Here is a 228,241-nt window from a genome sequence, read left to right on the forward strand (position 1 = left end):
AGCAACATCGGCATGTTGATCGACACCTCGCGCAACGGCTGGGGCAACTGCGTGCAGACCCCGTGCCAGTCGATCCAGACCACCCGCCCGACCGCGGCCAGCACCTCCACCGTGCTGGACACCTACATCAACCAGTCGCGCATCGACCGCCGTATCCACCTCGGCAACTGGTGCAACCAGGCCGGTGCCGGCATGGGCGAGCGCCCGACCGCCGCGCCGCAGCCCGGCATCGACGCCTACGTGTGGATCAAGCCTCCGGGCGAGTCCGACGGGTCCAGCTCGCTGATCCCGAACGACGAGGGCAAGGGCTTCGACCGGATGTGCGACCCGACCTACGGCGGCAACGAGCGCAACGGCAACAGCATGTCCGGTGCGCTGGGCAACGCCCCGATCTCGGGCCAGTGGTTCTCGGCCCAGTTCCAGCAGCTGATGGCCAACGCCTACCCGGCGCTGTCCTGATCGGCTGAAGGCATGAAGAAGGGCGTTCCCCGCAGGGGGAACGCCCTTCCCTCGTCTCAGCCGGCCAGGCCGACCCGGTCGAGCACCCAGGCGTTGATGAACGCCTCCTCGCGCCAGGCGTCGTAGCGCCCGGACGGGCCGCCGTGCCCCGCCCCCATCTCGGTCTTGAGCAGGTAGTGCCCCTCCGGTGCGGTGTGCCGCAGCGCGGCGACCCACTTGGCCGGCTCGCTGTACCGCACCCGGGTGTCGTTGAGGCTGGTCACCGCGAGGATCGGCGGGTACTCCAGCGCCGCCACGTTCTCGTACGGCGAGTAGCCCTTCATGTACGCGTACACCTCGGGCGACTCCAGCGGGTTGCCCCACTCCTCCCACTCGGTCACCGTCAGCGGCAGGGACGGGTCGAGGATCGAGGAGAGCGGGTCCACGAACGGCACCTGCGCCACGATCCCGGCGAACGCGTCCGGGGCGAGGTTGGCCACCGCGCCCATCAGCAGCCCGCCCGCCGAGCCGCCGCGCGCGATGATCCGGTCCGCGCTGGACCAGCCGCTCTTGGCCAGGTGCCGGGCGCAGGCCACGAAGTCGGTGAAGGTGTTGCGCTTGTGCAGCAGCTTGCCCTCGTCGTACCAGCGCCGGCCCAGCTCGCCGCCGCCTCGCACGTGCGCCACCGCGAAGATGACGCCCCGCTCCAGCAGGGACAGCCGCGGGATGGAGAACCACGGGTCCATGCTCGACTCGTACGAGCCGTAGCCGTAGAGCACGCACGGCGCCGAGCCGTCCAGCGGCGTGCCCGCCTTGCACACGAGCGAGATCGGCACGCCGGTGTTGTCGTCGGCGGTGGCCCACACCCGGTGCTGCTCGTAGCGCGCCGGGTCGAAGGCGACGCCGTCCGGGCCGGGCAGCACCGGCTTGCGCTTGCGCAGCAGCAGCTCGCCGGTGGCGACCACGTAGTCGAACACCGAGTCCGGCGTGACCAGCGAGGTGTACGTGAGCCGGAGCTGGTCGGCCTGGTAATCCGGGTTGCCGGACAGGCCCACCGTGTAGAGCGGCTCGGGGAAGGTGATGTCGCGCGGCTTCGAGGTCGGCTCCCCCACGATCGGGTAGAGGCGCAGGCCGGTGAGGCCGTCGCGGCGCAGCGACACCACGAACAGGTCGGCGAAGGCGTCCACGCCTTCCAGGCGTACGCCGGGGGTGTGCCCGATCAGCTCGCGCCAGTCGGCCGGGGCGTCCACGGACGCCTCGGCCAGCGTGAAGTCCTCGGCGTCGCGGTTGTGCAGGATCAGCAGCCGGTCGCCCTGCGGCTCGACGGCGTACTCCAGGCCCTGCTCGCGCGGCGCGACCACGCGCGGAGCGGCGGTCGGGTCGTCGGCCGGGATCAGCCAGACCTCGCTGGTCACCTTGCTGTGGATGTCGATCTGCAGGAAGCGCTGGGAGCGGCTCAGCTCGACGCCCATCCAGAAGCGCTCGTCGGCCTCCTCCAGCACCAGCGCGTCCTCGCCGGTGGCGCCGACCTCGTGCCGCCACACCTTGTGCGGCCGCCAGGCTTCGTCCACGGTCAGGTAGAACAGCTGCGACCCGTCCAGCGACCAGGCGCTGCCGTAGAACGCGCCCTCGATCCGGTCGGGCAGGATCTCGCCGGTGGCCAGGTCCTTGATCTGGAGGGTGAAGCGCTCCTCGCCGGTGAAGTCGGTGGAGAAGGCGAGCAGCCGCCCGTCGGGGCTCACGTCCAGCGTGCCCAGCGAGAAGAAGTCGTGCCCGGCGGCCAGCTCGTTGCCGTCGAGCAGGATCTCCTCACCGGGCAGCGGCGCGCCGTCGCCGGGCGCGGGCGGGGCGGTCTCGCCCGCCGCCACGGCGCGGCGGCACTGGATGCCGTACTGCTTGCCGGCCTCGGTGCGGGCGTAGTACCAGTAGGCGCCCTTGCGTACGGGCACCGACAGGTCGGTCTCCTGCGTGCGGCCCTTGATCTCGCCGAACAGGGTCTCGCGCAGGCCCGCCAGGTGGGCCGTGGCGCGCTCGGTCCAGGCGTTCTCGGCCTCCAGGTAGGCGGTGACCGCCGGATCGTCCTTCTGCTCCAGCCAGGCGTACTCGTCGAGGACAGAGTCGCCGTGGTGGGTGCGTGTGCTCGCGATCCGCTGTGCGACAGGAGCGGTGGCCGGCCCGCTGGGAAGATCGGAAGTCATGGCGGTAACGCTACCGAAAGAGCGGGTATCGGGGCACCGATGATTGCCGCAAGCGAAATCGGTGGGGTACGATCGAACACATGTACTAATCCGCCGGTTCGGTTCAGGCGCTGATCTCGCGTTTGTGCGCTGCGTGAAGATTTCTCTCGCACGGGTCGCCAGCCCGCGTGCATGCGAGGTGAACTGTTGTCAGGAGCGGCACCTCCATTCGGGTTGGAGCAGGGGATGACGGCACCGGTGCGCGAGGAATCCGAGCTGGACGAGCTGCGGCTCGGCTGTCCGGTGCGTCCTTCCGGCCCGCGGGACCGGGTCGACGGGGCTCGGGTGCGCTGGGTGGCCACCCCGCGCGACCTTGGCGAGGCCGCCTCGCTGATGGCGCGGGCGCACGAGCTGGGCCTCACGGTGCTGCCGCGCGGCGGCGGCTCCAAGATCACCTGGCTCGATCCGCCCGCCGTCATCGACCTGCTCGTCGACCTCGCCGACCTGGCCGAGATCCGCTACGACGAGCGCACCGAGCTGCTCACCGTCGGGGCCGGGGCCGGGGTCGCCGTGGCGCAGGACGTGCTCGCCCGCGCGGGCCGGCGGCTCGCGCTGGACCCGCCGTCGCCGCGGGCCACCTTCGGCGGGGTGCTGGCCGCGGCCGAGTTCGGCCCGCTGACCCACCTCTACGGTCCGCCCGCGGTCCAGGTCGTGGACGCGACCGTGGTGCTGCCCGACGGCACCGTGACCACCGTCGCCGACCGGGCCAAGCTGCTCGGCTCCGGCATCTACGATCTGCGCTGGACCCACCCCGGCGCGCCGCACCAGGCCAGCCTGGTGGTCGAGGCCACCCTGCGGACCTACCCGCAGCCACCCGCCGCGGCGTGGGTGGTCTGCCCGGTGCTGCAGCCGCTGCAGGTGGCCACACTGCGCGACGACGTGCTCTCGGCCAACCTGGCGCCCGCCGCGATCGAGCTGGACATGCCGGGCGTGCGCCGCACCGCCCAGGCCGGCGGGCGGCGGGACGCGACCGGGGTGCTGGCCGTGCTGCTGGAGGGGTCGACGATCAGCCTCGCCGACCGGGCCCGGCTGCTGGTGCACCGGCTGGGCGGCCACGCCTACCTGACCTCCCACGCCCCGGCCTGGTGGGGGCGCTACCCGTTCCGCCCCGACGAGGTCGCGGTGCGGCTCTACGCGCCCTCGGGCGACCTGCACTCGGTCTGCTACGCGCTGGTCGACGCGGTCGGCTCGCCGGTGCCGGTGCGCGGCAGCATCGGCGTGGGCCAGGCGTGGGCCGCGGTGCCCGCCGACCTGCCGCCCGGCCGCCTGATCGCCGTGCTGGAGACGTTGCGGGAGGTGCTGCTGGCGCGCAGCGGCTCCGCTGTGGTGCAGGCCGCCCCGCCGCACCTGCGTGAGCTGCTCGCGCCGTACCGCGTGCCATAATTCGTAACGCTGTGATCGAGACTGACGAGCCGGCTGAGCGCCCCGCGCGGTACCCGGCAGAAGCACCCGCCTCCCAGGCCCTCTTCGACCGGGCGGCGGCCATCGTCCCCGGCGGCGTGAACTCGCCCGTCCGGGCGTTCCGCGCTGTGGGCGGCACCCCACGTTTCATGGTCCGCGGCGAGGGCCCCTGGCTCTTCGACGCGGACGGCCGCCGGTATGCGGACCTCGTCTGCTCCTGGGGCCCGCTGCTGCTCGGCCACGCCCACCCCGAGGTCGTCGCCGCCATCCAGGACGCCGCGAGCCGGGGCACCAGCTTCGGCACCCCGACGCCGGGTGAGGTCGAGCTGGCCGAGGAGCTGGTCGCGCGCACCGCCGCCGAGCAGATCCGGCTGGTCAACTCCGGCACCGAGGCGACCATGTCGGCGATCCGGCTGGCACGCGGGTACACCGGGCGCTCGAAGATCGTAAAGTTCGCCGGCTGCTACCACGGGCACGTGGACGCGCTGCTGGCGGCGGCCGGATCCGGCGTGGCCACGCTCGCCCTGCCCGACTCGCCCGGCGTCACCGGCGCGGGCGCGTCCGAGACCATCGTGCTGCCGTACAACGACCTGGCCGCGGTCGAGCAGGCGTTCGCCGCGCACGGCGCGGACATCGCCGCGATCATCACCGAGGCCGCCGCGGGCAACATGGGCGTGGTCGCCCCGCTGCCCGGCTTCAACGCGGGCCTGGCCGAGCTGGCCCACCGCGACGGCGCGCTGCTCATCATGGACGAGGTGATGACCGGGTTCCGGGTGTCGCGCAGCGGCTGGCAGGGCCTGGAGCCGGTGGACGCCGACCTGTGGACCTTCGGCAAGGTGATGGGCGGCGGCCTGCCCGCTGCGGCGTTCGGCGGCCGCGCCGACGTGATGTCCCGGCTGGCTCCGGCCGGCCCGGTCTACCAGGCGGGCACCCTGTCCGGTAACCCGCTGGCCTGTGCGGCGGGCCTGGCCACGCTGCGGCTGGCCGACGACGCCGTGTACGCGCGGCTCGACGCCACCGCGGCCACGATCAGCGGCCTGGCCGTGAAGGCGCTGGCCGAGGCGGGGGTGCCGCACCGGCTCGCCACCGCGGGCAGCATGTTCTCCATCTTCTTCACCGACGCCGAGGTACGCGACTACGACGGCGCCCGGCAGCAGAACGTGGCCGCCTTCAAGGCGTTCTTCCACAGCATGCTGGCCCAGGGCGTCTACCTGCCGCCCAGCGCGTACGAGTCGTGGTTCGTCTCGGCCGCCATCGACGACGAGGCCCTGGAGCACATCGCCGCAGCCCTGCCCGGCGCGGCCCGCGCGGCGGCGCAAGAGTCATGAGGACGGTCGTTCACCTGCTCCGGCATGGTGAGGTGCACAACCCGGACAAGGTGCTGTACGGGCGGCTGCCGGGGTTCCAGCTCAGCGGGCTGGGACAGCAGATGGCGAAGGCGGCCGCCACCGCGCTGGCCGAGCGGGACATCACCTACCTGGTGTCCAGCCCGCTGGAGCGGGCGCAGCTGACCGCCCAGCCGTTCGCCGAGCAGCTCGGCCTGCCGGTGCACCTCGATCCGAACCTGATCGAGAGCGGGAACTACTTCGAGGGCATGCGGGTCACCGCCGGTGACAACGCGCTACGTGATCCGCGCCACTGGTGGGTGCTGCGCAACCCGCTCAAGCCGAGCTGGGGTGAGCCCTACCGGCTGATCGCCGCCCGGATGATCCTCGCCCTGCACGCCGCCCGCGAGCACGCGCGCGGCCACGAGGCGGTGGCGGTCTCGCACCAGCTTCCGATCTGGACCCTGCGCTGCGCGCTGGAGGGCCGGCGGCTGTGGCACGACCCGCGCCGCCGCCAGTGCGGCCTGGCCAGCCTGACCTCGTTCGTCTTCGAGGGTGATCAGTTGGCGCAGATCACATACTCCGAGCCGGCAGCCCACCTGGGACCCGGGACCGGGCTCGGGGCATGATGGGGCGCGTGACATCGCGCCCCCGCCCCCACGCCCGCCGCGCCGTGCTGGCGTTCGCCGTGGCCGGGCTGGCCACCACCGCGCTCGCCGCGTGCGGCGCGGACGAGAAGCCGCCCGCCGTCGGTGACGTGCTGCGCTTCCAGCCCACCCAGCGCAAGGCCGCCCCCGCCGTCACCGGCGAGCTGCTGGACGGCGGCTCGTACGACCTGGCCGCCCAGCGCGGCACCGTGGTCGTGGTCAACTTCTGGGCGAGCTGGTGCGCGCCGTGCCGGCTGGAGGCCGCCGACCTGGAGCAGGTCGCCAAGGACACGGCCGGCCTGGGCGTGACCTTCCTGGGCATCAACAACCGCGACGACCGGGACAAGGCCAAGGCGTTCACAGCCGCCCGCAACTCGTACCCGAGCATCTTCGACCCGGGCGGCCGGGTCGCCCTGGGCTTCACCGACATGCCCCCCGTGTCCACCCCCGCCACGCTGATCATCGACCGGCAGGGCCGGGTCGCCGCGGTGGTGCGTAAGGCGACCAACATCGCCGAGCTCGGCCCGATCGTGCGCGAGATCGCCGCGGAACAGGCCGGCTGATGCGCCCGGTGGACGCCTGATGGGCACCGACTTCGTCGCCGTGGTCAACGGCGGCCCGCTGGTGCTGGCCGTGGCCGTGGCGACGCTCGCCGGGCTGGTCAGCTTCCTGTCGCCGTGCGTGCTGCCGCTGGTGCCCGGCTACCTGTCGTACGTCACCGGCCTGGTCGGCGCCGACCTCGACGCCACCCTCGGCGACGACCGCAGCGGCCTGGGCCGGGCCCGGCGCGGCCGGGTGCTGGCCGGGGTGCTGCTGTTCATCGCCGGGTTCGCCGCCGTCTTCCTCACCACGACCATCCTGGTCGCGCAGGTCGGCCGGGTGCTGCTCACCCACGAGCGGGTGCTGCAGACCGTCGTCGGCGGGCTGATCGTGCTGTTCGGGCTGGCGTTCCTCGGCGTGGTGCCGGGGCTGGACAGCGAGCGGCGGATCCAGAAGCTGCCCCAGGCCGGGCTGTGGGGCGCGCCCGTGTTCGGCGCGGTGTTCGCGCTGAGCTGGATGCCGTGCCTGTCGCCGACGCTGGGCGCGGTCGGCTCGCTCGCCCTGGTGTACGGCGACACCGGCCGCGCCGTCGTGCTCGGCCTGGCCTACTGCCTCGGCATCGGGCTGCCCTTCCTCGCGCTCGGCCTCGGCATGCGCAAGCTCGGCGGGGTGGTCGGCTTCATCCGGCGCAACTCGCGCTGGGTCACCCGGTTCGGCGGCGCGCTGCTGATCGTCGTCGGCCTCGCCCTGATCACCGGCGGCTGGAACGACTTCGTGATCTGGCTCCAGGTCACCTTCGGCGTCGGGTCGGTGGCGATATGAGCCGTCCGGAGAGCACCCGGCGGGCCCGCGCGAGCTCGCCGGGCGGGACGGCCGGGAGGCAGCCATGACCGTGTCCGAACTCGCCGTCGAGCAGCCGCCCGCGGGCGGGCAGCCGCCGGGACGGCGTACCCCCGGGATCCTCTCCGCCGCGTGGGCCGCGGCGCGCAACGGATGGCGGCAGCTCACCAGCATGCGCACCGCGCTGGTGCTGCTGTTCCTGCTGGCCGTGGCAGCGATCCCGGGCTCGATCCTGCCGCAGCGCTCGGTCAAGGTCGAGGACGTGCAGCGGTACTACGCCGCCAACCCCGGCCTGGCCCCGATCGTGGACCGGCTGTGGGGCTTCGACGTGTACGCCTCGCCCTGGTTCGCCGCGATCTACCTGCTGCTGTTCACGTCGCTGATCGGCTGCGTCACCCCGCGCCTGGCCGACCACGTCCGGGCCATGCGCACCCCGCCGCCGGACGCGCCGAAGAACCTGCACCGCCTCCCGCAGCACGCCGAGCTGGCCACGGCGGTCGACGCGGCCGCGGCGAAGGCGGCGCTGCGCGGCTGGCGCACCGTGCGCCGCGAGCAGGCCGACGGCACGGTCACCCTGGCCGCCGAGAAGGGCTTCCTGAAGGAGACCGGCAACCTGCTGTTCCACAGCTCGCTGCTGGTCATCCTGATCGGCGTCGGGCTCGGCTCGCAGTGGGGCTGGCACGCCGGGCGGCTCATCGTCGCCGGGCCGGAGCAGGTCTTCTGCAACACCGTGCAGCAGTACGACGACTTCGGGCTCGGCCCGCGCATCGACGCGGGCGACCTGCCCGGCTTCTGCCTGGAGCTGACGGACTTCCGCGCCGAGTTCCACGACAACGGCATGCCGATCTCCTTCGAGGCGGACGTGGCCGTCAGCGACGCCGCACACGGCGACCTCGGGCGGCGCTCGTTCCAGGTGAACCACCCGCTGCGCCTGGACGGCGCGAACGTGTACCTGCTCGGGCACGGGTACGCCCCGGTGCTGCGCTACACCGACGCGGCCGGGGTCACCCAGGAGACGGTGGTCCCGTTCCCGTTCACGGATCCGACGCTGACCAGCTCCGGCGTGGCCGCGTTCCCGGACGCCAACGGCAGCGACAAGGCGAAGCAGATGGCCTTCGAGGGCCTCTACCTGCCGACCGCGAACCAGGCCCCGTACATCACCTCCGAGCACCCCGAGGAGCGCAACCCGGCGCTCATGCTGACCGCGTACCGCGGCGACCTCGGGCTCGACGCGGGCATCCCCAGCTCGGTGTACGAGCTGGACCAGCGGCAGATCGAGACCGGCCGGCTCAAGCGCTACGGCGAGGCCAAGCTGCTCCGGCCCGGCGAGACCTGGACCCTGGAGGACGGCAGCCGGCTCCAGTTCCTCGGCACCCGGCAGTGGATCACGGTGTCCATCCGGCACGACCCGGGAGAGCCGATCGTGCTGACCGGCGCGGTGCTGCTGCTGGCGGGCCTGCCCCTGTCGCTGTACGGCCGCCGCCGCCGGGTCTGGCTGCGGCTGCACCCGGACGGGCGCGCCGAGGCGGGCGGCCTGCCGCGCACCGAGTACCCCGGCTTCGAAGACGAGTTCCGCTCCCTGGTGGAAAGGTGGCAACGGTAGTGGCAGCACTCTCCGACAACCTCATGGTCTGCACGGTGCTGGTGTACCTGGTCGCGATGCTGCTGCACGCCGCCGAGTACGCCTTCGGCGACCGCGGCCGGATCGGCTCCGCGGCGACGGCGCCCGCCGCCGAGCGCGAGAAGGAGCTGGTCGGCGCCGGTGCCCCGGTCGTCGCGAAGTCCTCGCACGGCGGCTACGCGGCACCGGACGTCATCGAGTCCGGCGGCGACCGGCCGTCGTGGGCGAGCCGGCTCGGCTTCCTCGCGGTCGTCGCGACGGTCCTCGGGGCCCTCGCGCACTTGGGCAGCGTGGTGACCCGCGGGCTGGCCGCCGAGCGGCTGCCGTTCGGCAACATGTACGAGTTCGTCATGGCGATCACGCTGCTCGGCGTGGTGGTCTGGCTGGTCACCGTGCTCCTGCAGCAGCAGGTGCGCCACGTCGGCCTGTTCGTGATGCTGTTCGAGGTGCTGCTGGTCGGCGTGGCCGGCATGGTGCTGTACACCCCGGTCGGGCCGCTGGTGCCGGCGCTGGACTCGTACTGGTTCGCCATCCACATCGGCGCGGTGGCCACCTCGTCCAGCCTGTTCATGATCGGCGGCGCTGCCTCGATCATGTTCCTGGTGCGCGCCGGCTACGACCGGGGCAAGCGCGGCTTCCTGTACGCCTTCGGCGGCCGCCTGGCCAACGCCGAGGCGGTGGAGCGGCTCAGCTTCCGGCTGCACGCGTTCGCGTTCCCGATCTGGACCTTCGGCGTCACCGCGGGCGCCATCTGGGCCGAGGTCGCCTGGGGCCGCTACTGGGGCTGGGACCCGAAGGAGGTCTGGGCCTTCATCTCCTGGGTCGTCTACGCCGGCTACCTGCACGCCCGCGCCACGCCCAGCATCAAGCGCACCACCGCCGCCTGGATCGCCGTCATCGGCTTCCTGACGATGCTGATGAACCTGTTCGGCGTCAACATCTTCTTCACCGGCCTCCACTCCTACGGCGGCGTCTAGAGCAAAGGAAGGGCACCTTCTTAACGCTATGCGTAGAGGAAGGTGCCCTTCTTAACGCCTGCGGGAAGCCGGTCACCAGAGGCGGTCGATGACGCCGGGGTACAGGGCGACCCGGGTGCTGGGGAAGGTGTGGGCGTGGGCGCGGGCCGTCGCGGTGAAGAACGCGGCCACGGTCACCTTGTCGAAGCGGTCGGACGGGAACGGGTCCTCAGGCGTGCCGCCGACCAGCACCGTGCCGGGCAGGTGTCGCCAGCCGGCGCTCTCGTAGAAGGTGCGCAGGCCGCTGTCACAGGTGAAGATGCCGAGGTCCGCGCCGCTCCGCTCGATCGCCTCGCGTGCCGCGGCGACCAGGTGACGGCCGTGACCCCGGCCGCGGAGCCTGCTCGCGGTGACCACCCGGCTCAGGCCGCGAGCCTGGAAACGCTGCCTCGCGTGGGTGATCTCCTTGGTCAGGATGTCGAGACTCGCGACTACCGTGCCCTTGTCGTCGACGAGCAGCATGGCGATCGGCGCCAGCGCCGGGTCGTGCCACTGGCCGGCGTCGTCATCCTCGCCGTGCCCGTCACTCTCGTGCCCGTCACGCTCGTGCCCGTCACTCTCGTGCCTGGCAACCTCGTCGCTCGGCCAGGCCTCCTCCTGCAGCGCGAGCGCTTGGCGGCGCAGCGCGGCGGGGGTGTCCCGCTCGGCGAAGGTCACGATCCGCATGGCGCAGCAGCTTAACCCCGGTCCCTGTCCCTGGGCAGGGCCCTGTCCCTCGGCCGGGCGCGGTCGGACATGCGACGGCGCCGCCGGGGCCGCTCCCGGTGCCCGCTGCCGGGCGAGCGGCGTTCTGCTGGCAAGATCGCGAGTTCGTGTCCAAACCTGAGGTCAGGCTGCACTTCTGGACACGAAACCGCGATCATGACCGCGCCTGCCGTGGCGCGGCCCTCCCCAGGAGTTAAGAAGGTGCCCTTCCTTTCAGCAGGTGGTGGTGGTCCAGGTGGTGTAGGGGTGCTGCCAGGTGAGGCAGTACGTGGCGAAGGCGGCGCCGGGGTCGGTGGGGACGTCGGCGTTCCAGGGGCGCAGGGGGGCGTCGGGGGCGGATTTGAGGGCGACGTCGGAGACGGTCAGGGGTGGGATGGTGAGGGCGCCGGGGTGGACGGGGTCGGCGTGGACCTCGACGTACTGCTCGATCTGGGCCTGGCCGGTGAGCGGGAGCGGGCGGCTGGTGAGCAGGTGCCAGGTGTCGCCCCACCACAGCCAGGCCTGCCAGGCGGGGCTCGCGCCGGTGGACTCGGTCTGCAGGTGCAGCCACAGCCGGTCGCCCGGCCTGACGTCGTACTGGTCGTAGAAGGCCCACGCGCGGGTCGCCGTGTCGTACGTGTAGACCCGCTGGCGCCCCGTGCCCGACCAGCCGGTCTCGGTCCAGCCGACCTCCAGCCAGGCCGCGCCGTCGCCGGTCTTGGCCATGAAACGCGCGGCGACGAAGTCGTACGTGCCGGGCCGCACCGCCACGTCGCCGACCTCGATCCGCCCGAGCACCCCGGACCAGCGCCCGCGGGTGGTCGCGCCGAGGTGGTGGTAGCCGGGGCTGGGCACCGCCGCGGTGACGGGCTGCACGACGGTCGCGTGCGAGCGGCACGTGCCGGGTGCGTGCAGGCTGGGCGGGCCGCTGGGCGCGGTGACGGAGGCGGGACGCCCAACGGGGCAGTCGGGCATGGCGTCGGCGTGGGCGGGGGCGCAGCCTGCGGTGAGGGCGAGCAGCACGACCGCCGCGAGGCGGGCGAGGCGGGGGTTCACATCCCGGTCAACCGGCCGCGACGGGCGCGGGTGACGATGCCGTACGCCGCACCGCGTCGCCCCTCCCCGGCGGGGTGACGGCACGGATGCGAGGATGCCTGCATGGCGGCACCGCGTTTCCCCTTCGACGACCTGCAGGGCTTCCTCGGCGCGCTGGAGCGGGCCGGCGAGCTGCACCGGGTCAAGGTCCCCGTCGATCCCACGCTGGAGATCAGCGAGATCGTCACCCGTACGGTGCGGGCCAAGGGCCCCGCGCTGCTGTTCGAGAAGCCGACGCGCGGCATGATGCCGCTGGCGATCAACATCTTCGGCAGCGACCGCCGGATGGCGATGGCGCTGGGCGTCGACGACTTCGACGAGATCGGTGCGCGCATCGGCGAGCTGGCCAAGCCGGAGCTGCCGCAGGGCTTCAGCGGCATGATGGACGGCCTCGGCAAGATCATGCAGCTCAAGTCGCTGCCCCCGAAGCGGGTCAAGAGCGCGCCCTGCCAGGAGGTCGTGCTCAAGGGCGCCGAGGTCGACCTGAACATGCTGCCCGGACTGCAGATGTGGCCGGGGGACGGCGGGATCTACCACAACTACGGGTTGACCCATACCAAGCACCCGGAAACCGGGAAGCGCAATCTGGGTCTCTACCGGCTGCAGCAGCACTCGCACAACACGATCGGCATGCACTGGCAGATCCACAAGGACTCGACGGCGCACCACGCGGTGGCCGAGCGGCGCGGCGAGCGCCTGCCGGTCGCGGTCGCGTTCGGTGCCGACCCGGTGGTGTCCTACTCGGCGAGCGCTCCGCTGCCCGGTGACATCGACGAGTACCTGTTCGCCGGGTTCCTGCGCGGGGAGCGGGTGGAGCTGGTCGACTGCCTGACCGTGCCGCTGCAGGTGCCCGCCAACGCCAACATCATCCTGGAGGGGTGGGTCGAGCCGGGCGAGCGGCTGCCGGAGGGCCCGTTCGGCGACCACACCGGCTTCTACACGCCGGTCGAGCCGTTCCCGGTGATGCACGTCGAGGCGATCACGATGCGCCGGGACCCGATCTACCACTCGATCATCACGAGCAAGCCGCCGCAGGAGGACGGGCCGATCGGCCGCGCCACCGAGCGCATCTTCCTGCCGCTCATCAAGATCCTGGTGCCGGACATCGTGGACTACCACATGCCCGAGGCGGGCGTGTTCCACAACTGCCTGGTCGTCGCGATCAACAAGCGGTACCCGAAGCACGCGCAGAAGGTGATGAGTGCCGTGTGGGGCGCGCACCTGCTCAGCCTCACCAAGCTGATCGTGGTGGTGGACGACGACTGCGACCCGCGCGATCTCCAGGAGGTCGCGTTCCGCGCGTTCGGCAACGTCGACTACGCGCACGACCTGGTGCTCACGCAGGGGCCGGTGGACCACCTCGACCACGCGTCGTACCAGCAGTTCTGGGGCGGCAAGGCCGGGGTCGACGCCACCCGCAAGCTGCCCACCGAGGGCTACACCCGCGGCTGGCCGGAGGAGATGCGGATGGCCCCCGAGGTCGTCGCGAAGGTCGACAAGCGGTGGAAGGAGTACGGGTTCAAGTGAGTACCGCCACCGCGGTCCCCGAGCTGGAGCGGCCGGGGAAGGTCAAGTCGTTCCTCAAGCTGGTCGCGATCGAGCACTCGGTGTTCGCGCTGCCCTTCGCATACCTGTCCGCGCTGGTCGCGATGGACCGGGAGCTGGGCCGCATCGACTGGCTGACGCTGCTGCTGATCACGGTCGCCATGGTCGGCGCGCGCACGTTCGCCATGGCCGCTAACCGGATCATCGACCGGCACATCGACGCCCGCAACCCGCGCACCGCCCAGCGAGAGCTGGTCACCGGAGCGGTGAGCGTGCGCACCGCCTGGCTCGGCGCGGCCGTCGCGCTCGTGGTCTTCATGGGCGCCACGCTGGCCCTCAACCCGCTGTGCGCGCTGCTGGCGCCGCTCGCGGTGGTGCCGCTGGTGCTGTACCCGTACGGCAAGCGCTTCACCGACTGGCCGCACGCGATCCTGGCGCTGGCCCAGGCGGTCGGCCCGATCGGGGCGTGGCTCGCGGTCACCGGCACCTTCGCCGGGTCCGGCCCGGCCTGGCTGCTGGGCCTGGCCGTGGGGCTGTGGATCGGCGGCTTCGACCTGATCTACGCCTGCCAGGACGCCGAGGTCGACCGGCAGATCGGCGTGCGCAGCGTGCCCGCCCGGTACGGCGTGCGCGCCGCGCTGCTGATCTCGACGCTGACCCACGTGGTGACGTTCGCGCTGTTCGTGTGGTTCGGGATCTGGGTGGGTCTGGGCTGGCCGTGGTGGATCGGGCTGGCGCTGACCGCGGGGGCGTTCGCCTACCAGCACGTCATCGTGACCCCGACCGACCTTTCCAAGGTCAACCGCGCCTTCTTCACCGCCAACGGGTTCGTGGGGATCGCGCTGTTCGTCTTCGCGGTGCTCGCGCTGGTGGTCTAGGGGTGGTTGTGCTGGAAGGTTGATCGCTGTTTCGTGTCAGAACCTGTGGTCTGACTGCACTTTCTGACACGAACTCGCGATCATCGCGCGTGCAGCCGGACCAGCCAGGCTGGCAAGCCGCGCAAAACGGGCGGGTCAGCGGTGGCCGAGGTGGCCGATCCAGCGGGTGAGCAGCGTGTGCGGGACGCCTGCCGCGTCGAGGACCTTGCCCGCGACGAAGTCGATCAGCTGCTGGGCGGTGGCGTCCGCGCCGGAGCCGTAGAAGCCGGGGCTGGCCGGGAGGACCACCGCCCCGGAGTCGATCAGCTCGACCAGGTGCAGCAGATGGCTGCGGGTCACCGGGGTCTCCCGCGGCACGATCACCACGGGCCGGCGCTCCTTCAGGTTCACCTCGGCGGCGCGCTGGAGCAGGTCCTTGGACAGGCCGAGGGCGATGCCCGCGCAGGCGGCCGTCGAGGCGGGCACGACGATCATGCCCCTGGCCCGGTAGGACCCGCTGCTCGGCCCGGCCGCGAGGTCGCCCGCGGGCCAGTAGCGCAGGTCGGCGCCGTCGACCGGGACGCCCAGCCAGGCCGCCAGGTCCTCGCGCCAGTGCGCGTCGCGGAACGCCTGCCCGGTCTCGTCGAGGATGGTCAGCCGCGCCGCCCGGGATACGACCAGGTCGACGGCCTGGCCCGCGTCGCACAGCGCCCGCAGCACCGCGGCGGCGTACGGCGTGCCCGACGCGCCGGACACCCCCAATATCCAGGGAGTACGCGGGGCGTCGGCGGCGGGCACACCGAAACACTATCCGGCTGATTGACCGGCCCCGCGCCCGCGCCTAGCCTCGGCGCATGCGAGCCCAGCCCGCCGACGTCCGGATCGCGGTCGAGATCGTCGTCAACCGCCCGGTGGAGCAGGTGTTCGCGTACCTGTCCGATCTGCGGCACGACCCGCACTGGTGGGGCGGCATCCACTCGTCGCGCCGGATCAGCGGAGACGGTGGCGTGGGCACGGTCTACGAGCTGGACGCGACGCTGCTGCGGGTGCGGCACCAGACCACGATCGAGGTGATCGCGCAGGAGCCGCCGCTGCGCCAGACGATCCGGGTGCGCACCGGTCCGCTGCCGTACACGGCCTACTACGAGTGGACCCCGGAGACGCCCGAGCGGACCAGGTTCCGCCTGGTCGCCGAGATCGTCGCGGCCCGGCCCTGGCGCTGGTTCGGCCCGCTGCTCAGCCCGGTGCTGTCGCTGCTGGCCCGCCGCTACTTCCGGCGGGTCCCCGCGATCCTGGAGGCCTCGCTGCCGGAGTGACCGGCTCAGACGGCGTACTCGCCGAGCGGGTCGGTGTGCGCGTGCGAGTACATACGCTCGTGGAAGCGGACGAAGCGCTCGACGACGGCGCCCGCCCGGCGGTCCTTCAGCCTGGTGTCGAGCGCGGCGAGGCCGGCCGCGAGCCGGGCGCTGTGCAGCGCGTACAGGCCGGAGTAGTAGGCGAGGCTGTCCGCCAGCGCGGCCAGGGCGCTGGTCGCGTCGGGGGCCCGGCGGGCGTGCCACAGGGCGACGTTGGCCTCGCCGTTGAGGATGTCCTTCTGCAGCCGGTTGAAGGTGTGGTCGGGGTCGTCGCCCGCGGCGAGCATCGCGATGGCGTCCTCGGTGCTCTCCCGGCCGCTGCGCTGGCAGGCCAGGGCGATCCGGTTGAGCAGCGCGCCCTGCTGCACCGGGGGCAGGCGCAGCAGCCGGGTGCCGATGTCGTTCTGCAGCCGCACCAGCAGCGCGGCGTCGGCGAGCAGGTCGCTGAGGCTGCCGTCGGCCAGCACGGCGCGGTGCGCGGGCACGGGCGCCAGCACGTCGTTCAGCACGCACACCAGGTAGCCGAGGGTCGGCACGACCAGGATCGTCTGGCCGCCGAGCGCGGCGAGTTCCAGCCGGGACACGTGTTCGGCGCGCAGGGTGCGCTCGACGGCGCCGTACCGGTCGGCCAGCCCCTGGCGCACCAGCGATCCGGTGGGCAGCCCGGCGACGGTGTCGACCAGGTCCCGGCAGCTCTCCACATTGGTGACCAGTGCCGCCCACAGGCCGTACTCGACGTCCAGCAGCAGCGGGGCGGCCCCGCCGACGTGGCGGGTGTACTCCTCGGCCATCCCGGCGAGCTTGCCGCCCACCAGGCTCTGCTCGAACCGGGACGCGTGCCGGGCGGCCTCCCGCGCGGGCCCGGACAGCAGCAAAACCGCGGGGGTACGCCGGTCCGGCAGCAGCGCCTGGAGCATGGCCCGGTTGAGCGCGCCGATGAGGTCGCGCCGCCGCTGCCGGGACGGGTCGAGGTCGGGCTGCCCGAGCCCGATGCCGAGGTCGTCGGAGACCACCTCGAAGACCTGGTAGGCGTTCATGTGCCCGGCGAAGCGGAGCATGGTGGGCCAGTCGTCCTCGTCCACCAGCCCGCTGAGCAGCCGGGTGTTCATGGTGACGAGCTGGATGACCCCGGTGCTCTGCAGGTACTCGTGGCGGCGGGGGTTCTCCGGGGAGTAGGCCCAGGCGGTGAAGTCGCGGTAGGGGCCGGCGGGCATGTGCCGCGTGATCGTCTCGGTCAGCGCCGAGCACGTCGCTTCCAGCAGCTGGGCGGCGCGCCGGTTGGTTGGCATGCGGGCGACTCGTTCCTCGGGTCCGGCACGGGCCACGCGGGTCGGTGGCCCGTGGGGCGGAACCCGGCGCGTCTCGCGGGTGCCGTGTTCCGGGGCGCCGGGTCAGCGCCGCTGATGAGGGTACGACCTACGCGGCCGTCGTGTCGTACCGCTCACCGCATCGTCCTGCTTGGACGGTCGTCAGTATCCTCCCGGTCGGCTGCCGGCCGCCCGCGGTGCCGCGCTCGGGCCCGGCTGGGCCGCGGGGGCGGGGCCGCCCGGCGGGTTGTCCTCGTCGAACTCGCCCTCACCCTCCAGCAGCGCCCGCACCTCCGACTCCCGGAACCGGCGGTGGCCGCCGGGCGTGCGGATGCTGCCGATGCGACCGGCCGCTGCCCACCTGGTCACCGTCTTGGGGTCGACCCGGAACAGCGCGGCCACCTCGCCAGGTGTCAACAGGCGATCTCCTGTGTCCACGCCCACCTCCTTGCGTCGACGGAGTCGGTTGGGACGAACCCGGTTGCCGCCTCCGCTGGGACGTACGCCCAATTAGAGCACCTACATGAACAGATGTCCCTAAAATGGTCGTATGCACCTTTTGGGGGGTTCGCGGCTGTACGTCGCGAACCTCATTCGTATATTGCCCGAAGATGCGCCCCTCCGTGCCCACTCTGGAAGAAACTGCCTCTAAGGTGCTCTGTGTGGACGCGATCGACCGCAACCTGCTTGACCTGCTGCGTAACAACGCCCGCCTCTCCTACGCGGAGCTGGCGCGCCAGGTCGGCCTCTCCGCGCCCGCGGTGCACGACCGCGTCGGCAAGCTGGAGGCGTCGGGCGTGATCCGGGGCTACCACGCGGATGTGGAGCCCAGCTCCATCGACCTCGGCGTGACCGCGCTGATCGGCATCGTGGCCGATCCCGCCGTGGACATGGAGGACGTCAGCGCGGCGCTCACCGAGCTGGACGAGATCGAGTCCTGCTACTTCATGGCCGGCGAGGAGTCGTATCTGGTGAAGGCCCGCGTGGGCACCATCGCGGAGCTGGAGCAGCTCATCGTGCGGTTGTCGCGCACCCGCGGGGTGGCCCGCACCCGCACCGCGATCGCGCTGTCCACCACCTTCGAAGGCAGGCCCAGGCCGCTGCTCGGCTGAACCTGTTACGGTCCGCTCATGGAGCAGCTGGACAGGTGTTGTGACGACGACCGGGCATGGGTGACCGAGGCGATCGGCAAGGTCGCCGCCGACGCCAACCGCAGCGCGGACACGCACCTGCTGCCGTTCCCGCTGCCGGAGGCCTGGGGCGTCGACCTCTACCTGAAGGACGAGTCGGTGCACCCCACCGGATCGCTGAAGCACCGGCTGGCCCGTTCGCTGTTCCTGTACGCGCTGTGCAACGGCTGGATCCGCCCCGGCACCACCATCGTGGAGGCCTCGTCCGGCTCCACGGCCGTCTCCGAGGCGTACTTCGCGCGCATGCTGGGGCTGCCGTTCATCGCGGTGATGCCGGCCTCCACCAGCAAGGAGAAGATCGAGCTGATCGAGTTCCAGGGCGGCGAATGCCACCTGGTGAGCGATCCGGCGCAGGTGGTCGTCGAGGCGCGCTGGCTGGCCGAGGACCGCCGCGGGCACTTCATGGACCAGTTCACCTACGCCGAGCGGGCCACGGACTGGCGCGGCAACAACAACATCGCCGAGTCGATCTTCCAGCAGATGTCGCAGGAGCGGCACCCGGTGCCGGCATGGATCGTGACCGGCGCGGGCACCGGCGGCACCTCCGCCACCATCGGCCGCTACGTCCGCTACCAGCGGCACTGCACGAAGATCCTGGTGGTGGACCCGGAGAACTCCGCCTTCTACCCGGCGTACGAGACCGGCGACTGGTCGGTGACCACCGGCAAGGGCTCGCGCATCGAGGGCATCGGGCGGCCCCGGGTCGAGGCGTCGTTCCAGCCCGACATCGTGGACCGCATGGTGCGGGTGCCCGACGCGGGCTCGCTGGCCGCGATGCGGGTCGCCTCCGAGGTGCTGGGCCGCCGGGTGGGCGGCTCCACCGGCACCAACCTCTGGGGCGCCTTCGGCCTCATCGCCGGTATGCGCGAACGGGGCGAGACCGGATCCGTGGTGACCCTGCTCTGCGACGGCGGCGAGCGCTACGTGCACACGTACTACGACGACGCCTGGCTGGCCGACCAGCACCTGGACCTCACCGGCCCGCTCACCACGGTCCGGCAGTTCCTCCAGACCGGCACCTGGCAGGACTGACCGCCGCCACGTCACATCAGCTGGGTTGTAGCTACAACCCAGCTGATGTGACCCGCGACAGGAAACCCTTTGGTTGCCATGGCAACCCCTGTGTTGCAGCGCCCGGCCGCAGCTGTGCCGGGGACGACGAGGGCCCCGCAATCCCTGGCAGGAGTGCGGGGCCCTCGATGTCGTCAGATCAGCGGTCGCCCTGCGGACGCTCGGCCCGGAACGGCCGGTCACCCTGCGGACGGTCGCCGCGGAAGGGCCGGTCGCCCTGGGGGCGGTCACCGCGGAACGGGCGGTCGCCCCGGTCACTGCGGAACGGGCGGTCACCACCCTGGAAGCGGTCGCCGCGGAAGGGCCGGTCGCCCTGCGGGCGGTCGCCACGGAACGGGCGGTCACCCTGCGGCCGGTCCCCACGGAACGGGCGGTCGCCCTGCGGGCGGTCGCCCCGGTCGCGGAACGGGCGGTCACCCTGCGGGCGGTCGCCGCGGAAGGGCCGGTCGCCGTACTGGCGCGGGCCGCGGTCGCGGAACGAGCGGTCGCCGTCGCGGCGCGGGCCGCGCTGGAAACGCGGCTCCGGCTCGTCCACCACGGGGGTGCCGGAGGGCTCCCGGGCGCCGGTCAGCTCGACCAGCTTCTCGTCGGTGAAGCGCAGCCGGTGCTCGGCGGGCTTCTCGACGCCGGCCTTCTCCATCATGGCCAGCGTGGTGCGGCGCTGCTTGGGCAGCACCAGGGTGGCCACCGCGCCGGACTCGCCGGCCCGCGCGGTGCGGCCCGCCCGGTGCAGGTAGTCCTTGGGGTCCTTCGGCGGGTCGATGTGCACGACGAGCGAGACGCCGTCCACGTGGATGCCGCGGGCCGCGACGTCGGTCGCGACCAGCACGCCCATCCGGCCCTCCTTGAACTCGGCCAGGGTGCGGGTGCGGACCCGCTGGGTCTTGCCGCCGTGCAGGCCACCGGCGCGTACGCCGACCTCGCGCAGCTGCTCGACCAGGCGGTCCACGCCCATCTGGGTGCGCGCGAACATGATCGTCCGACCCGGACGGTTCGCGATCGCCGCCGTGACCTTGAACTTCTCCTGCGGCGGGATCAGCAGCATCATGTGGTCCATGGTGGTCACCGCGGCCGCCGGCGGGGCGGTCGAGTGCGTCACCGGGTCCTTCATGAACCGCTTGACCAGCGTGTCGACGTCACCGTCCAGAGTGGCCGAGAAGAGCAGGCGCTGGCCCTCGGCGGGGGTCTTCGACATCAGCTCGGTGACGTCGGGCAGGAAGCCCATGTCCGCCATCTGGTCGGCCTCGTCGAGCACGGTGACCTCGATGTCGTCGAGCGCGCAGGCGCCGCGCTCGATGAGGTCGCCGAGGCGGCCCGGCGTCGCGATCATCACGTCCAGGCCGCGCTGCAGGCCCAGGATCTGCCGGTCGTACGGCACGCCGCCGACGGCGGTGCCCGTGTAGAGGTCCATCGCCTTGGCCAGCGGGCGCAGCGCGTCCGCGACCTGCATGGCCAGCTCACGGGTGGGCACCAGGATCAGGGCCTTCGGGTGGTGCGGGCGGGCCGGCTTGCCCTCGGCGAGCCGGGCCAGCAGCGGCAGTCCGAACGCGAGGGTCTTACCCGAGCCGGTCTGGCCGCGGCCGAGCACGTCCCGGCCGGCCAGCGCGTCGGGCAGGGTGGCCGCCTGGATCTCGAAGGGCTGGGTGATGCCGGCGCGGTCCAGCTCCCGCACCATCGGGCGGGGCAGGCCGAGCTCGGCGAAGGTGGGAAGGTGGGAATCGCCCTGGTCGGCAGCGGCGCCCTCGGGCGCGGCGGAGCCGTCGATGTCGATCTCGAAGACCGACGGGAACAGGGCAGGGTCATGCATAGTCAACGCGAAACCTCTCGGGTGGCGCATCCCCGCGCCGCGCGGCCTCGTGCCGCTGCAAGTCACCCGCAGGAACGCTCGAGGGCGCGCCGAGCGCGCCCAGAACACAACCCGTCAAGTGTACGGGGCGCCGCGCCAGGCGTCCCGTCAATAACACGGCGGTGTAGCGGGAGTCACCCCGCGGCGGGCGCCGGACTCGGGCTCGGGGACGGCTGCGGGCTCGCCTTCGGGCTGGTGCTCTCCTGCGCCACCGGGGACGCCGACTCGGCCGGCTCCGGCTCCGGGGAACCGCCGCCCTGCGGGGTCGGAGAGCTGCTCGCGCTGGGTGAGCTGCTCGGTGAGCTGCTCGCCGACGGCGAGGACGACGCGGTGGGCCGAGGGGTCGCCGAAGCGGACGCGGTGGCCGTCGGGGTGCTCTGCGGCGCGGGCAGCGCGTCCACCACGCGGGTCGCGAAGTCGACACTGCTCATGCTCACCGGTGCGATCTTCACCACATCGCCGGTGGTGCGCGCGTGCACCATCTTGCCGTTGCCGAGGTACATGCCGACGTGGTGGATGGTGCGCCAGTCGTTCGGATTGGTGGCGAAGAACAGCAGGTCGCCGGGGAGCAGCGCGCTCTTGGCCACCGGCTTGGCACGGGTGCCGTAGTACTGGTCCTTGGCGACCCGGTTGAGCCGGATGCCGGCCTTGCCGTACGACCAGTACATGAGGCCGGAGCAGTCGTAGGTGTTCGGGCCCTCATCGCCCCACTTGTACGGTTTGCCGCGCTGGCTGAGCGCGTGCATGACGGCCTGACGCGCCTTGGGAGCGGCGATGAGGCCCGCGTTGCTCTGCCCGGCGTCGTAGTCGCCGAGGTTCTGCTCCTGGAGCTCGCGCTGCCGGTCCGCTTCGGACTGCGCCTCGGCGACCCGCCGCTTCAGCTCCAGGAACGCGGTCTCCTTGCGCTTGTACTCCTTCTCGATGGCGGAGTACGCGGCGGAGGTCTTCTGCTCGGCGGTGATCGCCTCGGTGAGCGCGACGTACGCGGTGCGCTCCTCCACCTGCGCGCGGGACAGGTCGGCCAGCGCCGACTCGGTCTCCGGGGTGCTGTGCGCGCGCGGGATGAGCAGGCCCAGCTCGCCGAGCGAGTCGTCCAGGCCGGCCGGGCCCTTCACCGAGCCCTGGTAGGCGGCGATGGCGGCGGCCTCGGCGGCCTTGCGGGCCTCGCGCAGCGCGTCGGCGGTCTGGCGCCAGGCGTAGTCGGCCATCGCCTTGGCGATGAGCGCGTTGCTGTACTCCTGCTGCAGCTCGCTGCGGCGGGCGCTGAGCACCGACAGCTCCAGCTCGGCGGCGGTGTACTGCGCCAGGAGCTGGGCCTGCGGGGTCAGCGCGACCGACCGGGGCGTGCTGAGCGAGCCGTAGGGCAGGGTGGGGATGCCGTCGGCGACGGGGCGGCTGCCGGAGTCGGGAATCGCGGTGATCTTCGCCCCGACCGGCGCCTCCGCGGCAGCGGGCACCGTCACGCCGCCCACGATCAGCGCACTCAGCACGGCCGTGCCGAGAGCAGCCGGATGCGGACGTCGAGTCTGCCCACGTCGACGCTTGGACATCAGTGGCCCCGCCCTCCCCGTTGGTCCCACCAAGTTTCCTACCGGAAATCAGGTTTCATGTCGACCCTTCTGTCCCGGTGGCGTCAAGCTGAACATCAGCTGTCAAGGCCCACACGAGTGTCACCTGCGGCGGGGTCGTAGGCTGGCGGTCATGGACGTGGGTTTGAAGCGGGAGCTGGAGCAGAAGGTCTACGCCGGGGAGCGGCTCAGCCGCGCCGACGGCGAGGCACTCTACGCGAGTGACGATCTGGCCTGGCTGGGCCGCCTCGCACACCACGTGCGCACGCAGAAGAACGGCGACCGGGTGATGTTCAACGTCAACCGGCACCTCAACCTCACCAACGTGTGCTCGGCGAGCTGCGCGTACTGCTCCTTCCAGCGCAAGCCGGGGGAGAAGGACGCCTACACGATGCGGGTCGAGCAGGCCGTCGCCAAGGCGCTGGAGATGAAGGACGAGCAGCTGACCGAGCTGCACATCGTCAACGGCCTGCACCCGACCCTGCCGTGGCGCTACTACCCGCGCGTGCTCAAGGAGCTGAAGCAGGCGCTGCCGAACGTCAAGCTGAAGGCGTTCACCGCGACCGAGGTGCAGTGGTTCGAGAAGATCTCCGGCCTGACCGCCGACGCGATCCTCGACGAGCTGATGGAGGCGGGCCTGGAGTCGCTGACCGGCGGCGGCGCCGAGATCTTCGACTGGGAGGTCCGGCAGCACATCGTGGACCACGCCTGCCACTGGGAGGACTGGTCGCGCATCCACCGGCTGGCCCACAGCAAGGGCCTGCGCACCCCGTCGACGATGCTGTACGGCCACATCGAGGAGCCGCGGCACCGCGTCGACCACGTGCTGCGCCTGCGTGAGCTGCAGGACGAGACCGGCGGCTTCACCGTCTTCATCCCGCTGCGCTACCAGCACGACTTCCACGACAGCGCGGACGGCAAGGTGCGCAACCGGATCCAGGCGCGCACCACGATGGCCTCGCCGGCCGAGTCGCTGAAGACGTTCGCGGTGTCCCGGCTGCTGCTGGACAACTTCGACCACGTGAAGTGCTTCTGGGTCATGCACGGCCTGTCGGTGGCGCAGCTGTCGCTGAACTTCGGCGTGGACGACCTGGACGGCTCGGTGGTGGAGTACAAGATCACCCATGACGCCGACTCGTACGGCACGCCCAACACCATGCACCGCGACGACCTGCTGCACCTGATCTGGGACGCGGGCTTCACCCCGGTCGAGCGGGACACCCGCTACCAGGTGGTCCGGGAGTACGGCCCGCCGCAGAGCCTGGCCGAGCGGCGCAGCGAGCCGCAGCAGGTCTGGGCCTGAGCATGGCCGGCGCCGAGGGCGCCCCGCAGGAGCGGCGTCGCGGTCCCCGCCGTGACGCCGCCGGGCGCATCGTCTCCCTCTCCGACCTGCTCGGGTACGTGCTGGCCGGCTGGGTCATCAGCATGCTCGGGCTGCTCGCCTTCGACGGGCTGTTCGCGCTGCTCGGGCTGGGCGAGTTCGGGCAGGTCACCGGCTGGCTCGGCCTGATCTACCCGGTGATCGTGTTCGTGGAGCAGTTCAAGGCAGCGGCTCCCCATCGCGGACGGCTCGCCGTGGCCCCGGCCGCCGCGCTGGTCGCGGTGGTGCTGGGGCTGGTCGCCGTCGGGCTGGCGGGCGGGTTCGCCCCATTGGTCACCGGCGGCCTGGGCTCCCTGGTGGCCACCGTCGCGTACGCCGTGCTCTGGCACACCGGCCTTGCCGTGGCTAGCCGAGACTGACCGCTACCCTGGACCGGTGAGTCCTGCTGTCAAGTACACCCTCGGCCGGCTGGTCCTCTTCCTGGCCTGCTTCGCCGCCGCCTGGTTCATCCCCGGCATCGACCTGTTCATCAAGCTCGGCATCGCGGTGCTGGCGTCGTTCGCGCTCAGCTGGTTCCTGCTGCGCGGCCTGCGTGACGAGATGACGGCGCAGGTCGAGGACGCGCTGGAGCGCCGCAAGGCGGACAAGGAGCGGCTGCGCGCCGCCCTGGCCGGCGAGGACGTCCCCGCGGCGGCCGACGAGACCGACGACGCGGCCCCGGTCGCCGAGGCGTCCTCCGCCAAGTGATGAGCAGCGGCACATCCTGATCCCGCCTCGCGTCCGGCGGCACGGGTGTGTATTACCGTGTCGCCTGACCGTCCGCAGCGAAGCCGGTGCGAACCCGGCGCTGTCCCGCAACTGTGATCCCGCTCGTCGAGCGGGGAGCCAGGTCGCCTGCGGCGGTCGCGAACCACGCCTTCGAGGAAAGGCGTCTCGCGGACCGGGCTGCCCCACCTGAACGGGCCCTGTCGGCGAAGACCTTGCCTCGACCGACAGGAGGATCTGCATGTCTGCCCTTTCGCTCTCCCGGCGCGCGCTCGGCGCGCTGGCCGCCCTCGGCCTCGCGGCCGGGCTCGCGGCCTGCGCCACCGAGGACCCCGCCGCCCCCGCGCCGTCCGGCGCCGCCGCGGCGTACCCGGTGACCGTGGGCTCGGTCACCCTCGCCGCGCAGCCCGTGAAGATCATCTCGCTGTCGCCGACCACGACCGAGATGCTGTTCGCCATCGGCGCGGGCGGCCAGGTCACCGCCGTCGACGACAACTCGAACTTCCCGGCCGAGGCGCCGAAGACGGACCTGTCCGGCTTCCAGCCCAACGCCGAGGCCGTCGCTGCGAAGAGCCCCGACCTGGTCGTGCTCAGCACCGACAGCAACAACGTGGTGGCTCAGCTGACCGCCCTGAAGATCCCGGTGTACGTCGCCCCGGCGGCGGTGACGCTGGAGGACTCGTACCGGCAGATCAGCGAGCTGGGCACGCTGACCGGCCACGCGAACGAGGCGTCCGCACTCACCCAGCGCATGAAGGACGACATCGCCAAGCTGGTCAAGGACGTGCCGCAGCGCGCCACCCCGCTGACCTACTACTACGAGCTCGACCCGACGCTGTACTCGGTGACCTCGAAGACCTTCATCGGCTCGCTGTTCGAGCTGGCGGGCCTGAAGAACGTGGCGGACGCCGCCGACACCAAGGGCAGCGGCTACCCGCAGCTGACCGCCGAGTCGCTGGTCAAGGCCAACCCTGACCTGATCTTCCTGGCCGACACCAAGTGCTGCGGCCAGAGCCTGGACACCGTGAAGGCGCGGGCCGGCTGGGCCGGGATCACCGCCGTGAGCAAGGGCCAGGTCATCGCGCTCGACGACGACATCGCCTCGCGCTGGGGCCCGCGCGTCGTCGACCTGATCCGCTCGATCGTCGAGGCCACCGGCAAGGTTCAGGCCTGATCGTCGTGAAGACACTGCGACCGGCACGGCTGCGACTCCCGTGGCTCGCCGCGGGCATCGGGGCCGTGCTGGTCGCGCTCATCGCCGGGGTCGCCCTCGGCCCGGTGACGCTGCCGCCCGGCTCGGTCGCGGCGGAGCTGCTGAACCTGATCCCCGGCGTGGACCTGCCGTCGGGCCTCAACGAGCGTGAGATCGCCATCATCACCGAGCTGCGGCTGCCGCGGGTGGTGCTGGGGCTGCTGGTCGGCGCGATGCTGTCCCTGGCGGGCGGCTGCTACCAGGGCGTCTTCCGCAACCCGCTGGCCGATCCGTACCTGCTCGGCGTCGCCGCGGGCGCCGGGCTCGGCGCGACCCTGTCCATCGCGCTGCGGGAGAGCGCCTGGCTGGCCCCGGCCGCGTTCGCCGGGGCGGGCCTGGCGGTGCTGGCCACGTACCTGCTCGGGGTGGCGGGCGGCCGGGACCGGTCGTCGGCCACGCTGATCCTGGCCGGGGTCGCCGTGTCGGCGTTCCTCGCCGCGATCCAGACCTACCTGCTGCAGCGCAACGTGGACACCATCCGCGAGGTGTACTCCTGGCTGCTCGGGCGGCTGGCCACCAACGGCTGGCACGAGGTGACCCTGCTGCTGCCGTACGCGGTGGTCACGACCGTGGTGGTGCTGGCGCTGCGCCGGGAGCTGGACGTGCTGAGCGTCGGCGACACCGAGGCGGCGAGCCTGGGCCTGCACCCGCAGCGCTCGCGGCTGATCCTGCTGGGCGCCGCCTCGCTGGGCACGGCCGCGGCGGTCGCCGTGTCGGGGCTGATCGGCTTCGTCGGCATCATCGTGCCGCACGTGGTGCGCCTGCTGGCCGGCGGCTCATACCGGTCGATCCTGCCGCTGTCGCTGCTGTTCGGCGCGGCGTTCCTGGCGCTGGCGGATCTGGCCGCGCGCACCCTGATCGCGCCCGGCGAGCTGCCCATCGGCGTGGTCACCGCGTTCTTCGGCGCGCCGTTCTTCGTGCTGGTGCTGCGCACCACCCGGCGGGTGAGCGTCTGATGCTGGCCGCCGCCGGAATCCGGGTCACGCTCGGCGACGCCGAGATCCTGCACGGGGTGGACCTGACCGTGGCCTCCGGCGAGTGGGTCACCGTGATCGGCCCGAACGGCGCGGGCAAGTCGACGCTGCTGCGGGCGGTCGGCGGCGCGGTGCCGCACACCGGCACGGTCACCATCGACGGCACCGCCACCACGGCGCTGCCGCGCCGGCGCCGGGCCCAGCTCGTAGCGACGGTCGCCCAGCAGCCCGTGGTGCCGTCCGCCATGCGGGTGCTCGACTACGTGCTGCTCGGGCGTACGCCGTACATCGCGCCGCTGGGCCGCGAGTCGGCCGAGGACCTGTCCCTGGTGGAGCAGGTGCTGGACTCCCTCGAGCTGCGCCGGTTCGCCGGGCGGGAGCTGGAGACGCTGTCCGGCGGCGAGCGGCAGCGGGTGTTCCTGGCCCGCGCGCTGGCCCAGGGCGCGCCGCTGCTGCTGCTCGACGAGCCAACCTCGGCGCTGGACATCGGCCACCAGCAGGAGGTGCTGGAGCTGGTCGACGCGCTGCGCAAGGAGCGGGCGCTCACCGTGCTGGCCACCATGCACGACCTGTCCGTGGCCGGCGAGTACGCCGACCGGCTGGTGCTGCTGGCCGAGGGCCGGGTCGCCGCCGACGGCCCGCCGGCGCAGGTGCTCACCGAGGAGCTGCTGGCCCGGCACTACCGGGCGCGGGTCCGCGTGATCGCGGGCGAGTTCGGCCCGATCGTGGTGCCGGTGCGCGCGGGCTGAGGGTGTTTGCCGCAGGAGGCAAACACCTGGTGTGATGATCTTAGATCCGTCATCATGCGCTGATGCTGCGGATCCATTTCACCGGAGCGGATCTGGCCGCCACCAGGATCGCCGCGGAGCCGGATCCGCTGTGGGAGCTGTCGCTGAGCATGCACCAGCTGCGGCTGCGCGACTCGAACCCGTTCCTCGCGGGCTGGAAGCACGAGATCACCCGGCGCCTGCATCCGGGCAGCCGCGAGCGCCGGGCGGTCGCGCTGCCGTTCGCGCTCAACCCGCCACGCGGCTACTTCCCCGACTTCCTCACCCCGTACGAGTCGGTGGGCGGCTTCGAGGCCGGCCTGGACGCGGTGCTCGGCACCCCGAAGCGCCGCCTGCGCCGCGAGATCGACCAGCTCGCCGGCGCGTCCGCCGACACCCGGCCGCTGATCGAGGGCATCGGCCGGGGCAGTCCCGAGGACCTCGACGCGCTCGGCGCGAGCCTGCGCCGCTATCACGACCTCGCTCTCGCCCCGGTGTGGGACCAGGTCACCGAGGCGATCCGGCGGGACCGGGCACTGCGCGCCCGGCAGCTCGTCGACGGCGGGCTGGCGGCCGTGCTCGGCCGGCTCCACCCGCAGGTGCGATACGCCGACGGCGTGCTGGAGGTCGGCGTGTACGGCCGCAGCACCGACCGGGACGTACACCTGGAGGGGCGCGGGCTGCTGCTGATCCCCTCCTACTTCAAGGAGACCCGCCAGCTGATGGTGCTCGCCGACGCGGAACTGCCGCCGGTGCTGGTCTACCCGGTCGACCCCACCGCCCGCATCACGGCCGAGGCCGCGGTGTGGGGCACGGCGAACGCCCACCGCGACGCGCCGTCGGGGCCGCTCACCGCCCTGATGGGGCGCACCCGCGCGCTGGTGCTGGAGGCGGTCGCGACCGGCGGCACCACCTCCGTGCTGGCCAGGCGGCTGGGCCTCACCGTCCCGGCGGCGAGCAAGCACCTGGCCGTGCTGCGCAACTGCGGGCTGGTGCTCAGCACCCGCGACCGGAACACGGTCCACCACGACCTGACCCCGCTGGGCCGGGCACTGCTGGCCGCCGGCTGATCCCGCTCGGTCACCCGAGCGAGCGGACCGCCGCCAGCGCCCGGTCCACATCGTCCTCACCGGTCAGGATGCTGGTGCCGAACCGCAGGTACGACGGCTCGTACGGCGTGGTGCTGGTGATGACGCCCTTGTCGCGCAGCTGCGCGGCCGCCATGCCCGGATGCAGCGAGCCCACGTTGCAGCACACCACGCCCGCGGACAGCTCCGCCGAGCGCGGCGTGAACAGGGTGACCCCGGAGATCCCGGCCAGCCCATCCTTGAGCCGGGTGGCCAGCGCCGTGGTGCGCTCGGCGATCCGGGCCCGGCCCACCGTGCGGTGGAACTCGAACGCCTCCGCCAGCGACCACTGGTGCTCGAACGCGTGATAGCCGCCGGGCGACCCGGCCGGGTTGGGCGGGAGCTGGCTCAGCCCCATCCAGCGGCCGAACGCGGCGTTCTCGAAGGCGGGGATGGTCGGCTGGAAACGGGCCCACGCCTCCGGCTTGCCCCAGACCAGTCCGGTGCCGCGCGGCCCGAACAGCCACTTGTGGCAGCCCGAGACCAGGAAGTCGCAGCCCAGCTCCGCCGGCCCGGCGTCGACGGCGCCGAACCCGTGCACCCCGTCGACGCACAGCAGCGCCCGCTGCTCGGGAGCACGGTCCCTGTTGTGTACGGCCAGCGCGTCGGCCATGGCCCGGATCGGCAGGCGTACCCCCGTGCTGGAGTGAACCCAGGTCACCGCCACCACCCGGGTCGCCGGGGTGAGCGCCTTGACCAGCGCGGACACGATCTCGTCGGTGCTCGCCGCCGCGGACTGGGCGAACAGCCGCACCCGGCGTACGGTCACCCCGTCGCGCTCGGCGCGCAGCCGCAGCGACTCGTGCGTGGAGAAGAAGTCGTGCTCGGTGGTCAGCACCTCGTCGCCGGGGCGCAGCTTGATCCCGCCGTAGAGCAGGCCCAGGCCCATCGTGGTGGAGTCGGTGAAGCACACGTCGGTGCCGGGCACGCCCAGGTAGCGGCTCGCGCCGACGTGGATGCGCTCGAGCGCGCCCTCTTCGTTCTCGTGCAGGTAGCCGAACGTGTCCGCGTCCAGCCCGGCCCGGTGCCGGGCGATCGCGTCGCGCACCACGGCCGGCGGGCTCGCGAACACGAACGCCGCGAACTGCGCCTTGGCGGTGTCGAGGGCGAACTGCGCGCGTACGCTCGCCCAGCTGTTCGGGTCCAGTGGCGGCGCGCTGCTCACCAGGGGCGGCGTCACCTCCGCGCCGTCGCACGCGGACAGTGCACCGAGCGCGGCGGTCGCGGTCAGCCCGCCCAGCAGCCCGCGACGCGAGATCTCACCCATCGGTACATCGCAGCACCTCTGGGCGCGTAGCGCCAGCCCGCACGCGAGGCGTCGCAGGCTCCGAGTTTTCGGGCAGAGGCAAACTCATTGTGGGAGATTCGTCGATGCCAGAGGGTTGTCTCAGTCGTGTTCGGACAGACGGCCGCGTCGCACCGGATCGAGCGGAGGAAGACCCGGACGGTGTGGACCGCTGAACTCGGCCTCTCCCGGCGGCCGCCGGGCGGACGTCCTCGGAAGGGATGCGCATGAGGAAGAAACTTCGGCAACTGGCGATCATGGCCGTGCTGACGGCGCTGGCCGGCACGCTTACGACGGTGCTCACCGCGTCGCCGGCCGCGGCGGCCGGCTGCTACGAGGGCGCGGTCTCGTTCCCCACCCAGAACCTGACGGTGGGGTCGATCCGCTACCTGCCCAGCGCCAGCAGTTACTACACGACCAGTTCGCGCTGCTCTGACATCCAGATCGACCTGACCAACAACGGCGACGTCTACTGGGACGTGCGGCTGTGCTGGTGGGGCGGCACGTGCAAGCCGTATCAGCTGGTGCGGGCGAACGCGGGCTACGTCATCCTGGCCACGCAGGTGCTCGACGGCACGAAGTTCACCATCCAGATCTACAACAGTTTCGACTGGGACTATCCGGTGGGCGGAAAAGTCGCGGCATGACGCTGCGGCGTAGGTCGGTTTGATCCGGTGCTCGTTCCGGGGGCGGAAGCCGTCCCCGGAACGAGCATGCCGTGCCGTGTCAGCTCCGCAGCGGCTCCGGGAGCGGGTCGGTGTGCAGGACGATGAGGCTGGTCACGGCGCGGGTGAGGGCGACGTAGAGCCGGTGCAGGCCGCGCGGCTCGGCGGCGACGATGGCGGCGGGTTCGAGCACGACCACGTGGTCGTACTCCAGGCCCTTGACCATCGTGGCGGGCACCACGGTGAGGCGGCCGTCGCCGTCCAGCTCGGACGGATCGAGACCGGCCTCGCGCAGCGCCGCCAGCACCGCGGGCACCGCGGCGTCGGCGGCGATGACGCCGACCGACCCCTCCCGCTCCAGCGCGGCGCGGGCCGCGGTCACCACGTCGGCCGACTCGGTGACCTCCAGCGAGCCGTCGCGGCGCAGTGAGCGGGCCGGCGGCACCGCGACGTCGAGGGCGGGCAGCAGCCGGTTGGCCAGCGCCACCACCGCCTCGGGCACCCGGAAGCCGGTGCTCAGCGGCACGATGCGGCCGTCGGGACGGCCGAGGTGGCCGAGCATGTCCCGCCAGTCGCGCGCGGCCCACGGGGTGGTGCCCTGGGCGAGGTCGCCGAGCACCGTCAGCGAACCGTGCGCGCTGCGCCGGGCCAGCGCCCGCGCCTGCATCGGGGACAGGTCCTGCGCCTCGTCGATCACGATGTGGCCGAAGCCGGGCTGGCGGTCGAGCAGCCCGGCGATCTCGTCGGCGAGCACCGCGTCGGCCGCGGTCCAGGGTGCGGTACGCAGGCTGCGCGGCGGCTTCACCCAGCGCAGCGACTCCCGCTCGGCCTCGTCGAGCAGCCCGTCGGCGGCTTCGCGCAGCCGCTCGGCGTCGGTGTAGAGGTCGGCCAGCAGCTGCTGCGGGGTGACCGCCGGCCAGCAGTGGTCGAGCAGCTCCACGACCGCCTTGACCTTGCCCATCTTGCGCAGCCACGAGTCCGGTGGGGAGTCGCCGCGGCGGGCCTCGGACTGCCGTTGCAGCAGCCCGACCACGCGGGCCCGCACCCGCTCGCGGCCGAGGGCGTACGGCGGCTGCTCGCGGCGTACCTCGTCGACGACGCGGCGCAGCACGCCCTCGTCGACGCGCCAGCGGTACGAGCCGTCGGACACGGTGATCGGCCCGGCCGGGCGGGCGATCCGGGACCACAGCGCGCGGTGCAGCACCTGCGCCATGCGCGGGTCGTGCTTGACCGCCGCAGCGGCGGCACCGTCCTCGGCGCGCACCGGCAGCTGGTCCAGCAGCTCGGCGACGGTGGTCTGCTCGACCTCCAGCTCACCGAGGGCGGGCAGCACCGCCGAGATGTAGTGCAGGAACGAGCGGTTCGGCCCGATGATCATCACGCCGGCCCGGCGCAGCCGCTCCCGGTGCAGGTAGACCAGGTACGCCGCGCGGTGCAGGCCGACCGCGGTCTTCCCGGTGCCGGGGGCGCCCTGTACGCAGATGGTGTCCTCCAGCTCGGCCCGGACCAGTTCGTCCTGCTCCGGCTGGATGGTGGCGACGATGTCGCGCATCGGCCCGACGCGGGGACGCTCGATCTCGGCGGTGAGGATGGCGCTGCCCGTGCCCAGCTCCTCCCCGGCGTCCAGGCGCTCGTCCTCGAAGCTGGTCAGCACGGTGGTGCCGCCCGGCGCGGCCGGGGACCAGCCGAACCGGCGGCGCACCGCGACGTCCTGCGGGTCGCGGGCGCTGGCCTGGTAGAAGCGGCGGGACATGGGTGCGCGCCAGTCGAGCACCAGCGGCTCGCCGACGGCGTCGGTGACGTGACGGCGGCCGATGTGCCAGCGCTCGTCCAGGTCGGACATCGTCAGCTTGCCGAAGAACAGCGGCACCGCCGGGTCGTCGGACAGCTCCTTGATGCGCTGGGCCATCTGCCGCCCGAGCTGCTCGGCGGTGTACGCGTCCCCGGCGACCTGGTCGCCGGTGGTGAACAGGTGCTCGGCGCGTTCACGCATCGCCTTCAGCGCGGCGCGGGACGTGGTGAGGTGGTCTCGTTCGGCGGATATGTCGTCGGTGGGGGTGACACGGGCGTGGGTGGTCACGGCCGTCCTTTCAGAGGAGGGCCGCCCGGCTCTGCGCTCCCTGTAAAGCGCTGTCGGCTGTGCCTGTCAAACCGACCGACCATGGTAGCTGTCATCAAGGGCGGGGCACGTGATTTTCTTTACGCGTGAGCTCTGAGGGACTGCTGAAGATCACCGACCCGTCGGTGATGCGGGCGCTGGCACATCCGGCCCGGATTGCGATCATGGATCACCTGTCCGCGACGGGCGAGGACGCCACGGCGACCGAGTGCGCCGAGATGGTGGGCCTGTCCCCCAGCGCGACCAGTTACCACCTGCGCGCGCTGGCCAAGGCGGGCCTGATCGAGGACGCGCCCAGCCGCGGCGACGGCCGCGAGCGGGTGTGGCGCGCCCGGACCCGTGGCTTCTCCATCGAGGTGGGGCCGAACGGCGGCGCGGACGCGCGCGCCGCGGAGAGCGCCGTGGCCGGGGTGTTCCTGGCCCGCGGCGACGAGCGGGTGCGCCACTGGCTGTCGCGCTCGCACGAGGAGACCGACCAGTGGTACGACGCCGCGCTGATGAGCGAGTTCGGCATCGTCATCACCGCGGACGAGCTGACCGAGCTCACCGACAAGATGACGGCGCTGCTGGAGCCGTACAAGGTGAGCGTGCGCGGGGAGGTGCCGGCCGCGGCCCGGCGGGTCACCTGCCAGATCCGCGCCGTGCCGGTCGACTGACGCGGGAAGTCACAGCCCCGGCGGGCACCGCCCGCCGGGTCGCCCGCGGAGGGTAGGCTCCCTGATCATGAACGCGATGCGGCGTCCCCGGGTCGGGCACATCCAGTTCCTGAACTGCCTCCCCATCTACTGGGGACTGATGCGCTCGGGCGCGCTGATCGACGTGGACCTGCACAAGGACACCCCCGACCGGCTCAGCGAGGCCCTGGTCGCCGGTGACCTCGACATCGGCCCGATCTCGCTGGTGGAGTACCTGCGCCACGCCGACGAGCTGCTGCTGCTGCCCGACCTCGCGGTCGGCTCGGACGGCCCGGTGCTCTCCGTCAACGTGGTCTCCACCAGGCCGCTGCTGGAGCTGGACGGCTCGAGGGTCGCCCTGGGCAGCACCTCCCGGACCAGCGTGCTGCTGGCGCGCATGCTGCTGGCGGATCGCTACGGGGTCACCCCCGACTACTTCACCAGCCCGCCGGACCTGACCGCGATGCTGCTGGAGGCCGACGCGGGCGTGCTCATCGGCGACGCCGCGCTGCGCGCCCTGTTCGAGGCGCCCAAGCGCGGCCTGGCCGTCACCGACCTGGGCCAGGCGTGGCGGGAGTGGACGGGCCTGCCGATGGTCTTCGCCGTGTGGGCGGTGCGGCGTGACTTCGCGGCCGCGCACCCGGGCCTGGTCAAGGACGTGCACGAGGCGTTCCTGCGCTCGCGCGACCTGTGCGTCGCCGAGCTGGACGACGTCGCCGCGGCGGCGGCCCGCTGGGAGCCCTTCGACGCCGCCACGCTCGCCTCGTACTTCCGCGTGCTCGACTTCTCGCTGGGCGGCCGCCAGATCAGCGGGCTGCGTGAGTTCGCCCGCCGGGCGGCACTGCTCGGCGCGGCGCCGGCGCTGCCCGAGGGCGGGCCGGAGTTCATGTCGTTGTAGATCCGAGCTGTAGGTCAGATCAGCTGGGTCTTCGACCGTAGCTGGGTGGCCACCGACTTCGCGATCTCGGCGCCGTGGCTCCAGCTCGGGCTGGTGATCTTCCAGCGGGTCAGCACCGCCATGGTCCAGGTGTCGCCCAGCGCCAGGCAGTTGACGTTCCACTCCCTGGTGGCCTGCCGGTCCACCCAGCCGTTCTTGATGGCGATGCTCGACTGCTGGTTGCTGGGCCAGGCCTTACGGATGCCGAAGTCGCCGGTGCCGCGTACCGCCTGCATCTCGCCGACGAGGTAGTCGGTCCAGCGGGGGCCCGCCGCCGCGCCGCTGCCGATGGCGTGCGCGATGCGGCAGGTGTCGCGAGCGGACAGCCGGGTGGTGCTCCAGCCGTCGCCGGCCCTGGAGTCGGTCAGCTTGCAGATCGAGATCATCCGGGAGATGGTCGCCGACTTGCCCAACTCCGCCCAGAGTGTGGAGGCGGGCCCGTTGGCGCTGTCGCGGATCATCGTGCGGATCTCGTTCATCCGCGTCGAGCTGGGCGTCTGGCCGTTGTCGGCGGCGCGGCGCAGGTAGTCGGCGGCGAGCCAGGCCTTGATCATCGAGGCGGTCATGTTCGTCTGGTTCCAGTTCTTGGACCCGACGATGGTGCCGGTCTTGCGGTCCATCAGCGCCCAGCTGTACCAGGCGCTGGTGTTGACCTTGACCAGCTCGGCCGCGTTGCCCGACTCCAGCAGGTCGGCGTGCTCGACGCCGGGCGGGCCCGGCTGGATGGGGATGGCCCGCGAGGCGGGCGAGGTCGAGGGCGCGGGCGTCGCGCTCGGCGCCGGGCTGGGCTCGCGCCAGGCGTGCTGGACGGGGACGCCGTTGTCGCGGTTGGCCAACCAGATGCCTCCGGTGGTCATGGCGGCGGCGAGGCCGGCCCCGCCGGCCAGCAGTGCGCGCCGTCGGGTGAGCAGCTCTTTCATGAGGGGGACTCCGGGGGGAGGAGGGGTCACGGAGTATGTCGTCGGTCAGGCGCCAGGTGGCGTCACCAACTGCCGCGCCACGCCGGCGCAGACGTCGGCCCCGTACTGCAGGCCGTTCTCGACGGGGTAACGGGTCATCACGGTCATGATCCAGTCATCGCTGATGGCCAGACAGTTCAGGTGCCAGTTGCTGTCGGCGCCGATCGCGGTCCAGCCGTTCTTGATGGCGAGGGTGCGGGAAACGGGGTCCGGTACGCCGTCGATGATGCCCCATCTGCCGCCGCCTGTGGTGGGGAACTGTTCCTCGGCGGCGGTCGAGCCGGACACCTGGCGCATCTCGGACATGACCCAGTCGGTCCAGCGCGGGCCCGCCGCGGTGCCGTCGGCGACGCACTGGGCGAGCCGGACCGCGTCCCGCGGGGACATCTGGGTGCGGCTCCACCACTGGTCGTAGAGGCTGGTGTCGGTCAGCCCGCACATGTCGATCATGCGCTGGACCACGTCGTTGCCGCCGCCGGCCAGGTAGAGGGCCTGGGCGGCGCGGTCGTCGGAGTGCCGGATGGCCGCGCTCGCCTGTTCGAGCCGTTCCTGGCCGACGGTCTGCCCGGACTCGGCGGCCCGCCGCAGGAAGTCCGCGACCAGCCATACCTTGATCATCGACTCGGTGCTGCTGGTCTGCGTCGCGTTGCGGGACGCGATCAGCTCGCCGGTGTGCCGGTCGAGCATGGCGTAGCCGATGAAGTCGCCGGTGAAGTTCAGGTTGACCCGGCCCGCGACCAGTGAACGGCTGGGCTGGCGGGCGGCCTCGGCCCGCGCGTCCTGCTTCGCGGGCGCCTTCGCGGCGGCGGGCGACGGGACGCTCGCCGGGCTGGGGGTGACGGCGGCGGCCGACGGTTCGGGCGTGGCGCCCGCGTTCGCGTTCACCTGGACATTCTGCTGCGAGTCGGTGACGGTCCGCTCGCCCGCGACCCGGTCCACGGCGGCAGGGGCCAGCAGGGCGAGGACCAGAACGCCGAGCGCGGTCGTCGCGGCGGTGCTGAAGGTACGGCGGCGCTGCATGGAGGGGGTGCTCCCGGTGACGTCATTGTCGTGGGTTCGCCCGGATATGGGGTGGTCCGGGTTGGCCGCAACGGTAGGTCGTACCGCTGCGAGCTGCCATTTCCGAGTCTTGCTCGCGCTCAGCTCCCCGGCCAGAAGTGACGCAGGTCACGTGCGTGGACGCCGGGGCGGGCTCGTTGTGACAGTTCTTGCGCCGATCGGAGCAGAGCTGTAACACTGGCCGCATGGAGACTCCCAAGCCTGCCGTCGCGGGCGCCGACAGCCTGCTCGGCGATGTCGAGGAGGCCGAGGCCGCGCTGCGCGAGGCCGCCGACCGGGCCCTGGACGGCGAGGCGTCCTTCGACGCCGTCATCGCCGCCGACCAGAAGATCGAGCCGCGCGACGCCATGCCCGACGCGTACCGGTCCGGCCTGATCCGCCAGATCGCCCAGCACGCGCACTCCGAGATCATCGGCATGCAGCCGGAGGGCAACTGGATCAGCCGCGCTCCCACCCTGCGCCGCAAGGCCATCCTGCTGGCCAAGGTGCAGGACGAGGCCGGGCACGGGCTCTACCTCTACGCCGCCGCCGAGACGCTGGGCATCAGCCGCGAGGAGCTGACCGACGCGCTGATCTCCGGGAAGCAGAAGTACAGCTCGATCTTCAACTACCCCACGCTGAGCTGGGCGGACGTCGGCGCCATCGGCTGGCTGGTGGACGGGGCGGCGATCGTCAACCAGGTGCCGCTGTGCCGCTGCTCGTACGGCCCGTACGCCCGCGCCATGATCCGGGTGTGCAAGGAGGAGTCCTTCCACCAGCGCCAGGGCTACCAGTCCCTGTACGTGCTGGCCCAGGGCACCCCCGAGCAGCGGGCGATGGCGCAGGACGCGGTGGACCGCTGGTGGTATCCGTCGCTGGCCATGTTCGGCCCGCCGGACGCCGACTCCACCCACTCCGCGCAGTCCATGGCGTGGAAGGTCAAGCGCTTCTCGAACGACGAGCTGCGCCAGCGCTTCGTCGACATGTGCGTGCCGCAGGCCGAGATCCTCGGCCTCACCCTGCCCGACCCCGGCCTGCGGTGGAACGAGGAGCGGGGCCACTACGACTACACCTCTCCCGACTTCGACGAGCTGATGCGGGTGGTGAAGGGCGACGGGCCCTGCAACCGCCAGCGCATGGCGCACCGCAGGCGGGCCCACGAGGAAGGCGCCTGGGTGCGCGAGGCCGCCGCGGCGTACGCGGCGAAGCAGAACGGAAAGGTGACGGTGTGAGCAACGAGCCCCTGTGGGAGGTGTTCGTCCGGCCCCGGCGCGGGCTGGCGCACACGCACGCCGGCAGCCTGCACGCGCCGGACGCGGGCATGGCCCTGCGGCACGCGCGTGACCTCTACACCCGCCGCCAGGAGGGCGTCTCCATCTGGGTGGTGCCCGCCGCCGAGATCACCGCGTCGAGCCCGGACGAGAAGGACTCCTTCTTCGACCCGGCCGCCGACAAGATCTATCGCCACCCCACCTTCTACGAGCTGCCGGAGGGGGTGGAACACCTGTGAGCGAGCTGCTTGCGCTCGGCGACGACGCGCTGATCGCGGCCCAAAGGCTGAGCGAGTGGGTCTCCCGCGCGCCCACCCTGGAGGAGGACGTGGCGCTGGCCAACATCGCGCTCGACCAGCTCGGCGCGGCCCGGCTGCTGCTGTCCACCGCCGGTGACGAGGACGAGCTGGCCTACCTGCGCGACGGCCCCCAGTTCCGCAACTGCCTGCTGGCCGAGCTGCCGCTCGGCCCCGCCCGGGGCGACCTGGACTTCGCCTGGACCATGGCTTGGCTGCTCCTGCTGTCGTCAGCCCAGCTGCTGCGCTACACCGACCTCGCGGCGAGCGACGACGAACTCGCCGCGGGCATCGGCGCGAAGACCGTCAAGGAGTCGACCTACCACCTCGACCACGCCCACCAGTGGACGCTGCGCCTGGGCGGCGGCACCGACGAGTCGCACCGCCGCGTCCAGGAGGCCCTGGACAGCCTGTGGCCGTACGCGCACGAACTCACCGAGGGCATCCGGGACCGCTGGCTGGCCCTGGTCGAGCCGATCCTCGCCGAGGCCGGCCTGACCCGCCCCGCCGACCGCTGGCAGCCCGAGGGAGGCCGCACCGGCCGCCACACCGAACACCTCGGCTACCTGCTCGCCGAGATGCAGTCCCTGCACCGCGCCCACCCCGGAGCCCAGTGGTGACGCCCGAAAGGAAGGGCACCTTCGTCGGCTCGCGTCAGCGAGCCGAGCAGCAGCGCAGCACGCTATGCGTAGAGGAAGGGCACCTTCTTAACGGGAAGGAGGTATGACCATGGAGCTGGCTCACCCCGAGACCGTGCTGCTCGACGACCCGGCGCGGGTCGCCGAGATCGCCGGGGCCGTGCCGGATCCCGAGCTGCGCGTGGTGACCATCGGTGAGCTGGGCATCGTGCGCGGCGCCGAGCTGGCCGAGGACGGCCGCGTCACCGTGACCATCACCCCGACCTACTCCGGCTGCCCGGCGATGGACGCCATCCGCGACGACATCCGATCCGCGCTGGCCGCGGCCGGGCACCCCGACGTCGAGGTGAAGACCGTGCTCAGCCCGGCCTGGTCTACCGACATGATCACCGAGTCGGGCTGGGCGGCGCTGGAGCGCACCGGCATCGCCGCGCCGGGCGCGTCAGGCACCCCGGCCTGCCCGCGCTGCGCGCACGGCGGCCAGCCGGTCACGCCGGTGCTGCAGATCAGCCGGTACGCCTCGACGCCGTGCCAGAGCCTGTGGAGCTGCCGCTCCTGCCTGGAACCCTTCAACGCGATCAAGAAACTGTGAGCCCGCCGCTGTGAGCACGACCTTCCACGAGCTGACCGTCGCCGCCGTCGAGCCGCTGACCCCGTCCGCGGTGGCGCTGACCTTCGCCGTCCCCGCCGAGCTGCGGCAGGTCTTCACCTTCCGTCCCGGGCAGCATGTGACGGTACGCCTCGACGGCGAGCTGCGCCGCTCGTACTCGATCTGCTCCACCCCCGCCGAGCTGCGTGAGCAAGGCATGCTGACGATCGGGGTGAAGCGGGTGCCGGGCGGGGTCTTCTCCACCCGCGCCCAGGGTCTGGCCCCCGGCGAGACGCTGCCGGTGCTGCCGCCGCTGGGCCGCTTCACCACCGAGCTGGACCCGGCCCGCACCCGCCGCTACGGCGCGATCGTGGCCGGCTCCGGGATCACGCCGGTGCTGTCGCTGATCGCCACGGCGCTGGCCGTCGAGCCGGGCAGCACGTTCACGGTGATCTGCGGCAACCGCAGCGCGGCCGAGGTGATGTTCGCCGACGCGCTCGCCGACCTGAAGGACCGCTACGGCTCCCGGCTGCAGCTGGTCCACGTGCTGTCGCGGGAGATGCAGCCCAGCGAGCTGCTGTCCGGCCGGCTCGACGGGCCCCGGGTGACCGCGCTGCTCAAGGAGTTCGAGCTGGCGGCCGTGGACGAGTGGTTCCTGTGCGGGCCGCTGGGCGTGGTCCGCGCGGCCCGGGACGCGCTGGCCGCGGCGGGCGCGTCGGGCAAGGTGCACGTCGAGCTGTTCCACGCGGAGGAGCCGCCTGCGCCGCAGGCCGCCGTGGCCGAGGGCGGTGAGGTCGAGGTGTCCATCGTCCTGGACGGACGCTCCACCGACTTCACCATGGACCGCGCCGAGCGGGTGCTGGACGCGGCGCTGCGGCACCGCGGCGAGCTGCCGTACGCCTGCAAGGGCGGGGTCTGCTCGACCTGCCGCGCCAAGGTCGTCTCAGGCTCTGTGCAGATGGCCGCCAACTGGTCCCTGGAGCCCGACGAGCTGGCCGCCGGCTACGTCCTCACCTGCCAGTCCACCCCCACCACCGACACCCTCACCCTCGACTTCGACGCCTGACCGCCTCCGGGAGCCGGTCGTGGGGGTGCAGTTTCGGGGAAACTGCACGATCCCTGGCTCAGGTTCGTGCAGTTTCCCCGAAACTGCAGAGTGGCGCACGCGGACGCGGGAGCGGCGGGACGGTGTGACGGACCAGGCGGCCCCGGGGCGGTGGGGACGGGTTAGTCTCGGTGGCGTGAGTGCGAACAGGGAGATCGACAGCATCGTGCAGCGGGCCGCCGACGGCGGCCGGATCAGCGCCGAGGAGGCGCTGCTGCTCTACACCGACGCGCCGTTCCACGCGCTGGGTGAGGCCGCTGACGCGGTGCGCCGCCGCCGCTACCCGGACGGCGTCGTGACGTACCTGATCGACCGCAACATCAACTACACCAACGTCTGCGTGACGGCGTGCAAGTTCTGCGCGTTCTACCGCGCGCCCAAGCACGCCGAGGGCTGGGTGCACGACACCGCGGAGATCCTGCGCCGCTGCGGCGAGGCGGTGGAGCTGGGCGCGACGCAGGTGATGCTGCAGGGCGGCCACCACCCCGAGTTCGGCGTGGAGTACTACGAGAACCTGTTCGCCTCGGTGAAGCAGGCGTACCCGCAGCTCATGATCCACTCGATCGGGCCCAGCGAGATCCTGCACATGGCCAAGGTCTCCGAGGTGTCCATCGACGAGGCCGTGGCCCGTATCAAGGCGGCCGGCCTGGACTCGATCGCGGGCGCCGGCGCGGAGATGCTGCCCGACCGGCCGCGTAAGGCGATCGCCCCGCTCAAGGAGTCGGGCGCGCGCTGGCTGGAGGTCATGGAGGTGGCGCACCGGCACGGCGTCGAGTCCACCGCGACCATGATGATGGGCACCGGCGAGACCAACGCCGAGCGCATCGAGCACCTGCGCATGATCCGCGACGTGCAGGACCGCACCGGCGGCTTCCGCGCGTTCATCCCGTGGACGTACCAGCCGGAGAACAACCACCTCAAGGGCCGCACCCAGGCCACGTCGCTGGAGTACCTGCGGCTCATCGCGGTGGCCCGGCTGTTCTTCGACAACGTGGCGCACCTGCAGGCGTCCTGGCTGACCACCGGCAAGGACGTGGGCCAGCTCGCGCTGCACATGGGCGTGGACGACCTGGGCTCGATCATGCTGGAGGAGAACGTGATCTCCTCGGCGGGCGCCCGGCACCGGTCCAACCTGCACGACCTGGTCCAGCTCATCCGCACGGCGGGCCGCATCCCGGCCCAGCGCGACACGCTGTACCGCCACCTCAAGGTGCACTGGACCCCCGCCGACGACCCGACGGACGAGCGCGTCACCTCCCACTTCTCCTCCATCGCCATCGAGGGCGGCGGCGTGGGCAGGCAGCTCCCCCTGGTCGACGCGCGCTGAGCTTCGCTCGCGCGGGCTAGATCGCCGTTTCGTGTCCAGAAGTGCGCTCAGACCGCAGGTTCTGACACGAAGCAGTGATCTTCACGTGGCGGGAGCCGCCGGCCGGTCTGTGCCTGATCGGACTATGGGGGCGGGTGGCCGGCGGACATTAGTGTCCACCTGACTGTGACGTCGGGGGGACATCGATGACGCGGATCGTGAGCAGGATGGCAGCGCTGTTCGTGGCGCTCGTCGCGGCGGTGGGGGCCGCCGCCGCTCCGGCGTGGGCGGCCGGGCCGGATCTCGCGGCGCTGTCCAGAGGTGCGCGCGGAGCGATCGGGGCGACCGTCGACGTGTCGGTGGGCATCGCCAACCACGGTGATCCGCTGACCATCCAGCAGGTGGTCCTCAACTACCGCGCCCCGGCGGGCACGGTGATCGTCAAGGCGGCGGGCACGGCCTGTGTCTTCAACCAGGAGCGCACGACCGCCAGGTGCGGGCTCGGCACCGAGTGGCGCAGCAGGATCGCCGCGCGGCCCGAGGGCGGCTTCCAGACCATCCAGGTCAAGATCACATCCAGGGTGACCGGGACGGGCTCGTTCACCGTCACCTGCGGGTGCGACGCGAAGAAGGCCAACAACTCGGCGGAGATCGTCATCGAGGGCGCGGCCAAGCCGCAGCCCACCGCCTCGCCGAAGCCGTCGGCGAAGCCCCGGCCGAGCGAGAGCCCGTCGCCGCAGCAGAGCCTCAGCCCGCAGGAGACCTTCGAGCCGGACTACGGCAGCGAGGCGCCGGTCGTCGCCGCGCCGCCCGCGGCCGAGAAGGACTCCTCCAGCAGCGGATTCCTGCTCATCGGGGTCGGCGCGGTGCTGTTCGGGCTGGTCGGCCTGGGCGGTGCCGCGTACCTGTGGCGGGACCGCTCCGGCGGCGAAGAGGACGACACGGAGTAGCGCAGTGTGGCAGCCGCCGCAGCGCCGCCGCGCGGGGTTTGGCAGAGTGGCGGCTGTGAGCCGCGCAGACCTTGACAAAGAGCCGCACGAGATCGCTTCGATGTTCGACGGGGTGGCGGAGAAGTACGACAAGACCAACTCCGTGCTGTCGTTCGGCCAGGACAAGAGCTGGCGCCGGGCGACCCGGGCCGCGCTGGCGCTCAAGGCCGGCGAGAAGGTGCTCGACCTGGGCGCGGGCACCGGCGTCTCGACCGAGGAGCTGGCCCGCTCGGGCGCGTACGTGGTCGGCGTCGACCTGTCCCTGGGCATGCTGGCCGTGGGACGGCGCGACCGGCCGAAGGTGCCGCTGGTCGCGGGGGACGCGCTGGCGCTGCCGTTCCCGGACGAGACGTTCGACGCGGTGACCACCTCGTTCGTCATCCGCAACGTGGCGAACACGCCCGCCGCGCTGCGCGAGCTGTCCCGGGTCACCAAGCCGGGCGGCCGCCTGGTCATCTGTGAGTTCTCGCACCCGACCAACGGCGCGTTCCGCACCGTCTACCTGCAGTACCTGATGCGCTCGCTGCCCGCGGTGGCGCGCAAGGTGTCGAGCAACCCCGAGGCGTACGTCTACCTCGCCGAGTCCATCCGGGCGTGGCCCGACCAGCGCGAGTTCGCCACGATCATCGGCGAGAACACCTGGTCGCAGGTGAAGTGGCGCAACCTGACCGGCGGCATCGTGGCGCTGCACAAGGCGGTCCGCCCGGCCTGATCCGGCCGTTTGCCGGACACGGCGCGGCGTGCCGCCGCACGATCAGGGCATGGGGTACGACGAGAGCGCGGTGATCGGGTTCCTCGGCGGCGGGTACGGCGAGCCGCCCGTGCGCGTGGCAGACCTGGAGGAGGCGGCCCGCCGCCGCGCCGCCGCCCGCCGCGCCGCGCGCGCCGAGGACACTCCTGACCCTGACCTCGCGCCGCCCGCCGCGCCCGACACCACGCCCGATCCCTGACCGCCCCGCCCTGCCCGCCCCCGCCCCGCCGCAACTCCTGGAGAGTTGCGGCTCGAGCGCGTACGGCGGTGGATTGGGAGCGTTTTCGGGGGGTGATTCATGGTTAGGGTCACCTAACCATTACGGGGTCACGGCGCAGTTCTAGACTGCTCGCCGGACTGGCTTGTGAAGACTTTCACGAGCCCGGAACGAACGTTCAGGTAGAGGTGGAGGTGAGCATGACACCGACCGATATCGATGCCGACGTGATCGTCGTTGGTGCCGGTCCGGGTGGCTCCGCCACCGCGTACCACCTCGCCAAGCACGGTGCGAAGGTGCTGCTGCTGGAGAAGACCGAGTTCCCGCGGGAGAAGGTCTGCGGCGACGGGTTGACCCCGCGCGCGGTCAAGCAGCTGATCGACATGGGCGTGGACGTCCGCCCGGAGGCCGGCTGGCTGCACAACAAGGGCCTGCGCGTGATCGGTGGCGGCGTCCGGCTGGAGCTGGACTGGCCCGACCTGGCCAGCTTCCCCGACTTCGGCCTGGTGCGCACCCGCCTGGACTTCGACGACATGCTCGCGCAGCGCGCCGTCGCCGCCGGGGCCGTCCTGCGGACCGGCCACAACGTGACCGGCCCGGTGCTGGACACCGACGGCCGCGTGGTCGGCGTCGAGGTGAAGACCGCCGAGGGCGTCAAGACGCTGCGCGCGCACCTGGTGGTCGCCGCCGACGGCGTCTCCGGCCGGTTCGCGCTGGCGATGGGCATGGCCAAGCGCGAGGACCGCCCGATGGGCGTGGCCGTGCGCCGCTACTACCGCTGCCCGGCCAAGACCAACGACGACTACCTGGAGTCGTGGCTCGAGCTGCGCAGCCGCGAGGCGGGCAGCGCGCAGCTGCCGGGTTACGGCTGGATCTTCGGGCTGGGCGACGGCCGGGTCAACGTGGGCCTCGGCGTGCTCAACTCGTCGAAGGCGTACCAGCAGACCAACTACCGGCAGATGCTCACCGACTGGCTCGGCGCGACGCCCGAGGAGTGGGGCCTGAACGACGAGGCCAACGCCGAGGGCAAGACGCTGGGCGCGGCCCTGCCGATGGGGTTCAACCGCACGCCCCACTACACGCGGGGCATGATGCTGGTGGGCGACTCGGGCGGCATGGTCAACCCCTTCAACGGCGAGGGCATCGCGTACGCGATGGAATCCGGGCAGCTGGCCGCTGACGTGCTGATCCAGGCGCTGGCCCGCCCGGCGGGCCCGGCCCGGGAGCGCGCGCTGCAGGCGTACGCGACCGAGCTGAAGCGGCGGCTGGGCGGTTACTACCGCGTTGGCGGCATCTTCGTGAAGCTGATCGGGAATCCTCAGGTGATGAAGGTCGCGACGAAGCACGGCATGCCGCACCCGACGCTCATGCGGTTCGTGCTCAAGCTGCTGGCGAACCTCACCGACCAGCGTGACGGGGACGCCATGGACCGCATCATCAATGCCATGTCCCGCGTGGCACCCGCGGTGTAGCGGGCCGCGGGGCGAGGATCTTAACGGACTGCAAGCAGGCGAAACACAACAGTTCACCGGGAAGAAAGGACGCAGGCAGGTGTCGCTCTCCGCGTACGTGCCCATCGTTGGGCTCTTCGCGCTGGCCGCGGCCTTCGGGCTTTTCTCGGTCGCGGCAGCACCCATCATCGGACCCCGCCGCTTCAACAAGGCGAAGCTCGACGCCTACGAGTGCGGCATCGAGCCGACCCCTCAGCCGGTCGGCGGCGGGCGCTTTCCGATCAAGTTCTACCTGACCGCGATGCTCTTCATCGTCTTCGACATCGAGATCATCTTCCTCTACCCGTGGGCGGTCAGCTTCGACCAGTTCGAAGGTGTGTTCGTCTTCGTGGAGATGGTTCTGTTCATCGGCACGGTGTTCGTCGCGTACGCCTACGTATGGCGTCGCGGCGGCCTGGATTGGGACTGACATGGGACTCGAAGAGAAGCTCCCCTCCGGGGTGCTGCTCACCACCGTCCAGGGGCTCGTCAACTGGACCCGTAAGGCCAGCTTCTGGCCGGCCACCTTCGGCCTGGCCTGCTGCGCCATCGAGATGATGGCCTCCGGTGCGGCCCGGTACGACACGGGCCGCTTCGGCATGGAGGTCTTCCGGGCCTCGCCCCGCCAGGCCGACCTGATGATCGTGGCCGGCCGGGTGAGCCAGAAGATGGCCCCGGTGCTGCGCCAGATCTACGACCAGATGCCCGAGCCCCGGTGGGTGCTGTCCATGGGCGTCTGCGCGTCGTCCGGCGGCATGTTCAACAACTACGCGATCGTGCAGGGCGTGGACCACATCGTCCCCGTCGACATGTACCTGCCCGGCTGCCCGCCGAGGCCGGAGATGCTGCTCGACGCGATCCTCAAGCTGCACGACAAGATCCTCGCCGAGCCGCTGGGCGCCGGCGGCCGCAAGATGCTGGCCGCCAAGGAGGCCCGCGAGGGCAAGCCCGTGGTCGCGGCCGGCGCGATGCCGTCGAGCTACCGCTACAACAAGGCGCTGCGCGCCGAGTGGGAGCAGGCCGCCGCCGAGGGCCGCGAGGAGCAGCTGCGGATCCAGAAGTGGATGGAGAAGGGGAACCACCGGTGACTCAGCCTGAGGGACTTTTCGGGGTCACCGGCAGTGGTGACACCTCCGGCTTCGGCGGCCTGGTCCGCAAGCGGCCGGTCCAGCTGGAGGCGCAGCGGCCGTTCGGCGGCTGGTTCGACGAGGTCGTGGACGCGCTGGAGGAGGCCTACCCCGGCTTCGCCGACGCGATCGAGCGCGTGGTCATCGACCGCGGGGAGCTGACCCTGCACATCGTCCCGGCGAAGATCGCCGAGGTGTGCCAGGTCCTGCGCGACGACGAGTCGCTGCGGTACGAGCTGTGCTCGTCGGTGTCCGGCGTCGACTACGTCACCGAGGAGCGCCGCCTGCACGTGGCGTACCACCTCACCTCCATGACCTACCGGCGCCGCATCCGGCTGGAGTGCGCGCTGACCGTCGCGGACCCGCGCCTGCCCAGCGTGACCTCGGTCTACCCGACCGCGGACTGGCAGGAGCGCGAGACGTACGACATGTTCGGCGTCGTCTTCGAGGGCCACCCGAACCTGACCCGGATCCTCATGCCGGACGACTGGGACGGCCACCCCCAGCGCAAGGACTACCCGCTGGGCGGGGTTCCGGTCGAGTACAAGGGCGCCGAGATCCCGCCGCCCGACACGCGGAGGGCTTACCGATGAGTACCCCTGGATACGCGCAGGAGCGCGAGACGACCGAGGGCAAGGTCTTCACGGTCACCGGTGGTGACTGGGACAGCCTGGTCTCGGGCGTGGACCCGATCCACGACGAGCGCATCGTCGTCAACATGGGTCCCCAGCACCCGTCCACGCACGGCGTGCTGCGGCTGGTGCTGGAGCTGGAGGGCGAGACGGTCACCGAGGCGCGCACCGTCGTCGGTTACCTGCACACCGGCATCGAGAAGAACATGGAGTACCGCACCTGGACGCAGGGCTCCACGTTCGTGACCCGGATGGACTACCTCGCCCCGATCTTCAACGAGACGGCGTACAGCCTCGCGGTGGAGAAGCTGCTGGGCATCGAGGACCAGATCACCGACCGGACCACCACCATCCGCGTGCTGATGATGGAGCTGAACCGGATCTCCTCCCACCTGGTGTGGCTGGCGACGACCGGTATGGAGCTCGGCGCGCTGTCGATGATGATCTACGGCTTCCGCGAGCGTGAGTTCATCCTCGACATCTTCGAGATGATCACCGGTCTGCGCATGAACATGGCCTACGTGCGCCCCGGCGGCGTGGCGCAGGACGTGCCGGACGAGGCGGTCCGGAAGATCCGCGAGTTCCTGGGCTTCATGCCCAAGCGGCTCAAGGAGTACGAGGACCTGCTGTCCGGCCAGCCGATCTGGACCGCGCGCACCAAGGGCATCGCGGTGCTCGACGTCACCGGCTGCGTGGCGCTCGGCGTCACCGGCCCGGTGCTGCGCAGCGCCGGCCTGCCCTGGGACCTGCGCAAGACGATGCCGTACTGCGGCTACGAGACGTACGAGTTCGACGTGCCGGTGGCGCAGACCGCCGACGTGTGGGGCCGCTACGAGGTGCGCCTCGCCGAGATGCGCGAGTCGCTGAAGCTGATCGAGCAGGCGCTGGACCGGCTCAAGCCGGGCCCGATCATGGTCGAGGACCGGAAGATCGCCTGGCCGGCGCAGCTCGCGATCGGCAACGACGGCCTCGGCAACTCGCTGGAGCATGTCGCGCACATCATGGGTCAGTCGATGGAGTCGCTGATCCACCACTTCAAGCTGGTCACCGAGGGCTTCCGGGTCCCGGCCGGCCAGGTGTACGTGCCGATCGAGGCGCCGCGCGGCGAGCTGGGCGCGCACGTGGTCTCCGACGGTGGCACCCGGCCGTTCCGGGTCCACATGCGGGAACCCAGCTTCGTGAACCTGCAGGCCATCCCCGCGATGGCCGAGGGCGGCCTGCTGGCCGATGTGATCGCGGGTGGGGCCAGCCTCGACCCGGTGATGGGTGGGTGTGACCGATGACAGCGCCGGAGAAGGCAGTGGACGTGTTCGACCAGGAGACCCGGGACCGGGCGCGCGAGATCGTCGCGCGTTACCCGGAGGGCCGCGAGCGCTCGGCGCTGCTGCCGATGCTGCACCTGGTGCAGTCGGTCGAGGGGTACGTCTCCCCGGCCGGTGTCGCGTTCTGCGCCGAGCAGCTCGGGCTGACCAAGGCGCAGGTCGGCGCGGTAGCCACCTTCTACACCATGTACAAGCGCCGCCCGACCGGTGAGTACCTGGTCAGCGTCTGCACCAACACCATGTGCAACGTGCTCGGCGGCCAGGAGGTCTACGACACGCTGTCCGACGCCCTCGGCGTCGGGCACGACGAGACCACCGAGGACGGGAAGATCACGCTGGAGCACGCCGAGTGCCTCGCCGCGTGCGACTACGGCCCGGTGCTCACGGTCAACTACGACTTCTTCGACAACGTGACCCCGGAGAGCGCGCTCGACGTCGTCGGCAAGCTCAAGTCCGGGCAGCGGCCGATGCCGACCCGCGGCGCCCGGCTGTGCACGCTGAAGGAGATGGCGGTCCAGCTGGCGGGCTTCGCCGACGAGCGCGAGGGCGCGGTCGCGGACGGCCCGGCGGGCGACTCGACGCTGCGCGGCGTACGCCTGGCGCAGCAGCACGGGATCAGCCCGGCCGGCTTCGACATCAACACGCCCATCCCGACTCCCTCGAAGGAGGCGGCGAAGTGAGCACGCCTAGCAAGGCCGTTCTCGAGAAGCTCACGCCGGTTCTGACCAAGCGCTGGCTGTCTCCCGACGCCTGGCGCCTTGACGTGTACGAGCGCCTCGACGGCTACGCGGCCCTGCGCAAGGCGCTGGCCGTGCACCCGGACGACCTGATCGCCCTGATCAAGGACTCCGGCCTGCGCGGCCGCGGCGGCGCGGGCTTCCCGACCGGCCTCAAGTGGGGCTTCATCCCGCAGAACGACGGCAAGCCGCACTACCTGGTCGTCAACGCCGACGAGGGCGAGCCGGGCACCTGCAAGGACCTGCCGCTGATGACGCACGACCCGCACTCGCTGGTCGAGGGCGTCATCATCGGCTCGTACGCGATCCGCGCCAACCGCGCCTACATCTACATCCGCGGCGAGGCGGTGCACGCCGCGCGCCGGCTGCGCCACGCGGTGCAGGAGGCGTACAAGGCCGGTTACCTCGGCAAGAACATCCTGGGCAGCGGGTACGACCTGGACCTGGTGGTGCACTCGGGCGCCGGCGCGTACATCTGCGGCGAGGAGACGGCGCTGCTGGACTCGCTGGAGGGCTTCCGCGGCCAGCCGCGGCTGCGCCCGCCGTTCCCGGCGACGCACGGCCTCTACGCCAGCCCCACCGTCGTCAACAACGTGGGCACCATCGCCAGCGTGCCGTACATCGTGCTGGGCGGCGCGGCCTGGTGGAAGTCGATGGGCACCGAGAAGTCGTCCGGCCCGATGATCTACTCGCTGTCCGGCCGGGTGAAGAACCCGGGGCAGTACGAGTGCTCGATGGGCATCACGCTGCGCGAGCTGATCGAGCTGGCGGGCGGCATGCAGGACGGCCACCAGCTGCGGTTCTGGACCCCGGGCGGCTCGTCGACGCCGCTGCTGACCGGCGACCACATCGACACCGCGATGGACTTCGAGTCGGTCGCCGCGGCGGGCTCGATCCTCGGCACCACCGCCACGCAGATCTTCAGCGACCAGGACTGCCCGGTCTACGCGACCTACCGCTGGCTGGAGTTCTACCACCACGAGTCGTGCGGCAAGTGCACCCCGTGCCGGGAGGGCAACTACTGGATGGTCCGGGTCTACCGGCGCATCCTCTCCGGCGAGGGCACGCTCGAGGACCTCGACACCCTGCTGGACACCGCGAGCAACATCCTGGGCCGCTCGTTCTGCGGTCTCGGTGACGGCGCGACCAGCCCGGTGACCTCCTCGCTGCAGTACTTCAAGCAGGACTACCTGGACTACATCGAGGGTCGCAAGGCGCCGAAGCTCAGCGCCGCCGCCCTGGCAGGAGCGCACTGACAATGAGCCAGGAAGTACAGAAGCACACCGACACCGTCACGCTCACCATCGACGGCATCGAGGTGACCGCGCCCAAGGGCGAGCTGGTCATCCGTACCGCCGAGCGGCTGGGCATCGACATCCCGCGGTTCTGCGACCACCCGCTGCTGGCCCCGGCCGGCGCCTGCCGCCAGTGCCTGGTGGACGTGGAGGGCCAGCGCAAGCCGGTCGCCTCGTGCACCCAGACGGTGGCCGACGGCATGGTGGTGCGCACGCAGCTCACCTCCGAGGTGGCCCGCAAGGCCCAGGAGGGTGTGATGGAGCTGCTGCTCATCAACCACCCGCTGGACTGCCCGATGTGCGACAAGGGCGGCGAGTGCCCGCTGCAGAACCAGGCGATGCAGGTCGGCCGCCCGGAGTCGCGCTTCCACGAGCACAAGCGCGAGTACGAGAAGCCGATCAACATCTCCGCGCAGGTGCTGCTGGACCGCGAGCGCTGCGTGCTCTGCCAGCGCTGCACCCGGTTCTCCGAGGAGATCGCGGGCGACAAGTTCATCGACCTGATGGAGCGCTCGTCCGCCGAGCAGATCAACGTCTACAGCGACAGCTTCTTCGGCGACGACGAGGAGAACGCGCCCGAGGTGCCGTTCAACTCGTACTACTCGGGCAACACGATCCAGATCTGCCCGGTCGGCGCGCTGACCAGCGAGCAGTACCGCTTCCGCGCCCGCCCGTTCGACCTGGTGTCCTCGCCGAGCAAGTGCGAGCACTGCGCGTCGGGCTGCGACATGCGCACCGACCACCGCCGCGGCAAGGTGCTGCGCCGGCTGGCCGGCAACGACCCGCAGGTCAACGAGGAGTGGAACTGCGACAAGGGCCGGTGGGGCTTCCGCTACGCGACCGCCTTCGACCGGCTCACCACCCCGCTGGTGCGCGACGGCAAGACCGGTGAGCTGCGCGAGGCCTCCTGGACCGAGGCGCTGAGCGTCGCGGCCGAGGGCCTGCGGGCCGCCCGCGACGGCGCGTACGGCGTGGGTGTGCTGACCGGCGGCCGGCTGACCGTCGAGGACGCGTACGCGTACGCCAAGTTCACCCGCATCGTGCTGGGCAGCAACGACATCGACTTCCGGGCGCGCCCGCTGTCCGCGGAGGAGGCCGAGTTCCTGGCGTCCTCGGTGGTCGGCGAGCAGCAGGTCACCTACACCGACCTGGAGCAGGCCAAGCACGTGGTGCTGGTCGGCTTCGAGCCGGAGGAGGAGAGCCCGATCGTGCTGCTGCGCCTGCGCAAGGCGGCGGCCAAGGGCAAGCTCAAGGTCACCTCGGTGGCCCCGTTCCTGACCCGCGGCGCGGAGAAGGCCGGCGCGACGCTGGCCGAGTGCGTGCCCGGCCAGGAGCCGGCGGTGCTGTCCAACCTGGAGGGCGTGGACCCGTCCACGGTCGTCCTGGTGGGCGAGCGGCTGGCCACGGTGCGGGGCGGCTACTCGGCCGCGGCGGCGCTGGCCACGCGGACCGGCGCCAAGCTGGCCTGGGTGCCGCGGCGCGCGGGTGACCGCGGCGCGGTCGACGCGGGCTGCCTGCCCAACCTGCTGCCCGGGGGCCGCGCGGTGAGCGAGCCCGCGGCGCGGGCCGAGCTGTCGGCGGCCTGGGGCGTGACCGCGGGCGTGATCCCGAGCGCGGCCGGCCGTGACACCGACGCGATCCTGGCCGCGGCCGCCGCCGGCAAGCTGGGCGCGCTGGTCGTGGCGGGTGTGGACCCGGCCGACCTGGCCGACCCGAAGGCCGCCGAGGAGGCGCTGGACAAGGTCGGCTTCCTGGTCTCGCTGGAGCTGCGGATGAGCGCGGTCTCCCGCCGCGCGAACGTGGTGTTCCCGGTCGCCGCGGCGGCCGAGAAGGCCGGTTCGTACGTGAACTGGGAGGGCCGCCTGCGCACCTACGAGCAGGCGCTGGACACCCCGAACGCGGGTGCCGTGCTGACCGACGCCCGGGTGCTGGACGCCCTGGCCGCGCGGCTGGGCGTCACCCTGGGCACCGCGGACGTGCTGGCGGTCCGCCGGGAGCTGGGCAGCCTGCCCGCGACCGGTGCGCCGCGCCCGTCCGCCCCGGCCGAGGTGGGCGCGGCCGCGCCCGCGCTGAAGCCGAACGAGGCGATCCTGGCCAGCTGGGCGCAGCTGATCGACCTGGGCAGCCTCACCGACGGCGACCAGGTGCTGGCCGGCACCGCCCGCCCGCCGGTGGTGCGCCTGTCGAAGGCCCGCGCCACGGCGCTGGGTGTCGCCGACGGCGACCCGGTGACCGTCGGCACCGCGCGGGGTGCGATCACCCTGCCGGCCGCGATCACCGAGATCGCCGATGACGTCGTCTGGGTTCCGACCAACTCGCCGGGCTCGACCCTGCGCCGCACGCTCGGCGCGGTCCCCGGCGCGGTCGTGACCGTGAGCGGAGGAACGAGCAAATGATCCTCGCCCCTATCGGTTTCCTGGCCGAGGACCCGGAGACCGGCGACCCGACCCTGGTCGACTTCGGGCACGACCCGTGGTGGCTGGTGCTCATCAAGGTGCTGGGCGTCTTCGTCTTCCTCGTGGTGATGACCCTGTTCACCATCTGGTACGAGCGCCGCGTGGTGGCCCGGATGCAGGTGCGTCCCGGCCCGAACCGGCACGGTCCCTTCGGTCTGCTCCAGTCGCTGGCCGACGGCCTGAAGCTGGCGTTCAAGGAAGACATCATGCCGCTCAAGGCGGACAAGGTGGTCTTCTTCATCGCGCCGGTGATCTCGACCGTGTGCGCGTTCACCGCGTTCTCGATCATGCCGTTCGGCCCGTTCGTGTCGATCTTCGGCACGAAGACGCCGCTGCAGCTCACCGACATCTCGGTGGCGGTGCTGCTGGTGCTGGCCTGCTCCGGCATGGGCATCTACGGCATCGTGCTGGGCGGTTGGGCCTCCGGCTCGACCTACCCGCTGCTCGGCGGTCTGCGCTCCAGCGCCCAGCTGATCTCGTACGAGGTCGCCATGGGCCTGTCCTTCGTGGCCGTCTTCATGCTCTCCGGCACGATGAGCACCTCGGAGATCGTCAACGCGCAGGCCACCGGCCACACGCTGCAGCTGCCCTTCGGGAACATCAACATCCCGATCGGCGGCTGGTTCTTCCTGCTGCTGTTCCCGAGCTTCATCATCTACGCCATCTCGGCGGTGGGTGAGACCAACCGCGCACCGTTCGACCTCCCCGAGGCCGAGTCGGAGCTGGTCGGCGGCTTCCACACCGAGTACTCGTCGCTGAAGTTCGCGCTGTTCTTCCTGGCCGAGTACATCAACATGGTGACGGTGTCGGGTCTGTGCGCCACGCTCTTCCTGGGCGGCTGGCGGATGCCGACCTCGTTCGAGAGCTTCGCGCCGTGGATCAACTCCGGCTGGTGGGGCCTGCTGTGGTTCACCATCAAGGTGCTGCTGCTGCTGTTCGTCTTCGTCTGGCTGCGGGGCACGCTGCCCCGGCTGCGCTACGACCAGTTCATGCGGTTCGGCTGGAAGGTCCTCATCCCGGCCAACCTGGTGTGGATCCTGGCCGTGGCCGGCTGGCTGACGCTGCGCAAGTCCAACCTGGGCACCGTGGACCGGCTGATCTTCTTCGGCCTGCCGCTGGCGGTGATCATCCTGCTGGCGCTGTTCTGGCCGCAGAAGGACAAGGAGCCGGAGCTGTCCGTCGAGCAGCAGGTGGCCAAGCGCCCCGAGGGCAGCTTCCCGCTGCCGCCGCTCGACCTGCAGGTGCCGGTCAATCCCCGCGCCAAGCGGCTCACCGCCGAGCGCGAGACCGTAGGCACCGCGACCGAGAAGGAGGTGTGACGTGGGTACGTTCACGGGCGCCGTCAAGGGCTTCGGCGTGACCTTCTCGCACATGTTCAAGAAGACCGTCACCACGCAGTACCCGGAGAAGCCGGACGCGACCGCGCCGCGCTACCACGGCCGGCACATCCTCAACCGGTGGCCGGACGGGCTGGAGAAGTGCATCGGCTGCGAGCTGTGCGCCTGGGCCTGCCCGGCGGACGCGATCTTCGTGGAGGGCGCGGACAACACCGACGAGGAGCGTTTCTCGCCCGGTGAGCGGTACGCCGCCAACTACCAGATCAACTACGCGCGGTGCATCTTCTGCGGCCTGTGCATCGAGGCCTGCCCGACCCGCTCGCTCACCATGAGCAACGAGTACGAGCTGGCCCGGGACAAGCGCACCGATCTGATCTTCACGAAGGAGCAGCTGCTCGCGCCGCTGCTGCCGGGCATGGAGCAGCCTCCGCACCCGATGCGGCTGGGCGACACGGAGAAGGACTACTACCTGGGTGCGGTCACGAACCCGGGCACGTCGGCGGGAGCTGAGACCCGATGACACTCGCAACTACGGTGCTCGCCGCCGCCGGTGAGGTCACGACCGGGGAGAAGTGGGTCTTCTTCCTGCTGGCCCCGGTCGCGGTCATCGGCGCGCTGGGCATGGTGATCGCCCGCAACGCGGTGCACTCCGCGCTGTGGCTGGTGCTGACCATGCTCAGCCTGGGCGTCTTCTACATCGTGCAGGCGGGGCCGTTCATCGGCATGGTGCAGATCATCGTCTACACCGGCGCCATCATGATGCTGTTCCTGTTCGTGCTGATGCTCGTCGGCCGGGACGCCTCCGACTCGGTGATCGAGACGCTGCGCGGCCAGAAGGTCGTCGCGATCATCCTCGGCGTCGGCCTGGCGGGCCTGCTCGGCACCGGCCTCTACCGCGCCCTGCAGGGTGTGGCGCCGGCCGGGCTGGAGGGCGCCAACGCCAACGGCAACGTGCAGGGCATCGCCTCGCTGTTGTTCACCAAGTACGTCTACATCTTCGAGGTCACCTCGGCGCTGCTCATCACGGCGGCGGTCGGCGCGATGATCCTGGCCCACCGCGAGCGGGCCGAGGGCGAGCGGGTCGGCCAGGCCGCCAAGATGCGCGAGCGCTTCCTGCCGGGCAACTACCCCGGCCCGAAGCCCGGCCCCGGTGTCTTCGCGAACTCCACCTCGGTGGCCACCCCGGCGAAGCTGCCGGACGGGTCCCCGGCCGAGCGGAGCCTCTCGCCGATCCTGCCGACGCGTGAGCTCACCCCGGCCGAGATCGCCAACAAGCACACCGAGGGGAAGTGACCCGTGACCCCCGTCTACTACATCGTGCTGGCCGCCGTGCTGTTCAGCATCGGCGCGGTCGGCGTCCTGATCCGGCGTAACGCCATCGTGCTGTTCATGTGCGTGGAGCTGATGCTCAACGCCGCGAACCTCGCGCTGGTCACCTTCGCCCGGATGAACGGGACGCTCGACGGCCAGGTGATGGCGTTCTTCTCGATGGTGGTCGCCGCGGCCGAGGTCGTGGTCGGTCTGGCCATCATCATGTCGATCTTCCGGACGCGACGCTCGGCGAGCGTCGACGACGCGAACCTGCTGAAGTACTGAGGCTGACATGGAAGTGAACCTGATGCCTGCCGAAGCGGTGCAGGCGCCCGTCGTCTATGCGTCGGCCACGGGCCTGCTCTCGTACATGTGGCTGCTCATCGCCCTCCCGGCGATCGGCGCGCTGATCCTGCTGCTGTTCGGCCGCTGGACGGACAAGTGGGGCCACTGGCTCGGCTGCGCGACGGTGCTCGGCTCGTTCGTGCTCGGCCTGAGCATGTTCTTCCAGCTGCGCGACCTGCCCAACCGGGCCGTGCAGCAGGATCTCTACAGCTTCATCCCGGTGGGCAACCTGCAGGTCGACTTCGGCCTGCTGTTCGACCCGCTGTCGGCGTGCTTCGTGCTGCTGATCACGGGCGTGGGCTTCCTGATCCACATCTACGCCACCGGGTACATGGCTCACGACGAGGGCCGCCGCCGCTTCTTCGGGTACTTCAACCTGTTCATCGCGGCGATGCTGCTGCTGGTCCTCGGCAACAACTTCGTCATGCTGTACTTCGGCTGGGAGGGCGTCGGTCTGGCGTCGTACCTGCTGATCTCCTTCTGGTACGGCCGGCCGTCCGCGGCCACCGCCGGCAAGAAGGCGTTCATCATGAACCGCGTCGGCGACGCGGGCCTGGTGATCGCCATCTTCCTGATGTTCTTCCAGTTCGGCTCGGTCAACTACGACGTCGTGTTCAGCGAGGTCGGCCTGCTGTCCGGCACCACGGTGCTGATCCTGGGCCTGCTCCTGCTGCTCGGCGCGTGCGGCAAGTCCGGCCAGTTCCCGCTGCAGGCGTGGCTGCCCGACGCGATGGAGGGCCCGACCCCGGTCTCGGCCCTGATCCACGCCGCGACGATGGTGACCGCCGGTGTCTACCTGATCGCCCGCTCCAACCCGATCTTCTCGGCGAACCTGACGCTGCAGACGGTCGTGGTCAGCGTGGGCGCGCTGACCCTGCTGCTGGGCTGCGTCATCGGCTCGGCCAAGGACGACATCAAGCGGGTGCTCGCCTGGTCGACCGTGTCGCAGATCGGCTACATGTTCCTGGGCGTCGGGCTCGGCGGCGGCGCGTACGCGCTGGCCATCATCCACCTGCTGGCGCACGGCTTCTTCAAGGCCAACATGTTCCTCGGCGCCGGCTCGGTCATGCACGGCATGAACGACCAGGTGGACATCCGCCGCTTCGGCGGGCTGTGGAAGTACATGCGCATCACCTGGCTCACCTTCATGATGGGCTGGCTGGCGATCATCGGCATCCCGCCGCTGAGCGGCTTCTTCACCAAGGAGCCGATCATCGTGGCCGCGTTCGCGCGGCCCGGCTGGACCGGCTGGCTCTACGGCCTGGCGGCGCTGATCGGCGCGGGTCTCACCGCGTTCTACATGACCCGCCTGTTCATCCTGACCTTCCACGGCCCGAAGCGGTGGACCACCGCCAAGGAGGGCTCGGTCGACCAGCACCCGCACGAGTCGCCGCTGGTCATGACGATCCCGCTGATCCTGCTGGCGCTCGGCTCGATCGCGGCCGGCTGGCTGATGGCCTCGCCGGTGGCGCAGTGGCTCACCCCCGTGCTCGGCCCGGCCACGGAGGAGCACCCGAAGATCGGCCACACGCTGCTCACGGTGCTCAGCATCGTGCTGACCCTGGCCGGTGCGGGCCTGGCGTACGCCCTGTTCCGCAACGGCACCGCGCTGGTCCCGCAGCCCGCTGGCCCGGTGGTCACCGCCGCCCGCAACAACCTCTACACCGACGCCTTCAACGAGGCCGTGTTCGAGAAGCCGGGCAACTGGCTCACCCGCGCACTGGTCTTCGTCGACAACAAGGGCGTCGACGGCCTGGTCAACGGACTCGCCGCGCTGGTCGGCGGGGGCTCGGGCCGGCTGCGGCGGCTGCAGACCGGCTTCGTGCGGTCCTACGCGCTCTCGATGCTTCTCGGCGCGGTGCTGGTGCTCGGCGCCTTCGCCGCGGTGCAGCTCGGCTGGATGGGATAACGATGAAATACCTGTCAATCCTGACCCTGGCGCCGCTGGTCGGCGCGCTGGTGGTCGCGTTCGTCCCGCGAAACAAGCCGCAGCTGGCCAAGCAGCTGGCGCTGCTCGTCTCGCTGGTGGTGCTCGGCGTGGCGGTCGCGGCCTGGTTCGCGTTCGACTCCGGCGACACCGCCCAGCGGCTGCAGCTGCAGGAGTCCTACACCTGGATCCCGGCGTGGGGCGCGAAGTTCTCGTTCGGCATCGACGGCATCGCGCTGGTGATGCTGGCGCTGACCGCGGTGCTCACCCCGCTGGTGATCCTGGCCAGCTGGCACGACGCCGAGCGCAGCAAGCGCAGCGTCCCGGCGTACTTCGCGCTGCTGCTGGCGCTCGAGGGCACGATGATCGGCACCTTCGCCGTCTCCGACGTGCTGCTCTTCTACCTCTTCTTCGAGGTCATGCTGGTGCCGATGTACTTCATCATCGGCTCGTTCGGCAGTGACGTGCCGGCCAAGCAGCGCCAGTACGCCGCGGTGAAGTTCTTCCTGTACTCGCTGGTCGGCGGTCTGTTCATGCTGGCCGCGGTCATCGGCATGTGGGTGCTGGGCGGCCACACCTTCGACTGGCAGACGCTGACGAACGCGGAGTTCTCCACCATCGCGCAGCGCTGGCTGTTCCTCGGCTTCTTCATCGCGTTCGCCATCAAGGCGCCGTTCTTCCCGTTCCACACCTGGCTGCCGGACGCGGGCGGGGCGGCTCCGGCCGGCGCCGCCGCGTTGCTGGTCGGCGTGATGGACAAGATCGGCACCTTCGGCATCCTGCGCTACTGCCTCCCGCTGTTCCCGGAGGCGTCGCGCTGGTTCGCGCCGTGGGCGATCGCGCTGTCGCTGGTGGGCATCATCTACGCCGCGCTGCTGGCGGTCGGCCAGAACGACCTCAAGCGGCTGGTCAGCTACACGTCGATCGCGCACTTCGGCTTCATCGGCATCGGCATCTTCGCCTTCACCTTCCAGGCCGGCTCCGGCGCGGTGCTGTACATGGTCAACCACGGTCTCGCCACCGGCCTGCTGTTCCTGGTCGTCGGCATGTTCGTGGCGCGCCGCGGCAGCACCCTGGTGACCGACTTCGGCGGCGCGGGCAAGCTCATGCCGCTGCTGGCGGGCATCTTCTTCATCGCCGGCATGGCGTCGCTGGCGCTGCCGGGCCTGGCCCCGTTCGTCAGCGAGTTCCTGGTGCTGCTGGGCGTGTTCACGGTGAACAAGACGGTGGCCGTGATCGCGACTGTCGGCATCATCCTGGCCGCGGCATACGTGCTGTGGATGATCCAGCGCACCACCCAGGGCAACCTGAACCCGGCGCTGGCCGACGTCGCCCCGATGAAGAAGGACCTGAACCTGCGCGAGGGCATCATCGTCGCGCCGCTCATCGTCCTGCTCATCGTGCTCGGCTTCTACCCCAAGCCGGTGCTCGACGTGATCAACCCGGCGGTGCAGGCCACGCTGTCTGACGTGGTCACCCCGGAGCGGGCCGATCCGGCGCCCGCCACCTCCACTGTGGAAGCAGGAAAGTGACCATGGGAGAAACAGTCCTCAAGCTGCCCGCGCTGGACTACGCAGCGCTGGCGCCGATGCTGATCCTCTTCTTCGCGGCCTGCCTCGGGGTGCTCGTCGAGGCGTTCGCGCCGCGGGGCTGGCGTAACCCGATCCAGCTGGTGTGGAGCCTGCTGGCGCTGGTCGCCGCGCTGGTCGCGGTCGTGCTGCGGGTCCCGGACGTGACCGCCGAGAACGCGCAGACCGCCGTGGCGGCGGTCTCGATCGACCAGGCGGGCCTGTTCCTGCAGGGCGCCATCCTGGTGCTGGGCATCGTGTCGATGCTGCTGTTCGGCGAGCGCACGCTGGAGAACGGCGGCCCGTTCGTGGCCCAGGCGGCGATCACCGTCGGCTCGGAGCCGGACCGCCGCCAGGCGGCCCGTGAGCCGGGCGCGACCGAGGTCTACCCGCTGGTGCTGTTCGCCGTCGGCGGCATGATGCTCTTCGTCACCGCGAACGACCTGCTGGTCATGTTCGTGGCGCTGGAGGTCTTCTCCCTGCCGCTGTACCTGCTCTGCGCGCTGGCCCGCCGCAAGCGGCTGCTGTCGCAGGAGGCCGCGCTCAAGTACTTCCTGCTCGGCGCGTACGCCTCGGCGTTCTTCCTGTTCGGCGTGGCGCTGGTGTACGGCTACGCGGGCGCGGTCGACTTCCGCACCATCCACACCGCGATCGGCGCCGGCACCGGCAACATCGTGCTGCTGCTGATCGGCCTGGCCATGCTCGCCATCGGCCTGCTGTTCAAGGCCGCCGCGGCGCCGTTCCACGTGTGGACGCCGGACGTGTACCAGGGCGCGCCGACGCCGGTCACCGCCTTCATGGCGGCCTGCACCAAGGTCGCCGCGTTCGGCGGCCTGGCCCGCGTGCTGTACGTCGGCTTCGACCGCACGGCCTGGGACTACACCCCGGTGCTGGGCGTCATCGCGGTGCTGACCATGCTGCTCGGCGCGATCCTGGCGGTCACCCAGACCGACCTCAAGCGCCTGCTGGCCTACTCGTCCATCGCCAACGCCGGCTACCTGCTGGTCGGTGTGCTCGGCGGCGGCCGCGAGGGCCTGTCCAGCATGATGTTCTACCTGGTGGCGTACGGCTTCCTGGTGATCGCCGCGTTCGCGATGCTGACCCTGGTGCGCGACGCCGACGGCGAGGCCACCCACCTGTCCCGGTGGGCCGGGCTGGGCAAGCGTTCGCCGCTGTTCGCGGGCATCTTCACGTTCCTGCTGCTGGCCTTCGCGGGCATCCCGCTGACCAGCGGCTTCACCGCCAAGTTCGCGGTGTTCGGGGCGGCCATGGGCGGCAACCAGACCTGGCTGGTGCTCTTCGGCGTGCTGAGCAGCATCATCCTGGCCTTCCCGTACCTGCGGGTGGTGGTGATGATGTGGCTGAGCGAGCCCGGTGAGACCACGCCCAGCGTGTCCATCCCCGGCGCGCTCACCTCGGCCGCATTGATGATCGGCGTACTGGTGACGCTGGTGCTCGGCGTCTGGCCGAGCCCGGTCATCGAGCTGGCCAACAGCGCGTCCGACTTCATCCGGTAGGTCCAGGCGATTTCCGAAGCTCCCCCCGTGCTGCCGTCAGGGCGATGGGGGGAGCTTCGATCATGTCGACGGCATGTGGCATCGTGAGAGCGTGGTGAGCAGCGTGAACGGTCATACCGCCCGAAGCACCGGTGTCCGCTTCGAGGACCCGGCCCTGGAGGCGTCGGTCCTGGCGAACCTGGAGCTGGTGGAGCGGCGCCTGCACGAGTGCGTCGAATCCGCGGACCCCTTCGTCACCGAGGCGGCCAAGCACCTGCTGGAGGCGGGCGGCAAGCGCTTCCGGCCGATGCTCGTCGCGGTGTGCGCGCACTTCGGCGACCCGACCGCGCCGGAGCTGGTGGACGCCGCCGCGGTGCTGGAGCTGACGCATGTCGCGACGCTCTACCACGACGACGTGATGGACGAGGCGCTGATGCGCCGCGGCACGCCCAGCGCCAACGCCCGCTGGGGCAACTCGCTGGCCATCCTCGTCGGCGACTTCCTCTTCTCCCGCGCCGCCGAGCTGGCCGCCGGGCTGGGCCCGGACGCGGTGCGCATCCAGGCGCAGACCTTCGCCCAGCTCGTGCACGGCCAGATCGCCGAGACGGTCGGCCCGCGCGACGCCGACCCGATCGAGCACCACCTCAAGGTGCTGGCGGGCAAGACCGGCTCGCTGATGGCCACCTGCGCCACCTTCGGCGGCATGTTCTCCGGTGCGCCCGAGGCGACCACCAAGGCGCTCACCACGTACGCGGAGGTCCTCGGGCTGGCCTTCCAGCTCTCCGACGACCTGCTGGACATCTCCAGCGACAGCTCGGACTCGGGCAAGACGCCCGGCACCGACCTGCGCGAGGGCGTGCCCACGCTGCCGGTGCTGTACGCGCTGGCGTCGCAGGACAGCGACCCGGCCGCGGTGCGGCTGCGCCAGATCCTCGCCGACGGGCCGGTGACCGACGACGCGCTGCATGCCGAGGCGCTGGAGCTGCTGCGCGACAGCGTGGCGCTCAAGCGCGCCCGGCAGACCGTGCGCGGGTACGCCGACCAGGCCCGCGCCCAGCTCCAGGGCCTGCCCCAGATCCCGGCCCGTGACGCCCTCGAATCCCTCTGCGACGTCCTCGCCGACAGGATCGCTTAGTCGCCCTGCTTCGCCACGCCCGCCCCGCTGGCGCGACTCTCAGGAGTCGTGACAACGGGGCGAGTGTTTTGTGCCAAGTCGTTCGGAGATGCGCGGGAAGGGTCCCGCGAGGGCGTACACCGTCGTCATAGGATCGAGGGATTTCGTTGGGTTTCGGCCCTTCACCTCAGGCGTGCATTTGCATATCGTAGGTGCGACTGCCTGGAGGTGACGGTGCGAGATTCAGCGGTCCCGCCATCGGACATGGTCAGCAGCGTCGCGCGGGCGCTGCGCGTGCTGGAGGTGGTGGGCGAGTCGCCCACCGGGCTGTCCCCCAAGCAGATCGCCCGGCGCTGCGACATCACCATCGCCGCCGCGTACCGGATGCTGCGTACCCTCGCCCACCAGGGCTACGTGATGCGCCGCGCGGACGGGGCGTACACGCTCGGCCTGGCGGTCGCCGACCGCTTCCGGGAGCTGGTGACCGCGATGCGCGGCCCGGCCGAGGTCGGCACGGTGCTGCGCCGGGCGAGCGCCGAGATCGGCTACAGCCACTACCTGGGCAGCTTCGTGGACGGCCGGATCGCCATCACCGCCGTGGCCGAGGGCTCCCGGTCGCCGCACGTCGAGGACCTCGTGCCCGGCTTCGACGAGGGCGCGCACGCGACCGCCCTGGGCAAGAGCCTGCTGGCGACCCTCGACCCCAACCAGCGCGAGCGATACCTCAAGGAGCACGGCATGCGGGCCTTCACCCAGGCCACGCTGCGTTCCCCGGCGGCGCTCGACGCCGACCTCGCGGCGGGCATGCGCCGCGGCATGCAGGTGGAGATCGGGCAGTTCCGGCCCGGGGTGGCCTGCGTGTCGGTGTCCGTGCAGACGGCAGGCGAGCTGAGCCAGCGCTTCGTGGTGGCCTGTGCCCTGCCCGCCGTCGACCTGGTGAAGCAGGCCCCCGTCATCCGCGAGCGCCTCCACACCACGGCCCGCGCCCTCAAGGCCGCCCTCACCGCCCCGGCCACCACCACCCCTACCGCCGCCGCCGCCTGACCCGCCGCGTGTGCTGGTGCAGTTTCGGGGAAACTGCTGTGCCCGCCGCCTTGATTCGTGCAGTTTCCCCGAAACTGCGAACGACGCCCTGCGGCGTGAGCGTGAGCCCGTGAGCGGCGAAGCCCCGCCCGGCGCCCGGAGTGGTCCGGGGGAGGCGGGGCGGGGCTTCGGGTGGGGACGGGGTGGGTCAAGCGCCGATCGGGCGGCCGTCGAGACGCCAGACGCCGACGATGCCGGGCTTGGCGTAGTCGCCGTCGGGCCAGGTGCTGGCGGGCTTGTCCATGGACGCGCCGCTGACCTCGCCCGGGTGCTGCGGGGCCACGAACACGGTCCGGTTGTCCACGCTGATGAACGGCCCGCACGCCTCGGCGCCGCGGGGCACGGTCAGGAACTGCTTCAGGTGCCCGGCCTCGGGGCCGGTCAGCGCGGTCGCGAAGAGGCCGTCGTTGGTGCCCAGCGCGTTGCCGTCGGTGGAGATCCACAGGTTGCCGGCGGCGTCGAAGGCGAGGTTGTCGGGGCAGGAGATCGGCGAGACCTTGGTCTTGTCGTACCCCATGAAGTAGGTCGACGGATCGGCCGGGTCCCCGCACACGATCGGGACCGCCCAGGTGAACGTGGTGCCGGTGTGGTCGCCGCCGTCCTCGGTGATCTCGAAGATGTGCCCGTGCTTGTTGCCGTTGCGCGGGTTGGCCTCGTCGGCCGGCGCGTTGCGCCCGCCGGTGGTGCCGCGGGCAGTGTTGTTGGTCAGCGCGGCGTAGATCCTGCCGGTGACCGGGTTCGGCTCGACGTCCTCGGGCCGGTCCATCTTGGTCGGGTTGACCAGGTCGGCGGCCAGGCGGGTGTGCACCAGCACCTGCTCCACGGTCCAGCCGGCCACGTGCGACACGCCGTCCTTGACCAGCGGGATCCAGACGCCGGTGCCGTTGAACGCACCGTCGCTGGGCAGCTTGCCGGTGCCGTCGATCTCGGCGGCGCTGGTGTAGCCGAGGCGGGCCACGTACAGGTCGCCGGACTCCAGCAGGGTCAGGTTCTGCTTGCGGGCCCACCACGAGTCGCCGCGCGCGATCCGGTTGCGGGAGACGAACTTGTAGATGTAGTCGTGCCGCTCGTCGTCACCCATGTACGCCACCACGTGCCCGCTCCTGGCGACGATGACGTTGGCGCCCTCGTGCTTGAAGCGGCCCAGCGCGGTGTGCTTGCGCGGGGTCGAGTCCGGGTCGAACGGGTCGACCTCCACGATCCAGCCGTGGCGGTTGATCTCGTTGGGGTTCGCGGTCAGGTCGAAGCGCGCGTCGACCCGGTCCCACTTGCGCGAGCCGCTGGGGTAGCGGGCCGTGGTGGAGACGCCGTAGCGGGCCAGCGACGCCTTGGCGTCCGCCGGTGCGCCGTCGCCGCCGACGAAGTACTGGTTCCAGTTCTCCTCGCCGGACAGCACGGTGCCCCACGGGGTGACGCCGCCCGCGCAGTTGTTGAACGTGCCGATCACCTTGCGGCCGGTCGGGTCGGCCGCGGTCCGCAGCGACGCCGAGCCCGCCGCCGGGCCGGTCATCGCGAAGACCGTGGACAGCCCGGTGATACGCCGGTTGTACGCCCGCCGCCCGCGCGAGACCACCGTCCACTGCCCGGTGCGCCCGACCCGCTCCAGCTCGACGACCGACATGCCGTGCGCGGCGATGGTGGCCTTGATCTGGTCCGGGGTGAGCGCGTCCAGGCCGGTGAAGCCCGGGAACATCAGCTCCTCGTTGGTGTACTCGTGGTTGCAGACCAGCAGGGCCCGGTCGCCGCCCCGGCCCAGCGGCAGCACCGCGACGAAGTCGTTGTTGTAGCCGAACTGCTTCGACTGGCTCGCGCCCGTCTGCTCGGCCGGGTCGAAATCGGCCGCGCCCGGCACCACCTCGTCACCCCAGCGGATGATCACGTTGTGGTCGTACCCGTTGGGCACCACCAGGTTGTCCAGCGTGTTCGGCGGGATCGGAGAGAACGTCAGCGCGGCGGGCCTGCCGGTGCGGGTCAGCGACCCGGTGGAGAAGCCCTCGGCCGCGCCGCCGTCACCGCCCTCGGCGAAGGCGGGCGCCGCGGCGACACCGGCTCCGGCGGCGGCACCGGCGAAGCCGAGCGCCAGCGCACCGGCCGAACCGGCCCGCAGCACCCCGCGACGGCTCACCTCGGCCTGCACGACGTCGCTGAAGTGTGCGTTGGCCGAGGTGTTCGGCGCCGGGTGGTCGCACGCGTTGCCGCAGCGGTAGAGGCAGGTCATGGACGACCGGCTGCCTCCGCTGTGGCCGTCCCCGCCGAGCAGGGGGAGCCGGCGGCGGGATTCGTTCATGGGAGCTTCCTCCGTACGTGAAGGGTCGACGGATCGTGCCGTCGCCCGCAACGTAAGGAGCGCAGGTGAGCCAGTTTCGGCCCCGCAATGAACACCCCATGAACACCGCCTGGCAGTCGCCCCGGCGCCTAGATCGTCCGACTTGCCAGGCAAGTGGGCGTATGCGCGGCCAAGATACGCCCATATGCCAGGCAAGTCGGACGATCTAGCTGGGCCGTAGGGCGATCGTGCTAGGCGAGGGCGGGGGCCTCGTCGGGGTGGAGGGCGGCGCGGCGGGTGCGGCGGGCCGTGCGCAGGCCGTCCCAGGTGAAGACGGCCAGGGCGAGCCAGACCAGGCAGAAGCCGAACAGGCGCACCGGCGGCATGGGCTCGTGGAAGGCGAACACGCCGAGCGCGAGCTGCAGGGTGGGCGCGACGTACTGCAGCATGCCGATGCTGACCAGCGGGAGCCGGTTGGCGGCGCCCGCGAACATGAGCAGCGGCACGGCGGTGAGCACGCCCGCGGCGGCCAGCAGCAGGGCATGCCCGGTGCCCGCCTGGCCGAAGGTGAGGTCGCCGGAGGAGGCGAGCCAGCCCAGCACCGCGAGCGCGGGCAGGGTGAGCACGGCCGACTCCAGGAACAGGCCGTCCGACGGCGGCAGCGCGAGGCGCTTCTTGACCAGGCCGTACATCGCGAAGGTGAAGGCGAGCACGAGCGCGACCCACGGCGGGTGGCCGTAGTCGACGGCCAGCACCAGCACGGCGACGGTGCCGACGCCCACAGCGGCCCACTGCGCGGCGCGCAGCCGCTCGTGCAGGACGAGGACGCCGAGCACGATCACGACGAGCGGGTTGATGAAGTAGCCGAGAGAGGTCTCCACGACCCGGTCGACGTTCACCGCCCAGATGTAGGTGCCCCAGTTGATCCCGATGAAGATCGCGGCCAGCGTGATGCCGCCCAGGGTGGCGGGTCTGCGCAGCAGCTCGGCGATCTTCCGCCAGCGGCGGATCGCGGTCAGCGCGACCACCATGAACAGCACCGACCAGAGGATCCGGTGCGCCAGCACCTCGACCGGGCCGGACGGCTTGAGCAGCTTGAAGTACGCCGGGAAGAAACCCCACATGACGTAGGCGCCGAGCCCGTACAGGTAGCCGAGGCGAAGCTGACTCACCTGCCCATGGTAAGGGTCGGCGCCGCCTCGGCTTCTTACATGTGAGCGAACTCGCTCAGTCGTCGATGAACCAGTTCAGCGCCCAGCTGGTGAGGCCGACCACCAGCGCGCCGAGGATCGCGGCGGGCCAGAAGTCGTCGACGTGGAACGGGATGTCGAGCTGCCCGGCGATGAAGCTGGTCAGCAGGAACAGCGCGCCGTTGACCACGAGCGCGATCAGGCCGAGGGTGAAGACGTACAGGCCGCAGCCGACCATCTTGACGATCGGGCGGATGAACGCGTTGCACAGGCCGAAGATGACCGCGACGGCCACGAACGTCCCGATGGTGCCGAGCGTCGTCTCGGCCGTCACGCGGATGCCGGGGATGAGCAGCGTCGCCACCCATACGGCGGCGGCGCTGGCGGCCAAACGGAGGAGGATGCCCATGGTGCGGCATCGTGCCATGATTCGCCCCGGTGCGCACCCCCCGGTGGCGCCGGGTCAGGCCACGGGCGTGCCCGCGCCGATGAGCTGCTGCTCGTACGCCGTCTGCGAGATGGCCGCCCAGCGCACCGAGCGGCGGTGCACCACGCCGATCATGCCGGGCTGGGCACGGGACAGCCATGCCTCCTGGTCACGGCTCAGCCCCAGCACCGAGACCGCCACCGCCGCCTCGGCGGGCTGGAGCGGCTGCAGCAGCGCGAGGTCCGCCCGGCCGAGCACGTCCACGTCCACTGGGGACAGGTCGTCGCGCACCACCAGCGTGCTGTGCCACGGCGTGCCCGGCGTGCGGTCGGCCGCGACCGGACCGGCGTCGACGATGGTGAGCAGCGGGCGCAGCGGCGAACCCGGCGGCACGGTGACCGGGCCGGGCGCCATCACCAGCAGCGGCGCGCCCGCGCCCAGACCCCGGCTGAACGCCTCCCAGAGCCACGGGCGGGTCGTCTGCACCAGGACGTAGGCCCCGACCGCCATCGCGCGCACGGCGACGATCTGAGCCACCGCGACGCCGCCGATGAGCACCAGCCGGGTCGCCTCGGGGCGGAACAGCCGGAAGGACACCGGCTCGTTGTGCCGGTTGACGCCGATCATGACGCCGCTGCCGCCGTACGGCGCGGTCAGCGCGGCGACCGCGCCCAGCCGCCGGGAGGCGCCGGGACGGCCGCCCGCGCCCGCCTCGGCGGGGCTGGGACCGGCCAGCGGCAGCGTGGCGAGCAGGCCGTCGAACTGCTGCCCGTCCAGGCGGCGGGCCTGCGCGTGCTCGGTCGCGAGCACCTGGCGCAGCGCGGTGCCCGCGTTGGCCAGCGAGGTGTGGTCGGGGGCGGTGACCCGCACGGTCAGATCGGCCCGCAGCTGCGTGCCGCCGTCGGTCCAGGGGCCCGCGGTGAGCGCCACGGACACCGTGGTGGCGGGCAGCCGCAGCAGGCGCGGCAGCAGCGCGTGCGCCGGGTCCGGATGCGGCATCGGCCAGCGCTCCACCGCGTACGCGGCCGAGTAGAGGCCGCCGACGTGCAGCGCCGACCAGCCCTCCTGCGCGGCGGCGGTGCCGTCGTGCCCGGCCGCCTCGGCCAGCGCGCGCAGCGCGGCCACGTCGCCGAGCGGCCGGTGCGGCACGTCGCCCAGCTTCGCGCGCACCTTGCGCAGCGCGCCGGTGAGCGCCCGCTCCAGGTCGGCCTCGCTCCAGCCCTCGGCCCGGTGCACCCGCACGCACAGCACGGCGCGCTCGTTGGCCAGCAGCCGCCCGCCGGTGAGCTGGCGGTACGACGAGGTGGCGGGCGAGGACCCGTTCGCGGCGTTGGCGTGCAGCAGCAGCTGTACGCGTACCGGCGGGGTGTCCACGGCGGGCGCGGGCAGCAGCGTCGCCGGAGACGGCAGCGGGTGCCAGGCGCGGGCCGGCATCACCGCCTGGTCGCCCAGCTCCAGCAGCGCGCACATGCCCTCGGCGTCCACCACCACGGCGCAGCCGACGCCTTCGACGTCCACCGTGGACAGACGGCTGCCCGGCGCGGCGAGCGCGAGCAGCTCCGCCGCACCGTCGGCGGGCTCGATCCGGTGGCGGCGGGTGCGGTAGCGCACGTACACGGCGACCCATTCGGACAGCCAGCGGCCCCGCCAGCGGCCCCACGCCAGCACCACCAGCGCGGCGGCGACGGGGACGGCGGCGGCCAGCAGCGGCAGGCCCGCCTGCGCGGCGACCACCAGCAGCACCAGCGCGAGCTGCACGGTCACGATCTGCCCGCTGCCCAGGCCGAGGAAGCGGCGGGCCGGTCTGGGAAGCGACGCCGCCGGTGTGGTGTCCTCCGTCGCGGCCCCCGCCGTCGGCCCGGTAACCATGTCGACCGCCATCGCGCTAACCTCCCCTAGGCGCGTGCCCGCACGTCGCCCGGCTCATCGTATAGAGCCGTCGGCTGATCCGTGGGGAGGGACCATGCCGTCGAGACAGGACCAGCTGCACTCGTACCAGTTCACGGTGCAGCGAGTGGTTTCGGCGCTGGTGATGCGCGACACCGATCCGGCGCAGGCGCCGTTCAAGCGCGCCGCCGGGGCGACGCTCGCCAGCGTGCTGCTGGCCGTGGTCATCGCGGCCGGGTTCGGGGTGTACGGCGTGTTCAGCGGCCGCGGCGACACCAAGTGGAAGGCCGACGGCACGGTCGTCGTCGAGGAGAAGTCGGGCGCGCACTTCGTCTACCGCGAGGGCAGGCTCTACCCGGCGCTGAACCTCACCTCGGCCCTGCTGGCCTCCGGCGTGCCCGCGCCGACCGTGATGACCGTGGCCCGCAAGTCGCTTGCGGGCGTGCCGCGCGGGCTGACCGTGGGCATCGCCGACCTGCCCGACTCGCTGCCGGACCCGGGCACGCTGCTGGGCCTGCCGTGGTCGGTCTGCGCCGCGGGCGACGCCGCCAAGCCGACCTCCGTGCTGGTGGTGGGCGACACCACGATGACGGACAAGGGCCGCGCCATGGGCGGCGAGGAGGCCCTGTTCGTGCGTGCGGCGGACCGCCGCTACCTGCTGTGGCACGGGCGGCTCTACGACGCCGACCCGGACGAGCTGGCCGCGCTGGCGGGTGGGGCGCAGCCGCTGGCCGTGCCGGTCGGCTTCATCAACGGCATGCCCAAGGGCCAGCCGCTGGACCCGCCGCGGGTCGACGACCCGGGCAAGGTCTCGTCGGTCCGGGGCCTGACCAACGGGCAGGTCATCAAGATCAAGGGTCTGGACGGCAAGACCAGCCAGTACGCGGTGGTTCAGCCGGACGGCCTGGCCATGGTCACGCAGGTGCAGGCGGCCCTCGCGCTGGGCAGGTACCGCGCCGGCCGCGAGATCGAGATCAACCAGACCGAGCTCGCCGAGTACGACGGCTCCCCCGCGAACCTGGTGCCCAACCGCGACGACCCGCGGCAGCCCCCGGCCAACATGCCCACCATCGCCTCGTACGCCCCCGGCGCGCTGTGCGCGGTCATCCGCGACGACCAGGGCACCGTCGAGGTCCGCGCCGAGGTGGTGCTGGACCTGTCCACCCGCATCGCGACGGTGGGCCGCAGTGCCGAGGGCGGCTCCTATGCCGACTACGTGCTGGTGCCCGGGGGCCGGGGCGCGATCGTGGCCTCGGGCACGACGCTGAGCCTGGTCACCGATCAGGGTGTGCGCTACGACGCGGCCCGTCCCGACGTGCTGCCGATGCTCGGCTACGCCAACCCGGTGCCGCTGCGGCTGCCGTCGGCGCTGGTCGATCTGCTGCCGGCAGGGCCGGGGCTGGACCCGCAGGCGGCATCGGCGCAACTCGCTCTCGGCTGATCGCCGCGTGCCGTTATCCACAGGTGCGAGCCTCGGGCTGGCACGAGTTGGCGCAGGACGATACCGTCACCGAGACAGGCGCACCGCCATTTAAGTTCCGCATAGGACGGTGGGCGCGTTAACGCACAAAGGGAGTGGGGTGACGTTCGACAATGTCGGAGACCGCGTCCGAAGCTGCCATCATGGCCGCGACCGCGCAGAAGTTCGATTCATCCAACGACGAGCTGCAGACCATGCTCAGCCGCCTGCTGAGCGAGCTCGAGGTGCTGCAGACGAGCTGGGTCGGCCGCGCGGGCACGTCCTTCGAGCAGGTCAAGATCGCCTGGGCGGAGGACCAGAAGACGCTGCACAACGCCCTCGCCGAGACGGCGACGGCCATCCGCACCGCCGGCCAGGAATACTCCCGGGCCGACGAGGAGCAGGCCGGGCGGGTGTCCGCCCGTAACACCGGCGGCATCTCGCTGAACCTGTGAGCACCGTAGACCGGAAGGGGGAGGACCTACATGAGCAACGGTGACCGGCTCGTCGTCAATTTCCAGTCGCTGCACGGCGCGAGCCAGCACATCCAGAAGGCCCTGGGCCAGCTGGAGACCACGCTGAGCCAGCTCGAGGACGACGCCAGGCCGATGGTGTCCACCTGGGCGGGTTCCGCGCAGGCGGCGTACAACGACCGTCAGGCCAAGTGGCGCAAGGCGGCGGACGAGCTGTCCACGATGCTGCGCGACATCAAGGGCGCCGTCGACGAGGCGGCCGTGCAGTTCCAGGACGCCGAGGACCGCAACACCAAGCTGTTCCACTGAGCTTGCGCGACTGAGGGGGCGCCCGGCGGGGGACCGGTGGGCGCCCTTCCTCGTGTTCGCAGCTGGCGGTGTTTCTGCCGGTCAGCTGCCGGCCGGGCGCCAGCGGCGCCGGCTGCCGTTCGGCAGCGCCACGGCCAGGGCCAGCACGAAGCCCGCCAGCACCAGCCCGAGCACGGCGAGCCACAGCGCCCGCGAGTGCTGCTCGGCGGCGCGGGCCGCGGCGGCCTCGGCAGCGGGATCGGCGTCGCGCGGCGCCAGCGGCGGGATAACGGCCCGCGGCTGGCCGTCCACCAGCTCGGTCACCGCCCGGACGGGGTTGAGGATGCCCACGCCGTAGCCGTCGCTGCGGCGGCCGCCCGGGGCCGGGTCGGCGGTGGCCATGAGCCGCTTGCGCACCTGCTCCTCGGTGAGGTCCGGGTAGGCCTGCCGGACCAGGGCCGCGGTGGCCGCCACCATCGGGGTGGCGAAGCTCGTGCCGCTGCCCTTGGTGTGTCCCCGCGTGGGCAGGGCCATCAGCACCTCGCCGCCGGGAGCGGCCAGGTCCACATAGGTGCCGGTCTGCGACGCGTCCAGCCGCTGCCCTTCATGGTCCACCGCGGCCACCCCGAGCACGCCGTCCCACGCTGCCGGATACGGCGTCGGGTTGCTGCGCTGCTTGGCGTTGCCGACGGCGGCGACGACCACGATGTCGGCGGCGATCGCCTCCCGGATCGCGTCGCGGAACTCCTCCAGCCCGCCGCTGCCGGACTCGCCGTAGCTCAGCGACAGGTTGATGACGTCGACCCGCTCGGAGATCGCGAAGCGGACGGCGCGGGCCATGTCCTTGACGCTGGCGGGCTTGCCGCCGGTGCTCTCCGCGCCGCCGATCTGCTCGCTGACCCGGATCGGCAGGATGCGCACGCCCGGCGCGATGCCCCGGAACTCGACCCCCGAGACGGGCCGGGCCGCGATGATGCTGGCCACACCGGTGCCGTGGCCGACGCAGTCCTGCCGGCCGTCGGTGCCGCCGCCGGGCAGCACGTCCAGGCCCGGGTCCACCGCTCCGCGCAGCTGCGGGTGGTCGGCGTCGACCCCCGAGTCGAGCACCGCGACCACGGTGGTGGCGCCGGTGATGCCGCGGGGCAGCGCGGACAGGTCCCAGCGCTGCTGCGGCCACGGCTTCTCGGCGACCGGCTGACCGGCCTTCGAGCTCGTGCACGGCGCGGCGGCGGCAGCGGGAGATGTCGATATTCCGACGCCGCCGAAGGTCAGCACGACCGTGAGCGCGGCCAACACGGCCGGCTGCCGGGTGCGGTGCATGTCGCCTCCCCAGGCTTTATGGCAGGACCACCGGGTCGCGCGGGAGGGTGTTCATCCGCGTGGCCGATCCCCGGCGCAGATGCTACTGGACCGCGCCGACCTAGACTGCTGGTTGCGACACGCATACGGGGCGCAAGGTAAGTTGTCTCAGTACTCTCCCGGCAGGAGGTGAGCGCGTGATGGGTTGGGAGCCGGCCACCGATACCGAGATCGCGCTGCGTGACGCGTTGCGCGTGGGGGACCAGGAGCTCTACTTCCGGATCCTGGGCCGCTCGGAGCTGCTGCTGCCCGTCTCCGGCGACGGCGGGAACGGCGCCGCCGGCTGGGGCACCTGGACCGCCGAGAACCGCACCCACGTGCTCGCCTTCACCTCGTCCGCGGCCATGCGGTCCTGCCTGGCCGAGCACGCCGGCCCGGCGCGCCGCATCCTGTTCCAGGACCTCGCGGCCGCGTGGCCGAACCACGAATGGTGGCTCGCGGTGAACCCGGGCCTGCCGATCGAGGGCTACCTGCCGGCCTGGTTCGTCACCCAGATGGTGCGGGGCGACGTGCGCATCCCGAGCATCCCGAACGCGCCCGCGGGCGCCCGGGGCCGGCTGGAGCGCCTGGAGGCGCTGGAGCGCGCCAAGGCGGCCCGCGTCGCGCCGCCCCCGCCGCCTCCGCCGCCGGTCTACGGCAGGCACCACGACGACCAGGTGATCCTCGACGCCGAGGTGATCGACGTAGAGGTCGAACGGCCCGCGATCGCTCCGCCGCGGGTGCACGTCCCTCTGGAGCTGGAGCCGCCCGCACCCGCCGTGACGGTGCCGCAGCCAGCCGCACCCCCACCGCCGCAGGCGCAGCTCGGGGGCCGTTTCTTCCCGGCCGACCCGGCGTTCTCCGCCGAGCCCGCCTACCCGGCCGAGCCCGTCAACCAGGCCGCGCCGGCCGCCGCTGCGGCTCCGCCGCCGGTGCCGGCCGCCGCGGCGCCCCCGCCGTCCGTGCCGGTCGCGGCAGCGCCGCCGGTCACGGTGCCTGCCGCCGCTCCGGCGGCCGAACCCGCCGCGGTGTCGGGCCCGGCCGCGCCGCCCACCGCCGAACCTGCTCCCGCAGCCCGGGAGGGTGGGCCGCGGCACGGCCGCCCGAGCGGCCCGGAGGACGACTTCACGCCCGCGAACACCGTCGAGGAGCAGCTGTTCGAGGCGGCCGAGGCGGGCAACACCGACGCCTTCCTGTCCACCCTGCTGCTGGCCACCGTGCTGCTGCCGGGCGGCGCGGACGGTCCCCGGCCGGGCGAGCCGGGCTACCGCTGGCAGCCGCGCGACATCGACGGCGAGCCGCACATCGTCTGCTACACGTCGCCCGAGCGGATGCCCGCCCCGGTCGAGACCGTCCCGGTGCGCTTCATCAGCCTGGCCGCGGCCTGGCCGGACCCGGCGTGGTCGTTCGCGGTCGACCCGGGCACCGCCATCGGCGCCACGCTGCCCGGCGACCAGCTGCTGGAGCTGGCCCGGTGGGCCGCGGAGATGGGCCTGGGCAACGACGGCGGCGAGCCCGCCGCGCCGGTGCCGACGGCCGGCAGCGCGCCGCCGCCCGCCCGGCGCGATCCCGAGGTCACCGAGATGCAGAAGGTGATCGCGCCCAGCCAGATCGGCTACTACCTGGAGCGCGGCTACGACCGGGTGTCCGGGTTCGTGCACCGCGCACGTGAGGTCGGTCACCTGCGCGGCCCGCAGGCGCTGCGCGGCGCGCTGGGGCTGACCTGGACAGGGTCCCCGTTCGGCGCGGACGACGAGGTGATCTACGTGCTGCGCTGGCCGGCGTATCGGCCCAGCCTGTACCGGATCCCGTACGGCGGGCAGCACGAGGCGGCGATGCGGGCCATGGAGGGCTGGGTCATCGAGCGCCCGCCGTTCCGCGGCAACGGCTTCGCTCCCGGGGACAGCACCGAGATCATCGCCGAGTTCAAGGTGGACAGCGCCCGGCTGCCGCACGGCGCGCGGCTGCTGCGCGTGGACGCCGAGGGCAAGGAGGAGATGGTCGCCGTGCTCGACGCCGACGGCCCCCGCTGGCTGCGGACCGACGGAGGCGAATGATGCGCGACGGCTACGTGGCCCGCTACCAGGGGCGCGAGTACGAGGCGAGCCCCGACGGCGACTCCGTGCGGCTCTACCGCCCCGAGCCGGCCGACGGCTTCGAGGAGGTCCGGCCGGGCCGGCACGTGCGCGTGGTGCCCGCGGCCGAGGTCGACGACCTGGCGTACGTGCGCAGCACCTGCAACTGGCGCGGGCAGCCGTTCATCGTGCTCGCCGAGCACCAGTCCTGGCTGCGGGTGGAGTACACCGGCGGCAAGGCGCCGGTCGCCCAGGAGCTGGGCTTGGAGGAGTTCGACTACGGCGTCTACCAGGGCTGGGCGCCGAAGCAGGAGGTCAGCGAGCTGCGCGAGCAGCGTCTCTGACGCTCACTTCGTCCAGCGGATGATCTCCCCGGCGACCAGGTCGGGGCGCTCCACGTGGGGGAAGTGGCCGACGTCGTCGAGCAGCCGCCACTCGTAGTCGGCCAGCACGTAGCGGCCGGAGCCCTGCGCGGTCGCGGGCAGCGTGATCGGGTCCAGGGCGCCCTGCAGCTGCAGCGTGGGCGAGATGATCGGCTGCTTCACCGCGCGCAGGAAGCGATACCCGTGCAGCCGCAGCGTGGACCGGAAGGCCCACCGGTAGGCCTCCATCGCGCAGAACGACGCCTGCGGGATGCGCATCGCCTCCCGGCAGCGCTGCTCGTACTCGGCGAACTCGGCGCTGCCGCGGAAACCGGGCGACGTCCAGCCCCGCAGCAGCGCGCCCACCAGCGCCGCGTCGTCGCGGGTCAGCACGTGCTCGAACCGGGGCAGCTGGAAGCGCAGCAGCTCGCTGCCGGCCCGGCGCTGGGCGGCGTTGGCCACCAGCGCGGAGCGCAGCCGCAGCGGGTGCGCCGCGCCGAGCACCACCAGCCGGCTGACCAGGCGCGGGTGCAGCGCCGCCGCCGACCAGGCGATGAGGCCGCCGGCGCCCGCGCCGACGACCGTGGCGTTGCGCTCGCCGAGGGCGCGGATCAGCCCGACCACGTCACCGGCGAGGGTGAACCCGTCGTAGCCGCGGGGCGGCTTGTCGGTGGCGCCGTAGCCGCGCAGGTCCACCGCGACCGCGCGCAGCCCGGCGTCGGCCAGCAGGGGGAGCTGCCGGTGCCAGGCCCACCAGAATTCGGGGAAGCCGTGCAGCAGGATCACCAGCGGGCCGGTGCCCTGCTCCACCACGTGGAACCGGCTGCCGTTGGCGCTGACGAAGCGGTGCTCCCACGGCCCCTCGGTCAGCACGCACTGCTCATCCACCTGCTCGCTCATGCCTTCTCCTCGCTGCGCTCGCCGGCGGCATGAGCTGACCAGAGCCCTCGGATTCGCTCGCTGTGCTCGCTCATGCAAGCAGGCTAGCGTGCGCGTACCCGGACCTGTCTGCGCAGGAGGGCCGCGGCCAGCAGCGATGCGATCAAGGAGGCGAGCAGGACCGCGCCCTTGACGCGGGACTGCTGGTCGCCGGGGGCGAAGGCGAGTTCGGCGATGAGCAGGCTGACCGTGAAACCGCAGCCGGTCACCACGGCCACCGCGAACAGGTCGCGCCAGTTCAGCGCCTCCGGCAGGGCGGCCAGGCGGGTCCGGACCGCGATCGCGGCGCCGCCCAGCACGCCGACGGTCTTGCCGACCACCAGACCGAGCAGTACGCCCAGGGAGACCCGATCGGTGAAGATGGCGGTGAGCGCCCCGGCGTTGATCGTGATGCCGGCGGCGAAGAACGCGAACAGCGGCACGCAGATGCCCGCGGAGATCGGCTGGAGCCGGTGCTCCAGCTCCGTGGCGGGCGGCTCGTGCTCGCCGGGGTCGGGCTTGACCCGGGTGAGCAGCCCGACCGCCACGCCCGCGACGGTGGCGTGCACGCCCGAGGCGTGTACCAGTGCCCAGGCCGCCAGCCCCAGCAGCAGGTACAGCCACCAGCCGCGGATCCGGAACTGCTGGAGCAGGCCGTACGCCACCAGCACGGCCGCGGCGCCGAGCAGGGGCAGCAGTGCCACGTGGGCCGTGAAGGCGATCGCGATGAGCAGGATCGCGCCGAGGTCGTCGACGATGGCCAGGGAGAGCAGGAAGACGCGCAGGCTGGGCGGCAGGTCCTTGGCGCAGATGGCGAGCACGGCCAGCGCGAACGCGATGTCGGTGGCGACCGGCACGGCCCAGGCATCGCCGCCGCCGGGCGCGCCGAACGCGACGAGGAAGCACAGCAGCGCGGGCACGAGCATGCCGCCGATCGCGCCCGCGATGGGCAGCGCGGCCTGGCGCAGGTCGCGCAGCTCCCCGACGACCAGCTCGCGCTTGAGTTCCAGCCCGGCTACCACGAAGAAGACGGTGAGCAGGCCGTCCTGCGCCCACTGGGCGACGGTCAGGTGCAGGTGCAGCGATTCGGGGCCGAAGGCGTACGCACTGAGCCGCTGGTAGGCCCCGGCCAGCGGCGAGTTGGCGATGATGAGGGCGAGCGCGGTGGCGCCGAGCAGCACCAGGCCGCCGATCTGCTCGGTGCGCAGGAACCGGGCGACCTCGGCCGCGGCACCGCGCGCGGCCTGGGCGCGACGCCGCCGCATCCGCTTCAGACGTGGGCTGGCCTGCGGCCGGGTCCGGCTCTCCCCCATGATCCCGGATCCTACGGTCCGAATCCCCCGGATACCCGGAGGTTCGCGATGAACCGGACATACGCGGTGGCGCCCCGCCGGGGGGTGCGGCAGAGTGCACGACCATGGACACCCCCCTGGCCGTGATCGACGTACGCGGCACCCCCGAGCAGATGGGCCTGGCCTACGGCGCGGCGGCCGCCGATCGGATCGACGCGAACGTGTCGGCGTACCTGGACCGCTTCGCCGTCGCCGCCGGGCTGGACCGGGCGGCGGTCGCCGCGCGCGGCGCGGAGTTCGGGCAGACCACCCGGGCGCACTTCCCCCGCCTCGCGGACATGCTCGACGGGGTCGCGCACGGCGCGGGCGTCGAGCCGGCCCTCATCTACGCGATCAACGCGCGCTCCGAGCTGCTCTACGGCAGCCCGGCCTGCGGCTCGCCGAGCCCGGCCGAGCCCGGCGAGTGCACCAGCATCGGCGTGCTCGGCTCACGCGCGGCGGGCGGGCGCATCCTGCTGGCGCAGAACTGGGACTGGCATCCGGCCCACCGCGACGTCAACCTGCTGCTGCGCACCGAGGACGAGCGCGGGCACCGGGTGGCGGCGCTGACCGAGGCCGGCATGCTCGCCAAGGCGGGGCTGAACGGCGCGGGGGTGGGCGTCTGCGTCAACCTGCTCGGCAGCGACCGGGACGGGCGGCCGGGCGGGGTGCCGTACCACGTGATCCTGCGCTCGGTGCTGGAGGCGGACTCGCTGTCCTGGGCGACCCGCAACGCGATGCGGGCGCCGCGCTCGGCCTCGATCAACCTGCTGATCGGGCAGGCCGGGCCGGGCGGCGGCGAGCTGATCGACCTGGAGCTGGCGCCGGGCGAGGCGGGCTGGCTGCACCCGGTGGACGGGGTACTGGTGCACGCCAACCACTTCGAGGCGCCACTGCCGGTGTACGACACCATCAAGGACTGGGGCGGCTCGTCGCTGTTCCGCTCCGCGCGGGCCCGCCGGCTGCTGGCGGCGTATCCGGATGCCCTGGGGCCGCGGGAGTTGCGGTCGGTGCTGGAGGACCATCTCGGCCACCCGCTGTCGATCTGTCGCCATGCCGACGCACGCGACGCGGAGGCCGACCGATCCGAGACGATCTGGACCGTTTTGATGGATCTAGATGCGCGAACAATCAGCCTTATCGCCGGTCCGCCCTGTTCGGGCGAAGAAGGCACGACTATCGCGATCTGATGTGGACGCCGGAAATCTCTGCCCGCGCAAGGTGGTGACAGCGACGCGGAGTTATGCAAGGCTGCTTTCACAATCGACGACCACCGGCAGACGGGCTTACCCTGCCGTGCGCTGCCCCTGGTCGTTTCCGTCAAAGGGAGGGAGGACCCTTTGCGAATCCGCAAAATTGGTGGCACCGCTGCCGGGATCACCGCTGCGCTGGTCGCCGCCAGCCTGACGGGTGCCCCCGCGAACGGCGCTCCGGCGCAGGCGGACACCCCGAAGGAGCCGTCGCGCGCCAGCCGGCAGGACAACCTGTACAACCCGCTTGAGGCGTCCCGGCAGGAGGCCGTCAAGCAGGCCATCGCCGACGTCGTGTCGGGCCGGGCCAAGGCGGTCCAGCGCAACGGCTCCGAGGTCGTGCAGATCGGCAAGAACCGCTGGGCCGAGCTGAAGAAGAAGGCCGACAAGGTCGACCCCATCTTCACGATCCTGGTCGAGTTCGGTGACCAGGTCGGCCCGGACGGCACGGGTGGCACCCCCGGCCCGCGCTACAACCAGATTCCGGAGCCGAACCGGACCCTCGACAACTCCACGTACTGGGCCTCCGACTTCAATCGGGACCACTACCTGAAGATGATCAACGGGCCCGGCGAGTCGATGGCCGACTTCTACTACAAGCAGTCGGGTGGCAAGTACTCGGTCAAGGGCGACGTCAGCGAGTGGGTGAAGCTGCCCTACAACGAGGCCCGGTACGGCTACAACTGGGACGAGGCGGAGGAAAACCCGCAGAACCTCGACGACACGGACACCTACTGGCCGTTCATCGAGGACACCGCCACGGCCTGGTACAACTCGCAGCTCGCGGCGGGCAAGACCCCGGCGCAGATCAAGACGTACCTGGCCCAGTTCGACATCTGGGACCGGTACGACCACGACGGCGACGGTAACTTCAACGAGCCGGACGGCTACATCGACCACTTCCAGGCCATTCACGCAGGTGAAGGTGAGGAGGCGGGCGGTGGCGCGCAGGGTGCCGACGCGATCTGGTCGCACCGCTGGGCCGTCAACCTGGACCAGGTCGGCGAGACCGGCCCGGCCGGCAACCTGCGGGGCGGCACCCCGATCGGCGACTCCGGTCTGTGGATCGGTGACTACACCACCGAGCCCGAGAACGGCGGCCTCGGCGTGTTCACGCACGAGTACGGCCACGACCTCGGTCTGCCGGACCTGTACGACACCGCCGGTGGCGACAACAGCACCGCCTTCTGGACGCTGATGTCGGGTGGCTCCTGGATGAGCCACGACGCCAACAGCATCGGCACCTCGCCGACCTACATGGGTCCGTGGGAGAAGCTGTTCCTGGGCTGGCTCGACTACACCGTGGTCGGCAACGGCAAGACCAAGCTGGTCTCGCTGGGCTCGGCGGCCACGCCCGAGGGTCTGCCGCAGGCGGTCCTCGTGCCGCTGCCGACGCAGACCGTCACCACCGACTACAACAAGCCCCACTCGGGCGCGTTCGAGTGGTGGAGCGGCAGTGCGGACGACCTGAACAACACGCTGACCCGTGACATCGACCTCACGGGCGCCACCACGGCGGCGCTGACGACGCAGATCTGGTACGAGATCGAAGAGGGTTACGACTTCTTCTACGGCGAGGCCAGCGTCAACGGCGGCACGACCTGGACCCGGGTGCCGGGCAAGGCGGCCGACGGCACGGTCACCGACCGCCTGGACGGTTCGTCCGGCGAGGAGTGGACCAGCCGTGAGTACGACCTGAGCGCGTTCGCGGGCCAGAACATCAAGTTCCGGTTCCGGTACCAGAGCGACGGCGGCGTGGCCCTCAAGGGCGCGTTCCTGGACGACATCGCGATCGTCAAGGACGGCGCCGTGGCCGAGACGGACGACGTCGAGGCCGGCACGGGCGCGTGGACGTCGAGCGGGTTCACCCGTTTCGGCGGCAGCACCTCGGTGCAGTCGGAGCACTTCTACCTCGCGGAGTACCGCACGTACACCGGTTACGACAAGAGCCTCAAGACCGGCCCGTACAACTTCGGCTTCGGCAACACCAAGCCGGACTGGGTGGAGAAGTTCCCGTACCAGGACGGCCTGCTGGTCTGGTATGTGAACTACGCCTTCGGCGACAACAACACCTCGGCGCACCACGGCGGCGGCCTCGCGCTGCCCGTCGACGCGCGGCCGACGCCGATCGTGTTCCAGGACGGCGTGCGGCTGGGCAACCGCCGCCAGCCGTTCGACGCCACGTTCGGTCTGCAGAAGACCGACGCCGTGACGTTCCACCGCAACGGCGTGCCGCTGACGGTGGCGTCGCAGCCGGCGATCCCGACGTTCGACGACTCGGACCCGAACCGCTACTGGTCGGCGGCCAACCCGTGGAACTCGGTCAAGGTCGCCGGTGACGGTGTCAAGATCTCGGTCTGGCTGGAGCTGACCGGCGCGCTGCCGGTGATGCTGCTGCAGGTCAAGAACTGACGACCGCACGGCGCTGACAAGAAGGGGCCTGCCCGCGGGGGCAGGCCCCTTCTCACGTCCGAGAAGATCCAGAAACGGCTGAAGGGGCGGCCACCCGTCGTGGGTGGCCGTCCCTTCGCCGTCCACGGCTCGCGGTCCCCCGTGCCTGACGGACGTCCGGCACGCGCGTGCCAGGTGATGCGGAGCTGCGGCCCTCCGAAGGACAACATATGGCGGCCCGCGCCGGGCTTCCAGATCGACGGCGGCGGTTGCACAAACATGCAATCGGTCGGCCGGAGCTGTTCCGCCGCAACGGAACTGCCTAGTTTGCTCATGTGCGGTCAGCGGGACCGCGCGAACGGTGGAGCGGGGGAGGCTCGTTCATGCTCGACACACAGGCCGCCGTGCCGTCATTGATGCGGTGGGGCGTCTCGCCGCACGCGGATCTCGTCTACCGCACGCTCATCACCTTCGGCCCCTGGTCCGTCGACCGGATCAGCCGTTCGCTGGAGATGAAGTCGCGCCAGGTGCGCCGGGCCCTGGACGAGCTGAACGCGCTCGGCGCGGCCACTCCCGGCCGCGACGTGGCGGACGGCAGCGGTGAGGAGCGGGTCTGGTCCAGCCGCGGCCCCAGCCACGTGCTGTCCGCGCTGCGCGACCGGCACCACCGCAACGCGCTGGCACACCACCGGCTGCACCAGAGCCTGTCCCGGATGGCGTACCCGAACATCGTCGCGGGCCTGGCGCGGATGCCCGCCAACGGCGTCCGCGCGCTCGACGGCCTGCGCAAGACGATGGAGCGGATGACCGAGCTCGCCGCGGCAGAACGTCACGAGCACCTGGCGATGAACCCGGAGCCGGCGTTCGACAGTGCGGCGGTCCGGGCCGCGGCGCCGTTCAACCGCAAGCTCGCCGCGCGGGGAGTCGCCATCCTGAGCCTCGGCGTGCCCGCGTCGTCGGACGACGAGTCGGACTGGCACGACGAGGAGCTGCGCTGCCACGGTATGCAGTATCGCGAGCTGCCGGAGGTGCCGGCGAAGCTCATCATCTTCGACCGGACGACGGCGCTGGTGCGTCAGGACGCCGCCGACCGGGAGCGCGGCATGTGGGAGATCACCGCACCGGAGCTGGTCGCCGAACTCGCCAACCTCTTCCGGCAGCAGTGGGACCTCGCGAAGGACCCTGGCCGCGATTGGACACCGCCCATGAACCTCACCCCTCGCGAGAGCACGATCGTCGTCCTGCTGGCCAAGGGCTACACCGACGCCGCGATCGCGGCGAAGCTCGACATCAGCGTGCGCACCATCGCCTACACCCTGTCCGCCCTGATGGACAGGTACGACGTGACCAACCGGTTCCAGCTGGGCCTGCGCCTGGGCGCGGAGGCCGCCCGCCAGGCGCCCCCGGCTGCCGACGCCGGACCCGAAGACGACCCCGAGCACAGACCTGAACAGGAGAAGAACGGGTGACCAGACGCCTACGTCCACTGTCCCTGCTGATCGCGGTCCTCACCGCACTGGCCCTGCCGGGGGCGCGGGCGCTGGCCGGGCCGCCTGTCGCGATCGACCAGTACAGCTGGCTCACCTGCCCGGAGGGCATGACCACCACTGCCCGGATCGACGACGTGCACATCGAGCGGTACGCGGCGAACACGATGGTGACGATCGCCGGCGGGCTGCAGCTCTGCCGGCCGCCGGCGAACACCAGGGAGGTGTTCGCCGTCGCGGCCTACTACACGGTCGGTGACGCCAGGGGTGTTCCCGTCACGCTCTACGACCAGCCGCTTCCCGGGATGAGCGTGACCCGGGGGATCCCCGAGCTGACCACCGAGGCGATGTGCGTGATCGCCCGGTCCGACGTCCGGCTCGCCTGCTTCGCGATCGGCTGGGAGATCGTGGGCGGCGTGCCGGTAGCCCGGTACGACGGCGCCCTGCCGCTGAACGATCCGCGGGTCGTCGAGGACGCCTTCACCGATCTCAAGGTCAAGGGCGGCAGCGGACCCGGCTGCCCGCTCTGTCCCTGAACAGCAGCTCACGGGGCTGCTCACGGTCGGCCGCTTGCAGGAATGTGCAAGCAGGCGCGCGATTCTTTCCGGCGCGCGGTCGGCCGTCTACTTTGCTCTCGTACGGCGCCGCCGGGCATCGATCGCTCACGCGGCGGCCGTACGAAGAAGGGGCCACCTGCGCGGCAACGCAGGACGACCCCACGCCCTCACCGCACCACCACGCGAAAGGAACAGCACGTGAGAACGAAGGCAACTCTACTCACCCTGGCGGCCGCTGTCGCCCTCGGCCTGAGCGCGGTCAGCCCGGCGTACGCCGTCGAGCCGCCGCAGCAGGAGGAGACCGTCGACGAGTTCACGGTCCACGTCGACCTCTACGACGAGACGGGCACGACGGTGGTGAGCAGCTTCGGCTACTACCCCACCAGCACCCTGGAGGACCAGGGCGCGGCGATCGAGGAGCAGGACGTGGAGAGCACGTGCCAGCGCCCGATCTATGTGCCGGGTGGCGGCGACTTCGCGGCGAAGGCCAAGGGCGTCATCGCCGTCGACGGCCCCGGCACCGAGTGCCCCCAGTACGGCTCGGCCGCGGGTGCCTACATCAAGGCCACCACCTCCGGCTGCAAGACGGTCACCGTCGGGTTCACCCGCAAGACGCTGTACGGCGCCACCCAGTTCCGGTTCCAGCAGTCGGCGTACTGGTGCTGGAAGAACAACGCCATCACCGGCACCCCCAGCGTCACCGCCTGGGTTAGCAACACGGACGGCATCCACTACGTCCGGAGCATCACCTGGGACAAGTACTTCTACCAGTACAAGTCGGGCATCAGCAAGAGCGGCTACGTCTCTCAGGCGAACCTCGCCATCGAGACCTGCGTGGTCACCTACGGCTGCGTCTGGATGGAGTACCCGAACATCAAGATCGTGCCGCACGGCAACGGCACCTACTCCTGGTCCTGGTACAACGGCGACTGATCTGGCAATAGGAGGAACGATGCTGGCACAGCTCGGGCGGATCGTAGGCACGCTGGTCCTCGCCTACGTCGTGTTCCAGGTGGGGCTGCTGGCGCTCACGATGACGTTCGGTCGGTCGCCGGAACTCGTCATACCGCCGCTGATCCTGGCCGGGGTCACCGTCTGGTGGTTCCTGCTCCGGCGTGGCTCGGAGCGCAGGCAGCACTGACCGGGCTCCCCGGCCCGGATGCGAAGAGGGCGGCCCGCGTGGTGCGGGCCGCCCTCTTCTGTTGCGTTGCGGACTAGCTCAGCGCCGGCGTGACGTGCACGGTGGCGTACGAGTTGTCCTTGGCGGAGCGGAGGATGGTGATGGTCACGCCGTAGGCGACGCCCGCGTCACCCGGGTTGCCGCTGCCCAACACGGTGAAGCCGAGACCGTCGTATCCGTAGAGGGCGGTCACCGGGTTGCCGTTGGCGTCGACGATCCGGGTGGTGTACGGCGCGTTGCCGACCGACGGGATGACCGTCGAGGCGTCCACGTCGCGGTAGAACAGGCTGCCGTTGCGGAACTCCAGACCCGGCACCCAGCCCTTGGCGTCCGTGAAGGCGGACACCGCCGGCTGCGGACCGAAGTCGGTGCAGTACTCGCTGAACGGCTCGGCCGGCACCTCCAGGCACTCCCGGAACGGGTACGTCGGGTGCAGCGTGAACGCCGCGTTCGACGACTGCGGACGGCCCTGCAGGTTCTTCAGCGTGGACGTGTCCTTCGTGGCCGCGACGCCGGAGCGGCGCAGCGGGTCGAAGTTGGCGTCCACGATGAGCAGGCCGCCCTTGGCGCCCGCGCTGGGCAGTGCGGTCAGGTTCGCCGTGACGTGGTTGGTGTTGCCGTACGTGGTGTCCCGGTACCACACCAGCATGCCCGGCGCGTTGTACTTGACCTTCTCCACCTTCCAGGCGCCGTCGCGCAGGTAGGTGCTGTCGTAGGCGTACTTCAGGCCGTTGTCGAACCCGTCGAAGTTGCGCCACTCGGCCAGGTAGTAGTGCGCCTTGGTCGAGGTGCCGGTGTCGATCCGCCAGCCGGGGCCGGAGGTGTCGACCCAGGTGCCGCCGGTCGCGGTCCAGCCGTTGGCACCGCTCTCGACGTCGTCCTGCCACGTGGTGGCGCCGCCACCGGTGACCGAGAAGTCGTCGGCGAACCAGCCGCGCTCCTGGAAGGCCGCGTCGGTCGCCAGGCGCAGCCGCACCTGCACGGTGGTCCCGGCGTAGGCGCCGAGGTTCACGTAGTCGTGACGCCAGCCGTGGCTGTCACCGGTCAGGCCGTACTTGCCGAACGTGTTGAGGTTGCCGTTCGGGTCGCTGTAGCCGTCGTCGGTGGAGACGAGCTGGCCGGCCTCGTTGTAGACCTTGAGCGGGGTCCACGTGTTGCCGTCCGTGGAGACCTCGACCATGCCGAAGTCCCAGTCCTGCTCGATGACGTAGTTGTTCCACATCCAGAACTTCGCGTCGGCGGCGTTGGGAACGTCGACCGAACGAGCGATCTTGATGTTGCCCCAGTCCTGGTCGGCACCGGTGTACCACATGTTGGCGCCGCTGTGCGGGGTCGCCAGCGTGACGGTCTTGGGCGGCAGGTCGATCTTGATGCCGTCCTTGGTGCCCTTCGGCGTGCGCGAGGTCTGGCCCAGCTGCACGTCACGCGGGTCGGAGCCCGGCGCGAGCACCTGCGGGTCGGCCCAGCCGAGCACCCACTTGTCCCAGAGGCCCATGTGGGTCGGCATCGACTGGAAGACCGGGCCGGAGTGCGAACCGGAGGACATGAGGTCCCAGAAGTCGATGCCCGACTCGCCGCCGCCCGAGGTGTCGTACAGGTCCGGCAGACCGAGGTCGTGGCCGTACTCGTGGGCGAACACGCCCACGCCGGAGTCCTCCGGCTGCACGATGTAGTTGGAGATCTTCAGGTTGGTGCCGGGGATGCTGTAGCCGCCGGCCACCGCCGACGAGTGCGCCCAGATGGCGTAGACGCCCTGGTCGCCACCGCCACCGGACTTGTCCTCACCGGCGTGCACGAGCACCAGGTGGTCGATGACGCCGTCCGGCTCGTAGAAGTTGCCGTCGCCGTCGCGGTCGCCCTGGTCCTCGATGTCGTAGTCGGCCCAGGGGAAGCTCGGGTTCGACGCGGCCAGCGCGTTCACCGCGTCCATCGCCATCTGCTGCGGGCCGAGCGGGTTGTCCGGGTGGCCGTTCTGGTCCTGGATCGCGCCGGCCTGCCAGTTGCCGTCGGCGTCCTTGAAGCAGCGGGACGCGGCGTACCAGCCCTCCGAGTGCGGCAGGGTGATCCATGGGGTCGCCTGGCCCTCGACGGTGTAGGCGCCCTTCGACATCTCCAGGTACATGTTGCGCATCGTGAGGCCGGAGATGTCGATGCCCGGCTTGCCGTCCGGACCGGTGAGGTCCGGGCGGATGCGCTCGGTGATGCCCTCCGCGCTGTAGAGCAGCTTGTTGTAGTGCTCCTGGTTGAAGTCCGGCACCCACATCGAGTTGTTGTCGGTGTGGCCCAGCGTCGCCGGGTTGGCGATGGTGTTGTTGGTCGGGCCGTTCTGGATCGTGCCCGGCACGCAGGTGCGCGAACCGTTCACCGACTCCGGCACCATCACGCCGGTGAAGTCGTCGTTCGCCTGCGTGTTGTACTCGACCAGCATGGTCAGCAGCCGCGCGACCTGCGTGCTCTTGGCCTGCTTGAGCTGACGCGGGCTCTTGCCGGTCTTGATGGACTTGGCCTCCAGCTTGGCGAGCTGGTTGGCGGTCAGCGGGTTGCCGTTGGCGTGCTTACGGTCGAACGCGCGGGCCTTGTCCAGCGCGGGGCCGTAGATGCCGCCCTTGCCCTTGACGTCCTTGCCGTCGGTGTCCGGCTGCACGGCGGGCTCGGCGTAGTTGATGTAGTACTCGCTGGGGCTGATGACGGCGGTCGGGGTGGCGGCAGCGCTCGCCGTTCCCGGGCCGTAGAGCCCCACCGCGGCCAGCGCCAGCGCGGGCACACCGGCGAGCAGCCGGCGCCTCCTTCGCGCATGGATGGCGTGCTTCATGGTCACTCCATTCCTTGGGGGTATCCGCCGTGGGCAGGGACGCCGTAGCGGTTCGGCAGGAAAAGGCAGGAGCATGGCGGCCTGCCTCTCCCATGCCTGCGCGGCTTCACGCGGCTGGAAGGAGGAGGTGGCTCACGTGAAGCAAGCACTTCACAATGGCAAATGAAGGGATTGTTTAGGGATGGCCCGGACACGGGAGGACTCTGTCGTGGCTGCCGTGTCGCAGCGCGACATGGACATGTCACGATGGTGCCAGTGCCGCTCAGCCGAACGGTTGATGTGTAGCTGGCAGTGACTCTGATCAAGAAATGCCCGGACGGCGAGAGGGGCGGCCACCGGAATCCCGGTGACCGCCCCTCTCGCGGATGCGCTGTCAGTCCTCGTCGGACTTGCCGGACTGCATGCCTGCCGCGATCAGGTTCATCACGGCGGAGTCCTGCAGCGTGGTCACGTCGCCCAGCGAGCGGTTCTCCGCCACGTCACGCAGCAGGCGCCGCATGATCTTGCCGGAGCGCGTCTTCGGCAGCTCGGCGACCAGCATGATCTGGCGCGGCTTGCAGATCGGGCCGAGCGTCTTGGAGACGTGCTCGCGCAGCTCCGCCACGCCGACGTCGGCGCCGCCCTTGAGGATGACGAAGGCGACGATGGCCTGGCCGGTGGTCGGGTCGGTGGCGCCGACGACCGCCGCCTCCGCGACCGCGGGGTGGCCGACCAGCGCCGACTCGACCTCGGTGGTGGAGATGTTGTGCCCGGACACGAGCATGACGTCGTCGACCCGGCCCAGCAGCCAGATCGCGCCGTCCTCGTCGCGCTTGGCGCCGTCACCCGCGAAGTAGAAGCCCTGCTCCGCGAAGCGCGCCCAGTACGTCTCGATGAAGCGCTTGTCGTCGCCCCAGATGGTGCGCAGCATCGACGGCCACGGGCCGGTCAGCGCCAGGTAACCGCCGCCGCCGTTGCCCACGATCGAGCCGTCGTCGGCCACCACCTCGGCCTTGATGCCCGGCAGCGGGCCCATCGCCGAACCCGGCTTGCAGTTCGTGACGCCCGGCAGCGGCGAGATCATGATGGCGCCGGTCTCGGTCTGCCACCAGGTGTCCACGATCGGGCACCGGTCGCCGCCGATGTGCTTGCGGTACCACATCCACGCCTCGGGGTTGATCGGCTCGCCGACCGAGCCGAGCAGCCGCAGCGAGCTGAGGTCGAACTGCGCCGGGATGTCGTCGCCCCACTTGGCGAACGTGCGGATCGCGGTGGGCGCGGTGTAGAGGATCGTGACGCGGTACTTCTCGACGATCTCCCAGAACCGGCCGCGGTGCGGGGTGTCCGGGGTGCCCTCGTACATCACCTGGGTGGCGCCGTTGGACAGCGGGCCGTACACGATGTAGCTGTGCCCGGTGACCCAGCCGATGTCGGCCGTGCACCAGTAGACGTCGGTCTCCGGCTTCAGGTCGAACACCGCGTGGTGGGTGTACGAGGCCTGCGTCAGGTAACCGCCTGTGGTGTGCAGGATGCCCTTCGGGCGCGCGGTGGTGCCCGAGGTGTAGAGGATGAACAGCGGGTGCTCGCTGTCGAACGGCTGCGCCTCGTGCTCGGCCGACGCCGTGGCCACCACGTCGTGCCACCACACGTCCCGGCTGTCGTCCCAGGCGACGTCCTGGCCGGTGCGGCGCACCACGAGGACCTTCTCGACGGTCGGGCACTCGGCCACGGACTCGTCCACGGTGGGCTTGAGCGCGCTGGGCGCCCCGCGGCGGTAACCGCCGTCCGCGGTGATGACGACCTTCGCGCTCGCGTCCTGGATCCGGCCGGCCAGCGCGTCCTTGCTGAAACCGCCGAACACCACCGAGTGCGTGGCACCGATGCGAGCACACGCCAGCATGGCGACCGCCGCCTCGGGAATCATCGGCATGTAGATCGCGACCCGGTCTCCGGCGCTGACACCGAGGTCCGTCAGGGCGTTGGCCGCCCGGCACACCTCGGCGTGCAGATCGGCGTAGGTGATGGTGCGGGTGTCGCCCGGCTCGCCCTCCCAGTGGATGGCGACGCGGTCGCCCAGGCCGTTGGCCAGGTGCCGGTCCAGGCAGTTGTACGCGATGTTGAGCTGCCCGCCCACGAACCACTTCGCGAACGGCGGGTTCGACCAGTCCAGCACCTCGTCCCACGGGCGCGCCCAGTCCAGCCGCTTGGCCTGCGTCTCCCAGAAACCCAGCCGGTCCGCCTCGGCCTGCGCGTACGCCTCGGCCGTGACGTTCGCCGAGGCGGCGATCTCCGCCGGCGGTGGGAACTGCCGCGTCTCGTGCAACAGGTTCTCGAGGGTCTCGCTCACTGCGGCGCCTCCCTAGGGGTGAATTGACGGCTCATGCCCTGTGACGTGGGTCTCCGGGTGATGTTACGGCCAGATGACCCGGCTTTACAGTAAGGGTCCCTAACTATTTTGTTGGGATAGCCTCCGGCTGTGACTATGGATCCGTTGGCCCCGCTGCTGAAACTGGCCGATGTCGAATCTGCGGTGAATGGCGCGCGCGCTGCGGTGGACGGCGCGTACAAACACCGCGCGCTGCGGCGCCAGGGCGGCGCGGTGGCAGCGGAGATCAGCCTGCGCTGCGCGGTGGCCAGCGCCGCCCTCGAAGGGCACCGGTACGAGCTGAGCGACGTGCGCGGCGGCACGGTGCTGGACGCGGTGCTGCAGGGGGCGCTGCGGGTCGCCGAGGCGCTGCCCGGCCTGCACCAGACCTGGCAGACCGCCCCCCGGCAGGTGCTGGCGCGGCTGCACCTGCTGGCCGGCACCGGTGTGCTGCCCGACGCCGTGCTGGGCCGGCCGGATCCGGAGAGCGCCGGCCGCCTGGACACCCTGCTCCAGATCGTCACGGGTCAGGCCGGGGATCCGCTGATCCGGGCTGCCGTGGTGCACGGTGAGCTGCTGGCGCTGCGCGCCTTCCCCGGGGTCAACGGCGTGGTGGCCCGGGCCGCCGGCCGGCTCACCCTGGTCGGCAGCGGGTTCGACCCGCGCGGCCTGATCGCGCTGGAGGTCGCGCAGCTGGCCCGCGAGCCGGAGTATGTCGGTGCGGCGGGTGCCTTCGCCACCGGGACACCCGACGGCCTGCGCTCCTGGCTGCGTCATTACGCCACCGCGGTCACCGGGGGCGCGGAGGAGATCGCCGTGGTAGGCGACGCGGTGCTGGCCTCGGCCTGACCGTTTCCCTCCGGACAATATGGATGGCGCCGCACTGGGCGGCGCCATCGCGCACGTCCTGCCGGGGTACCAAGCGTGCACCCTTTGCCAAACGGCCCACAGCCGACCCGAAGGTCATGCTGCGACTATGCCTTCACGACGGCTAGATCGCGCGTGGGTGCCCGGAGGCCGTGCCCGAAAGCCGGCTTCTGCCAGCTACTTCCAGCTGCAGAACGCTTTCGTACTCACTTTTCTACGCCCGTTTCGGGGTGATGGCCAGGGTTCACGCCGAATGTGTGACTGGTGTGGCTGTTGTGGCAGCCGAATCACCCATCAGGGGGCAGAAGCCGCGGCGCGTGCCCGCCTGCGGCGGCCGTACCACGCGATGCCGATGGCGACGCCGACACCTAGACCCAGTGCGGCGGCGACGGGGACGGCGGGCCGGTTGCGCAGCCGGCGGCCCAGCGGGATCGGGTGGCGGAACTCCAGCACCGGCCAGTGCCGCTCGTTGGCTTCGCGGCGCAGCGCCTTGTCCGGGTTGACCGCGCTCGGGTGGCCCACCGCGGACAGCAGCGGGATATCGGAGACGGAGTCGGAGTACGCGTAGCACTCGCTGAGGTCGTAACCGCGTTCGGCGGCGAGCTTGCGCACCGCCTCGACCTTGCCGGGACCGGCCGCGTAGAACTCGATCTCGCCGGTGTACTGGCCCTCGGCGACCTTCATCCGGGTCGCGATGACGTCGCTGACCCCGAGCTGCGCGCCGATCGGCTGCACCATCTCCTCGCCGGAGGCGGACACCAGCACGATGTCCCGCCCGGCCGCCTGATGCTCCTCGATCAGGGTGGCGGCCTCGGCGTAGATGTACGGGTCGATCAGCTCGTGCAGCGTCTCGTTGACGATCTGCCGGACCTGGTCGACGCGCCAGCCCTTGACCAGCTCGGCCATGTAGTCGCGGGTGCGCACCATGGCCTGGTCGTCGGCGCCGGAGCGCTTGAACATGAACTGAGCGAACGCCGTCTTAACGACGTCACGCTTAGTGATCAGACCGTCACGATAGAACGGTCTGCCGAACGCCAGCGCGCTCGATGTCGCGATGACGGTCTTGTCCAGGTCGAAAAACGCGGCGCTGCGGCCCACGGTCGGAGTGTAGCGGGGCATCCGTCCCGGTGGCGTGCGGCCACCGCCCGGCGTACCGGCGGACGTGCGGCTACTGATCGACCACTCAGTGATTGCGCAGCGTAGGATCTTGGGGTCATCTACGGCGTGTCGGCGCGTGTCGGGCAGGATGCCCCTCGACGGCGTGCCGTCCGGTCAGGCATGCTTTCGCAAACAGCCCTCAGCGGTTGCCTCCCCCCCCGCGACCGCTGAGCGGGTTCCGGCTCACCATCCCCCCTGAGGGCCGGTCCCCAAGGACGGCCCCCGTCTCCCCGGACGGGGGTCGTCGTCATTCGGGGGGTACGCCGAACGCCATAGCAGATCCACCCCTTGATCAGGCGGTTGTCCCCAAGCGCAGCGATGTCCACAAGCGAGGCGTGCGCGCCGTGGCGTCCGCATCGGACAGCGGCGCACAGTGCCCGGCATGACCCGCTCGACCGCCCGCCGCCGCGAAGCCGCCCGCGCCCTGCTCGTCACCGCCGACCCCGACCTGCTCGACGACCTGCTGCGGCTCGGCTCCGCCGCGGGCGTGGAGCTGGAGGTCGCGCACGACCTGCCCGCCGCCCGCCCGCGCTACGGCCCCGCGCCGGTCGTGCTCATCGGCGGCGACCTGGCCGACGGCTGCCTGCGGGCGCGGCTGCCCCGGCGGCCCGGGGTCGTCGTGGTGTGCCGCGACGCCGCCGACCCGCGGCCCTGGGACCTCGCCCAGCCGCTCGGCGCCGAACACGTCGCCCTGCTGCCCGCCGCCGAGACCTGGCTGGTCGAGCGGCTCGCCGGGATCGGCCGCGGCCCCGCTCCCGGTGCCGGGCGGGTCATCGCCGTGCTCGGCGGCCGGGGCGGTGCCGGCGCCAGCGTGCTGGCCGCCGGGCTCGCCGTCACCGCCTGCCGCGTCCCGCTGCGCACCCTGCTGATCGACGCGGACCCGCTGGGCGGCGGCGCCGACCTGCTGCTCGGCTGGGAGGAGCTGCGCGGCCTGCGCTGGCCGCAGCTCGCCCGCGCCAGCGGCCCGGTCGACCCCGCCGCGCTCGTCGACGCGCTGCCCCGCCGCGGCGACCTCGTCGTGCTGTCGTGCGCCCGCGACATCCCCGACGAGGAGACGCCGGTCGCCCCCGCGCTGCCGGCCGACGCCATGGCCGTCGCCCTCGACGCCGGACGGCGCGGCCGGGACCTCGTCGTGGTCGACCTGCCCCGGCGCCTCGACGAGGCCGCGGCGGTGGTGCTCCAGGACGCCGACCGGGTGCTGCTCGTCGTGCCCGCCGAGCTGCGCGCGGCCGCCGCGGCGGCCCGGGTCGCCGACGTCGCGCTGGCGTACCGGCGGGAGCTGTCCCTGGTGGTCCGCGAACCGGCGCCGGGGCGGCTCAGCGCCGCCGAACTGGCCCGCGCGGTGGGCCTGCCGCTGGCCGGCACGCTGCGCCCCGAGCCCCGGCTCGCGGCCGCCCTGGAACGCGGCGAGGCGCCGGGCTCCGCCGCCCGCGGCCCGCTGGCCACCCTGTGCGGCCGCCTCATCCGCGAGGTCCTGCCGTGATCTGGCTGCTCACCGATGCGGCGCGTACGGGCGGCGAGCCGTGACGGCCGAGCGCACCGTGCCCGCCGAGCTCGCCGGGACCGGGCCGCTCGGACCGCTGCTGGCCGCGCCCGACGTCACCGACGTGCTGGTCAACGGGGTGCAGGTGTGGACCGATCGGGGGTCCGGGCTGGTCCGCGAGCCGGTCACCATGCCGTCCGCGGAGTCCGTACGGCGGCTCGCGCAGCGGCTCGCGGCGGCCTGCGGGCGGCGGCTCGACGACGGGCAGCCGTTCGTGGACGCCCGGCTCGCCGACGGCACCCGGCTGCACGCGGTGCTGCCCCCGGTGGCGACCGCCGGGCCGTACCTGTCCCTGCGCACCTTCCGGCAGCGCCCGATGGGCCTGGCCGAGCTGGTCCGGCCCGAACTCGCCGAGCTGCTCGCCGCGGTGGTCGCGGCCCGGCTCACGTTCCTCGTCTCCGGCGGCACCGGCTCCGGCAAGACCACGCTGCTCGGCGCGCTGCTCGGGCTGGTGCCCGGCCGCGAGCGGATCGTGCTCGTCGAGGACTCCGCCGAGCTGCGCCCCGCCCACCCGCACGTGGTCGCCCTGCAGACCCGCACCTCCAACGTGGAGGGAGCCGGCGTGGTCGGCCTCGCCGAGCTGGTCCGGCAGGCGCTGCGGATGCGGCCCGACCGGCTCGTCGTCGGCGAGTGCCGCGGCGCCGAGGTGGTCGACCTGCTGGCCGCCCTGAACACCGGGCACGAGGGCAGCGCGGGCACGCTGCATGCGAACACCCCCGCCGACGTGCCCGCCCGCCTGGAGGCGCTCGGCCTGCTCGGCGGCCTGCCCCGCCCGGCCCTGCACGCCCAGGTCGCCGCAGCGGTGCGGGTGCTGCTGCACCTGCGGCGCACCGCCACGGGCCGGGTGCTCGACGCCGTCTGCCTGCTCACCGCCGAGGGACCGGAGCGCCTCGTCACCGCCCGGCCGGTGTGGCGGCGCGCCGACGGCATCCGCCCCGGCGCCGCCGACCTGTGCCACCTGCTGCGCGAACGCGACACCGTCCCGCCTGCCTGGCTGGCGGCCCGATGAGGGACCAGGCACCGGCCCGCCGTATCGGACGGGCGAGGACACGCGACAGGCTCGCCGCACTCGGCGCACCCGGGCCGGGTGCGAGTGGCGGATCCGGCGGGCGCGATCCGGATCGGCCGGCGGTCTCCCGGCGGCTGATCCGACTGCTGGCGATTGCCGCCGGGCTGGTCGCGGGACTGCTCGCGCGTTCGCCCGTGGCGGCGCTGATCGTCGCCGGGTATGCCCTGCTCGGCGGCCGGCTGTGGCGCGAGCACCGACGTGGCCGCGGTGCCGCCCGGCAGCGCGCCGACTCGCTCGACCTGGTCGGCGCGGCCGCCGCCGAGCTGCGCGCCGGTGCCGTCGGCGGGCTCGGCGGCGTGCTGCTGCTGCCCGACACCGAGCTGGACCGGCTCGTCCACGCCGCACGCAGGCTGGCCGACGGCACCGGCGCGCCACTGGCCGACCTGCTCGAACGGCTCGAAGCGCAGAGCCGGGCCGCCGACCGGGCCGACGCCGCCGCCGCCGCGCAGGCCGCGGGTGCGCAGCTCACGGCGGTGCTGCTGGCCGCGCTGCCGGTGGGCGGGCTCGGGCTCGGCTATCTGATCGGGGTCGACCCGCTGCGGATCCTGCTGCACACGCCGGTCGGTGTCGGCTGCGCCTGCGGTGCCGCCGTGCTCCAGGCCGCCGGGCTCGCCTGGACACGCCGCGTGCAGGGCGCCCCGCCATCGCGGGCGGCGACGGGCGGCGGGTCGGTCCGGCGTCGGCTGCGCCGGCTGCGACTGCGTCACCTCCCGGAAAGGCCGTCCCCGCGTACGCCATGGCTGCTCGGGCTGGTCGCGGGCGGTGCCGTGGGCGCACTGCTGCCGACAGTGCCGGGAGTCGTCTGCGGAGCGCTGGTCGCGGCGGTGACGGTGGCGGTGCTGCGGCGGATGGAACCCGCGGCGGTCCGGACCGAACGGGTGCAGGTGCTCGCCGACCTGCCCTGGGCGGTCGACCTGGTGGGGGCGGCGCTGCGGGCCGGTGCGCCGCTCGACGGCGCGGTGCTCGCCGTCGCGGCCGCGCTCGACGGGCCTGCCGCGGCGCGCCTGCAGCGCATCGGGCGCAGCCTGCGGCTGGGCGCCACGCCCGCCGAGGCCTGGCAGCACCTCGCCGACCTGGCACCCGCCCGGCGCCTGATCGCCGCCGCCGAACGCAGCTCCGCCAGCGGATCAGCCCTGGCCGGAGCGCTCCACCGGTGCGCCGACGACCTGCGCGCCGATGCCGCCGTACGCCGCCAGGCCGGTGCCCAGCGCGCCGGTGTGCTCATCGTGCTCCCCCTCGGCCTGTGCTTCCTGCCGGCCTTCGTGCTCGCCGGCCTGGTGCCGGTGGTCCTCGCCGTGCTCGGCGAGGTGCTCTGAACGAGAGGAGATCAATCATGACCCTGACCGACTCGACGGAGACGGCGGCACAGCCGTCGCCCGCCGCGCTCGCCTCCGACGCCCGGCGGCAGCTCCGGCCGCCCGTCCCCGCCGCCGCGGAGATGCGCGACGCAGGCCTCGCCGCGCCGGCGGTAGGGGACGAAACCGTCCCCGCAGACGGCGGTGCGGGCCTTGCCGAAGCCGTCCCCGCGGACGGTGGCGCGGGCCTTGCCGAAGCCGAACCCGCCGACGGTGGGGCCGGTCGCGACGAAGGCGACGCCGCCGGCACCGGGCCGCGGAGCGCGCCTGACGCCGGGATGAACACCGCCGAGTACGCGGTCGGCACGCTGGCCGCGGTGGCCTTCGCCGGGATCCTGCTCAAGGTGCTGACCAGCGACAGCGTGCAGGCGGCACTGGCCGGGGTGATCCAGCGGGCGCTCGGGTGAGCCGAACCGACCGGGGCAGCGCCACCGCCGAGCTGGCGGTGGCGCTGCCCGCCGTGGTGCTGCTGCTGGTGACCGGCATCGGCGCGGTCACCGCGGTGACCGTGAAGCTCGGCTGCGTCGCCGCCGCCCGCGACGCGGCACTGGCCGCGGCCCGCGGCGAGGCGGTGGCGGCCGGGGCGGACGTGTCGTCCGGCGGGGACACCGTGACGGCGACCGTGCGGCGATCCGTCCGGGTCACCGTGCTCACCTGCACGGCGACCGCCGCCCGGGAACCGGGTGCGCCGTGAGCTCCCTGTATGCGCTCGGCGTCGGGCTCGTGTTCGTCGCCGCGGGCACCGTGGTCGCGGCCGAGGGCGCGCACCTGGTCGCCCGGGAGCAGGCACGGACGGCGGCCGATCTCGGCGCGCTGGCGGGCGCGGCGTACGCGGTCCAGGGCGCCGACGTGGCCTGCGCACGGGCGGGGGACCTGGTGCGGGCCAACGGCGCGACGGTGACCGACTGCCGCCTGGACGGCCTCGACCTGCTCCTCTCCGTCATCGCCGTCACCCGCGCGGGCGCCGCCGAGGCCACCGCCCGCGCGGGGCCGGTCCGGTTCGCGGCGGTCGGGTTCGCGGCGGTCGGGTTCGCGGCGGGCTTTGGAGATCGCGATTTCGTGTCAAGAAGTGAGGTGTGACCGCAGATCATGACACCAACCACTGATCAAGCCGGGCTGGACGCGCTGGCCGGCGACCAGGGTGGGCTGTTCACCAGGGCGGATGCCCAAAGGCTCGGGTTCTCGGACGACCAGATCCGGCGGCGGCTGCGCCGGGGCGACTGGCGGGTGGTCATCGGGCCCGTGCTGACCCGCGCCGGGCGGCAGGTCACCCCGCTGCTGCGGGACCGGGCCGTGCTGCTTGCCGTGCCGGACGCCGTCCTCAGCGGACCGTCGGCGGCCAGGCGTTACGGCCTGGAGGTGCCCGACCTGCGCACCTGCGTGACGGTGGCGCCGGGGCGGAAGGTCCGGCACGCCGGCCTGCGGGTGCACCGCGAGGTGCTCGCGCCGGCCGATCTGTCCCTGGTCGAGGGCGTGCTCTTCACCGCACCGGCGCAGACGGTGGTCGACTGCGTACGCGAGCTGCGGCCCGACGACGCCGACCTCGTCCTCGACCGGGCGATCCAGCGGCGGCTCATCACGTTCGAGGAGTTCGTCGAGCGGGTGCGCGGCCAAACGGGGCGGCACGGGGTCGGACCGCTGATCCGAGCGGCCGCCCGGCATGCCGATGGGGCGCGGTCGGCTGCGGAACGGCTGCTGGTGCAGGGTTTGCGGCAGGCCCGGATCGCCGGCTGGCGGGCGAATCTGCCGGTCCACGACGAGGACGGCCTGATCGGTGCGGTCGACTTCGGCTTCGCGGAGATCCGGCTCGCGATCGAGGTCGACGGGCAGGCGTGGCACAGCGCCGCTGACCGCTTCCAGCAGGACCGCACCCGGCAGAACCGCCTGGTCCGGGCGGGCTGGACGGTGCTCCGCTTCACCTGGCAGGACCTCACCCGCAACATGCCCGGCGTCCTCCACGAGATCGAAACCGTCCGCCGCCAACTGACCCGCTGATCAAGATCGCTGTCTCGTGTCGAAACCTCAGGCTGCACCGCAGCTTTTGACACGAGACAGCGATCTTCAACCTGACGACCAGGGGCACGGCGCGCGGCGGGTGGGTCAGTGGGGGAGGTGGTGGAGGATGGTGTCGAGGACGGTCACGGCGCCGCGTTTGTCCAGGGGATTGTTGCCGTTGCCGCACTTGGGGGACTGGACGCAGCTGGGGCAGCCGCGCTCGCACCCGCACTCGGCGACGGCCGTGCGCGTCGCGCCCAGCCACTGCGCGGCCATCCCGTACGCCCGCTCGGCGAAGCCCGCCCCGCCGGGGTGCCCGTCGTACACGAAGATGGTCGGCGCGTCGGTGTCGGCGTGGCAGGCGGTGGACAGTCCGCCGATGTCCCACCGGTCGCAGCTGGCCACCAGCGGGAGCAGCCCGATGGCGGCGTGCTCGGCGGCGTGCAGCGAGCCGGGCAGGTCCTCGATCCCGGCGACGGCGGACTCGGCGATGGTGGTCCACACCGCGACGGTGCGCAGCGTCCGGCTGGGCAGCTCCAGCGGCCAGGTGCCCAGCACCTCCCCGCTGTCCATCCGGCGGCGCTGGAACGACACGACCTGGCTGGTGACCTCGACTTCGCCGAGGAACAGCCCGATCGGCCCGGCGTCGACGTAGGAGCGCACCTCCAGCACGGTGAGCGAGGTGGTGTCCCGGGCGTGCGTGGAGTACGGCGGGTTGTCCGCCTCGACCAGCGCGACCGCGTCGGCCAGGTCGAGCGACTGCACGACGTACGTGCGGCCCTGGTGGGTGTACACGGCGCCGGGGTGCAGGTGGTGGTGGGCCGCGCCGGGGTCGGCGGTGCCGATCAGCCGCCCGGTGGACGCCTCGATGACAGCGACGGGCGGGCCGCCGGTGCCGCGCAGGTCGATGTCGGGGCGCTGCGGATGGGTCCAGTACCAGCCGGTGGGGCGGCGGCGCAGCGCGCCCGCGGCGACCAGCTCGTCCAGCAGCGCCGCGTCGGCGCCGAACAGGGGCAGGTCGGCCTCGGTGAGCGGCTGCTCGGCGGCGGCGGTGCACAGGTGCGGGGCGAGCACGTACGGGTTGGCCGGGTCGAACACGGTGGCCTCGACGGGGGTGCCGAACAGCGCCTGCGGGTGGTGCACCAGGTAGGTGTCCAGCGGGTCGTCGCGGGCGACGAGCACGCACAGCCCGTCGCGCCCGGCCCGCCCGGCCCGCCCGGCGCGCTGCCAGACCGCGGCGCGGGTGCCGGGGTAGCCGGCCAGCAGCACGGCGTCCAGGCCGGTCACGTCGATGCCCAGTTCGAGCGCGTTGGTGGTGGCCAGGCCGGTGAGGCTGCCGTCGGTGAGCTGCTGCTCCAGGCTGCGGCGCTCCTCGCGCAGGTAGCCGGCGCGGTACGCGGCGACCTGGCGGCCCAGGCCCGGCTGCGCCTCTTCGAGCGCGGCGCGCGCGTGCCCGGCCACGACCTCGGCGCCGCGCCGGGAGGGCACGAAGGCGAGGGTGCGTACCCCCTGCACGACCGCGTCGGCCAGCAGGTCGGCGGTCTCCCGCAGCGCGGACCGGCGCACCGGGGCGGCGTCACCGTTCAGATCCGCGCCGGGCAGCTCCGGCGGCTCCCACATGGCGAAGGTCATCGAGCCGCGCGGCGCGCCGTCGTCGGTGACGGCCCGCACCGGTCGCCCGACGAGCTTGCTCGCGCTGCCCGCCGGATCCCCGGACGTCGCCGACGCCAGCAGGAACACCGGCCCGCGCCGCGCTGCGCCGCCCCGGCCGATCCCGGTGCCACCGGACCTGGCCGCGCCGCCTGACCGGGCAACGGACTGGTCAGCGGTCTCCGCGTTAAGAAGGTGCCCTTCCTCTACGTATTCCGTTAAGAAGGTGCCCTTCCTTTCGGGTTCTCCGGTGAGGCGGCGGAGGCGGCGGAGGATGTGGGCGACGTGGGCGCCGAAGACGCCGCGGTAGCTGTGGGACTCGTCGACGATGACGTAGCGCAGGTTGCGCAGCACCCCCGACCAGCGCTGGTGCTGCGGGAGCAGGCTGTGGTGCAGCAGGTCGGGGTTGGTGAGGATGACGTTGGCGTGCTGGCGGATCCAGTCGCGCTCCTCGCGGCCGGTGTCGCCGTCGCAGACCGCGGCGCGCAGGCCGGGCAGGTTCAGCCCCGTCAGCGAGCGGTGCTGGTCGGCGGCGAGCGCCTTGGTCGGGGCGAGGTAGAGGACCCGGGCACGGGGTTCGGTGAGCACCGCCGACAGAGCGGGCAGCTGGTAGGCGAGGGACTTGCCGGAGCCGGTGCCGGTCGAGATGACGACGTCGTGGCCGGCGTACGCCAGCTCGGCGGCCTCGGCCTGGTGGGCCCAGGGCGCGGTGATGCCGCAGCCGCGCAGCGCCTCGACCAGGTCCGGCGGGATCCAGGCAGGCCATTCGGCGGCGCGCCCGGCCCGCGCGGGCAGCAGCTCGACGTGCGTGACCTGGTCGCGCTTGAGCCAGTAGGGCAGCAGGTCCACCCCAGCACTCTGCCACCCGGCGGGCCGCGGCGGCCAGCCCGCATCGGCCGCCGTCGTGCGATGTCCGTCGCAGCCTCCGGCGGCACGGGCCCGGCGGCGGGGGCCTGTTGCCGAGATACGACAGCCCACGTCGGCGACAAGGGCAAAGGGCGCGTAGCCCGGAAACCCGACCAGTGGTTAGATGCATGGGGACCGGTGCACGGAGAGATTCCGGGCAGTGACCGGACGTCGCAGAGGGAGGTGCCGATGGAGCTGTCGCTGGCCACGCGTGTCGTCGCCACGCACACCGTGCTCGAAGTCGGCGGCGAGGTGGACGTCTACACCGCTCCCAAGCTGCGCGAGCGCATCGCGGAGCTGCTCGACAGCGGGGTGACCGGAGTCGTGGTCGACCTCGCGAAGGTCGAGTTCATGGACTCGACCGGGCTGGGCGTGCTGGTCGGCGGGCTGCGCAAGGCGCGTGCCGCCGGGGCCACGTTCGGGGTGGTGTGCGCCCGCGAGTCGCTGCTGAAGATCTTCCGGATCACGGCGCTCGACCAGGTGCTGCCGCTGTACCCGTCCGTCGACGCCGCGACCGCGAGCTGATCCGCAGGGTAATGGCGACCGTCCGGCTCGAATTCACCCCCGAACCCGCGCACGTGCGTACGGCGCGGCTCGTCGGCGTGGCCGTCGCGCGGCGGGCCGGTGTGCCCGACGACCAGCTCGACGAGGTCCGTCTGGCGATCGGCGAGGCCTGCGCGCGGGCGGTGGCCCGGCACCAGCGGGTCGGCCTGCGCGACGTGGTCGCCGTGGCGTTCAGCGACGGGGACCGTTACCTGGTGCAGGTGTGGGACCGCGCCGGTGACGACGCGCCCATCGCCGACGAGGAGCAGATCACCGTGGACGTGAGCGCCAGCCTGCTCCAGGCGATCGTGAAGGATCTGCAGGTCCGCCCGCTCGACGACGGGCCGGGCACCGAGGTGCAGATGGCGTGGCCGATCCGGCGCGCGTCGCGGCTGGGCCGCTGATCTCGCCACAGAACGTGAGCGTGTGCATGCGCGGCGACGTGCTGTGACCGTTCCGCAGGCATAGAGTCGCTGAGCGTACCGCACAAACCCGCGCGGCGCAGCAACGAAGATCACCGCGACACGGCAGGCACAGGGTGTGACCCCGACCACGTGTCCGGTTTACAGTTCACGGGTTGTTTCGATGCCGTAACCGCCGTCACTCGTGCTCCGGTTCCGGCTCCGCCGTGGGGGGTAGCCCGGTGGCAGGCCCGACCGGGCCGTCCACCGACGACTCCGTACGGCGGCCTCACAAGTAGAGATCTTTGGAGGACAAAGATGTCCGGGACCATCCTCGCCGCGCCCGGCGGCGAGCTGGCCCTTACCGGCAAGAACGTGTCGTACGTGATTGTCGCGGCCGTGATCGCGCTGGTGGCGCTGGGATTCGCCGCCGTGCTGGTCAAGTCCGTGCTCGCGACCGGTAAGGGCACCAACAAGATGCAGGAGATCGCCGGGGCCGTCCAGGAGGGCGCGTCGGCCTATCTCTTCCGCCAGTTCAAGACGCTCGGCATCTTCGTGGTGCTCGCGGTCATCCTGCTCTTCGTACTGCCGGTACACGGCGACGGCGACGAGCTTTCGCTGAAGATCGGCCGTTCGGCCTTCTTCGTGGTGGGTGCGCTGTTCAGCGCGTTCATCGGCGGTGCGGGCATGGCGCTGGCCACCCGTGCCAACCTGCGGGTCGCCGCGGCGGCGCGCGAGGCCGAGGGCGGTCGCGAGAACGCCATGGCGATCGCGTTCCGCACCGGTGGTGTCGTCGGCTTCCTGACCGTCGGACTCGGCCTGTTCGGCGCCGCGCTGGTGGTGCTGATCTACCGTGCCGACGCCGCGACCGTGCTGGAGGGCTTCGGCTTCGGCGCCGCGCTGCTCGCGATGTTCATGCGGGTCGGCGGCGGCATCTTCACCAAGGCCGCCGACGTCGGCGCCGACCTGGTCGGCAAGGTCGAGCAGAACATCCCCGAGGACGACCCGCGCAACGCGGCCACCATCGCCGACAACGTCGGCGACAACGTGGGCGACTGCGCCGGCATGGCCGCGGACCTGTTCGAGTCGTACGCGGTGACCCTGGTGGCCGCCCTGATCCTGGGCCGTGCCGCATTCGGCGTCGAGGGCCTGGTCTTCCCGCTGATCGTGTCCACCGTCGGGGTGCTGATCGCGATCGTCGGCGTGTTCCTGACCCGCCTGCGCAAGTCCGACAAGAACGGCCTGCAGGCGATCAACCGCGCCTTCTACATCTCGGCCGGCGTGTCCGCGGTCGCGGTGGCGGGCGCTTCGGTGTGGTACCTGCCGAAGACGTTCGCCGCGCTGGGCAAGCCGGAGGTGTCCGGCAACCCGCAGGTCGTCGCCATCGGCGCGGTCATCATCGGCATCGTGCTGGCCGCCGCCATCCAGGCGCTGACCGGCTACTTCACCGAGACCGGCAAGCGCCCGGTGCAGGACATCGGCAAGACGTCCGAGACCGGCGCGGCGACGGTGGTGCTCTCCGGCATCAGCGTCGGCCTGGAGTCGGCGGTCTACTCGGCGCTGCTCATCGGCGGTGCCGTGTACGGCGCGTTCCTGCTGGGCGGCGGCACGCTGGTCGTGTCGCTGTTCGCCATCGCGCTGGCCGGCTGCGGCCTGCTGACCACCGTCGGCGTCATCGTGGCCATGGACACCTTCGGCCCGATCTCCGACAACGCGCAGGGCATCGCCGAGATGTCGGGCGACATCGACGAGCAGGGCGCGCGTACGCTCACCGAGCTCGACGCGGTCGGCAACACCACGAAGGCGATCACCAAGGGCATCGCGATCGCGACGGCCGTGCTGGCCGCGACCGCGCTGTTCGGGTCGTACACCGACACCCTGGCCACCTCGCTGGCCGAGGCGGGTCAGACCGCCTCCGAGGTGATCGACGAGATGCTGAACGTCGCGAACCCGGCCAACCTGGTCGGCCTGCTCATCGGCGTCTCGGTGGTCTTCCTGTTCTCGGGCCTGGCCATCAACGCGGTGTCGCGTTCGGCCGGCGCGGTGGTGCACGAGGTGCGCCGCCAGTTCCGCGAGCTGCCGGGCATCATGGACGGCACGCAGCGCCCCGAGTACGGCAAGGTCGTCGACATCTGCACCCGGGACGCGCAGCGCGAGCTGATGACCCCGGGCCTGCTCGCGGTCCTGGCCCCGATCGCCGTCGGCTTCGGCCTCGGCGCGGGCGCGCTGGCGTCGTACCTGGCCGGTGCGATCGGCGCGGGCACCCTGATGGCGGTGTTCCTGGCCAACTCCGGTGGCGCCTGGGACAACGCGAAGAAGATGGTCGAGGACGGCGCGCACGGCGGCAAGGGCTCGCCGGCGCACGCCGCCACCGTCATCGGTGACACCGTCGGTGACCCGTTCAAGGACACCGCCGGCCCGGCCATCAACCCGCTGATCAAGGTGATGAACCTGGTGTCGCTGCTGATCGCCCCCGCCGTGGTGGCGCTCTGGTACGGCTCCACCGAGAACCCGACCGCGCGCACCGCGATCGCCCTCGTGGCGGCCGCGATCATCGTGGTCGCGGTCTTCATCACCAAGCGGAAGCCGATCACGGTCGGCGGCGATGACTCGGGAAAAGCTGACGCTGCGACTCCGGCGCAGCGCGAAAAGGTCAACGCCTGACGCAACGCACTGAGGCGGCGCCCTCCCCTTCGGGGGAGGGCGCCGCGGTGTTTTCTGCCCCCGTCCGGCGCGAACGGCTCCGCGACCGTCCCTTTCGCCCCTGTCCCCGGGTACATCCACGCAAGATCACCGCTGCGATGGGGGGCGGGGTTAGGCTGCTCTCCATGCGTAGGGGCCGGGTGGGGTTCGGGGCGCTGCTCGTCGTGGCGGCGGGGCTGCTCGGCGCGTGCGTGACGGAGGGGCCGCCGGCGCGGGTGTGGGCGGCGTCGGTGTGTTCGGCGCTGAACCCCTGGCGCGAGGAGATCGCGGTGCTGACCACGCGGGCGCAGCAGCAGACACCTAACGCGACCACGCCCCAGCAGGCCAAGGAGAACCTGGTCCGGATGCTGGAGGGGGCGCGCGACGCGAGCGAGCGGGCGCGCGGCCGGGTCGAGGCCGCGGGGGTGCCCGAGGTGGACGGCGGGTCCGCGATAGCCGACGGGGTGACCGGTTCGCTGGCCGAGATGCGCGACGCCTACGGCCGGGCGGGCGAGGCGATGCGCGCCCTGCCCACCGGCGACGCGGCGAAGTTCTACGAGGACGTGTCCGCGGTCATGGTCACCCTGCAGCGGGAGTACGACGCCAGCGCGCTGGACACCGGGTCGCTGCGCTCGACGGAGCTGCAACAGGCCTTCGGCGAGGTGCCGGAGTGTCTCTGAACCACCAGCTCGCGATGTTCTCCGCGGAGTCGGCCCGGCCGTCCGCGTACGACCTCGCGGGCCTGCTCATCGGGCCGGGCCAGGTGGTGCGGATGGGCGGCACGGCGCGGGTGTCGGTGGTGGTGGAGGCGGCCTGGCGGGTGCACGCCCTGGCGGCCGAGTTCACCGCACGCGGCCTGGAGACGAGCTGGGAGGCCGCCGCGATCGAGGGCCACTTCGGCGTGCGCACCGCGTACACCGGCATGCTGGCGCCGCTGGCCGAGGCGTGGCTGCGCGGCGCGGGCAAACGCCCCCCGGCGGGCTTCGCGCTGGACGGGGCCCGGCTGCGGCTGTGGTTCGCGGCGGCGGGCTCGGTCGACGCCGAGGGCGACGGCGCGGTGCTGCGGCTGGGCGCCAACGACGAGCACTGCTCGGCGGTGGCGCTGCGCGCGTTCACCGCGCTGGCCTGCGTGGCGGAGCTGGGCCGCGGCCCGGCGCTGCGGATCAGCGGGCGGCGCCGGGTGGCCCGGCTGCGCGAGCTGATCGGCGAGCGCCCGTCATCGGCGCCCCTGGGCGCGTGGCCGGGCGACCGGACCGAGCCCGAGTCCGTCCCGGAGGACGAGGAGGCCGCCCGGCCCGAGCGGGCGCCCCGCGCGCCGCGCCGGCCGGGTCCGGAGGCGCCCGGTCAGTTGGCGGTGGCCGCCGACTGGACGCCGGGCAGCGAGCTGACCGGGCCGTAGCGGGCCTTCGGCGCACCGGTCACGTGCGCCCAGTAGCGGTCGCCGTAGGACCAGTGCCACCACTCGGTGGGGTAGTTGACCATGCCGACCAGCGTGAGCGCGTCGGCCAGATACCGCCGGTGGCGCGCGGCCTCGGCCGAGACGTTGGCCGAGTCGGTGTGGCAGGCCTCGCTGTCGGTGTCGTTGACCTGCGTGCCCATCCACAGCTCGGTGCCGTCGGCGGTGCACAGGGTGAGGTCCACTGCGGCGCCCGCGACGTGCGGCGCGACCTCCGGCGGGGAGATGTAGCGGCTGGCCCGGCGGTGATACCAGGCCTCGTCGTGGCCGGGCTGGATGGCGCGCAGCCGCTCCTTGTGCGCCTCGAAGTAGTGCTGCTGCAGCGCCATCGGCCGGTAGCACTCGACGATCAGCAGCCGGAGCCCGGCTGGCAGCAGCGTCTGGGCCGTGACCAGCCGGTCGACCACGCTCAGCCGGACGTGCGCGTACGCCCCCGCGGCGTCGGCCAGGCGGGGGTCCAGGCGCAGCGCGCCCACCGTACGCAGATCGACCAGGCACTCGTCGCACTCGGCGACCGGCGTCTCCACGACCGCGGTGTCCGACAGCAGCACCATCTCCGCCATGGCGTCCCCTCCCCGGAGCAGGCTCCTCCCGCGCGACCGGCGGTCCCCCAACCGCGCGGTCGCTCTGGCGCCGGGCCGGGTGGCTCGCCCCGTGCCGAGCCACCCGTACCTCCGACAGGGGGAAGACTCGCAGGGGGCGCTGGAACTTTTCTGTAATCGGCGGCGGCGGGCTGAAGGTCAGCTGCCGAGCTCGTGGAACTCGCGGGCGCCGTGGTCGTGGAAGACCCGGCGCGCCCGCTCCCGCGCCGTCCGCGCGCCCTCGGCGTCACCCCGGGCGGCCAGCAGCAGTGACCGGTCCCGCTCGATGCGGGCCTGCCAGACCGGCACCTCCATGGCCTGCCAGATGTCGCGGGCCGCGTCGAGGCACGCCTCGGCCAGGTCCAGCCGCTGCTCGGCGAGGTGCAGCTGGCCCAGCGCGCGCAGCGTCGCGCCCTGCCCCCAGCGGTCGCCCATGGTGTGGCTGACCGACAGCGCCCACTCCAGCCGGGTCAGCGCCTCGTCGGCATGGCCCTGGCGCAGCCGGGTCTTGGCGTGCGCGCGCACCGCGTACGCCTCCATCAGCTCGTCGCCCAGCTCGTGGAAGATGTCGGCCGACTCGCGGCAGTGCCGCTCGGCGTCGGCCCACTCGTCCCGGGCCCGGTGGTAGAGGCCGAGCGTGCGCAGCGTGTGGCCCTCGCCGAGGCGGCTGCCGGCGCGGCGGTACGCCGCCAGCGACGCGGTCAGGTCGGCCAGCGCGCCCGGGTAGTCGCCCAGCTCCAGCCGCACCGAGCCGGCGATGCGCCGGGAGTACCCGATGCCGATGTCGTCCCCGGCCTGCTCCAGCAGCGCCGCGGCCTGGTCGAGGAAGTGCACGCCCTCGGCGAACCGGCCCGGCTCGCGGCAGGCGATGCCCAGCCCGGCCAGCGCGGCGGCCTGTCCCGGCTGGTCGTTCAGCTCGCGGAAGAGGCTCAGCGAGGCCCGGAAGTGCTGCCGCGCCTCGGTGTAGCGGTCCTGGTCGTAGCGCAGCTGGCCCAGCTCGGTGAGGATGACCGCCTCGTCGTGCGGCTTGCCCGCGCGCCGGGCCGCGGTCAGCGCCGCCTCGATCACCCGGGTGCGCGCGTCGAACCGGTTCGCGCCCATGAACGCCGACGCGTTGCGGGCCGAGGCGAACTCGCAGACCAGGTCGTGCAAGCCCAGCGCGAGCGCCCGCTCCACCCCGGAGGCCAGCGCCGACTGCTCCGCCTCGAACCAGTCCCACGGGTCCGCGATGACCAGTGCGGTCAGCTCGTCCTCGACGTCGTGCGGGCTGAACGGCCGCCGCCAGCGGATCTCGGCGGGCGGCGAGTCCGCGGCGGTGCGGTGGATCAGCGCCAGCCAGCCGCGCAGCGCGCGGGCGACCGCCTCGGCCAGCTCCGGGCCCGGCTCCTCCAGCGCCGCGCTCTCCCGGGCGTAGAGCCGGATCAGGTCGTGCAGGCGGTAGCGCAGCCCACCCATCCGGTCGACGCCGACGAACTCGACCAGGTGCGCGTCCACCAGCTGCTCGACCAGCTCCTCGGCCTCGGCCAGGCTCGTCCCCACCAGCCAGGACACCACCCAGGGGGAGAAGTCCGGCACCCCGAACCAGCCGAGCCGGCGCAGCGTGGAGCTGCTCTGCGGGTCCAGCGCCCGGTAGCTCAGCTCGATGCTGCTGCGTACGCCCACGTCCCCGGCGGACAGGTGGTTGAGGCGGCGGCTCTCGTCCGCGAGCCGGTCGGCCAGCGGCTTGAGCGGCAGCGCCCGCCGCCCGGCCAGCCGCGCGCTGACGATACGCAGCGCCAGCGGCAGGTGCCCGCAGTAGTCGACGATCCGGCGGGCCGCCTCCACGTCCTCGTCCACGCGCTCGTCGCCGGCCAGGCGGCGCAGCAGGAGCAGGGCCTCCTCCGCGTCGAGCACGCGCAGGTCGGTCAGGGTGGTGCCGGGCAGCCCGGCGAGCCGGTCCCGGCTCGTGATCACGACCGCGCAGCCGGGCCGCCCCGGCAGCAGCGGGCGGACCTGCTGCGCCGACGCGGCGTCGTCGAGCACGATCAGCATGCGCCGCTGGGCCAGCAGCGTGCGGTAGAGGTCGGCCCGCTCCTCGGCGCCCTCGGGCAGCTGGGCCTGGTCCACCCCGAGCGCGCGCAGGAAGCGGGCCAGCACCTCGGCGGGGTCGGCCGGGGCGTCGCTCATGCCGCGCAGCTCGGCGTAGAGCTGGCCGTCGGGGAAGTGCTCGGCGAGCCGGTGTCCGACCGCGACGGCCAGGGTGGACTTCCCGGTGCCGCCCGGCCCGGCGATGATCTGCGGCGCGGGCGCGCCTCCGCCGGGGCGCAGCGCGGCCAGCAGCGCCTCGATCTCGGCCGCGCGGCCGGTGAAGTCGGCGGGCACCGGGGGCAGCTGGGCGGGCACCGGGCGGACCGTGCCCGGCACCGTCTGCTCGGGCGAGGCGGCCAGCTGCTCGGTCTCGCCGCGCAGGATCGCGTGGTGCAGCGCGGTCAGCTCGGCGCCGGGCTCCACGCCCAGCTCCTCGATCAGCACCTCGCGCGCCTCGCGGTAGCACGCCAGCGCCTCCGCCTGGCGGCCCAGCCGGTAGAGCACGGTCATCAGCTGGCCGCGCAGCCGCTCGTTGGTGGGGTGGCGGCCGACGAGCACGGTCAGCTCGGCGGCCAGGTGCCCCCACTGGCCCGCCGCGATCTCCGCCGCGATGCGCTCTTCGACCGCGGCCGTACGCAGCTCGTCCAGCCGCGCCGCCTCGGCCGACAGGCCGGAGTCCTCCAGCCCGGACAGCGCCGGGCCCTGCCACAGCTCGCCCGCGCGGCGCAGCAGCTCGGCGGCGCGCGGGTGGTCGCCCGCGGCCGCGGCGGCGCGCCCGTCGGCCAGCAGCCGGGCGAACACCACGCTGTCCAGCGTGCCGGGGTCGAGCCGGGCGACGTAGCCGGGCGAGGCGGTGGCGATGACCTCCCCGGCGCCATGCTTGGCGAAGGCTCGGCGCAGCGTCGACACGTAGGTCTGGATCAGGGCGCGGGCGGTGTCGGGCGGCTCGTCGCCCCACAGGATGTCGACCAGGCGGCTGGTCGCCACGACCCGGCCGTGCTCCAGCAGCAGGGCCGCGAGCAGTGCCTTCGGTTTCGCGCCGCCGAGCGGCACGGGCTGTCCGCCGTGGTGGGCGGAGACGGGCCCCAGCAGCCGGAACTCCACCTCACACCCCTTCGTCGCGCCGCATGACCGCCCTAGCCTAGGCCGTCGGACAAGTGTCAGACCAGCTCAGCAAGCGGGCCGGCCAGGGCAGGGCGGGGCGGGTGTGCTGCGTGGAGTGACGACGCCGCCACCTGCGCGCTGGCGGAGTTTCGCCATGGCGCAACCCCGCCATCGGTAGCTATTCACGGGTGCCGGGGCAGGCCGGTAGACCCTTGTCATGTTCTCCCCCTCATCGTCTTCCCCCTTCCGGCGCAGGCGCTGGCGGCTGATCTCGGCCACCGCCGTGCTGCCGCTGCTGGCGGCGGGTTCGGCCGTGCTGCAGGCGCCCGCGCAGGCCGCCGCACCGCAGCCGCCCGCGGTCCAGCCCAAGCCCACCGCGACCCACCAGGTCACGCTGGTCACCGGTGACGTCGTCACGGTCACCACGCTGGCCGACGGCAAGCAGCTCGCCGACGTCGACCGGCCGGACGGCGCCCTCGGCGGGGTCCGCATGCAGCAGGTCAAGGGCGACCTCTACGTCATCCCCGACGAGGCGGTCGGCCTGCTCGCCGCGGACAAGCTGGACCGGCGGCTGTTCAACGTCACCGATCTGATCGAGATGGGCTACGACGACGCGAAGTCGGGCGGCGTGCCGCTGATCGCGACGTACGCGCCGAGCAAGGCCCGCACCGCGACGCAGCCGGCCGCGCCGAAGGGCAGCAAGCTGGTCCGCCGCCTGGCGGGCATCCGCGGCTCCGCGCTGAAGGCCGACAAGAAGCAGGCCCGCACGTTCTGGACCACCGTCGCGCCACAGGGCAGCGTGACGGTGGGGGAGCCGAAGGCGGCGCTGGGCGCCGGGGTGGCCAAGCTGTGGCTCGACGGCCGGGTCGAGGTCAACCTCAAGGAGAGCGTGCCGCTGATCGGCGCGCCCGAGGCCTGGGCGGCCGGGTTCACCGGTGAGGGTGTCAAGGTCGCGGTGCTCGACACCGGCATCGACGTCAACCACCCGGACCTGAAGGACCAGATCGACGCCACCGCCAGCTTCGTGCCGGGCGAGGCGATCACCGACGTCAACGGCCACGGCACGCACGTGGCCGGCACCATCGTGGGCACGGGCGGCGCGTCCGGCGGCGACTACAAGGGCGTCGCGCCCGACGCCGACCTGATCGTCGGCAAGGTGCTCGGCGGCGAGGAGGGCTACGGCCTCGACTCCTGGATCATCGCCGGTATGGAGTGGGCCGCCCAGCAGGGCGCCGACGTCGTCAACATGAGCCTCGGCGACTCGTACCCGACCGACGGCAGCGATCCGATGTCGCAGACGGTCGACGCGCTGTCCGCCCAGTACGGCACGCTGTTCGTCATCGCCGCCGGCAACGCGGGTCCGGAGACCATCTCCACCCCGGGCGCGGCCGCCTCGGCGCTGACCGTGGCCGCCACGGACAAGCAGGACAACCTCGCATACTTCTCCAGCACCGGCCCGCTGGCGTTCTCCGGCGGCATGAAGCCGGACATCGCGGCGCCCGGTGTGGACATCACCGCGGCCCGTTCGCAGGAGATGACCGACGGCGGCGAGGGCCTCTACCGCACCATCAGCGGCACCTCGATGGCCACCCCGCACGTGGTCGGCGCGGCGGCGATCCTGGCCGAGCAGCACCCGGACTGGACCGGCGCGCAGCTCAAGGAGCACCTGACGAGCACCGCGAAGGGCCTGGCCGACTGGTACTCGCCCTACGAGGTGGGCACCGGGCGGCTCGACGTGGCCGCCGCGATCAAGACCTCGGTCCGGGGCACCACGTCGCTGTTCTTCGGCAATTACACGTGGCCGCACGAGCCGGCCGACGTCGCCGTGACCAAGGACCTGACCTTCACCAACAGCGGGAACACGGACGTCACGCTGAACCTGGCGCTGAGCAACGCGGGGGGCCCGTTCACCCTGGGCGCGACCTCGGTGACCATCCCGGCGGGTGCGAAGGCGACGGTGCCGGTCACCGGCGACCCGCAGGCCGCCGCCCCCGGCCAGCGTCACGTCGGCTACGTGATCGGCACCGACGCGAGCACCGGCCAGCCGGTGACCCGCTCCTCGGTGGCGCTGCTCAAGGAGGACGAGCGCTACGACCTGACGATCAAGCTGGTCGGCAAGGACGGCAAGCCCGCCTCGGGCTACGTCGGCATCAACCTGGCCGGCGACCAGTGGCCCTGGTCGGCCTACGTCGAGGGCTCGCTGACCCTGCGGATGGCGCCCGGCGCGTACACCGTCGTCGGCTCGATCGACGTGCCCGGCGAGAAGGCCGACCGGCTGGGCCTGGCCGTGCTGGCCGACCCGGAGACCATCCTCGCCGGCGGCCCCGCCGAGGTGGTGCTGGACGCGAGCAAGGCGCGCCTGCTGGACACCGAGGCGCCGCGGCGCGCCCAGGACCGGCAGCGCAAGATCGACCTGAACGTGCACTACGACGGCATCGACTCCTGGTTCGACTACCGCAGCGCGTACCAGGTGCCGGTCATGTACGACGACCTGTACGTCATGCCCACCGAGCCGATGACCAAGGGCGAGTTCACGCTGACCACCCGCTGGCGCAAGGGCGAGCCGCTGATCGACCTGAGCGTGCTGGGCGGCCTGGTCCGCTTCGACGCGACCGCCCAGTTCGGCAGCGCGCTGGGCACCGGCAAGGAGACCCTGCGCACGGTGTACGCCGGCAAGGGCGCGGCGGCCGACTACGCCAAGATCAAGGCCAAGGGCAAGCTGGTCGTGGTCCAGCGCAGCGACGAGGTCGCGCCCGACGAGCGGGCCGCCGCTGCGGCCGCAGCCGGGGCGAAGGCGCTGGTCGTGGTGAACGACGGCGTCGGCGGCCTGCTGGAGGGCGTCGGCGAGGCGGCGATCCCGGTGGCGAGCGTGCACCGGGACGCGGGCAAGGCCGTGATCACGCTGGCCAGGCTGGGCCTGCCGATCACCGTGCAGCGGACCGAGTACACCCCGTTCGTGTACGACCTGACCCGCGACTACCCCGGCCAGGTGCCGGACCTGCCGCTGGTCTACAAGCCGAGCCACCGTGAGCTGGCGAAGATCGACAACCGGTTCTACAACGCGGCCACCCCGGGCCTCGGCTCCGGCTACCGCTACGACCTGACCCTGTCCCCGTCGCTCGGCTTCCACGAGACCGAATGGCACCCGGGCACCCGGACCGACTGGGTCACCCCCGGCCAGATCTGGGCCGAGTCGCACATGCAGAACCTCGAGGGCACCCTGCCGTGGTCGATGGTGTCCGGCACGGACACCTACCGGGCGGACAGCACCACCAGGCTCGACTGGTTCGCCCCGGCGGTGCGGCCCGCGCAGAGCAACTCCTTCGGGGTGTACAACTCCCGGGCGCGCGACTACATGACCTGGAACGTGCAGGCCTGGTCGTCGTCGGCGGAGAACATGCGGCTCGGCGGCTACCTGCCGTGGGGCGAGACCCCGACCCAGCTGCACGTCTACCAGGGCGACACCCTGATCCACCACAACGACATGAGCGGCGACATGCAGTGGAAGCAGGTGCCGGCGGGCAACCTGCCCTACCGCGCCGTGCTCGACGCGGAGCGGCCCGGTGACGTCTTCCGGCTGTCGACCCGCACCCACACCGAGTGGACGTTCATGTCCGACACCGTCGACAACGACTACTTCCAGCGGATCTCGGTCCTGAACCTGGACTACAGGCTGGAGACCGACCTGCACGGCGACGTGAAGGCGGGCACCACCCAGCAGATCAGCCTGAAGCCGGTGTCGATGGACGGCGGCACCGTCCCCGGCGCGATCACCAAGGTGACCCTCGACGTCTCCTACGACGACGGCGCCACCTGGCAGAAGGTGACCCTGACCAAGGGCGCCGGCGGCGTCTGGGCCGGCTCGTTCAAGGCCGGTGGCAAGGCCGGCGGCTTCATCTCGGTGCGCGCGGGCGCCGAGACCGACGCCGGGTTCAGCGTCAAGAACGAGATCATCCGGGCGTACGGCCTGCGATGAGCACAGCGAACGGGCCCCGGGGAGGCGACTCCCCGGGGCCCTTCCCGTCCCTCGCCGATGCGAAAGGGCCTGTTCAGGATCAGGCCGCATGGCGCATACTCTCCCCGCTGCGACGCGCGGAAGGGAGTCGGTCGCCGATGCTGGGAGCGCTCGGGCTCGCACCCGACGAGGAGGCCGTCTACCGCGCGCTGCTCGGCCGGCCGAGCGCCACCGCGATGCTGCTGGCCGACGCCCTGGAGCTACCCGAGGGGGTCGTCGAGAAGAGCCTCGCACACCTGGTCGAGTGGGGTCTCGCCCTGCGCTCGGGTGGTGAGGCGTTCGTCGCCGCGCCGCCGGCCATGGCGCTCGGTGCCCTGATCACCGAACGCCGCGACGGGCTGCGCATGGCCGAGCAGGCGCTGGTCACCTTCGCCGAGGAGCACCGCGCCGCCGTCGCCGGCCGCAGCATCAACGACCTGATCGAGGTGGTGACCGGCGTCGACGCCATCCGCCTGCGCTTCCAGCAGGTGCAGCAGGCCGCGCGCCGGGAGATCCGGAACTTCGTCACCGCCCCGTACATCGCGGTGCGGCCCGGCCAGAACTCCCAGGAGGACGCCGCCGCCCGGCGCGGCGTCAGGTTCCGGGTGGTGCTGGAGCGCCCGGTGCTGGCCGAGCCGGACATCGTCGCGGAGGTCGTCGACTCGCTGAGCCGGGGCGTGGAGCTGCGCGTCGTCGACAGCCTCCCGATGAAGCTCATCCTGGCGGACGACGACCTGGCGCTGGTGCCGATCTCCGCTCCGCTCGCCACGCCGCCGGGCAGCGAGCCCGGCGCTGTGCTGCTGCATCGCAGCGGGCTGCTGGCCGCGCTGGAGGCGCTGTTCGAGACGGTCTGGCAGCGGGCGTACCCGCTGGAGCTGTCCGCGTTCGGCGGCGAGCTGCCCTACGCCGAGCAGGAGGGTGACGAGCCGACCGAGCTGGACCGGCGCATCCTGGCGCTGCTCCTGTCGGGCCTCACCGACCAGGCCGTCGCTACCCAGCTGGACCTGTCGCTGCGCACCCTCCAGCGCCGCCTGCGCCACCTGATGGACCTGGCCGGCGTCGAGTCCCGCATGCAGCTCGGCTGGCACGCGTCCCGCCACGGCTGGGCCTGAGGGCCGGTGGCAAGATCGCCGTTTCGTGCCAAGATCTGCGGTTGCGCCCCACCTTTTGACACGAAATGGCGATCTTCGCGTGGTGACGGAGGTGATATCCGGGTGGGAATCCCCGTTGTCCGGATTGTGGCGGGGAGTATGGTGTCAGCGGTCACAGGAATGTGCCCGTGCGTCGATAGGGTGCGCAACCCTGGGCGCACACTGAGCGTTACCTTGGACATCCGTGGCCGGTGTCGCATCGCCGAGACGCCCGCCGCAAGCCCGACCGCTGCGTAACCTCAGACGAGCCATCGTGACCGAGCCGCCGCCACCCGGCGGTATCCAGCCACCCGGACGACCACCGCGGAGAGAGAACGTGCCGACAGCTGCCAGAAACCGTCTCGTGATCGTCGAATCACCGGCGAAGGCGAAGACGATCTCGGGGTACCTCGGCCCGGGTTACGTCGTCGAGGCGAGCCTCGGACACATCCGTGACCTGCCCGCAGGCGCGAAGCAGATGCCCGAGAAGTACAAGAAGGAGCCGTGGGCCTACCTCGGCGTCGACGTCGACAACGGCTTCGCTCCCGTATATATCGTCAACCCGGACCGGGCCAAGCACGTCACGCGCCTCAAGGCGCTGATGAAGGACGCCGACGAGGTCCTGCTCGCCACAGATGAGGACCGCGAGGGCGAGGCCATCGCCTGGCACCTGGTGGAGACGCTCAAGCCCAAGGTGCCGGTCAAGCGGATGGTCTTCCACGAGATCACCAAGCCGGCCATCCAGGCGGCCGTGGCCAACCCGCGCGACATCGACCGCGACCTGGTCGACGCACAGGAGACCCGGCGCATCCTGGACCGGCTCTACGGCTACGACGTGTCCGCGGTGCTGTGGAAGAAGGTCCAGCGCGGCCTGTCCGCGGGCCGGGTGCAGTCGGTGGCGACCCGGATCGTGGTCGAGCGGGAGAAGCAGCGGATGGCGTTCCGCGCCGCCGACTACTGGGACATCACCGCCACGCTGGCCGTGGACAAGGCGAGCGAGACCGGCCCGCGCACGTTCACCGCGACCCTGATCGCGCTGGACGGCGACCGGATCGCGACCGGCAAGGACTTCGATCCCACGACCGGGCGGCTGCGGCCGGGCTCGGGCGTGGTGCAGCTCGACGGCGACGGGGCGCGCGGCCTGGCGGCCCGCCTCGACGACCGCCCGTTCACCGTCACCCGGGTCGAGGAGAAGCCGTACCGGCGCAAGCCGTACGCGCCGTTCATCACCTCGACGCTGCAGCAGGAGGCGGCCCGCAAGCTGCGCTTCTCCTCGGCGGCGACGATGCGCACCGCGCAGCGGCTGTACGAGAACGGCTACATCACCTATATGCGTACCGACTCGGTGAACCTCTCCGAGTCGGCCATCGCCGCGGCCCGTACGCAGATCGCCGAGCTGTACGGCTCCGGCGCCGTGCCGCCGCAGCCGCGCCGCTACTCCGGCAAGGTGAAGAACGCGCAGGAGGCGCACGAGGCGATCCGCCCCGCGGGCGACACCTTCCGCACCCCGGGCGCGGTGCGGGGCGAGCTGTCCACCGAGGAGTACAAGCTCTACGAGCTGATCTGGCAGCGCACCATCGCCTCGCAGATGTCCGACGCGGTCGGCATGACGGTGAGCGTGCGCATCCGCGCGACCACCGCGCGCAACGAGGAGGCCGACTTCGCGGCCAGCGGCCGGACCATCACCGACCCCGGCTTCCTGCGGGCGTACGTGGAGTCCTCCGACGACGAGTCCGCCGAGGCCGACGACGCCGAGCGCAAGCTGCCGGTGCTGGTCAAGGACCAGCGGCTGACCGAGGAGGGCCTGGAGGCGGTGGGTCACACCACCCAGCCGCCCGCCCGCTACACGGAGGCGTCGCTGGTCAAGGCGCTGGAGGAGCTGGGCATCGGCCGCCCGTCGACGTACGCGTCGATCATGCAGACGATCCAGGACCGCGGCTACGTGACCAAGCGCGGCCAGGCCCTGATCCCGACGTTCGTCGCGTTCGCGGTGATCGGGCTGCTGGAGCAGCACTACCCGCGGCTGGTCGACTACGGCTTCACCGCGGCGATGGAGGACCAGCTCGACCAGATCGCGGGCGGCGACGCCACCGCGCTGGAGTTCCTGACCTCCTTCTACTTCGGCTCGCCGACCGCCGAGCAGGGTTCGGTGGCGCAGGCCGGCGGCCTGAAGAAGCTGGTCACCGAGCACCTCGGCGAGATCGACGCGCGCAGCATCAACTCGATCAAGCTGTTCACCGACGACCAGGACCGCGACGTCGTGGTCCGGGTCGGCCGGTACGGGCCGTACCTGCAGCGCACGCCGCACGGCAGCAACGGCAAGGGCCCGGCCGGCGGGAACATCCCCGAGGAGGGCGACCCCGACACGGAGACCGCGGCCGAGGGCGACCGCGTGTCGATCCCGGAGGGCCTGGCGCCCGACGAGCTCACCCCGGAGAAGGTCGAGGAGCTGTTCCTGGGCGGCGGCGGCGAGCGCAAGCTCGGCGAGCACCCGCAGACCGGCGAGCCGGTGGTGCTCAAGTCCGGCCGGTTCGGCCCGTACGTGTCCAGCGGCGAAGTGAACTCCTCGCTGCTGAAGACCCAGTCACCCGATCAGGTGACATTGGCCGAGGCGCTGCAGCTGCTGTCGCTGCCCCGGCTCGTCGGCCGCGACGCCGAGGGTCAGGAGATCTTCGCCAAGAACGGGCGGTACGGCCCGTACATCGAGCGGGCCGGGGACTCCCGTTCGCTGGAGAGCGAGGACCAGCTCTTCACGGTCACCCTGGACCAGGCGCTGACGCTGCTGGCCGCGCCGAAGCAGCGGGGCCGCCGGGCCGCGCAGCCGCCGCTGCGGGAGATGGGCGTCGACCCGCTGACCGACAAACCGCTGGTCATCAAGGATGGACGGTTCGGCCCGTACGTCACCGACGGCGAGTCCAACGCGTCCCTGCGCCGCGGCCAGACCCCCGAAGGGCTGACCATCGAGCAGGCTTCCGAGATGCTCTCGGAGAAGCGGGCGAAGGGTCCGGCACCGAAGAAGGCGCCCGCGAAGAAGGCCGCGCCGGCTAAGGCGACGAAGGCTGCGACCAAGGCCACAGCGGCCAAGAAGGCGACCACGGCCAAGGCCGCGACCGCGAAGAAGGCGGCCAAGAAGGCCACGCCGAGCGTGCCAAAGAAGGCCGCCGCCAAGAAAGACAGCTAGCTGACCGCTTACCGACCCTGCCCAGGGTCGTTGACTCTGGGTAGGGTGTCGATGCGAGCGTGGCGCAGGTTCTGGGAACACACGCCACGGTGAGGAGCGGATCAGTGTCCACACCAGCTGTCAGCGCCGGGCCGCTGCGCCGGGTCCCGGTGCAGGGCCGCAGTGTCGCGCGGGTGCAGCGCATGCTCGACGCGTGCGCTGAGTTGATCGACGAGGTCGGTTACGACGGTCTCAGCACCACGCTGCTGGCCGAGCGGGCCGGCGTCGCGATCGGTTCGGTCTACCAGTTCTTCCCGGACAAGCGGGCCATCGTCCAGGCGCTGACCCTGCGCAACGTCGAGGCATACCTGGAGCGGCTGGCCGAGCGCATCCCCGCCGGCGAGCTGGCCCACTGGTGGGACGGCGTCGACGGGGCCATCGAGGAGTACATCGAGCTGCACCGCAGCGTGCCGGGCTTCCGGACGCTGCACTTCGGCGACGTGGTGGACGTGCACCTGATCGACCCGGAGCGCGACAACAACGCGGTCATCGCCGATCACCTGGCCGACCTGCTCGTCCGCTTCCACAACGCGCCGGACGGGCCGGACCTGCGCTTCGCGCTCACCGTCTCGGTCGAGGCCGCCGACGCGCTGATCAAGCTCGCGTTCCGCCGTCACCCCGACGGCGACGCCGCGGTCCTGGCAGAATCGAAGCGGCTGGTACGCGGCTACCTGCAGGCCTTCGCTCTCACGTAGGCCGGTGAGCCGTACCACTCCCTCGGATTTGTGGCAAGTCTTCAGGGTCGAACCAGGGTAGGCCCGCGCCGGGGCAGGACTAGAGTGAAGCCGCAGGACGCCCGGGCGCTATTGCCATGGCCGCGATCAGCGCACCCGCTGACCGGAGCCGTCGGGCAGTGACGCGGGAGGCAGTGCCATCAAGGACAGGGCCAGCAGTACGCCGGGAACGGGAGCGGACGACGCACCGTTCCCGGCACACGTCGCCCAGCCGGATCTGAACGGCGCCGCCGAGCTGCGGGCGATCCTGCGCATCCGGCCGTTCCGGCGGCTCTGGCTGGTGCTGAGCGTCGCGTCGCTCGGCGACTGGCTGGGCCTGCTCGCCACGGCCACCTTCGCCTCCGCGCAGGTCAGCGGCAACGCCGCGAAGGGCCTGGCGTTCGGTTCGGTGATCGCCGTCCGGCTGCTGCCGGCGCTGGTGCTCGGGCCGCTGGCCGGCGTGATGGCCGACCGGTGGGACCGGCGCTACACCATGGTCATCTGCGACCTGCTGCGCTTCGTCCTGTTCGCCACGATTCCGACGGTCGCGCTGTACACCTCGGACCCCAAGATCTCGGTCGGCTGGGCGGCGGTCGCCACCTTCATCATCGAGGCGATCACGCTGATCTGGATCCCGGCCAAGGACGCCGCGGTCCCGAACCTGATCCCCCGGGCCCGGCTGGAGGCCGCGAACCAGCTCACCCTGATCACGACGTACGGCATCACGCCGGTGCTCGCCGCGGCCGTGCTGGCCGCGCTGAACCAGTTCTACCAGTGGCTGGAGAAGTCCGGCGTCATCGTCGCGGCCTGGGCCGCCCCGTCCAGCCTCGCGCTGTACTTCCTCGCCTTCTCCCGCCTGGCGACCGCGGTGGTCGTGTTCTTCGGCATCCGGGAGATCTCGCTGTCCGGTCACAACGGCGGCGGCGGCAAGGGCGACAGCATGCTGCGCCAGTTCGTCGACGGCTGGCGCTTCATCGGCCAGACCCGGATGGTGCGCGGCCTGGTGCTGGGCATCCTCGGCGCGTTCGCGGCCGGCGGCGTGGTCATCGGCACCGGGCAGTTCTTCGCGTTCTCGCTGGGCGGCGGCGACGCGACCTTCGCCATCCTGTTCGCGGCGATCTTCATCGGCCTCGGCCTGGGCATCGCGCTCGGCCCGCGCCTGATCGGCGGCCTGTCCCGGCGGCGCTGGTTCTGCCTGAGCATCATGCTCGCCGGCGCGTCCGTCGCGCTGCTGGCGCTGGTCCCGCACCTGTCGCTGGCCGTGGTGGGCGCGCTGCTGGTCGGCTCCGGCGCGGGCATGGCCTTCCTGTCCGGCACCACGCTGCTCGGCGGCGAGGTCGGCGACGAGGTGCGCGGCCGGGTCTTCGCCGTGGTGCAGACCGGCACCCGGGTGGTGCTGATGCTGGCCATCGCGGTGTCCAGCGTGCTCGCCGGTGGCGGCGGCTCGCGCGACGTCGGCAGCACCGGCGTCCCGATCTCCTTCACCCGGGTGCTGCTCGGCGTCGCCGGCGTGCTCGGCGTGCTGGCCGGTTTCTGGGCGCTGCGCCAGATGGACGACAAGCCGGGCGTGCCGCTGCTGCCCGACCTGATCAGCTCGATGCGCGGCCGCCCGCTCGGCATGGCCGAGGTGTCGCCGCGTACCGGCGTGTTCATCGTGTTCGAGGGCGGCGAGGGCGCGGGCAAGTCCACCCAGATCGGGCTGCTCGCGCAGCGGCTGCGCGACGACGGCCGCGAGGTGGTGGTGACCCGGGAGCCCGGCGCGACCGAGGTCGGCGCCCGGATCCGCAAGATGGTGCTGGAGACGCACACCACCACGTCCGGGCCGGTCGGCGCGACCGCGCTGGCGCCGCGCGCCGAGGCGCTGCTCTACGCCGCGGACCGGGCCCATCACGTGTCCACCGTGGTCCGTCCCGCACTGCGCCGCGGCGACATCGTCGTGTCCGACCGTTACGTGGACAGCTCGCTGGCGTACCAGGGCGCGGGCCGCACGCTGCCGGTCGACGAGGTGTCCTGGCTGTCCGCCTGGGCCACCGGCGGGCTCAAGCCCGACCTGGTCGTGCTGCTCGACGTCGACCCGAAGGTCGGGCTAGCCCGGGTGGACCGCCGGGGCGAGGCCGACCGGCTGGAGCGCGAGTCGCTGGACTTCCACGAGCGCGTCCGGCAGGGCTTCCTCGACCTGGCCGCCGCCGAACCGGCCCGCTACCTCGTGCTCGACGGCACCCGGGACCCGGCCCAGCTCGCCGCCGAGATCGCGGCCCGCGTCGCCCGGTTGCTGCCCCCGGTGACCCCGGGCGGCGAGCCGCACGACGGCGTCCCGGGAGCCGATCCGGCCCGGGACGGCGAGCGTCAGGGCCCGGCCGGCCGGGTGCCCGCACCGGGCGAGCCGCCGGCCACGACCGGGTCACCGGCGGAGTTACGGGCCGGCCGAGGCTGAACCCGGCACCGGCCCGTCCCACCCCTGTCAGGCGAGTCGTAGGTGTCCGGCGAGGCTCGCCGACGTTCGCCGTGCCGCAGGTGCCGGACCGAGCCGCAGGTGCCGGACCGCGGCGCTGGTGTCGGGCGAGCTGGTGCCGCCGGGCGAGCTGGTGGTGTCGGGCGAGCTGGTGGTGTCGGGCGAGCTAGTGGTGTCGGGCGGGGCGCGTAATGTCGTGGCGTGCGCGGACGAAGTGAGCGAGGAAGCGGGGTCCGGCCCCGCGAGGGGGTCCGGTGAGCGACGTCTTCTTCCAGCTGGTCGGCCAGCCTGATGCCGTCACCACGCTGCGGGCCGCCGCGACGGCCGCGGCCGCCGTCATCCGCGGCGAGGCCGTCGGCGCGGGGGCGATGACGCACGCCTGGCTGTTCACCGGGCCGCCCGGCTCGGGCCGCTCGGTCGCCGCCCGCTCCTTCGCGGCCGCGCTGCAGTGCACCGACCAGGCGGCCGGGCCCGGCTGCGGGCACTGCGACGGCTGCCACACCACCATCGCCGGCACCCACCCCGACGTGCGTCTCGTGGTGCCCGACGGGCTGAGCATCCCGGTCGCGCAGATGCGCGAGCTGGTGCTGCGCTCGGCCACCACCCCGGCCAACGGCCGCTGGCAGGTGCTGCTCATCGAGGACGCCGACCGGCTCACCGAGGCGGCCGGCAACGCCCTGCTCAAGGCCGTCGAGGAGCCGCCGGACCGGACGATCTTCCTGCTCTGCGCGCCCTCCGACCATCCCGACGACATCTCGGTGACCATCCGCTCCCGCTGCCGGGTCGTGCCGCTGCGCCAGCCCGCCGCTGAGGCGGTCAGCTCGCTGCTCGTCGAGCGGGACGGCGTCGATCCGGCCACCGCGGCCTGGGTCGCCGCGGCCGCGCAGGGCCATGTCGGCCGCGCCCGCCGCCTGGCCGCCGACGCCGAGGCCCGGGGCCGCCGGGCCGCCGTGCTGGCCGTGCCGCGCCAGCTCACCGGCGTCGGCGCCTGCTTCGACGCGGCCGCCGCGCTGATCGAGGCCGCCGAGGCCGAGGCGGCCGCCGCGGTCGCCGAGACCGACGCCGCCGAGCGGGCCGCGCTGGAGACGGCGCTGGGCGCGGGCGGCACGGGCAAGGGCGCCGCGGGCGCCGCCCGGGGCATCGCCGGCCAGCTCAAGGACCTGGAGAAGCGGCAGAAGTCGCGGGCCACCCGGGCCCAGCGCGACGCGCTCGACCGGGCGCTGCTCGATCTGGCCGGCTTCTACCGCGACGTGCTCAACGCCAGGTGGGGCGGGCCCGTCGCCGCCGTACACACCGACACCGCCGCGCTGGCCGAGGCCGCCGCGCAGCGCTGGACCGCCGAGAGCACCCTGCGCCGCCTCGAATCCGTCCTGGCCTGCCGCACCGCCATCGACGCCAACGTCAAACCCCGCATCGCCGTCGAAGCCATGATGCTCGAACTCTGGCACGGCTGACCCACCCGCCCACCCCGCCCACCCGCCAAGATCGCTCAACTTGCCTGGCAGATGGGCGAAAGCGCGCTCAAGATACGCCCGAGTGCCAGGCAGGTCGGACGATCTTGGGGTGGGCGTGGGTGTCACCCGGCCGGGTGTCCACAGGGGTTATCCACAGGGGTGTCGGGGGGTGGGGATTTGGCGGTAGCGTTCCGCGGGTACGCCGTAACCGTCCGATGAGGAGCTGCCGCATGCCCCGGGAGATCGACGACGCCTGGATCGAGGAGGCGATCGCGTCCTACCGGCGGATCGAGCAGCGGCAGGCGAGCCTGCAGCGCGCCGTCGCCGAGCTGGAGGTCACCGTCCGGGATCCGGAGGACCTGGTCGAGGTGGTCGTCGGCGGGGACGGCGCGGTGCGCCGGGTGGTGGTGACCGGCTCCCTGGACGGGCTCACCGCCCCGCAGCTGTCCCGCGCGATCCAGCAGGCGATCACCGCCGCGCACGACGCCGCGGCCTGGGCCCGGCGCAAGGTGTACGAGGAGACGTTCGGCGACTTCACGGCGCTCGGAGGTGCCCGGTGACGGACGAGCTGGCGGCCCGCGTCGACGCGCTCGCCGACGAGATGGCGGAGCAGCGCACGGCGCTGTCACGGGCCACCCCCGGCCAGACCCGGCTCGACGTGCCGGGACGCATGGCAGCGCTGGCCCGCACGGCCGACACCGCGGCCGGCGCACGCTGGTCCGGGCACGTCGCCGCGGCGGGCGGGTTCGACGCGCGGCTGCGCGACCTGGCCGCGTCGGTACGCACGGCGGGCCGCAACTACCGCGAGGCCGACGAGCACGGCGGGGTGGCCTGATGGACGCGCTCAGCCATCTCTACCTGAACACCGCAGGGCTGCTCGCGCGGGTCGACGACACGCTGGCGCGGTGGGGCGCGCCGGAGACCCACCAGGTCTGGCAGCTGCTGCGCCGCACCGGCGCCCTGCCCGGCGACGCCGTGGCGGGACTGTCGGCGTGGTCGCCGCAGCCGTGGCGGGAGCAGGCCGACGAGCTGCGGCGGCAGGCCGAGGCGGCGGAGGCGGCCGGCGGCCGGGTGGGTGACCTGCGCGGCTGGGAGGGCCCGGCGGCGAGCGCGTTCCAGCACACAGCCGACCGGCTGCGGCGGGATGTGGTGGCGTGGGCGGCGGAGCTGCGGGCCCAGGCCGTTCACCTCGACTCACTGGCCCGGTGCCTGGCGGCCGGGCGCTCGCGGACGGCGCGGGCGCTCGCCCGGGTGGCGGGCAGCGCCGAGGCGGTCCTGCTGACCGGCGCACCGGACGCGGGCGAGGCGGCGGCCGGGATGCTGTCGATCGCGGTCGCGCCCGGCGCACGGCTGCCCGGTGTCGCGCTGGCCGCTGCGACCGGGGCGCGGCTCGACGGTGCCGGACCGGTGTCCTGGGCCCTGGCCGCAGCGGACGTCGGGGCCGCCCTGCTGCACGAGATCGACGTGACCCTCACCGAGCTGGACGACCTACTCACCGAGGGCCCTGCTCCCACCGACGAGCCCGGCCTCCAACAGTCCCCTGTGGTCCACCACCCGGCATCAACCACGCTGCGAGTTGACCTTTAACCGCCGCCGCCGACGACCGCACCCAACCAGGCCCGCGTCGCGGGTGCCGGCAGTCGGCCCGGCCGCCGCCGGTGGAAGATCGCGAGTTCGTGTCGAAACCTATGGTCTGACCGCAGGTTTCGACACGAAGTAGCGATCTTGCCCCCGCCCGCAGAGCCCGCGGACCACGGTGGCGGACACGGCGGTGGCGGCGGAACCAGTCCGCCGCCACCGCGCTGCGCGTAGAGCTACCAGAAGAGCGTCAGCCCAGCAGATCCTCCGGCCCGCTCGCGGTGCGGCGGCGGGTCAGCAGGAGCAGGAACCGGCCCGCCACGAACAGCAGGACACCGGTGCCGGCGATCAGGGCGATGCTCGTGCCCGTACGCGGCAGGCTGCAACCGGGACCGCCGCAGCCGTTGTCGTCGTCGTCATCGTTGCCGGAGGCAGGCGACGGGGTGGCGCCGCCACCACCGCCGGGACCGCCCGGGGAGGGGCTGGTCGACGGGCGGACCGTCGGGGTGGCGGTGGGGCTGGCGGCAGCCCGCGCCGGGGCGGTGGCGGAGGCCTTGAGCAGGCCGAGCCCCAGGTCCAGCACGGTGGCGCGCTGGCCGTTCTTGGTGTTCACGCCGATCAGCTGCACCCGCAGCGACGCCGCCTGAGCGGTCGCGCCACGGTCGGTGATCCGCTTCTCCAGCTCGCCGATCGAGATCTTCACGATCACGATCTCGCACAGGCCGGACAGGCTGCCCAGGCCGCCGCCGAGCAGGCCGCCCAGGTCCGGCAGGCCGCCGAGTTCGGGCACGCTGGGCAGTCCGGACCCTCCACCGCTGCCACCCAGGCCGTTGATCAGCTGGGTCAGGTTGCCCACCGGCAGACCGCCGAGCAGCCGACCCAGGTCGGTGTCGAGCAGCGGCAGGCCGAGCGCCTTGGCGCGCTCGCGGGCGCCGGTCAGGTCGAGGGCGCCGAGCACGCCGCCGCCGCCCGGTGCGGGGACGGCGATCTCCAGCTCGCGGTGCAGGCTGTCCAGCGTCTTCGTGCCGATGCCGGGGCCGGTGACCTTCAGCAGCGGTGCGTCGTAGCGCACGGACGACGTCGAGGCGCGGCCGGTGGCCAGCACGGTCAGTGCCGGCGGCTTGACCACCTCGACGCCGAGCGCGCCGCCGAGCAGCTGCACCTCGGCGAGCCCGATCTGGGCGTACGCACCCGACGCGATGACACCCGCGTGCTTCACCGTCGCGGTCTGCGTGGTGGCCGAAGCGGTGTGCGGGACGGCGGCCAGCGCGCCCCGGCTGCCGGGCAGCACCTTCGCGTCGACCAGGGACGCGTCGGCCTCACCGGCCGGGCCCTCGGCCTTGCCGCAGCCCATACCCTCGGTCCAGCGGGCGTGCGCGGCGAGGTCGCCGGTGCCGGCCTTGATCAGGCCGAGGTCCAGGGTGAGCGCGTTGTTGCGCACCGGGTTCTGGTGCGAGGGCGGGGCCTGCTGGTAGACCTTCGCGGCCAGCGGGCCGGTGGGCAGTTCGAGCCCGAGCAGGCGTGCGTCGGCGTAGCGGGCCGTCGCGGCGCTGTGCACCGGGTTCGTGGCGGACATGCCGCTGCCTGCGGAGGCGACGGTCAGGTCGGCGACCGTGGGCAGCTTGACGCCCAGCGGGCCCAGGTTCACCGCGCGTACCTTGAGCAGGTCCGCATCGGCGCGCGCGGCGTATCCGGCGGGCCGGTCGCAGACCCCCGCGCTGGCGGGGGCGGACAGGACCGCCAGGGAGCTGAGCGAGACGAGGGCGACCGAGCCGGCCACGGCGAGTTGGCGACGCATGCTTCCTCCGGGGCGACGGGCATGCGGGGGTGCATGCCTACGACGTGGCCCAACGAAGGCTTTCCGGCCCGGTTACGGCGAACTCGTGACACCTATCCGGAAGAGCTAACGACGAATCAACCGAAAAGGTACGCAACTCGGGCCGATCTCTCCGTCGGCCCCCTGGCCATCCGGAGGCATACGAGTAATCTGTGCCGATGGGCCTGCTGTGTGCCGTGACGTTCAACAAGTACGGGCGGCTGTACTACCTCGACCCCGGCGACTTCCGTCCCCGCGTGGGCGACAAGGTGCTCGTGGGCACCGACGACGGGCCCGAGGTCGCCGAGTGCGTGTGGGCGCCCGAGTGGAGCGACGAGGACACCGCGGGCTTCCCGAAGGTCATCGGCCTGGCCGGGGCCGCGGACGTCAGCCGCGACGACCTGATCCGCCAGCGCAAGGCCGAAGCGCGGGTCGCCGCCAACCGGCTCATCCGCGAGCACCAGCTGCCCATGAAGGTCATCGCGGTTGACCACGTGCCCAGCGGGCCGCCCGACGGCGACGACCCGGGCCCGAGCCCGCGCACCACCGTCTACTTCACCGCCCCGCACCGGGTCGACTTCCGCTCGCTGGTACGCGATCTCGGCGCGACCCTGAAGTGCCGGGTGGAGCTGCGCCAGCTGTCCGCGCGGGACTCGGCCAAGGTGCAGGGCGGCATCGGCTCCTGCGGGCGCGATCTGTGCTGCTCGACGTTCCTGACCGAGTTCGAGCCGGTCAGCATCCGCATGGCCAAGGACCAGGACCTGCCGCTCAACCCGATGCGCATCTCCGGCGCCTGCGGGCGGCTCATGTGCTGTCTGAAGTACGAACATCCTTTGTATCAAGACTTCCAGGCCACGGCTCCGGCGCTCGGCGAGCAGGTGGTCACCGCCGACGGCGAGGAGGGGCGCGTCGTCGGGCACTCGGTGCCGCGCGACGCCGTGGTCATCCGGCTCGCCGCCGACGGCTCCCGCACCGTCTGCCCGAAGGCGTCGGTGTGCGGGAGCCGCAAGGCGTACGAGGACCGCTACGCGGTGTGACTCGGGTCCGGCGCGTCGGCCGGGATCACGGCCGGCGGGGCCGCATGCTGCTTCGCCGGGCCGAGCGTGATGACCTCGTCGACCAGCCGCGGCCGCAGCGGCTTCGCCGGAGCGAACCAGCTTCCGCTCGGCTGGGGCACCCACTTCGTGGAGATGGTGTCCACGCCGACCACGTAGATGCTCAGCTTGCCGTCGGGGGCGAAGCGCATCCGCAGGAAGCACTTGTAGTCCTCGATGCCCTGCCCGGCGTACAGCTCGTTGACGTTCACCTTGAACGACGCCGCGATCAGCAGGTACAGCGACACCAGCAGCGCCGCTGCCACCCCGGCCGGGGTCAGGTAGATCACCACGGCCAGCGCCGCCTGCACCGCCGGCTTGTACCCCTCGAACGGCAGTACGTCGCGCCACAGGAACAGCCCGCCCACGCCCATCGCGAGATGGGCTATGCCGTGCAGCGAGCCGAGGATTATCGGTTTCAGCCGCGCCTCGCCCTCGGTGAGGCCGACCGCGAAGAACACCGTCGAGGCCATGACCGCCGCCGTCATCAGGAAGATCGGCACGGTGAGGATGCGTCCCGCCGCGTTGTTGAACGACAGCATGAGCATCGTGTGCATGATGCCGAGCATCGTGGCGAAGCCCGGGTTGCGCCACGGCAGCCGGGCGAAGACCCCGCCGCCCAGCCAGCGCGAGCGCAGCTGCGTCGGGTACGTCTTCTGCAGCTTGTACGGCATACCCGTGCTCTGCCGGCGCACCTGCGAGTGCCGCGGCGGCACCTCGATCTGCTCGGGCAGGTGGTTGGTCGCCGCCATGTACGCGCCGCCGCCGCCGCAGGTGATCAGCTGCCGGCCGATGTCGGACTGCGCGTACCGCGCGTAGTGGTGCAGGTCGCCGCTCAGCATCACCGCCACGTCCGCGCCGGTCGGGTCGATCACCGTACGCAGGAAGTAGTCGATGGTGTCGTAGTAGAGCGGGTGCTCCTCGGACTGCACCCAGGCCGGCTGCGGGGTGACCAGGATGATCCGGTCCCCGGGCTCGATGTTGGCGGCCACGCCCCGGAAGTACTCCAGCTGCGGGTCGTCCATGTACGCCGCGCCCTGCGCGTCCAGCGCCAGCAGCCACCAGCGGTGCGGCAGCTGAAGCGCGAAGTACGAGCGGGTCTGCTTGGTGCGCCAGCCGCCGATGCGCGAGCCCTCGCGCCGCGCGAACAGGCGCAGGAACGCGGTCAGGCCGTCGTACCAGTCGTGGTTGCCGGGCAGCGCGAACAGCGTCGGCCCGTTCTCCGCCGGGACCTGCGGCAGCGCGGCCCGGTACGGGCCCTCGAAGCGGTCCTCGTAGGCCTTGCCGCTCGCGGTGGGATACACCGAGTCGCCGCCGAGCACCAGCACCCGGCCGCGCGGCAGCGTCTCGCCGCCCGCCTCGATCTGCTCCTGCGCCAGCAGGTACGCCATCGTGTAGGTCGGGTTGAACCCGTCGCCGAGGTCGGCGATGTAGTCCATCCACAGCTCTTCGTCGTTCACGTGGTCGTCGTGAACCTTGGTGGGGAAGGCGTTCTGCAGCTCGCGCTTGTCCAGATAGGCGCCGAACTGCGCCGCGAACGCGACACGGACACCGGTGGCAGCCAGCTGCAGCGGGCTGAGCCAGGCCACGGCGCCCTGCGGAGTGAAACCGAGCTGCGCCGGCTCGAGTTTGGTCGGACGGTGCGTCCGGCCGCCGACCGGGGTGGGGTCGGAGGGGCTGCGCGGAGGGATCACGGTCACAGCAGCGCAGCCTAGTCCGCAGTAGACCAGGTCGCACCAGCCCAACGGGCATTACCGGCCCGGTTGCCGCCAACCGGACACCTCCCGGGTGCCCACTCCCGTCGTCCGGGGACAAGATCAGTGTTTCGTGTCAGAACCCGGCGTCAAAGCTGAGGTTTCGACACGAGATCGCGATCAACCCCGGCCGGGTGGGCGAGCGGGAGTGGTTAGGGTAGCCTTACCCGCATGATGATCACTGAGGGGAGTGCCCCCACCGAGCGCGCCGGACGGTACCTCAAGCAGGTTCTCAGCCACTTCAGCCACAAGATCGAGGTGGAGCTCGCCGAGGACCGCGGCACCGCCGTGTTCGGCGCCGGACGCGCCGAGCTGACCGCCACCCCCGAGGCCCTCGTGGTCCGGATCGAGGCCGCCGACGCCGAGCAGGCCGCGACCGTCGAGCGTGTGATCGTCAGCCACGCCGAGCGCTTCGGTGAGAAGGACGGGCTCAAGTTCGGGCAGTTCACGCCCGTGGTCGCCGCCTGATGTGACCCGCCGCCTACCCGTTGGCCGTGGGCCGGTCTGATCGCGTATAGTGATGCGACGTTGCCGCCTTAGCTCAGTCGGTAGAGCGTGTTACTCGTAATAACAAGGTCGACGGTTCGATTCCGTCAGGCGGCTCGGCAGAAACGCCCTCCACACGCGTGGAGGGCGTTTTTCGTGGGCGGCCGGATCTAGCGGCGGCGGAACAGGCCGCGCTTCGGCGGCTGGGGCCGCACGAGCTCCTCGATGAGCGCCCGGACGGTGTCGAACGTGACCAGGCTCGGGTTCCGCCCGGCCGAGGAGAGCAGCCCGAGGCAGCGGAGCACGAGCTCCCGCCCGCCCCGCGGGTCGGCGACGAAGACCGGACCACCCGCGAACCCGTCCGGCAGCGGTCCCTGCCAGCGCACCACCCCGTCGGGGTCCCGTGCGACGTTCGAGGCGGCGACGGCGAGCGGCCGCCGCTCACCGGGCTCGCCCAGGTCCCGCGTGACGTGGCCCAGGGCGTACGCCCGGCGCGGCTCGCCCCCGACCGCGCGCACGTGCTCCGCCTTGGCCGCGACACCCTCGGTGACCTGGGCGGCCGTCCACGACCAGCCCTTCCTCGCCGCGTGCTCGTGGAGGACGTGGGTGCGCATCACCGCCGCACCCGAGCGCCGCGACCACGACTCGCCGAAGTCCGTCACGGCCAGGTAGTCCGCCGCCGCACCGGCGGGCTCGATCAGATCGGGCCGCAGCCGCACCTCGCCCACCTTGGTGCGGGTCAGGCGGTCGGCGGTCACCCACCATTCCCGTACGCTGTCGGCCTCGGGGGTGGACTCCACGAGTTCGTTGTAGAAGAACGCCGTTCCGGCGTCCCTGCCCTGGCCGAGCGGCAGCGTGCAGCCGCTCCAGTGCTCCAGGATCATCTCTTCGAGTGGATCATCGTCGGTCACGGCTGGCATCCTGCCATCGCGCACCCGGCCGCGCTGACCGCGACCGGGCCGGCGGTCCAGCGTCGTCGCGCCCTGGATGGGAGGCTCCGGCTCCTACGGCGTCGCGGTCTCCAGGGCCGTGGTGCCGCGGGCGGCGGCGATCTCGGCGGCGCGGGCGGCCTCCTCGGCCTCCTTGCGGGCGAGGCCCTCACGGCCGTCGTACTTGAGGAAGGCGGGCAGGGCTGCGGCGAGCGCGCCGGTGCCGACGACGCAGAGCACGCCGCCCCAGACGACCGCCCCGGCCGGGCCCCACCAGCGGGCGCTGAGCCCGGCGCGGGTCTGGCCGAGCATCGGGCCGGTCAGGTACGACAGCATCTCGATCCCGGCGAGCCGCCCGCGCAGGTGGTCGGGGATGGTCTGGTTCCAGATGATGCCCCGGAACAGCCCGGAGATCATGTCGGACGCGCCCGCGACGACCAGCCCCAGCAGCGCCAGCCACAGCGACCCGGCCATGCCGAACAGCACGATGCCCAGCCCCCACGCCCCGGCGGCGACGAGCACGGCGAGGCCGTGCCGGTGCACCCGGGCGGTCCACCCCGAGGTGAGCGTGACCAGCATCGACCCGGCGGCCAGCGCCGCGTAGAAGAGGCCGAGCACGGACGCGCCGCCGTACCGGTCGGCGACCCACGGGTAGAGGGCGACCGGGAACGCGAAGAACATCGCGTTGATGTCGATGAGGTACGTGCCGATCAGTTCGGGACGGCTGCGGGCATACCGGATGCCTTCGACGACCGAGCGCAGCGAGGGCCGGTCGGCGGCCTCGGGCGGGGCGATGGACCGCACCATGGCGAAGCAGGTCAGCGACACCGCGTAGGTGGCCAGGTCGAACGCGAACACCCAGGAGACGTCGAGGTTGGCGATCATGAGACCGGCCAGGGTGGGCCCGGCGATCTGCGCGATCTGCCAGCGCAGCGAGTTGAGCGCGCCGACCGCCGGCATCTCCTCGGCGGGGGCCAGCCGCGGCATCATCGCGTCCATCGCGGGCCGGTGGATGCCGTCGATCGCGGCGCCGAGGGCGGCGATGACGAACAGCACCCACACCTTCGGCGTGCCGACGAGCGCGTTGAGCAGCAGCAGCGCGGCGAGTACGGCGAGCGCGGCCTCGGCCCAGAAGACGAGTTTGCGCCGGTCCACGTAGTCGGCCAGCGCGCCGCCCACGAACGCCATGAACAGCAGCGGCACCAGTTCGGCCACGCCGAGCAGGCCGACGATGAGCGTGTCGCCGGTCATCTGCTTCAGCTGGAACGGGATGGTGACGTACGTGATCATCGAGCCGAAGCTGCTGACCCCGGCCGCCGTGTACACCAGGCGGAAGTCACGCCGGCGCAGCGGCCTCACGTCCAGCGCGAAGCGCTTCAAGCTCGTCACGGCCGCCGATGATGCCTGGTAAGGGGCGGTCCCGGCAAGCCGATTAACCGGGCTCAGTCCGAGTAGATCTCGCCGGTGGCCTCGAAGCGGGCGAGGTGGTCCAGCGTCCACAGCACCGCGCCGGAGGTCGGCTCGGGCAGGTCGTCCGGGTGGAACCAGCCCGCGTCGGAGGCCTCGTACGGGTCCGGGGTAAGTTCCCCGGAGACCTCGGTCAGCAGGTAGGAGCCGGAGATGTGCTGGTAGGTGTCGCCGAAGACGTTGGTGAAGGTGTACTGCGGCCCGGACAGGAACGCGAACAGCGTCGCCCGCCCGGCCTTGAGCCCGGTCTCCTCGAACGTCTCCCGGATGGCGCAGTCCCGCATCGACTCGCCGAGTTCCATCGCGCCCGCGGGGAAGGCCCAGTAGCCGTTGTCGGTCCGCTTGATCAGGAGGATCCGTCCCTGCTCGTCCCGGATGACGCCGCGCGCTCCGAGGAAGAACAGGGTGGCGTCGCCCATGGCCGCGCGCATCCTGCCGTGGTACGAGTTGACCCAGCCGTCCTCTGCACCCATGGATGCCACCCTAGAACCCCGCTGTTCGCGCAGTACAGGCCGCTCTATCGGGGCATACTTCCCATATGAGGGCGATCTGGAAGGGCGCCGTCTCCTTCGGGCTGGTCTCCATCTCGGTGAAGCTCTACTCCGCCACGGAGGAGAAGGACATCCGGTTCCACCAGGTGCACAAGGCCGACGGTGGCCGGATCAAGTACCAGCGTGTCTGTGCCATCGACGGCGAGCAGGTCAGCTACGACCAGATCGCCAAGGGGTACGACATGGGCGGCGGCGAGATGGTGGTGCTCACCGACGAGGACTTCAAGAACCTGCCGCTGACCAGCTCGCGGGCGATCGAGGTGCTGGAGTTCGTGCCGAACGAGCAGATCGACCCGATCCTGTACGACAAGGCGTACTACCTGGAGCCGGACGGGGCGGCCGGGGTGAAGCCGTACCTGCTGCTGCGTGAGGCGCTGGAGCACGTGGACCGGGTCGCCGTGGTGAAGGTGGCGCTGCGCCAGCGGGAGACCCTGGCGACGGTACGCGTGCACGAGGGTGTGCTGGTGCTCAACACGATGCTGTGGCCGGACGAGGTGCGCGAGCCGGCCTTCGACTTCCTCGATGACGCCGTGAAGCTGCGCCCGCAGGAGGTCAAGATGGCCGAGTCGCTGGTCGACTCGATGTCGGGCGACTTCAAGCCGGAGGAGTTCACCGACGCCTACCGCGAGGCCCTGCAGCAGGTCATCGACGTGAAGGTCGGCAAGAAGGACACGGTGGTGCAGCCGACCACCGAGGAGCCGATCGCGCCGACGATCGACCTGATGGCGGCGCTGCGCGAGTCGGTGGAGCGGGCCCGCGCGGCCCGGGGCGGGGCGGAGGAGAAGCGCACCGGCGGCCACGCCACGGTGACCCCGATCAAGAAGGCGGCGAAGAAGGCCGAGCCGGAAGAGACCGCGCCCAAGAAGAGCACGGCCAAGAAGGCGGCGCTGGCGAAGGCCGCGGCAAAGAAGACCACCACGGCGAAGAAGACGACCGCGAAGAAGGCCCCGGCGAAGAAGGCCAAGGCAGCTTGATCCGGTACGCGCCGATGCTAGCGACGGCCGGCCCGCTGCCCAGTGGCCCGCAGTGGGCGTACGAGGTGAAGTGGGACGGGTTCCGGGCCGTCTACGCCGCCGGGCGCTTCCACGGCCGATCCGGGCGGCAGCTGGCCGGGCCGCGGATGCCGGAGCTGGCCGAGATGCTCGACGGCGAGCTGGTCGCCTTCGACGCGCACGGCAGGCCCAGCTTCCAGGCCCTCCAGCAGGGCGTGCCCCCGGTGTACGTGGCGTTCGACGTGATCCGGCTCGATCTCGCCTACGACGAGCGCCGCGCGGTGCTGGACGGGCTCGGCCTGGCCACGGTCTCGCCCAGCTTCGAGGACGGCCAGGCAGTCGTCGCCGCCGCGCGGGAGCTGGGCCTGGAGGGGGTGGTCGCCAAGCGGCGGGCCTCCCGCTACCAGCCCGGGGTGCGCTCGCCGGACTGGGTCAAGTGGAAGTTCGTACGCACCGGCGAGTTCGTGATCGGCGGCTGGCGGCCCGGTGCCCGCCCGCTCGGTGCGCTGCTCATCGGCACCCCGCTGCCGGACGGCACGCTGCGCTATCGGGGGCGCGTCGGCGGCGGCCTGACCGTGCGGGTCGAGCGGGCGCTGCTGCCGGTGCTGCGGGAGCTGGCCCGGGAGGCGTCGCCGTTCACCGGCCCGGCCGAGGCCGGCACCTGGGTGGAGCCGCTGCTCGTGGTGGAGGTCCGCTACAGCGAGGTCACCACCGACGGGCGGCTGCGGTTCCCGGTGTTCCTGCGGCTGCGACCGGACAAGCTGCCCGGCGACTGCGTGGGTGAGGACTGCGGGTGAAGGTCAGGGTCGACGCACGTGAGCTGACGCTCTCCAACCTGGACAAGCCGCTCTACCCGGACGGCACCACCAAGGCGGAGGTGATCGACTACTACCACCGGATCGCCTCGGTGATCCTGCCGCACCTGCACGATCGCGCGCTGACCCGCGTCCGCTTCCCCGACGGCGCCGACCGGCCCGGCTTCTTCGAGAAGAATGAGCCGGCCAAGAAGCCCGCGTGGATCCCGACCTCGCCCGACGGCCTGATCATCTGCAACGAGACCGCCGCCCTGGTCTGGCTGGCCAACCTCGCCGCGCTCGAACTGCACACCCACCAGTGGCTCGTCGGCGCCCCCGGCCCCGACCGGGTCGTCTTCGACCTGGATCCGGGCCCGCCCGCCGGTCTCGACGAGTGCCGCGCGGTGGCGCTGGCCCTGCGCGACCGCCTCGCCGTCGACGGCCGCCCGGCCTTCCCGAAGACCTCGGGCCGGAAAGGCATGCAGGTCAGCAGCACCTTCTCGGGCACCTTCGAGGAGGTCTCCGAGTACGCCCGCGGCATCGCGGCCGAGTTCGCCGCCGCGGCGAAAGACCTGATCACCGACCAGATGGCCAAGGAACTTCGCCCCGGCAAGGTCTTCATCGACTGGAGCCAGAACAACCAGGCCAAGACGACGGTATGCGTCTACTCCCTGCGCGCCGGTCTGGTGCCCACCGTCTCCACCCCGTTGACCTGGGACGAGGTCGCCCAGGGTGACTTCACCGCCGTCTCCTTCGGCCCCGCCGAGGTCCTCGACCGCGTCGCCCACCTCGGTGACCTCCACGCCGGCCTGCTGAGCTGACGGCCCGGTCTGCTGAGCAGCGGGATGGCACTTCTTGCGGCCGGTCCGACACCCGAACGGCGCCACTGACCTCTGCGGTCTGTGCTCGCCGGGATCTCCAAGCGCTGTGCCGCCGTGAGTGTCGCCACGTCGGCTGGCTCGGGAGGTGTTTGCTGCCGCGTTCGGCAACTTCTGGGTTGCTTTGGCAACACGAGGGTTGCCTCATCCACAGGCATGCTGTCCCATCGCCGGGTTATCCACAGCCCCTACCGGAGCGGCCTGTCGGCGATGAGGATCGGCGTCATGGACGACGAAGCACGCCTGGAACGGCAGCTCGGGTCGCTGCTCCAGCACGAGAGGGTGCGGCGGGGCATGAGCCAGGAGCAGCTCGCCGCCCGATCCGGTGTGCCGAGGCAGCAGATCACCCGCTTCGAGGGAGGGCGGCGGGCGGTGACGTCGACGCTGGCGGATCGGCTGTTCGGCGAGCTGGGGTTGCAGCTGCGGGTGGCGGTGGAGGCGGCGGGCAGCGGGCTGGACGCGGAGATCGAGAAGGTGCGGGCGGGCCTGTCCGGGCGGCAGAGCATGGTGCTCGCGGACCTGAGGCTGTTGAGCACGCGGCACCGGCCGGGGTTCGCCTACCTGTTGGACGGTGAGGGGGCGGCGCTGCTGCAGGGGGTGCCGGTGGCGGCGCGGCGGCTCGATCTGCTGGTGGCGGAGGTCGAGGTGGACGCGCTGGCCGAGTGGATCCTGCGGGTGGGGCTGCGGCGATACGACGAGCGGTGGCGGGAGCTCGGATGGGGTGATCCGGATCCGCGGACGGCGGGGCCGCTGTGGTGGGGCAACGGGTTGGTGGAGCTGGCGGTGCGGCTCGTCGCGGAGCTGCCGCCGCCGGTGCTCGTCACCGTGCCCGGGTTCGGGGCGGGTGAGGAGCACCGGGCGGCGGTGCGGGCGCTGCCCGAGGTGGAGGCCGACTTCCCGGCGGTGGCGCGGGTGCTCAGCCGGCTGCGGGCGGCTCGGTGAGCACGTCGTCGGCGTCCACGATGGTGTAGGCGTACCCCTGCTCGGCGAGGAAGCGCTGGCGGTGGGCGGCGTACTCGGTGTCGATGGTGTCGCGGGAGACGACCGTGTAGAAGTGCGCCTGGCGGCCGTCGCCCTTGGGCCGCAGCACCCGGCCCAGGCGCTGCGCCTCCTCCTGGCGCGAGCCGAACGTGCCCGACACCTGCACCGCCACCGCCGCCTCGGGCAGGTCGATGGAGAAGTTGCCGACCTTGGACAGGATCAGCGCGCGCAGCTCGCCCGCGCGGAACGCGTCGAACAGCCGCTCGCGCTCCTTGGTGGTGGTGCCGCCGTGCACGATCGGCGCGGGCACCCCCTCCTCGTCCAGGAACCGGCCGATGTCGTGCAGCTGCTCCAGGTACGCCCCGATGACCAGCACCTGCTCGTCGCCGTGCCGCTCGATCAGCGCCTTGATCACCGGCAGCTTCGCGTCGGCGGTCGCCGCGAACTTGTACTTCTCCTCCGGCTCGGCCGCCGCGTAGGCCAGCCGGTCCCGGTCGGGCAGGGTCACCCGGACCTCGGTGCAGTCGGCGGGCGCGATCCAGCCCTGCGACTCGATGTCCTTCCACGGCGCGTCGTAGCGCTTCGGCCCGATCAGGCTGAAGACGTCGCCCTCCTTGCCGTCCTCGCGGACCAGGGTGGCGGTCAGGCCCAGCCGGCGGCGGGCCTGCAGGTCCGCGGTGAACCGGAACATCGGCGCGGGCAGCAGGTGCACCTCGTCGTACACGATCAGCCCCCAGTCGCGCGCGTCGAACACGTTGAGGTGCGGGAACGTGCCGTTGCGGCGCGTGGTGAGCACCTGGTACGTGGCGATGGTGACCGGGCGGATCTCCTTGCGCTCGCCGGAGTACTCGCCGATCTCGTCCTCGGTGAGGGTGGTGCGGGCCAGCAGCTCGCGGCGCCACTGGCGGCCCGCGACCGTGTTCGTCACCAGGATCAGCGTGGTCGCGCTGACGTCGGCCATGGCCGCCGCGCCGACCAGGGTCTTGCCCGCGCCGCAGGGCAGCACGACGACGCCCGAGCCGCCCGCGGTGAAGTGCTCCACCGCCTCCCGCTGGTACGAGCGCAGGTGCCAGCCGTCCTCGCGGAGCGCGATCGGGTGCGCCTCGCCGTCGACGTACCCGGCGAGGTCCTCGGCGGGCCAGCCGAGCTTCAGCAGGACCTGCTTGAGGTGGCCGCGCTCGGAGCCGTGCACGGCGATGGTGTCGGCGTCGAGCTGCGCGCCGAGCATCCCGGCGAGCTTCTTCGACTTGGCCACCTCGACCAGCACCGCGCGGTCCAGGCCGCGCAGCACCAGGCCGTGTGCGGGGTCGTTGAGCAGCTGGAGCCGGCCGTAGCGGTCCATCGTCTCGGCGACGTCCACCAGCAGGGAGTGCGGCACGGGGTAGCGGGAGAAGCGCAGCAGCGCGTCCACCACGCTCTCCGCGTCGTGGCCGGCCGCGCGCGCGTTCCACAGGCCCAGCGGCGTCAGCCGATAGGTGTGCATGTGCTCCGGTGAGCGTTCCAGCTCGGCGAACGGGGCGATCGCCATCCGGCAGGCGGTGGCGTCGGGGTGGTCGACCTCGAGCAGCAGGGTCTTGTCGGACTGGACGATCAGCGGCCCGTTCGTCATGCTCACCTCACGCTGGGGCTTTGCCGGGACAACACTCCAGTCTCCCACGTCGTGGCCGATCGGCCGACAACCCGCGGACGAACATGAGCGTCTATCATGCCGTCACCGGCGGATCGTTCACCTGGGGAGGCTTTGGTGCGTCGTACCCTCACGTGCCTGCTGGCGGTCGCGACACTGACCCTGGCGGCCGGCTGCGGCCCGGACGGGAAGGCCGAGGCCCAGCGGCCCGGTTTCGTGTCCGCCACCGACGGCCTGCCCAGCCCGGAGCCCACGGCGTCGGCGACGCCGGACGTGGCGCCCTCGCCGACGGCGGCCGTCTCCCCGAAGCCGGCCAAGTCGCCCACCGCCAAGCCGACGAAGAGCCCGACGGCCGTCTCCTGCCCGCAGGGGGAGTACCAGAAAGAGGTCGAGCAGGCGCTGGCCACGCTCGGCGGCTACGGCACGGTGACGGTGGACGGCAAGCAGTCCGCCGCGGACTGCTCCGCGATCAAGAAGTTCCAGAAGCGGTTCGACATCCGGCCGTACAACGGCAAGGCCGGCCCGATGACCCGCAGCGTCTCGCAGCGGCTGCTGAAGAGCACGGCGAGCCGGTGCGGCGCGGGGACGGGCCTGACCGCGTGCGTGGACCTCACCAACCAGACCGTCTGGATCATGAACGGCGGGAAGATCGTCTACGGGCCGACCGTGACGCGCACCGGCATGGCCGGCTACGCCACCGACACCGGCACCTTCAAGATCCATGACCGGCAACTGAAGAACTGGTCCGAGGAGTGGGACGTCTGGCTGCCGTACTGGCAGCGGGTGGTGGGTGGAAGCGGTTTCCACCAGACCACGACCTATATCCACAACGGCGCCATCGGCTCGCACGGCTGCATCAACCTGCTGCCCACCGACGCCGTGAAGTTCTGGAACACGCTCAAGACGGGCACCACCGTCAAGATCTTCGGGCGCCGCTCGGGCACCTGAGCCGACTCAGCCGGATGGTCGAAGCCTGTCGTTCTTTCGGCTGAATCCGGCGTGAAGTCGCAACCGCTTACCACCCGCCATGCGTAATCCGATTGCCGTGCGCGTTCGGGGCGCCAAACGGGGGCGAGCGCAACGCGTCGGATGGGCCGTGGCAGTCAGGGGGCAGCCACGGCCCATCATCGTCTCCGGGCCGGTTCAGCGGCGGCTGCGCTGGGTGGCTCCGGCGATCGAGAACAGCAGCAGCAGCAGGATGCCGCTGCCGATCGACTCGCCCGCGGCGTCCACGATGTTGCGCTTGAGGCCGAGCCAGGCGAAGAAGAACCAGGCGACCAGGCCCCCGCCGATGCCACCGATGATCACTTTCGCGCGCCGGGAGAGGCCGCCCGCCGGTACGGGGACCGGCTCGGCCTGCTCGTGCGCCGCCTCCTGATCAGTCGTCATCGTCCCCCTCATCCCTTCCCTGCCTCCAGCGTGCCATCCGGCGCCCGCTTGCGGCTGAATTGCCAGGCATTAGGGGGATACGAGGGTTCACTCGGCCGGCGCCGCCGCGGTGATCCGGTGCAGCGCGAAGGTGTGCAGGGTCTGCGTACGGTCGTCCTCGGCGCGCAGGTAACCGGCCCCGATGGACACCGGGCGGACCAGCCGGGATGCGTTCGCGCCGTGCGCGTCCACATACCCCACCCAGACCTTGGCCTTGTCCCGGACCGCCTGCTGCAGCACGGCCAGCGCGTGGCTGTGCGCCTGCACGGCGGTGAGGCTGGACATGGGCTGCCCGGCGGCGGCGCGGACGGCGTCCGGGGCGCGGCGGGCGGCCCGCGCGCGGGCGTCCCCACGCCGGATCTCCTCCACGATGCCGAGCAGCCGCGGCTCGGTCAGGCCGGGCGCGTCCAGCGCGTCCGGCTGTGCCTGCAGCGGCGTGCGCGCGGCGGCCCGGCGCGCCCTGGGCTTGGTCAGCACGGCCGCCCCGGTCGCGTCCTCGGGCACGGGGGCGTATCCGGCGTCGCGCAGCGCGGTCAGCAGCCGCCCCGACGTGAACGGGGTGATCAGCACGGTCGGCGCGAGCCGCCGCAGCTGCAGCCCCGACAGCCGCCGGTCGGCCAGCGCGGCGGACACCAGGCCCTCGTCGTCGCTGCGCAGGTACGCCCCCGCGCTGCCGGTGCGCAGCCCGCCGTGGGTCCGCGACACGTCGTCCACCAGGTAGGTCAGCGCCTGCGGCACCGTGGTCTTCGAGCGGAGCGCGAACAGCGCGTGCAGGTCCGGCGCGGCGTATCCGGCGTCCAGCGCCCGGCGCAGGCTCGCCGCGGTCACCCGGTACACGCTCGCGCCGCCGCCGGACTCGTGCTCGGCGACCAGGTCCAGCTCGGCGGCCAGCGCAGGCTCGGGCGGGCCGGGCACCACCACGGTCAGGTCGGCCTGGACCAGCACGTGGTCGACGGGCGGCGGCAGCAGCTCGGCCAGCGCGAGGACCAGCGGGGTCTGCTCCCGGGGCAGCACCGCCTCGGGCCGCTGCCCGAGCGGATCCTCGTCGGACGGCACCGACTCGGTCAGCGCCACCAGCTCCCGCCCGTACCCGGTGAGCGCGCCGAGGCCGGTGACGCCCAGGTCGGCGGCCTCGGACAGCGCCTCGCGGTGCAGCTCCTCGCGCCCGCGCATGCGGCGCGGAGCCTGCCAGCGCAGCCACTCCAGCAGCTCGTCGGCGTCCGGCCCTGTACCGGGCACCAGCGCGCCCAGTGCCGCGAGCACCGCGCGCCGGGCGGCCGGCGTGCCCGCCCGCTCCAGCTGTGGCGACAGCACGGTCAGCGGCTTGTCCTTCAGGTCGCGCTGCCCGGCCAGCGCGGGCTGGCGGGGCATGGCCAGCCACGCCTCGGCCAGCCGCGCCCAGCGCTGGGCCAGCGGCGCGACGCGCCAGTCGTCGTACCCGGCGGCGGGCAGGAACACCGTCTCGCTGCCCAGCTCCACCTCGCCCAGCAGCCCGGCCGCGTACGCCGTCTCCAGCAGCAGCCCGGCGAGCTGCTCGGTGATCCCGGCGGCCTTGGCCAGCCGCCGCAGCGGCAGCACGCCCATGCCGCCGCCGCGCAGCACGGTCGGCGGCTCCTCACCCAGCGCCTCCAGCAGGTCCTCGGTGTGCCGTACGGCGGTCATCGCCTGCCCCGCCCCGGCCCGGTCCACCGTGGTCACGGCGCGCGGCCCGGCGCCGATCGCGGGCGGCAGCGGGTGCAGCGGGCCGAGCGGCCCGGCGTCGCGGCGCAGCAGCAGGCCCAGCTCGCGGGGCAGCTCGACGGCGCCCTCCGTGGTCTCGACCAGCAGGTGGTGCTCCAGCAGCCAGGTCACCGGCTCGGTGCGGTTGACCGTGGTGCCCACGGGCGGCCCCTCGGCGAGCCGGTCCAGCACGGCGCGCGCGGCGGGCGGCGCGGCGAGCAGCGTACGCCGCAGCCGGGCCGGGTCGTTGACCAGCGCGATCACCGCACCCTGCAGCTCGGCCGCGGTGTCCAGCTCGACGGCGGGACGGCCCAGGCCGGCCAGGTACGGCGAGCAGACCTCGTCGACCGTGGCCACCAGCCGCAGGCTGTCCTCGCCGGGGCGGGCCGGGTAGAGCAGCGCGCGGTCGCGCAGCCGCTGCAGCGCCTCGGTGACCCGGGCCGGTTCCGGGCCGCCGACCGGGGCGCAGGCCATCGCGACGACCGCGGCGGCGGAGGTGGTGCCGTCCGAAGGCGACCGGGTGAGCCGGACCGCGTCCAGGATCTCCAGCGTGAACCGGTCGAGCGTGTCGAGCGTACGGGCCACCGACACCCGGGTCTGGGCCCGCGCGGCCAGCACCGTCAGGTCCGTGGGCACGGGCGTGATCAGGTCGGGGCGCAGGCGCAGCAGCGCGCCGAGGGTGTCGTCGGACAGCGCGCGAAGGTGGTCGGCGAACTCGATGCTCATCGTGCCTCCACGCTAGCCGGTTCCGGGGGTGCGCGCGGCAGTCGGAAGGACGGTACGGCGGCGCGGAAGCGGGGATTCCAGTTGGGCCCCCGGATCACGATCGCTAGCCTTGTCAGCGGGCCACCGTCGGCGTGGCCAATCAGACGTGGCGGGCGCCGGCCGCCCGCGGGGAAGAAGCAGGTGTGCAGCGGTGCCTACGGGTCGCGTGAAGTGGTACGACACGGAGAAGGGATTCGGTTTCCTGACCCGGGACGATGGTGGGGACGTCTTCGTGCACAAGGCCGCGCTGCCCAACGGCGTCGGTGAGCTCAAGCCCGGCCAGAAGGTCGAGTTCGGCGTCGCGGCGGGCCGCAAGGGCGACCAGGCGCTGCAGGTGCAGCTGATCGACGCGCCGCCGTCGCTGCAGGAGCTGCGCCGCCGCCCGGCCGAGGACCTGAACGACATGATCGAGGACATGATCAAGGTCCTGGAGGCCCGCATCCTCCCCGACCTCAAGCGCGGCCGCTACCCGGAGAAGAAGGGCGCGCAGAAGATCGCCGAGGCCCTCCACGCCATCGCCCGCGAACTCGAGATCTGACCCTCAAGACCGTCCGAAAGATCGTCCGACTTGCCTGGCACATGGGCACTCCGGGGCTCCGGATAGGCCCGAGTGCCAGGCAAGTCCGCTGATCAAGGGCTAAAGGTCGACCGGTGGGACCAGGCCCTCGGCGGCGGCGCGGTGGAGGAGGGCGCGGGCGGCGGCGAGGCCGTCGGCGCCGAGGTCCTCGGTGAAGTCGTTGACGTAGAGCTTGATGTGCTGGTCGACGACGGCCGGCTCCATCTCCTGGGCGTGCGCGAGCACGTAGGCGCGGCTCGCCTCGGGGTCCGCCCAGGCGGCGCGCACAGACGTCCGGATCCACTCCGTCGCCGCGGCGGCGTCGACGGTGCCGCGCTTGGCCAGGATGGCGCCGAGCGGGATGGGCAGCCCGGTGTCGCCCTCCCACCACTGGCCGAGGTCGACGAGGCTGGTCAGGCCGAAGCGCTGGTAGGTGAAGCGGGCCTCGTGGATGACCAGGCCGGCGTCGTAGCGGCCCGCGGCGACCCCGGGCATGATCTCGTGGAACGGCACCACCTCGATGCGGCCCGGGACCTGCCCGGTCTGCGCGGCCCACAGCCGAAAGAGCAGATACGCCGTGGTGCGGTCGCCGGGCACGGCCACGGTCGCGCCGGAGATGTCGCCCCGTCCCGCCGTGAGCAGCAGCGGACCGCAACCGCGGCCCAGCGCGCCGCCGCAGGGCAGCAGCTCGTACGCGTCCAGCAGCCACGGCAGCGCCGCATAGCTGACCTTGACCAGGTCGAACCGCCCGTCGAGCGCGGCGGTGTTGGTGACGTCGACGTCCGCGAAGGTGACGTCCAGCTCCGGCGCGCCCGGCACCAGGCCGTGCACCAGCGCGTGGAAGACGAACGTGTCGTTCGGGCAGGGCGAGAAGGCGATCCTCACGAGCGGCGGGCCTTCCGGTGCCGGTCGTGCACGATCATCGTGAGCAGCCCGGGGATGCCCCACACCACGCCCGCGACGCAGATGGACAGCCAGCTCTCGTGGCCGTTGGCGGTCAGCCAGTCCTTGTTGAGCAGCAGCACGAGGCCGGCCAGCGCGAACGCGGCCATCCCGGCGAGGGCGAAGGGCACCGTCGGCGGGTCCAGCGGTTTGGGTGGTTCCAGAGGCACGCTGACAGGGTACGCGCTGGCAGGATGTCACCATGCCCCTGCTGCAAACCCTCCAGCGCCTCGCGGACGTGCTGGTCCGGATCGTCCGGGTGCTCATCGCCACGGTCAGCCGCTCGGTCGTCGGCATCCGCTGGCTGACCCGCACCGCGCTGCGGGTCCGGGTGCAGGGCTCGAACGGGGTCACCGGCGTGGCCCGCCTGTTCGACCTGCACGCCGTGGTCGTCGCCGCGGACCTGTCGCTGCTGGCGGGACTGCTCTGGCTGGTGGACGCGCCCGCCCCGGCACAGGTGTGGGCGGCGGCCCTGCTCGGGCTGGGCCTGGCCATCCCGGCCGCGCTGCTGATCGGACACCGCCCGGCGGCGGGCCGCGCGGTGATCGGCCTCACCCTCGTGGGCCGGGGCGTGGCCACGATCCTGGCCGCGCAGTGGCTCGGCAGCGCCGGGCTGCTGGTGCTGGCACTGGTGGCGCTGATCCTGCCGCAGTGGGCCGTGCACCTGACCCTGCTGCGCCGCCTGCTCGCCCCCGGCGTGCGCCCGTGGGCCACGCTGTGGCACGCGAGCCAGTACGCCCTGATCGCAGGCCTGGTGACCGGGGTGACCGGCGTCGTCATCGGCGCGTTCGTGAACGGCTGGCCGATGTGGGTGGCCGCCGTCCTGCTCACGGTCGGCGCCCTGCTCGCGCTGCGCCTGCCCGCGCCGGGCGGTGCGGCGGGCGCGGTCGGGGGCGGTGGTCTCGGCTCGGGCAGTGCGGGGTCGGGCGGCACGACTGCTCCCGGTTCGGGCCGCGCCGGTTCGGGCCGCGTCGGTTCGGGTGGCGCCGGTTCCGGCGGCTCGGGGCCGGGCGCGTCCGGCCGGAGCGGTGACGGCACGGCCACGCCGCCGCCGGCTCAGCGGCAGCCGCGGCAGGACCAGCCGACCCTCCCCGAGGGCTTCCACGTGTACCGTCCGTCGTCGCTGGAGTCCGGCGACGAGGGGAGGCAGAAGTGACGCTGCTGGTGGTGACGGCGGTCGACGCCGAGGCGCAGGCGGTCGCGCGAGGGCTGCCCGCGGGCGCGGACGTGCTGACGGCGCCGGTCGGGGTGGGGCCCGCCGCGGCGGCCGCGGGCACGGCCCGGCTGCTGGCGCTGGCCGGGGGCCGCTACCGGGCGGTGGTGTCGGCGGGCATCGGCGGTGGCATCGGCCTGGCGCCGGGCGCGACCGTCCTGGCGAGCCGTAGCATCGCGGCCGACCTCGGCGCGGACTCGCCGGACGGCTTCCTCAGCCTGGACGAGCTGGGCTTCGGCAGCGCGCTCGCGCCGGTGGACGCCGGGCTGCTGGACCGGCTGCGCGCGGCGCTCCCCGGCGCGGCGGTCGGCGACGTGCTGACCGTGTCCACGGTCACCGGCACGGTTGCGGGCACCGCCGAGCTGCTGCGCCGCCATCCCGACGCGCTCGCCGAGGCGATGGAGGGCTACGGGGTGGCCTGCGCCGCGCAGGGAGCCGGGCTGCCCTTCGCGGAGCTGCGTACCATCTCGAACCCGGTCGGCCCGCGGGACCGCGCCGCCTGGCGCATCGGCGACGCCCTGGCCGCGCTCACGCACGCGGCCCCGGCCTTCGCCACCCTGCTGGGCTGAGCGGTCAGACCTCGACCTCTTCGACGCCGCCGTCGTCGTAGATGGTGGGCGGGGCCGGGATGACGGTCTCGTCGATCAGCACCTCGGAGTGGCCGCCGCAGCCGTGGTCCAGCGAGACCACCCGGCCGTCGTCGGGGGCGTACACATTGGTGCAGGCACCGAACATGCGCCCGAGCGTGCCGCCCAGCCGCACGTAGAACGCGCAGGACACGCAGCGCGCGGTGCGCGGCGCGGCGACCGAGATGGGCGCGTCGGGGCCGGACTCGCCGTCGTACCAGCGCTGGGCGGCCTCCTCGCGGCCGAGCGGCGAGAGGATGCGCGGGCGGCCCAGGCCCAGCTCCCAGGCGACGTCGTCGACCTCGGGGTCGCCGCCGAGCATGTAGCCGGGGGTGAGCCGGTCGTCGTCCTCCGGCGTGGGCAGCAGGTCGCCGACGCCCAGGTCGCCGGGGTGCAGCCGCTCGTGCCAGGGCACCCAGCCGGGGGCGAGCAGCGCGTCGCCGCCGGGCAGCAGCACCGTCTCGCACACGGTGACGTGCTTGCTGCGCGGGGCCCGGGTCACCGTCACGGCCCACTGCCAGCCGCGGTATCCGGGCAGGTCGCAGGAGAAGTAGTGGGTCACCACCCGGTCGCCCTCGGCGGTCACGTTCAGATGCTCGCCGACGTGGCCGGGATCCTCGGTGATCGCGGCACGGGCGATCTCGACGGCCTCGGCGCAGGCCTGGTCGACTTTCGGGGCGCGGGTGGCGGTCCTGGTCACGTCCCCCATTCTTGCCTATCGCTGACACGGCGCTTCGCGGACCCGGCTGTCCCGCCCCCTGTATCACCGTTGTTTCGCTCCCATACCGGTTCCGTGGGTCGGTACACAATCCGCCGTCGATCTGGAACGATGCGGCCCATGAGCACAGCAGGCGGTGCGGTCGGCGGGATCGACCGTTACTTCGAGATCTCCGCCCGCGGGTCGACGATGTCCCGCGAGGTGCGTGGTGGCCTGGCCACTTTCTTCACGATGGCCTACATCGTGGTCCTCAACCCGCTCATCCTCGGCGGGGGCACGGACAAGAACGGGCAGCCCCTGGCCCCGGAGAGCATGGGCGGTCTGGCGGCGATCGCCGCGGTGACCGCGCTGATGGCGGGCATTCTGACCATCCTGATGGGCGTGGTGGGCCGGTTCCCGCTCGCGCTGGCGGCGGGTCTCGGCGTCAACGCCCTCGTGGCGTACGAGATCGCACCGCAGATGACCTGGGCCGACGCGATGGGCCTGGTGGTCATCGAGGGCGTGCTGATCGGCATCCTGGTGCTGACCGGCCTGCGGCAGGCGGTCTTCCACAGCGTGCCGATGCAGCTGAAGACCGCGATCGGCGTCGGCATCGGCCTCTTCCTGACCATCATCGGCCTCGTCGACGCGGGCTTCGTCCGCTCGACCGGCCAGGGCTCGCCCCCGATCGGCCTGGGCATCGGCGGCAAGATCGTGACCTGGCCGGGCCTGGTCTTCGTGATCGGCCTGCTGGCGACGATCGTGCTGGTGGTACGGAAGGTCAAGGGCGCGATCCTGATCGGCATCATCGGCTCCACCGTGCTGGCGATCATCGTGGAGGCGATCGCCAAGGTGGGCCCGATGGGCGGCCCGAACGGCACCCCGGCCGGCTGGAGCCTGAACGTCCCGGTCATCCCGGACAAGTGGATCAGCACCCCGGACCTGTCGCTGCTCGGCAACTTCAACGTGCTCGGCGGCTGGGAGACCGCGGGCCCGGTGGTGGCCGCGATGTTCGTGTTCACCCTGCTGCTCACGGACTTCTTCGACACGATGGGCACCATGGTCGCCGTCGCCCAGGAGGGGGACATGCTCGGCGAGGACGGCATGGTGCCGCGGACCCGGGAGATCCTGCTGGTCGACTCGATCGCGGCCGCGGCCGGCGGCGCGGCGAGCACGTCGAGCAACACGTCGTACATCGAGAGCGCGGCGGGTGTGGCCGAGGGGGCGCGGACCGGTTTCGCCAACCTCGTCACCGGTGCCCTGTTCCTGCTGGCGATGTTCCTGTCGCCGCTGGTCACGGTGGTGCCGTTCGAGGCCGCCTCGGTGGCGTTGATCATCGTGGGCTTCCTGATGATGACCGCGGTGCGCAACATCGACTGGACCGACTACGAGATCGGCATCCCGGCGTTCCTGGCGATCGTGCTGATGCCGTTCACGTACTCCATCTCCAACGGCATCGGCGCCGGTGTGATCACGTACGTGCTGATCAAGCTGGTCAAGGGCAAGCTGCGGGACGTGCACCCGCTGCTGTGGATCGTGGCGCTCCTCTTCGTGGTCTATTTCTGCGTGGGCGCGCTCGAGAAGCTGGTTTTCTGAGAGCGTGACCGCGCTCACCTCGGCAAAGGCATATCGTTAGCCAGGCTTATTAGCTAAGCTAATAAGCGTGACGGAGCAGGTGGTGATGGTGGCGCAGGCTACTCCCGAGGAGCTGACCGAGCGGCTCCGCGACGCCATCACCCGGCTCAACCGGCGGTTGCGCCAGGAGCGCCCGGTCGGCGATCTCACCGTTACCCAGCTGTCGGCCCTCACCAGCCTTCGTATCGGCGGCGCGCTCACCCCCCGCGAGCTGTCCGAGGCGGAGCGGGTGCAGCCGCCCACGATGACCAAGATCGTGGCCAAGCTGGAGGAGCGCGGTCTGATCAGCCGGACCCCGCACCCCACCGACGGGCGGCAGGTGTTGCTGTCGCCCAGCGACCAGGGGCTCGCGGTGCTCGAGGACTACCAACGGGTCCGCGACGAGTGGCTGGCCGGGAAACTGGCCGAGCTGACCGCCGTGGAACGGGAGACCGTGGCCCGCGCCGCGGCCCTGCTGGAGCGGCTCGCCCGCGACTGACGCCCCCGCGTCAGCCCAGGAGATGCCTGATCCGTCCGAACCGACCGGGACCCCCGGCCGGCGAGCGGCGAAGGCTATCCGAGGAGGCGCACTCCGCGTGCGGGCACGACTGAGCACCACCTTCCGTTCCCTGACGGTTCGTAACTACCGGCTCTTCGCGGGCGGTCAGCTGATCAAGCTGATCGGCGTGTGGATGATGTATGTCGCCCAGGACTGGCTGGTCCTGGAGCTGAGTGACGACTCCCCGACCGCGCTGGGCCTGGTCACCGCACTGCAGTTCGTGCCGGTCATGCTGCTCACCCTGTACGCCGGCACGCTCGCCGACCGCTTCGACAAGCGCACCCTGCTGATGATCTCCAACGGCGCGTGGGCGGTGCTGGCCATCGTGCAGGCCGTGCTGGTGGCCACCGGCGCCATCCAGCTCTGGCACATCATGATCTTCGCGCTGCTGCTCGGCATCGCCCAGGCCGTCGAGACCCCGGTGCGCCAGGCGTTCGTCTCCGAGCTGGTCGGCAAGCCGCTGCTGCCCAACGCGCTGTCGCTGTCCGCGGCCACCTTCCAGGCCGCCCGCATCACCGGCCCGGCCCTGGCCGGTGTCGCCATCGCGGTGCTGGGCACCGGCACCGTGTTCCTGGTCAGCACCGTCATGGCGATCGCCCCGGTGATCATGCAGGCCCGCATGGTCCCGGCCGAGCTGCACCGGCCCGAGCTGCCCCCGCTGGGCGAGCGGGAGAAGGCGAAGGTCGGCGACGGCCTGCGCTACGTGCGCACCCGGCACGACCTGCTGCTGCCCATGGCGATGATGTTCGTGATCGCGATGTTCGGCTACAACTTCCAGCTCACCCTGGCGCTGCTGGCCAAGACCGTCTTCGCGACCGGCGCGGCCACCTTCGGCCTGTTCAACACGGCGCTGGCGGTCGGCTCGCTGGCCGGTGCGCTCGCCGGCACCGCCCGCAAGGGGCGCCCGTCGGTGTACCTGCTGCTCGCCGCCGCCGTCGCGTTCGGGCTGCTCGCGGTCGCGGTCGGGTTCGCGCCGTACAAGTGGCTGGTGCTGGCGCTGCTGGTGCCGACCGGCTTCAGCACCGTGTTCCTGGCCCAGGCCGCCAACCAGCGGGTCCAGCTGGGCGTGGACGGCGCGTTCCGGGGCCGGGTGATGGCGCTGTACGTGCTGATCTTCCTGGGCACCGCGCCCATCGGCTCGATGATCATCAGCTGGATCGCGGAGACCTTCGGGGCGGCGGCCGCCATCTGGCTGGGCGGGGCCGTCTCGCTGGTGGCCGCGGTCGCGGCGCTGATCTGGCAGCTGCGGCACGCCGGTGACCGGCTCGCCTTCCAGGCCCGCCCCACCCCGCGGGTCCGCGTAGTACACGCCGAGCCGGTGGGGGCGGCGTGACAAGTACACGGACGGGTGTGGTCGCGGTGGCGACACCGTATCCAGGTGGCGTCGTAAGCACCGTAGGGCATAAGGTCGGTTGATGTGACGACTGAAAGCGCCCTTCCGCTCACGCTCGGCGTGATGGCGCTGGTCGGCATGCCCGCCGCCATCGCCGCGGCCATCTGTGCCGACGACGTCGTCGCGCACGTACGCAGCCGGGCCGGCCAGGTCCGCGACTCGTGGCACGAGCAGCGCACCCTCGACCGGCTGGAGCGCGCGTTCGCCCCCGCCCCGCCCGCCGGCCCGCCGTGGGTCGCCGCGGCCCGGGTGGCTGGGGTCGCCATCGTCGCCGCCCGCGAGGGCATGGTGCAGTTCGCCGCGCAGCGGCTCAACGCCGTCGGCCTCGCGCCGGACTGGCTGCCGCAGCCCGCCTCGGCGGGCCCGGCCCCGGTGCCGTTCGAGGAGATCGTGGACCGGCTGCGTGAGCTGGACCGCGACGACGTCCGCTACGACCAGGCGCTGCGCGACGCCTGCCAGTGCCTGGGCATCGCCGAGCACCTGACCGAGGTGGACGGCCTGGATCTGCAGATCGAGCGGGTACGCGTCGAGGGCGCGCTCATCGGCGCGGGAGTGGTCCTCACGGAGGACTGATGCGCCTGTTCGCCGCCGTCTTCCCGCCGCCGGAGGCGGTGGACCACCTGGCCGCCGTGGTACGCGGCCTGGCGGTCGGCCGGGCCGGGGCACGGGTCGGCGCGACGGACCGCTGGCACCTCACCCTGGCCTTCCTGGGCGACGTCCCCGAGGAGTCCACGGGCGCCGCCGCACTGGCCCTGTCCGCCGTGGACGGCCCCCTCGGCGAACTGCGCTTCCAGGGCGGCGGAAAGTTCGGCCACGGCCGCTCCACGGTCCTGTGGGCGGGCGTCGCAGGTGACGTCGAGGGCCTGTCCCGCATCACCCGTGCCCTGCGCCGCGAGCTGCGCGCCCGCCGCCTGCACCCCGACGACAAGCGCTTCAACCCGCACCTGACCATCGCCCGCCCCGGCGACCGCGTCCCCCGCGCCGACCTGGCCGCCGACATCGAGACGCTGCACGGCTACGCGGGGCCCGCCTGGCCGGTGACCGAGCTGGTCCTCATCAGTTCGCAACTCGGCCCCAGCCCGGTCTACACCGCGCTCGCTCACCACCCGCTCTGACGCCCACCGTCGGGCCACCGCGCCGCTCAGGGCCGCGGGTGGGGCCGCACAGGGTCGGTGGCGTCGATCTTGCGCGAACTGTTGCCTTTTTGTCGGGATGGTGCGTGTCGTCCCCACAGTTCGCGCAAGATCGACGCCAGAGGGCGGGGGTTACCAGGCCCAGGCCTCCGGGCCGGGGCCGCCCTTGCCGACGGGCGGGAAGAGTTCGTCGAGGCGGGTCAGGGTGTCCTCGTCGAGGGTGACGGTGAGGGCGCCGAGGGTGCGGTCGAGCTGGTCGGCGGTGCGGGGGCCGATGATGGGAGCGGTGACGCCGGGGCGGGACAGGAGCCAGGCCAGGGCGACGTCGGCGGGGTCGGCGCCGAGGGACTCGCAGAGTTTCTCGTAGGCCTCGATGGTGCCGCGGTGCTCGGCGAGCGCGTCGTTGGAGCGGCCCTCCGCGCCGCGCGCCGCCGTGCCGTCCTTGAGCTTGCGCAGCACGCCCGCGAGCAGGCCGCCGTGCAGCGGCGACCACGGGATGATGCCCACGCCGTACTGCTGCGCCGCCGGGACCACCTCCAGCTCGACGTGCCTCGTCATCAGGTTGTAGATGCACTGCTCGGCGACCAGGCCGAGGAAGTGGCGGCGGCGGGCGGCCTCCTGGGCGGCGGCGATGTGCCAGCCGGCGAAGTTGGACGAGCCGACGTAGAGCACCTTGCCCTGCGCGACCAGCGTCTCCATCGCCTGCCAGATCTCTTCCCACGGCGTCTTACGGTCCACGTGGTGCATCTGGTAGAGGTCGATGTAGTCGGTCTGCAGGCGGCGCAGCGAGGCGTCGGCGGCCTTGACGATGTGCCGGGCGGACAGGCCCTGCTCGTTGGGCCAGTCGCCCATGTTGCCGTACACCTTGGTGGCCAGCACGACCTTGTCGCGGCGGCCGCCGCCCTGCGCGAACCAGTCGCCGATGATGTGCTCGGTGACGCCCTCGCCGAGCTTCCAGCCGTACACGTCGGCGGTGTCGAAGAAGTTGATCCCGTGCTCCAGCGCGCGGTCCATGATCGCGTGACTGTCCGCTGCGGACGTCTGGGGACCGAAGTTCATGGTGCCCAGGCAGAGCCTGCTGACGGTCAGGCCGGTACGGCCCAAAGTGGTGAACTCCATGAGTCCCGACCCTATCCCGCGGATCTCCGGGATAGATGAACAAAGCTCCCGCGGCGCTGTCGCGACAGCACGGCGGGAGCCTCGCTACGTGGCGGCGGTCAGTTCTCGCGGGCCGCGGGTGCGCCGCCGAAGAGGACGTCGTCCCAGCTGGGCAGGCGCTTGCGCGGCTTCTCGGTGTTGCCGGCCGCCGTGGTGTCGGTGGCCTGGCGGCGCGGGCGCAGCACGGCCAGCGACGGCACCGCGGGCACTTCCTTCGGCGCGTCGGCGTCCTCGTCGAAGGCGCTGCCCTGGCCGCCGATGACGGCGCTGGCGGGACGCTGCCGCGGGGTGTCCGAGGGCACGTCGAGGCCGCGGCCGGGGCCGCTGCCCAGGGGCCGGTCCATCGCGGCGACGAGCGCGTCGCGCCCGGCCCGGATCGGGTCGCGGCCGGGACGGCGCGTGGCGTCCGACGGGGTCGGCAGCCCGTGCCCGCTGCGGCTGGGGGCCGGGGTCTGGCCCGCGGTCGGGTCCTGGCCCAGGATCTGGGTCGGCCGCTCGGCGCACAGGTACTGCGCCATGTCGTCGTGCGGCGACACGGACTGCCGGTTGCGGTCCAGCTCCCAGATCGCCTGCGCGGTGGCCTTGCCCGACGGCCAGGTGGCGACCACGCGCCAGGTGCCGTCGTCGCGCCGGTACGCGTCCCAGGAGATCTTCTCGGTGTCGATGCCGTGCTGGGCCAGCCGGCCGTCCACGACGTCGGCGAGGGTCGCGCCCTTGTCGGACGTCTTCAGCCGGGTCCGGCGCGCGTGCTGGGCCAGCATGGCCCGCTCCTGCAGCACCGGGCCGGCGTAGCGCAGCACGCGGTCCACCGGCACGCCCGCGATGCGGGCGACGTCCTCGGCGCTCTCACCGGAGCGGATGCGCGACTGGATGTCGCGTGGGGACAGCACGGTGGCGTGGTCGAACGGCGCCGCGGTGATGGTCATCGTGTGCGGGCCGGAGCCGCGGTCCGGGTGCGTCGCCGAGCTGACGCGGTCGTCGATGGGCAGCGCGAGCAGACGGCCGACCTCGTCCGCGAGGACGAGCGCCTGGCCGTCTTCGGAGAGGGCGACGAACCTTACGGGTCGCATCGCTAGCCTCCGTCCCCTGTGCCGGTCCATACCAGGGCTGCCGGGGGGAGTGCCCGGCCACGGTATGACGTTCCCAAGAGAACACCGTACGCGGTGATGCCACACCCGCGCACCCGCCACGCCGAGTCTGACGACACGCTCACATTCGTGTCGCGTTATACGTCATCCTTTGCGGACCTCCGCGAGGGAGGATTTGAGGCCGGTCCGGAGCCGTTTTCCGGCCGGGCGCTCGATGTAGCGGTGGATGAGCCAGGACGCGCCGAGCATCACCGCGACGATCCCGCCGAGCAGGATCCAGTGCGGCAGGTGGCCGCGCAGCCCGCGGATGAGCGTCTGCCCGACGGCCTGATGGATCAGGTACAGCGGGTAGGTCAGCGCGCCCGCCACCACCAGCCACCGCCCGCCCACGCGGGCGAACGCGCCCAGCGCGATCGCCGTCATCAGCGCGAAGCAGCAGGTCACCAGCGCGGCGACGCTCCACCAGCTCAGGTGGAAGTGCTCCAGCGCGGGATAACCCTGCAGCCGGTAGAGGGCCAGCAGCCAGTTCGCCCCGACCAGGCCCCACAGCAGCAGGTTGCCGCCGAACCGGTGCACCAGGAACAGCGCGGTGCCCGCGACGAAGTACGGCGCGAACTCCGGCACGATCAGGTTGTCCACCCAGCGCAGGTCCCAGGTGGACGAGAACGCGGCGGCCAGCGTCCACAGCGCGCAGAAGTACACCACCCGGCGGTAGGTCACCCCGAGCCACACCACGACCGCGAACAGCAGGTAGAAGCGCAGTTCCGCGCCGAGCGACCAGTACGACCAGTCCTGGTCGGTCACGCCCAGCCCGCTCTGCAGCATGGTCAGGTTGACCAGCGACTCGGCCGGGGGCAGCGGCTCGCGCAGGATCGGCCAGGCGGCGAGCACCGCCGTGGTCAGCACGACACCCACCCAGTACGCCGGGAACAGCCGGACCACCCGGGACACCGCGAACTCGCCGAGGCCGCGACCCCAGCTGCTGAGGCAGATCACGAAGCCGCTGATCAGGAAGAAGAAGTTGACCCCGAGCCAGCCGTAGGAGGCCACCGCCGCCAGCGGCCCGAACAGCGCGCCGGGCTCGGCGCCCCACGGCCCGCGTACCAGGTGATGGGCCACCACCAGCAGGGCCGCGGCCAGGCGCAGCCCGTCGAGGACCAGCAGCCGCGGCTCGCGCGGACCCCGGGGTTCGGGGGCCGGGGTGCCGTCCACCGCCGGGTCCGGCGCGGGCCGGGTCGGGGCGGTGCTCGCGGAGACTCCCGGCGCGGCGGCGCGGACCTCCGGGGCGGCGGGGGCCGCTGCGGGCGGCGCGACCCGCGACTCGGGGGGTGCCGCGACCACCCGCACGGTGCGCGGGTGCGTGCCGTCCGGTGCGCCCGGTGCGGCGGGCCGCGTCCCGGCCGGGGGCTGGGCCGCCCTGGTCCCGGGCCGGGCCGGGACGCCCCGGGCGGCGTGCGACGTGGTCGCGTCGTGCTGCGTGGTCACGGAGGTCCCCCTGCGCTGGTCGGGCGGGCTCGCTCCGTAGCAGTTGCCCAGCCCTGTAGCGGTCTACACGCTTATGGTCCGAAAAACCACGACCCGGCGGGGGTACACAGCAAAAAGCGGCGGGACCCTACGGGCCCCGCCGCATACCGTTCGTCAGCCGATCAGAGCTGCTCGATGACGTAGTCGATGCTCGCGGTCAGCGCCTGCACGTCGGCCGGGTCGATCGCCGGGTAGAGCGCGACGCGCAGCTGGTTGCGGCCGAGCTTGCGGTAGGGCTCGGTGTCGACCACGCCGTTGGCGCGCAGCGTCTTGGCGATCACGGCGGCGTCCACGTCGTCGGTGAAGTCGATCGTGGCGACGACGTTGGAGCGCAGCCCCGGGTCGGTCACGAACGGCGTCGCCACCGGCGACTTCTCCGCCCAGCGGTAGATGATCTCGGCGCTCTCCGCGGTGCGCTGGGTCGCCCAGGACAGGCCGCCCTGCGCGTTCATCCAGTCGGTCTGCTCGGCGGCCAGGAACACCGTGGCCAGCGCCGGGGTGTTCAGGGTCTGCTCCAGGCGCGAGTTCTCGATCGCGGTGACCAGGTCGAGGAAGGCCGGGATGTAGCGGCCGCCGGCCTTGATCTCCTCGGCGCGCGCGATGGCGGCCGGGGACAGGATCGCGATCCACAGGCCGCCGTCCGAGGCGAAGCACTTCTGCGGGGCGAAGTAGTACACGTCGCTCTGGGTCAGGTCGACCGGCAGGCCGCCCGCGGCCGAGGTGGCGTCGTGCAGGATCAGCGCACCCGCGTCGGCGCCCTCGACCCGCGACACCGGCACCGCGACACCCGTCGAGGTCTCGTTCTGCGGGATGCCGTACGCGTCCACGCCCGCCTCGGCGACCAGGAACGCGGCGCTGCCCGGCTCGCCCTTGTGGACCGTCGGCGCACCCAGGAACGGGGCGTCCTTGACGGCCTTGGCGAACTTCGCGCCGAACTCGCCGAAGGTGGCGAACTGCGCGCGGTCCTTGATCAGCGAGAACGCGGCCACCTCCCAGAACGCGGTGGTGCCGCCGTTGCCGATGATCACCTCGTAGCCCTCGGGCAGCCCGAAGAAGTCGGCCAGGCCCTGCCGGAAGCGCGCGACCTGGTTCTTCACCGTCTTCTGCCGGTGCGAGGTGCCGAGGAAGGAGCCGGCGACCGAGCTGAGCGCCTCCACCGCCTGGGGCCGGACCTTGGACGGGCCGCAGCAGAACCGGCCGTCTGCGGGCAGGAGTTCGGCGGGGATGGTGATCGGCGTCTCGGCCATGACATCAGTCCTTCAGGCGTGTCAGTACGTACGAGATTCAGCGGTCCCGGCGACGCTGCCGTATGCCGCATTCTCCCACGTCAACGACCCGCCTCCGGGCACCGTCCCACCCCTTTCCCCGTGACGGTCCTCACGCGCGAAGGAGGGCGCCCGTGAGATCGGGCGCCCTCCTTGACGGCGGTACGGGGTCAGCTGTGGCTGATGGCGTCCCAGCCCTCGACGTCGGAGGGCTTGCGGGTGCCGGGGCCGACGTAGCGGGCCGACGGGCGTACCAGGCGGCCCAGCTTCTTCTGCTCCAGGATGTGCGCGGACCAGCCGGCCACCCGGGCGCAGGTGAACATCGAGGTGAACATGTGCGCCGGGACCTCGGCGAAGTCCAGCACGACCGCGGACCAGAACTCGACGTTGGTCTCCAGCACCCGGTCGGGGCGGCGGGCGCGCAGCTCGGCCAGGGCCGCCTTCTCCAGCGCCTCGGCCACCTCGAAGCGGGCCGCGCCCAGCTCCTTGGCGGTGCGGCGCAGCACGCGGGCGCGCGGGTCCTCGGCGCGGTAGACGCGGTGGCCGAAGCCCATCAGGCGCTCGCCGCGGTCCAGCGCGCCCTTGACGTAGCCCTCGGCGTCGCCGGAGCGCTCCACGGACTCGATCATGTGCAGCACGCGGGACGGCGCGCCGCCGTGCAGCGGGCCGGACAGCGCGCCGATGCCGGAGGAGATGCAGGCCGCGGCGTCGGCGCCGGTGGAGGCCACGACGCGGGCGGTGAACGTGGAGGCGTTCATGCCGTGCTCGGCGGCGGAGATGAAGTACGCGTCGACGGCCTTGACGTGCCGCGGGTCGGGCTCGCCGCGCCAGCGCTTCATGAAGCGCTCGACGATGGTCTGCGCCTTGTCGATCTCCTTCTGCGGCACCGCGGGCAGGCCGAGGCCGCGGGCGGACTGCGCGACGAAGGACAGCGCCGTCACCGACACCCGGGCGAGGTCCTCGCGGGCCTGCTCGTCGGAGATGTCGAGCAGCTGGCCCAGGCCCCAGTACGGCGCGAGCATGGCTACCGCGGACTGCACGTCGACGCGGATGTCGCCGGAGTGCACCGGCACCGGGAACGGCTCCGCGGGAGGCAGGCCGGGGCCGAACTTGCCGTCGGCCAGCAGCGCCCAGACGTTGCCGAAGGAGACCTGACCGATCAGATCCTCGATGTCGACGCCCCGGTAGCGAAGCGAGCCGCCCTCCTTGTCAGGCTCGGCGATCTCGGTCTCGAAGGCGATCACGCCCTCCAGGCCCGGCTTGAAGTCGGACATCTCGTTCTCCCGATCTGTGACCTGAGGCTAGGTTCAGTTCGAGCAACATCTTGCCCCGCGGGTAACGGTTTGGCGACCCGCCCCGCACGCGCCGGGAGCCACATCTTCCCGCGCGGGCGGGGCGCGGGCGGCCGATCCGCGCCCGCGGCGCCGGTGGACCGCAGGATTTCCGCTGCTGACGAACAGTGCGTCAGGATGACTACGTGAGTTGGAGCACACCTTGAGCACCGGGCACCCCGCCACCCCCGATCTGGCCCGGATGCGGCGCGAGTACGACGCCGCCGAGCCGCACCGCCCCGCCGTACGCGAGGAGCCGCTGGTCGAGGAGTACCTCGCCGGGGACTGGCCGACGCAGTTCGGCCGCTGGTTCGCCGAGGCCGTGGCCGCCGGGCTGCCCGAGCCGAACGCGATGATCGTGTCCACGGCCGCGCCGGACGGGCGCCCCAGCTCCCGCACGGTGCTGCTCAAGGGCTACGACGAGCGCGGGTTCGTGTTCTTCACCAACTACGGCTCGCGCAAGGGGCGGGAGGCGCTGGCCAACCCGTACGCGAGCCTGCTCTTCCCGTGGTTTCCGATGGGCCGCCAGGTGGTGGTCTGCGGCCGGATCGCCCCGGTGGACCGGCACGTCAGCGAGGAGTACTTCCACCAGCGCCCGCGCGGCGCGCAGCTCGGCGCGTGGGCCAGCGAGCAGTCCGCGGTGCTGCCCGGCCGCCAGGCGCTGGACGAGGCGTACGCCCGCGCCGAGCAGTCGTTCCCGGCCGACACGGAGGTGCCGCTGCCGGACCACTGGGGCGGGCTGCGGGTGGAGCCGGAGACCGTCGAGTTCTGGCAGGGCAGGCGCAGCCGGCTGCATGATCGCCTCCGTTTCCGCAGGACCGGCGAGCCCGGCGCGGACAGGTGGATCGTGGAGCGCCTCGCACCGTAGAAAAGCATGTAGGGTGCGGGATCGTGACTGATTTTCGCCCGTCCGGCACCCAGTGGACGCTGACGTACGGCGCCCAGACCGCCACCGTCGTCGAGGTCGGTGGCGGCCTGCGTGACTACGCGGTGGACGGGAACGAGATCCTGGACGGCTACGCCGAGGACGAGCTGTGCCCGGCCGGCGCCGGGCAGGTGCTGATGCCCTGGCCCAACCGCATCCGGGACGGGCACTACCGCTTCGGCGGGTCTGCCCACCAGCTGCCGCTGAGCGAGGTGGCGCTGCACAACGCGATCCACGGCCTGGTGCGCTGGCTGCCCTGGCAGGTGGTGGACCGCAGCGACGCGGCCATCACCGTGGAGTGCGGCCTGGAGCCGCAGGTGGGCTACCCGTGGCGGCTGAGCCTGCGGGTCGCGTACACCCTGGGCGAGGACGGCCTGACCGTCACCCACAGCGCGGTGAACCGCTCGGCCGACCCGGCGCCGTTCGGCGTGGGCACCCACCCCTACCTGCGGGTTCCGGGCGCGGCCATCGACGACCTGACGCTGACCGTGCCCGCCCGCACCCGGCTGCTGGTCGACGGCCGCATGCTGCCGATCGGCGCGGCCAAGGTGGCGGGCGGGGAGTTCGACTTCACCGAGCCGCGCCGCCTCGGCGCCCTGGAGCTGGACACCGCCTTCGGCGACCTGGTCCGGGACGAGGCCGGGGGCTCGGCGGTCAGCCTGGTCGCGCCGGACGGCCGCGCGGTGGAGGTCTGGGCCGACGAGAAGTTCCACTGGTGGCAGCTGTTCACCGCGCACACGCTGACCGGCGAGCGGCACCGCCGTGCGATCGCGGTCGAGCCGATGACCTGCCCGCCCGACGCGATGCGCTCCGGCCGCGACCTGATCGAGCTGGCCCCGGGCGAGACCTGGACCGGCACCTGGGGCATCCGGCACCGGCTGGGGGCCTGAGCGTGGAGTTCGCCGACGTCGTGCGGCGGCGCCGGATGGTGCGCAACTACGACCCCGACCGGCCGGTGCCGGCCGAGGTGGTCGAGCGCATCCTGCGGCACGCCACGCACGCGCCGTCGGCGGGCTTCGCCCAGGGCTGGGCGTTCCTCGTGCTGGAGACGCCCGCGGAGCGCGAGCTGTTCTGGACCGCGACGTCCCCGGAGGGCGCGGCCCCGTCGCGCTGGCTGGCCGGGATGCGCAGCGCGCCGCTGCTGGTGGTGCCGCTGTCGCACAAGGCGGCCTACCTGGACCGGTACGCCGAGGCGGACAAGGGCTGGACGGACCGCGACGAGGCGCGCTGGCCGGTGCCGTACTGGCACGTCGACACCGGCATGGCGGCGCTGCTGATGCTGCTCACCGCGGTCGACGAGGGGCTGGGCGCGTGCTTCTTCGGCATCCCGCCGCAGCGGCTGGGCGCGTTCCGGGAGGCGTTCGGCGTGCCGGAGGCGTACACCCCGATCGGGGCGGTGAGCGTGGGCTACCGTGCGCCGGACCACCGCTCCGCCTCGCTGCGGCGCGGCCGCAGGTCACTCGGCGAGGTGGTCCACCGCGGGCGCTGGGCGGGCACCCTGGGAACGGGCGGGGCGTCGGCGGGTGCGCCGGTGCTCGCCACCGACGGTTAGTCTGGGCGCACTCGGTTTCAGAGGGGAGGGCAGAGCGTGATCTTCAAGGCGGTGCGAGACGGGCGGCCGTACCCGGACCACGGGTACACCCTCAAGCAGTGGGCGGACATCCCGCCCCGGCAGGTGTCGCTCAACCAGCTCGTCACGATCAAGCTCGAGATGGCGCTGGACCGGGTCCTGGCGGACGACTCGACCTTCTACGGCGACCTGTTCCCGCACGTCGTGCAGTGGCAGGGCGAGCTGTACCTGGAGGACGGCCTGCACCGCGCCCTGCGCGCCGCGCTGCAGCAGCGCCACCAGATCCACGCCCGCGTCCTAGTGCTGAGTTAGCTTCCGGCTTCACCGGCGTGCTTAGTCGCCGTTAAGGTGGGCCGGTGACGACTCCGGTGCTTCCGCTCGATCTGCTCGACCTGGATTCGCTGCTCACCGACGAGGAGCGGGAGATCCGCGCCGTGGTGCGGCGCCTGGTCGACGACAAGGTACGCCCGCACGTGGCCGGCTGGTACGAGACCGGTCACGCCCCGGTGCGCGAACTCGCCCGGGACTTCGGCGCGCTCGGCCTGCTCGGCATGCACCTGGACGGCTACGGCTGCGCCGGGTCCTCCGCGGTGGCGTACGGGCTGGCCTGCATGGAGCTGGAGGCGGCCGACTCGGGCGTGCGCTCGCTGGTCAGCGTGCAGGGCTCGCTGGCCATGTACGCGATCTGGAAGTACGGCTCCGAGGAGCAGAAGCAGCGGTGGCTGCCCGGCATGGCCAAGGGCGAGCTGATCGGCTGCTTCGGGCTCACCGAACCCGACCACGGCTCCGACCCGGCCGCCATGGCCACGCGCGCGCGCCGTGACGGCGACGGCTGGGTGCTGCACGGCGGCAAGATGTGGATCACGAACGCGCCGGTGGCCGACGTCGCCGTGATCTGGGCGCGCACCGACGACGGCGTACGCGGCTTCGCGGTGCCGACGGACACCCCCGGCGTGAGCGCGCGGGAGATCACCGGAAAGCTGTCGCTGCGGGCCAGCTCGACCGGTGAGCTGACGCTCGACGAGGTGCGGCTGCCCGACTCCGCCCGGCTGCCCGCCGCGGAGGGCCTGCGCGCCCCGCTCAGCTGCCTCACCGAGGCCCGCTACGGCATCGTCTGGGGCGCGCTCGGGGCTGCCCGGGACTGCCTGCACACGGCGCTGGCGTACGCCGCCACCCGGACCCAGTTCGGCAAGCCGATCGCCGGATTCCAGCTGACCCAGGCCAAGGTCGCCGACATGGCGCTGGAGCTGCAGAAGGGCTTCCTGCTGGCGCTGCACCTGGGCCGCACCGCCGACCGCGGCGCGCTGCGCCCGGAGATGGTCAGCGCGGGCAAGCTGAACAACGTGCGCGAGGCGATCGCGATCGCCCGGCAGTGCCGCACCATCCTCGGCGCGAACGGCGTGTCCGGGGAGTATCCGGTGCTCCGCCACGCCAACAACCTGGAGAGCGTGCTGACCTACGAGGGCACCTCGGAGATCCACCAGCTCGTGCTGGGCCAGCGCCTCACCGGCCTCGCCGCCTTCAGCTGAGCCGCCCTGCGAACGGCGAAGCCCCCGCCGAGATGCCGGCGGGGGCTTCGCTGTCGCAGGACGGGGTCAGTGCGCGGAGACCGTGGCCGGCTCGCCGGAGCGCGGGGCCGGGATGCGGGCCTCGGCCTGCGCCTGCAGCGCCTTGATCTGGCGGCCGGCGCCCTTGGTCGAGCGGTACAGCATGTAGATGATCGCCAGCTCGAACAGCAGCACCAGGCCGGTGGAGGCGGCGGTCACCCAGATGAGGGCGTCCACGGTGCCCGCGAGCGCGGCGACGATCGGGCCGACGATGAACACGAACATCTGGTACTCGATACCGCTGACCAGGTGCGGGCGGATGCGGCCGTTGCGCAGCCAGGTGCGGAAGCGCATGAACGAGCTGATCGCCCTGTTCTGCTCGCCGCCGCCCAGCACCAGCATGGAGCGGTCGCCCGCGTTCGCGGCGGCCTCGTCCGGGTTGTCCGGGTCCACCACGGTCACGATGCCCGCGGCCTCCCGGGCCGCCTGCAGCTTCTCCCGGGTCTCCGTGTTCACCCGGTACACCTGCAGCGCGTTCAGGTAGCGGAACATGTCCATGAAGTTGACCGCGAAACCGGCCGCGAGGAACCACAGGTTGTCGGTGAGCGCGTACGCGGCGATGAACAGCGCCAGCGAGCAGGCCAGCACGCGCAGCCGGTCGAACACGTAGTCGAGCCACGAGCCGAACATCGAGCCGGTGCCGTTCAGGCGGGCGATCTTGCCGTCGATGCAGTCCAGGATGAAGCTGATGTGGAAGAGCAGGGCGCCGACGAGCAGGCCCGTCGCGGTCAGCGTGGAGAAGCCGTAGGCGGCGCCGCAGCCGAAGAGGAAGGCCGTGGTCGTGATCTTGTTCGGCGTGATCCACCGGTACGGCGCGATGAGCCGGACCAGGTGCACCGCGACCGGGTCGACCAGCAGAACCGTCCACCAGGCATCCCGTGCCTTGTAGGTGCGGGTCCTGATTTCGGCGACAGAGGGGCGCACGCGTGCTCCATGGGGGGTGTGGCGCAACAGAGGGCTGCTCGCAGGTTACCGCAGCAGCGACGGAACATGAACGGCGATCATCAGCGAGGGTGCTTGAACCGGACATGTTCCCAGTTGTCGGGGTGGGGTAAGACAATGGTCGGCAGGCACGACCGCACCAGGTAGCACGAGGGCAACAGTGAGCACAGTAACGGCCGGTCTTTGGGGAGGACGCCATGGGCGCCGCTGACGAACCAACTCGCAACCTGCCCGAGGTCGGCAAGCCGCAGTACGCGGCGGGCCGGGCCAGGCCCACCGAGCCGCTGCCCCGGCAGCGCCCCGAGGACGACGACGACCTCGACGAGGCGCCCGAGCGCCGCCCGCGCCGCGGCCGCGGGCTGCTGATCCTCGTGCTCGTGCTGGCCGTGCTCGGCGGGGCCGTGGCCAGCCTCAATTTCGCCGGGCTGCTGCCGCAGTGGCGCAACCCGTTCGCGGTCGAGAAGACCGACAACAGCGGGCCGCCCCTGCTCCTGTCGATCAAGGACCTGAGCCGCTACGTGGCCGCCGAGGGCAACTTCGAGGTGATCATCGACCTCAAGGAGGACCGGCGCTTCATCCCCGACTGGCTGATCAACCAGCGCACCCTGTTCGTCGCGTCCGGCAACGTCGAGGCGTACGTCGACTTCAGCTCGCTGGGCGACGGCGCGATCGTCGAATCGCCCGACCGCAAGTCGGTCACCATCACCCTGCCGTCGCCGCAGCTCGCCGAGCCCAAGCTCGACCTGGACCGCAGCTACGTCTACGCGGAGGAGCGCGGCCTGATCAACCGGGTCGGCGACTTCTTCAACGGCGACCCCAACCGGCAGCAGGAGACGCTGCAGGTGGCCGAGCAGAAGCTGGCCGAGGCGGGCGCCAAGAGCACGCTGGTGGACCGCGCCGAGGAGAACACCCGCAAGATGCTGGAGGGCATGCTCCGCTCGCTCGGCTACACCAGCGTGACGGTGGTGTTCACCGGCGACTGAGCGGGCCGGTGGCCGGCGAGATCGCGCCACGGCGCGGGCTAGGCTTGGGCGTCCGCGACGAGGGGGATGTCAGTGATCAGCGTATTCGACCTGTTCAAGATCGGTATCGGGCCGTCGAGCTCGCACACGGTCGGGCCGATGCGCGCAGCGCAGATCTTCGCGTCCGGGCTGAAAGCGGATGGAAAGCTGCACGAGGTCGCCTCGGTGCGCGCCGAGCTGTTCGGCTCGCTGGGCGCCACCGGCCACGGCCACGGCAGCGACAAGGCGGTGCTGCTCGGCCTGTCCGGCGAGGACCCGGAGACGGTCGACACGGCCACCGCCGACGCCCGCTTCACGGCGATCAAGGATGCCGGACGGGTGTGCCTGGTGGGCGTGCACGACGCGGCCTTCGAGCTGACCCTGCACCGCCGCCGCTCGCTGCCGTACCACCCGAACGGGATGACCTTCGCCGCCTTCGACGCGGCGGGCACGACGCTGCGCGAGCGCACCTACTACTCGGTGGGCGGCGGCTTCGTGGTGGACGAGAACGCGGCCGGCGCCGACCGGATCAAGGCCGACGACACCCCGGTGCGCTTCCCGTACCGCACCGGCGCCGAGCTGCTGGCGCTGACCCGGGACACCGGCCTGCGGATCAGTGACATCGTGCTGGCCAACGAGCTGTCCTGGCGCTCGGAGGCCGACGTGCGGGCGGGGCTGCTGCGCATCTGGCAGGTCATGCAGGACTGCGTCGAGGCCGGCTGCTCCAACGAGGGCACCCTGCCGGGCGGCCTGAAGGTGCGCCGCCGGGCCGCCGAGCTGCAGCGCACGCTGTCGAAGGAGCACTTCGCGACCGACCCGCTGCGGGTCATGGACTGGATCACCCTGTTCGCGCTGGCCGTGAACGAGGAGAACGCGGCCGGCGGCCGGGTGGTCACCGCGCCGACCAACGGCGCGGCCGGCATCGTGCCCGCGGTGCTGCACTACTACGCCCGCTTCGTGCCCGGCGCGAACGAGGACGGCGTGGTGCGCTTCCTGCTCACCGCCGCCGCCATCGGCGTGCTGTTCAAGGAGAACGCCTCCATCTCCGGCGCGGAGGTCGGCTGCCAGGGCGAGGTCGGCTCGGCGTGCTCGATGGCGGCTGCCGGCCTGGCCGAGGTGCTGGGCGGCAACCCGGCGCAGGTGGAGAACGCCGCGGAGATCGCGATGGAGCACAACCTGGGGCTGACCTGCGACCCGGTCGGCGGCCTGGTGCAGATCCCGTGCATCGAGCGCAACGCCGTCGCGAGTGTGAAAGCGATCACCGCGGCCCGGATGGCGCTGCGTGGTGACGGTAATCACTTCGTCTCCCTGGACAAGGTGATCAAGACCATGCGGGAGACCGGTGCGGACATGAAGATCAAGTACAAAGAGACCGCGCGGGGCGGTCTCGCCGTAAATGTGATCGAATGTTGAGCCGTTCGGCGGGGTGTCACAGCGCGCGGGGGCGCTGTTAGCCTTGTGCCCGCCACGTCCGGACCACGCAGCCGGGCGTAGGACCCTATGACCCCGTGTGCGCGGCGTCCGTCGACTACCGTGATCGGGAATTGGCTTGTGAGCAGCAGGGAGGCCGGGTTGACCTCGAGTATCGCGGCGGTGTGGAGTCATCGCAGCGTGCTTCGCCTGCTGGTGCAGCGCGACCTGACCGTCAAGTACCAGCAGTCCGTGCTGGGCTACCTGTGGTCGCTGATCGAGCCGCTGACCATGGCGGCGATCTACTACTTCATCTTCGGCGTGCTGTACGGCGGTGGCCGCGACGGCATGAGCGGCACCGACTACATCATGTTCATCCTCTCCGGCATCTTCGCCTGGATGTGGGCGAACAGCGCGATCAGCGAGTCGACCAGCGCCCTCGTGTCGCAGGCCCGCATGATCACCACGATCAAGGTGCCCCGGGAGATCTTCCCGCTCGGCCGGGTCATCGGCCGCTTCGCCGAGTACGTCGCCGGCCTGCCGATCCTGATCCTCGGCGCGGTGATCTTCAAGGCCGACTTCGGCTGGCACACGCTCTACGCGCTGCCGCTGGCCGTCATCGTGCAGGCGATCTTCCTGGTCGGCATCTCGCTGATGCTGTCCGCGCTGAACGTGATGCTGCGCGACGTGGAGCGGTTCATGCGGCTGGCACTGCGGATCCTGTTCTACGCCGCGCCGATCATCTACCCGCTGAGCCAGGTCACCAACTCGGACATGCCGCAGTGGGTCAAGATCGTCTATCAGGCGGACCCGCTGGTGGGCATCTTCCAGCTGCACCACGCCGCCTGGTTCGCCAACGAATGGCCGTCGCCGGCGCTGCTGGCCACCTCGATCGGCGGGAGCCTGCTGGTCTTCCTGTTCGGGTGGCTGATGTTCCGCAAGCTTGAGCCGTCGGTGCTGAAGGAGCTGTGACCGTGTCCGACCCCATCATCAGCGCCCGCGGCCTCGGGGTCCGCTTCAACAAGGGCCGCCGCCGCAACCTGCGGGTGCGCGAGATGCTCTTCTTCGGCAGCAAGCGCGACCCCAACAAGACCGAGGACAGCTTCTGGCCGCTGCGCGACCTGTCCTTCGACATCCGCCCGGGTGAGGCCGTCGGCATCATCGGCAAGAACGGCACCGGCAAGAGCACGCTGCTCAAGATGATCGCGGGCGTGCTCATCCCGGACGAGGGCACCGTCGAGGTGCACGGCAAGGTCGCCCCGCTGCTGGAGCTGTCGGCCGGCTTCTCCGGCGACCTGACCGGCCGCGAGAACGTCATGCTGGTCGGCGCCCTGCACGGGATGAGCCAGAAGACGCTCAAGGCGAAGTTCGACGAGATCGTCGACTTCGCGGGCGAGCAGGTGGCGCGCTCCATCGACTCGCCGGTGCGGCACTACTCCTCCGGCATGAAGGTGCGGCTCGGCTTCGCTGTGATCGCGCAGCTGTCCCACCCCATCCTGCTGGTGGACGAGGTGATGGCCGTCGGCGACGCCGAGTTCCGCAAAAAGTGCTACGGCACGATGGAGAAACTGCTGGCAGAAGGCCGCACGCTCGTCCTCGTGTCGCACAATGAAGGGGACCTCACCCGCTTCTGCACGCGCGGGCTGTACATCAACGGCGGTCGGCTGACCGTCGACGGCACGGTGCAGGAAGCGCTCGACGCCTACAAGGGACTGGTTCGTACGTGACACTGCTGAGCGTGGTCCTGCCCGCCTACCGCGTGCAGGGCTACCTCAGGCAGTGCCTCGATTCCATCCTCGACCAGGGCTTCGACGACGTCGAGGTGATCGCGGTCGACGACCGCTCACCCGATCACTGCGGCGAGATCCTCGACGAGTACGCCGCCCGCGACCCCCGCGTCACCGTGCTGCACCTGCCCGAGAACGTGGGCCTGGGCCACGCCCGCAACGCGGGGCTGGAGCGGGCCACGGGCGAGTACGTCTGGTTCGTGGACAGCGACGACGCGCTCAAGCCGGGCTCGCTGGCGGCGATCGCGGCGCGGCTGCGGGTGGACCAGCCCGACGTGCTGATCGTCGACTTCGAGCGGCTCTGGCCGGTCGGCAAGGGGCGGCGCAGCGGCATGCGGCGCCAGCTCGCCCGCCAGCCCGGACCCGACGGCGTGGACATCACCGCCCGGCCGGTGCTGATCAAGACCATCCACACCGTGTGGAACAAGATCGTCCGCCGCAACCTGCTGGTCAAGCTGGACCTGCGGTTCGGCACCGGCTGGTACGAGGACGTCTCCTGGACGTACCCGCTCATGGCCGCCGCCGAGCGGATCTGCGTGCTGGAACGCAACTGCTACTCGTACCGGCAGCGCCGGGTCGGCGCGATCACCCGCACCCAGGACGCCCGGCACTTCGAGCTGTTCGACCACTGGGAACGGGCCTGGCAGCTCATCGACGGGCTCGGGCCGCGCGCCGACGAGGTCCGTCCGCTGATCTTCGAGCGCATGATCTGGCACTGCATGACCGTGGTCGGCAACGACCACCGGCTGCCCCGGCGGCTGCGCCGGCGCTGCTTCCTGCGCATCGCCGACATGTTCGACCGCTACCTGCCGCCCGGCGGGTACGCCGAGCCGCCCGGCAAGGACGGCCTGCGCTACCGGCTCGTCGCGCGGCGGGCGTGGGCGCCGTACTGGCTGATGCGCTCGCTGACCCGCCTCGGGCGGCGCACGGCGGCGACGGCCCGGACGGTGCGCGCGGCGGTGCCCAAGGTCGCCGGGCGGCTGCGCAAGGGACCTTCCGGCCTGCTCGGGCGCGCCTACTACGAACTCCAGCGGCTGCTCCCGGTCGACGACAAGCTCGCCCTGTACGCGGCGTACTGGTATCGCGGGGTGTCCTGCAACCCGGCCGCCGTCTACCACGAGGCGCGGCGGCTGGCGCCGGACGTGCGCGGGGTGTGGCTGGTCCGGCGGGAGTCGGCGGACCGGATCACCGACGGCACGCCGGTGCTGCACGACGGCTCGCGGGCCGCGTTCCGGGCGCTCGCCCGCGCCCGCTACCTGGTCAACAACGTGAACTTCCCGAACTACGTACGCAAGCGCCGCGGCCAGGTCTACCTGCAGACCCACCACGGCACGCCGATCAAGACGATGGGCCTGGACCAGCAGTACCACCCGGCCGGCGCGGGCATGGACTTCGAGGCGATGCTGCGCCGCTGCGACGCGTGGGACTACAGCGTCAGCGCGAACGCGTTCAGCACCGAGATGTGGGAGCGGTCGTACCCGTGCCGCTTCGAGGCGCTGGAGACCGGCTACCCGCGCAACGACCGGCTGGCCCGCGCCGACGCGGCGGACGCGGCGGCGGCCCGCGCGGCGCTGGGCATCGCCCCGGACCGGGTGGTGGCGCTCTACGTGCCGACGTTCCGGCCGGAGCCCATGACGCTGCCCGCGTTCGACCCCCGGGCGGTGGCCGACGCGCTCGGCCCGCACGGGCTGGTGCTGGTGCGCGGGCACTACCTCACCGACGACCGCTTCCCCGGCGGCGACCAGGTGCGCGACGTGTACGACCACCCGGTGGTCGAGGACCTCTACCTCGCCGCCGACGTGCTGATCAGCGACTACTCCTCGGCGGTGTTCGACTTCGCGGTGCTGGACCGGCCGATCGTGCTCTACACCCCCGACTGGGACGAGTACCGCCGCAACCGGGGCGTGGTGTTCGACGTGGTCGCCCAGCCGCCGGGCCCGGTCGTCCGGGACCTCGGCGAACTGGTGACGCTGCTGCGGGAGGGCCGCCAGGGCGAGGACGCCGAGCTGCGCCGCGCGTTCCGGGAGCGGTTCTGCGCCTGGGAGGACGGGCACGCCGCCGAGCGGGTGGTGCGCCGGGTGTTCCTGGGCGAGCGGGCGAACACCCGGTGAACGTTTCCGAACGTGCCCTCTAGGGGCGTTTGTGCTGGGTAGGGTGTCCGCGTGCTCCGTTACGCGACACCTGAGGATCGTGACGAGGTGTTGCGCTGGCGCAACCACCCCCAGGTCCGCCGGGCCAGCCTGACCACCCACGTGATCGAGCCCGCCGAGCACGCCGCCTGGTGGGACGCGGTCGCCCTGGACCCGCTGCGCCACGTGCTGGTCTTCGAGTGGCGCGGCCGCCCGTCCGGCGTGGTCATGTTCGACGGCCGCCGCTCGGCCGAACGCGGCGTGATCTGGGGCTTCTACCTCGACGTCGACGGCCTCACCGGGCGCGGCGAGCTGCTCCCCGCGTGGCTTGAGCTGGAGCGGGAGGCGGTGGACTTCGCCTTCGACACCCTCGGCGTGGACCGGCTCGGCGGCGAGACGCTGGCCTGGAACACCCCCGTGCTGCAGCTGCACCGCCGGTTCGGGTTCACCGCGACGCGCCGGTACGAGTGCGTGATCGACGGCGAGCCGCAGGAGGTCGTCTGGACGGAGCTGGCCGCCGCCGACCGGCGCGGCCCTCGTGGAACGGAACGGAGTGCGGCGCATGCCCACCATCAAGATCGGTGATCACCTCGTCGGGCCGGAGCACCGCCCCTTCGTCATCGCGGAGATGTCGGGCAACCACAACGGTTCGCTCGACCGCGCCCTGCAGATCGTGGACGCGGTCGCCGCGAGCGGCGCGCAGGCGCTCAAGCTGCAGACGTACACGCCGGACACGATCACCATCGACGTGGACGCGCCCGCGTTCCGCATCTCCGACGAGCACGGCCTGTGGGGCGGAGAGAACCTCTACGCCCTCTTCCAGCGCGCGCACACGCCGTACGAGTGGCACCCGGCGATCTTCGAGCGGGCCCGGCGGCAGGGGCTGACGGTGTTCTCCTCGCCGTTCGACCACACCGCGATCGAGCTGCTGGAGTCGCTGCAGACGCCCGCCTACAAGATCGCCTCTTCGGAGCTGGTGGACCTGCCGCTGATCCGCCTGGCGGCGAGCACCGGAAAACCGATGATCATTTCAACGGGTATGGCCTCCGTCGGCGACATCCACGCCGCCGTCGAGACCGCGCGCGCGGCGGGCAACGACCAGATCGTCCTGCTCGCCTGCACCGCGTCCTACCCGTCGCCGCCGCAGGACAGCAACCTGCGCCGCATCCCGGTGCTGGCGGAGGCGTTCGGGACCCAGGTCGGCCTGTCCGACCACACCATGGGCATCGGCGTGCCGGTGGCCGCGGTGGCGCTGGGCGCGACCGTCATCGAGAAGCACGTGACCCTGGACCGGGCCGACGGCGGCGTCGACTCGGCGTTCTCTCTCGACCCCGGCGAGCTGGCCGCGCTGGTCGCCGAGAGCGAGCGGGCCTGGCAGGCGCTCGGCGGCACCCGGATCGGCCCGACCGACAGCGAGAAGGAGGGGCTGCGCTTCCGCCGCTCCCTCTACGTGGTCGCTGACGTGCAAGCCGGTGACCTGGTCAGCGCCGACAACGTGCGCTCCATCCGCCCCGCCGGCGGCCTGCCCCCCGCCGAGATCGACAACGTCCTGGGCCGCCACTTCACCCGCCCCGCCACCAAGGGCACCCCCCTCACCTGGGACCTGGTGTAGCCCCAGCGCCCGCCACGGCTTCGCCGCCGCGGCCCGCCCCTCGCGCGGCGGCGGGGGATCGTCGGACGGATTCTGGGCTTTTCGCGGCGGGGAGGCCGGGAAAGGCCCAGAATTCTTTGTATCGCGTCTCTCGGGGGCGCCATTCGCCGGTCTCGTTAACCGGTTCTATAAGCGCGCGGCGCGTGCTGTTAACGCGCTGTTCGGCATCGTGGAAACGATCCTCGATCGTCCGTGTTGAACACTGGGGAAACTTCGCATTGCAAGCGTATCCAGGCGCTGGATCTGCGATTATGTTGGCACGGCACCGGATTCTCACCGGCCGCCTGGCACCTTTCTCGTCGGGCGATTTCCATTGACGTGCAAGGAGCGACAAGTGAGTGTGCTGCGGGGTTCGTCCATTCTGATCACCGGTGGCACGGGTTCGTTCGGCAAGGCGTTCCTGCGGTACGCGCTGGAGCACCTGGACCCGAAGCGGCTCGTGGTCATCTCGCGGGACGAGCTGAAGCAGTACGAGGTCCGCCAGATGTTCGGCAACGACGAGCGGCTGCGCTGGTTCATCGGGGACGTGCGCGACCGCGAGCGGCTGACCCGGGCGATGCACAACGTCGACTACGTGGTGCACGCGGCGGCGCTCAAGCAGGTGGACACGGCCGAGTACAACCCGTTCGAGTTCGTGCGCACCAACGTCGGCGGCTCGCAGAACGTCATCGAGGCCGCGATCGACAACGGGGTGCAGAAGGTCGTCGCCCTGTCCACCGACAAGGCGTCCAGCCCGATCAACCTGTACGGCGCGACCAAGCTCGTCGCCGACAAGCTGTTCATCTCGGCCAACCACTACGCCGCCAACCACCCGACCCGCTTCTCGGTGGTGCGCTACGGCAACGTGATGGGCAGCCGCGGCTCGGTGGTGCCGCTGTTCAAGCAGCTCCAGGCCGAGGGCCAGAGCCTGCCGGTGACCGACAAGCGGATGACGCGCTTCTGGATCACGCTGGAGGCGGCGGTGAAGTTCGTCGTCGACTCGTTCGACCTGATGAACGGCGGTGAGCTGTACGTGCCGCGCATCCCCAGCATGCGCATCCTGGACCTGGTCGAGGCGGTCGCGCCCGGCGCGCCGATCCACGAGATCGGCATCCGCCCCGGCGAGAAGCTGCACGAGGAGATGATCGCCCTCGGCGACGCCCACCGGACCCTGCGCCTGGCCGACCGGTACGTGGTGCAGCCGACCATCGCCGAGTGGGGTTACGTGCCGCCGGCCGACGGGGCGACGGTGCCGGAGGACTTCAACTACCGCTCCGACAACAACGACATGTGGCTCGGCGTCGACGAGATGCGCGACCTGCTCGGCGCCGACGCCTGACGGCCGCCCTCGGGCGAGAGGAAGGAACCATGCTTCCCTACGGACGGCAGTCGATCACCGACGCGGACGTGGCCGCGGTCGCCGAGGTGCTGCGCGGTGACTGGCTCACCACCGGCCCGCAGGTCACCGGGTTCGAGGAGGATCTGGCCGGGTGGACCGGCGGGGTGCCCTGCGCGGTGGTCAGCAACGGCACGGCGGCGCTGCACACGGCGTACGCGGCGGCGGGCATCGGCCCCGGCCACGAGGTGGTCACCACACCGATGACCTTCGTGGCGACCGCCTCCACCGCGATCGCGCAGGGCGCCACCGTGGTCTTCGCCGACGTGGAGGAGGACACCGCCAACCTGGACGCGGCCGCGGCCGCCGCCGCGGTGACCTCGCGCACCCGGGTGATCACCGCGGTGGACTACGCCGGGCACCCCGCCGAGTACGACGACCTGCGCAAGGTCGCCGACGACGCGGACGCGCTGCTGATCGCCGACGCGGCGCATGCCATCGGCTCGGTGTACCGGGAGCGCCCGGTCGGCTCGCTGGCCGACCTGACCACGTTCTCGTTCTTCCCGACCAAGAACCTGACCACGGCCGAGGGCGGTGCGGTCGCCGCGGCCGACCCGGCCCGGCTCACCGCCGCGAAGCGGTTCCGCGGCATCGGCATGGTGCGCGAGCGCGACGAGCTGCGCGAGCCCGACGAGGGCGGCTGGCACCAGGAGGTGCACACGTTCGGGCTGAACTACCGGCTGCCCGACGTGCTGTGCGCGCTGGGCCGCAGCCAGCTGCGGCGGCTCGCCGCGTTCAAGGCGCGCCGGGCGGAGCTGACCGCCCGCTACAACGAGGCCCTGGCCGGGGTGCCCGGCCTGCGGGTGCCGGTGCAGCGGGCCTGGGTCGACCCGGCCTGGCACCTCTACCCGGTGCGGGTGCTGGACGGCCGCCGCCGCGAGGTCTACGACGAGCTGCGCGCCGCGGGCATCGGGGTGCAGGTCAACTACATCCCGGTGTACTGGCACCCGGTCTTCGCCGACCTCGGCTACCGCCGGGGCATGTGCCCCAATGCCGAGCGCTTCTACGCCGAGGAGCTGTCGCTCCCGCTGTTCCCGGACCTCACCGACGCCGACCAGGACCGCGTGATCGACGCGCTGGTCACGGCGCTGCGCTAGGCCGATCCGACCCCTCTCCTCAGGACGACTCGTGCATCACGCGAACCACTTCTACGGCCACGCGCAGGTGCTCGCCCGGTACTGCGACCTCGGCGAGCTGGACGCGCCGCCGCGCATGCTCGGCTACCTGCAGCACGGCTGGAACATCGGCGACGGGCTCGCGCCCGGCACGCCGTACGTCGAGGGCGCCCCGATCTTCGTGTGGTCCGAGCAGACGCGCCGCCGGGCGTGGTCGCTGGGCCGCCGCAACGTGACCGTGGTCGGCGCCCCCTGGATCTACCTGCTGGCCCTGGAGCCGGAGGCGCCGGACGCGCCGCCCCGCGAGGGCACCGTCTGGTACCCGTTCCACGGCTGGGAGGGGCAGGAGGTCAAGGGCGACCACCGCCGCCTCATCGCCACCATCAAGGACGTCGAGGAGGGGCCGGTCACCGTCTGCCTGTACTGGGCGGAGTTCCAGACCCGGCGCATCCGCCGCCTCTACGAGCGGGCCGGCTTCCGCGTCATCTGCCACGGCTACCGGGGGCACTGGTGGCGGCAGACCAACCCGGACTTCCTGCTCGGCCAGCTCACCGAGCTGCGTAAGCACAAACGCGTGGCGTCCAACCGGGTCAGCAGCGCGCTGTTCTACGGCCTGGCCGCAGGCTGCGAGTCGGCCGTGTACGGCGACCCGATGGTGCTGCACGCCGAGGACCCGACGTTCGGCGGCGTGGCCCGCATCCGGCGGCAGTGGCCGGAGCTGCACGGCACCCACGTCGACCACGCCGTGGCCCGCGCCATCGCCGACGACGAACTCGGCACGGCCTATCTCACCTCACCCGCGTCCCTGCGCCGCCTGTTCGGCTGGGAGCACCTCCACACCCCCGCAGGAGCAGGCCGATGAGCCCGTCGACCACCACCGTGCCGCAGAACCTCCGCCTGATCGGCGGCGAGATGCTGGTCTGGACCGATGACGAGCCGGCCGCCGACCGGCGCCCCGCGAGCGGCCCGGCGCTGCAGGAGGTGCTGCGCGACCTGGTCCGGCCCGGCGGCCGGGCGCTGGTGGCCGGACCGCACGAGCAGGCGCTGATCGGCCTGCTCGCCGACGCGCCGATGCAGGTCACCTGCCTGGTCCGGGCGTATCCGGACGCCGAGGCGCTGGCCCGGCGGCTGCCCGGGGTGACGGTCCTGTGCGGCAGTGTCGCCAAGCTCGACCCGTCCGACACGTACGACCTGGTCGTCGCGTGCGACGGGCTGGACCGGCTGCCCTCGGTCGAGGGGGCCGCGCTGAGCTGGGCGGAGACCGCGGACCTGGTCGCGGCCGCGGTGCGCCCCGGCGGCACCCTGCTGCTGGCCCAGGAGAACCTGCTCGGCGTGCACCGCCTGGTCCGCATGTCCCCCTGGTACGGCGAGCGCACCGACGCGGACTGGACGCCGCTCGGCGACTACGACGCCACCCGCCCCGCCTCACCCGGCGAGCTGGTGTCGAGCCTGGCCGGGCGTGGCCTGACCGTCGCCGAGCCGATGGCGGGCTTCCCGACCGCGCACGAGCCGTCGGTGCTCGCGCCGCTGGATCGGCTGGCCGATCCGCACCTGGCCGGGTTCGTCCGCATCGCGGTGTCCGCCGCGTACGGCGCCCAGCTCGCCGGCCGCCCGGTGCTCAGCGACCCGCGCGCGCTGGCGGGCAGCGCGCTGCGCGCCGGGTCCGCCGCCGAGTTCGCGCCGGTCTGGCTGGTGGCCGCGACCCGCGCCGGGGCGCTCATCCCGCGCCAGCGCGTGGTCGTCGCCGACGCGGCCACGGTGCCCCACCCGGTGCGCTACGAGGTGGTCCGCGCCGAGCACGGCTGGTCCCGCCACGTCCTCGGCGACACGGCGCTGCGCAGCCGCGACGGGGTGTACCGGGACCCGGCGGCGCTGGCCGGGCCGCTGCCGCGGGGCAGGCTGCTGGAGGAGCAGCTGATCGAGCTGTGCCTGCGCCGTGACCTGCCCGAGCTGGCCCGGGTGCTGACCCGCTACGCCGCCTGGCTGGCCGAGGGCGCGGGCGAGGACGGCACGGTCGGCGGTGTGTCGCTCTGGGCGAGTCCCGGCGACCTGCTGCTGGACGGCGACGGCTTCACCCCGTGGGACCCGACCTGGTCCACCACCGTGCGCGCCCCGCTGGACGTGGCGCTGGCCCGGTCGCTGCGGACGTTCGCGGTACGCCTGATCACCGGCGGCTACTCGCACCCGTGGCCGATGCTGGTCGACGCGGACTCCCTGGTGGTGATCCTCGCGGGCATGGCGGGGCACACCCTGGAGCGGCCCGTGCTGGCCGCCGCCGTCGACCTGGAGGCGCGCCTGCGCGCCGCCGCGCACGGCCTCGACGAGGCCGGCCGCGAGCGGCTGCGCGACCGGCTGGCCGCGGTCACCCCCGGCACCCCGCCGCTCGACCTGGACAGCCACCGGGAGCTGCACGCCGCCAACGACCGGCTGCGCGAGGAGCTGGCCCACGCCGTGTCGCGGGTGGCGTGGGCCGAGGAGCTGCTGGAATCACGGGAGAAGGCGCTCCGGCACGCCGAGGACAAGCTCGACATCCTCAGCGGCTCGTTCAGCTTCCGGCTGGGCAAGCTGCTGATCTACCCGCTGCGCAAGGCCAAGGGCCTGGCCAAGCGGCTGCTGCGGCGCTGAAGGGGGACCTCGCATGCGGATGCTCGGCGTGATCCAGGCCCGGATGGGCTCCACCCGGCTGCCCGGCAAGGTGCTGCGGCCGCTGGCGGGCAGCACCGTGCTGGGCCGGGTGGTCCGCGCCGCCCGGGAGAGCGGCGCGGTCGACGAGCTGGTGGTGGCGACCACGACCGAGGAGGCCGACGACGCGGTCGTGGCCGAGTGCGCGCGGCTGGGCGTGGCCTGGCACCGCGGCCCGGTCGACGACGTGCTGACCCGCTTCCTGGGCGCGCTCGACGCCCACCCGGCCGACGCGGTCATGCGGTTCACCGCGGACTGCCCGCTGCTGGACCCGGACATCGTCGCGCTGGGCGGGCGGGTGTTCCGCGCCGTGCCGGGGCTGGACTACCTGAGCACGTCGCTGGCCCGGATGCTGCCGCGCGGGCTGGACGTCGAGGTGATCCGGGCGGACACGCTGCGCACGCTGGACACACTCGCCACGGAGCACCACCGGGTGCATGTGACGTCGTACGCGTACACCCATCCGGACCGGTTCCGGGTGCTGGGCCTGACCCTGCCGCCGGACCGCACCGGCCTGCGGCTGACCCTGGACACGCCGGAGGACTGGCTGCTGGTCGAGGCGGTGGTGGCGGAGTTCGGCGACAGCAGCGTGCCGCTGGCCAAGCTCGCTGAGTGGCTGTCGGCGCACCCGGAGGTGGTGGCGTACAACGCACATGTGGAGCAGAAGGCGCTGGAGCGGGGATGACGCCGGTCCGCGTCGGGCTGCGCTGCGACGCCGGGGCCACCCGGGGCGTCGGCCACCTGGTGCGCTGCGTCGCGCTGGCCGAGGAGCTGGCGGGCCGGGGCGTGCGGCCGGTGTTCCTCGGCGACACCGGCGGCCTGCCCTGGGCAGAGGAGCAGCTGGCCAGGCGGGGGTTCGCGCGGGTGCCCGGACCGGACACACCGGACGGTGCCGTCGCGGCCGTCAAGGAGCACGGGCTGGCCGCGATGGTGCTCGACTCCTACACCCTCGATCCGGCCTGTGCCGGCGCCCTGCGGGAGCGGGGCGTGCCGGTGCTGGCCGTGGTCGACGGCGACCTGCGCGGCCAGGACGCCGACCTCTACCTTGACCAGAACCTCGACGCCGAGCTGGCCGCGCCCCCGCTGCCGCCGGACGCGGTCCGCCTGGCCGGCCTGCGCTACGTGCTGCTGCGCGACGACGTGCTGCGCCTGCGGCCCAGGGCGCCGGTCCGCCATCCGGGCGCGGCCCGGCCGAAGGTGCTCGCCTTCTTCGGCGGCACGGACGCGTTCAGCGCGGCGCCGCCGCTGTGCCGCTTGGTGCTGGGCACCGGCCTGCCGCTGGAGCTGACCGTGGTGGCGGGCACCCCCGCGCTGCACCGGCAGCTGCTGTCCCTGCCGGTGGGTGCTGATCAGGCGATGCACGTGCTGGCGCCGACGGACCGGCTGCCCACGCTGGTCGCGCAGGCCGATCTCGTGGTGAGCGCGTCGGGCACCTCGACCTGGGAGCTGCTGTGCCTCGGCGCGGCGGCCGCGCTGGTGTGGGTCGTCGACAACCAGGAACTCGGTTATGAACGGGTTGTTGCCCGGGGACTGTCCGCGGGGTTGGGCCATCTGTCCGACCTGACCGATCCGGACGGTTCGCATGCCGTTGCCGCCCGTGACACATTGCGACGGCTTCTGTCTTCCCCGAACGCCCGCGCCGCGGCCTCCGCGCGGGCTCTTGGCGCAGTAGACGGGCTTGGTCGGGCCCGTGTGGCGGATGAGCTGCTCGCTCTCGTCGCCTCCCGCCGCCATCACTCAGCGTGACGATTGTTACGTGATCGAGTAATCCTGTTGTTACGCAGGGAACATGGAACGTTTACCCGATATGACGTGGGGTTATTTTCCGTGAGAGTAGCCACTTTCGGGGCCGGATCGAGGGCTGTGGGAGGAGACGGTGACTACCGTCGCGCTCAAAGACGTCACCAAGGTGTTCCCTGATGGGACGGTGGCGGTGGACAACGTCAGCCTCGATGTGGCTGACGGTGAATTCATGGTTCTCCTGGGACCCTCCGGCTGTGGCAAGTCCACTGTGCTACGGATGATCGCTGGACTGGAGGATCCCACCACTGGTGCGATCATGCTCGACGGCCAGCTGGCCAACCAGCTGCCGCCGCGTGATCGCCGGATTGCGATGGTCTTCCAGGACTTCGCGCTCTACCCCCACATGACCGTGGGCGAGAACATCGGCTTCCCGCTGCGGCTGTCCGGCGTCGAGCCGGAGCCGCGGGCGGAGCGGGTCGCCGACGTGGCCAGCGCCCTGGGCATCGGCGACGTGCTGGGCCGCAAGCCCAGCCAGCTGTCCGGCGGCCAGCGCCAGCGGGTGGCCATGGGCCGCGCCATCGTGCGCCGCCCCGGGCTCTTCCTGATGGACGAGCCGCTGTCCAACCTGGACAGCGGTCTGCGCGCCGAGCTGCGCGCCGAGATCTCCGGCCTGGTCCGCGAGCTGGGCGTCAGCACCGTGTACGTCACGCACGACCAGGCCGAGGCGCTGACCATGGCCGACCGCGTGGCCATCATGCGCAAGGGCGTCCTGCAGGACGTGGGCACCCCGACGCAGGTGTACGGCAAGCCGGCCACCCTCTACGTCGCCGCGTTCCTCGGCAGCCCGCGCATGAACCTGCTGGAGGCGTCGGTCTACGTGCACCTCGACCGCTACGTCCAGCTCAACCTGGGCGAGCAGTCGCTGTACCTCAAGTGGGACGACATCCGCGCCCGCGCCGTGTCGCACTTCCACGGCGAGCGCATCGTCATCGGCGTACGCGCCGAGGCGATCACGCCCGTGGCGCCCGACACCCCGGGCGACGTGCTGCAGGGCCGCATCCGCTACCTGGAGCACCACGGCCACGAGTCGCTGGCCTTCGTCGACATCGGCGCGACCGCCGTCGTCGTCGACGAGATCGGCCGCTCCGCCGCCGAGGCCGAGGAGCATGGCTCCCGGCTGCGCCGCTTCGGCCACGTCATCAACCGGATGAAGGGCCGGAGCAACGGTGGCGCGACCACCGTCGCCGAGCGCCCTGCCCAGCGGGAGAGCGTTCTCTCCGACCCGGGCCGCCACCACCGGCGCGCCGCCGAGCTCGCGGTGCGGCTCGCGCCGTACCCGCAGATCAGCTCCGGGCACCCGCTGTCCATCGCGGTCCGCATGGACGCGCTGCACTTCTTCGACGAGCGGGGCGACCGGATCGACGTCGGGTGGCGTTGATCTGCTTTAGGCCTCCACGGCCATGATCGCCGTCTCGTGTCGAAAAGTGTGGTCCTACCGCACTTCTCGACACGAGGCGGCGATCTTTCTTGGGGCGGTGCAACCTGGTGCGGGTCCGGGAAGTGTGACAGGGCATGACGACCGCGACGGCCGTGTCCGCCGACGACTTCGAAGGCTTCTACCAGGCCTGCTTCGCACCGACCGTGCTGCTGGTGTACTCCTTCACCGCCGACATGGGCGCCGCCCAGGACGTGACCCAGGAGGCGTTCGCGCGAGCCTGGCAGCGCTGGCAGACCGTGTCGGAGTACAACGACCCGCTCGCCTGGGTCCGGCGCGTCGCGATCAACCTGGCCAACTCCCGCTGGCGCCGCATCCGCACCGCCCGCAAGTACCTCGACCGGCAACGCGAGGAGTTCGCCCCCGACGTCAACCCCGACCACGTCATGGTCGTCGCGGCGCTGCGCCGGCTGCCCAAGGGCCAGCGCGAGGCGCTCGTGCTGCACTACCTGGCGGACATGGCCGTCGAGGACGTGGCCGTGCAGCTGCAGGTGCCGTCCGGCACGGTGAAGTCGTGGCTGTCCCGGGGCCGGACCGCGCTCGCGGCCATCCTGGAGATCGAGGCGCCGAAGGTCGCCACCCCGGCCACGCAGCAGATCGTGGCGCGCGGCCAGGCCCGCCGCCGGACGCAGCTCGCCGTCACCACGGCCGCCTGCCTGCTCGCCGCCGCCCTCGTGCTGACCGTGGTCACCTCATGGCGCCCGTTCGCCGCCCCCGACCCGCTCGGGCCCACGCCCAGCCCGTCGCTTCCCGCCGGATGCGCTCCGGGCCAGGTCCCGGCCGACCTCAGGCTGCCCGACTCCGAGTCGGAGGTGACGGTCAACGTATTCAACGGGACCGACGTCGTCGACCTGGCCGCCAACGTCCGTGCGGACCTGACGAACCGCCGATTCGCTGTCAAGACCATCGGCGACATCCGCGGTGCGTACGCCGACGAGGTCGCGGTTCTCCGCTACGGCCCGAAGGCGGTCGGGGACGCCCGGCTGGTGGAGGCATACCTGCTGAACGGGGCTACCACCGAGTTCGATCTGCAGCGGCAGACCGACGACGTGGACATCGTGCTGGGCGGCCAGTTCAAGCAGCTGGCGACGCCGACCGAGATGCGGCAGGCGATGGCGATCCTCGGTGCACCACAACTTCCGCCCGGCACCTGCCGCATGCAGTAGCACCGACCGGTGTGGCTCCGCTCGACAGCGATCGGAGCCACGCTGGGCTTGCCGGTCCAGAGCCGTCGGCCCGGCGGCGCACGGCCGCCGGCCCGGACTAGAGAGCCGCCGCACGCTGCTCGTCAGCGGCCACGCGGAGATCGCGGAAGTCCTGGACGGCCGCGAGTGAGAGCCGGACCAGCCGCGCGAGATCGCCCCGTGCGAGCAGCAGGACGTCGTCGAGGACGTCCGGCGGGATCTCCAGCTGATGAGGGCCGTAGCAGTCGTGCCACGCCATGTCCGTCAGGTGGAGCAGGTCGAGCACGGTCTCCACGTCACGCGCCCGGAACTCCTGCGCGATCCGGGACTTCCGCTCGTCACGGCGTTGCATGCTGCCGATGGCCATGCAGCGCAGTATCCGTCTTCAACGCGGCGGCGGGGGACCGGGCGGGATCGCACGGCTACGCCGACACGGCGCGGAGCATCGTGAGAGTGGTCTGACGTGGTGCCCCCGGCAGGAATCGAACCTGCGACCTGCGGTTTAGGAAACCGTCGCTCTATCCCCTGAGCTACGAGGGCGCGGAGTCAGACTACCTGGCCTCCGCGCGGATTTTCGCACAGGCCTCAGCGGTTCGGGCGCAGCGTCCAGGTGATGGTCATCTCGCCCGTGGTCACGCCCGCGGCGTCGGCGACCGTGACCAGCACGTCGAACTCCGGCCGCTGCCCCGCGTCCAGCTCGGCGACGACGTCGGCGGCCGCCCGGTCGAGCGTCGCGGTCGCGCTGACCACGCCCATCGCGAGCTTCTGGTACGCGATCGTGGCGCGCACCGCGAGCGGCGTGGCCCGGTGCAGCTGGTCGCCGAACGCGGCGAGCACGATCGCGCCGGAGGCCGTCTCGGCCAGCGTGAACATGGCGCCGGCGTGCGGGCCGCCCACGTGGTTGTGCAGCGCGGGATCGTCGGGCAGCTCGACGACGGCGACCGCGCCGTCCGCGTCCGCGGTGACCTTGGTGAAGCGGATGCCGAGCGTACGGGCGAACGGAACGCGGGCGAGCATGCCCTCGGCGACGGCAGCGGTGTCGATCGTCATGGACGTGATGTTACTGACCGGTAACGTCCTCGGGCAAGGTCGGCCCGCCGCCCGGAGCCCGACGGTGTGGTTCGGCGACGGCTCGCCGTGCAAGATCGCGAGTTCGTGTCCAAACCTGGGGCGTGACCGCACTTTCCGACACAAGACGCCGATCATGCGCGCGGGCGGTGCCGGGTGGGGAGCTGTCCGGCGTCAGGGCGTGTGCTCGAAGCCCAGGTCGTGGCCGGTGGGGGCGATCGGCCCACCGTCCCCTGGCACCGCGGGCCGCAGCCGCCGCGTGGTGTCGTCGGAACCGGAACCGGAACCGGAACCGGGAGCGGCCTGCGACGCGCGATGGGCGCCGGATACGCGGACGGCGGCCGCGCGGCGGCTCGCGCGTACGTCGGCCAGTGCGATGACCAGGGAGACCAGCACGAACGCGATGGTCACCCACAGCCCGTGCCGGAACGCCGTGGCGAAGTCGCCGTGGCTGGCCGCGATCGAGTCGAAGAAGACGGCTCCCACCACCGCGATGCCCACCGCGGCCCCGATGCGCTGCCCGGTCTGCAGCACCCCGCCCGCGCTGCCCGCCCCCGCGACGGGCACCTCGGCCAGGGTCAGCGTCTGGTTCGGCGCGATCACAAGCCCGCTGCCGACGCCCGCGATGAGCAGCGGCAGCGCCGTGGCGAACCCGTCGTTGCGCCCCGGCACCAGCTCCACGGCCAATTCCACCCCGACCAGCCCGATCAGCACCAGGACCAGCCCGATCGCGATGAGCCCGCGCCCGACGCGGGTCACGATCGGTCCGCCGAGGCTCGCCGACACCGCCGAGCCCAGCGCGAACGGCAGCGTCGCGATGCCCGCCTGCAGCGCGGTGTAGTGCAGACCCTGCTGGAGGTACAGCGTGAAGATGAAGAAGATCGCGGTGAACCCGGCGAAGTAGGCCAGGCTCAGCAGCGCGCCCAGGCTGTACGACCGCCGCCGGAACAGGCCCAGGTCGACCATCGGGTGCCGCCCGGTGCGCGCGTACTTCCGCTCCCACGCGATGAACCCGGCCAGCACGGCGACCCCGGCCACCAGCAGCAGCCACTTGCTGCGCCCGACCCACGTCTGCTCCTGGATCAGCGGCAGCAGCACCAGCACCACGCCGAGCGCGAGCAGCACCACCCCCACCGGGTCGAAGCTCTCCCGGCGGCGCTGCTCGTCGCAGCTCTTCGGGATGAAGCGGTACGCCAGGAAGATCGCCAGCGCGCCCACCGGGATGTTGACGTAGAAGACCCAGCGCCAGCCCTCGGTGACCCCGGCGGCCTGGATCAGCAGCCCGCCGATGAGCGGCCCGACGGCCGTGGAGATGCCGACCGTCGCGCCGAGCATGCCGAACGCGCGACCGCGCTCGGCGCCCCGGAACAGCTGCTGGATCAGGCCGCTGATCTGCGGGTTGATGATGCCGCCCGCCGCACCCTGGATCACCCTGGCGACGACCAGCCACAGCGCGCCCCGGGCCAGTCCGGCCGCGGCGCTGGCGAGGGTGAACAGGGCGACCCCGGCCACGAACGCGTTGCGCCGGCCGTGCATGTCGCCGAACCGCCCGGCCGGCACGAGCAGCAGTCCGAACGCGAGCGCGTACCCCGAGACGACCCACTGCAGGGCGCTGTCGGAGGCGTGCAGGCCCTCCCGGATGGACGGCAGCGCGACGTTGACGATGCTGACGTCGAGCAGGGCCATGAACCCGCCCACGAGGCACACGGACAGCGCCCGCCAGCGACGCGGATCGGGTGTGTAGCCGTCCCCGCCGCCGCTCGTTCGCACAGGTCAGAGCGTATCCACCGGGTGGGCGGTCGCGTCGGGTTTCGACCACCCCGGCCCGTTACGGCAGCGTCTGGTCGGTGATCCAGGCGAGGTAGGCCGGGTTGCCCGCGAGGATCGGGACGCAGAGGACCTCAGGCGTGTCGTACGGGTGCGCGTCGAGCAGGTGCCGCTCCAGGGCGGCGTACCCGGCGGCGGTGGTCTTCAGCACGATCACCCACTCCTCGGCCTCCTCGACCGCGCCCTGCCAGCGGTAGGTGCTCGTGATCGGCCCGCCGACCTGCGCGCACGCGGCGAGCCTCGCCGTGACCGCGGAACGCGCCAGCTCCTGCGCCGCCGCCCGGCCGTCCACGGTCGTGACCACCTGTACGAACTCGCCCATGCCCGTCACGCTAGTGCGCATCGCGGGGCGGGCTCCACCCGTGGCGGCGGTGGCGTGCGTGTACCCGTCGAGGAGGCGTCGACGCCGCAGTTTCCCCGAAAGTGCAGCCTCTTCGACCGTCGAGGCTGCAGTCTCCCCGAAGCTGCGGCTGCCGCAGGAGCGGCGCGGGTCAGCTGGCCGCGCGGGAGATCTCGACGACGACCTGGCTGTCGGTGACCGAGGTGACCTTGGCGCTGAAGTCGCCTACGTTGACGCCGTCGCCGCGCTGGATGGTGACCTGCTGGCCGCCCACCTTCAGGGTGGCCGACGTGTCGTCGGCGCTGACCAGCTGCACCTCGATGCCGAGGATCGAGATCTTCGCGTTGGTCACGTTTCGCTCGAACGTGATGGTGCAGGTGCTGGTGCTGCAGCTGGCCGTCGCGCCCTCGCCGCTGCACCCCGCCAGCGCGCCGCCGGTGAGCGCCGCCACGAGCGCAGCGGTCGCGGTGAGCCGGGCCATCCTCCGTGCGAACATGTACGCGATCATAGACCGCCGGTGATAGGGATGTGACGATGATCGACCAGGTCGTGAGCGTGTTGCGGGAGACCGCGGAGACGGTGGTCCTGCCGAGGTTCCGCAACCTGGCCGACGGGGAGATCGTCGAGAAGAGCCCGGGTGACCTGGTCACCGTCGCCGACCGCGAGGCCGAGGTGGTGCTGTCGGCGCGGCTCGCGGCGCTGCTGCCGGGCTCGCTGGTGGTGGGCGAGGAGGCGGTCGCGGCGGACCCGTCGGTGCTGGCCCGGATGAGCGACGACGGCCCGGTATGGGTGATCGACCCGATCGACGGCACCGGCAACTTCGCCGCGGGGCGGGAGCCGTTCGGGATGATGGTGGCGCTGATGCGGGGCGGCGTGCCGGTGCTCGCGGTGATCTACGAGCCGGTGCCGGACATGGTGACGGTCGCCGAGTCCGGGTCGGGCTCCTATATAGACGGCGCGCGCATGGTGCTGGACCACACCCCGCTCGGCCCGGACGAGCTGCGCGGCGCGGTGATGACGAAGTACCTGCCGCCGCAGGTGCGGGAGCAGGTGGAGGCGCGCCTGCCGAAGCTGTCGGAGGCGATCCCGGGGCTGCGCTGCGCCGCGCGGGAGTATCCGGAGCTGCTGCGCCAGACCCGGCACTTCGCCATGTTCTGGCGGGCCAAGCCGTGGGACCACGCGCCGGGCACGCTGGTGATCCGCGAGGCGGGCGGGGTGGTCAAGCACTTCGACGGGGCTGATTACGACCCGGTGCATCCGCGCGAGGGGCTCGTCGTCTGTCGTGACGATGCGGTGTTTGGGCTGGTACGGAGCGTGTTGCTGGCGTGAACAACTTTTCAGTCCCGGCGACGCTGCGGTAATCTGCGACGCGGCCGCGCGTCTGCGGGTGCCCCCGACTCCCGTGGCGGCCGCCGCCGCGTGCACCCCGCTCCCTCCTTCGCGGCGTGAGACGGAAGGATCCATCCGTGACCCTGACGGTGCGCCCCCGCCGACGGTTCAGGTCCGTTCCCGCGTTCCTCGTTTCGGCGCTCGCCGCCGCCGTGCTGGTGACGGGCGTGCCGTCCGCCGCGATGGCCGAGCCCAACGAGGTCGGCTCCAGCAAGGTCGCGCAGATGCGCAAGACCCTCGACAGCGCCGCGGCGCAGTACCTGGAGGCCGAGGGCCTGCTGGAGGCGTCCAAGACGCAGCAGCGGGAGCTCAACCAGAAGCTGGCCGCCGCGGAGAACCGCTACGCGCGCTCCCGGGCGAGCATCGTGAAGTACGCCGCGGAGGCGTACAAGAGCGGGCGCCTCGGGGTCGTCGGGGTCATGCTGAACGCGACCTCGCCGGACGAGTTCATGAGCCGGACGGCGGCGCTGGAGCGGATGACCGCCCGCGACGAGGCCCGGATCAGCGAGTTCGTCGCCGCGCGCACAGAGATCGACCAGACCAAGGGCGCGATCGACGCCCAGGTCAAGGAGCAGTCGAAGCAGCTGGCGGAGATGACGAAGCTGCGCAAGGCGACCGAGCGGGCGCTGTCGGCGGTGGGCGGCTACGCCGTCGACGGCTGGGTGGACCCGTACGCGCCGACCGCCGCGGCGGCCAAGCGCAACCGGGACGGCAGCTGGCCGAAGGAGAGCTGCTCGGTCGACGACCCCACGCCGGCGAACGGCTGCATCACCCCGCGTACGAAGCACGCGCTCCTGCAGGCGCAGCGGTGGTACCACTACTACGTCTCCTGCTACCGCCCCGGTGACATGTACGAGCACCCCAAGGGCCGGGCCTGCGACTTCTCCTCGGAGCCGAACGGCTTCAAGAACTTCTCCTCCAGGGGTGAGAACAAGCTCTACGGCGACAAGCTGGCGTCGTTCTTCGTGAAGAACGCGAACCGGCTGGGCGTGATGTACGTGATCTGGTACTGCAAGGTCTGGGTGGCCGGTTCCGGGTGGAAGCACTACTCGGCGGCGGGCGGCAACTGCGGCGACTCACCGGCCGGCGACCACACCAACCACGTGCACGTGTCCATCCTCTAGCTGTTCACGACATCACTTCGGCGGCTGTTGTGGGTCCGGCCCACATGGCTGCGTGTGAGGTGTCTCTCTAGCGTGGTCCGCGACCACGAGGTTGACCCACTCCGGCAACGCTGCGGAAACGAACCTCGCGGCATCGGCAGGACCACTCAATGAGGAGATGCAGTGAGCGAGCGCAGCAGACTGCACATTTTTGCGCAGAATGTCGGATTGTCCCGGCGGGTACTCGTCGCGTCCACGGTCGCCGCCGCCCTGCTGGCCGCGGCCGGTTGCAGCAGCCCGCAGGAGGCGGCGCAGGGCGGGGAGGACGCGCCGGTCAAGGTCGGCCTGGTCTACTCCCAGTCCGGCGCCCTGGCCAGCTACGGCAAGCAGTACATCGACGGCTTCAAGGCCGGGCTGGCGCAGGCCACCAACGGCACCAACAAGGTCAACGGGCGCACGATCGAGCTGCTGGAGGCCGACGACGCCGGTGACCCGGCCAAGGCGGTCACCGCGGCGAAGGACATGCTCGGCAAGGGCGTCAAGATCCTGGCCGGCTCGGCGTCCTCCGGGGTCGCGCTGCAGGTCGCGCCGATCGCCGCGCAGAACAAGACGCTGTTCATCTCCGGCCCCGCCGCCACCGACGGCGTCACCGGCGTGAACCGCTACACGTTCCGCTCGGGCCGCCAGTCGTACCAGGACGTGCTCGCCGCGAAGTCGTTCATCGGCGACGCGGCCGGCAAGAAGGTCGTGGTGTTCGCGCAGGACAGCGCGTTCGGCAAGGCCAACGAGGCCGCGGTCACCGCCGTCATCGGCGGCGCGGGCGCCAAGGTCTCCTCGATCCTGGTGCCGGCCAGCGCGACCGACTTCACCCCGTTCGCCGACCAGGTCAACACGGCCAAGCCGGACCTGCTCTTCGTGGCCTGGGCGGGCACCACCGCCACCGCCATGTGGGGCGCGCTGGACCAGCAGGGCGTGCTCACCAGCACCACCGTGGTGACCGGCCTGGACCAGAAGGCGTCGTACCCGGTGTTCGGCGCGGCGGGCGAGAAGATCTCGTTCCTGTCGCACTACTTCGACGGCGCGACCAGCAACGAGGCCGCCAAGGCGGCGTCGGCGAAGATCACCGGCGGGCTGGACCTGTTCTCGCCGGACGGCTTCAACGCCGCGCAGATGGTGGTGCGGGCGATCGCCGAGGGCGGCGACGACGTGGAGAAGATGATCACCGCGCTGGAGGGCTGGAGCTTCGACGGGGTCAAGGGCAAGATGACCATCCGCAAGGACGACCACGCCATGCTCCAGCCGATGTTCCAGGTCAAGCTCGTGGGCTCCGGCGCCGCGGCCAAGCCGCAGCTGGTCAAGGAGCTGGCCCCGGAAGAGGTCACCCCGCCCGCCGTGGCGATGAAGAGCTGACCTGTGGACCACCCCTCCCCGGGTCTCGCCGAGGCTGTGTCCCTGCCCGAACAGCGGCAGGGGCACGGCCTCGGCCCCGCTGAGACCCAAGATGAAGCGGTACTGGCGACCGAGGGCCTGACCTGGCGCATCGGTGAGGTCGCCATCGTCGACGGCGTGAGCCTGCGGCTGCGGGCCGGGGAGTTCCTCGGCGTGATCGGCCCCAACGGCGCGGGCAAGACCTCGCTGTTCAACCTGATCTCGGGCCTGCGTGCGGTGACCGCCGGCCGGGTGCTGCTGCACGGCGCGGACATCACCGCGCTGCCGCCGCACCGCCGCGCCCGCCGCGGCCTCGGCCGCACCTTCCAGTCCTCGTCGGTGTTCGGCGGCCTGTCCGTACGCGAGAACGTCCGGCTGGCCGTGCAGGCGCAGCGTGGTGGCTCGATGGCCCTGTGGCGGCGCGCCTCGGCATACCGCGAGGTCGCCGAGCGGGCCGACGAGTGCCTGGCCACGGTAGGGCTGGCCGGTCGCGGCGAGGTGCTCGCGGGCACCCTGGCGCACGGCGAGAAGCGCAAGCTGGAGATCGCGCTGCTGCTCGCGGGCGAGCCGTCGGTGCTGCTGCTCGACGAGCCCATGGCCGGCGTGTCCGCGGAGGACGTGCCGGAGCTGGTCGAGGTGATCCGGGGCCTGACCGCCCACAGCGACCGCAGCGTGCTCATGGTGGAGCACCACATGGACGTGATCCTCGGGCTGGCCGACCGCCTCGCGGTGATGCACCACGGCGCGCTGCTGGCCTGCGACACCCCGGACGCGGTGATGGCCGACGCCACCGTGCAGGAGGCATACCTGGGGGAGGGCCTGTGAGCGCGCTCCTGGAAGTGAACGATCTCTCTGTCCGCATCGCGGGCCTGCACATCCTGCAGGGCGTGTCCTTCTCGGTGGCGCCGTCCGGGGTGACCGTGCTGCTCGGGCGCAACGGCGTGGGCAAGTCGACCACGCTGCGCGCGATCCTCGGGCTGACCCCGCGCAACGGCGCGGCCACCGGCTCGGTGCGGCTGGGTGGCGAGGAGATCCTCGGCCGCCCCACGCACGGCCTGGTCAAGGCGGGTCTGGGCTTCGTGCCGGAGGACCGGTGTGTGTTCGCCGGGCTCACCGTCGCGGAGAACCTTCGGCTGGCCGAGCGCACCTCGACCCCGGACTACGACCTGGTGTTCAAGCTGTTCCCGGAGCTGTCCAAGCGCTCCCGGCAGCGGGCCGGGTCGCTGTCCGGCGGCCAGCAGCAGATGCTGTCGCTGGGCCGGGTGCTGCTCAACGACAACCGCCTGCTGCTCATCGACGAGCCGACCAAGGGCCTGGCGCCCAAGGTCGTCACCGAGGTGGCCGAGGCACTGGAGCGGGCCGCGTCGGCCGTGCCGGTGCTGCTGGTCGAGCAGAACCTGGCGGTGGTACGCAGGCTCGCCGGTGACGCCGTGGTGATCGCCGCGGGCCAGGTGGCCTGGACCGGCCGGGGCGGCGAGCTGCTGGCCGACCCGGAGCTGACCAGATCGCTGCTGTCCGTCAACGCCGCCGGGGGGCACTGATGTCGACCGTCATCCTGATGACCGTCACCGGCCTCGGCCTGGCGGCGCTGTACTTCCTCGTCGCCTCGGGCCTGTCGCTCGTGTTCGGCCTGGCCGACGTGCTCAACTTCGCGCACGGGCTGTTCCTGTCCGTCGGCGCGTACGCCACCTGGTGGGCGGCGGGCAACCTGCCCGGCGCGGGCGCCGAGGGCTGGGGCTTCGTGCTCGCGGTCGCGTTCGGCGTGCTCGCGGGCACGGTCGTGGCGTCCCTCGTCGAGCTGGTCATGATCAGGCCGCTCTACTCGCGCACCATCGAGCAGGTGCTGGTCACGGTCGGACTGTCGCTGGCCGGGGTGGCCGCGCTGCAGGCCGGGTTCGGCGCGGACCCGCGCCCGTTCCCGCGCCCGGCGTGGACGCAGCAGGTGGTGACCATCGCGGGTGCCCGGGTGCCCATGGACCGGCTGCTGCTCATCGTCGCGGCGCTGGTGGTGCTCGGCGCGCTGCTGGCCTTCCTGCGCTGGACCCGGTACGGCCTGATCATCCGGGCGGGCGTGGAGAACCGGGAGATGGTCACCGCGCTCGGCATCGACGTGCGCAAGGCGTTCACGCTGGTCTTCGCGATCGGCGGGGCCGCCGCGGCGCTGGCCGGCGCGCTGGCCGGGGTCTACTCCGGCAGCGTCTCGCCGACCAGCGGCTCCTCCCTGCTGATCTTCGCGTTCATCGTGGTGGTGATCGGCGGCATGGGCTCGGTGCTGGGCTCGGCGGCCGCCGCCGTCGCGGTGGGCCTGCTCCAGCAGTTCGTCAACTACTACGGCGGCTCGGGCGCCGGAGACGTCTGCGTGGTCGCCCTGCTGGCCCTCGTGCTGCTGTGGCGTCCCGCGGGCCTGGCCGGGAAGGCGGCGGCATGAGCTACCTGAAGAGGTTCTGGCCGGTGGGCGCGTTCGTCGCGCTGGCGCTGCTGCCGTACAGCGGGATCACGATCCCCGGGCTGTTCGACGGGCCGCTCAACTCGCCCGGCGCGCTGCAGGTGCTGGCGCTGTGCCTGGTCTTCGGCGGCCTGGCCGCCGGGTACGACCTGCTGTTCGGGCGGACCGGCCTGCTGTCGTTCGGCCACGCGCTCTACTTCGCGCTCGGCGTGTACGGCACGGACATCCTGATCACCAAGTTCGGCTACCCGCTGCCGCTGGCCGCGCTGCTGGCGGTGCTGTTCGCGACCACGGTCGCGGTGGCGCTGGGCGCGGTGGCGCTGCGCGTGCACGGCATCGCCTTCTCCATGGTCACGCTGGCCTTCGCCCAGGTCGGCGCGATCCTGGTGGCGCGCGACCCGAACGGGCTGACCGGCGGCGAGGAGGGCCTGGCGCTGGACGCGTCCCGGCTGCCCGCGGCGCTGGTCGGGGTGGTGAACACGGTCAACCTGTACTGGCTGGCGCTGGCCTACCTGGGCCTGGTGCTGACGGTGCTGCACCGGGTGGCGCAGTCGCCGACCGGGCGGGTCTTCGCGGGCCTGCGCGACGACGAGCGGCGGGTCGGGGTGCTCGGGCTGGACCCGTACCGCTTCAAGCTGGTCGCCTTCACCCTGTCGGGCGCCCTGGCCGCGCTCGGCGGCGTGGTCTACCTGCTGCTCACGGCGGGCGCGTCACCGCACGTGGCGTCGTCGGACCTGACCCTGACGCTGCTGGTGATGGTCGTGCTCGGCGGTCCGGGCACCCGGTTCGGCCCGGTGCTGGGCGGGGTGCTGTTCACCTACCTGGACCACCGGCTGACCGACGTCGGCGCGTCCGGCGCGGTCGACGCGCTGCCCGGCGTGCTGGCCGGTCCGCTGTCCCAGCCGCTGTTCGTACTGGGCACGATCTTCATCCTGGCCGTCTACTTCTTCCCCGGCGGCCTGGCCGGCCTGCGCACCCGCCTCACCGCGCTGCGCCGCACCGTCACCCCACCACCCCGCCCCTGACCGCCCGCCCACCCGGCGCGACTCTTCCGGCGCACCGCCTTTGCTCTGCACACGAATACGCGACCGTTGCGTATCTGTGTGCAGAGCAAAGCAGCGCGGCGGCGAAGTCACGCTGGTGGGGCGACGACGCGGCCGAAACTGTGGATGGGGAGGCTGTCGATCGGGTCGACGCGGACGCGTTCGCCGAACTGAGGGGCGTGCACCATCCGGTTGCCGCCCAGGTAGATGCCGACGTGGTGCAGGTCGCGGTAGAAGAAGATCAGGTCGCCGGGGACGAGCTGGCCGCGGCTGATGCCGCGGGAGCGCTGCTGCTGGCGGCCGGACTGGTGCGGCAGGTCGATGCCGATCCGGCGGAACGCCGCGGCGACCAGGCCGGAGCAGTCGAAGCCACCGGGGCCCTCCCCGCCCCATTTGTAGTCCTTGCCGACCTGGTCCATGGCGAAGCGCACGACCTTCTCGCTCGCACCCTTCACCCGGGGCACCGCGACCTGCTGCCGGTCGGCGGAGCGGGTCGCCCGCCCCGTGGGCCCGTACGCCTTGGCCCGCAGCGCCTTGAGCTCCTCGATCTTGGCTTCGATGCCGGCCCGCTCCTGGCCGAGCTGCTTCTGCTGGCCGCGGCCCTGGGCCAGCAGCGCGTCGAGCGTGCGCCGCGCGGTGGCGTAGCGCTCGGAGGTGAGCGCGAGCGCGTCGATCTCACGCTGCTGGTGCTGCGTGAACGACTTCATCAGCAGCAGCCGCTCGACCACGTCGCGGGTGGTGCCCGCGTCGAGCAGCAGGCTCAGCGACATGGTCCGGCTGGAGCGGTAGCCGGCGGCGGCGAGCCGGCCGACCGCGTCGCGGCGCTGCGCGATCTGCTCCTTGAGCGGCTCGATCTGGCGCTGCAGCACCCCGGTCTGCGCGGCCGTGGTCTTCAGGTCCTCGCGCAGGTCGTGATACTTCTCCACGACGACTTCGAGCTGGTCGGACTTGGTGCGGATCTGTCGGTCGAGCTCGGCGCTCGACGGTTCGGCGTGCGCGGCACCGGTCATCAGGACGGTGGACGCGAGGAGCGTCGCGCCGGCCCATAACACCAGGCGCCGCGTGGCGGAGTTCGACACGTGGGTAATAACGACAAAGGTGCATGATCGGTGCAGAGCGCAGACCGGGAGGTCACGCGGACGGCCCGCACGGGGCTCCGCGTCGGTTACAGTCACGCCGACGGCAAGCAGGGCAGGGACCGGGCGAGCGCTCGCCCGGTCGGGTCGTAGGGAGACCGCGATGTCCGTACGGACGACATACCAGATCACCGGCATGACCTGCGGGCACTGCGTGAACGCGGTGACCGCCGAGCTGACCGCGCTGCCCGGCGTGCACGACGTCCAGGTGGATCTGGCCGCGGGGCGCGCCGTGGTGACCAGCGACGCCGTCCTGCCGATCGACGAGGTCCGCAACGCCGTCGACGAGGCCGGCTACGAGCTGGCGGGCGTCGATGCCTGAGCAGTCCACGCAGCCGGAGGCCCGGGTCCCGGGGCAGGCCGCGCCCGCCGCGGAGACCGCGCCGGAGCAGGAGTCGCTGGTACGGGCCCAGCAGCGGGCGCGGCCCGCTGGTGACCCGGCCGGCAACCGGATCGGGGTGCTCGTCGGAGGGCTGATCCTGGCGCTGGTCGTCGGCTTCACCCTGGGCAAGCTGCTCGGCCCGGCGGAGAGCCCGACGGCCGGGGCGACCACCGGCGCGCCCGCCGCCGCGCCGGATCCGAGCGCGGGCGGCGCGCACGTGCACAGCCCGCTGGCCAGCGCCGGTTCCGAGGTGGGCGGCCTGTCCGTGAGCAGCGGCGGCTACACCATGGTCCCGGCGGCGGCGGTCTTCGCCGCGCCCGGCCCGCAGGACCTGAAGTTCACCGTCAACGGCGCCGACGGCAAGCCGGTGACCACGTTCGCGATCATGCACGAGAAGCCGCTGCACCTGATCGTGGTGCGCCGGGACATGACCGGCTACCAGCACCTGCACCCCACCATGGCGCCCGACGGCACCTGGTCCGTGCGGGCGGACCTGGCCACCCCGGGCGTGTGGCGGGCGTACGCCGACTTCACCGCGATCAACGCGGCCGGCACGCAGACCGCGCTGGCGCTGGGCACCGACCTCACCGTGGCCGGCGACCACCGGCCGGTGCCGCTGCCCGCCGTGGCGCGCCAGGCGGCCGTGGACGGGCAGACCGTCGTCTTCGAGGGCACGCCCGTCATCGGCGCCAGCCAGCCGCTGCTGTTCACCGTGAAGCAGGGCGGCCAGACCGTCACCGGCCTGGAGCCATACCTGGGCTCCTTCGGGCACCTGGTGGTGCTGCGCGAGCTGGACCTCGGCTACGTGCACGTGCACCCGGAGCCCGCGCTGGTCAACGGCGGGGTCAAGTTCTGGATGTCCGCGCCGAGCCCGGGGCGCTACCGCATGTTCTTCGACTACTCGGTGGGCGGCAAGGTGCGCACCGCGCAGTTCACGGTCGAGGTGAAGTGACCTCGCTGTGACGTATTCGGGGCACCGGGCGGTTTCGACCGCTCGTCACGCTCGGTGCCCGCTGGATCCGTAAACGAAGCTGCCTTTTCACGCAACAGACCGCCGCTGTGGATCCCGAAGACGCAACAGACCAGCGTAAGGACGCAATCCTTCTCGCTACTGCGGCGCGGTTCGGGTGCGTAACCTTGCTGATCGTGACAGAGCGTGACCTGACCCCCACCGCCCGGCGGCCCCGTCCGCGCACCTACCTGATGTGCGCCCCGGAGCACTTCGTCGTCGAGTACGCGATCAACCCGTGGATGGACACCACCGCGCCGGTGGACACCGCCCTGGCCGTCAAGCAGTGGGACGCACTGCGCCAGACCATGGTCGACCTCGGCCACACCGTGCACGTGCTGACCCCGCAGGCGGGCCTGCCGGACATGGTGTTCTCGGCCAACGGCGCGTTCGTGGTCGACGGCGTGGCGTACGGCGCGAAGTTCCGCTACCCGCAGCGGGCCGACGAGGCCGCCGCGCACCGGGCCTTCTACGAGGCCGGCAGCGCCTACCGGTTCGTCGCGCCGACGCAGATCAACGAGGGCGAGGGCGACTTCGCGTACGTGCCGAACGCGCACGGCGGCCTCGCGCTGGCCGGGTACGGCTTCCGTACCGAGCCGGCCGCGCACGCCGAGGCCGAGGAGGCCCTGGGCCGCCCGGTGGTGTCGCTGAAGCTGACCGACCCGCGCTTCTACCACCTCGACGTGGCGCTGACCGTGCTCGACGACGAGAACATCGCCTACTACCCGGGCGCGTTCTCCGAGGCCTCGCAGAAGATCATCGCGCAGCTGTTCCCGGACGCGGTCGTCGCCGACGAGGCCGACGCGCTCGCGTTCGCGCTGAACCTGGTCTCCGACGGCCGCAACGTCGTGATCAACACCGAGTCGGCGGCGTTCGCCGAGAAGCTCACCGCCGCCGGGTACACCCCGGTCATGGTCGACCTCGCCGAGCTGAAGAAGGGCGGCGGCAGCGTCAAGTGCTGCATCGCCGAACTCCGCGACTGAACTCCTGCTCAGGAGCGAAGCTCCCGCCGCGCCGCCGAGGCGTGACGGGAGCTTCGCTCATGCAGGGGGTCGTCAGGCGGGTGGGGTGAAGGCGGTCGTGCGGGTCATGCCGGCGGCGCGGCCCTTGGCGGAGATGACCAGGGCCATCTTGCGCGACGCCTCGTCGATCATCTCGTCGCCGAGCATTACCGCGCCGAGGCGGCCGCCCTGCTCGGAGGTGTAGTAGTCGTACGCGTCGAGGATCAGCTCGGCGTGGTCGTAGTCGGACTGCGCGGGCGAGTAGACCTCGTTGGCGGCGTCGATCTGGCCGGGGTGCAGCACCCACTTGCCGTCGAAGCCCAGCGCGGCGGAGCGCCTGGCCACCTCGGTGAACCCGTCCACGTCCTTGATCTGCAGGTACGGCCCGTCGATGGCCTGCTTGTCGTGCATGCGGGCGGCCATCAGGATGCGCATCAGGATGTAGTGGTACGGGTCGCCCGGGTAGCTCGGGATGAGCGCGCCGACGACCAGCGACTTCATGTTGATCGAGGCCATGAAGTCGGCGGGGCCGAAGATGATGGTCTCCACGCGGGGCGAGGCGGCCGCGATGGCGTCCACGTTGACCAGCCCGGCCGCGTTCTCGATCTGGGCCTCGATGCCGATGCCGCCGACCGGCAGGCCGAGCGACTTCTCCAGCTGGGTGAGCGTCAGGTCGAGCCATTCCACGTGCGCGGCGCTCTGCACCTTGGGCAGCATGATGCAGTCCAGGCTGGCGCCCGCGCCCTCGACGATCTCGATGACGTCCCGGTAGGTCCACGGCGTGGTCAGGTCGTTCACCCGGACGACCCGCGTCTTGCCCGCCCACTCGCCCTCGTTCAGCGCGGCGACGATGTTCTTGCGGGCCTCGGGCTTGGCCAGCGGGGCGACCGCGTCCTCCAGGTCCAGGAAGACCTGGTCGGCGGGCAGGCCCTGGGCCTTGCCGAGCATCTTGACGCTGGAACCCGGCACCGCCAGGCACGACCTGCGGGAACGACCGAGTGCGGCCATCGATACTCCTTAGGGAGCGTTCAGTAGTTGACGCCACGGTAACCTTCCTCCGGTCGAGAGGAGAACGGGACTGTGGAAGATCTCACGCGGCACGCGGTGATCACCGGCGCCACGTCCGGCATCGGGCAGGCCGCGGCCGTCGCACTGGCGCGACAGGGCTGGCAGGTCACCGTGGTGGGGCGCGACCCCGGCCGGCTGGACGCGACGCTCGGCGTGGTCCGCCAGGCGGCGGCCGGGCCCGCCCCGGCCGGGCTGCTGGCCGACTTCGCGGACCTCTCGCAGGTGCGGGAACTGGCCGCCAAGCTCTCCGGGCAGCGCGTCGACGTGCTGGCCAACAACGCCGGGCTGGTCGTCGGCAAGCGGGTCACCACCGTGGACGGTCACGAGCTGACCATCCAGACCAACCACCTGGCGCCGTTCCTGCTGACCACGCTGCTGCGCGAGCAGCTCGCCCCGGGCGCGCGGATCGTGAACACGGCGTCCATGGCGCACACCTGGGGCGCGGTCGATCCGGCCGATCTGGACCGCACCCGTGGCCGCTACAGCAGCTGGCTGGCGTACGGCGCGTCCAAGCGCGCCAACATCATGTTCGCCGCCGAGGCGGCGCGACGCTGGCCCGAGCTGCTCAGCTTCTCGTTCCATCCGGGTGTGGTGCGCACGCGCTTCGGCACGCCGATCGCGCGGCTCTTCTACAAGATCGGGCCGGGCCTGGCCACTCCCGAGCAGGGCGCCGACCAGCTCGTCTGGCTCGCCACGGCGGACCCGGCGCAGCTGCAGAACGGTGCGTACTACGTACTGCGCAAGGTGACCGCGCCACACCGGCAGGCCCGCGACGCGCAGCAGGCCGCCGCTCTCTGGGAGGCGAGCGAGGCCGCCGTCCGCTGAGGGCGCTCAAACACGATCAGGGCTCCCGCCGTGCGCCGGCGGCACGGCGGGAGCCCTGATCGTGAGCTGGGGTCAGTACGAGCTGGACGAGCCGACCGCCCCGAGGATGCCCAGCATGGGCAGCACGAAGGCGCAGAGGCAGCCGACCACGCCGAGGCCGGTGATGATCCAGCCGACGATGATGGCGGCCTTGGCCAGGCCCTCACCGTCCTCGCCGGACTGGCGGATCTGCTTCATCGCCGAGTGGCCCAGGATCGCGCCGATCGGGGCGGTGATCCAGGTCAGCAGCCCGACCAGCGACAGGATGAGCGCCACCAGCGCCATGCTGTTCTGCGGGCGGGCGGCCGGGTAGTACGGCTGCTGCGCGTAGGGCTGGGCGTAGGGCTGCTGCCCGGCGGGCGGCGTGGCCGACTTGTACGCCTCACCGTAGGGCGGCGTGGGCGGCGCGACCGGCGAGCCGGGCGGCGCGACCGGCGAGCCGGGCACGACGGGGGACCCGTACGCGGGCGGCTGCGCGTAGGGGTTGGCCGCCGGCGGCGGCGCGTACGGGTCCGGCTGGGCCGCGTACGGGTCCTGGCCGGAAGGTGGCGGGTAGGACATGAAGGCTCTCCCTGGTCTGCCAGTCGCTGCTGTTAGCTGTTCTGGATCTCGTTCCAGAAGTTCGGGTCGTTGATGGCGCCGATCACCAGGAGCACCACCATGATCGCGGTCAGCGCCACCGCGGCCCAGCCCGTGGCGATGCCGGCGATGGCCATGCCCCGGCCCTGCTGACCCCGCTCCTTGATCTGCTTCAGGCTGATGTGGCCCAGGATCGCACCGATCAGGCCGGGCAGCGCGCCCATTCCGTAGCAGCAGCAGGTGGCCACGCCGACGATCCCCAGGACGAGGGACGCGATCGCCATGCCGTTGGTGACGCCGCCCGGGGCGGCGGCGGGCTGGTAGGCGGCGTACGGCGTGGCGTACGGCGAGCCGCTGGTCGGCGGGGTGCTGTACGGGTTGGCGCTCACGGGCGGCGGGGCGTACGGGTCCGGCGCCATCGGCGGCTGCGCGTACGGATCGGGCTGTGGCGCGAAGGGGTCATGCCCGGCCGGCGGCGGGTAGGTCATGGGGGTGCGGTCTCCTCGTCGAAGGGTTCAGCGCACGGTAGCGAACCCGGTGAACCTTTTCACAGTGACGGTGCTGTCAAGCGGCTTGGATGGGACGGGGCCCCGGCTCATACTCAGCAAAACTGAAGCTTCGTTCAGTGCCCTGGAGGCTTACTCATGGCTCGTCTCGCCCGTACGCCCGGCTTGTCCGATGTGCAGACCGCCATCCTGGAGACGGTGCGCGAGTTCGCGGACAAGGAGATCATCCCGCGCGCGCAGCGGCTGGAGCACGACGACGAGTACCCCGAGGTGATCCTCGCCGGGATGAAGGAGATGGGCCTGTTCGGCCTGACCATCCCCGAGGAGTACGGCGGCCTCGGCGAGTCGCTGCTGACCTACGCGCTGGTCGTCGAGGAGCTGTCCCGCGGCTGGATGTCGGTGTCCGGCATCGTCAACACCCACTTCATCGTGGCGTACCTGGTCTCCCAGCACGGCTCGGCCGAGCAGAAGCAGCGGCTGCTGCCGAAGATGGCCACCGGCGACGTGCGCGGCGCGTTCAGCATGTCCGAGCCGAACTGCGGCTCCGACGTCTCGGCGATCACGTCGAAGGCGGTGCGCGACGGCGACTCGTACGTGCTCAACGGCCAGAAGATGTGGCTGACCAACGGGGCGTACTCGTCGGTGGTGGCCACGCTGGTCAAGACGGACCAGGGCGCGGACACCGTCTACGGCAACATGACCACGTTCCTGCTGGAGAAGGACCCGGGCTTCGGCGAGACGGCGCCCGGCCTGACCATCCCCGGCAAGATCGACAAGATGGGCTACAAGGGCGTCGAGACCACCGAGATGATCCTCGACGGCCACCGCGTGCCGGACTCGGCGATCCTCGGCGGCGCGGGCCAGGCCGGGCGCGGCTTCTACCAGATGATGGACGGCATCGAGGTGGGCCGGGTCAACGTGGCCGCCCGCGCCTGCGGCATCTCCATCCGCGCGTTCGAGCTGGCGGTGGCGTACGCGCAGCAGCGCGCCACCTTCGGCAAGCCGATCGCGCAGCACCAGGCGGTGGCGTTCAAGCTGGCCGAGATGGGCACCAAGATCGAGGCGGCGCACGCGCTGATGGTCAACGCGGCCCGACTGAAGGACTCCGGCCAGCGCAACGACGTCGAGGCGGGCATGGCCAAGCTGCTGGCCAGCGAGTACTGCCACGAGATCGTCACCGAGTCGTTCCGCATCCACGGCGGTTACGGCTACTCGAAGGAGTACGAGATCGAGCGGCTCATGCGCGAGGCGCCGTTCCTGCTCATCGGCGAGGGCACCAGCGAGATCCAGAAGACGATCATCTCGCGCGGCCTGCTCAAGGAGTACCGCGCGCGCTGAGCGCTCAGTGCGAGCGCAGCTCCGGCGGGGCGGTGGCCAGGCGGGCCAGGTCGCCGCGCCGCTCGGGGTGCTCCAGGTAGAACTGCAGGACGCTGACCACGTCGGCGTCCTGCACGCCGTAGTCCGCGCCGCGCACCCGCAGCGTGCGCTCGTCGGTCTCCAGCCGCAGCCCGGCCCCGGGGTTCAGGCGCACCGACCGGATCTGCGACCAGGAGAAGTGCGCGCGGTGCACCCTTATGCCAGCGGCGTTCAGCACGATCTGCCGGTGCCGCTCGCCCGGGGTGCCCACCGCCGACCACAGCAGCCACAGCGCCAGCAGCGTCCAGCCGATGGCCAGACCCAGCTCGCGGCCGTCGTTCAGGCGCGCCCAGCGGGCGATGACCGGCAGTTGCACCGCGAACACCGCGGCGTCGAACACCCGGTCGTGCACCAGCGTCAGCACCAGGCCGGGCTCGCCGTCGGCGGCGCCCTGCCGCCACTGGCCGGTGCGGCGCCGCCGCACGTGGAAGACGCGCACCGCGGCCGCGGCCAGGCCCGCCAGGATCAGCCAGACGGTGATCCCCTCGTCGGAGGAGAGCGGGTGGATCGGCGTCGTCCGGCCGTACCACCACGCCCCGGCCAGCAGCAGCACGCCGGCCGCGGCGAAGGCGGCGGCGCGGGCACGCGGGCCGGTCGGCAGGGCGATCACCCGCAAAAGGCTACGAGACCACCTCATCTCCGTCGACGGCGCGGTTGCTCGATCCCGCCGATCGGGCACGGGCTCCCGCGCCGCACCCGAGCGGGCCGTCCGGGACCGGCGGGTACGCTGGCTGCCGTGCGACGACTGCTCACCCCCGGCTGGCTGGCCGGCCATGCCCTGATGGTGGTCGCCGTCGCCGTTTGTCTGGCCCTCGGCTGGTGGCAGGCGGGCCGTGCCGCCGAGGGAAACACCCTGAGCTGGGCGTACACCTTCGAGTGGCCGCTCTTCGCCGTCTTCACCGTGCTGATCTGGTTCCGGGAGGTCCGGCTGGCCCTGCGCAAGGGCCGTGCCGATGCCGATGCCCCGGACGTTGAGCCGGTGGTGGAGCGGCCGCGGCCGGTCATCACCCGTCAGGTGAGATCGACCACTGCCGAGGCGGACGAGGCGGCGGATCCGCAGCTGGCCGCGTACAACGAATACCTGGCATGGCTGAGCGAGCACCCCGAGGCACGACCCGGCGACTATCCCGCTAAGGAGCACCGATGAACGGCGCACTCACCCGCTACCGCATCATCGCCTGGATCGTGGGCGTGCTGCTGGTGACGCTGACCCTGGTCGCCATGCCGATGAAGTACTTCGCCGACAACAACCTCGGCGTCGTGATCATCGCCCCCGTGCACGGCTGGCTGTACGTGGTCTACCTGGCCGCCGTCGGCGACCTGGCCCGCCGGGTGCAGTGGCCGGTGACCCGCATCCTGCTGGTCGCGCTGGCCGGCACGGTGCCGTTCCTGTCGTTCATCATGGAGCGGCGCGTGGTCGGCTGGATCCAGGGCACCGACCGGCAGCCCTCGTTCACAGAAGCGTGAGCTGAACGCCTGCCGCCGGTGCGGCGGGCGCCTCCTCCGCCGGCTCGTTCACGACCAGGTCCCGGGCGAGCTCGTCGCGGGGCAGCAGGCCGTGCCGCCGCATGGCGCGGCGTACCCGTGCCGTGATCAGCCGCTGGTAGTCCGCGCTCGCGAAGGCGCGCCGCCCCGGGTAGAGCCGCTCGTAGAGCGGCACCAGCCCGGGGTGATTCGCGTGCAGCCAGCGCAGATACCACTCCCGGGCGCCGGTGCGCAGGTGCAGGACGAGCGGGGTCACGCTTGCCGCGCCCGCCTCCGCGAGCGCGCGCACCGTGGCGTCGACGTGCTCCTCGCCGTCGGTGAGGCCGGGCAGGATCGGCGCCATCAGCACGCCGACCCGCATCCCGGCGTCGGTGAGGCGGCGGACCGTGTCCACCCGGCGGGCCGGGGACGGCGTGCCCGACTCGACCGAGCGCCACAGCCCCTCGTCGAGGAAGCCCACGGACAGCGACACCGACACCCGGGTCCGCTGCGCGGCCCGCGCCAGCAGCGGCAGGTCGCGCAGGATCAGCGTGCCCTTGGTGAGGATCGAGAACGGGTTCGACCAGTCCGACAGGGCCGAGATGATGCCGGGCATCAGCCGGTAGCGCCCCTCGGCCCGCTGGTAGCAGTCGACGTTGGTGCCCATGGCGATGGACTGGCCGCCCCACCGCGGCGCGGCCAGCTCCCGGCGCAGCACCTCGGCCGCGTTCACCTTGACCACGATCTTCGAGTCGAAGTCGTGCCCGGCGTCGAGGTCGAGATACGTGTGCGTGTTGCGGGCGAAGCAGTTGTGGCTGACCACGCCGTTGGCGATGAAGTCGCCGGTGCCCGTGGTGATGTCCCACAGCGGCAGCTCCAGGCCGAGCGGCTCGATCCGCTCCACGTGCAGCGGCACCGCGCCCTTCACCGCGACCCCCTGCACCGCGCGCCGCCGGGTCACCGCCGGGTCGGTCAGGTGGAAGAAGCGCAGCTTCTCCGGCAGCCCGCCGAGCAGCCGGAGGCTGAGCAGGCCGATCGGGCCGACCCGGTCCTCGACGGCGAACTGGAAGCCGAAGCCGCGCAGCGCCTCCCTGGTGGGCTCGACCAGCTCCAGGTCGGTGTGCACGACGCGCCACAGCCCCTGCGTGTGGCTGCCCTCGGCGTCGAAGATCCCGGCCAGGAAACCCTTGGCCCACTCCGGGTCGGGCTCGGCGGGCCGCTGCCGCAGCGTGGTGATCAGGTCCAGATCGCGGCGGGCGTACGTGCTGACGCCGGTGCCCCGGCCCGCGGGCGCGAACTCGGCCGTGTGCGCGCCCGACTCGCGCAGGTAGCCGATCACGCGGCTCATCACCTGCGGCTCCTCGGTGGCCAGCCGGAACCTCGGCACGGTGCCGTACGGGTCCCGATACCCCTGCTCCGGCTCCGGGCGGAGCACGGCGTGCAGGTATCCGCGCCGGTACTCCGGGGACTCCTTGGGCGGCTCGGCGAAGCGGCCGGTGCCCATCAGCTTGTTGCCGGTGGTCAGGTGCGGCCGCTGCGCGGCCCCGGCGCGGGCCCCGGTGACGTGCTTCCAGCCCCGGTCGGTCAGGAAGCGGTGGTCGCCGCTGGCCACCAGCTCGGTGCCGTCGCGCAGGGTGACCCGGTAGGCGGGCTTCACGGTGGACCACTTGTCGCGCACGTGGGTGACCGCGTAGCGGCGGTAGGCGCCGTCGCGGACCGTGCCGATGATCGCGTCACCGACGCGCAGCTCCGCGATGGGCTTGGTGCGCCCGTCCGCCATCAGCACCGGCGTCTCCCCGGCCAGGCAGTACGAGCAGGCGTGGGTGCAGCCCCGGTAGGGGTTCACGGTGTACTCGAACGGCACCCGGCGGTCGTCGCCGCCCGGCACCCGGTTGATCAGCGACTTGGCCCGGACCTCGTAGAACGTCATCCCGGCGAACTCGGGAGTGTCGAACGTACGCACGACCGCGCCGGGCAGCGGCGGCTGCACCGGCGCGGACGCGTCCGGCGGGGTGCTCTCGGTGAGATGACTCCAGCGCACCCCGCTATTCAAACATATGTTCGAAGACTAGGCAGCCTTCGCGTCCGCCTTAACCTGCTCCATGTCGAGCTCGCGCACCTTCTGGATCAGGTCGGTGAAGGCCACCTCGGGCAGCGCGCCGGGCTGCGCGTACACGATCACGCCGTCGCGGATCGCCATGATGGTCGGGATCGACTGGATGTTGAAGTGCCCGGCGAGTGCCTGCTGCGCCTCGGTGTCGACCTTGCCGAACGTGATGTCCGGGTTCGCCTCCGCGGCCCGCTCGTAGACCGGCGCGAACCGGACACACGGCCCACACCAGCTCGCCCAGAAGTCGACGAACGTGATGCCGTCCCCGCTCGTCTTCTCGCCGAAGTTCTCGGTGGTGAACTCCACGGTGCCCATGTTCGTGCTCCTCATTTGATCGAGTGACCAGCGTCCATGTAAACCGCTGGACCGCCTACCTCATTCCCGACCCGACCACCGTACCCACGGTGACGACACACACAGGGCATAGGACCACAGCTTGGACACGTGGCGGAGGAGGATGGGGACCATGAGCGCGACCTTCGTGTACGACGGCGACTGCGCCTTCTGCACCGCGTGCGCCCGGTTCGTCGAGCGCCGGGTGCCCACCGCCGCGCGGATCGTGCCCTGGCAGCGGGCCGACCTCGCCGCCCTCGGCCTCACCCGCGAACAGTGCCTGGAGGCGGTGCAGTACGCCGCCCCCGGCCGCCCCGTGCTGGCCGGCCCGGATGCCATCGCGGCGCTGCTGCGCTCCAGCCACGCCGGCTGGCGCCCGGTCGGCGGCGCGCTGGCCCTGCCCGGCCTGGGCGCGCTGTCGTGGCCCGTCTACCGGTGGATCGCCCGCCACCGCCACCAGCTCCCGGGCGGCACGGCGGCGTGCGCCGTGCCCCCGCCCTAGTCGGGGCGCTTGGGGACCATGACCTTGCGCTTGAAGACGCAGACCAGGGTGCCGTCCTGGTTGTAGCCCCGGGTCTCCACGGCGACCACGCCGCGGTCGGGCTTGGACTCCGACTCGCGCTTGTCCAGCACGGTGGTCTCGCCGTAGATGGTGTCGCCGTGGAAGGTCGGCGCGACGTGGCGCAGGCTCTCGACCTCGAGGTTGGCGATGGCCTTGCCGCTCACGTCCGGCACGGACATGCCCAGCAGCAGCGAGTAGATGTAGTTGCCGACCACCACGTTGCGCTTGAAGTCGGTCTGCGTGGCCGCGTAGTGCGCGTCCAGGTGCAGCGGGTGGTGGTTCATGGTCAGCAGGCAGAAGAGGTGGTCGTCGTACTCGGTGACCGTCTTGCCGGGCCAGTGCTTGTAGATCGCCCCGACCTCGAACTCTTCGAAGTAGCGCCCGAACTGCATTGTCCGTCTCCCGCCCCTGGATGCAGTGAACGGCGGGGCCCTCCCCGGCACCCGCCGCCCACGCTTGTGAAAAAGGATTCTGCCTCCAGGGCTACCGGTGAGTACATAAGCCCCGGCGGAGAACTACATCACACACCATCGACCACCGGTGTTTCTGCGTTTGACACGCTTCGCGGCAAGCGTCCGGGCTCGCGGCATATGCTGACGGCAGGAGGTCGCCATGCCGAGTCATTCCGCAGCTGATCACCTGATCTCACGCCAGTTGTACCGGCGGGAGATCGCCCCTCTCACCTTCGAGCCGCACGAGTGGGAGCTGCTGACCCGGCTCCCCGCCCGTGTCATGATCGCCGCCACCTCCGCCGAGCCCGACAGCGACCGCCGTACGGTCGACGAGGGGCTGGCCGGCATCAACGCCATCGCCGCCGGGGCCGACGCCGACTCGGAACTGGTCAAGGCCATCGTCGGCGCGATCTACGCGGAGGCGGATCCCGATCCGCCGGCCGCCGAGCAGTTCCGCGACCCGGACCACGCCATCACCGAGGTGCTGGTGAGCTGCCGCGCGGCGGCGCTGGTCCTCGACTCCCGGGCCACGCCCGCCGACGGGCAGGCGTACCGGAGCTGGCTGCAGTCGATCGCGGACCAGGTCTGCGGCGCCGCCCGCACAGGCGGCCTGCTGGGCTTCGGCGGGGTCACCCGCAGCCAGGCCGAGCAGCACTTCCTGAGCGAGCTGGGGGACGCCCTGCGCAACGTGTGACCGGTGCCCGATCCCCGGCGGGGCGCCCGAGCGGCGGCACGCCGGGGTCGGCCGTGTCCGCCGCCGGTAAGCTGCTGCGCTTGTGAGCAGCGAACACGGCGAATCCGCCGGGGACGAGCTGGAGGTCGGCGTCGGCCCCTGGGCGGGCCCCTGGCCGACCGACGAGCGCTACGACCCCGAGCTGCTGGCCGCCGGCGACCGGCGCAACGTGGTGGACCGCTACCGCTACTGGCGGCGCGAGGCGATCGTTGCGGACCTGGACGGCCGGCGGCACGACTTCCACGTCGCGATCGAGAACTGGCAGCACGACCTGAACATCGGCACCGTCGTGCGCACCGCGAACGCCTTCCTCGCCGCCGAGGTGCACATCGTCGGCCGCCGCCGGTGGAACCGCCGCGGCGCCATGGTCACCGACCGCTACCAGCACGTACGCCACCACGAGTCGATCGAGCAGTTCGCCGGCTGGGCGCACGGGGCGGGCCTGGTGGTGATCGGCATCGACAACCTGCCGGGCAGCCGGCCGCTGGAGACGACCACCCTGCCCCGGCGCTGCGTGCTCCTTTTCGGGCAGGAGGGCCCGGGGCTGTCCGACGCCGCCCGCGCCGCCTGCGACCAGCTGTTCTCGATCGCGCAGTACGGCTCGACCCGGTCCATCAACGCCGGTGTCGCCTCCGCGGTGGCCATGCACGCCTGGATCAGGGCGTACGCGGGCCCGCCGCCCGGCTGACCCGCAGCCGATCTTGGCGAGTGGCTTGACGTGCCCGTTCGCGGGGGCGGACAGTTGGGGTCATGGGGCTCGCGGTGTCATGTCCGCGGTGCGGTGGCGATCTGCGGCCGCCCGGTCTCGCCCACTCCGACTGGGTGTGTGAGCGGGACGGGCCGGTGCCGCCGTTGCACACCGCCCAGCACGTCAATCACGACGTCTTCGCCTGCGCCGTCAAGCGCGCGGCCGAGGCGGGCCTGCCGGTGTGGTGCCCGTGGCCGCTGCCGACGGGCTGGACGGTGACCGGGGTGGCCTGGGCCGGCGACGAGCGGTCCGGCGTGTCGGCCACGGCGCTGGCCTGCAGCGGGCCGACCCCGTTCAGCGACGGCCCGGCGGACGTGCTGCTGGTCGCGGAGGACCCGGGAGTGGGCCTCGGCGCGCGGTACGCCGGCATCGCCGGCCCGGACCCGGGCCCGGCCTTCGTCGACCCGCCGGCCAGCCACGGTTCACACGCGAAGGTGAAAGCCGACGGGCACCCCACTCCACTGTGGGCGGTGTCCACGCCCGACGACCGCAGCGCGTACGCCGGGGAGGCCCGGGGGCGCTGGCTGTACGCGGTGACCTGGCCCGCGCAGGCCGGCTACCTGCTCAGCGAGGAGGTCGTGCTGCAGGACCTCACGGACTGGCTGCCGGCCGAACTCGTGTACGGCGCGCTCTCCCCGCGCCTGCGCGCGCGCCGTTGAGTCGACTTCCTTACTTCCTGTTCGGACGCTGCTGGTTTGCCTGGCACGGATATGCCTTAATGATTCTCGGCAGGCACCGTTACTGATACGCTGAGTCTCGCCACGGCCACCAGTTGTCGAGTGGACACGGCCAGGCGGAGGGGGATAGCCCGACATGCTCAAGAAGATCCTTACGTGGGGCGGCATCGCCTTTTTGATCTTCTTCGTGGCGTTCCGGCCCGATTCTGCGGCGAACGTCGTGAAGACGCTGGGCGGCACTGTCATGGACATCGCCCAGGGCTTCGGTGACTTCTTCGGCAGCCTGGTCGCCTAGCTCCCATGATCGGCGGACTGGGGCCGGAGGAGCCAAGCGAAGAGCCGACTCCGGACCCTGACGGTCCGGAGTGGTCCGGTCGCCGCGAGCGCGACACGGAGCCCATCCCGCGCACCCGTGCGGAGTCACGCCCGCCCGCCGACAGCGAGTCGCGTACGGACTCAGGCGACCACACACACTTCGTGGGGAAGGCGACCGTGGGGGCGGCCGCCGGTGCGGGGGGCGGTGGAGCCGGCAGCGGAGCCGGCGGCCGGCCCCCCGTCGATCCCGGGGACGGGTCACTGCCGCCGATGGGCGGCGACATCCCGGACTTCACGGAGGAGGAGCTCGCCGGAGTGCGTTTCGACGCCTCCGGCATGCCGCTGGGCCCCCGCCGGGTGCTGCCGCTCGAGGACGAGCCGAGCGCCATGGTCGCCCGCTACCTGTTCCCCACGGAGCGGTATCGCGGCGAGTGGAAGCGGCACTGGGTGCACCTGACCAACCCGCTGCTGATCGGGATCATCGCCACCTTCGCGCTCGGCTACCTGTCGGGCTTCCTGGCCAAGCAGGACGTGGCCGGCATGTGGGTGGTCGCGGTGGTCATCTGGGCGCTGGTGATGAGCTGGGTCGCCTGGACGGTCGCCGACTGGTACTTCGATCGGTTCATTCTCACCAACAAACGGCTGATGCTGGTGCAGGGACTCATCACGCGGCGCGTCGCGATGATGCCTTTGCTCAAGGTCACCGACATGAAGTATGAGCAGTCCCCGCTGGGTCGAATGCTCAACTACGGCACTTTCGTCCTCGAGTCCGCAGGCCAGGACCAGGCGCTCAGCAAGGTCGAGCACATGCCCAATCCGAACGAGCTCTACCTGCGCATCGTCGAGGAGATGTACGAGCCCGCCGCCGTCGAGGCGCGCCTGGGCCGGGAAGCGGAAGAGGAATAGTCGGATTCCTTCGCCGGAATGTGAAGGTCCGGTGAAAGCCGACAGGAAAATTCCTTACCAGATCTAGATCCGGTAGCACTCGTATGCCAGTCTGTCCGTTGAGGTGACGCATACGGGGTATCCACCCGATACCGGGAACCTGAAGCCGTGCGCGAGCCTCTTACACGGGGTGATGGGCGCGGTCGGACGCGCCTCGGTCGGGCGTCCGTGACGCGCCCGCGATGGGAGGTGCGTCTGTGAGCCACCGGTCGGCGATGGAGGACGAGTTCCGCGAGTTCGTGACCGCACGTTCGGCTGCCCTGCTGCGTACCGCGTACCTGCTGGCCGGTGACTGGGCCACCGCGGAGGACCTGCTGCAGACGGCGCTCACCAAGACCTACCTGGCGTGGAAGCGGCTCGGCCAGATCGAGGCCGTGGAGCCGTACGCCCGGCGGGTGCTCGTCAACACCGCGACCAGCTGGTGGCGGCGGCGCTGGCACGGGGAGCGACCCACCGAATTCCTGCCGGAACGGGCCGCACCGGACAATCTCGAAGAGCAGCTCGAACGTGACGTGCTGTGGAAACATGTCAAAGCTCTGCCGGCACGACAACGCGCCGTGCTGGTACTGCGTTTCTACGAGGACATGTCTGAGGCGCAGACAGCCGCCCTGCTGCAGATCTCGCCCGGGACCGTGAAGAGCCAGACCTCTCGCGCCCTGGGCACGCTGCGGCAGCGGCTGGCTGCCGAGGGGGTCACCGGCAGGATGCCCGCCGTTTCGGCGGCGGCGCCGGAGATCCCGCGGCAGCGGCCGGACACGGTCGTCACGGAGACGCTCGACCTGCCCACGGGCGAGGCCGCCGTGATGAACGGGTTCACCTCGGTCACCGCACCCGCGGTGCCGGCGCCTCGGGAGGAAGCAGTTCGGCCGGCGCGAGTGCCGGTCGGCCAACCCGGGCGGTGACCATGCTTGAGGACGAGCTGCGTGAGATGTTCGCGGCTCGCGTGCAGACGTCGCCTGCCGCCGCCGATCCCGCGGATCGGGCCATCCGCCGGGCGCGGGTGGTCAACCGGCGACGGCAGGGCCTGACCGGCACGATGACCGTGTTCGCGTTCGCGGCGGTGCTCGGTGCGGCGGCCGCGGCGCAGAGCGTGAGCGGCACGCCGACCGCGGCCGAGCCCGACCGGATCACGTTCGAGGACCTCTTCGCCGGGGCCCAGCAGCCGGTCGCCAAGCAGGAGCCGGCGCTGCCGACCATGGCGCTGCCGCTCGACCTGCTCGTCGGCGGCCAGCTGTGGACCAGCGACGGCAAGCGTATTCAGCTGCAGCAGCAGGGCGAGGTGGACGCCATCGCCCGGGTGCCCGACGGCTGGGTCTACTCCGACGACACCGCGGTGCGCCTGCTGCCGAGTTCGGCCGACAAACCGGTCACGCTGTCCGGCCGCGCCTCGTGGACGGTGAGCCAGGACGGGGTCCGGGTGGCCGTCAACGACCACGGCACGCTGACCGTGAGCAAGCTGTCCGGCGCGGGCAAGGGCACCCAGGTGGCCTCCTCGCCGGTGCCGGAGGCCGCCGTCCCGGTCGGCTTCTTCGGCGACCGGGTCGTGCTGTCCAGCGCGTCGGGCTACGACTACTGGAGCGCGGGCACCGCGCGCTACAGCGAGACCTGGAACGCCGAGCTGCGGGCCGTCTTCGGCACGGCCGGTGGCAGCGCGGCGGTCGGCGTCGTCGAGGGCACGGACAAGCGGCTGTGCCTGGTCGACGTCACCGCGATCAAGACCGGCCTGAAGATCGGCGCGCGGATGGGCTGCAGCGAGCTGATCAACATGGAGATGATCCGGCGCGGCGCGGCGCTGTCGCCCGACGGCCGCCTGCTGGCGATCATCACGCCGGTCGGCGTACAGATGATCGACCTGCAGCGGGCCCGGGACACGGCCGCCGGGGACCCCCAGCAGAAGGTCAAGGAACTCCAGGTCGCGGCGAACTGCCCGGTGGAGACCGTGGTCGCGCTGGTGTGGTCGGACAACCAGACGGCGCTGGCCCAGATCGGCGGGGACGCCATCCTGGCCTGCCGCACCGACGGGGCGAAGCTTCAGGTGACCATGCCCGAGGACGTGACCCCGGGGTGGATGCTGATCCCGGCGTTCGGCACAGTCAAGAAATGATCGACCTGCACCTGCACTCCACCGCGAGTGACGGCACCACCCCTCCCGCCGAGCTGATGCGGCAGGCCCACGCGGCCGGCCTCACCGTGGCGGCCCTCACCGATCACGACACCACCAGCGGCTGGGCGGCCGCCGCGGCCGCGCTGCCCGCCGGGCTCACCCTGCTCCCGGGCGCCGAGCTGAGCTGCCGCTGGCACGGCGACGGCGAGTCGATCGGGCTGCACCTGCTCGCCTACCTGTTCGATCCCGGGTACGAGCCGCTGGCGCGGGCGCTGGCCCGGGTGCGCGAGTCGCGGCTGGGCCGGGCCGAGCGCATGGTCGCGCTGATGCGGGCCGACGGCATCCCGATCGACTGGGACGACGTGCTGCGCCATGCCGAGGGCGGCACGGTCGGCCGCCCGCACCTGGCCGCCGCGCTGATCCGGGCCGGGCTGGTCGCCGACACCCAGGAGGCGTTCACCTCCCGCTGGCTGGGCAGCCGCTACCGCGTACCCAAGGAGGACCTCGACGTCCTCGACGCGCTGCGGATGGTCAAGGCGGCGGGCGGGGTGACCGTGTTCGCGCACCCCCGCGCGTCGGTGCGCGGCCGGGTCGTCCCGGACGCCGTGTTCGGGCAGCTCGCCGCCGCCGGGCTGGACGGCCTGGAGGCCGACCACCACGACCACAGCCCCGCCGAGCGCGAGCAGGTGCGCCGCCACGCCGCGGAGCTGGGCCTGTTCGTCACCGGCAGCTCGGACTTCCACGGCACGCACAAGAAGGTGCGCATCGGGGAGTACACCACCGCCCCCGCGGCGCTGGAGCGCATCCTCGCCGCTGCGACCGGCACCACCCCGGTTACGGCAGCCGCCTGATCCGCGGCCCCCGGCATGCTATGCATCCGGTGTGGATTGGAAGTTCTTCGGCGAGGTCTTCGTCACCCTGCTCGTCATCACGGACCCGCCCGGCATGGTGCCCATCTTCCTGGCGCTGACCGGGGCGCTGCCCGCGCGGGAGCGCCACCGGGCCGCCTGGCAGGCGGTGGCGCTGGCGCTCGGCGTCATCGCGGTCTTCGCGATCGCCGGGCAGACCATCCTGGACTACCTGCACATCCAGCTGCCCGCGCTGCAGGGCGCGGGCGGCCTGCTGCTCGTGCTCGTCGCGCTGGAGCTGCTCACCGGCAAGGCCGACGACCCGGACCAGCAGGCCACCTCCAACATCGCGCTGGTGCCGCTGGGCACCCCGCTGCTGGCGGGCCCCGGCGCCATCGTCGCGACCATGCTGTTCGTGCAGCGCGCCGACCAGCCCGGCGACTACGCGGCGATCGCGCTGGGCATCCTGGCCGTGATGGTCGCGGTGTGGCTGGTGCTGCGCTACTCCGGGTTCATCGTCAAGGTGCTGCGCCCGGGCGGCATCGAGGTGCTCACCCGCATCGCCGGTCTGCTGCTGGCGGCGATCGCGGTGCAGCTCATGGCCGACTCGATCGGCGCCTTCGTGGAGATGTTCACGCAGAGCCACCCGTGAGCGGGAGTGTGGGCGGGTCGGCTGGCCCGTGCCGGGCCGGGCTGGGAGGATCGACCGGGTGAGCCGTACCCCCACCCCCTCCGGCCGCCGCACCGGCCGTGGCAAGGACGTCCCCGAGCAGCTCGGCTTCGACCTGATGCCGGAACGGCTGTTCGTCTGCACCCCGAGCAAGCTCACGGCGTACGCGGACTGCCCGCGCCGCTACCGCCACGCCTACGTCGACCGGCCGGCGCCGCCGAAGGGGCCCGCTTGGGCGCACAACTCCCTCGGCGCGAGCGTGCATACCGCGCTGCGCAACTGGTGGGACGTGCCGGTCGAGCGCCGGGGGCCGGAGGCGCTGCCCCGGCTGCTCCGGGCCACCTGGGTGCGCGAGGGCTACCGCGACGACGAGCAGGAGCGGGCCGTCTACGACCGCGCGCTGGGCTGGCTGGAGTCGTACGTGGCCGGGCTCGACCCGGAGCAGTCCCCGCTGGGCGTCGAGCGAACCGTTGCGGCGAAGACGTCCGTGCTGGCGCTGAGCGGCCGCGCCGACCGCATCGACGCGCGCGACGGGGAGGCGGTGATCGTCGACTACAAGACCGGCCGCACCGGGCTCGACGCCGACGACGCGCGCGGCTCGCTGGCGCTGGCCCTGTACGCATTCGCCGCCGAGCGGGTCTTCCGCCGCCGCTGCCGCACCGTGGAGCTGCACCACCTGCCCACCGGCACGGTCGCCGCGCACGAGCACACGCCCGAGTCGATCGCCCGGCACGTGTCGCGCGCCGAGGACACCGCCCGCGACATCATGGCCGCGGAGCGCGCGCTGGACGAGGGCGCCGACCCGGACGAGGCGTTCCCGACCAACCCGGGCGCCCTGTGCTCCTGGTGCGACTACCGGCGCGTCTGCCCCGCGGGCGCCGACGCCCCGAACCGCGACCCCTGGGCCGCGATCGAGTCCACCGTCCCCACCGCCGTACCCCACCAGCAGCACCCCGACGCCGCCCCGTCACCCACGACGCCGTGACACCGGCGGCGCAGCCGCCTCGATCATCCGACTTGCCTGGCAGATGGGCGAAAGCGGGCCCAAGATACGCCCAAGTGCCAGGCAAGTTGAGCGATCTTGAACGCGGGGCGGGGCGGGGCGGTCAGGGGGTGGGGGCGCGGTCTTCGGCGGCGAGGCGCTGGCAGGTGGGGCAGAGGCCCCAGTAGGTGACCTCGGCCTCGTCGAGGGAGAAGCCGTGGGTCTGGCTCGGGTCCAGGCAGGGCGCGGCGCCGGTGGCGCAGTCCACGTCCGCGATCGCGCCGCAGCCGCGGCAGACGATGTGGTGGTGGTTGTCGCCACTGCGGGCCTCGTAGCGGGCGGGCGAGCCGGCGGGTTCGATCCGCCGGGCCAGGCCGGCGCGGGCGAGCGCGCCGAGCACGTCGTACACCGCCTGGGTGGAGACGGAGTCGAGCCGCTCGCGGGCCTGCCGGGTGATCTCCTCGACCTCCAGGTGGCCGCCCTGGCCGAGGATGTCGAGCACGGCGAGGCGCGGCCGGGTCACCCGCAGGCCCCGCGCGCGTAGGAGAGCCTGAGGCTCGTCGTCGCCGTACATGAGAACCATTTCAGCAGGTGGCTTTGATCTGTTCAAGAAATGGACGTATATCCGTGGTCCGCGACACTGCCGGCGTCCCCCTATCCCATTGACGTGGGCAGGTCTAGGCTCAGCCTGACCCGTGTCCGGCGATCAACGTGGAGGCACCGTGTTCGGGGAGATTTTCGGCCTGCCGGCACATCCGCTGCTGGTCCACTTCGGCGTGGTCTTCGGCCCGCTGCTGATCGTGGCGTCCGTGCTCTACGCGCTGGTCCCGGTGCTGCGCAAGCATCTCGGCTGGGTGGTGCTCGGGCTCGGGGCGGCCGCTCCAGCCGCGCTCTGGTTCGCCAAGCTGAGCGGGGAGAATCTCTTCCAGACACTGGTCGACAAGGGCTACCCGCCGCAGATCCTCGCCCAGGTCGACCTGCACAAGGACTACGGCGACGCGGCCGCGTGGGCGGGGCTGCTGCTCGGCGCCCTGTCGATCGGCCTGGTGCTGGTCTGCACGTCGGCCGCGCGCAAGCCCGCGACGAGCGGCTCCAAGGCGCTGGTGTACGGCCTGTCCGCGCTCGTCGTGGCCATGGCCGTGGCGACCGGCTACTACGTCTTCATGACCGGCGACAGCGGCGCTCAGGCGGTGTGGGGCACGATCTGACCGGTCAGGTCCGCCACTGGATGCAGGCGACCAGGATCAGCACGATGCCCGCCGCGATGCCGAGCACGTTGGTGAACCGGTCCGCCCGGTCCTCGTCGAGGTCGAGCGCATCGTCGTCGATCTCCGGCAACGGCCGCGGCGGGGTGAGGCGCCGCGCCGGCTCGGGATGCCAGCCGGGCGGCGGCGGGATCGCCGCGGGCGGTCCGGGATAGGTCTGCGCGGATCGCTCGGCGCCCGCATCGTCCGCGCCGGGCGCGGGGCGGCGCCACTGCTCGTCGCCGGGGCCGCTCATCGCGGTGGCCCGGCGGCGTGGTGACCGTGCGGCGCGGGTCCTATGCTGCGCTGGTGAGCAGTGAGGCCTTCCCCGCCGGTGGCGACGACGACCGCGTCGTCGAGCTGGACGACGACACGCCCGTCCTGCCCGAGCAGACCCGTGAGGACACGGACCGGGGCTGGGGTGAGCGGTCGTGGACCAACGACGACCGGCTGCGGGACGAACGTCCTCCGCACTGGGACTGATCACCCGCTTCGGCGACGGCGGAGCCTGGGCACCGCCGTACTATAACGCCGAACCGGACGATACCGTCGAAAATCAGGCGGCAGCGCTCGTGGAGCTGCTCGACGAGCTGCTGCTGGTGCTGCTGCTCGACGGCGTGCTGCTCGACGAGCCGCCGCTGCTGCTCGACGAGGTCGAGGCCGCGGGGGCCGAGCCGGAGCCGCCGCCGCGCGAGTCGGTGCGGTAGAAGCCGGAACCCTTGAACACCACGCCGACCGAGGAGAACAGCTTGCGCAGGGAGCCCTCGCAGGTCGGGCACACGGTCAGCGGCTCGTCCGCGAACGACTGCACGGCCTCCAGCTGGTGGCCGCAAGCGGTGCAGGCGTACTGGTAGGTGGGCACGTTCCCCTCCATGATCATTGCTGGCACTCTGGTGTACCGAGTGCTAATAGTGCCTGACACCCGGCCGGGAAGCCAAGTGTCTGTCGCCGACCCCACTGCCGCGGTCAGCCGGGAATGCGCACCAGGCCGGACGGCATGAGCACGCCGGTCACCCGCTGATCGTGCGGCTCGGCGGGCACCCGGTCCACCAGCTCCCCCTCGTGGAGCAGCGCGATCACCGCCGTGCCCGGCCGGACCCGGGCCAGCGCGCGGTCGTAGCTGCCGCCGCCGCGCCCCAGCCGCAGCCCGGCCCGGTCGACGGCCAGCGCGGGCACCAGCACCAGTGCCGCCTCAGTGATACCCGTCACGCCACAGCGCGGGCCGGTGGGCTCGCGCAGGCCGAAGGCGGCCGGGGCGAGCGCGTCCGGGCCGGTGTACGCGGCCCAGTCCAGGTCGCGGTCCGGCCGCAGCACCGGCAGCAGCACCCGGGCCACGCCGGGCAGGGCGGCCAGCCGGTCGGGCAGCCCGGGCCCGCCGGGCTCGCCGGGCATCGGCACGTACGCGCAGACGGTCCATCCAGCGTCCGGTGGGACCAGGGCGGACAGTCCTGCCGCGAGTGCCGCGTCGGCGGCCGCGACGGCCTCCGGGGTCATCGCGCGGCGGGCGGCGAGCAGCGGCAGGCGCGCCTCCCGCTTGGCCGCCGCGGACGGCACCGAAAAAACGGAATATTCACTCATAACGTCCTCAGTGGGTACATCCGTCGCATCCTGGCGCGGCGTCGGCCGTTGACACCGATGACTTCACCGCCGCCGAGGGGGAAAGTGTGACACTGCGCGCACGGCTCACCACCGCATTCCTGGCGGTGGTCCTCAGCCCCGTCCTGATCGGTGCCCTCTTCGTGGGCACCATGGTCAGCAAGCTCTCCCACGAGCGGGCCACCGAGCGGCTCACCGTGGCCGCCGGCTCGGTGCGCACTTCGGTCGGCGCGCTCTGCGGCCAGCTGCGCGCCGTCGCCGAGGGCGTCGCCGCGGCCCCGGCCGACCAGCGCCTGGCCACCGCCCAGCGCATGGTCTCGGCCGGGCTGGCCGACGGCGTGCACATCGACAACGGCGTCGACGGCGCCACCACCGCGCAGGCGCCCGCGCCGCCGTGGGCCGACTGCGCCGGGCCCGACCCGCAGGTCGTCTCCGACGCGGTGTCCGGCTTCGAGGCGCTGTCCGCGCGGGTGCCGGTGGCCGGGCCGGGCGGCGAGCCCACCGGGACCGTCTCGGCCGCGATCGCCGTGGACGGCGACCTCGTCCGCCGCCTGGCGCAGGCCAGCGGCGCGCAGCTCACCCTGCTGCCCGGCGCGGGGCTGGCCCCCGGCGCGGGGGCCGCGGCGCCCGAGCCCGACCTCGCCGAACTGCCGGACGACACGTTCGCGGACGACGCCGCCGAGGACGGTGTCGGCGCGACCCTCGGTGATGCGGCGGGCGAACTCGCCGGGGCCGCCGCGGGTGACGTCACCGGCGCGGCCGCGGGCGGCCTGCCGGTCGACGACCCCACCGCCGACGGCCCGAACCAGCCGCTCGGCGATCCGGCCGCGATGGCGGGGGAGCCCGGCGGCGAGGCCGGTCCGCAGACCGTGCCGCTCGATCCGGCCCCCGCGCCGCCGCCCGCGGCCGCCGGGCCGGTGCACACCACCATGCTGGGCAGCGACGCCGCCACGGTCACCGGGTACGCCGCGACGCTGGGCGAGGGCGCAATCGGCGCGGCGGGCAACGGGCACCTCGTCGCGCGCCTCGGGCCGGTGCCCGGGGAGCCGCTGCCGCTGGCCGTCTCGCTGCCGGCGCGCCCGCCGACCGGTCTCTACCTGCTGCTCACCGTGGTCGTGCTGGTCACCGCCGCGGTGGCGGTGACGGTGGCGTGGTGGCTCGCGCGCACCGCGACCGAGCCGGTGGTCGAGCTGGCCCTGGCCGCCGACCGCGTCGCCGGGGGCGACCTGGACGCCCGGGTGCCGGTGCGCGGCAACGACGAGATCGGCCGCCTGGCCACCGCGTTCAACCACATGACCCGCGAGCTGCACACCTACGTCGCCGCGCTGACGGCCAGCCGCGACCAGTTGCGTGGGCACCTGGGCGTGCTGGGCGACACCCTGTCCAGCACGCACGACCTGGACCGGATCCTGCGCGTCATCCTGCAGACCGCCCGGCACGCCACCGGCGCGTCGGCGGGCGTGGTGCTGCTGGCCGACCCGGCCACCGGGGCGCTGGTCGGCCAGTGCACCGAGGGCCTGTCCGAGCAGTGGACCACCGGCGAGCGGGGCACCCTGCGGGTGCCGTACGGGCTGGGCCTGACCGGCTCGGTCGCGGCCACGGGCGTGCCGCGCATCGGCCGCGTCGAGCACGACGGGCCGCGGCTGGACCCGGGCGAGCCCGACTGCCGCACGTACATGGTGGTGCCGTTCTCGGCTCCGGGGCTGGGCGAGGCGAGCGCGTTCCCGCAGCCGGGGGCGCTGCCCGCGGCGCGCGGCGTGCTGGCCCTCTACGACCGGCTGGGCCGCGACGAGTTCGACGACTCCGATCTGGTCACCCTGCGCACCTTCGCCGGGCAGGCCGCCGTGGCGGTGGACAACGTACGCGTACACGAGGAGGCCCAGCGGCTGTCCGTCACCGACCCGCTGACCGGCCTGTTCAACTACCGTTCGCTGCGCGACTCGCTGCGCCGGGAGTCCGAGCGCGCCGCCCGGTTCGGCCGGCGGCTGTGCGTGCTCGCGCTGGACCTGGACCGGTTCAAGGAGATCAACGACAGCTACGGCCACGCCGCCGGCGACGCCGTGCTCGCCGAGTTCGCCCAGCGCATCCGGTACGAGATCCGCGAGGTCGACGTGGCGTTCCGGCACGGCGGCGAGGAGTTCGTGGTGCTGCTGCCGGAGACCGACGAGGTGGGCGGCGTCGCGGTGGCCGAGCGGCTGTGCGACGCGGTGCGCCGGGAGCCGATCGTGGTCCCGGCGCGCGACGGCGGAGCGGACCTCTACATCAAGGTCACCGTCTCGATCGGACTGGCCGTACTGCCGGATCACGGACAGCAGGGCGCGGCGGTGCTCCAGGCCGCCGACGAAGCCCTGTACGCGGCCAAGGCCGCAGGCCGGGACACGTTCCAGGTGGCCGCCCTCGGCGGGCTCCTCTTGGCTTCCGGCGGCGCGTCGAGCAGCCCACAAGCCCCCAGACAGGCTCGGGGCCGTTAGTCTCGCGACATGTCGGAGCACACCCCCAGCGCAGAGCCTCAGGCCGCGCACGTGGATTCCCACGGAGCACGGGCCACCAAGGCGGTCATTCCCGCGGCGGGTCTGGCGACCCGGTTCCTCCCGGCCACCAAGGCGGTGCCGAAGGAGCTGCTGCCGGTCGTCGACCGGCCGGTGCTGCAGTACATCGTGGAGGAGGCGTCGCGGTCCGGGATCAACGACGTCCTGCTGATCACCGGACGCGGCAAGACCAGCATGGTCGACCACTTCGACCGCCAGCCGTACCTGGAGGCGCGGCTGGAGGCCAAGGGCGACATGGAGCGGCTGGCCGCGGTGCGGGGCACCTCGGAGCTGGCCGAGATCTACACCTGCCGCCAGGGCGAGCCGCTCGGCCTGGGCCACGCGGTCTCGTACGCCGAGTCCCATGTGGGCGACGCGTCGTTCGCGGTGCTGCTGGGTGACGAGTTCACCGAGGAGTCCCAGCCGCTGCTGCCGCAGATGCTGGACCTGCAGGCGCGCACCGGCGGCATCGTGCTCGCCTTCATCGAGGTGCCCGACGACCAGGTCAACCGGTACGGCATCGCGTCGGTCAGCGACGCCGAGGCCGACTACGCCGACGTGGAGAACGTGGTCCGGGTGACCGGCCTGGTGGAGAAGCCCGCCCGCGAGGAGGCCCCGAGCAACCTGGCCGTCGTCGGCCGGTACGTGCTGCCCGGCGCGATCTTCGACGCGATCCGCCGCACCAAGCCCGGCAGCGGCGGCGAGATCCAGCTCACCGACGCCATGGCGCTGCTGCTGGCCGAGGGCACTCCGGTGCACGGCATCATCTACCGGGGCCACCGCTACGACACCGGCATGCCGCTGGGCTACCTGCAGGCCGTCGTGCAGCTCGCCAGCGAGCGCGACGACCTCGGCCCCGCGTTCACCGAGTGGCTGAAGTCCTTCGTCGCCGGCCTCGACCGCAATGCGGGGAAGGCCGCCTGACATGACCGCCACGGTCAGGTCCACACCGGACCCCGTCCATCTCGACCCGGCTCCGGCCGAGGGCGAGCTGACGCCGCTCGCCGACTACCTGGGCAGTGTGCTGCGCAGGCTGCGGGCGCTGCCGGCGCTGGACCTGGACCTGACCCAGGCGCACGGGAACGTGCTGGCCGACAACGTCGTGGCGGCGCACCCGTACCCGGCCTTCGACCAGGCCGCGATCGACGGATACGCGGCCCGGTCGGAGGACATCGCCGCGGCCGCCGCCGGGCGGCCCGCCCGGTTGAACGTGGTGGGGGACCTCGCCGCGGCCAGCTGGCGGCCCGCCCGGCTCACGCCCGGCACCTGCTTCTCCGTCGCGGCCGGGGCGGCGCTGCCGCTGGCCGCCGACGTCGTGGTGCCGATCGGCTGGACCGACCAGGGTATGGCCTCGGTCGAGGTGCACCGGGCCGCCAAGCGCGGCTACGGGGTGCGCCGCATCGGCGAGATCGTCGCCGAGGGCGCGGTGCTCGCGCGGGCCGGCACCACGGTCACCCCGGCGCTGGTCGGGGCGCTGGCCGCGAGCGGCATCGGGCACGTCGTGGTGCGCCCGAGCCCGCGCGTGGTCATCGTCTCCACCGGCGACGAGCTGGTCGAGGCGGGCCGGGTGTCGCAGCCCGGCCAGGTCGTCGACGTCAACTCGCACGCGCTGACCGCGGCCACCGCCGAGGCGGGCGCGCACGCGTACCGTGTCGGGATCTGCGACGACGACCCGGAGGCGCTGCGGGCCCTGCTGGAGGACCAGACGCTGCGGGCCGACCTCATCATCACCACCGGCGGGTCCGGCACCGGCCCCGGCGACATGGTGCGGCGCATCCTGTCCCGCCGCGACGGCAGCCGGGCCGGGATGGTCAGCTTCACCGACGTGTCCCTGTATCCCTGCGGCACGCTCGGCTTCGGCACGGTCGGCAGCACCGAGGAGGTGCCGATCGTGTGCCTGCCCGGCGAGCCCGGCGCGGCGCTGATCGGCTTCGAGGTGCTGGCCCGGCCGGTGATCCAGGTGCTGGCCGGGGCAGAGCCGGTGTTCCGGCCGTCGGTGCGCGGGCACCTGCTGGAGACCGTGGCCTCCCCGGGCGGCCTGCGCGAGTTCCGCCCGGCCCTGGTCGCCGAGCGCCGTGGGGGCGGCTACACCGTGCAGCCGCTGCCGGGGGGAGCCCGTACCCTGGCCGGTATGGCCGAGGCGAACGGACTTCTCGTGCTGGGTGAGCGGGTCACCAGCGCGGCGGCGGGCTCCACCGTGGACGTACTGCTGCTGGACCGCAGGCGATGAATGTAGTGGGATACCCGGCGGTGCTGACCGACGGGGACATCGTGCTGCGGCCGTACCGGCGGGGTGACGCGGCGCAGTGGGTCGAGGTGCGCAACTACAACGAGGCCTGGCTGCGCCAGTGGGAGGCGACCCCGCCCGCGCCGTGGGCCGAGCTGAACTCGGCCGGGGCGTTCCACATGATCCGCCGGGCGATGCGCCGCGCCGCCCGCGACGGCGAATCGATGCCGTTCGCGATCTGCGTACGCGATCAGGGGCGCGAGCGCTTCGTCGGGCACATCAACCTGGGCAGCATCGTGCGCCGGGCGTTCTCGTCGGCGTACTGCGGATACTGGATCGACTCGCGGGTGGCCGGGCGCGGCATCATGCCCACGGCGCTCGCCCTCGTGGTCGACCACGCCTTCGGTCCCGGCCGCCTGCACCGCGTCGAGGTCAACATCCGGCCGGAGAACAAGCCCAGCCGGCGCGTGGTGGAGAAGCTCGGCTTCCGTGAGGAGGGTTACCACCCGCACTACATGTTCATCGACGGCGCCTGGCGCGACCACATCGGATACGCGCTCACCTGGGAGGACGTCGCCAAGGAGGGTGGCCTGACGGCCCGCTGGCGGCGCATGCGCGGCTGAATCGGGCCTCACCTTCACCGGTGTGGCGCTACCCGATCCGGTGATCACAACCGTAGGCTCCCCTTACTGGAAGTCTTACGGTGGCCGATCGATGGTCGGTCCGCCGCATTAGGTGACGGGAGGGGTGAGGGTGCCGACCTCGGTGCTCCTCGCCGTCCTCGCCGCTGCGGGCCTGCTCGCTCTCGCCCCGGCGCTGGTGCGCCGGTACGACGCCACCGAGCGGCTGGTGGCGGAGCGGGCGATCTCGACCGCGCGGGTGCTGTCGCGCCGGCGCCGCCGCCGCACCGTGCCCGGCCGCCGCCCGATCCGGCCGCCGCGGGCGGTGTGCGCCGCGCCCGTGTCCGCGCCGCCCGCCCAGCACACCGCCCGGCCCGGCCGCCGTCCCGGCGAGGACAGCCTGCCCGGCCCCGCGCGCACCGCCCTGCGCCTGGTCGGCCACGGTGAGCGCGCCCGGCCCCGGCCGCGCCGCCGCCACCGGCCCGCCGTGTACCGCCGCCGCCGGCTGCTCGCCGGGCTGGCCGGCCTCAACCTGGTGCAGCTGGCCGGAGTGGTGCTGGTCAGCCCCGGCTTCCTGATCAGCCTGTCGGTGACCGGGTCGGCGCTGCTGCTGTACGTCGCCCACCTGCGCGGCCAGGCGCTGCGTACGGCGCGGCGGCGCCGGGCCGAGGAGCGGCAGGCGCAGTGGCTCGCCGAGCAGCAGGCGCAGGTGCGGCTGGCCCAGCGCCGCCGCGCCGAGGCCCGCCGCGAGGCCGCCCGGCTGCTCCAGGAGGAGCTGCTGCGCGCCCAGGAGCGGCTGGCCGCCCTGCAGGCCCAGGCGGAGTCGCTGGAGGCCGAGGCCGCGCCCCCGCCGCCACGCGTCGCCACCATCTCCTACCGGGGCCGCCAGGGCGGCGTACGCGGCAAGCCGTACCACGCCGGGCCTGCGGCCTAGGGGAGTTGATCGCGATCTCGTGTCAGAAGGTGTGGTCCGGCCGCACTTCACGACACGAGACGCCGATCTTCACGACGTGACCCGCGACGCAGGGGGTAGTGATTCGCGAACGCCGGGCAGACCTGCTAACCTTGGCCGGTCCGTTACGGCGGGCCGACTCGGGGACGTGGCGCAGCCCGGTAGCGCACCTCGTTCGCATCGAGGGGGTCAGGGGTTCGAATCCCCTCGTCTCCACCAGAGTCAGAAGCCGCCTCCCTGTCAGGGAGGCGGCTTCTTCCGTATCCGGGCCACCCTCGACACGAAGAAGGCCCGCAGCGCGCGCCACGGGCCCTCTCACGCCGCCTATCGGATCAGATCCACAGGTTGCCGAGGATCATGCGCTTGTTCCAGTCCACGTACGGGATCGACTGGCCCACGTAGATCGGGTAGAACAACGCGAAGTTGATGACGACCAGCAGTACGAACGCCCCGAACACCACCGAGCCGATCAATTGCCGGTTCTCGCTGATCGTCTTGCCCGGCGCCGCCGTCATGATCGCGCCGAACGCGAACACCACGGCCAGGATCAGGAACGGCTCGGCCGGCAGGGCGTAGAAGTAGAACATCGTGCGGTTCGGGAAGAAGAACCACGGCACCAGCGCGAACGCGGTCATCGCCAGGATCGCGCCGGCCCGCCAGTCGCGGCGGGCGATGCCGAACCAGATCGTCGCGCCGATCGCGGGCAGGAAGCTCCACCACAGCAGCGGCGTGCCCAGCAGCAGCACCTCCGCCGCGCACTGCTCCACGCCGCAGCCCGGGTCGCCGGACCAGTAGAACGCCACCGGGCGGCCCAGCAGCAGCCACTGGATCGGCGCCCAGTGCCCCACCGACTGGTACGTGTGCTCCGAGCTGAGGCCCTCGTGGAACTTGAGCGCCTCCTCGTGGTAGTGCTTCAGGCTGCTGAACCAGTTGTCCGACCAGTCGCGGTAGTAGCCGCCCTCGTTGAGGATCCAGCCGCTCCAGGTGGCCAGGTAGACGCCGAGCACGATCGGGATCGCGGCCAGCACCCAGCCGCCCTCGTCGAGGATCGCGTCGCGGATCGGGTGGCGTACGCCGACGGCCCGCCGGGCGCCGACCTCCCACCACATCACCAGCAGCACGAACACCGGCGCGAAGGCGAGCGCCGACCATTTCACGCCGAGCGCGCAGCCGAGCATCACGGCCGCCAGCAGCCGCCACCACGGCACCGCGAACGCCGGGCGGCTGCCCCTGCCCCGGCCCGCCGGGTCGCCGCCCGCCTCGACGAAGCGCAGCCACCGTAGCCGGCGCTGGTCGCGGTCGAGCACCAGGGCGCCGAAGGCGGCCAGGATGAAGAACATCAGGAACATGTCCAGCAGCGCCGTGCGCGACAGCACGAAGTGCATGCCGTCGAACGCCATCAGCAGGCCCGCCGCGCAGCCCAGCACCACCGAGCCGAACATGCGCATCGCGATCCGGGTGAACATCAGCACCGACACGGTGCCGAACACCGCCGCCGCCAGCCGCCAGCCCGCCTCGTTATAGCCGAGGACCTGCTCGCCCAGCCCGATGATCCACTTGCCCAGCGGCGGGTGCACCACATAGCCGGCCGTGTTGTTCTTCTCGTCCCACTCGAACCCCTTCTCCCACAGCCAGTGGGCGTCGGTGGCGTAGTAGGTCTCATCGAAGATCTTGCCCGGCGGCCGGGCCAGGTTGTACAGGCGCAACACGCCCGCGAGGAAGGTGACCGCCAGCGCCGCCAGCCACGCGTACGGGTCGAGCCGCTGCTCAAGGGGCAGCAGGCGCCGCCGCACGACGCTGAGCACGTGCGGCTCGGTAGAGGTGGGCGCCTGCTGGGGCGCCGTCGCCGTCTGGGTCACGGTAGGGATCGTAGGCTGAAAAACTCGGAATCGGCTCCCTCGGTTCACCGCGGGCGCGAAATGTATGGAACGAAGGTGGAACTGATGGCCGAAACCGGCGGCCTGGTGCTCTGCGGCGCGCCCCTCGGCAACCCCGCGGACGCGTCCCAGCGGCTGAGAGAGGTGCTCGCCGAGGCCGACCTCGTCGCGGCGGAGGACACCCGGCGGCTGCTCCGGCTCGCCAAGGACCTCGACGTCGCCGTCGGCGGCCGGATCGTCTCCTACTTCGAGGGCAACGAGGAACGGCGTACCCCCGAACTGGTCGAGGCGATGCGGGAGGGTCAGCGCGTCGCCCTGGTCACCGACGGGGGCATGCCCAGCGTCAGCGACCCCGGCTACCGGCTCGTCGCCGCCGCGCTGGACGCGGGCCTGCCGGTGACCTGCGCCCCCGGCCCCAGCGCCGTCACCACCGCGCTCGCCCTGTCCGGCCTGCCCTGCGACCGCTTCTGCTTCGAGGGCTTCCTGCCCCGCAAGGGCGGCGAACGCCGTGCCCGCCTGGCCGCCCTGGCCACCGAGGAACGCACCCTGGTCCTGTTCGAGTCCACCCACCGCATCGCCGACACCCTGGCCGACCTGGTGGCCGCCTTCGGCGGCGACCGCCGCGCCGCCCTGTGCCGCGAGCTGACCAAGACCTATGAAGAGATCCGCCGAGCCACCCTCGCCGAGCTGACCGAGACCGACGAGTTCCGCGGCGAACTCACCCTCGTCATCGCCGGCGCCACCCCCACCCCCGCCACCCGCCCCACCGACGAAACCCTGCTCGCCGAGATCGAGTCCCACATCACCGCGGGCCTCTCCCGCCGCGACGCCGCCACCGCCGTAGCCACCGCCCACAACCTCCCCCGCCGCGACATCTACACCCTCGCCACCCGCCGCTGACCCCACCTAAAACGTCGATCTTGCGTGAACTGTGGGTGCGACACGCCCGTTCCGGGCATATCCCCAACAGTTCGCGCAAGATCGACGTGATCTTGAGGGCGGGTGTGGTGGGGTGGGTGGGGTGGTTAGAAGGTGGCGGCTAGGAAGCCGATGGTGATTAGGAAAGGGCCGGCGAAGGCGAGGCCGGCGGCGGCGAGGCGCTGGCGGCGTTCGGGCAGGCGCAGCGCGCCGGTGGCGAAGACGATGGCGACGGAGCAGAGCAGGACCAGCGACAGGCCGACGATCCAGCGCAGGTGCAGGCCGCCGGTGCCGTTGCTGACGTACGCCCGGTGGCTGTTCTCGCCGACCATGCGGGCGGGGGCGCTCAGGCCCTCGGCCTGTCCGGGCGGGCCGAGCACGTCGACCGAGACGGCGGTGAAGTCGCGGGACGGCGTGGCGAACTCGCCGACGCAGCGCTGCAGCAGCCCGCTGCCCGCGCAGCTGGTCACGGTCAGCGTGCCGGCCCGGCCGTGCCCCACCGCGAGCCACAGCGGCTCCGCGCTGACCCAGCTGAAGAACGCCGCGAGCAGCGCGAACAGGATGAGCAGCGGCATCGCGACCCGCGCCCGGCGGGGTGCGCGCGGCGGCCTGCTCCGCTTGGCCGCGGGGCGCGGCTCGGCGCGCACCCTGCCGCCGTGCAGCCGCGGGTCGACCCAGGGCTCGCGCGGCACCTCCTGCACCGGCATGGTGAAGGCCTCGGTGGGCGTGGACGCGGGCGGCTGGGGCGGCTGCGGGGCGGCGGCGAGTTCGAGCGGGGCGGCGTGGGCGGCTCGCGGGTCCGGCTGACCCGGCAGGGCCGGACCGTGCGGTCCGCGCACCACCTCGGCCGGGATGGCGGGTCCGGCCGGCAGGGCGCCGCCCGCGACCGTGCCCGCCGGGTACACGTCCCCGTGCACGACCGCCGTGGAGGTGTGCGGCAGGTGCTCGTCGAAGTCGTCGATGATCGCGTACTGGTCGAAGACCTCGTCCGGGTCGGGCTGCCTGGCCGCCGTGGCGTACCGGGGCGGCAGCCCGCCGGGTTCGGGCAGGTCGAGATCGAACCGCCCGGTGGGCTCGCCGAGCCACGACGGGTGCTCCCGCACGGAGGCGTGCGCCGGTTCCAGCCGGATCACGCGCCTGCCCGGCGCCGCGGACGGAGCCTGCTCGGCCGGTCCCGCGCCGCCGGGGTCCGGACCGAGCGTGACGCTTTCCGCGGCGGCCACACCGGCCGTGACGCCTTCCGTGACACCTTCCGTGACGGCCGCATCGGGCCCGCCGGTCACCGCGTCCTGTTCCTCGACGGCGACCCGGCCGCGCGTCGCGGCATCGGCGGCCTGGCCGGAGACTCCGGTGGCCGTGCGGGTCGAGGCGGCGGCCTCCGCGGGCGGTGCGGCCTCCGGCGGGGCCGGGGGCGGGTACAGGGCGACCAGGCCCGGGGGCGGTGGCGGGCAGGGCGGCGGGGAGTGCTCGCCCGGCCAGGAGGGACGGTGGTCGTCGCGGGGCGATCGGGCCCGGTCGGGCTCGATCCGCGGGGTGGATTCGACGGGCGCGAGGCTATCGACGTTATCCCTCATACCTGGTCATTTCACTCCAGTCGGACACTCGACAGCCGGATTTGCCGGGCGTGTCGCCCGAGGTGTCAACCGGTGCACGGGCCAGGCACGGGCTTCACTACGCTGGTTCGTTATGAGTCACGTTCTCGCCGCGGTCGCCTGGCCTTATGCGAACGGCCCGCGCCACATCGGTCATGTCTCCGGTTTCGGAGTGCCCTCCGACGTCTTCAGCCGGTACATGCGCATGGCGGGCCACGACGTGCTCATGGTCTCCGGCACGGACGAGCACGGCACGCCGATCCAGGTGCAGGCCGACGCCGAGGGCATCACGCCCCGGGAGGCGGTCGACAAGTACAACCGCATGATCGTCGAGGACCTGCACGGCCTCGGGCTGGCGTACGACCTGTTCACCCGGACCACCACGCGCAACCACTACGCCGTGGTGCAGGAGCTGTTCACCGCGCTGTTCGACAACGGGTACGTGATCGCGAAGACCACGCAGGCCGCGATCTCCCCGTCGACCGGCCGCGGCCTGCCCGACCGGTACATCGAGGGCACCTGCCCGATCTGCGGTTACACCAGCGCCCGCGGCGACCAGTGCGACAACTGCGGCAACCAGCTGGACCCGATCGACCTGATCAACCCGAAGTCGAAGATCAACGGCGAGACGCCGCAGTTCGTCGACTCGGAGCACTACTTCCTGGACCTGTCCGCGTTCGCCGAGGCGCTGGGCGCCTGGCTGGACACGCGTGAGGGCTGGCGGCCGAACGTGCTGCGCTTCTCCCGCAACCTGGTGGACGACCTGCGCCCGCGCGCGATCACGCGGGACCTCGACTGGGGTGTGCCGATCCCGAAGGAGGGCTGGGACACCAAGCGCTTCTACGTGTGGTTCGACGCGGTCATCGGCTATCTGTCCGCCTCGATCGAGTGGGCGCGCCGCTCCGGCGACCCGGACGCGTGGCGGAAGTGGTGGCAGTCGCCGGACGCCCGGTCGTACTACTTCATGGGCAAGGACAACATCGTCTTCCACTCGCTGATCTGGCCGGCCATCCTGCTCGGCTACGACGGCAAGGGCGACAAGGGCGGCAAGCCGGGCGAGCTGGGCGAGCTGGGCCTGCCCACCGAGGTCGTGTCGAGTGAGTACCTGACCATGGAGGGCCGCAAGTTCTCCTCGTCGCGCCGGGTCGTCATCTACGTGCGCGACTTCCTGGCCCGCTACGACGCCGACGCGCTGCGCTACTACATCGCGGTGGCCGGGCCGGAGACCACCGACACCGACTTCACCTGGGCCGAATTCCTGCGCCGCAACAACGACGAGCTGGTCGCGGGCTGGGGCAACCTGGTCAACCGCACCATCGCGATGGCGTCGAAGAACTTCGGGGGGGTACCCACTCCCGGCGCGCTCACCGAGGACGACACCACGCTGCTGGCCACGGTGCGCGGCGGCTTCGAGACGGTGGGCGGCCTGCTGGGCAACCACAAGCAGAAGGCCGCGATCAACGAGGCGATGCGCATCGTCGGCGAGGTCAACAAGTACCTGTCCGACCAGTCGCCGTGGAAGCTCAAGGGCGAGGACGAGCGGGAGCGGCTGGCCACCATCCTGCACACCGCGCTGCAGGCGGTGACCGACTGCAACACGCTGCTGACGCCGTTCCTGCCGCACGCCGCGCAGAAGATCCACACGCTGCTCGGCGGCCAGGGTGTGCACGCGCCGATGCCGGAGATCGTCGAGGTCCCCGACCTGGACGGCGGCCCGGCGTACCCGATCCTCACCGGCGACTACACCGTCGGCGCGAAGTGGGAGCCGCGCGACATCGCCGCGGGCACGCCGCTGAGCGCGCCCACGCCGGTGTTCCGCAAGCTGGACCCGTCCATCGTGGACGAGGAGCTGGCCCGCCTGGAGGCCTAGAGCGGGTAGCGGATGTCGACGTCCTGGGCGTCGGTGACCTCGGTCGCCGGCGCCCAGGCCTCGTAGACGCCCCGCTCGTAGCACTGCGCGCCGAGTGCGGCCACGTTCTGCGGGTCGGGGCGGCACAGCCGCAGCCGGACCCAGTTGCTGTCGGCGGCCAGCACGGTGCACGGTGCGCCGCGCCAGTGGGCGTAGCGGGTGCGCCGCCGCAGCGACTCCACCGGGTAGCGGGCGGCCCGGCTCATCGCCAGCACCCGGAACTCCTCCGGCGGGTCGGCGACGGCCTCGTAGTCCTCGCCCCGGAACGTGCCGATCAGCCTGCTGAACACCGGATCGGTGCGGGGGACCGGCAGGTACTCCTGGTCCGCGCTGATCTCGCGCAGGGGGTGCAGCAGCCGCCGCCACTTCGGGCCGGCCAGCCGCAGCCAGCCCCGCTGCTCGGGCTGGAAGGTGTAGAGCACGATCTCGGTGCCGTCGGGCACGTACGCCACCAGCGCCGCGTGCGCGGGCAGCGGCAGGTCGGCGAAGTCGGCGGTGATCCACTCCGGGATCAGCTCGCTGCTGCTGGGGGCGAAGCCGGTGCCGAGCACGGCCGCGCCGACCCGGTCGTGCGGCGGCATGGCGACCAGCCCGGCCACCGCCTCCCCGGCCGACGGCATGTAGTCGCGCGGGTCCACGGCCCGCCAGCGCAGCACGTACGCGATCTCGTCGGCGGGCTCCTGCGCCCCGGTGCCGCCCGCGCCGAGCACGGCCAGCTCGGCCGGGGTGCGCAGGTGCGCGATGTCCCACTCGCGGTAGCAGAAGCCGTGCGGCAGCCGCCCGCGCAGCAGCGCGATGACCCCGTCGGGGCTCAGCGGCATCACCATGCGGGTGCCGCGGCGCACCACGGCGCTGGCCCGCACCGAGCCGATCAGCTCGGCGGCCTGCCGGTCGCGCGGCGGCCGCTGGCTCATCCGGTGCACGTTGTCCCAGCTCATGGCGCGCGACAGCGGCGCGCAGAGGGGCGACTCGGGGGTCGACGCCGCGTGGTGGCCCGCGGTGACCTCGGCGGCGGGCACGAAGCGGTGGTACGCCCAGCGGCCGGGCAGGTCCATACGCAGGAAGCCCGGCGCGGGCGCCTCGCTGAACAGCTCGTAGGCCCCGCCGCCGGCGACGGCCTCGGCGGGGTAGGCGCGGCCGTCCACGAGGACCGTGCCGGGCTCGGTGTCATTGACGGTCGTCACGGATTCCGACGCTAATCCTCACGGGTGCAGAGAAGATGAACACCGGCTGAACAGACACGCTTGGTGAGAGTGAGATCATGTCCCGGTGACCGAAGACCGTGCCGCCCGCGCCGCGCAGCGCCGGTGGGAGTCGTTCCCGCCCGCGCCGGAGCCGCTGCCGTACCCCGTGCTGGACAGCCACACCCACCTCGACATCGTCGCCGAGGACGGCGGCGACCCGGCCACCCAGATCGGAGCCGCGGCGCAGGTCGGCGTGGACCGGCTGGTGCAGGTCGGGGTCGACGTGGCCTCGTCGCGCTGGGGGGTGGCCTGCGCCCACGAGCACGCCGCGGTGGTGGCGACGGTCGCGCTGCACCCGAACGAGGCGCCGCGGCTGGCCGATCTGGACGGTGCGCTCGACCAGATCGCCGCGCTGGCACAGGACCCCCGGGTCCGGGGCATCGGCGAGACCGGGCTCGACTTCTTCCGTACCAAGGAGGAAGGACTCAAGCCCCAGGAACGCAGCTTCCGCGCGCACATCGCCCTGGCCAAGGCGGTCGGCAAGCCGCTGGTCATCCACGACCGGGACGCGCACGCCGACATCCTGCGGGTGCTCGACGACGAGGGCGCGCCGCAGACCGTGGTGATGCACTGCTTCTCCGGGGACGAGGCGTTCGCCGCCGAGTGCGTGCGCCGCGGCTTCGTGCTCTCCTTCGCGGGCACGGTCACCTTCAAGAACGCGCCGCACCTGCGCGCCGCGGCCGCGCTCACCCCGCCGGAGCAGATCCTGGTCGAGACGGACGCGCCCTACCTGACGCCGATGCCGCACCGGGGCCGCCCCAACGCCTCCTACCTGATCCCGCTGACGGTGCGGGCGCTGGCCGAGGCCAAGGGCATGCCGCTGGCCGACATGTGCCACGCGATCTCCGGCAACGGGGACCGGATCTTCGGACCCTGGTGACGTTCGCGCCGGTCGCCTAGCCTCGTCGATGTGACGACCGCCACCATGCCCTCGCCGCCGGGGTTGCCCCTCATCGGACACCTGCGCGAGATGAACCGCGACATGCCCGGCTTCCTGCGCCACGCCGCCCGCACGGCGGGGCCGGTGTGCCGGGTCAGGATGGGTCCACTGTCGATGGTGCTGGCCGGTGATCCGAAACTGGTGCACGAGATGCTGGTCGACCGGCCGCAGGAGTTCGCCAAGTCGTGGCGCACCGCCCGGCTCATCTCCGGCCACGTCGGCGACGGCCTGCTCACCCGGGAGGGCGCCGAGCACCGCCGGCACCGCCGCCTGATGCTGCCCACCCTGCACACCCAGCGCATCGCGCGGTACGGCGACATCATGGTCGGCGAGTCGCACCGGCTGCTGGAGTCCTGGCCGGACGGCCGGCGCATCGAGGTCGTCGAGGAGATGACGCAGCTGACCCTGCGCATCGTCGGCACCTCACTGTTCACCGTGGACGACGACGGCGACGAGATGTTCGCCGCCGTGCACGACTTCGTGAACTCGCTGAACGCGTACCTGCTGTCCTTCGGCCTGCTGCCCACCTGGGTGCCGACCAGGACCCACCGCTGGCGCAAGGCCAGCGTCGCCCGGATGGACCGGCTGTCGTACGACCTGATCCGGCTGCGCCGGGAGCGCGGCGGCGACGGCGGCGACCTGCTCTCCATGCTGATCCAGGCCAGGGACCCCGAGGGCGGCCCGGCGCTCACCGACACCGAGATCCGCGACGAGCTGCTCACCATGTTCTTCGCCGGGCACGAGACCAGTGCGACCGCGCTGACCTGGGCGTTCTATGAGCTGGCCCGGCAGCCGGAGATCGCCGAACGGCTGCGCGCCGAGGTCGCCGAGGTGCTCGGCGAGCGCCCCGCCACCATGGCCGACCTGCCGCGGCTGCCCTACCTGGGCCAGGTGGTCAAGGAGACGCTGCGCCGCTGGCCGCCGGGCTGGCTGTTCGACCGGACCCCGGTCGCCGAGACGCAGCTCGGCGGGTACACCGTGAAGCCGGGGCAGGTCATCTTCTTCAGCCCGTACGTGATCCACACCGATCCGGCGTACTGGCCCGAGCCCGACGAGTTCCGGCCCGAGCGGTTCGCCGCGGGCGCCGAGATCCCGCGCGAGGCGTACCTGCCGTTCGGCGACGGCCCGCGCATCTGCGTCGGCAACCGGTTCGCCGAGGCCGAGATCGCGCTGGTGCTGGCCACCATGGTGCCCCGGGTGTCGCTCTCGCTCGATCCGGGGCAGACCGT

The 228,241-nt window shown here is 72.2% G+C and carries 210 protein-coding genes, 3 tRNA genes, 5 pseudogenes and 1 riboswitch (1 of these 219 cut by a window edge); of the genes and pseudogenes, 155 read left to right on the plus strand and 63 right to left on the minus strand.

The features are described from left to right. Nucleotides 1–459: glycoside hydrolase family 6 protein (locus Cba03nite_RS18435; RefSeq protein WP_203747498.1), on the plus strand; the 459-nt coding region annotated here is incomplete at its 5' end. A gap of 56 nt (nt 460–515) precedes the next feature. Here the strand turns inward: Cba03nite_RS18435 and Cba03nite_RS18440 are convergent. After that, complete coding sequence (locus Cba03nite_RS18440) at nt 516–2,636, minus strand: S9 family peptidase (protein WP_203747501.1); 2,121 nt, start codon at nt 2,634–2,636, stop codon at nt 516–518. Nucleotides 2,637–2,861: 225 nt separating this feature from the next. Between Cba03nite_RS18440 and Cba03nite_RS18445 the strand changes: the two genes are divergently transcribed. The 7 genes from Cba03nite_RS18445 to ccsB all read left to right on the plus strand — a co-directional run bounded on the left by Cba03nite_RS18445 (nt 2,862) and on the right by ccsB (nt 10,026). Then, a complete protein-coding gene (locus Cba03nite_RS18445) occupies nt 2,862–4,058 on the plus strand; it encodes an FAD-binding oxidoreductase (RefSeq protein WP_203747504.1) in 1,197 nt (398 codons plus the stop codon). Between the two features lie 14 nt (nt 4,059–4,072). Continuing rightward, complete coding sequence (hemL, locus tag Cba03nite_RS18450; protein ID WP_203747979.1) at nt 4,073–5,404, plus strand: glutamate-1-semialdehyde 2,1-aminomutase; 1,332 nt, start codon at nt 4,073–4,075, stop codon at nt 5,402–5,404. Next, nucleotides 5,401–6,030: a histidine phosphatase family protein gene (locus Cba03nite_RS18455; protein ID WP_203747507.1), complete on the plus strand. Its 630-nt coding sequence runs from the start codon at nt 5,401–5,403 to the stop codon at nt 6,028–6,030. Before hemL ends, Cba03nite_RS18455 begins: the two co-directional genes overlap by 4 nt. Nucleotides 6,031–6,038: 8 nt before the next feature. Next, nucleotides 6,039–6,611, plus strand: a complete 573-nt coding sequence (locus tag Cba03nite_RS18460; protein WP_239125848.1) for a TlpA family protein disulfide reductase — start codon at nt 6,039–6,041, stop codon at nt 6,609–6,611. 19 nt (nt 6,612–6,630) lie between these two features. Then, the gene (locus Cba03nite_RS18465; RefSeq protein WP_203747511.1) at nt 6,631–7,410 is read left to right on the plus strand and encodes a cytochrome c biogenesis CcdA family protein; all 780 of its coding nucleotides are present in this window, start codon (nt 6,631–6,633) and stop codon (nt 7,408–7,410) included. 64 nt (nt 7,411–7,474) lie between these two features. Continuing rightward, entirely contained in the window at nt 7,475–9,031 is a 1,557-nt protein-coding gene (gene resB, locus Cba03nite_RS18470; protein WP_203747514.1) for a cytochrome c biogenesis protein ResB, read from the plus strand. Further along, nucleotides 9,031–10,026, plus strand: coding sequence for a c-type cytochrome biogenesis protein CcsB (ccsB, locus tag Cba03nite_RS18475; RefSeq protein ID WP_203747517.1), 996 nt, complete (start codon nt 9,031–9,033; stop codon nt 10,024–10,026). The genes resB and ccsB overlap by 1 nt, the downstream gene beginning before the upstream one ends. A 72-nt stretch (nt 10,027–10,098) precedes the next feature. Here ccsB and Cba03nite_RS18480 read toward each other — a convergent pair whose 3' ends face one another. Then, the gene (locus Cba03nite_RS18480; RefSeq protein WP_203747520.1) at nt 10,099–10,731 is read right to left on the minus strand and encodes a GNAT family N-acetyltransferase; all 633 of its coding nucleotides are present in this window, start codon (nt 10,729–10,731) and stop codon (nt 10,099–10,101) included. 252 nt (nt 10,732–10,983) lie between these two features. Continuing rightward, nucleotides 10,984–11,805 (minus strand): hypothetical protein, encoded by an 822-nt coding sequence (locus Cba03nite_RS18485; protein WP_239125881.1) that lies wholly within the window; start codon nt 11,803–11,805, stop codon nt 10,984–10,986. A gap of 102 nt (nt 11,806–11,907) precedes the next feature. Here Cba03nite_RS18485 and Cba03nite_RS18490 point away from each other — a divergent pair, with 102 nt between their 5' ends. Beyond that, a complete protein-coding gene (locus Cba03nite_RS18490; protein WP_203747523.1) occupies nt 11,908–13,371 on the plus strand; it encodes a menaquinone biosynthesis decarboxylase in 1,464 nt (487 codons plus the stop codon). Then, the gene (gene mqnP / locus Cba03nite_RS18495) at nt 13,368–14,267 is read left to right on the plus strand and encodes a menaquinone biosynthesis prenyltransferase MqnP (protein ID WP_346112578.1); all 900 of its coding nucleotides are present in this window, start codon (nt 13,368–13,370) and stop codon (nt 14,265–14,267) included. The genes Cba03nite_RS18490 and mqnP overlap by 4 nt, the downstream gene beginning before the upstream one ends. A gap of 135 nt (nt 14,268–14,402) precedes the next feature. On the opposite strand, the gene Cba03nite_RS18500 is transcribed toward mqnP, so the two are convergent. Next, a complete protein-coding gene (locus Cba03nite_RS18500; protein ID WP_203747529.1) occupies nt 14,403–15,044 on the minus strand; it encodes a UbiX family flavin prenyltransferase in 642 nt (213 codons plus the stop codon). Between the two features lie 56 nt (nt 15,045–15,100). On the opposite strand from Cba03nite_RS18500, the gene Cba03nite_RS18505 reads away from it, so the two are divergent. Further along, on the plus strand, nt 15,101–15,562 hold the full coding sequence (locus tag Cba03nite_RS18505; protein ID WP_203747533.1) for an SRPBCC family protein: 462 nt from the start codon (nt 15,101–15,103) through the stop codon (nt 15,560–15,562). A 5-nt stretch (nt 15,563–15,567) separates the two neighbouring features. On the opposite strand, the gene Cba03nite_RS18510 is transcribed toward Cba03nite_RS18505, so the two are convergent. Continuing rightward, nucleotides 15,568–16,890 carry a hypothetical protein gene (locus Cba03nite_RS18510; protein ID WP_203747536.1) on the minus strand — a complete coding sequence of 441 codons (1,323 nt, stop codon included), beginning with the start codon at nt 16,888–16,890 and terminating at the stop codon, nt 15,568–15,570. Nucleotides 16,891–17,070: 180 nt separating this feature from the next. Beyond that, nucleotides 17,071–17,346, minus strand: a complete 276-nt coding sequence (locus Cba03nite_RS40525) for a BldC family transcriptional regulator (protein ID WP_305834553.1) — start codon at nt 17,344–17,346, stop codon at nt 17,071–17,073. Nucleotides 17,347–17,570: 224 nt separating this feature from the next. On the opposite strand from Cba03nite_RS40525, the gene Cba03nite_RS18520 reads away from it, so the two are divergent. Together Cba03nite_RS18520 and cds1 are read left to right on the plus strand one after the other, a co-directional pair. Continuing rightward, a complete protein-coding gene (locus Cba03nite_RS18520) occupies nt 17,571–18,020 on the plus strand; it encodes an Lrp/AsnC family transcriptional regulator (RefSeq protein WP_203747539.1) in 450 nt (149 codons plus the stop codon). Between the two features lie 18 nt (nt 18,021–18,038). Then, nucleotides 18,039–19,130 carry an L-cysteine desulfhydrase Cds1 gene (gene cds1, locus Cba03nite_RS18525; protein WP_203747542.1) on the plus strand — a complete coding sequence of 364 codons (1,092 nt, stop codon included), beginning with the start codon at nt 18,039–18,041 and terminating at the stop codon, nt 19,128–19,130. Between the two features lie 178 nt (nt 19,131–19,308). Here the strand turns inward: cds1 and Cba03nite_RS18530 are convergent, their stop codons facing one another. Both Cba03nite_RS18530 and Cba03nite_RS18535 read right to left on the minus strand, forming a co-directional pair. Further along, entirely contained in the window at nt 19,309–20,844 is a 1,536-nt protein-coding gene (locus Cba03nite_RS18530) for a DEAD/DEAH box helicase (RefSeq protein ID WP_239125876.1), read from the minus strand. A 305-nt stretch (nt 20,845–21,149) separates the two neighbouring features. Then, nucleotides 21,150–22,478, minus strand: a complete 1,329-nt coding sequence (locus tag Cba03nite_RS18535; protein WP_203747549.1) for a C40 family peptidase — start codon at nt 22,476–22,478, stop codon at nt 21,150–21,152. 238 nt (nt 22,479–22,716) lie between these two features. Between Cba03nite_RS18535 and mqnE the strand changes: the two genes are divergently transcribed. From mqnE to Cba03nite_RS18570, 7 genes and pseudogenes are all read left to right on the plus strand, one after another. Beyond that, nucleotides 22,717–23,886, plus strand: a complete 1,170-nt coding sequence (mqnE, locus tag Cba03nite_RS18540; RefSeq protein ID WP_203747552.1) for an aminofutalosine synthase MqnE — start codon at nt 22,717–22,719, stop codon at nt 23,884–23,886. Between the two features lie 2 nt (nt 23,887–23,888). Continuing rightward, a complete protein-coding gene (locus Cba03nite_RS18545) occupies nt 23,889–24,323 on the plus strand; it encodes a hypothetical protein (RefSeq protein WP_203747555.1) in 435 nt (144 codons plus the stop codon). A gap of 16 nt (nt 24,324–24,339) precedes the next feature. Continuing rightward, nucleotides 24,340–24,651, plus strand: a complete 312-nt coding sequence (locus tag Cba03nite_RS18550; protein WP_203747557.1) for a DUF4229 domain-containing protein — start codon at nt 24,340–24,342, stop codon at nt 24,649–24,651. 38 nt (nt 24,652–24,689) lie between these two features. After that, nucleotides 24,690–24,820, plus strand: a riboswitch (cobalamin riboswitch). Between the two features lie 90 nt (nt 24,821–24,910). Continuing rightward, nucleotides 24,911–25,843, plus strand: coding sequence for an ABC transporter substrate-binding protein (locus Cba03nite_RS18555; protein WP_203747559.1), 933 nt, complete (start codon nt 24,911–24,913; stop codon nt 25,841–25,843). 17 nt (nt 25,844–25,860) lie between these two features. Continuing rightward, nucleotides 25,861–26,877: pseudogene (locus tag Cba03nite_RS18560) on the plus strand (FecCD family ABC transporter permease); the annotation flags it as partial. Further along, nucleotides 26,877–27,644, plus strand: coding sequence for an ABC transporter ATP-binding protein (locus tag Cba03nite_RS18565; protein WP_203747561.1), 768 nt, complete (start codon nt 26,877–26,879; stop codon nt 27,642–27,644). The pseudogene Cba03nite_RS18560 and the gene Cba03nite_RS18565, both read left to right, overlap by 1 nt. 62 nt (nt 27,645–27,706) lie before the next feature. Then, nucleotides 27,707–28,732, plus strand: coding sequence for an ArsR/SmtB family transcription factor (locus Cba03nite_RS18570; protein WP_203747563.1), 1,026 nt, complete (start codon nt 27,707–27,709; stop codon nt 28,730–28,732). A 10-nt stretch (nt 28,733–28,742) separates the two neighbouring features. On the opposite strand, the gene Cba03nite_RS18575 is transcribed toward Cba03nite_RS18570, so the two are convergent. Beyond that, a complete protein-coding gene (locus Cba03nite_RS18575) occupies nt 28,743–30,056 on the minus strand; it encodes an aminotransferase class V-fold PLP-dependent enzyme (RefSeq protein WP_203747565.1) in 1,314 nt (437 codons plus the stop codon). A 245-nt stretch (nt 30,057–30,301) separates the two neighbouring features. Here Cba03nite_RS18575 and Cba03nite_RS18580 point away from each other — a divergent pair, with 245 nt between their 5' ends. Continuing rightward, nucleotides 30,302–30,721: a hypothetical protein gene (locus Cba03nite_RS18580; protein WP_203747567.1), complete on the plus strand. Its 420-nt coding sequence runs from the start codon at nt 30,302–30,304 to the stop codon at nt 30,719–30,721. Between the two features lie 79 nt (nt 30,722–30,800). Here the strand turns inward: Cba03nite_RS18580 and Cba03nite_RS18585 are convergent, their stop codons facing one another. Next, complete coding sequence (locus Cba03nite_RS18585; RefSeq protein WP_239125850.1) at nt 30,801–32,819, minus strand: HelD family protein; 2,019 nt, start codon at nt 32,817–32,819, stop codon at nt 30,801–30,803. Between the two features lie 125 nt (nt 32,820–32,944). Here Cba03nite_RS18585 and Cba03nite_RS18590 point away from each other — a divergent pair, with 125 nt between their 5' ends. Both Cba03nite_RS18590 and Cba03nite_RS18595 read left to right on the plus strand, forming a co-directional pair. Next, entirely contained in the window at nt 32,945–33,514 is a 570-nt protein-coding gene (locus Cba03nite_RS18590) for an ArsR/SmtB family transcription factor (protein WP_239125851.1), read from the plus strand. 67 nt (nt 33,515–33,581) lie between these two features. After that, nucleotides 33,582–34,430 carry a menaquinone biosynthetic enzyme MqnA/MqnD family protein gene (locus tag Cba03nite_RS18595; RefSeq protein WP_346112567.1) on the plus strand — a complete coding sequence of 283 codons (849 nt, stop codon included), beginning with the start codon at nt 33,582–33,584 and terminating at the stop codon, nt 34,428–34,430. A 14-nt stretch (nt 34,431–34,444) separates the two neighbouring features. Here the strand turns inward: Cba03nite_RS18595 and Cba03nite_RS18600 are convergent, their stop codons facing one another. Further along, complete coding sequence (locus Cba03nite_RS18600) at nt 34,445–35,389, minus strand: hypothetical protein (protein WP_203747569.1); 945 nt, start codon at nt 35,387–35,389, stop codon at nt 34,445–34,447. A 45-nt stretch (nt 35,390–35,434) separates the two neighbouring features. Further along, entirely contained in the window at nt 35,435–36,448 is a 1,014-nt protein-coding gene (locus Cba03nite_RS18605) for a serine hydrolase (RefSeq protein ID WP_203747572.1), read from the minus strand. 224 nt (nt 36,449–36,672) lie between these two features. On the opposite strand from Cba03nite_RS18605, the gene paaA reads away from it, so the two are divergent. From paaA to Cba03nite_RS18735, 26 genes and pseudogenes are all read left to right on the plus strand, one after another. Beyond that, nucleotides 36,673–37,698, plus strand: a complete 1,026-nt coding sequence (gene paaA, locus Cba03nite_RS18610; RefSeq protein WP_203747575.1) for a 1,2-phenylacetyl-CoA epoxidase subunit PaaA — start codon at nt 36,673–36,675, stop codon at nt 37,696–37,698. Beyond that, nucleotides 37,695–37,976: a 1,2-phenylacetyl-CoA epoxidase subunit PaaB gene (paaB, locus tag Cba03nite_RS18615; RefSeq protein ID WP_203747578.1), complete on the plus strand. Its 282-nt coding sequence runs from the start codon at nt 37,695–37,697 to the stop codon at nt 37,974–37,976. Before paaA ends, paaB begins: the two co-directional genes overlap by 4 nt. After that, the gene (gene paaC, locus Cba03nite_RS18620; RefSeq protein WP_203747581.1) at nt 37,973–38,653 is read left to right on the plus strand and encodes a 1,2-phenylacetyl-CoA epoxidase subunit PaaC; all 681 of its coding nucleotides are present in this window, start codon (nt 37,973–37,975) and stop codon (nt 38,651–38,653) included. The genes paaB and paaC overlap by 4 nt, the downstream gene beginning before the upstream one ends. Nucleotides 38,654–38,762: 109 nt before the next feature. Continuing rightward, a complete protein-coding gene (gene paaD / locus Cba03nite_RS18625; RefSeq protein ID WP_203747584.1) occupies nt 38,763–39,263 on the plus strand; it encodes a 1,2-phenylacetyl-CoA epoxidase subunit PaaD in 501 nt (166 codons plus the stop codon). A 10-nt stretch (nt 39,264–39,273) separates the two neighbouring features. Continuing rightward, the gene (locus Cba03nite_RS18630) at nt 39,274–40,326 is read left to right on the plus strand and encodes a 2Fe-2S iron-sulfur cluster-binding protein (RefSeq protein ID WP_203747587.1); all 1,053 of its coding nucleotides are present in this window, start codon (nt 39,274–39,276) and stop codon (nt 40,324–40,326) included. 175 nt (nt 40,327–40,501) lie between these two features. Further along, nucleotides 40,502–41,692, plus strand: coding sequence for a cyclic dehypoxanthinyl futalosine synthase (gene mqnC / locus Cba03nite_RS18635; protein ID WP_203747589.1), 1,191 nt, complete (start codon nt 40,502–40,504; stop codon nt 41,690–41,692). 206 nt (nt 41,693–41,898) lie between these two features. Continuing rightward, entirely contained in the window at nt 41,899–42,621 is a 723-nt protein-coding gene (locus Cba03nite_RS18640) for a hypothetical protein (protein WP_203747591.1), read from the plus strand. Nucleotides 42,622–42,676: 55 nt separating this feature from the next. After that, complete coding sequence (locus Cba03nite_RS18645) at nt 42,677–43,372, plus strand: demethylmenaquinone methyltransferase (RefSeq protein WP_203747593.1); 696 nt, start codon at nt 42,677–42,679, stop codon at nt 43,370–43,372. Nucleotides 43,373–43,421: 49 nt separating this feature from the next. Further along, complete coding sequence (locus Cba03nite_RS18650) at nt 43,422–43,610, plus strand: hypothetical protein (RefSeq protein WP_203747595.1); 189 nt, start codon at nt 43,422–43,424, stop codon at nt 43,608–43,610. Nucleotides 43,611–43,828: 218 nt separating this feature from the next. Next, nucleotides 43,829–45,100 (plus strand): geranylgeranyl reductase family protein, encoded by a 1,272-nt coding sequence (locus Cba03nite_RS18655; protein WP_203747597.1) that lies wholly within the window; start codon nt 43,829–43,831, stop codon nt 45,098–45,100. Between the two features lie 79 nt (nt 45,101–45,179). Continuing rightward, on the plus strand, nt 45,180–45,548 hold the full coding sequence (locus tag Cba03nite_RS18660; protein ID WP_239125852.1) for an NADH-quinone oxidoreductase subunit A: 369 nt from the start codon (nt 45,180–45,182) through the stop codon (nt 45,546–45,548). Between the two features lies 1 nt (nt 45,549). Beyond that, a complete protein-coding gene (locus tag Cba03nite_RS18665; protein ID WP_203747601.1) occupies nt 45,550–46,206 on the plus strand; it encodes a NuoB/complex I 20 kDa subunit family protein in 657 nt (218 codons plus the stop codon). After that, nucleotides 46,179–46,838 carry an NADH-quinone oxidoreductase subunit C gene (locus tag Cba03nite_RS18670; RefSeq protein ID WP_346112560.1) on the plus strand — a complete coding sequence of 220 codons (660 nt, stop codon included), beginning with the start codon at nt 46,179–46,181 and terminating at the stop codon, nt 46,836–46,838. The genes Cba03nite_RS18665 and Cba03nite_RS18670 overlap by 28 nt, the downstream gene beginning before the upstream one ends. Beyond that, nucleotides 46,835–48,160 carry an NADH-quinone oxidoreductase subunit D gene (locus Cba03nite_RS18675; protein ID WP_203747605.1) on the plus strand — a complete coding sequence of 442 codons (1,326 nt, stop codon included), beginning with the start codon at nt 46,835–46,837 and terminating at the stop codon, nt 48,158–48,160. The genes Cba03nite_RS18670 and Cba03nite_RS18675 overlap by 4 nt, the downstream gene beginning before the upstream one ends. Nucleotides 48,161–48,177: 17 nt before the next feature. Next, nucleotides 48,178–48,849: pseudogene (nuoE, locus tag Cba03nite_RS18680) on the plus strand (NADH-quinone oxidoreductase subunit NuoE); the annotation flags it as partial. Nucleotides 48,850–48,875: 26 nt separating this feature from the next. Beyond that, nucleotides 48,876–50,192: an NADH-quinone oxidoreductase subunit NuoF gene (gene nuoF, locus Cba03nite_RS18685; RefSeq protein WP_203747607.1), complete on the plus strand. Its 1,317-nt coding sequence runs from the start codon at nt 48,876–48,878 to the stop codon at nt 50,190–50,192. 2 nt (nt 50,193–50,194) lie between these two features. Next, nucleotides 50,195–52,627 carry an NADH-quinone oxidoreductase subunit G gene (locus tag Cba03nite_RS18690; protein ID WP_203747609.1) on the plus strand — a complete coding sequence of 811 codons (2,433 nt, stop codon included), beginning with the start codon at nt 50,195–50,197 and terminating at the stop codon, nt 52,625–52,627. Between the two features lie 11 nt (nt 52,628–52,638). After that, the gene (gene nuoH / locus Cba03nite_RS18695; protein ID WP_373315759.1) at nt 52,639–54,006 is read left to right on the plus strand and encodes an NADH-quinone oxidoreductase subunit NuoH; all 1,368 of its coding nucleotides are present in this window, start codon (nt 52,639–52,641) and stop codon (nt 54,004–54,006) included. A 1-nt stretch (nt 54,007) separates the two neighbouring features. After that, nucleotides 54,008–54,535 (plus strand): annotated as a pseudogene (gene nuoI / locus Cba03nite_RS18700) (NADH-quinone oxidoreductase subunit NuoI); the annotation flags it as partial. 5 nt (nt 54,536–54,540) lie between these two features. Continuing rightward, a complete protein-coding gene (locus Cba03nite_RS18705; protein ID WP_203747616.1) occupies nt 54,541–55,317 on the plus strand; it encodes an NADH-quinone oxidoreductase subunit J in 777 nt (258 codons plus the stop codon). Nucleotides 55,318–55,320: 3 nt separating this feature from the next. Continuing rightward, nucleotides 55,321–55,620 (plus strand): NADH-quinone oxidoreductase subunit NuoK, encoded by a 300-nt coding sequence (nuoK, locus tag Cba03nite_RS18710; protein ID WP_203747619.1) that lies wholly within the window; start codon nt 55,321–55,323, stop codon nt 55,618–55,620. A gap of 7 nt (nt 55,621–55,627) precedes the next feature. Then, nucleotides 55,628–57,589 (plus strand): NADH-quinone oxidoreductase subunit L, encoded by a 1,962-nt coding sequence (gene nuoL / locus Cba03nite_RS18715; protein ID WP_203747621.1) that lies wholly within the window; start codon nt 55,628–55,630, stop codon nt 57,587–57,589. A gap of 2 nt (nt 57,590–57,591) precedes the next feature. Then, nucleotides 57,592–59,139 (plus strand): NADH-quinone oxidoreductase subunit M, encoded by a 1,548-nt coding sequence (locus tag Cba03nite_RS18720; RefSeq protein ID WP_203747629.1) that lies wholly within the window; start codon nt 57,592–57,594, stop codon nt 59,137–59,139. A gap of 2 nt (nt 59,140–59,141) precedes the next feature. After that, nucleotides 59,142–60,692, plus strand: coding sequence for an NADH-quinone oxidoreductase subunit NuoN (gene nuoN / locus Cba03nite_RS18725; protein WP_203747631.1), 1,551 nt, complete (start codon nt 59,142–59,144; stop codon nt 60,690–60,692). A 73-nt stretch (nt 60,693–60,765) separates the two neighbouring features. Then, the gene (locus Cba03nite_RS18730) at nt 60,766–61,806 is read left to right on the plus strand and encodes a polyprenyl synthetase family protein (protein ID WP_203747633.1); all 1,041 of its coding nucleotides are present in this window, start codon (nt 60,766–60,768) and stop codon (nt 61,804–61,806) included. A gap of 213 nt (nt 61,807–62,019) precedes the next feature. Continuing rightward, nucleotides 62,020–62,829: an IclR family transcriptional regulator gene (locus Cba03nite_RS18735; protein ID WP_346112551.1), complete on the plus strand. Its 810-nt coding sequence runs from the start codon at nt 62,020–62,022 to the stop codon at nt 62,827–62,829. 187 nt (nt 62,830–63,016) lie between these two features. Here Cba03nite_RS18735 and Cba03nite_RS18740 read toward each other — a convergent pair whose 3' ends face one another. From Cba03nite_RS18740 to eccE, 4 genes are all read right to left on the minus strand, one after another. Then, nucleotides 63,017–65,155, minus strand: a complete 2,139-nt coding sequence (locus Cba03nite_RS18740) for a PhoX family protein (protein ID WP_203747635.1) — start codon at nt 65,153–65,155, stop codon at nt 63,017–63,019. Nucleotides 65,156–65,385: 230 nt separating this feature from the next. Beyond that, entirely contained in the window at nt 65,386–66,258 is an 873-nt protein-coding gene (gene rarD / locus Cba03nite_RS18745) for an EamA family transporter RarD (protein ID WP_239125879.1), read from the minus strand. 103 nt (nt 66,259–66,361) lie between these two features. Further along, nucleotides 66,362–66,733: a phage holin family protein gene (locus Cba03nite_RS18750; RefSeq protein ID WP_203747640.1), complete on the minus strand. Its 372-nt coding sequence runs from the start codon at nt 66,731–66,733 to the stop codon at nt 66,362–66,364. A gap of 54 nt (nt 66,734–66,787) precedes the next feature. Further along, on the minus strand, nt 66,788–68,632 hold the full coding sequence (eccE, locus tag Cba03nite_RS18755; protein ID WP_203747643.1) for a type VII secretion protein EccE: 1,845 nt from the start codon (nt 68,630–68,632) through the stop codon (nt 66,788–66,790). 82 nt (nt 68,633–68,714) lie between these two features. Here eccE and eccB point away from each other — a divergent pair, with 82 nt between their 5' ends. The 3 genes from eccB to Cba03nite_RS18770 all read left to right on the plus strand — a co-directional run bounded on the left by eccB (nt 68,715) and on the right by Cba03nite_RS18770 (nt 70,879). Further along, nucleotides 68,715–70,079, plus strand: a complete 1,365-nt coding sequence (gene eccB, locus Cba03nite_RS18760; RefSeq protein ID WP_203747646.1) for a type VII secretion protein EccB — start codon at nt 68,715–68,717, stop codon at nt 70,077–70,079. Nucleotides 70,080–70,261: 182 nt separating this feature from the next. Beyond that, nucleotides 70,262–70,552 carry a WXG100 family type VII secretion target gene (locus tag Cba03nite_RS18765; protein ID WP_239125854.1) on the plus strand — a complete coding sequence of 97 codons (291 nt, stop codon included), beginning with the start codon at nt 70,262–70,264 and terminating at the stop codon, nt 70,550–70,552. A 30-nt stretch (nt 70,553–70,582) separates the two neighbouring features. Further along, nucleotides 70,583–70,879 (plus strand): WXG100 family type VII secretion target, encoded by a 297-nt coding sequence (locus Cba03nite_RS18770; RefSeq protein ID WP_203747652.1) that lies wholly within the window; start codon nt 70,583–70,585, stop codon nt 70,877–70,879. An 81-nt stretch (nt 70,880–70,960) separates the two neighbouring features. Here the strand turns inward: Cba03nite_RS18770 and mycP are convergent, their stop codons facing one another. Continuing rightward, a complete protein-coding gene (gene mycP, locus Cba03nite_RS18775; protein WP_203747654.1) occupies nt 70,961–72,178 on the minus strand; it encodes a type VII secretion-associated serine protease mycosin in 1,218 nt (405 codons plus the stop codon). Between the two features lie 179 nt (nt 72,179–72,357). Here mycP and Cba03nite_RS18780 point away from each other — a divergent pair, with 179 nt between their 5' ends. Together Cba03nite_RS18780 and Cba03nite_RS18785 are read left to right on the plus strand one after the other, a co-directional pair. Next, nucleotides 72,358–74,253 (plus strand): SseB family protein, encoded by a 1,896-nt coding sequence (locus tag Cba03nite_RS18780; RefSeq protein WP_346112545.1) that lies wholly within the window; start codon nt 72,358–72,360, stop codon nt 74,251–74,253. Beyond that, entirely contained in the window at nt 74,250–74,615 is a 366-nt protein-coding gene (locus tag Cba03nite_RS18785) for a UCP033725 family protein (RefSeq protein ID WP_203747658.1), read from the plus strand. Before Cba03nite_RS18780 ends, Cba03nite_RS18785 begins: the two co-directional genes overlap by 4 nt. Nucleotides 74,616–74,618: 3 nt before the next feature. Here Cba03nite_RS18785 and Cba03nite_RS18790 read toward each other — a convergent pair whose 3' ends face one another. Together Cba03nite_RS18790 and nhaA are read right to left on the minus strand one after the other, a co-directional pair. Then, nucleotides 74,619–75,533, minus strand: coding sequence for an alpha/beta fold hydrolase (locus Cba03nite_RS18790; RefSeq protein WP_203747660.1), 915 nt, complete (start codon nt 75,531–75,533; stop codon nt 74,619–74,621). 83 nt (nt 75,534–75,616) lie between these two features. Continuing rightward, nucleotides 75,617–76,864 carry a Na+/H+ antiporter NhaA gene (gene nhaA / locus Cba03nite_RS18795; RefSeq protein ID WP_203747663.1) on the minus strand — a complete coding sequence of 416 codons (1,248 nt, stop codon included), beginning with the start codon at nt 76,862–76,864 and terminating at the stop codon, nt 75,617–75,619. Between the two features lie 104 nt (nt 76,865–76,968). Here nhaA and Cba03nite_RS18800 point away from each other — a divergent pair, with 104 nt between their 5' ends. The 6 genes from Cba03nite_RS18800 (at nt 76,969) to Cba03nite_RS18825 (ending at nt 83,708) form a co-directional block, all read left to right on the plus strand. Continuing rightward, complete coding sequence (locus tag Cba03nite_RS18800; RefSeq protein ID WP_203747666.1) at nt 76,969–78,072, plus strand: C45 family autoproteolytic acyltransferase/hydrolase; 1,104 nt, start codon at nt 76,969–76,971, stop codon at nt 78,070–78,072. A 150-nt stretch (nt 78,073–78,222) separates the two neighbouring features. Beyond that, nucleotides 78,223–80,544: an immune inhibitor A domain-containing protein gene (locus tag Cba03nite_RS18805; protein ID WP_203747674.1), complete on the plus strand. Its 2,322-nt coding sequence runs from the start codon at nt 78,223–78,225 to the stop codon at nt 80,542–80,544. Nucleotides 80,545–80,906: 362 nt separating this feature from the next. Next, nucleotides 80,907–81,992 (plus strand): LuxR C-terminal-related transcriptional regulator, encoded by a 1,086-nt coding sequence (locus tag Cba03nite_RS39860; protein WP_239125855.1) that lies wholly within the window; start codon nt 80,907–80,909, stop codon nt 81,990–81,992. Beyond that, on the plus strand, nt 81,989–82,546 hold the full coding sequence (locus Cba03nite_RS18815; RefSeq protein WP_203747677.1) for a hypothetical protein: 558 nt from the start codon (nt 81,989–81,991) through the stop codon (nt 82,544–82,546). The genes Cba03nite_RS39860 and Cba03nite_RS18815 overlap by 4 nt, the downstream gene beginning before the upstream one ends. Before the next feature lie 219 nt (nt 82,547–82,765). Continuing rightward, complete coding sequence (locus Cba03nite_RS18820; protein ID WP_203747680.1) at nt 82,766–83,500, plus strand: hypothetical protein; 735 nt, start codon at nt 82,766–82,768, stop codon at nt 83,498–83,500. 19 nt (nt 83,501–83,519) lie between these two features. Next, the gene (locus Cba03nite_RS18825; protein WP_203747683.1) at nt 83,520–83,708 is read left to right on the plus strand and encodes a hypothetical protein; all 189 of its coding nucleotides are present in this window, start codon (nt 83,520–83,522) and stop codon (nt 83,706–83,708) included. Nucleotides 83,709–83,781: 73 nt separating this feature from the next. On the opposite strand, the gene Cba03nite_RS18830 is transcribed toward Cba03nite_RS18825, so the two are convergent. Next, a complete protein-coding gene (locus tag Cba03nite_RS18830; RefSeq protein ID WP_203747685.1) occupies nt 83,782–86,559 on the minus strand; it encodes an immune inhibitor A domain-containing protein in 2,778 nt (925 codons plus the stop codon). 373 nt (nt 86,560–86,932) lie between these two features. Continuing rightward, on the minus strand, nt 86,933–88,885 hold the full coding sequence (acs, locus tag Cba03nite_RS18835; protein WP_203747687.1) for an acetate--CoA ligase: 1,953 nt from the start codon (nt 88,883–88,885) through the stop codon (nt 86,933–86,935). Between the two features lie 129 nt (nt 88,886–89,014). Here acs and Cba03nite_RS18840 point away from each other — a divergent pair, with 129 nt between their 5' ends. Then, the gene (locus tag Cba03nite_RS18840; protein WP_203747689.1) at nt 89,015–89,752 is read left to right on the plus strand and encodes a Fic family protein; all 738 of its coding nucleotides are present in this window, start codon (nt 89,015–89,017) and stop codon (nt 89,750–89,752) included. 312 nt (nt 89,753–90,064) lie between these two features. Here the strand turns inward: Cba03nite_RS18840 and Cba03nite_RS18845 are convergent, their stop codons facing one another. After that, the gene (locus Cba03nite_RS18845) at nt 90,065–90,868 is read right to left on the minus strand and encodes an HAD family hydrolase (protein WP_203747691.1); all 804 of its coding nucleotides are present in this window, start codon (nt 90,866–90,868) and stop codon (nt 90,065–90,067) included. A gap of 442 nt (nt 90,869–91,310) precedes the next feature. On the opposite strand from Cba03nite_RS18845, the gene ssd reads away from it, so the two are divergent. From ssd to Cba03nite_RS18880, 7 genes and pseudogenes are all read left to right on the plus strand, one after another. Continuing rightward, the gene (gene ssd, locus Cba03nite_RS18850; protein WP_203747693.1) at nt 91,311–92,411 is read left to right on the plus strand and encodes a septum site-determining protein Ssd; all 1,101 of its coding nucleotides are present in this window, start codon (nt 91,311–91,313) and stop codon (nt 92,409–92,411) included. Continuing rightward, nucleotides 92,332–93,480 (plus strand): annotated as a pseudogene (locus Cba03nite_RS18855) (TadA family conjugal transfer-associated ATPase); the annotation flags it as partial. The gene ssd and the pseudogene Cba03nite_RS18855, both read left to right, overlap by 80 nt. Nucleotides 93,481–94,130: 650 nt before the next feature. Then, nucleotides 94,131–94,856, plus strand: a complete 726-nt coding sequence (locus tag Cba03nite_RS40655; protein ID WP_373315760.1) for a type II secretion system F family protein — start codon at nt 94,131–94,133, stop codon at nt 94,854–94,856. 317 nt (nt 94,857–95,173) lie between these two features. Beyond that, nucleotides 95,174–95,302 carry a DUF4244 domain-containing protein gene (locus Cba03nite_RS18865; protein WP_203748004.1) on the plus strand — a complete coding sequence of 43 codons (129 nt, stop codon included), beginning with the start codon at nt 95,174–95,176 and terminating at the stop codon, nt 95,300–95,302. Next, the gene (locus Cba03nite_RS18870) at nt 95,299–95,589 is read left to right on the plus strand and encodes a TadE/TadG family type IV pilus assembly protein (RefSeq protein ID WP_203747699.1); all 291 of its coding nucleotides are present in this window, start codon (nt 95,299–95,301) and stop codon (nt 95,587–95,589) included. Before Cba03nite_RS18865 ends, Cba03nite_RS18870 begins: the two co-directional genes overlap by 4 nt. Next, the gene (locus Cba03nite_RS18875; protein ID WP_239125857.1) at nt 95,586–95,975 is read left to right on the plus strand and encodes an Rv3654c family TadE-like protein; all 390 of its coding nucleotides are present in this window, start codon (nt 95,586–95,588) and stop codon (nt 95,973–95,975) included. Before Cba03nite_RS18870 ends, Cba03nite_RS18875 begins: the two co-directional genes overlap by 4 nt. Nucleotides 95,976–95,984: 9 nt before the next feature. Then, entirely contained in the window at nt 95,985–96,890 is a 906-nt protein-coding gene (locus Cba03nite_RS18880) for a PDDEXK-like endonuclease domain-containing protein (protein WP_203747702.1), read from the plus strand. 105 nt (nt 96,891–96,995) lie between these two features. On the opposite strand, the gene Cba03nite_RS18885 is transcribed toward Cba03nite_RS18880, so the two are convergent. Beyond that, nucleotides 96,996–99,389 carry a DEAD/DEAH box helicase gene (locus Cba03nite_RS18885; RefSeq protein ID WP_203747704.1) on the minus strand — a complete coding sequence of 798 codons (2,394 nt, stop codon included), beginning with the start codon at nt 99,387–99,389 and terminating at the stop codon, nt 96,996–96,998. A 246-nt stretch (nt 99,390–99,635) separates the two neighbouring features. Between Cba03nite_RS18885 and Cba03nite_RS18890 the strand changes: the two genes are divergently transcribed. The 5 genes from Cba03nite_RS18890 (at nt 99,636) to Cba03nite_RS18910 (ending at nt 104,471) form a co-directional block, all read left to right on the plus strand. Then, nucleotides 99,636–99,971 (plus strand): STAS domain-containing protein, encoded by a 336-nt coding sequence (locus Cba03nite_RS18890; protein ID WP_203747706.1) that lies wholly within the window; start codon nt 99,636–99,638, stop codon nt 99,969–99,971. Between the two features lie 11 nt (nt 99,972–99,982). After that, complete coding sequence (locus Cba03nite_RS18895) at nt 99,983–100,393, plus strand: ATP-binding protein (protein WP_203747708.1); 411 nt, start codon at nt 99,983–99,985, stop codon at nt 100,391–100,393. A gap of 315 nt (nt 100,394–100,708) precedes the next feature. Further along, on the plus strand, nt 100,709–103,054 hold the full coding sequence (locus Cba03nite_RS18900; RefSeq protein WP_203747710.1) for a sodium-translocating pyrophosphatase: 2,346 nt from the start codon (nt 100,709–100,711) through the stop codon (nt 103,052–103,054). A gap of 164 nt (nt 103,055–103,218) precedes the next feature. Continuing rightward, nucleotides 103,219–103,752, plus strand: a complete 534-nt coding sequence (locus tag Cba03nite_RS18905; protein WP_203747712.1) for a hypothetical protein — start codon at nt 103,219–103,221, stop codon at nt 103,750–103,752. Beyond that, a complete protein-coding gene (locus Cba03nite_RS18910) occupies nt 103,743–104,471 on the plus strand; it encodes a hypothetical protein (RefSeq protein WP_239125858.1) in 729 nt (242 codons plus the stop codon). The genes Cba03nite_RS18905 and Cba03nite_RS18910 overlap by 10 nt, the downstream gene beginning before the upstream one ends. Here the strand turns inward: Cba03nite_RS18910 and Cba03nite_RS18915 are convergent. Further along, entirely contained in the window at nt 104,417–105,091 is a 675-nt protein-coding gene (locus Cba03nite_RS18915; RefSeq protein WP_239125859.1) for a M15 family metallopeptidase, read from the minus strand. The genes Cba03nite_RS18910 and Cba03nite_RS18915 overlap by 55 nt on opposite strands. A 177-nt stretch (nt 105,092–105,268) precedes the next feature. Then, nucleotides 105,269–108,280, minus strand: coding sequence for an AfsR/SARP family transcriptional regulator (locus Cba03nite_RS18920; RefSeq protein ID WP_203747714.1), 3,012 nt, complete (start codon nt 108,278–108,280; stop codon nt 105,269–105,271). A gap of 217 nt (nt 108,281–108,497) precedes the next feature. Here Cba03nite_RS18920 and Cba03nite_RS18925 point away from each other — a divergent pair, with 217 nt between their 5' ends. From Cba03nite_RS18925 to Cba03nite_RS18965, 9 genes are all read left to right on the plus strand, one after another. Then, the gene (locus tag Cba03nite_RS18925) at nt 108,498–112,256 is read left to right on the plus strand and encodes a S8 family serine peptidase (protein WP_203747717.1); all 3,759 of its coding nucleotides are present in this window, start codon (nt 108,498–108,500) and stop codon (nt 112,254–112,256) included. A 137-nt stretch (nt 112,257–112,393) separates the two neighbouring features. Continuing rightward, complete coding sequence (locus Cba03nite_RS18930; RefSeq protein ID WP_203747720.1) at nt 112,394–113,386, plus strand: transcriptional regulator TrmB; 993 nt, start codon at nt 112,394–112,396, stop codon at nt 113,384–113,386. A gap of 355 nt (nt 113,387–113,741) precedes the next feature. Beyond that, entirely contained in the window at nt 113,742–116,585 is a 2,844-nt protein-coding gene (topA, locus tag Cba03nite_RS18935; RefSeq protein ID WP_203747722.1) for a type I DNA topoisomerase, read from the plus strand. Between the two features lie 104 nt (nt 116,586–116,689). After that, nucleotides 116,690–117,319, plus strand: coding sequence for a TetR/AcrR family transcriptional regulator (locus Cba03nite_RS18940; RefSeq protein ID WP_203747724.1), 630 nt, complete (start codon nt 116,690–116,692; stop codon nt 117,317–117,319). A 319-nt stretch (nt 117,320–117,638) separates the two neighbouring features. Next, on the plus strand, nt 117,639–119,771 hold the full coding sequence (gene tmk / locus Cba03nite_RS18945) for a dTMP kinase (RefSeq protein WP_239125860.1): 2,133 nt from the start codon (nt 117,639–117,641) through the stop codon (nt 119,769–119,771). A 272-nt stretch (nt 119,772–120,043) separates the two neighbouring features. Next, entirely contained in the window at nt 120,044–121,243 is a 1,200-nt protein-coding gene (locus Cba03nite_RS18950; protein WP_203747726.1) for a DNA polymerase III subunit delta', read from the plus strand. 230 nt (nt 121,244–121,473) lie between these two features. Continuing rightward, complete coding sequence (locus tag Cba03nite_RS18955) at nt 121,474–121,803, plus strand: YbaB/EbfC family nucleoid-associated protein (RefSeq protein ID WP_203747728.1); 330 nt, start codon at nt 121,474–121,476, stop codon at nt 121,801–121,803. Then, on the plus strand, nt 121,800–122,078 hold the full coding sequence (locus tag Cba03nite_RS18960; RefSeq protein ID WP_203747730.1) for a hypothetical protein: 279 nt from the start codon (nt 121,800–121,802) through the stop codon (nt 122,076–122,078). Before Cba03nite_RS18955 ends, Cba03nite_RS18960 begins: the two co-directional genes overlap by 4 nt. After that, entirely contained in the window at nt 122,078–122,830 is a 753-nt protein-coding gene (locus Cba03nite_RS18965) for a hypothetical protein (RefSeq protein WP_203747732.1), read from the plus strand. Before Cba03nite_RS18960 ends, Cba03nite_RS18965 begins: the two co-directional genes overlap by 1 nt. A 241-nt stretch (nt 122,831–123,071) precedes the next feature. Here Cba03nite_RS18965 and Cba03nite_RS18970 read toward each other — a convergent pair whose 3' ends face one another. Then, on the minus strand, nt 123,072–124,619 hold the full coding sequence (locus tag Cba03nite_RS18970; protein ID WP_203747734.1) for a hypothetical protein: 1,548 nt from the start codon (nt 124,617–124,619) through the stop codon (nt 123,072–123,074). A gap of 197 nt (nt 124,620–124,816) precedes the next feature. On the opposite strand from Cba03nite_RS18970, the gene Cba03nite_RS18975 reads away from it, so the two are divergent. Next, nucleotides 124,817–125,674, plus strand: a complete 858-nt coding sequence (locus tag Cba03nite_RS18975) for a PSP1 domain-containing protein (RefSeq protein WP_203747736.1) — start codon at nt 124,817–124,819, stop codon at nt 125,672–125,674. On the opposite strand, the gene Cba03nite_RS18980 is transcribed toward Cba03nite_RS18975, so the two are convergent. Continuing rightward, the gene (locus tag Cba03nite_RS18980) at nt 125,662–127,431 is read right to left on the minus strand and encodes a metallophosphoesterase (protein WP_203747738.1); all 1,770 of its coding nucleotides are present in this window, start codon (nt 127,429–127,431) and stop codon (nt 125,662–125,664) included. The two genes, Cba03nite_RS18975 and Cba03nite_RS18980, sit on opposite strands and share 13 nt — an antisense overlap. Nucleotides 127,432–127,656: 225 nt before the next feature. Between Cba03nite_RS18980 and Cba03nite_RS18985 the strand changes: the two genes are divergently transcribed. Together Cba03nite_RS18985 and Cba03nite_RS18990 are read left to right on the plus strand one after the other, a co-directional pair. Further along, nucleotides 127,657–127,953: a DUF2218 domain-containing protein gene (locus Cba03nite_RS18985; protein ID WP_203747740.1), complete on the plus strand. Its 297-nt coding sequence runs from the start codon at nt 127,657–127,659 to the stop codon at nt 127,951–127,953. A 62-nt stretch (nt 127,954–128,015) separates the two neighbouring features. Then, nucleotides 128,016–128,088, plus strand: a tRNA-Thr gene (locus Cba03nite_RS18990). 53 nt (nt 128,089–128,141) lie between these two features. On the opposite strand, the gene Cba03nite_RS18995 is transcribed toward Cba03nite_RS18990, so the two are convergent. The 3 genes from Cba03nite_RS18995 to Cba03nite_RS19005 all read right to left on the minus strand — a co-directional run bounded on the left by Cba03nite_RS18995 (nt 128,142) and on the right by Cba03nite_RS19005 (nt 130,840). Then, nucleotides 128,142–128,882: a hypothetical protein gene (locus Cba03nite_RS18995; RefSeq protein WP_203747742.1), complete on the minus strand. Its 741-nt coding sequence runs from the start codon at nt 128,880–128,882 to the stop codon at nt 128,142–128,144. A 93-nt stretch (nt 128,883–128,975) separates the two neighbouring features. Further along, on the minus strand, nt 128,976–130,289 hold the full coding sequence (locus Cba03nite_RS19000; RefSeq protein ID WP_239125861.1) for an MFS transporter: 1,314 nt from the start codon (nt 130,287–130,289) through the stop codon (nt 128,976–128,978). A 53-nt stretch (nt 130,290–130,342) separates the two neighbouring features. Next, on the minus strand, nt 130,343–130,840 hold the full coding sequence (locus tag Cba03nite_RS19005; RefSeq protein ID WP_239125862.1) for an NUDIX domain-containing protein: 498 nt from the start codon (nt 130,838–130,840) through the stop codon (nt 130,343–130,345). 65 nt (nt 130,841–130,905) lie between these two features. On the opposite strand from Cba03nite_RS19005, the gene ku reads away from it, so the two are divergent. The 4 genes from ku to Cba03nite_RS19025 all read left to right on the plus strand — a co-directional run bounded on the left by ku (nt 130,906) and on the right by Cba03nite_RS19025 (nt 134,524). Further along, nucleotides 130,906–131,892: a non-homologous end joining protein Ku gene (ku, locus tag Cba03nite_RS19010; protein WP_203747744.1), complete on the plus strand. Its 987-nt coding sequence runs from the start codon at nt 130,906–130,908 to the stop codon at nt 131,890–131,892. A gap of 14 nt (nt 131,893–131,906) precedes the next feature. Beyond that, complete coding sequence (locus Cba03nite_RS19015) at nt 131,907–132,707, plus strand: ATP dependent DNA ligase (protein WP_203747746.1); 801 nt, start codon at nt 131,907–131,909, stop codon at nt 132,705–132,707. Next, nucleotides 132,698–133,525 carry a non-homologous end-joining DNA ligase gene (gene ligD, locus Cba03nite_RS19020; RefSeq protein WP_373315761.1) on the plus strand — a complete coding sequence of 276 codons (828 nt, stop codon included), beginning with the start codon at nt 132,698–132,700 and terminating at the stop codon, nt 133,523–133,525. Before Cba03nite_RS19015 ends, ligD begins: the two co-directional genes overlap by 10 nt. 282 nt (nt 133,526–133,807) lie before the next feature. After that, nucleotides 133,808–134,524, plus strand: coding sequence for a helix-turn-helix domain-containing protein (locus tag Cba03nite_RS19025; protein ID WP_203747750.1), 717 nt, complete (start codon nt 133,808–133,810; stop codon nt 134,522–134,524). Here Cba03nite_RS19025 and Cba03nite_RS19030 read toward each other — a convergent pair. Continuing rightward, nucleotides 134,499–136,172 (minus strand): DNA repair helicase XPB, encoded by a 1,674-nt coding sequence (locus Cba03nite_RS19030; protein WP_203747752.1) that lies wholly within the window; start codon nt 136,170–136,172, stop codon nt 134,499–134,501. The genes Cba03nite_RS19025 and Cba03nite_RS19030 overlap by 26 nt on opposite strands. Before the next feature lie 135 nt (nt 136,173–136,307). On the opposite strand from Cba03nite_RS19030, the gene Cba03nite_RS19035 reads away from it, so the two are divergent. Further along, nucleotides 136,308–137,138 (plus strand): L,D-transpeptidase family protein, encoded by an 831-nt coding sequence (locus Cba03nite_RS19035; protein ID WP_239125863.1) that lies wholly within the window; start codon nt 136,308–136,310, stop codon nt 137,136–137,138. A 195-nt stretch (nt 137,139–137,333) separates the two neighbouring features. On the opposite strand, the gene Cba03nite_RS19040 is transcribed toward Cba03nite_RS19035, so the two are convergent. Beyond that, nucleotides 137,334–137,579, minus strand: coding sequence for a hypothetical protein (locus tag Cba03nite_RS19040; RefSeq protein ID WP_203747756.1), 246 nt, complete (start codon nt 137,577–137,579; stop codon nt 137,334–137,336). An 87-nt stretch (nt 137,580–137,666) separates the two neighbouring features. Further along, complete coding sequence (locus Cba03nite_RS19045) at nt 137,667–140,063, minus strand: helicase-associated domain-containing protein (RefSeq protein ID WP_203747760.1); 2,397 nt, start codon at nt 140,061–140,063, stop codon at nt 137,667–137,669. A gap of 190 nt (nt 140,064–140,253) precedes the next feature. On the opposite strand from Cba03nite_RS19045, the gene Cba03nite_RS40355 reads away from it, so the two are divergent. Beyond that, nucleotides 140,254–140,640: a cold-shock protein gene (locus Cba03nite_RS40355; protein WP_203747762.1), complete on the plus strand. Its 387-nt coding sequence runs from the start codon at nt 140,254–140,256 to the stop codon at nt 140,638–140,640. 99 nt (nt 140,641–140,739) lie between these two features. Here Cba03nite_RS40355 and Cba03nite_RS19055 read toward each other — a convergent pair whose 3' ends face one another. After that, complete coding sequence (locus Cba03nite_RS19055) at nt 140,740–141,543, minus strand: 1,4-dihydroxy-6-naphtoate synthase (RefSeq protein WP_203747764.1); 804 nt, start codon at nt 141,541–141,543, stop codon at nt 140,740–140,742. Continuing rightward, entirely contained in the window at nt 141,540–141,770 is a 231-nt protein-coding gene (locus Cba03nite_RS19060; protein WP_203747766.1) for a DUF2530 domain-containing protein, read from the minus strand. Before Cba03nite_RS19060 ends, Cba03nite_RS19055 begins: the two co-directional genes overlap by 4 nt. 32 nt (nt 141,771–141,802) lie before the next feature. Between Cba03nite_RS19060 and Cba03nite_RS19065 the strand changes: the two genes are divergently transcribed. Next, complete coding sequence (locus tag Cba03nite_RS19065; protein ID WP_203747768.1) at nt 141,803–142,756, plus strand: hypothetical protein; 954 nt, start codon at nt 141,803–141,805, stop codon at nt 142,754–142,756. Further along, nucleotides 142,753–143,382 carry a futalosine hydrolase gene (locus Cba03nite_RS19070; RefSeq protein ID WP_203747770.1) on the plus strand — a complete coding sequence of 210 codons (630 nt, stop codon included), beginning with the start codon at nt 142,753–142,755 and terminating at the stop codon, nt 143,380–143,382. Before Cba03nite_RS19065 ends, Cba03nite_RS19070 begins: the two co-directional genes overlap by 4 nt. 4 nt (nt 143,383–143,386) lie before the next feature. Here the strand turns inward: Cba03nite_RS19070 and Cba03nite_RS19075 are convergent, their stop codons facing one another. Continuing rightward, on the minus strand, nt 143,387–144,148 hold the full coding sequence (locus Cba03nite_RS19075; RefSeq protein ID WP_203747772.1) for a DUF3027 domain-containing protein: 762 nt from the start codon (nt 144,146–144,148) through the stop codon (nt 143,387–143,389). A 129-nt stretch (nt 144,149–144,277) separates the two neighbouring features. Between Cba03nite_RS19075 and Cba03nite_RS19080 the strand changes: the two genes are divergently transcribed. From Cba03nite_RS19080 to thpR, 5 genes are all read left to right on the plus strand, one after another. Then, on the plus strand, nt 144,278–145,732 hold the full coding sequence (locus Cba03nite_RS19080) for an NCS2 family permease (protein WP_239125864.1): 1,455 nt from the start codon (nt 144,278–144,280) through the stop codon (nt 145,730–145,732). Between the two features lie 67 nt (nt 145,733–145,799). Next, a complete protein-coding gene (locus Cba03nite_RS19085) occupies nt 145,800–146,249 on the plus strand; it encodes a MarR family winged helix-turn-helix transcriptional regulator (RefSeq protein ID WP_346113138.1) in 450 nt (149 codons plus the stop codon). A 97-nt stretch (nt 146,250–146,346) separates the two neighbouring features. Next, complete coding sequence (locus tag Cba03nite_RS19090) at nt 146,347–147,642, plus strand: MFS transporter (RefSeq protein WP_203747778.1); 1,296 nt, start codon at nt 146,347–146,349, stop codon at nt 147,640–147,642. A gap of 84 nt (nt 147,643–147,726) precedes the next feature. Further along, nucleotides 147,727–148,275: a hypothetical protein gene (locus Cba03nite_RS19095; protein WP_203747781.1), complete on the plus strand. Its 549-nt coding sequence runs from the start codon at nt 147,727–147,729 to the stop codon at nt 148,273–148,275. Then, a complete protein-coding gene (thpR, locus tag Cba03nite_RS19100; protein ID WP_203747783.1) occupies nt 148,275–148,817 on the plus strand; it encodes an RNA 2',3'-cyclic phosphodiesterase in 543 nt (180 codons plus the stop codon). Before Cba03nite_RS19095 ends, thpR begins: the two co-directional genes overlap by 1 nt. 150 nt (nt 148,818–148,967) lie before the next feature. On the opposite strand, the gene Cba03nite_RS19105 is transcribed toward thpR, so the two are convergent. The 5 genes from Cba03nite_RS19105 to Cba03nite_RS19125 all read right to left on the minus strand — a co-directional run bounded on the left by Cba03nite_RS19105 (nt 148,968) and on the right by Cba03nite_RS19125 (nt 155,144). Beyond that, entirely contained in the window at nt 148,968–149,954 is a 987-nt protein-coding gene (locus Cba03nite_RS19105) for an aldo/keto reductase (RefSeq protein WP_203747785.1), read from the minus strand. 98 nt (nt 149,955–150,052) lie between these two features. Next, on the minus strand, nt 150,053–151,063 hold the full coding sequence (sepH, locus tag Cba03nite_RS19110; protein WP_203747787.1) for a septation protein SepH: 1,011 nt from the start codon (nt 151,061–151,063) through the stop codon (nt 150,053–150,055). A 162-nt stretch (nt 151,064–151,225) separates the two neighbouring features. After that, nucleotides 151,226–152,566: an acyltransferase family protein gene (locus tag Cba03nite_RS19115; protein ID WP_203747789.1), complete on the minus strand. Its 1,341-nt coding sequence runs from the start codon at nt 152,564–152,566 to the stop codon at nt 151,226–151,228. A gap of 161 nt (nt 152,567–152,727) precedes the next feature. Next, nucleotides 152,728–153,852, minus strand: coding sequence for a phosphoserine transaminase (gene serC, locus Cba03nite_RS19120; protein ID WP_203747791.1), 1,125 nt, complete (start codon nt 153,850–153,852; stop codon nt 152,728–152,730). A gap of 188 nt (nt 153,853–154,040) precedes the next feature. Then, on the minus strand, nt 154,041–155,144 hold the full coding sequence (locus Cba03nite_RS19125) for a citrate synthase 2 (RefSeq protein WP_203747793.1): 1,104 nt from the start codon (nt 155,142–155,144) through the stop codon (nt 154,041–154,043). 259 nt (nt 155,145–155,403) lie between these two features. Between Cba03nite_RS19125 and pdxH the strand changes: the two genes are divergently transcribed. From pdxH to Cba03nite_RS19150, 5 genes are read left to right on the plus strand one after another with little or no spacing between them, the layout of a single operon-like run. Next, nucleotides 155,404–156,069: a pyridoxamine 5'-phosphate oxidase gene (gene pdxH / locus Cba03nite_RS19130; RefSeq protein ID WP_203748018.1), complete on the plus strand. Its 666-nt coding sequence runs from the start codon at nt 155,404–155,406 to the stop codon at nt 156,067–156,069. A 23-nt stretch (nt 156,070–156,092) separates the two neighbouring features. After that, nucleotides 156,093–157,016 carry an aldose 1-epimerase family protein gene (locus tag Cba03nite_RS19135; RefSeq protein ID WP_239125866.1) on the plus strand — a complete coding sequence of 308 codons (924 nt, stop codon included), beginning with the start codon at nt 156,093–156,095 and terminating at the stop codon, nt 157,014–157,016. A gap of 2 nt (nt 157,017–157,018) precedes the next feature. After that, nucleotides 157,019–157,678 carry a nitroreductase family protein gene (locus Cba03nite_RS19140; protein ID WP_203747795.1) on the plus strand — a complete coding sequence of 220 codons (660 nt, stop codon included), beginning with the start codon at nt 157,019–157,021 and terminating at the stop codon, nt 157,676–157,678. A gap of 36 nt (nt 157,679–157,714) precedes the next feature. Then, nucleotides 157,715–158,008, plus strand: a complete 294-nt coding sequence (locus tag Cba03nite_RS19145; RefSeq protein ID WP_203747797.1) for a type II toxin-antitoxin system VapB family antitoxin — start codon at nt 157,715–157,717, stop codon at nt 158,006–158,008. A gap of 56 nt (nt 158,009–158,064) precedes the next feature. After that, the gene (locus Cba03nite_RS19150) at nt 158,065–159,225 is read left to right on the plus strand and encodes an acyl-CoA dehydrogenase family protein (protein ID WP_203748024.1); all 1,161 of its coding nucleotides are present in this window, start codon (nt 158,065–158,067) and stop codon (nt 159,223–159,225) included. Between the two features lie 66 nt (nt 159,226–159,291). Here Cba03nite_RS19150 and Cba03nite_RS19155 read toward each other — a convergent pair whose 3' ends face one another. Beyond that, a complete protein-coding gene (locus Cba03nite_RS19155) occupies nt 159,292–160,227 on the minus strand; it encodes a CDP-alcohol phosphatidyltransferase family protein (RefSeq protein ID WP_203747800.1) in 936 nt (311 codons plus the stop codon). Nucleotides 160,228–160,442: 215 nt separating this feature from the next. Between Cba03nite_RS19155 and Cba03nite_RS19160 the strand changes: the two genes are divergently transcribed. From Cba03nite_RS19160 to Cba03nite_RS19230, 15 genes and pseudogenes are all read left to right on the plus strand, one after another. Further along, complete coding sequence (locus tag Cba03nite_RS19160; RefSeq protein ID WP_203747803.1) at nt 160,443–161,228, plus strand: DUF4230 domain-containing protein; 786 nt, start codon at nt 160,443–160,445, stop codon at nt 161,226–161,228. Between the two features lie 72 nt (nt 161,229–161,300). After that, entirely contained in the window at nt 161,301–162,659 is a 1,359-nt protein-coding gene (locus Cba03nite_RS19165) for an L-serine ammonia-lyase (RefSeq protein ID WP_203747806.1), read from the plus strand. Nucleotides 162,660–162,818: 159 nt separating this feature from the next. Continuing rightward, a complete protein-coding gene (locus Cba03nite_RS19170) occupies nt 162,819–163,628 on the plus strand; it encodes an ABC transporter permease (protein WP_203747809.1) in 810 nt (269 codons plus the stop codon). Between the two features lie 149 nt (nt 163,629–163,777). After that, nucleotides 163,778–164,383, plus strand: a pseudogene (locus Cba03nite_RS19175) (ABC transporter ATP-binding protein); the annotation flags it as partial. After that, nucleotides 164,380–166,554, plus strand: a complete 2,175-nt coding sequence (locus Cba03nite_RS19180) for a bifunctional glycosyltransferase/CDP-glycerol:glycerophosphate glycerophosphotransferase (RefSeq protein WP_203747814.1) — start codon at nt 164,380–164,382, stop codon at nt 166,552–166,554. The pseudogene Cba03nite_RS19175 and the gene Cba03nite_RS19180, both read left to right, overlap by 4 nt. Nucleotides 166,555–166,605: 51 nt before the next feature. Next, nucleotides 166,606–167,157 carry a GNAT family N-acetyltransferase gene (locus Cba03nite_RS19185; protein WP_203747816.1) on the plus strand — a complete coding sequence of 184 codons (552 nt, stop codon included), beginning with the start codon at nt 166,606–166,608 and terminating at the stop codon, nt 167,155–167,157. Continuing rightward, complete coding sequence (gene pseI, locus Cba03nite_RS19190; RefSeq protein WP_203747818.1) at nt 167,135–168,184, plus strand: pseudaminic acid synthase; 1,050 nt, start codon at nt 167,135–167,137, stop codon at nt 168,182–168,184. The genes Cba03nite_RS19185 and pseI overlap by 23 nt, the downstream gene beginning before the upstream one ends. Before the next feature lie 379 nt (nt 168,185–168,563). Continuing rightward, a complete protein-coding gene (pseB, locus tag Cba03nite_RS19195; protein WP_203748039.1) occupies nt 168,564–169,541 on the plus strand; it encodes a UDP-N-acetylglucosamine 4,6-dehydratase (inverting) in 978 nt (325 codons plus the stop codon). A gap of 29 nt (nt 169,542–169,570) precedes the next feature. Next, a complete protein-coding gene (locus tag Cba03nite_RS19200) occupies nt 169,571–170,695 on the plus strand; it encodes a DegT/DnrJ/EryC1/StrS family aminotransferase (protein WP_203747820.1) in 1,125 nt (374 codons plus the stop codon). A 31-nt stretch (nt 170,696–170,726) separates the two neighbouring features. Continuing rightward, nucleotides 170,727–171,575, plus strand: a complete 849-nt coding sequence (locus Cba03nite_RS19205) for a hypothetical protein (RefSeq protein WP_203747822.1) — start codon at nt 170,727–170,729, stop codon at nt 171,573–171,575. Next, a complete protein-coding gene (locus Cba03nite_RS19210; protein WP_203747823.1) occupies nt 171,572–173,338 on the plus strand; it encodes a class I SAM-dependent methyltransferase in 1,767 nt (588 codons plus the stop codon). The genes Cba03nite_RS19205 and Cba03nite_RS19210 overlap by 4 nt, the downstream gene beginning before the upstream one ends. 13 nt (nt 173,339–173,351) lie before the next feature. Beyond that, entirely contained in the window at nt 173,352–174,080 is a 729-nt protein-coding gene (locus Cba03nite_RS19215; protein ID WP_203747825.1) for a cytidylyltransferase domain-containing protein, read from the plus strand. Continuing rightward, the gene (locus tag Cba03nite_RS19220) at nt 174,077–175,141 is read left to right on the plus strand and encodes a PseG/SpsG family protein (protein WP_203747828.1); all 1,065 of its coding nucleotides are present in this window, start codon (nt 174,077–174,079) and stop codon (nt 175,139–175,141) included. The genes Cba03nite_RS19215 and Cba03nite_RS19220 overlap by 4 nt, the downstream gene beginning before the upstream one ends. Nucleotides 175,142–175,271: 130 nt before the next feature. Then, complete coding sequence (locus Cba03nite_RS19225; RefSeq protein WP_203747831.1) at nt 175,272–176,576, plus strand: ABC transporter ATP-binding protein; 1,305 nt, start codon at nt 175,272–175,274, stop codon at nt 176,574–176,576. Between the two features lie 134 nt (nt 176,577–176,710). Then, a complete protein-coding gene (locus Cba03nite_RS19230) occupies nt 176,711–177,799 on the plus strand; it encodes a sigma-70 family RNA polymerase sigma factor (protein ID WP_203747834.1) in 1,089 nt (362 codons plus the stop codon). 97 nt (nt 177,800–177,896) lie between these two features. Here Cba03nite_RS19230 and Cba03nite_RS19235 read toward each other — a convergent pair whose 3' ends face one another. The 6 genes from Cba03nite_RS19235 to Cba03nite_RS19260 form a co-directional block, all read right to left on the minus strand. Further along, a complete protein-coding gene (locus tag Cba03nite_RS19235) occupies nt 177,897–178,184 on the minus strand; it encodes a hypothetical protein (RefSeq protein ID WP_203747837.1) in 288 nt (95 codons plus the stop codon). Between the two features lie 97 nt (nt 178,185–178,281). Continuing rightward, nucleotides 178,282–178,357 (minus strand) — tRNA-Arg (locus tag Cba03nite_RS19240). A gap of 45 nt (nt 178,358–178,402) precedes the next feature. Further along, nucleotides 178,403–178,867, minus strand: coding sequence for a DUF4442 domain-containing protein (locus Cba03nite_RS19245; protein ID WP_203747840.1), 465 nt, complete (start codon nt 178,865–178,867; stop codon nt 178,403–178,405). Between the two features lie 192 nt (nt 178,868–179,059). Then, entirely contained in the window at nt 179,060–180,571 is a 1,512-nt protein-coding gene (locus Cba03nite_RS19250; RefSeq protein WP_203748042.1) for an MFS transporter, read from the minus strand. Between the two features lie 142 nt (nt 180,572–180,713). Further along, entirely contained in the window at nt 180,714–181,034 is a 321-nt protein-coding gene (gene cutA / locus Cba03nite_RS19255) for a divalent-cation tolerance protein CutA (protein ID WP_203747843.1), read from the minus strand. Nucleotides 181,035–181,203: 169 nt separating this feature from the next. Further along, complete coding sequence (locus Cba03nite_RS19260) at nt 181,204–181,548, minus strand: hypothetical protein (RefSeq protein WP_203747846.1); 345 nt, start codon at nt 181,546–181,548, stop codon at nt 181,204–181,206. A gap of 38 nt (nt 181,549–181,586) precedes the next feature. Here Cba03nite_RS19260 and Cba03nite_RS19265 point away from each other — a divergent pair, with 38 nt between their 5' ends. The 7 genes from Cba03nite_RS19265 (at nt 181,587) to Cba03nite_RS19295 (ending at nt 188,443) form a co-directional block, all read left to right on the plus strand. After that, nucleotides 181,587–182,381: an inositol monophosphatase family protein gene (locus Cba03nite_RS19265; RefSeq protein WP_203747849.1), complete on the plus strand. Its 795-nt coding sequence runs from the start codon at nt 181,587–181,589 to the stop codon at nt 182,379–182,381. A 137-nt stretch (nt 182,382–182,518) separates the two neighbouring features. Then, nucleotides 182,519–183,565, plus strand: coding sequence for a coiled-coil domain-containing protein (locus Cba03nite_RS19270; RefSeq protein ID WP_239125867.1), 1,047 nt, complete (start codon nt 182,519–182,521; stop codon nt 183,563–183,565). Nucleotides 183,566–183,772: 207 nt separating this feature from the next. After that, entirely contained in the window at nt 183,773–184,954 is a 1,182-nt protein-coding gene (locus tag Cba03nite_RS19275; RefSeq protein WP_203747852.1) for a substrate-binding domain-containing protein, read from the plus strand. 102 nt (nt 184,955–185,056) lie between these two features. Next, complete coding sequence (locus Cba03nite_RS19280) at nt 185,057–185,797, plus strand: ABC transporter ATP-binding protein (RefSeq protein ID WP_203748048.1); 741 nt, start codon at nt 185,057–185,059, stop codon at nt 185,795–185,797. Continuing rightward, nucleotides 185,794–186,513: an ABC transporter ATP-binding protein gene (locus tag Cba03nite_RS19285; protein ID WP_203747855.1), complete on the plus strand. Its 720-nt coding sequence runs from the start codon at nt 185,794–185,796 to the stop codon at nt 186,511–186,513. The genes Cba03nite_RS19280 and Cba03nite_RS19285 overlap by 4 nt, the downstream gene beginning before the upstream one ends. Further along, complete coding sequence (locus Cba03nite_RS19290; RefSeq protein ID WP_203747858.1) at nt 186,513–187,400, plus strand: branched-chain amino acid ABC transporter permease; 888 nt, start codon at nt 186,513–186,515, stop codon at nt 187,398–187,400. Before Cba03nite_RS19285 ends, Cba03nite_RS19290 begins: the two co-directional genes overlap by 1 nt. After that, the gene (locus Cba03nite_RS19295; RefSeq protein ID WP_203747861.1) at nt 187,397–188,443 is read left to right on the plus strand and encodes a branched-chain amino acid ABC transporter permease; all 1,047 of its coding nucleotides are present in this window, start codon (nt 187,397–187,399) and stop codon (nt 188,441–188,443) included. Before Cba03nite_RS19290 ends, Cba03nite_RS19295 begins: the two co-directional genes overlap by 4 nt. A gap of 107 nt (nt 188,444–188,550) precedes the next feature. On the opposite strand, the gene Cba03nite_RS19300 is transcribed toward Cba03nite_RS19295, so the two are convergent. Then, entirely contained in the window at nt 188,551–189,540 is a 990-nt protein-coding gene (locus Cba03nite_RS19300; RefSeq protein ID WP_203747864.1) for an NlpC/P60 family protein, read from the minus strand. Nucleotides 189,541–189,700: 160 nt separating this feature from the next. On the opposite strand from Cba03nite_RS19300, the gene Cba03nite_RS19305 reads away from it, so the two are divergent. The 3 genes from Cba03nite_RS19305 to ddaH all read left to right on the plus strand — a co-directional run bounded on the left by Cba03nite_RS19305 (nt 189,701) and on the right by ddaH (nt 191,971). Then, entirely contained in the window at nt 189,701–189,919 is a 219-nt protein-coding gene (locus tag Cba03nite_RS19305; RefSeq protein ID WP_203747867.1) for a heavy-metal-associated domain-containing protein, read from the plus strand. Beyond that, nucleotides 189,912–190,931: a DUF8832 domain-containing protein gene (locus Cba03nite_RS19310; RefSeq protein WP_239125868.1), complete on the plus strand. Its 1,020-nt coding sequence runs from the start codon at nt 189,912–189,914 to the stop codon at nt 190,929–190,931. Before Cba03nite_RS19305 ends, Cba03nite_RS19310 begins: the two co-directional genes overlap by 8 nt. Before the next feature lie 194 nt (nt 190,932–191,125). After that, nucleotides 191,126–191,971, plus strand: a complete 846-nt coding sequence (gene ddaH, locus Cba03nite_RS19315) for a dimethylargininase (RefSeq protein WP_346113160.1) — start codon at nt 191,126–191,128, stop codon at nt 191,969–191,971. Between the two features lie 72 nt (nt 191,972–192,043). Here ddaH and Cba03nite_RS19320 read toward each other — a convergent pair whose 3' ends face one another. After that, nucleotides 192,044–192,997 (minus strand): HpcH/HpaI aldolase/citrate lyase family protein, encoded by a 954-nt coding sequence (locus tag Cba03nite_RS19320; protein WP_203747869.1) that lies wholly within the window; start codon nt 192,995–192,997, stop codon nt 192,044–192,046. A 72-nt stretch (nt 192,998–193,069) separates the two neighbouring features. Between Cba03nite_RS19320 and Cba03nite_RS19325 the strand changes: the two genes are divergently transcribed. After that, nucleotides 193,070–193,882 carry an SDR family NAD(P)-dependent oxidoreductase gene (locus Cba03nite_RS19325; protein WP_203747872.1) on the plus strand — a complete coding sequence of 271 codons (813 nt, stop codon included), beginning with the start codon at nt 193,070–193,072 and terminating at the stop codon, nt 193,880–193,882. Between the two features lie 72 nt (nt 193,883–193,954). On the opposite strand, the gene Cba03nite_RS19330 is transcribed toward Cba03nite_RS19325, so the two are convergent. Next, nucleotides 193,955–194,482 (minus strand): DUF4190 domain-containing protein, encoded by a 528-nt coding sequence (locus tag Cba03nite_RS19330; RefSeq protein WP_203747875.1) that lies wholly within the window; start codon nt 194,480–194,482, stop codon nt 193,955–193,957. 32 nt (nt 194,483–194,514) lie between these two features. Further along, nucleotides 194,515–194,988, minus strand: coding sequence for a DUF4190 domain-containing protein (locus tag Cba03nite_RS19335; RefSeq protein WP_203747878.1), 474 nt, complete (start codon nt 194,986–194,988; stop codon nt 194,515–194,517). Between the two features lie 156 nt (nt 194,989–195,144). Between Cba03nite_RS19335 and Cba03nite_RS19340 the strand changes: the two genes are divergently transcribed. Next, nucleotides 195,145–196,344 carry an acyl-CoA dehydrogenase family protein gene (locus Cba03nite_RS19340; protein WP_203747881.1) on the plus strand — a complete coding sequence of 400 codons (1,200 nt, stop codon included), beginning with the start codon at nt 195,145–195,147 and terminating at the stop codon, nt 196,342–196,344. Between the two features lie 4 nt (nt 196,345–196,348). On the opposite strand, the gene Cba03nite_RS19345 is transcribed toward Cba03nite_RS19340, so the two are convergent. After that, nucleotides 196,349–197,032 carry a hypothetical protein gene (locus Cba03nite_RS19345; RefSeq protein WP_203747884.1) on the minus strand — a complete coding sequence of 228 codons (684 nt, stop codon included), beginning with the start codon at nt 197,030–197,032 and terminating at the stop codon, nt 196,349–196,351. Nucleotides 197,033–197,158: 126 nt separating this feature from the next. On the opposite strand from Cba03nite_RS19345, the gene Cba03nite_RS19350 reads away from it, so the two are divergent. Beyond that, nucleotides 197,159–197,569 (plus strand): hypothetical protein, encoded by a 411-nt coding sequence (locus tag Cba03nite_RS19350; protein ID WP_203747887.1) that lies wholly within the window; start codon nt 197,159–197,161, stop codon nt 197,567–197,569. Beyond that, nucleotides 197,566–197,889, plus strand: a complete 324-nt coding sequence (locus Cba03nite_RS19355) for a DUF3817 domain-containing protein (protein ID WP_203747890.1) — start codon at nt 197,566–197,568, stop codon at nt 197,887–197,889. The genes Cba03nite_RS19350 and Cba03nite_RS19355 overlap by 4 nt, the downstream gene beginning before the upstream one ends. Here the strand turns inward: Cba03nite_RS19355 and Cba03nite_RS19360 are convergent. Beyond that, nucleotides 197,876–199,927: an intein-containing Rv2578c family radical SAM protein gene (locus Cba03nite_RS19360; RefSeq protein WP_203747893.1), complete on the minus strand. Its 2,052-nt coding sequence runs from the start codon at nt 199,925–199,927 to the stop codon at nt 197,876–197,878. The genes Cba03nite_RS19355 and Cba03nite_RS19360 overlap by 14 nt on opposite strands. Before the next feature lie 27 nt (nt 199,928–199,954). Next, entirely contained in the window at nt 199,955–200,311 is a 357-nt protein-coding gene (locus Cba03nite_RS19365; RefSeq protein ID WP_203747895.1) for a thioredoxin family protein, read from the minus strand. Between the two features lie 151 nt (nt 200,312–200,462). On the opposite strand from Cba03nite_RS19365, the gene Cba03nite_RS19370 reads away from it, so the two are divergent. Further along, entirely contained in the window at nt 200,463–200,831 is a 369-nt protein-coding gene (locus tag Cba03nite_RS19370; protein WP_203747896.1) for a thiol-disulfide oxidoreductase DCC family protein, read from the plus strand. Here the strand turns inward: Cba03nite_RS19370 and Cba03nite_RS19375 are convergent. Further along, entirely contained in the window at nt 200,828–201,283 is a 456-nt protein-coding gene (locus tag Cba03nite_RS19375) for a MaoC family dehydratase (RefSeq protein WP_203747898.1), read from the minus strand. The two genes, Cba03nite_RS19370 and Cba03nite_RS19375, sit on opposite strands and share 4 nt — an antisense overlap. 220 nt (nt 201,284–201,503) lie before the next feature. On the opposite strand from Cba03nite_RS19375, the gene Cba03nite_RS19380 reads away from it, so the two are divergent. The 10 genes from Cba03nite_RS19380 (at nt 201,504) to Cba03nite_RS19425 (ending at nt 209,368) form a co-directional block, all read left to right on the plus strand. Beyond that, nucleotides 201,504–202,037 carry a hypothetical protein gene (locus Cba03nite_RS19380; protein ID WP_239125869.1) on the plus strand — a complete coding sequence of 178 codons (534 nt, stop codon included), beginning with the start codon at nt 201,504–201,506 and terminating at the stop codon, nt 202,035–202,037. A gap of 82 nt (nt 202,038–202,119) precedes the next feature. Further along, nucleotides 202,120–202,764, plus strand: coding sequence for a TrmH family RNA methyltransferase (locus tag Cba03nite_RS19385; protein ID WP_203747900.1), 645 nt, complete (start codon nt 202,120–202,122; stop codon nt 202,762–202,764). A gap of 62 nt (nt 202,765–202,826) precedes the next feature. Continuing rightward, nucleotides 202,827–203,483 (plus strand): DUF6758 family protein, encoded by a 657-nt coding sequence (locus tag Cba03nite_RS19390; RefSeq protein WP_203747902.1) that lies wholly within the window; start codon nt 202,827–202,829, stop codon nt 203,481–203,483. Nucleotides 203,484–203,637: 154 nt separating this feature from the next. After that, nucleotides 203,638–203,796 (plus strand): hypothetical protein, encoded by a 159-nt coding sequence (locus Cba03nite_RS19395; protein WP_170213147.1) that lies wholly within the window; start codon nt 203,638–203,640, stop codon nt 203,794–203,796. Between the two features lie 5 nt (nt 203,797–203,801). After that, on the plus strand, nt 203,802–204,722 hold the full coding sequence (locus Cba03nite_RS19400; RefSeq protein ID WP_203747904.1) for a PH domain-containing protein: 921 nt from the start codon (nt 203,802–203,804) through the stop codon (nt 204,720–204,722). A 236-nt stretch (nt 204,723–204,958) separates the two neighbouring features. Continuing rightward, nucleotides 204,959–205,663 carry a SigE family RNA polymerase sigma factor gene (locus Cba03nite_RS19405; RefSeq protein ID WP_346113169.1) on the plus strand — a complete coding sequence of 235 codons (705 nt, stop codon included), beginning with the start codon at nt 204,959–204,961 and terminating at the stop codon, nt 205,661–205,663. A gap of 2 nt (nt 205,664–205,665) precedes the next feature. Continuing rightward, nucleotides 205,666–206,865, plus strand: coding sequence for a hypothetical protein (locus tag Cba03nite_RS19410; RefSeq protein WP_203747907.1), 1,200 nt, complete (start codon nt 205,666–205,668; stop codon nt 206,863–206,865). Further along, nucleotides 206,862–207,716 (plus strand): PHP domain-containing protein, encoded by an 855-nt coding sequence (locus Cba03nite_RS19415; protein ID WP_203747910.1) that lies wholly within the window; start codon nt 206,862–206,864, stop codon nt 207,714–207,716. The genes Cba03nite_RS19410 and Cba03nite_RS19415 overlap by 4 nt, the downstream gene beginning before the upstream one ends. A gap of 31 nt (nt 207,717–207,747) precedes the next feature. Beyond that, nucleotides 207,748–208,365 carry a MarC family protein gene (locus Cba03nite_RS19420; RefSeq protein WP_203747913.1) on the plus strand — a complete coding sequence of 206 codons (618 nt, stop codon included), beginning with the start codon at nt 207,748–207,750 and terminating at the stop codon, nt 208,363–208,365. A 136-nt stretch (nt 208,366–208,501) separates the two neighbouring features. Beyond that, nucleotides 208,502–209,368, plus strand: coding sequence for a RecB family exonuclease (locus Cba03nite_RS19425; protein WP_203748058.1), 867 nt, complete (start codon nt 208,502–208,504; stop codon nt 209,366–209,368). Nucleotides 209,369–209,489: 121 nt separating this feature from the next. Here the strand turns inward: Cba03nite_RS19425 and Cba03nite_RS19430 are convergent, their stop codons facing one another. Beyond that, entirely contained in the window at nt 209,490–209,948 is a 459-nt protein-coding gene (locus Cba03nite_RS19430) for a Fur family transcriptional regulator (RefSeq protein WP_373315758.1), read from the minus strand. Between the two features lie 139 nt (nt 209,949–210,087). On the opposite strand from Cba03nite_RS19430, the gene Cba03nite_RS19435 reads away from it, so the two are divergent. Next, entirely contained in the window at nt 210,088–210,573 is a 486-nt protein-coding gene (locus Cba03nite_RS19435; protein ID WP_203747917.1) for a DUF2231 domain-containing protein, read from the plus strand. A 4-nt stretch (nt 210,574–210,577) separates the two neighbouring features. Here Cba03nite_RS19435 and Cba03nite_RS19440 read toward each other — a convergent pair whose 3' ends face one another. Continuing rightward, nucleotides 210,578–210,865 carry a translation initiation factor 2 gene (locus Cba03nite_RS19440; RefSeq protein ID WP_203747919.1) on the minus strand — a complete coding sequence of 96 codons (288 nt, stop codon included), beginning with the start codon at nt 210,863–210,865 and terminating at the stop codon, nt 210,578–210,580. Nucleotides 210,866–210,918: 53 nt separating this feature from the next. Between Cba03nite_RS19440 and Cba03nite_RS19445 the strand changes: the two genes are divergently transcribed. Beyond that, nucleotides 210,919–211,092, plus strand: a complete 174-nt coding sequence (locus Cba03nite_RS19445) for a hypothetical protein (RefSeq protein WP_203748082.1) — start codon at nt 210,919–210,921, stop codon at nt 211,090–211,092. Nucleotides 211,093–211,165: 73 nt separating this feature from the next. Here the strand turns inward: Cba03nite_RS19445 and Cba03nite_RS19450 are convergent, their stop codons facing one another. Further along, complete coding sequence (locus Cba03nite_RS19450; protein ID WP_239125870.1) at nt 211,166–211,489, minus strand: FmdB family zinc ribbon protein; 324 nt, start codon at nt 211,487–211,489, stop codon at nt 211,166–211,168. Between the two features lie 86 nt (nt 211,490–211,575). Next, nucleotides 211,576–212,187 carry a 5-formyltetrahydrofolate cyclo-ligase gene (locus tag Cba03nite_RS19455; protein WP_203747921.1) on the minus strand — a complete coding sequence of 204 codons (612 nt, stop codon included), beginning with the start codon at nt 212,185–212,187 and terminating at the stop codon, nt 211,576–211,578. 86 nt (nt 212,188–212,273) lie between these two features. Here Cba03nite_RS19455 and Cba03nite_RS19460 point away from each other — a divergent pair, with 86 nt between their 5' ends. The 6 genes from Cba03nite_RS19460 (at nt 212,274) to Cba03nite_RS19485 (ending at nt 218,751) form a co-directional block, all read left to right on the plus strand. Further along, nucleotides 212,274–214,676 (plus strand): GGDEF domain-containing protein, encoded by a 2,403-nt coding sequence (locus Cba03nite_RS19460; protein WP_239125871.1) that lies wholly within the window; start codon nt 212,274–212,276, stop codon nt 214,674–214,676. 9 nt (nt 214,677–214,685) lie between these two features. Continuing rightward, nucleotides 214,686–215,657, plus strand: coding sequence for a UTP--glucose-1-phosphate uridylyltransferase (locus Cba03nite_RS19465; RefSeq protein WP_203747923.1), 972 nt, complete (start codon nt 214,686–214,688; stop codon nt 215,655–215,657). Nucleotide 215,658: 1 nt separating this feature from the next. Continuing rightward, nucleotides 215,659–216,963 (plus strand): molybdopterin molybdotransferase MoeA, encoded by a 1,305-nt coding sequence (locus Cba03nite_RS19470; protein WP_203747925.1) that lies wholly within the window; start codon nt 215,659–215,661, stop codon nt 216,961–216,963. Further along, nucleotides 216,960–217,583 carry a GNAT family N-acetyltransferase gene (locus Cba03nite_RS19475; RefSeq protein WP_203747927.1) on the plus strand — a complete coding sequence of 208 codons (624 nt, stop codon included), beginning with the start codon at nt 216,960–216,962 and terminating at the stop codon, nt 217,581–217,583. Before Cba03nite_RS19470 ends, Cba03nite_RS19475 begins: the two co-directional genes overlap by 4 nt. Nucleotides 217,584–217,713: 130 nt before the next feature. Then, entirely contained in the window at nt 217,714–218,514 is an 801-nt protein-coding gene (gene sepX, locus Cba03nite_RS19480; protein ID WP_203748074.1) for a divisome protein SepX/GlpR, read from the plus strand. A gap of 160 nt (nt 218,515–218,674) precedes the next feature. After that, a tRNA-Ala gene (locus Cba03nite_RS19485) sits at nt 218,675–218,751 on the plus strand. Nucleotides 218,752–218,864: 113 nt separating this feature from the next. Here Cba03nite_RS19485 and Cba03nite_RS19490 read toward each other — a convergent pair. Beyond that, entirely contained in the window at nt 218,865–220,391 is a 1,527-nt protein-coding gene (locus Cba03nite_RS19490; protein WP_239125872.1) for a dolichyl-phosphate-mannose--protein mannosyltransferase, read from the minus strand. A gap of 75 nt (nt 220,392–220,466) precedes the next feature. Between Cba03nite_RS19490 and rsmI the strand changes: the two genes are divergently transcribed. Continuing rightward, nucleotides 220,467–221,309 carry a 16S rRNA (cytidine(1402)-2'-O)-methyltransferase gene (rsmI, locus tag Cba03nite_RS19495; protein WP_203747929.1) on the plus strand — a complete coding sequence of 281 codons (843 nt, stop codon included), beginning with the start codon at nt 220,467–220,469 and terminating at the stop codon, nt 221,307–221,309. 125 nt (nt 221,310–221,434) lie between these two features. Here rsmI and Cba03nite_RS19500 read toward each other — a convergent pair whose 3' ends face one another. Beyond that, nucleotides 221,435–222,901, minus strand: a complete 1,467-nt coding sequence (locus tag Cba03nite_RS19500) for a hypothetical protein (protein ID WP_203747932.1) — start codon at nt 222,899–222,901, stop codon at nt 221,435–221,437. A gap of 112 nt (nt 222,902–223,013) precedes the next feature. Here Cba03nite_RS19500 and metG point away from each other — a divergent pair, with 112 nt between their 5' ends. Continuing rightward, nucleotides 223,014–224,789, plus strand: a complete 1,776-nt coding sequence (gene metG / locus Cba03nite_RS19505) for a methionine--tRNA ligase (protein WP_203747935.1) — start codon at nt 223,014–223,016, stop codon at nt 224,787–224,789. Here the strand turns inward: metG and Cba03nite_RS19510 are convergent. Then, nucleotides 224,786–226,012 carry a hypothetical protein gene (locus tag Cba03nite_RS19510; RefSeq protein ID WP_239125873.1) on the minus strand — a complete coding sequence of 409 codons (1,227 nt, stop codon included), beginning with the start codon at nt 226,010–226,012 and terminating at the stop codon, nt 224,786–224,788. The two genes, metG and Cba03nite_RS19510, sit on opposite strands and share 4 nt — an antisense overlap. Before the next feature lie 85 nt (nt 226,013–226,097). Between Cba03nite_RS19510 and Cba03nite_RS19515 the strand changes: the two genes are divergently transcribed. Both Cba03nite_RS19515 and Cba03nite_RS19520 read left to right on the plus strand, forming a co-directional pair. Then, nucleotides 226,098–226,952, plus strand: a complete 855-nt coding sequence (locus Cba03nite_RS19515) for a TatD family hydrolase (RefSeq protein ID WP_203747938.1) — start codon at nt 226,098–226,100, stop codon at nt 226,950–226,952. Nucleotides 226,953–226,982: 30 nt separating this feature from the next. Then, a protein-coding gene (locus tag Cba03nite_RS19520) for a cytochrome P450 (protein WP_203747941.1) crosses the window boundary here: on the plus strand, nt 226,983–228,241 show its 5' portion. 67 nt of this gene lie beyond the right edge of the window; 1,259 of the gene's 1,326 nt are visible here — the first part of the coding sequence; the start codon lies at nt 226,983–226,985; its stop codon lies off the right edge, out of view.

It is taken from the genome of Catellatospora bangladeshensis (assembly GCF_016862575.1).
GTDB lineage: Bacteria > Actinomycetota > Actinomycetes > Mycobacteriales > Micromonosporaceae > Catellatospora > Catellatospora bangladeshensis.

Coding starts and splice junctions, on each gene's coding strand:
- Cba03nite_RS18440 (WP_203747501.1), bottom strand. CDS start 2,636: ATGACTTCCGATCTTCCCAGCGGGCCGGCCACCGCTCCTGTCGCACAG.
- Cba03nite_RS18445 (WP_203747504.1), top strand. CDS start 2,862: ATGACGGCACCGGTGCGCGAGGAATCCGAGCTGGACGAGCTGCGGCTC.
- Cba03nite_RS18455 (WP_203747507.1), top strand. CDS start 5,401: ATGAGGACGGTCGTTCACCTGCTCCGGCATGGTGAGGTGCACAACCCG.
- Cba03nite_RS18465 (WP_203747511.1), top strand. CDS start 6,631: ATGGGCACCGACTTCGTCGCCGTGGTCAACGGCGGCCCGCTGGTGCTG.
- resB (WP_203747514.1), top strand. CDS start 7,475: ATGACCGTGTCCGAACTCGCCGTCGAGCAGCCGCCCGCGGGCGGGCAG.
- Cba03nite_RS18480 (WP_203747520.1), bottom strand. CDS start 10,731: ATGCGGATCGTGACCTTCGCCGAGCGGGACACCCCCGCCGCGCTGCGC.
- Cba03nite_RS18490 (WP_203747523.1), top strand. CDS start 11,908: ATGGCGGCACCGCGTTTCCCCTTCGACGACCTGCAGGGCTTCCTCGGC.
- Cba03nite_RS18505 (WP_203747533.1), top strand. CDS start 15,101: ATGCGAGCCCAGCCCGCCGACGTCCGGATCGCGGTCGAGATCGTCGTC.
- Cba03nite_RS18510 (WP_203747536.1), bottom strand. CDS start 16,890: ATGCCAACCAACCGGCGCGCCGCCCAGCTGCTGGAAGCGACGTGCTCG.
- cds1 (WP_203747542.1), top strand. CDS start 18,039: ATGGAGCAGCTGGACAGGTGTTGTGACGACGACCGGGCATGGGTGACC.
- Cba03nite_RS18530 (WP_239125876.1), bottom strand. CDS start 20,844: ATGGTGCGGGAGCTGGACCGCGCCGGCATCACCCAGCCCTTCGAGATC.
- mqnE (WP_203747552.1), top strand. CDS start 22,717: ATGGACGTGGGTTTGAAGCGGGAGCTGGAGCAGAAGGTCTACGCCGGG.
- Cba03nite_RS18545 (WP_203747555.1), top strand. CDS start 23,889: ATGGCCGGCGCCGAGGGCGCCCCGCAGGAGCGGCGTCGCGGTCCCCGC.
- Cba03nite_RS18555 (WP_203747559.1), top strand. CDS start 24,911: ATGTCTGCCCTTTCGCTCTCCCGGCGCGCGCTCGGCGCGCTGGCCGCC.
- Cba03nite_RS18565 (WP_203747561.1), top strand. CDS start 26,877: ATGCTGGCCGCCGCCGGAATCCGGGTCACGCTCGGCGACGCCGAGATC.
- Cba03nite_RS18570 (WP_203747563.1), top strand. CDS start 27,707: ATGCTGCGGATCCATTTCACCGGAGCGGATCTGGCCGCCACCAGGATC.
- Cba03nite_RS18575 (WP_203747565.1), bottom strand. CDS start 30,056: ATGGGTGAGATCTCGCGTCGCGGGCTGCTGGGCGGGCTGACCGCGACC.
- Cba03nite_RS18580 (WP_203747567.1), top strand. CDS start 30,302: ATGAGGAAGAAACTTCGGCAACTGGCGATCATGGCCGTGCTGACGGCG.
- Cba03nite_RS18595 (WP_346112567.1), top strand. CDS start 33,582: ATGAACGCGATGCGGCGTCCCCGGGTCGGGCACATCCAGTTCCTGAAC.
- Cba03nite_RS18600 (WP_203747569.1), bottom strand. CDS start 35,389: ATGAAAGAGCTGCTCACCCGACGGCGCGCACTGCTGGCCGGCGGGGCC.
- Cba03nite_RS18605 (WP_203747572.1), bottom strand. CDS start 36,448: ATGCAGCGCCGCCGTACCTTCAGCACCGCCGCGACGACCGCGCTCGGC.
- paaA (WP_203747575.1), top strand. CDS start 36,673: ATGGAGACTCCCAAGCCTGCCGTCGCGGGCGCCGACAGCCTGCTCGGC.
- paaD (WP_203747584.1), top strand. CDS start 38,763: ATGGAGCTGGCTCACCCCGAGACCGTGCTGCTCGACGACCCGGCGCGG.
- Cba03nite_RS18640 (WP_203747591.1), top strand. CDS start 41,899: ATGGCAGCGCTGTTCGTGGCGCTCGTCGCGGCGGTGGGGGCCGCCGCC.
- Cba03nite_RS18650 (WP_203747595.1), top strand. CDS start 43,422: ATGGGGTACGACGAGAGCGCGGTGATCGGGTTCCTCGGCGGCGGGTAC.
- Cba03nite_RS18655 (WP_203747597.1), top strand. CDS start 43,829: ATGACACCGACCGATATCGATGCCGACGTGATCGTCGTTGGTGCCGGT.
- Cba03nite_RS18665 (WP_203747601.1), top strand. CDS start 45,550: ATGGGACTCGAAGAGAAGCTCCCCTCCGGGGTGCTGCTCACCACCGTC.
- Cba03nite_RS18675 (WP_203747605.1), top strand. CDS start 46,835: ATGAGTACCCCTGGATACGCGCAGGAGCGCGAGACGACCGAGGGCAAG.
- Cba03nite_RS18690 (WP_203747609.1), top strand. CDS start 50,195: ATGAGCCAGGAAGTACAGAAGCACACCGACACCGTCACGCTCACCATC.
- Cba03nite_RS18705 (WP_203747616.1), top strand. CDS start 54,541: ATGACACTCGCAACTACGGTGCTCGCCGCCGCCGGTGAGGTCACGACC.
- nuoL (WP_203747621.1), top strand. CDS start 55,628: ATGGAAGTGAACCTGATGCCTGCCGAAGCGGTGCAGGCGCCCGTCGTC.
- Cba03nite_RS18720 (WP_203747629.1), top strand. CDS start 57,592: ATGAAATACCTGTCAATCCTGACCCTGGCGCCGCTGGTCGGCGCGCTG.
- nuoN (WP_203747631.1), top strand. CDS start 59,142: ATGGGAGAAACAGTCCTCAAGCTGCCCGCGCTGGACTACGCAGCGCTG.
- Cba03nite_RS18730 (WP_203747633.1), top strand. CDS start 60,766: ATGTGGCATCGTGAGAGCGTGGTGAGCAGCGTGAACGGTCATACCGCC.
- Cba03nite_RS18740 (WP_203747635.1), bottom strand. CDS start 65,155: ATGAACGAATCCCGCCGCCGGCTCCCCCTGCTCGGCGGGGACGGCCAC.
- rarD (WP_239125879.1), bottom strand. CDS start 66,258: ATGTGGGGTTTCTTCCCGGCGTACTTCAAGCTGCTCAAGCCGTCCGGC.
- Cba03nite_RS18750 (WP_203747640.1), bottom strand. CDS start 66,733: ATGGGCATCCTCCTCCGTTTGGCCGCCAGCGCCGCCGCCGTATGGGTG.
- eccE (WP_203747643.1), bottom strand. CDS start 68,632: ATGGCGGTCGACATGGTTACCGGGCCGACGGCGGGGGCCGCGACGGAG.
- eccB (WP_203747646.1), top strand. CDS start 68,715: ATGCCGTCGAGACAGGACCAGCTGCACTCGTACCAGTTCACGGTGCAG.
- Cba03nite_RS18765 (WP_239125854.1), top strand. CDS start 70,262: ATGGCCGCGACCGCGCAGAAGTTCGATTCATCCAACGACGAGCTGCAG.
- Cba03nite_RS18770 (WP_203747652.1), top strand. CDS start 70,583: ATGAGCAACGGTGACCGGCTCGTCGTCAATTTCCAGTCGCTGCACGGC.
- mycP (WP_203747654.1), bottom strand. CDS start 72,178: ATGCACCGCACCCGGCAGCCGGCCGTGTTGGCCGCGCTCACGGTCGTG.
- Cba03nite_RS18780 (WP_346112545.1), top strand. CDS start 72,358: ATGGGTTGGGAGCCGGCCACCGATACCGAGATCGCGCTGCGTGACGCG.
- Cba03nite_RS18785 (WP_203747658.1), top strand. CDS start 74,250: ATGATGCGCGACGGCTACGTGGCCCGCTACCAGGGGCGCGAGTACGAG.
- Cba03nite_RS18790 (WP_203747660.1), bottom strand. CDS start 75,533: ATGAGCGAGCAGGTGGATGAGCAGTGCGTGCTGACCGAGGGGCCGTGG.
- nhaA (WP_203747663.1), bottom strand. CDS start 76,864: ATGGGGGAGAGCCGGACCCGGCCGCAGGCCAGCCCACGTCTGAAGCGG.
- Cba03nite_RS18800 (WP_203747666.1), top strand. CDS start 76,969: ATGGACACCCCCCTGGCCGTGATCGACGTACGCGGCACCCCCGAGCAG.
- Cba03nite_RS39860 (WP_239125855.1), top strand. CDS start 80,907: ATGCTCGACACACAGGCCGCCGTGCCGTCATTGATGCGGTGGGGCGTC.
- Cba03nite_RS18825 (WP_203747683.1), top strand. CDS start 83,520: ATGCTGGCACAGCTCGGGCGGATCGTAGGCACGCTGGTCCTCGCCTAC.
- Cba03nite_RS18830 (WP_203747685.1), bottom strand. CDS start 86,559: ATGAAGCACGCCATCCATGCGCGAAGGAGGCGCCGGCTGCTCGCCGGT.
- ssd (WP_203747693.1), top strand. CDS start 91,311: ATGACCCGCTCGACCGCCCGCCGCCGCGAAGCCGCCCGCGCCCTGCTC.
- Cba03nite_RS18865 (WP_203748004.1), top strand. CDS start 95,174: ATGAACACCGCCGAGTACGCGGTCGGCACGCTGGCCGCGGTGGCCTTC.
- Cba03nite_RS18880 (WP_203747702.1), top strand. CDS start 95,985: ATGACACCAACCACTGATCAAGCCGGGCTGGACGCGCTGGCCGGCGAC.
- Cba03nite_RS18890 (WP_203747706.1), top strand. CDS start 99,636: ATGGAGCTGTCGCTGGCCACGCGTGTCGTCGCCACGCACACCGTGCTC.
- Cba03nite_RS18895 (WP_203747708.1), top strand. CDS start 99,983: ATGGCGACCGTCCGGCTCGAATTCACCCCCGAACCCGCGCACGTGCGT.
- Cba03nite_RS18900 (WP_203747710.1), top strand. CDS start 100,709: ATGTCCGGGACCATCCTCGCCGCGCCCGGCGGCGAGCTGGCCCTTACC.
- Cba03nite_RS18905 (WP_203747712.1), top strand. CDS start 103,219: ATGCGTAGGGGCCGGGTGGGGTTCGGGGCGCTGCTCGTCGTGGCGGCG.
- Cba03nite_RS18915 (WP_239125859.1), bottom strand. CDS start 105,091: ATGGCGGAGATGGTGCTGCTGTCGGACACCGCGGTCGTGGAGACGCCG.
- Cba03nite_RS18925 (WP_203747717.1), top strand. CDS start 108,498: ATGTTCTCCCCCTCATCGTCTTCCCCCTTCCGGCGCAGGCGCTGGCGG.
- Cba03nite_RS18930 (WP_203747720.1), top strand. CDS start 112,394: ATGCTGGGAGCGCTCGGGCTCGCACCCGACGAGGAGGCCGTCTACCGC.
- Cba03nite_RS18955 (WP_203747728.1), top strand. CDS start 121,474: ATGCCCCGGGAGATCGACGACGCCTGGATCGAGGAGGCGATCGCGTCC.
- Cba03nite_RS18965 (WP_203747732.1), top strand. CDS start 122,078: ATGGACGCGCTCAGCCATCTCTACCTGAACACCGCAGGGCTGCTCGCG.
- Cba03nite_RS18970 (WP_203747734.1), bottom strand. CDS start 124,619: ATGCGTCGCCAACTCGCCGTGGCCGGCTCGGTCGCCCTCGTCTCGCTC.
- Cba03nite_RS18975 (WP_203747736.1), top strand. CDS start 124,817: ATGGGCCTGCTGTGTGCCGTGACGTTCAACAAGTACGGGCGGCTGTAC.
- Cba03nite_RS18985 (WP_203747740.1), top strand. CDS start 127,657: ATGATGATCACTGAGGGGAGTGCCCCCACCGAGCGCGCCGGACGGTAC.
- Cba03nite_RS19005 (WP_239125862.1), bottom strand. CDS start 130,840: ATGGGTGCAGAGGACGGCTGGGTCAACTCGTACCACGGCAGGATGCGC.
- ku (WP_203747744.1), top strand. CDS start 130,906: ATGAGGGCGATCTGGAAGGGCGCCGTCTCCTTCGGGCTGGTCTCCATC.
- Cba03nite_RS19015 (WP_203747746.1), top strand. CDS start 131,907: ATGCTAGCGACGGCCGGCCCGCTGCCCAGTGGCCCGCAGTGGGCGTAC.
- Cba03nite_RS19025 (WP_203747750.1), top strand. CDS start 133,808: ATGGACGACGAAGCACGCCTGGAACGGCAGCTCGGGTCGCTGCTCCAG.
- Cba03nite_RS19030 (WP_203747752.1), bottom strand. CDS start 136,172: ATGACGAACGGGCCGCTGATCGTCCAGTCCGACAAGACCCTGCTGCTC.
- Cba03nite_RS19040 (WP_203747756.1), bottom strand. CDS start 137,579: ATGACGACTGATCAGGAGGCGGCGCACGAGCAGGCCGAGCCGGTCCCC.
- Cba03nite_RS19045 (WP_203747760.1), bottom strand. CDS start 140,063: ATGAGCATCGAGTTCGCCGACCACCTTCGCGCGCTGTCCGACGACACC.
- Cba03nite_RS19065 (WP_203747768.1), top strand. CDS start 141,803: ATGCCCCTGCTGCAAACCCTCCAGCGCCTCGCGGACGTGCTGGTCCGG.
- Cba03nite_RS19075 (WP_203747772.1), bottom strand. CDS start 144,148: ATGGGGGACGTGACCAGGACCGCCACCCGCGCCCCGAAAGTCGACCAG.
- Cba03nite_RS19080 (WP_239125864.1), top strand. CDS start 144,278: ATGAGCACAGCAGGCGGTGCGGTCGGCGGGATCGACCGTTACTTCGAG.
- thpR (WP_203747783.1), top strand. CDS start 148,275: ATGCGCCTGTTCGCCGCCGTCTTCCCGCCGCCGGAGGCGGTGGACCAC.
- Cba03nite_RS19105 (WP_203747785.1), bottom strand. CDS start 149,954: ATGGAGTTCACCACTTTGGGCCGTACCGGCCTGACCGTCAGCAGGCTC.
- sepH (WP_203747787.1), bottom strand. CDS start 151,063: ATGCGACCCGTAAGGTTCGTCGCCCTCTCCGAAGACGGCCAGGCGCTC.
- serC (WP_203747791.1), bottom strand. CDS start 153,852: ATGGCCGAGACGCCGATCACCATCCCCGCCGAACTCCTGCCCGCAGAC.
- Cba03nite_RS19125 (WP_203747793.1), bottom strand. CDS start 155,144: ATGTCCGACTTCAAGCCGGGCCTGGAGGGCGTGATCGCCTTCGAGACC.
- pdxH (WP_203748018.1), top strand. CDS start 155,404: ATGCGGCGCGAGTACGACGCCGCCGAGCCGCACCGCCCCGCCGTACGC.
- Cba03nite_RS19160 (WP_203747803.1), top strand. CDS start 160,443: ATGGGCGCCGCTGACGAACCAACTCGCAACCTGCCCGAGGTCGGCAAG.
- pseI (WP_203747818.1), top strand. CDS start 167,135: ATGCCCACCATCAAGATCGGTGATCACCTCGTCGGGCCGGAGCACCGC.
- Cba03nite_RS19200 (WP_203747820.1), top strand. CDS start 169,571: ATGCTTCCCTACGGACGGCAGTCGATCACCGACGCGGACGTGGCCGCG.
- Cba03nite_RS19210 (WP_203747823.1), top strand. CDS start 171,572: ATGAGCCCGTCGACCACCACCGTGCCGCAGAACCTCCGCCTGATCGGC.
- Cba03nite_RS19215 (WP_203747825.1), top strand. CDS start 173,352: ATGCGGATGCTCGGCGTGATCCAGGCCCGGATGGGCTCCACCCGGCTG.
- Cba03nite_RS19220 (WP_203747828.1), top strand. CDS start 174,077: ATGACGCCGGTCCGCGTCGGGCTGCGCTGCGACGCCGGGGCCACCCGG.
- Cba03nite_RS19230 (WP_203747834.1), top strand. CDS start 176,711: ATGACGACCGCGACGGCCGTGTCCGCCGACGACTTCGAAGGCTTCTAC.
- Cba03nite_RS19235 (WP_203747837.1), bottom strand. CDS start 178,184: ATGGCCATCGGCAGCATGCAACGCCGTGACGAGCGGAAGTCCCGGATC.
- Cba03nite_RS19245 (WP_203747840.1), bottom strand. CDS start 178,867: ATGACGATCGACACCGCTGCCGTCGCCGAGGGCATGCTCGCCCGCGTT.
- Cba03nite_RS19250 (WP_203748042.1), bottom strand. CDS start 180,571: ATGGCCCTGCTCGACGTCAGCATCGTCAACGTCGCGCTGCCGTCCATC.
- cutA (WP_203747843.1), bottom strand. CDS start 181,034: ATGGGCGAGTTCGTACAGGTGGTCACGACCGTGGACGGCCGGGCGGCG.
- Cba03nite_RS19260 (WP_203747846.1), bottom strand. CDS start 181,548: ATGTTCGCACGGAGGATGGCCCGGCTCACCGCGACCGCTGCGCTCGTG.
- Cba03nite_RS19265 (WP_203747849.1), top strand. CDS start 181,587: ATGATCGACCAGGTCGTGAGCGTGTTGCGGGAGACCGCGGAGACGGTG.
- Cba03nite_RS19290 (WP_203747858.1), top strand. CDS start 186,513: ATGTCGACCGTCATCCTGATGACCGTCACCGGCCTCGGCCTGGCGGCG.
- Cba03nite_RS19295 (WP_203747861.1), top strand. CDS start 187,397: ATGAGCTACCTGAAGAGGTTCTGGCCGGTGGGCGCGTTCGTCGCGCTG.
- Cba03nite_RS19305 (WP_203747867.1), top strand. CDS start 189,701: ATGTCCGTACGGACGACATACCAGATCACCGGCATGACCTGCGGGCAC.
- Cba03nite_RS19310 (WP_239125868.1), top strand. CDS start 189,912: ATGCCTGAGCAGTCCACGCAGCCGGAGGCCCGGGTCCCGGGGCAGGCC.
- Cba03nite_RS19320 (WP_203747869.1), bottom strand. CDS start 192,997: ATGGCCGCACTCGGTCGTTCCCGCAGGTCGTGCCTGGCGGTGCCGGGT.
- Cba03nite_RS19330 (WP_203747875.1), bottom strand. CDS start 194,482: ATGTCCTACCCGCCACCTTCCGGCCAGGACCCGTACGCGGCCCAGCCG.
- Cba03nite_RS19335 (WP_203747878.1), bottom strand. CDS start 194,988: ATGACCTACCCGCCGCCGGCCGGGCATGACCCCTTCGCGCCACAGCCC.
- Cba03nite_RS19340 (WP_203747881.1), top strand. CDS start 195,145: ATGGCTCGTCTCGCCCGTACGCCCGGCTTGTCCGATGTGCAGACCGCC.
- Cba03nite_RS19355 (WP_203747890.1), top strand. CDS start 197,566: ATGAACGGCGCACTCACCCGCTACCGCATCATCGCCTGGATCGTGGGC.
- Cba03nite_RS19365 (WP_203747895.1), bottom strand. CDS start 200,311: ATGGGCACCGTGGAGTTCACCACCGAGAACTTCGGCGAGAAGACGAGC.
- Cba03nite_RS19370 (WP_203747896.1), top strand. CDS start 200,463: ATGAGCGCGACCTTCGTGTACGACGGCGACTGCGCCTTCTGCACCGCG.
- Cba03nite_RS19375 (WP_203747898.1), bottom strand. CDS start 201,283: ATGCAGTTCGGGCGCTACTTCGAAGAGTTCGAGGTCGGGGCGATCTAC.
- Cba03nite_RS19380 (WP_239125869.1), top strand. CDS start 201,504: ATGCCGAGTCATTCCGCAGCTGATCACCTGATCTCACGCCAGTTGTAC.
- Cba03nite_RS19390 (WP_203747902.1), top strand. CDS start 202,827: ATGGGGCTCGCGGTGTCATGTCCGCGGTGCGGTGGCGATCTGCGGCCG.
- Cba03nite_RS19395 (WP_170213147.1), top strand. CDS start 203,638: ATGCTCAAGAAGATCCTTACGTGGGGCGGCATCGCCTTTTTGATCTTC.
- Cba03nite_RS19400 (WP_203747904.1), top strand. CDS start 203,802: ATGATCGGCGGACTGGGGCCGGAGGAGCCAAGCGAAGAGCCGACTCCG.
- Cba03nite_RS19410 (WP_203747907.1), top strand. CDS start 205,666: ATGCTTGAGGACGAGCTGCGTGAGATGTTCGCGGCTCGCGTGCAGACG.
- Cba03nite_RS19415 (WP_203747910.1), top strand. CDS start 206,862: ATGATCGACCTGCACCTGCACTCCACCGCGAGTGACGGCACCACCCCT.
- Cba03nite_RS19425 (WP_203748058.1), top strand. CDS start 208,502: ATGCCGGAACGGCTGTTCGTCTGCACCCCGAGCAAGCTCACGGCGTAC.
- Cba03nite_RS19430 (WP_373315758.1), bottom strand. CDS start 209,948: ATGGTTCTCATGTACGGCGACGACGAGCCTCAGGCTCTCCTACGCGCG.
- Cba03nite_RS19440 (WP_203747919.1), bottom strand. CDS start 210,865: ATGAGCGGCCCCGGCGACGAGCAGTGGCGCCGCCCCGCGCCCGGCGCG.
- Cba03nite_RS19450 (WP_239125870.1), bottom strand. CDS start 211,489: ATGATCATGGAGGGGAACGTGCCCACCTACCAGTACGCCTGCACCGCT.
- Cba03nite_RS19455 (WP_203747921.1), bottom strand. CDS start 212,187: ATGAGTGAATATTCCGTTTTTTCGGTGCCGTCCGCGGCGGCCAAGCGG.
- Cba03nite_RS19465 (WP_203747923.1), top strand. CDS start 214,686: ATGTCGGAGCACACCCCCAGCGCAGAGCCTCAGGCCGCGCACGTGGAT.
- Cba03nite_RS19470 (WP_203747925.1), top strand. CDS start 215,659: ATGACCGCCACGGTCAGGTCCACACCGGACCCCGTCCATCTCGACCCG.
- Cba03nite_RS19475 (WP_203747927.1), top strand. CDS start 216,960: ATGAATGTAGTGGGATACCCGGCGGTGCTGACCGACGGGGACATCGTG.
- Cba03nite_RS19500 (WP_203747932.1), bottom strand. CDS start 222,901: ATGAGGGATAACGTCGATAGCCTCGCGCCCGTCGAATCCACCCCGCGG.
- metG (WP_203747935.1), top strand. CDS start 223,014: ATGAGTCACGTTCTCGCCGCGGTCGCCTGGCCTTATGCGAACGGCCCG.